The organism is Serratia myotis (assembly GCF_027474885.1).
In the GTDB taxonomy this organism is placed as follows: domain Bacteria; phylum Pseudomonadota; class Gammaproteobacteria; order Enterobacterales; family Enterobacteriaceae; genus Serratia; species Serratia proteamaculans.
In genome coordinates this window covers 2583314-2813999 of the sequence record NZ_CP099707.1, presented here as the reverse complement: position 1 = coordinate 2813999, position 230686 = coordinate 2583314, and the positions used below count along the sequence as shown (strand labels likewise).

Below are 230686 nucleotides of genomic sequence, written 5' to 3'. Positions count from 1 at the left end.
TCATGTAAAAAAAGCCCAAACAGGCCGCCGCCATACCCCACGGCCGGTTCGGTGATTACCACCGGCACCGGCAGAAAACCGTAGCGGCTATCGCTCATGTACTCGCCCATATCCAGCATGCCATCTTCCGCATCAATCAGTCCTGCCGCCTGAAGGGCTGCGGGGAAGGCTAAGCCGGGAAGCAGAGCCAGCAGGACACTCAATTTTGTCATGGCTGCTGATCCGGTCGCACCGCAGGGGCGGTATACCAATTTTCTCGGGTGACCATCACGGCATTTTCGGGTTGCAGCACGAAATTCGGTGACATGATCTGGACGTTAAATTCATTGAACACGTCCTGAATGTGGCTATGTAATTCACTTTTGACGGTTGCCAGTGATTCGCCTGCACCGAGCTTGACCTGCAGTTCATAGGCGATGTACCAGTCCATTAAATTGAGCTGACGAACCAGAGGAGGGACCTGACTGTCGATGCCCCGGGTTCTTTTTGCCGCCAGTTCCAGCATTGCGTGAACCTGCCGCCATGGGGTGTCGTAACCAATCGTCACGCTGGTGGTGAGATTCACACCCTCGCCGGGGTTCAGTGCGCTGAGATTGGTGATTTTACCGCTGACCACCACCGCATTGGGGACGGTAACAACATAATTTTCGCGGGTGAGGATTTTGGTGGCCAGCATCCCGACTTCGCTGACCAGCCCTTCGTTGTCGCCTATCCTGATCACGTCGCCTTTGCGCAGCGCGCGCGAATAAGTCAGTACCAATCCACTCATGGCGTGATTCATTAATCCCGCCGAGCCAAGCGTTAACATCAAGCCAAAGAACACGCTGACGCCTTTAAAGGCCAAAGAGTCGGCACCGGGTAGAAAAGGATAGGCGGCCGACAAGGCAAACAGCCAGACCATCACCGAAATCAGTTTACGTGTGGCGCCAACCGTTTCGGGATGTAAACCTGGCACAACCAGTCTTCCGCTCTCGACGCGTTTTAACAGCACCTTGAGCAGTTTGAGAATAAAACCCGTCAGCAAAAAGATAATGGCGACAATCGCCAGCCCAGGGAAAGCGGAAATAATGGATAGGGTGACTTTCTGGATAACGCTGATAGACCAGTCCCCCAGAGACTCGCCCCAAACACGCGTCCAGGGGAATAACCGGAAGAGCCAACTCAGCCAGATATAAAAGGCGCTAATACTCAGCAATATCATTAGCAGGGCGTACAGGCGAGATTCAAAAGCCCCGAGCAGCACGCGCCAGCTCTGCGGGATCCACCCCCGCTTGAGCGCTATTCGGGTGGCATAAAACCTTTTAACTCGCTGCCAGGATTTGAACGCGGCGTAAAATACCAGCACCAGCGCCAGGGTTCCGGCTGCGCTCTTCGCTACCGCAATCGCCAGGTAAGCAGTAGAGTATTGTTCTATCAGTGCCGTGCGCTGGGCATTGATTCGTTCCAGCACTTTGAGTGAAGCCTGGTCCAGCGTCAGATCATCGCCATCATCCAGGTCTCCCTGGGTTAATAGCATGAATGGCTTGCCATTAATGGTGAACAGCCGTCCCTGCTGGTTATAGCGTTTTATCACATGCACCTGCACCGGCTGGTGTATGTCTTCTTCGGTGAGAGAGCGCAAAGTATTACGGATCCGTAAAACACGTTCTTCCGGGGTGGTAAAGCCGAACTTTGCCTGCAGCATGACAATAGGTTGGTGAAATATATAAACCGTTCGGGCCTTTTCCTGATCGGTGGCGAGCTGGCGCGGCTCAGCGCCAAAACACAGGGATGAAATCAGAAATAACAGACAGCAAACAACGCCATTCACTCTTTTGTTCATGGTTACCTGCCCAGTCAGTAATCTATTTTTATTATTTTGTTATTCGCTTTCTTCCGTTTCAGCTTAGTCCAGTCGCATGCGCTTTCAAGTTGTTCAATCGAACCCAATTTCCGGGTTAATAAATCAAAATTGCTGCCGGGAATAAGGCACAACCGGGGCCTCAGACAGGAATGAGGGGAACCGGCATTTTTTCCCTGTTGAATAAGCGTCGAAATAGTTTCACCAATGTTAAATGGCTCACAGAATGCCTACCTTGCCGATGGGCAAAAAAATAAACTATCAAACTGATAATAAACCCTTTCTTGTAAAGCGGGTCTTTTCGCGTTCGGTTATCGCACGCTAATTAATTTAACAATATTGAAACTTATTGTGGGTGATGCTTTGATGAATAGGCGATTAACGAACCAAGTTTCGATAATCGCACAACTAGCGACTTTGCCAGGGAAACGCCTGGCTGTTCTCGCCGGGTTTATTTCACCAGGCCAACCCAGGAAGCGCTCTATGTCTCAGCCAAACACCCTAGAAATTCAGTCGTTTATTAATGAGAACCCCTTTTCCCGTTACCAGTGGATGATTCTGATACTGTGTTTCCTCACCGTGGCACTGGACGGCTTCGACACCGCGATTATCGGTTTTATCGCCACCTCGCTGGTGCAAGATTGGGGGATAGAGAAGACCTCGCTGGGGCCGGTGATGAGTGCGGCCCTGGTCGGGTTGGCCGTGGGAGCACTCACGGCCGGACCGCTGGCGGACCGCATTGGTCGCAAAAAAGTGCTGGTACTGTCGCTGTTCCTGTTTGGGGGTTTCAGCCTGTTGACGGCGTTTGCCACCACGCTGCCGATGCTGACGCTACTGCGTTTTTTAACCGGTCTGGGGCTGGGGGCGGCGATGCCGAATGCCGCCACCCTGATGTCGGAATATGCGCCGGAACGTAAGCGGGCACTGCTGGTGAATCTGATGTTCTGCGGCTTTCCGCTCGGATCGTCGATGGGCGGTTTCGTTTCCGCCTGGCTGATACCGCACTTCGGTTGGCAGAGTGTCATGGTGCTGGGTGGCGTGATGCCGCTGCTGCTGGCGGTAGTGCTGATTGTCGCACTGCCGGAATCGGCCCGTTTTATGGTGGTACGCGGTTACCCGGCGCAGCGGATTGCTGCCGTACTCAAACGTATTGCGCCGCTCAAGTTAATCGAACCGCTGCGCTTTAGCCTGTCTGAAGCCGATCAGGTTAAAGCCAAATCGGCGCTGGGGGTGATTTTCTCCCCGCGTTATCTGCTGGGTACCCTGATGCTGTGCCTGACCTATTTCATGGGGCTGATGATCTTTTATCTGCTGACCAGTTGGTTGCCGCTGTTGATCCGTGAAACCGGTGCTTCCATTCGCCAGGCGTCGTTGATTACCGCGCTATTTCCTCTGGGTGGCGGTATTGGCGTGCTGATCATCGGTTGGCTGATGGACCGGATGAATCCGCACAAGGTAGTGGCGGTGGGCTATCTGTTAACCGGGCTGTTCGTCTGCGCCATTGGCTACGTTTACACCGACCCGATACTGATGGCGGTGACGGTGTTTATCGCCGGTACCTGCATGAACGGTGCGCAGTCTTCCATGCCGGCGCTGGCCGCCGGGTTCTATCCAACCCAGGGGCGGGCGACGGGGGTCGCCTGGATGCTGGGGCTGGGGCGTTTCGGCGGCATCCTGGGCGCGATGAGCGGCGGGGTACTGATGCAAATGCAGCTGTCGTTCAGCACCATTTTCACCCTGCTGGCGATCCCGGCGCTGGTGGCCGCGCTGGCGCTGATAGTCAAACACTTTTCTGCCAAGGCGACGGCACTGTCCGGTTCGCTCAACAAAGCCCTATAAGGAGATAACCATGCGTACACAGATCGCGATTATTGGTGCCGGCCCGGCCGGATTGATGCTGTCGCACCTGCTGCATCTGCAGGGTATTGAGTCGGTGGTATTGGAAACGCGCAGCCAGCAGGCGGTGGAGTCCACCATTCGCGCCGGGGTGCTCGAGCAGGGAACGGTCGATTTACTCAATCAAACCGGATTGGGTGAACGTATGCGCAAAGAAGGGGCGCAGCACCATGGCATCCGGCTGGCGTTCGGCGGCCAACAGCACCGGATCGATCTGACTGAACTGACCGACCGGGCGATCACCGTTTATGCCCAGCACGAGGTGCTGAAAGATATGATTGCCGCGCGGCAGGCGGCGAAGGGCCAACTCTATTTCGAGGTGGAACAGGTGGAACTGAAGGAGCTGGACAGCGAACGACCACAGGTGCATTACCGTCTTGACGGCGAACCGCAGCGCCTGGAATGTGATTTTGTCATTGGCTGTGACGGTTTCCACGGTATCAGTCGGGCGGCGATGCCCGGCGGGCTGCGCCAGGACTACACTCGGGTCTACCCCTTTGGCTGGTTCGGCATTCTGGTGGAGGCACCGCCGTCCAGCGATGAGCTGATCTACGCCCGCCACCCGCGCGGTTTTGCGCTGATTAGCACCCGTTCGCCGGGCGTCCAGCGCATGTATTTCCAGTGCGACCCGACGGAAAACGTCGACCAATGGTCGGACGATCGTATCTGGAATGAACTGGAGAGCCGGGTAGAAAATCACGACGGCTGGTCGCTGAAAAAGGGCCGTATATTCCAGAAAAACGTGGTCGGGATGCGCAGTTTTGTTACCGAACCCATGCGCTGTAAACGCCTGCTGCTGGCGGGTGACTCGGCACATATTGTGCCGCCAACCGGGGCCAAGGGGCTGAATCTGGCGATGGCGGATGTCTGTCTGTTGTCTCAGGCGCTGGAGGCGTTTTACCGTCACAAAAGCTGGCGGCGGCTGGACAGCTACAGTGACGACGCGCTGCAACGCGTCTGGCGTGCGGAGCATTTCTCCTGGTGGATGACCAACATGCTGCATACCCATTATGACGACAGCGCATTCCAGCAACGCTTACAGTTATCAGAGCTGCAATACACCGTGAAGTCGCGCAGCGCGATGACGGTGCTGGCGGAAAACTATGTCGGCTCTCCCTTTCAGATGATGTAGCCCGGCCGGTATCACAAAAATCAATAAATTCGTTCAATGTTTCGATAATCGCCCAGAGCAGCGGTTATCGTTCTTGACGCTGCCAACCGCGTCGCGCCATCATCGGGAAATGAGCCCTTTGCCCGGAGGATATATGGAGTTACTGACACCGCTGCTGCGGTCTTCAGCGGTGAGCCCGTGTTTTAGCGATGCCGCTACCCTGCAGGGGATGCTGGATTTCGAAGCGGCGCTGGCCACGGCGCAGGCCGGGCTGGGGATCATTCCTGCCGAAGCCGGCCAACAGATTGCCGCCGTTTGCCACAGCCATTTGTTCGATGCGCTGAGCCTGGCTCAGGCGGCGGCGCAGGCCGGTAATCTGGCGATCCCGCTGGTGAAGCAGCTAACCAGCCGAGTGGCTCAGCAAGATGCCGAGGCCGCGCGCTACGTTCACTGGGGCGCTACCAGTCAGGATGCCATCGACACCGGTTTGGTGCTGCAACTGCGGCAGGCGCTCATCTTGACGCAGAACGACCTGGACCGGCTGATCGTGGCGCTGGTACAACAAATTACCCGTCATCAGGACTCTGTGCTGGTCGGCCGCACCTGGATGCAGCACGCACTGCCCACCACGCTGGGGCTAAAGCTGGCCGGTACGCTGGATGCCTTGCTGCGCTACCGGCAGCGGTTGAATGAAATGCGGCCGCGCGTACTGGCACTGCAGTTGGGCGGGGCCGCCGGTACCCTGGCATCGCTGGGCGAACAGGGAGAGACACTGGTGACCGCGCTGGCAGCCAGGCTGCAACTGACCGCGGCAGATACTCCCTGGCACAGTCAGCGCGATCGCCTGCTGGAGATTGCCGGTTGGTATGCCGGATTAAGCGGCACGCTGGGCAAACTGGCCCGCGATATCTCTTTGCTGACGCAGACCGAAGTGGCAGAGGTGGCCGAACCGGTCGCGGCTGGGCGCGGTGGCTCTTCGACCATGCCGCACAAGCGTAATCCGGTGGCCTGTGCGGTGATCCTCGCGGCGGCCAATCGGGTGCCAGCGTTGGTCGGCGGGCTGTATGCCGCTATGGTGCAGGAACACGAGCGCGGTCTTGGCGGTTGGCACGCCGAGTGGGAAAGCCTGCCAGAATTGGTGATGTTGACGGCGGGGGCCTTGCACACGGCCGGTGAGTTGATTGCCGAGCTGCAGGTGTTCCCACAACAGATGGGATATAACCTGAAGTTAACACACGGCTTGATCATGGCGGAGGCGGTGACCATGGCGTTGGGCGAAGCTATTGGCCGCCAGCAGGCCCATCAGCATATCGAAAAACAGTGCCATTTAGCGCTGGCGCAGCGGCTCACACTGTCTGAGGTGTTGCTGGACGATCCGCTGGTTATGGCACATTTATCTGCCCAGCAGCTTTCCAACCTGTTGGATCCCCAGCAGTACCTCGGTAGTGCCCAAACCTTTATCCGGCGGGTACTGGAACAGGCCGCAGCAGCCATTTCAGGAGCAAAATAAAATGAATGACGAACAACGGTATCAACAGGGGATTGAGGTACGCAGGGCGGTGCTGGGAGACAGCCATGTGGACCGTAGCCTCAGCCAACTTACTCCGCTAAACGAAGAGTTCCAGGACTTTATCAGCCGCTATGCCTGGGGGGAGATCTGGACCCGACCGGGGTTGGCGCGCCATACCCGCAGCCTGATCACCATTGCGATGTTGATCGCCCTTAACCGCGAAGCCGAGCTGCGTATGCACCTGAAGGCGGCGGTGAACAACGGCGTGACTCGTGAGGAAATTAAAGAAGTGCTGATGCAAAGTGCGCTGTACTGTGGCCTGCCGGCGGCCAACTCGGCGTTTCACCTGGCGGCAGAAGTCTTTGCCGAGCAGGACAGGGAGGCTGACTAAGCGGAGCGTGCCGCGCCCGCGATACCTCGCACCGTGGCGATAAATGCCAGCACCGCCTCAGTCAACTCACCGTCGTTGCGGGTCAGAATGCCTACCGCTTCCTCCATACCCTGGGTCGGCAGGGGGAGCGGGATCAGTTGTCCGGCAGCGATATCGGTTTTTACCGCGCTGGATGGCACAAACCACACATAATCAAACTGCAGCGTCATTTGGCGTGCCAGCGAGGCCGACAGCGTTTCAATATACTGGCCGGGCAGGCTGAAACCCTGGGTCGACAGCAGATTCTCGGTATTGTGGCGCGGCACCGTGCCCTTTGGCGAAATAATGGCCGGATAATGCAGTGCGCGCTCCAGAGTGATGGTTTCGCTTAACAGCGGATGCCCCGGACGCGTCACCATCAGCAGAGACTCCAGCAGCAACAGTTCGAAAGCCAACCCGCTCATCATTTCCGGATCGGCCATGCGGCCTATCGCGACGTCAATCTCACCTGCCTTGAGCTGTGCCAACAATTCGGTATTTTTACCGGTAACCACCTGAATACGTGAATGAGGGTGGGCCTGCTGATACTGGCCGATGGACTGCGGCAGCATGCCCAGCGCGGTGGTTGGCAGTGCCCCGATGCGCAATACCCGCGCCGGGGCATCGTCGAGCCTGTCGAGTGCGTGTCCGGCAGCGGTCAGTGCCTCCAGCACTCGCGTGGCATAACCGAGAAACTGCTCACCTTGTTCGGTCAGCCGGGTTCCCTGGCGGTTACGCACCAGCAGGCGGTTGCCAGTTAAGGCTTCCAGCTCGCTCAGCGTCTTGGACAGTGCCGGTTGGCTCAGGCTCAGCTTATCGGCCGCGCGGCTTAGCGACCGTTCCTGCGCCACGGCAACAAAGCCGTTGATGTGGCGTAAGCGCATGCGTTGAATAAATAAATTGGCTTTTTTCATACCTCAGTGTAGGGAGTTTTCCCCGGAGGTAACAAGTGATGGCGGCCGCATATTTGCATTGGCATACAGATTTTTTGCGGCCGCATACAGGCGGAGTTTACAGGTCGAAGAACACCGTTTCGTTTTCGCCCTGGACCACAATGTCAAAGCGATACACTAATTCATCACCCCGGCGTTCTGGCTGGGCAATCAGCGTTTTACGCCGCACCTCCAGTTCGATCAGGTTTAACACCGGATCCTGTTGGTTAGCGGCATCCTCGTCGGCAAAATACAGACGGGTATGCAAACCAATATTGATGCCGCGTGCGACGATCCACAAGTTAATGTGCGGTGCCATCATCCGGCCGTCACGGCCGCAGACAGCGCCGGGCTTGATGGTTTCAAAGCGATAGAGGCCGGTTTCAAAATCCGAACAGCTGCGGCCCCAGCCCCGGAAGGCATCATCCAGCGGTTTGTGCTGTTGCTGGTCGCCCGGGTGGTTATAGCGGCCGTGGCTGTTGGCCTGCCAGATTTCCAGCAGCACGTCGCGGATCAGGGAGCCGCTGCCGTCGAACACCTGACCTTCCAGGGTAATACGCTGGCCCTGAGTTTCCGGCTGGGTCAGCACCTGGCCGAAGTTATTCTCAAAGATCTCGAAGCCGGCGGCCAGGGGCGCGAGGCCAATGTGTACATAAGGGCCGGCGGTTTGCGACGGCGTTTCCAGAAGATAGTTTTGCGGCATCATGCTTTCCCCTGCAGGCGGTTTTCAAACAAGGTGGCGCGGTGACCGCGTAACACCAAATCGAAACGATAGGCCAGGCTGTCCAGCTGCACCGAGGCGGTTTTGTCCAGACCGGCGATCAGCGTGCGTACCGCATCGTCATTTTTGAGCGCGCGTACAATGGGGCAACTGGCAATCAGCGGATCGCCTTCGAAATACATCTGGGTGATCAACCGCTGGGCGAAGGCGTCGCCGGATAGCGAAAAGTGAATATGGGCGGGGCGCCAGTCATTGACCCGGTTGCGCCAGGGATAAGGGCCGGGCTTGATGGTGCGGAAGAAGTAATAGCCGTTGTCGTCGGTTAATACCCGGCCGCAGCCGCCGAAGTTGGGGTCTATCGGGGCCAGATACTGGTCTTTTTTATGGCGATAGCGCCCACCGGCGTTGGCTTGCCACACCTCGACCAGCGCATTGCGCATCGGCAGGCCGTTTTCATCGCGAACGTAGCCGTGCACGATAATCCGCTCGCCGATCGGCAAGCCTTGTTTGGCGTAGTTAAGGATCAGGTCGTTATCCAGCGTGCCGAGTTCATGTTGGCCAAACACCGGGCCGGTGATTTCGGACAGTGAATTTTGCAGCGAGATCAGCGCATTTTTCGGTGAGCGCAGCACGCTGGTTTTGTATTCCGGCACCAGGACCGGCGGATGCCGCTCATAGTTACGTTGGTAGAGTTCATCTATCTGGCTCATGCGGAAATCCTCATGGCGTAGGCAGGGTGCAGAGGGCTGATCTGTTTTGATTTAATGTCAGCACGAAGGGGAAAATCGCTTTCCCTCACCTGAGTCTCGCAAGACAGAGTGTTACGATAAAGTGAAATTTAGCGGTGTTTTGCATAACCTGAGGTTATGTAATAAGAATGAGAAAGGGCGGATTATCCGCCCTTTGGGAACATCATGGGGATTAAAGCTGTTCGCCGTTGCTGGCGATCACGCGGCGGTACCAGTCGAAGCTCTTTTTGCGCGAGCGCTCAAGGGTGCCGGTGCCATCGTCGTGTTTGTCGACGTAGATAAAGCCGTAGCGCTTGCCGTATTCACCGGTAGTGAAGGAAACGCAGTCGATGCAGCCCCATGGGGTGTAACCGATCAGATCCACGCCGTCTTCGATCACCGCTTTTTTCATCTGTTCGATATGCGCACTCAGGTAGTCGATACGGTAGTCATCGTTGATTTGACCGTCGGCCTCGACCTTATCGAACGCGCCAAAGCCGTTCTCAACGATAAACAGCGGCTTCTGGTAACGCTCGTACAGCACGTTCAGCGAATAACGCAGACCAACCGGGTCAATCTGCCAGCCCCAGTCGGAGGCTTTAACGTGTGGGTTTGGCACGTTGCCGGGGAAGCCGAACATCGGGTCACTGCTGCTCACCGCATCGGCCTGCAGGGCGTTACTCATGTAGTAGCTGAAACCGATGTAATCCGCGCAGCCTTCACGCAGGGTTTGCTCGTCCTGTGGCTGCATTTCGATCTGCAAGCCCTTGCGTTGCCAGTCGCGCAGCAGGTACGACGGATAGTAACCGCGCACCTGGACGTCGGTGTAGAGATAACGCTGGTGCATGGCTTCAACGCTGTACATCACGTCATCCGGCTTACAGGAGAACGGGTAGAAGGGCACGCAGGCCAGCATGCAGCCGATTTTGAACTCCGGGTTAATCTGGTGACCCAGTTTCACCACCTGGGCGCTGGCAACGAACTGATGATGCAGCACCTGATACAGCGTCTGTTCCGGGTTCTGTTCTTCGCTGTACACCACGCCGGAGCAGCAGTAGCCGAACAGTGGATACTGGTAGTTGCTCTGGTTGTTGATCTCGTTAAAGGTCATCCAGTATTTAACTTTATGCTGATAGCGGCGCAGCACCACTTCGCTGAAACGCACGAAGAAATCGACCACCTGACGGTTTTTCCAGCCGCCATACTCTTTCACCAGGTGATAGGGCATTTCGAAGTGCGACAGGGTGATCACCGGCTGGATATTGTATTTCAGCAGTTCATCGAACAGATCGTCATAGAATTGCAGACCGGCTTCGTTTGGTTCCAGCTCATCACCTTTAGGGAAGATGCGCGTCCAGGCGATCGAGGTGCGGAAGCATTTGAAGCCCATCTCGGCGAACAGCGCGATATCCTGTTTGTAGCGGCCGTAGAAATCCACGGCTTCATGGTTAGGGTAGCGATAGCCTTCCAGTACGCCGTCGGTCATTACGCGATCCACGCCGTGTGCGCCGCCTGACAGCACGTCAGCAATGCTTGGGCCTTTGCCGCCCTGATCCCAACCGCCTTCAACCTGGTGCGCGGCGACCGCGCCACCCCACAGAAAATCTTTCGGTAACTGTTGCTGTTTCATCGTTGGTTTCTCATTCGCTTATTAATGAAAGGTAATGAGAGGATATTAGCAAGCTGGAAGTGAATGTCACGATATAACAAAATACCGATTTGGTAATTTGTCACATTAAAAAAACAGGCTGTTTTATTTACTGGCGTTAATATGGCCCAGCCGCTTGCCGATAGTTTCAATAATGTAAATAACCGGGATCTGGGTGGTGATGTTATGTTGCCCGGCAATCAACTGCGGGGGAACGTGGTAGGAGAGGTTGAAGTCCGCCATACGCGCCAATGAGGAGGTTTCGTTGTTGGTGATGCTGACGATTTTGCAGTGGTGCAGGCTGAACTGGCTGGCGAGGCGCAGGATCTCTTCGGTCTCACCGGAGACGGAAAGCATAATTGCTACCGCGCTTTTATACATGTCGCTATTGATCGGATAATAAGGGTCATCAATATGGGTGCTGAATTTCCCCACGTTGGAAAAGAAACGCGCACCATATTTCCCCAATGCCCCTGAGGTACTTACCCCGACAAAAATAATGCGTTCGGCGGCGGCAATATGCTGCACCGCCTGGTCAATCAGCTGATTAAATTCGTCGTTATTGATGCTTTTAAAGAAGTTGATGATTTCGCTGGTGCCAAAATCTACCGGTGGCGCTTCAGTTTGCTCAAGATGCAGTTTAAAGCGGATACGGAATTCGGAATAACCTTCGCAACCCATTTTCTTGCAAAAACGCAGCACGGTAGTGGTGGACACCCCGGCGGCCTCGGCCAGTTCGCGGATGGTCATATACATCACCGGGTTGTTGTTTTTGATGACGTAGTTATAAACCATCAACTCCAGAGAATTGAGTTCGGCAATTGCTTTATGGGTAAACATAGACCTATCCGGCGAGTAACAACAGACCTTAATCAGCGGGCTAACATAGCAAATTTTGCCGTAGCCCGCTCGTGGTTTTCGTTGTTATTCAGGCGCGTTTGGCCTTCTCCAGCAGCACGTCATGCGCTGGTTCGCTGCCGGTCAGATCGCATTCCTTCGGCAAGCGCCAGGCGATGATACCGGCGATGATCAGCGAGACCGCCAATGCGCAAACCGCGACGTTCTGACCGTACAGGTAGATCATTACGCCGACCAGATAGGGGCCACAGAAACCGCCCAGATTGCCGAGGCCGTTAATCACGCCGCGTGCGCCACCTGCCACTTCCGCCGAGGCGATACGCCCTGGCATCGACCAGAATGGGCTGGTCGCCGCCTTCAGGAAGAAGCCACAAACCACCAATGCGATATAGGCCGCCACCACGTTATGGCGCAACACCACCGAGGCCAACAGTGCGGCGGCAAAGCAGAACAGGGAAACCATCACCCACAGCCGACGCTTGCCGGTTTTGTCGGTCAGCACCGATATCAGGTAAATCCCCAGCAGGGTCGCCACGAACGGCAAGATCGCCAGGAAGCCGACCGAGGCCATATTGCCGCCGGTGAGGTTTTTCAGAATGGTCGGCAGCCACAGGGTGTAGCCATAGTCACCGGTCTGGTAGAAGAAGTTCAGCAGTACCAGTTTCATCAGCCCCTTATTGCGGAACACGTCCTTCAACGGTGCGTTGCTGACCGGCTGGGTTCTGCTGCGAGCCTGACGCTCGCGTGTCAGTTCTGTTATCAGATATTCGCGCTCGCGGGCCGGCAGCCAGCGCGCCTCCTGCGGACGATCGCTGATCAACAGCCACCAAACGGCCAACACCACCAGTGACAGCAAACCTTCGAGGATAAACAGCCAGCGCCAGTCGAGCTGGTTAATGATGGCACCCGAAATGGGGGCGGTAAGCATGCCACCCAGCGGGGCGAACATCATGACGAAGGCATTGGCGCGGCCCAGTTCTTTTTCCGGGAACCAATTGCTGATCATGGTCAGCACCACCGGCAACATGCCACCTTCGGAAATGCCTAATACAAAACGTAACACCAGCAGTTGGTAGTGGTTGGTGACAAAGCCGGTGGCCACCGAAACCACCGCCCAGGCACAGAGTGACCAGGCGATAAAGCGTTTGCCGCTGCCGTTAACCGCGATGCGGCCGCCGGGAACCTGCAAAAACAGATAACCGATAAAGAAGATGCCGCTGGCCAAACCCGCCATCTGGCTGGTAATGCCCAAATCACTTTCCATACCACCGGGCAAGGCAAAACTGATATTAACCCGGTCCATAAAGGAAATAATGCAGGCGATCAGGATCGGGGCAATGACCCGCAGCCAGCGGGTGTTGGGTATTTTATTATCCATGGCGATCTCTCTTTACAGGACGCAGGGAGAACCTCCAGAACGGGAGGTTCTGTTATTCGGCAAGAATAAAATCGAACTAAAGCGGATTAATTATTCAATGGCGTGGGGCAGCGGCGCCTGGTTGAAAAAGGCTTCAACGTTGGTGAAGACGATATCGCTCATTTTTTGCCGGGTTTCCTGAGTGGCGCTGGCGATATGCGGTTGCAGCACCACGTTATCCATCGCGATCAGCTCGGCAGGCACCTGCGGCTCCTGGGCGTAAACGTCCAGCCCGGCCCCGGCGATGTCACCGTTTTGCAGCGCGGCAATCAGATCCGCTTGGTTGACGATGCTGCCACGAGCAATGTTGATCACCAGTGCGTGCGACGGCAGCGCGTCAAACACGGCCTTGTCTACCAGACCGGCACTGTCCTTTCCGCCCGAAATGGCAATCACAAAAAAGTCACTTTCCCGCGCCAACGCCAGCAGATCCGGGTAATAGGCATAGGGCAGCGTACTGTCCTGCCGGTGGCTGGCGTATTGGATGCGCATGTTGAAGCCGGCGGCGCGCTGGGCGATGGCACGGCCGATATTACCCATGCCAAAAATCCCCAGACGCTTCCCGCTGACCTGCACCGACAGGCCGGGTGCCTCCTGCAGCCAGCGGCCTTCACGGACAAAACGGTCGTTATGGCAGAGCTGACGAGCGGTGGCCAACAGCAGCCCCAACGCCATATCCGCCACGTCGTCGGTCAACGCGCCGGAGGTGATGGTGACGGCAATGCCACGTTGGCGGGTGTACTCCAGGTCTATCGCGTCGGTGCCCACACCAAATACCGCAATCAGCCCCAACTGCGGTAATTGCTCGAGAACCGGCGTAGTGACGCCGATATCGCCACGGGTAACGATCGCCTGAAAGGCCTCTCCCTTGGCAGCGAGAAACGCCACCGGGTCCGCTTGTTCATACAGCCGGTGCACCACAAAGGCCGCCTCAAGGCGGGCCTGCAGGTTTTCCATCACGGGGGCAATTAGCAGTACTTCATTGGGCGTTGGGGTTGTCATGGTTTCACCTGTTTAAAAAAAGTCGCTTCGATAGAGCTATCAAAGCGGTTTTCCGCAGGCGGTTTTGCGACAGATATCACGCTGAAGGATGTTAAAAAAAGGTGTTACCGGTAATGTGACCGACGGAGTAAAACCGGTAACAGGCAGTCGTAACATGCGGGTCCGGGGGAAATAAACAGGCGCTTTATTTAGCCGTATTTGGCGGAGATCAAACGGTGATTTTTTAGCCTGGGAGGGGGGCTGCCAAGAATATTATGAGTATCTATCGGAAATTTATAATAAATACCCATTTTTCGGTAAAGCAATTCACGCTACATCACCTTAACATTGCTAAGTCTTTTAATGATTATAATTAGCATGCTGTGAATCATTCATCACAGTGATATTACGGAGAAATCCGTTTGGTTAAGGATATATTTCACCATGGAAATTAAAATAAACGGCCGGATGGTCGCACTCGACGACGTTTCGCCCGAGACGCCTTTACTGTACGTATTACGCAATGATCTGGGCCTCAACGGCCCCAAATATGGTTGTGGCCTGGGGGAGTGTGGTGCCTGTACGGTATTGATCGACGGCGTTGCCGCTCGTTCCTGTTCTATCCCACTGAGCGGTGCCATCAATAAATCTGTTACCACGCTGGAAGGCCTCAGCGAAGCGGGGCAACTGCACCCGGTTCAACAGGGCTTTATCGATGAGCAAGCCGCGCAGTGCGGTTATTGCACCAACGGTATGATCATGACGCTGGTTGCGCTGTTTGAGCGCAATCCGCAGGCCGATGAACAACAAATCAAAAATGAACTGGCCTATAACCTGTGTCGCTGCGGCACCCATATTGAGATCTTGCGCGCGGCAGCCAAAGCCCGACAGCTGTTGGCCGAAAGGGGGCAGTCATGAGCCACCTGGAACTCACCCGACGCCGCCTGTTACAGGCAGGGGGATTGGTGATGGTCAGCAGTCTGCTGCCGGTTTCACTCAATGCCCTTGCCGATACGCCTGCCGCCGTGGGTGACCTGCCGCTGGATCGTGTGGACAGCTTTATTGGCCTGACCGCAGACGGTCGGGTTACTGCCTTTAATGGCCATGTGGATCTCGGTACCGGTATTCGTACGGCATTGGCACAGATTGTTGCCGATGAAATCAGCGTGCCCTTTGACCATGTCACGGTCATTCTGGGGGACACCCAGCGCACGCCGGATCAGGGGCCGACCATCGCCAGTGCCACTATTCAGGTAACCTCAATTCCGCTGCGTCAGGCGGCGGCGCAGGTGCGGCAGTTGTTGCTGGGGCTGGCCGCACGCGCCTTCGCGCTACCGGTGGACAGGTTACGGGCCGAGAATGGCCGGGTATTTGCAGCGGACAAACCCCATGTCAGCCTGAGCTATGGCGACCTGGCCAACGGGCAAAACTTGCAGGTTGCGCTGGATAAAACGGTCAAGCTGAAAAGCGTGGCGGACAGCCGCTACGTCGGTAAGGCCGTGCCGCGGGTAGATATCCCGGCCAAGGTCACCGGTCAACTGACCTATGTGCACGATCTGCGGCTGCCGGGCATGTTACACGGCAGAGTGGTACGCCCACCTTATACCGGCGCGGACAGCAGTGCGCCCCTGGGCAGTGGGCTGCTGTCGGTGGACCGAGCTTCTATCTCTCATCTGCCGGGCATCGTGAAACTGGTGGTGATTAACGATTTTATCGGCATCGTTGCCGAGCGTGAAGAGCAGGCGATCGCAGCCATGCGGCAATTGAAGACCGTATGGCGTCCCTGGACCGGGCTGCCGGATCTTTCGGTGCAGGGATTGCAGGCGGCGCTGGCGGCTAACCCGAAAAGCGATCGCGTGCTGCGTGATGATGCGAGCGTCGATGCCGCGCTGGCTTCGCTGCACACCGAGGTCAATGCCGATTACGTCTGGCCTTATCATCAGCATGCCTCCATTGGCCCTTCCTGTGCGGTGGCCGATGTCAGCAGTGAGCACGCAGAAATCTGGTCGGGCACGCAAAACCCTCATGACCTGCGCAAAGACATCGCCCATTTGCTCGATCGACAGCCTGAGCAGGTGCATATCAATCGCATGGAGGCCTCCGGTTGTTATGGCCGCAACTGTGCCGATGACGTGTCGGCAGACGCCGCGCTGCTATCTCAGGCCACTGGCAAACCGGTCAGAGTGCAGTTGATGCGTGAGCAAGAGTCGGGTTGGGAACCCAAGGGCACCGGGCAGTTGATGCGGGTGCGCGGTGGGTTGGATCAACACCGGCAGGTGGCGGCCTACGAGCTGAAAACCAGCTATCCCTCCAATAACGCCGTGACATTGTCACTGGTTTTGACCGGTAAGATGGCCAATCGGGCTGATGTACAGCAGATGGGCGACAGAACTGCCATCCCCCAGTACGAATATCCAAATATGCGGGTGATTTGTCAGGATGCTGCGCCGATCGTGCGGGCTTCGTGGATGCGCGGGGTTTCGGCGTTGCCCAATGTGTTTGCTCACGAATCGTGGATTGATGAACTGGCGTGGCACGCCGGGCAGGATCCGATCGCTTTCCGCCTGCAATATCTGAAAGACCCGCGCGCCGTGGCGTTGATCAACGCATTGAAAAAACAGGCCGGTTGGCAGGATGGCCCGGCGCATCGCAACCCGGCAACGAGCGGACAGGCGTGGGTAAGTGGCCGTGGCTTTGCCTATGCCCGTTACTTCCACAGCAAATTCCCGGGGTTCGGCGCGGCCTGGGCAGCCTGGGTGTGTGACCTCAGCGTTAACCGCCACAGCGGCCAGATCAAACTCGACAAAATCTTCGTGGCCCATGACTGCGGACGCATCATCAACCCGGCCGGGGTTCGTCATCAGGTGCACGGCAATATCCTTCAGTCCGCCAGTCGGGTGCTGAAGGAGTTTGTCACCTTTGATGCGTCAGCGGTGACGTCACTGGACTGGGGGGGCTATCCGATCCTGCGTTTTGATGAATTGCCACAGGTGGATGTGCAACTGCTGGACTACCCGGATGAGCCGTCGATGGGCGCGGGGGAATCGGCCTCGGTGCCGAGTGCAGCAGCAATCGCCAATGCATTATTCGACGCGCTGGGTGTGCGACTGCGAGAAGTGCCATTCACCCCGGAGCAGGTGCTGAAGGCGTTAAAACAGCAGGCTTCCACCAACGCAGAAAGGGATAACTCATAATGGGCAAGTTAAAGAAAGTTGCCGGATGGGGCAGTCTGGCGGTCATCGCCGTGGTGGTCGCCGGTGTGATTGTCAGTTGGCAGCCGGAAATTGCGCCACGCGATGCGAACGAGACCCACGCTTTTAGTCAGCAACAGATCGCCCGTGGCAAAATGCTGGCCGACCTCGGCGATTGTTCGGTCTGCCATACCCGGCCGGGCGGTAAACGCGATACTGGCGGGTTGGCGATGGAGATCCCGTTTGGCACTATCTACACCACCAACATTACGCCGGATAACGAAACCGGCATTGGCAAATGGTCCTATGCTGCCTTTGAACGGGCGATGCGTCATGGGGTGGATCGCGAAGGGCATTATCTCTACCCGGCCTTCCCCTATACCGCCTTTACCCGTACCAGTGACGAAGATTTGCAGGCGTTGTACGCCTATCTGATGTCGCAGCCGGCGGTGAGCTACCAGCCGCCGGTCACCGCGCTGAGTTTTCCGTTTAACATTCGCCAGGGCATAGTGACCTGGAACTGGCTGTTCCTGACGCCGGGCGCGATGAAAAAGGATCCTGAGCAAAGTGCCGAGTGGAACCGGGGGGCCTATCTGACCGAAGGTCTTGGGCATTGCAGCGCCTGTCACTCCCCGCGCAATCTGATGTTTGGCGAAAAAGGCGGCACTGCGCATCTGACCGGCGGCGTGGCGGAAGCCTGGACGGCACCGTCACTCACCGGCAGTTCTTTGGCACCGCTGGACTGGACCCGGCAGGATCTGCTCAGCTTTATGCGCAGCGGGTATTCGGCCAATCACGGTGTCGCGGCGGGGCCGATGGCACCGGTGATCGAAGAGGGGCTTTCACGCCTGCCGGAACAAGACTTGCAGGCCATCGCCACCTATCTTCGCAGCTACCACCCGGCGCAAGCCAAGGTGGCGCAGGCACAGCGGTTGAATGACTGGGCCGAATTAAAGACCGAGCCGTTAACCACCGAAGGGGCACGTATTTTCTCCGGGGCCTGTATGGCTTGCCATGCTCAGGAAAAGGGCGCGCAAATGGCCGGGATCAGGCCTTCGCTGGCGCTGAACACCAACCTGTTTGCCGATACGCCGGACAACGCCATTCGGGTGGTATTGGACGGTATTCAGCAACCGGCCAATATCAATCTGGGTTACATGCCAGCATTCCGTCATAACCTGAATGATGGGCAGATAGCGGCGTTGCTTAACTACCTGCGGCAAAACTATGCGGGGAAAGCACCGTGGCCCGACCTGCAAGAGCAGATCAGTCATATACGCAGTGAGACTGAGGACAGGTAGGGTTTTAAAATTGGTGGGGGCCATTACAGGCCCCCGATTTAGTTAATCACGCACAGCTCATTCCAGTAACTGAAACGGACGCGCTGTTTCAGCCGGTTATTCCACACATAAAGCGTCATCGTTGATTCCTCCGCCGTGTCTGACTCAATAAATAACAGCTATTGTCGGCCAGGGCGAATACGTTAATTTGCTGAGCTTTTGATATTTTCGGGATAACCCTGCCGCAGATGTATCAGTGATCAGGACGATCTTTAAGGCGTTTAGATCCCGTCCGCCGGATGGGGAGTTTTCTTCGCGCGCATCAAGCGCCAGCCAAAGTTCATGCCCGCCGCAGCCAGCAGGATCGCTGCAGCGCCCAGCAGTTGCAGCAGGCTAAGGCGGTGACCGAACACCCTCCAGTCGACAATAATTGCTACCAATGGATAGATGAAGGACAAGGCACCCACCAGGCTGGTAGGGATTTTCTGGATCGCGCTGTACAGCAGTGAGGACATCAACCCGGTATGTACCAGGCCCAGGGTCGCCAGCAACAACCAGGTATTGGCCGTTGACGGCAGAGAGCCAAGACCGGCGAAGGGAGCCAACAGCAGCGCACCAACGGAGAGCTGGATCAACACAATCAGATGCGGCGGCACTCCTTTCAATTGTTTGACGATCGCCGCCGCAACCGCATACATAAAGGCGGCGCCCAGCGCCAGTAATACGCCGGTGAAGTAATGAGAACTGGCGTCGCCGGCATTTTGCTTGCCGGTGATGATCAACAACATGCCGACAAAGGCCAATAACAACCAGCCGAGCTTGGTCGCCGTCAGTTTTTCACCAAAAAACAGCACCCCCAGCCCGACCAACATAAAGGGCTGAACGTGGTAGGTGACCGTAGCCACGGCGATAGAGGCGTAGGAATAGGCAGCGAACAGCAGCGTCCAGTTCAACACCAACGCGATACCACCCAGCACCGCTATTGCGGCCTGTCGTCGGGTCAGCAGGCCTTTTTTCAGCAGACCGAGCAGGGCACAGACCACCAACATTGCCAGCGCACCAAGCGCACAGCGCCAGAAAACTACCGTGGTGGCCGGTTGCCCCAGCATCACTACCGGCCACCCCACGGTGCCGGAAATGACCATGGCGAGAGTCATCTGCATGACGCCACTGGTTTTTACCTTCATATCCCTTCTCCCTGATGGTGCTCAGCACTTGCCGACTGAAGCGGTTACCATTAAAATGAACAACTGAACATTATGATGAACAGCTCGCGAGCGTTCATCAAGTCGAACAAATGGATGGTATGGTGAACAATGAGCGATGACATCTGCAATAACGCCACGCCGATCGGCCTGCTTTCTACCGCCATTCGCCGGGAACGTGAGCGGTTGGGGCTATCGGTCACCGAACTGGCACGACGGGCCGGGATAGCCAAATCGACGCTTTCACAGCTTGAAACCGGTAACGGTAACCCTAGCCTGGAAACGCTGTGGGCATTGGCGATGGCGCTGGATGTACCGGTCAGCCGGTTAATTTCCCAGCCGCGCCAGCACGTTCAGGTGATCCGCGCTAATGAAGGGGTCACTACCGTTTCCGAGCAGGCCAATTACGCCGCCACCTTGTTGGCGACGTGTCCGCCGGGAGCCCAGCGCGATATTTACCGTCTGAGCGTTCAACCGGGCGAAACGCGCATCTCGCGGCCGCATATGCCGGGGACCATTGAGCACGTGATTATCAGCAGTGGCAGGGCGCTAGTGGGACCGAAAGACCAGGCGGTAGAGTTGAGTCCGGGGGATTACATCAGTTACTCCGCCGATCGGGAGCACATTTTCGAAGCCCTGGCAGCGGATACCACGGCGGTGATGCTGATAGAGCAAGGCTAGCTCAATCGTCACGCAGCGAGATTGTTCCCTCTCCTTTGGGAGAGGGACAGTTTCAGGAACATGATGGTTCTGTGTAGAAGGTCATCTTTTCGTAATGGTCGTTAAGCAGACTCACTTCGGCCGTGACGTTAAATCCCAGCGTTTGATACATGCTACCCAGATAGGCTTTGCTCTTGTCGGCCAGCAAGCCTACCTTTTGAAAACCCTGTTTCCTGGCTTCAAGAGTAACCTGTTTAACCAGCCGTTTAGCGATCCCCTTTCCCCGGCACTCCGGCAGCACCGCCAGTGAATCAATGTAGATTTCATCGGGATCAGATTCGTTTTCCATTTCCATTTCAAGCGGACGTTCCGAGATGGGTTGGAAACTGGACTCATCTTCGCCCCGGAAGTAGAGGATGCAGCCAAGAATGCGGCTGTTGCTGCGTGCCACAAAGATATTCTTGTAGCTGAAGTAGATATCCTCACGACCGAAGTTTATTTCATACTGACGCAGAGCATCATCAATATCATTTTTACCGGAAAGGGCCAGTACGGCATCTTTATCTGCCAGGGATATCAGCCTTACAATTTCTGCGGCATCCGTTTTTTTCGCTTTTTCGATAATGATATTTTCCATGAATAGCCTTCCTTTTGAAACGTGGTCTTTGGCGTGTTGAAACTTGCTGTCCCGAATGATACATCGGATCCTGTCAGTGGAACCGGTATTTTATTGAAAACGCTTCTCATTTATACTAGTGTGCCTGCCTGTTGCGACGGTGGTCTGCGCCTGATTAAGGCCACCATTATGGTTAAATAAACCTTCAAGGATTGAAGATGCAAATCGCTATCCCCTCAATACTGGTGCTCGCCGGCCTGACGGCAGCACAACCGGCCATGTTGCTGGCCGCTGACACCCCTACGACGGCTAGCGCGCAGGAAGTGGCCGTGCGCAATGATTTTAGCTTTGTACGCTACCGCGCCGATTATCAAGTGCGGGCCAATGCCAGTAATGTGAAAACCGAAAGCTATGAAGTTCTGCTTAAAACCAAAGCTGCCGTCGAGAAATTTAGCCAAATCCGCCTGAGTTACAGCGAGAAAATGGAAACGCTGGAGGTGGTCTCGGCTTATACGCTGACGGCCGATGGACAGCGCCATGACGTGGCGCCCGATCGTATCTATACCCAGGAAAGTTATTCCAGCGCCTCGGCACCGCTGTATGCCGATCGCAAGGTGCGGGTTATCGTGTTCTCCAACCTGGCTCCGGGATCGCGCGTGGTGTATGAGCTGCGCCGCACGCAAAATACGCCGTATTTCCCGGACTACTTCGGCCTGTGGGAAACCTTTAGCGTATTCGACCAATTTGATGACGCGGAAGTTAACTTGCATGCGCCGGCTGACTTGCCGATGCATGTCTTTACCCGGGGAGTTGAGGGCGGAAATACGCCGCAGGTCCGTGACGGTCAGGCGCATTGGCGCTGGCGTTATCAACGCAGCGACCCGCTGAAGGCACAGAACTGGTCGGCCAACAGTTGGACATTCAGCCCTACCATCATGGCCAGTACCTACCGTGAATGGCCGCAGCTGGCCAAAGCCTACCAATTGAAAGCCGGCGAAGCGGCGAAAGTCACCCCGGCGATCCAAACGCTGGCGGATCAAATCACCAGTGGTATCAGCGATCGCCGTGAGCAGACGGCGGCTCTCTACCGTTGGGTGGCACAGAATATTCGTTACGTTGCCGTGTATTTGGGTAATGGCGGGCTGGAGCCGAATCCGGCGCAGAGCATCCTTGATAACCATTACGGTGACTGCAAGGATCACGTGGTGCTGCTGGAGGCGCTGTTAGCCGCCAAGGGCATTGTCAGTTCACCGGTGCTGATTGGTATGGATGAAGGGCCGGTTCTGCCGACGGTACCGCTGTTGGGCCGTTTTAACCATGCCATTACCTATGTGCCGGAGTTCAAGCTGTATCTGGATTCCACCAATCCCTGGGCCCGTTTTGGTCAACTGCCGGGAGCCGATCTTGGGGCACCGGTGTTGCTCACTCGCGAAGCGAAACTGGCACGTACCCCAGACAATGATGAACTGCGCAATAACACCTCACTCAGCGTGGATTTCGAATTCGATAAATCGGGCAATATGCGCGGACAAACCGAACGTAACTTGGGTGAGGTGGATGAGATCGACCTGAGAGGGTATTTTTCCCAAATCAATCAGCAGAATCAGGCGCGGGTTGAAGAAACCATCATGGCCTCTTCCGGCATTGATGGGCGTGGGAAAATTGTGATGCAAGGCGATCCCCTCAATCTCAAAAAGCAGTTTGGTTACAGCTATCGTTTCAAGGCCGAGGACTATGTCGATTTTAGCGTGGTAGGGGGCATGCCTGTGCCAACACCGCCCGGCGGCAAGTCTTTCAGAACGCTTTATTCAACCACGTCAGCGCCGACCAACGAGACGCCGTTTTACTGCACCGCACAGCACTATGATGAAACCTATCGCCTGCAATTGCCTGCCGGAGTGCCGATTATCGCCATTCCCAAGAACCAGAAATTCAGCAATGCGGCCGGTCAATACCAGGTGGAATGGCAACTCAAGGGGCAGCAGGTGGTCGTCAACCATCGGTTGCAGATGAATGCCATTCGCGGCAAGGATGCGCTCTGCCAGCCACAGGATTATCCGGCATTCCGAGCCCTGTTCCAGCAAGTACGTCGTGGTTTCCGTGGCCAGGTGGTTTACGGCGAATTGTCAAATGCTACGCTGAATAAAGCCGGCGGATAACCCCGAGCATGCCCCGTAATGACGGGGCATGCTTCACCACCTCAGCGTCTGGCTGTGGCGTTTTAATTCATCAATAAATACCCTGACTTTTTTGGGCACGTATTTGCGGTTGGCATAATAGACCCACATCGGTGGCAGTGGGCGGCAATACCCCGGCATTATTTCGATCAAGGTTCCCGCCTCAAGTTCTTGCTTGATCCTGTGACGTAAAAACACATGAGCAATGCCAATTCCCGCCCGAGCTGCCTCAATAATAGCCTCGGTGTTGTCGGTAATAAAAACGCCCGGCAGGTCAATGTCATGATCTTGCTCGCCATCGGTCAGCGACCACTTATGCAATATGCCACGGTCGGGGAAACGAAAACGTATGCAACGATGTTGTTGCAAGTCAGCAATATTCATTGGGGCCGAATATTTTTCAATATAATCTCGTGAGGCGATAAGGGCGCAAGGCAATGCCGGAGTTATTTGCACGCCAACCATGCCGGGCTGTAATTTATCCGCCAGCCGAATACCCACATCGATCCGTTCCTGAATAATGTCTATCAAATGGTCTTCGTAATTTATTTCCAGGGTGATCTGCGCATAAAGACGGTTAAATTCTGCCAGGAACGGCGCCTTGAGCAGTTCTTTCGCCATTTGTACGGCGGTGATGCGCAGATGGCCAGAAGGCAGGTCCTGGCTCTGATGCAGACCTTCGCGGGCATTAAGTATATGTTGATAAAAAGGCGCCACACTTTGATAGAACCACTCACCGGCCTCACTGAGGCTAACGCTACGCGTCGAGCGATGAAACAGCTTCACCGCCAACTCGGTTTCCAACTGCCCGATCCTCAGGCTGACTGCGGCTGGCGTGACGCTGAGCATGGCGGCCGCGCGGGAGAAATTGCCGGCTTCGACCACGGTCAAAAACAGGTGAATGCCGTTAAGCGGATCTTGTCTATTCATAAGATAAACTAACAACTGTTGTCAGGTGAGTGGGTATTGTTCACATCCTAGCGCAACTTTATAGTTTTCCCCAGTTGCATATTAACGGGGTTACTTGCCATGTCAGGATCGTTCTCGCTGGATTATGCCCGGCAGATTATTGCCAAAGGGATCAGCACCGCGCAGCAGCAGGGGCTGGCGGTCTGTATTTGTGTCTATGATGACGGCGCCAATATGATCGCCTTTGCCCGCATGGATAATACCCCGCTGGGGGCCATTGATTTAGCCCAAAGGAAAGCGAAAACATCTGCACTATTTCGTATTCCCAGTGCCGACCTGGGCCGGCTATCAGGCTCAGGACAAGAGTTGTGGTCGATTGAACACAGCAATCAGGGGCTGGCCTCTTTTGCCGGCGGACTGCCAGTCTATTCATCTGCGAATGAATTTATTGGCGCAATTGGCATTTCCGGTGCCAAATCCCATGAGGATGCTTATATTGCAGAGAGCTGTTTGAAATAAACGCAGCGCCCGTATTTAATTGCACTCATTAAATAAAACGCCATTTAATAAAATAGACCATTCTGCCTCTGGCAGAAGGAGGCTTTATGCCTGAAATAACTCGCAGGAAATTTATCATCAGCAGCGGTGTGGTGGCGGCAACGTCGGTATTACCCGCGATGGCCGTGAGTGCCAACCCCATTAATGTGAACAAAGGAAATCATCAGATGGTTAATAAAACAATATTAGTGACAGGCGCAGGGTCCGGTTTTGGCCGGGAAGTTTCACTGGCACTGGCAGCGCGCGGGCATAAGGTGATCGCCGGTGTCCAGCTCACGCCGCAGGTCACCCAGTTGCTTGAGGCTGCCAAACAGCGCGGCGTTACGCTGCAGGTTGAAAAGCTGGATATTTTGGACCCACGCGATCGGGAGTATGCGTGGAAATGGAATATTGACGTGTTGTTCAACAATGCCGGTATTGCCGAAGCGGGTGCGGTGGCAGAAATGCCTATCGACGTGCTGCGATCCCAGTTTGAGACCAACGTGTTTTCCAGTATGGCGCTGACTCAGGGGTTTATTAAACAAATGGTGGGGCGTAAGAGCGGCAAGATAGTGTTCGTTTCTTCCGTTGCCGGTTTGTTGACCGGTGCATTTACCGGCGCTTATTGTGCGTCCAAACATGCACTGGAGGCAATTGCCGAATCCTTGCGCATGGAACTGGCCGATTTTGGCGTGAAGGTGGCCACGGTCAACCCCGGCCCTTATCTGACCGGCTTCAATGACCGCATGATGGAAAGTTTCAAAGTGTGGTACGACCCTAAGGTGAACTTTATTGACCACAGCAAGCTCAAGTTCCCTTTCGATCAGTTCGATCCGCAGGAGATGGTGGACAAAATGGTCAGCGTTATCGAAGAAGAGAATGGTTTGTTCCGCAACCTGCTGCCTGAGTCCTTCATTGAAGTGGTGAAGAATGACCAAAGGGACGGTTGGACGCGTAAGCAATAGCGTCATGTTGGCCGGCCGGTTGCTTTAACCGGGCCGGCCATTTTCAATTACTTCTTCACCACCAGGCCCACACCACGACCACGAGGATCAGATGCCGTCTCTGGCGTGTCGCCATTGACGCGGATCACCTGAATATCCCCCATGTACCAGCCCTGATCTTCCAGCTTATAGCCCATCGCTTTCAACTGTTCGGCCACTTTGCCGGTCAGCGGGGCAAAGCCATCGTAGAAGATGGTGTCTTTCGGCAGCAGTTGGTGATGAACGCGCTGGGCGGCCACCGCTTTATCCAATGGCAACTTATAATCATAGATATTGTTTATCACCTGGAAAATCGAGGTGAAAATGCGCGAGCCGCCGGGAGTGCCGATCACCAGACTGACGTTACCGTCGCGGGTGATAATGGTCGGGCTCATGGAAGAGAGCATGCGTTTGCCCGGTTCAATGGCATTGGCGTCGCTACCGACCACGCCGAAGGCGTTAGCCACGCCCGGTTTGGCGCTGAAGTCGTCCATTTCATCATTCAGCAGGAAGCCGGCGCCTTTCACCACCACGCCGCTGCCGAAGTCCCAGTTCAGCGTGTAGGTGTTGCTGACGGCGTTGCCCTGTGCATCAACAATCGAGAAATGGGTAGTTTGGTGCGGCTCCAGGCCCGGCCGTACTTTTTCGGTCGGTGAAATGGCCGTCGGGTTGATTTCCGCCGCGCGTTTTTGCAGGTAGTCCGGGGCGATTAACTGGGCAACCGGGACCTTGGCGAAGTCCGGGTCGCCGAGATAATCGGCACGATCGGCAAATACGCGTTTTTCAATTTCCGACAGCAGGTGAATATAACGCGCCGAGTTCAGTTCCACTCCTTTGAAATCGGCAGCGCGATCCTCTTTGATGCCCAGTAACTGAGCCAGCGCGATGCCGCCAGAGCTGGGCAGCGGGGCGGTGTAAAGGGTGTTGCCACGCCAGGAAATCTGCATCGGATCACGCCATTTCACCCGATAATCCGTCAGGTCCGCCTGGGTGATCAGGCCGCCATCATGCTGCATTTGGGCCACCAGCAGTTTGGCCGTTTCCCCCTGATAGAAATCGTCCGCGCCTTTATTGGCGATACGCTCCAGCGTTTTGGCCAGTTCTGGCTGTTTAAACACCGCGCCGGGTTTCATGCTGCCAAAATAATCGCCGAAGTTGGTTTGACCGGCGAACAGCTTGTTGGCGTCTTCACGGTACTGATATTGCTGATCGGCCACCTTAAAGCCCTGCTGCGCGTAACCGATCGCCGGGGTCAGCAACTCGGCCCAAGGCAATTTGCCGAAGCGTTTGTGCGCTTCCCACAGCCCCAGCACCGTGCCCGGCACGCCGGCCGCTTTGGTGCCCACCAGGCTGAGGTTTTCAATCACCTCGCCTTTATCGTTCAGGTACATGGTTTTGGTGGCGGCTTTGGGGGCGATTTCACGGTAATCGAGGAAGTAGGGCTTGCCGTCGACGTACAGCGTCATAAAACCGCCGCCGCCAATGTTACCGGCTTCGGGATAGGTCACCGCCAGAGTAAAAGCGGTAGCGACTGCCGCATCGACCGCGTTGCCGCCGGCCTGTAAAATTTGTGCGGCCACTTTGGCGCCGTATTGGTCCGGTGCTGCCACAGCACCGGCGTTGAGATTTGCGGCCCAGGCTGAAGGGCTGAGGGTGGCAATCGCCACGCTGAGTGCTAAGGTTTTCAATAAGCCAGAATGCATAGCGGTTCCTTTTCGAATTGAACGATGACAGGTGAATTCAATTTCAACAATCACTTAGCGCCATTCTATGAGGTTTTAAGGGCGCCTGATTGAAGGTAGCACCGCTCAATCCGACCTGCTTTATCTGCCGCCTGGATCCGTGAGCTGGAACGTTAAATTGGCGGCGGCAATTGAGTTAGCAACCACTCACAAAACTGCCGAGTATGCGGGCTGCTTTCACTGTCACGATGAACAAGCCAGGCCCAGTGGGGACCGCGCACGCTTTGTTCCGTCAGCGGTTGTAATACCCCTTTTGCCAGTGCCTGCTGTGCCAGCAATTGGCTGATCAGCGCGATGCCCAGACCATCGCAGGCGGCGTCCAATAGCAGGCCCGGGTCTGAGAAATTTAACCCATGGCTGCTTTGCCCCAGATTGACGCCGCCCTGAACGGCCCAATGGCTCCAGTCCATCTCACGCTCGCCATGCAGGGTGGTGCGGTGCTCAGCGTCAAGTTTTAGCTGGTCAGGATGGCAAGCTGGATAGAGCCGATCCTGATGCAGTATCTGGAAGCTGCATTCAGCCTGCGCACTGAGATCGTCGCGGATCGCCAGATCGACGGTTTCCGTCACCATATCCGGGGGATCAAAGCTGGTGAACAGCCAAAGGTCGATATCCGGGTGCAGCCGATTAAAGCTCTTCAGGTGCGGTACCAGCCAGTGGCGGGCAAATGCCGGAGTGGTATTGACGATCAGTTGGTTGGGTTTGCGGTATTGATCCAGGCGGCGGATGCCGACCGCCAGTTGTTGCAGCATCACCTGGGCAGTGCTGTAGAGATCGTGCCCGGCGTCGGTCAGGCTGACGCTGCGACCGCTGCGGAAAAATAACGGTTGTTCCAGAAAGGCTTCCAGGCTGCGTATCTGTTGACTGATGGCCGACTGAGTGAGGTGCAGTTCATCGGCGGCCTGGTGGAAACTGCCCAGGCGGGCTGCGGCTTCAAACCCACGTAACGCGTTCATCGGGGGCCAGTGTTTTAGCATTATTGATAAGCCTATCTAATCAGGTGTCCGCTAAATGTATCGTTTGTTATGGCCGTATTGGAAGCATTAACATGTATCACATCGAAATCACGCCGTCTTTCACTGAACAGAATACCTTATCTCAATGACGGCAATACAGGAGCAAAACATGTCAACGCGTCGTGAATTTATTAAGCAGGCATCCCTGATTGCCGGCATGAGTCTAACGGCATCCATGGGGCTGACGTTACCCGCCCATGCAGCGCAGGCCGGGCGCGGAGAGGGTTGGCGCATGCCGGATGAAGGCGAGGAGCAACAACGCGCGTTTATCGCCTTCGGGGCCCAGCGGGCTATTTGGGCTGATTATACTTCGGGTGTGCAGAGTGCCCTGGGACGGATAGCTCGCGCCATCGCTCAATATCAGCCGTTAACAGTATTCTGCCGCGAGAGCGAGCGTCGGTTGGCAGAGGAGAAATGCGGCAGCCACAATGTGACCTATATTGTTACCGAACTCGATGATATTTGGATGCGTGATATTGGCGCCAATTTTGTCATCAACGATACGGGCAAACTGGGGGCAGTGGACTTTAACTTTAACGGCTGGGGCAACAAACAGCAGCACACCTATGATGCGCGGCTGGCAGCGTTTGAAGCTAATCATTACGGCGTCGCTAATATACGGCGCAGTGGACTGGTAGGCGAAGGCGGCGGCATAGAAGTGGATGGTCATGGCACCGGAATCATGACCGAGAGCAGTTGGGTCAACAATAACCGCAACCCAGGCTGGAGCCGTGACCGGGTAGAACAAGAGTTGAAAGAGATGCTCGGCCTGCGCAAAATCATCTGGCTACCGGGGATTAAAGGTAAGGATATTACCGATGCCCACGTCGATTTCTATGCCCGCTTTGCCAGTCCGGGAGTGGTGGTGGCCAATCTGGACACCGATCCCGACTCTTACGACCATAAAGTCACCCAGGCGCATTTGGCGATCCTCAAACAAGCGACCGATGCCGATGGCCGCAAGCTACAGGTGCACACCATGTCGCCCCCGCTGGAACCGCGTCGCAGCCGTTTCAGCAAAGGGAACCCGGATTTTGCTGCGGGATACATCAATTACTTTGTGATCAACGGTGCGGTCATCGCCCCCGAGTTTGGCGACCCGGAGGCAGATGCTGAAGCGTTGCGGTTATTGAACGAGCTATATCCGGATCGTGAAGTGGTGCAATTGGATATTGATGCCATCGCCGCTGGCGGCGGCGGTATTCACTGTGTGACCAACCAACTGCCGGCCGTTTAAACCCGCCAACAGCGCAGGGCCAGCTTTGGCCCTGCCTATTATTACTCAGTGGGCAGGCCGTCGGCCAAGCTGGTTCGCTATTTCACAGGCTATAAATTCAGGCGCTTCCATCGAAAAAATCTTTAGATTTCCTATCTCAGAATACTCATGAAATCGTAGACTAAATTTTTCTTGCTCTTTCTCCCTGACCAGAGATAAGCCTCGGTTCAGCTGTCGGTCCATAATGCATTCAAGAGCCTCTTCATAGTGACGGGATGGCATTAGTAACACGGAAAAACCATTGGTTTTTATTAATTTTCTATTATATTCCACGATGTCTGAACGAATGTCCGTAGATAAAAAACCTGAAGAGAGAATGAACAGGATATTATCGCCAGAACGCTGATTAAGAAGACCTTCCAGTAATGCGGAGTTCTTCTCAAGATAGGAACCATAACCATAAGAACGGATATAGTCTCTAATGTTCATGATTCTTTCGCAGAATTCATCATCGAGGTCTATTAGATTATATCCCAGCGTAGCAGACAGGATTTTGCCAACGGTACTTTTACCAGCACCGCCGGGACCTATCAGAAAAATATAATCTGCCATACCTTCTCCACCAACATTAGTCTCATCGTTAGAATCAACTTAGTACAGGGGTTTAAATATTTTTTATTTATAAAAATTTAGCCTTCATCTTTTAGTTTCAAAACATACTTTTTCCAGAAGTGGCTGGAAAGGAAGGCATAAAGCAGGGTGACGATGATTGAAGCAAGGCAGGCATTAAACAACGAACCGGGGAAGTGAAACTCCCTGATATGGGTTATCAAATAGACGGTAAAAGAGACGCCCGCGACCAGCTTTAATCTTTTGAGCCTTTCCTGCTTCATAGCTAAACCTTTTATCCTAAAGAGGTGAGGTCATAATCTCTCATTTCTCCGACCGAACGTAAAATCATTAATGTCTGTTTTCAATACCTCAGCGCTTTGGTCCCAGGCCGTGGGTCAGCAGCGTAATGGCATGACGGGCGATGACATCGGCGCTCAATGGGTTGCTGTCATCACGCTGCCATTTGGGCGCGGTGGCCAGCGGCAGCAACGTCATGCCAAACAGGGTGATAAACAATAACGAGGGCTCCAGCCCGGCATGCAGTTTGCCTTCCGCTTGCCAACGGATGATCGATTGCAGTGCAGATTTACGTTGGGTATCACCAAAACGCTCGTTCATGCGCTGCTTCAATACGCCGTTATCACTCATCACCTCACGCAGCCACAGCGGGGGGAACCACGGATGTTCGTTGGATATATCGATAAACCGCTGCGCCAGTTGGGTAATGGCAGCCACGGGGTCGTCCGCATTGGCGTCAAAAACGCTGCTGGCAGCGAGCCTCACCGGCAGAAAACGTTCGTCGATCAATACATCCAGCAACTGTTCACGGTTGTGAAAGTAGTAGTGCAGCATGGCTGGAGTGACACCAGCCTCACGGGCGATGGCGTTCAACGAAGTATCGGCAATGCCTTGACGGGCAAACATATTAAGCGCCGTGTTGAGCAGGTGCTCGCGTTTTTCTGCGCCATTAGCGCTGCCGCTAGGGCGACCGGGGCGGCGCGGTTTTTGAACGTTTTGTGCTGTCATCGCGGTGAGATCCATTGACCGGAGAAATGAATAACTCATATATTAATTACTCGATTAATTAATTACAAGCAGGCTCAGTTAAATGGGTATTGATAATCTGGCGGGCAACGAAGATAACGGCAGGGCATCTGAACAGGCACCCTCGATCCGTTTGCTGTTCTCCGCACTGCTGCTGGTGATGCTGCTGGCGGCGCTCGATCAGACCATTGTCTCCACCGCGCTGCCAACCATCGTTGGCGAATTCGGCGGACTGGAGAATCTTTCGTGGGTAGTGACGGCCTATCTGTTGGCATCAACCATTGTGGTGCCACTGTATGGCAAGTTCGGCGATCTGTTCGGTCGCAAGATCGTGCTGCAGATCGCCATTGTGGTGTTTTTACTCGGCTCGGTGTTATGCGGGCTGGCGCAGAACATGACACAGTTAATCCTGATGCGTGCGCTGCAGGGACTCGGCGGCGGTGGGTTACTGGTGGTGACCATGGCGGTGGTCGGTGATGTTATTCCACCGGCCGATCGCGGGCGCTATCAGGGGCTGTTTGGCGGGGTGTTTGGTTTGGCGACGGTAGTCGGCCCGCTGATCGGTGGGGTTCTGGTACAGCATTTCTCCTGGCGTTGGATCTTCTATATCAACTTGCCGCTGGGGATCTTCGCGCTGTTGGTGATCGGTGCGGTGTTCCAGTCCAAGGTTAACCGGGTGAAGCACGAAATTGACTTTCTGGGTGCCAGTTATCTGGCTGCCGCGTTGACCTGCATCATCCTGTTTACCAGCCAGGGCGGTACGGTCATGGCCTGGTCTGATGGCCAACTGTGGTGCATTTTGGCCTTTGCGTTGGTGTCGTTGGGCGGTTTTATCTACGAAGAACGGTTGGCGAGCGAGCCGATCATTCCGCTAGGGTTGTTCCGCAACCGCACCTTTGTGCTCTGTGCGCTGATCGGTTTTATCGTTGGCATGTCGCTGTTTGGTTCGGTGACCTTCCTGCCACTGTATTTGCAGGTGGTGAAGGACTCAACGCCGACCCAGGCCGGGATGCAACTGCTGCCGCTGATGGGAGGGATCATGCTCAGTTCGATCGTCAGCGGTCGGTTAATCAGCAAGCGCGGTAAATACCGTATTTTCCCGATTATTGGCACCCTGTGTGCGCTGGCGGGGATGGTGTTGTTGGGGACGCTGAAAAACTCGACCCCGGTGCATTTGCTGTATCTCTACATCAGCCTGCTGGGGTTGGGACTGGGTATGGTAATGCAGGTGATGATCCTGGCGGCGCAAAATAGCGTTGAGCCAAAACATATGGGGGTCGCGACCTCCAGCGCCACGCTGTTCCGTTCGATAGGCGGTTCCATCGGCGTGGCGGTGTTCGGCGCGATCTTTACCAATGTACTGCACAGCCGCCTGACCACCTTGCTGCCGGAAGGTGCGGAGCTGCCTCGTTCACTGGGCGCCGATGCCGTGCACCATCTGCCGGCGGAACTGCAACACGACTATTTGCAGGCCTTCGGCGGGGCGATCCACTCGGTGTATCAGATTGCGGCGGGGGTGATGGCACTGGCCTTCGCCCTGACCTGGCTGTTGAAAGATGTGCCTCTGCGCAAGAAATAACCCCTGAGCCGGTACGTGAAAGGCAGGCGTACCGGTTTCCTCATGCTCTGCGATGCACTTTTACTCAATCCTTACGTAACCCTGTCAGACTAAAAACATCGCTTTCTATATATTGAGAATAAACGTTCTCAATAGGATAGAAAGTTGATGCAAAGGAAAAAGGTTTTACTGGTCAGCCTGTCGCTGATGCTGGCCGCCTGTGATGGCCAAACCGGTAGTGCACCTACCGGGGCAGGCAGCGTACAGGAGGTGGGTGTGGCAACGCTGCAGCCGCAAGCGGTCACGCTGAGCAGTGACCTGACTGGCCGGGTAAACGCCACCATGACCTCAGATGTTCGTCCGCAGGTGGAGGGCATCATCAAAAAACGCCTGTTTACCGAAGGTGCGGAGGTCAAAGCCGGTCAGGTGTTGTATCAAATCGACCCCGCGACTTACCAGGCCAGTTACGATCAAGCAGCAGCCCAGTTGAAAAGCGCCCAGGCCACGGTCAATTCAAGCCGTCTGAAGGCCCAGCGCTATGCCGCGCTGGTGAAAGAGAATGGCGTCTCCAAACAGGATGCGGATGACGCCATGGCGACCTATCTGGAAGCGGTAGCCGCCGTCGCGCAATATCAAGCCGCACTGGAAACCACTAAAATCAATCTCGCCTATACCCAGGTACGCGCGCCGATCTCCGGCCGTATCGGTATTTCTTCGGTCACGCCGGGGGCGCTGGTGACCGCCAGCCAGACTGATGCTCTGGCAACCATTCGTGCACTTGATCCGGTCTATGTCGATCTCACCCAGTCCAGCAGTCAACTGCTGAAGCTGCGTAAACAACAGGCTTCATTGCAACGTGACGATGTCACGCCAGTGGCGATCAAACTCGAAGACGGTACGCCCTATACCCACCCCGGCAAGCTGGAACTGACGGAAGTGTCGGTGGACGAGTCTACCGGTTCTGTCACGCTGCGCGCCGTGTTCCCTAACCCTGAGCATGAATTACTGCCGGGGATGTATGTGCACGCCAGGGTAGACAACGGCGTCGATCCCAAAGGGATTTTGGCGCCGCAGCAGGGTATTACCCGCAATGCCAAGGGCGAAGCGACCGCACTGGTGGTTAACGCGCAAAACAAGGTGGAGCAACGCACGGTCACCACCGAGCAGGTTATCGGCAGCAACTGGTTGGTCAGCAAAGGCTTGAATGCCGGCGATCGGTTAATCGTCGAAGGCACCAATAAAGTGGCTGCCGGCGTTGAGGTCAAGGCGGTTGAGGTGAAAAAAAAGGCGGATAGCGCCGCAGCTAACGGCGGGGAGCAGTAACCATGGCGCAGTTCTTTATTCGCCGCCCGGTGTTTGCCTGGGTGATTGCGATCATCATCATGCTGTGCGGCCTGATGTCGATCAATTCGCTGCCCATTTCTCAATATCCGGACGTCTCGCCACCGCAGATTTCCATTTCCGCCACCTATCCAGGGGCCGATGCGGAGACTCTTGAAAACAGCGTCACCCAGGTGATTGAGCAGCAGCTCACCGGTCTGGACGGGCTACTTTATTTCTCGGCGACCAGCAGCTCTGACGGCTCGGTAAGTATCAACGTCACCTTTGATCAGGGCACTGACCCGGACATCGCTCAGGTACAGGTGCAGAACAAGGTACAGCAGGCGGAAAGCCGTTTGCCGACCGAGGTGACGGCCCAAGGGGTGACGGTCAAAAAATCCCAGAGCAGTTTTTTGTTGATCGTCGGGCTGTATGACGAAACCGACAAGGCCAGCATGGCGGACATATCCGACTATCTGGTCAGTAATATTCAGGATCCGCTGTCGCGCATCGACGGTGTCGGTGACGTACAGGTGTTCGGGTCAGAATACGCGATGCGCATCTGGCTGAACCCGACCAAACTGGCGTCCTATTCACTGATGCCGTCCGATGTCGAAACGGCCATTGAGGCGCAAAATACCCAGGTTTCTGCCGGTAAGGTCGGCGATTTGCCGTCCGGTGCCGATCAGCAATTGACCGCCACGGTGAAGGCGCAGTCGCGGCTGCAAACGCCGGAGCAGTTCCGTAATATCATCCTGAAAAGTGACAGCAGCGGGGCCCTGGTGCGTCTGGGGGATGTGGCGCGAGTTGAGCTGGGCAATGAGGATTACTCCTCCAGTGCCCGTTTGAATGGCCATCCGGCATCGGGTATTGCGGTCAAGCTGGCCGCCGGGGCCAACGCGCTGAATACCGCAAAACTGGTCAAGGCCAAGGTGGCGGAATACCAAACCTCGATGCCAAACGGATACAAGGTGGCCTATCCGAAAGACAGCACCGACTTTATTAATATCTCGATCGAAGAAGTGGTGAAAACGCTGGTCGAGGCGGTGGTGTTGGTGGTGATCGTGATGTTTGTGTTCCTGCAGAATTTGCGCACCACGCTGATCCCGACCATTACCGTGCCGGTGGTGCTGTTGGGGACCTTTGGCGTACTCGCTGCCTTCGGCTATTCGATCAATACTCTGACGCTATTTGGCATGGTGCTGGCGATCGGGTTGTTGGTGGATGATGCCATCGTGGTGGTGGAGAACGTCGAACGTGTGATGCGGGAAGAGAAACTGCCACCGCGTGAAGCGACGGAAAAGTCGATGAAGGAGATCACCGGCGCACTGGTGGGCATTGCCATGGTGCTGTCGGCGGTGTTTCTGCCGATGGCGTTTTTTGGTGGCTCCACCGGGGTGATCTACCGCCAGTTCTCGGTGACTATCGTCGCTTCTATGGTGCTGTCGGTGATCCTGGCGTTGACGCTGGCACCGGCGCTGTGTGCCACTTTGCTGAAACCCGCACATGAGGAACTGACCAACAAAGGCCTGTTGGGCAAATTTAACCGTGGTTATAACCGCCTGCAGGAGAAGTATGCCCACAAGGTCGGCCGGGTGATCCACAGCCCGATGCGCTATCTGTTGCTGTACGGCCTGTTGCTGATTGCCGCCGCCGTGATGTACATGCGGCTGCCGACCGGCTTCTTGCCCAATGAAGATCAGGGCGTGGTGATGGTGCAGTACACGCTGCCGGCCGGGGCGACCAATGCCCGTACCTCTGCGGTCAGCGACGAGGTGAAGGATTACTTCCTCAACGACGAGAAGGCCAACGTCAGCACTATCTTCACCATTAACGGTTTTGGTTTCAGTGGCAGCGGACAAAACGCCGGTATGGCCTTCGTCAGCCTGAAAGACTGGAGTCTGCGCGCCGGCAGTGCCAATACCGCCGATGCAATTGCCAAACGTGCGATGGCGCACTTCGCCAAGATCCGCGACGCCCAGGTGTTCTCGATGAGCCCACCGGCGATTGATGGCTTTGGCCAGTCCGACGGTTTCACCTTTGAACTGCAGGCCAAGGGGGCGACCACCCGCGCGGAGTTACAGGTGATGCGCGATCAGATTATCGCGGCGGCGGGGGAAAATTCGAGCCTGAGTGCGGTGCGCGCCAATACCTTACCGGACACCCCGCAACTGCAGGTGGAGATCGACAATGACAAACTGCAGGCGTTGGGGCTGAGTGCCAGCGACGTCAGCAGTACTCTCACCAGCGCCTTCGGCAGCACCTACGTCAACGACTTTATTGACCGTAACCGGGTGAAAAAAGTCTATATGCAGGGTGATGTGGAATACCGTTCAAAGCCGGAAGATCTCGATAAATGGTTTGTGCGAGGGACCTCCAGTACCGACACTACCAGCATGACACCGTTCTCGGCCTTTGCCTCTTCCCACTGGATCTACGGGCCGGAAAACTTGTCACGCTACAACGGTCTGTCATCGTTTGAGATCACCGGTGAGGGCGCAGCCGGTGCCAGTTCCGGTACGGCGATGGATGAGATGGAAAAACTGGCGGCGAAATACTCCTCCGCCAGCAGCTTCTCCTGGAGCGGGCTGTCTTATCAGGAGCGCTTGACCAGCGGGCAGGCAGCCTCGCTGTATGCCATTTCACTGGTGGTGGTGTTCCTGTGTCTGGCCGCGCTGTATGAGAGCTGGTCAATTCCGTTTGCGGTGATGATGGTGGTGCCGATGGGCGTGGTTGGCTCGCTGTTGGCGATCACCCTGCGCGGACTGGAAAACGATATTTACTTCCAGGTGGCGCTGTTAACCATCATCGGCCTGTCGGCCAAGAACGCCATCCTGATCGTTGAATTCGCCGAAGAGAAATACCAGCGGGGCGAAACGCTGATCGCCGCGGCGGTCGAGGCTTCCCGCATGCGGTTACGGCCGATTCTGATGACCTCGCTGGCGTTTACCGCCGGTGTGTTACCCCTGGCGGTGTCCAGCGGCGCCGGAGCCAACAGCCGTATCGCCATCGGCACCGGGATTATTGGCGGCACCATCACGGCAACGATACTGGCGATCTTCTTTGTTCCTTTGTTCTACGTCTTGGTACGCCGGATGTTTTCACGCAAAACCGCCGCCGCCAAACCGACAGAAAATACGGCGCCACAGGCAGGAGAATAATGTGCTGCAACGTTTAATTACTCTGACATTTCCGTTATTGCTGACGGGATGTCTCTCGCTGGATCCGGACTATCAGCGCCCACAGGCACCGGTACCTTCCACGTTGCCACAGGGCGCCGCTTATGCTGCCCCCTCCGGTAAGTTGTCATTGAGTTACCCTGATATTCCCTGGCACGACTATGTGGTCGATGCCAAACTGCGGCAGGTGGTCGAGATGGGGCTGAGCAGCAGCCGTGACCTGCGGGAGGCCATTGCCAATATTGAATCGGCAAGAGCGCTCTATGGCGAGCAGCGTTCCGATCTGTTCCCCACCATTAACGCCGGTGTGGACGGCAGTCGTGGCCGGGCACTGACCGGAAATGGCAATGCCACGGCGATCAGCCAGAGTTACGAAGCCACGGCCGGCACCAGCGCGTTTGAGCTGGACTTGTTCGGCAAGAACCGCAGCCTGTCGCGCTCGACCTTTGAAACCTATCTTGCCGAGTCGGAGGCGGCAAAAAGCACCCGCCTGACGCTGATCGCCGATATCGTGACCGATTGGGTAAACGTAGCGGCTGAGCGCAGCAACCTGGCCGCCGCCAAAGGCACCATGGACAGCGCCAAATTGTCGCTGGACGTGACGCGCAAAAATCAGCAAAACGGCATTTTGTCGATGGTCGATGTGGCTTCGGCGGACACGGTATATCAGCAGGCGCGTTCGGACGTAGCCAGCTACACCACCAGCGTGGCGCAGGCGAAAAACGCGCTGGATCTGGTTGTGGGGCAAGGCGTACCGGAGAGTCTGTTACCCACGGATATCGCGGCGCTGTCCGGCATCATGAAAGACCTGCCGGCAAATGTATCTTCGCAGGTGCTGCTGAACCGGCCGGACGTGCTGGAAGCCGAACATAACCTGAAGGCAGCCAACGCCAACATCGGTTCCGCCCGTGCAGCGTTCTTCCCGTCGATCAGCCTGACCGCCAGCGGCGGAATAGGCAGCGGGGAACTGTCATCGCTGTTCAGCAAGGGGGCGGGGGTCTGGTCGTTTGCGCCGAGCATTAGCCTGCCGATCTTCACCGGCGGCTATAACACCGCTCAGTTGAACTACACCAAGGCGCAGAAAGACCTTTACGTCGCCACCTACGAGAAAGCGGTGCAGACGGCGTTTCAGGAAACCGCCGACGCATTGGCGCGCAAAGGGACTATTCAGGAACAGCTTGCGGCGCAAACCGGCTATGTGGCGGCCTCGCAGGAGTATTACCGTCTGGCGGAACTGCGTTATCGCCATGGGGTGGATACCTATCTGGTGATGCTGGACGCGCAACGCACGCTGTATACCGCTCGGCAGTCGTTGATTACCACCCAACAAACCGAGTATCAAAACCTGATTACGCTGTATAAGGTGCTGGGTGGCGGTATTACGGCGGAGAAGCAGGGCGATGGCGTCATTGCCAATAATAGCTCCCTGACACAATAAAATTGACCACGAGTAATCATCTTATTACGCAGTGTGGTGACAACACTCTGCGTATTTTTATATTCATTCTGTGGTGAAATTGTAAAGAAAAGGAAAATAGCCGCCGGTGGCAGAACTCGCCACCTGAAGCAGGGTCTGAATGTTATCGCATCATTCCCGCGGCCAAATACATTGAGGTTGAAATGGATAGTGATATTCAGCAACAGGTTATTTCGGTGGTTGATAAGTATAATGTGCCCGGTCTCCTTAAAAAGGGGATAGACGTAACGCTTGAAACAGAAATAAACAAAGAGCTAAATCTGTCTTTACCCAGCTCGGAGACGCTGATGCGCGTCTACTTCGATCTCTTCCGAATTGACAGCAGTAATTACAATCATGAGCTGTATTTCCGTCAGGAGTCAAAGTCGACGTTATTATTTTCATCTTCAAACCGACGTGGAAATTACTGGGATCTTGAGATGGAAAGGATCCGACCGCTGTATGTTTATATGCTGGTGCGATCTGCACGCGCCAGGCGTTGGCTCTATGACATCCATTTTCTGATTGAACAATTAAAGTAAAACTGGGTTGTTGGCGGAATAATTAACCCATGGACAGACAAAGTAAAATATTGGCCCGCAGCTTGATTGCGGGCCTTTTAATGACGTTATTCAGCCAGCAGCTCGGCAAATTTCGCCAGCCATTGCGGGTGTGCCGGCCACGCAGGAGCCGTTACCAGATTGCCATCGACGTGGGCCTGATCGATACCGATGTCGGCAAAGTGCCCACCCGCCAATTGTACTTCGGGGGCGCAGGCCGGGTAGGCGCTGCAGGTTCTGCCTTTCAATATACCGGCGGCGGCCAGCAGCTGAGGACCGTGACAGACGGCGGCGATCGGTTTGCGTGCCGCGTCAAAGGCCTGCACCAGCTTGATGACCTGCGGGTTGAGGCGCAGATACTCGGGCGCTCTGCCGCCGGGGATCAACAGGGCGTCATAGTTTTCTTCTTTTGCTGCCGCAAAGTCTGCGTTGAGGGTAAAGCGGTGGCCGGGTTTCTCGCTGTAGGTCTGCGCGCCATCAAAATCATGGATGGCGGTCATGATGTAGTCACCTTTGACCTTATCAGGGCACACCGCATCCACCTGGTGGCCAATCATTTGCAACGCCTGGAACGGCACCATGGTTTCATAGTCTTCGGCATAATCGCCGACCAACATCAGGATCTTTTTCTTGCTCATCAGGGGCTCTCCGGAGGGGGAATGATCCCTAACATATAGTCGATCGGGCGGTGGAACGCGAACCTGTACGCTGGTATGACCTGGTCTATACTTTTCATTGCCGTGGCTTTTTCGCCTCAGGCTGTTCAGGGAGATCAACCTCAGCGAGGTAGCGCAGTATCTCAGTCGATGACTCACCGGGCTTGCCCGGTCTCTGCTTTCGAGAAAAACCCATGCTAAATCTGGCTACATTGCTTGAAGAGAGTGCGCGTTCATTTCCGGATCGTCTGGCGTTGGTGCAGGAGGAGACTCAGTTTAACTACGCCACGCTGAATCAACGGGCCAATCAGGTCGCCAACCTGCTGATTGCCCGGGGAGTACAACCGGGCGAAAGGGTGGCGCTGGCCTGCCCCAATATTTGGGAGTTTCCGGCTATCTATTATGGCGTGCTAAAAGCCGGCGCAGTGGTGGTGCCGCTGAACACATTGTTAAAGGCGGGGGAGTTTGAATACTACCTGCAGGATTCGCAGGCGGTGCTCTTCTTTTGCTTTGAGGGCGGTAACGGATTAACGCTGGGGGAAGAGGCGCGACGTGCGTTTGACACTGCTGAACAGTGCCGTGATTTTATCATTATCGGCGACAGCCTGCCGCTGGCAGGTGACCGTTTCAGCCAGGTTATCAGCACCCAGCCCACCGATTTTGACAGTGCCACCACGCTGGAGTCGGACACCGCCGTGATCCTCTACACCAGCGGGACCACCGGACGCGCCAAGGGGGCTGAACTGACGCACGCCAACCTGGTGCTGAACGCGCTGGGTTCGGTACAGTTGTTCAATAGCTCGGTAAAACAGCCCGATCGCCATTTGGTGACACTGCCGCTATTCCATACTTTTGGTTCCACCGTACAGATGAATGCCGGCTTTGCCCTGGCGGCGACGCTGGTTCTGGTGCCGCGTTTTGATGCGAAGCAGGCCATCGCGCTGATGCAAACACACGCCATCACCTTTTTTGCCGGGGTGCCCACCATGTACTGGGCGTTACTGAATGCGCTGGATGACACCGCGGACCTTGTCCTGTTACGTAAAAATCTGCGCATGGCGGTATCCGGTGGCGCCAGTTTACCCGTGCAAATTATCGAGGACTTTGCCCAGCGCTTCGGCGTGAATATTCTGGAAGGTTACGGCTTATCGGAAACCAGCCCGGTTGCGACCTTTAACCACCCGGGCCGAGTCAATAAAGTCGGCTCTATTGGCCAGCCCATTTGGGGCATTGAAGTTCGTCTGGTTGATGTCACCGGTAAAACACTGACGGAGATAGATCAGGTAGGCGAGATTGCGGTGCGTGGCCACAACGTGATGAAAGGCTACCTTAACCGCCCGGAAGCGACGGCCGAGGTGCTGGAAAAGGGCTGGTTCCGAACCGGTGACCTGGCCCGCCGTGATGCCGATGGCTTCTATTTTATCGTCGACAGATCGAAGGATGTGATTATCCGCGGCGGATTTAACGTCTACCCGCGTGAAGTTGAAGAACTGATGATCCGTCATCCGGCGGTGTCATTTGTGGCGGTGATTGGTGTAGCGCATCCGTCACTCGGCGAAGAGATCAAAGCGGTGGTGGTGTTAAAGGATGTGGATGAAACGGTGAGTGAAGATCAGTTGATAGCCTGGACCAGAGAGCGGCTGGCGGCGTTTAAATATCCGCGTATCGTTGAATTTGTTGAACGGTTACCGATGACCAGTACCGGCAAGGTGATGAAGCGGCTGCTGCGCTAAAGGGATCACTTTGAAAGACTCCCGGCCTGCAACGCAAGCCGGGAGAGATAACGCATTAACCTGGGTAAATGCCACGCTCTTTACGTGCGGTCAGGATACGCTCACAGGCGACGATATAAGCCGCTGTGCGCAGGCTGCACTCTTTCTCTTCGGCTTTGTTCCAAACGTGAACCATAGCGTCGGTCATGATCTTGTCCATACGCTCGTTGATCTCGCTTTCGCTCCAGAAGTAGCTGGCCATGTCCTGTACCCACTCGAAGTAACTGACGGTCACGCCGCCGGCGTTACAGATTACGTCAGGTACTACGGTGATGTTGCGTGAACGCAGCACGTCGTCCGCATCTGGGTAGGTTGGGCCGTTGGCGCCTTCCAGAACCAGTTTGGCGCTGAGGATTTCTGCGCGTTGACGGGTAATCTGACCTTCCAGCGCGGCTGGGATCAGGATATCCATGTCAACAGACCAGAAAGCTTCGCTTTCGATTTCGCTGGCGCCAGGGAAACCGGCAATCATCTTGTTCTTGGCTTGCCATTCGGTCAGTGCAACCAGATCGATGCCGTTGGCGTTGAACAGGGTAGCGGAGTGGTCCTGAATCACCACCACACGCGCGCCGATGCCCACAAACAGGCGGGCGGCTTCGCTGCCGACGTTACCAAAGCCCTGAACCGCAACTTTGGCACCTTCGATTTGCACGCCCAGACGTTTCGCCACTTCACAGCCCGTCACGAACACACCGCGACCGGTTGCTTTCTCACGACCCAGAGAACCGCCCAGATGAATAGGCTTACCGGTAACCACGCCGGTGATGGTAGTGCCGTGGTTCATGGAGTAGGTATCCATCATCCAGGCCATCACTTTGGAGTTGGTACCGACGTCCGGTGCCGGGATGTCTTTCTGTGGCCCGATGATAAAACCGATTTCGCTGGTGTAGCGACGGGTCAATCTTTCCAGCTCGCCTTCAGACAGTTTGAAAGGATCGACGCGGATCCCCCCCTTGGCACCACCGTAAGGCAGATTGACTGCCGCACATTTGATGGTCATCCAAGCCGACAGCGCCATGACTTCATCGAGATCAACGTCCGGGTGATAACGGATGCCGCCTTTACCTGGGCCGCGCGACAGGTTGTGCTGAACGCGGAAGCCTTCGAAATGGCGGATTGAACCGTCGTCCATCTGCAGTGGGATATCAACGATCAGCGCACGCTTAGGGTGACGCAGGGTATCAACCCAACGCGACAGATCACCCAGGTAAGGTGCAACGCGGTCGATTTGTTGCAGATAGGTGGCCCAGGCCGTTGTGCTGCTTTCTGAAGCGTAGGATAGCTTTTCCATAACCAACCTTTTTTATATAGAGGTATTTATTTTGTTTAACCGTGGATTACTAAGTGCATAACACTTTTGCGACGCTAAATTTACCATTAAAAACGCAGCTTGTTAGCCCCCCCTCATCGGGCTGCGGGCCGGTTTCCAGCAGGTTTTGAGGGGTAAAAATGAATAGTTAATTACTTTTGTTTGGAGGTTGCCCTGAGTAAGCATTCTTTATGCATAAAAAATGCATAAAACTCGTTTTTATCTATTTTTCAGAAGCTTGAATGTGATCAAAAAGTTTCATTTTATTTAAGTGTCGTGTTGACAATGCCGTTTCCTGACGCCAGAGTTAAATTCATGTTAAATCTGCGTTGGTCGCGTTTTTTTCTTAACCGGGAATAATTACAACCCACTGATATAAAGACCTTTAATTTCCACGCTCATGCTTCGCATGCTCAATGTGGGCTACCGCTCAGTTCGAACAGTGGTTTTCTGAGACGTACAGATATTTACTTCCCTTTAACAAAAGGGCAGGCAGCGTTTGGCCTGAATTTCTTTTTTGCCGGTAGAACGCCAGCGGCGTTTCACTCCTGCTGCAGCGACAACAAGCTGCTTAATCGCCTTGATGACGGACAGGTAACACCATGACAAAAAGTAAGCAACATCGGTTGAATACTCCTTCAACCGAGGGGCACGACTGCGCCCAAACATTGCAACGTGGCCTGAGCGAACGCCATATTCAACTTATTTCCATTGGCGGCGCGATTGGTACCGGGTTGTTTATGGGCTCTGGCAAAACCATTGCACTTTCCGGCACCTCTATTGTGTTGACCTATGTGATTGTCGGCTTCTTTATGTTTATGGTGATGCGGGCAATGGGGGAGTTATTGCTGACCAAGCTCGACTACCGCTCGTTTGCCGATTTCGTTTCCGAATACCTGGGGCCCAAAGCCAGCTTTTTTCTCGGCTGGTCCTACTGGTTGAGCTGGGTGGTGACCTGTATCGCCGACGTGGTGGTGTGCGGTGGTTACGTGCAGTATTGGTACCCCGAGGTTTCCCCCTGGCTACCGGCGTTACTGACCCTTGGCCTGCTGTGTCTGTTTAATATGCTGTCGGTGAAGATGTTCGGCGAGGCGGAGTTTTGGTTTGCCATCATCAAAGTGATAGCCATTATCGCGTTGATCCTGACTGGCGCCTGGATGGTGTTTATCGGCTGGACCTCGCCGGACGGTGTTAAAGCCTCGGTGAGCAATATCACCGACCCCAATATCTTTATGCCGCACGGTATTTTCGGTTTCTTTGCCGGCTTCCAGATTGCCATTTTCTCCTGCACCGGTATTGAGCTGCTGGGCACCATGTCGGCCGAAACCAAGGATCCGCAAAAGGTTCTGCCGAAGGCCATCAACGTTATCCCGGTGCGGATTATCATCTTCTACGTGTTCTCAATGCTGGCGATTATCGCAGTGACCTCATGGAGCCACGTCTCACCAGACAGCAGCCCGTTCGTCATGTTGTTCGACCAGGCCGGTTTGCCCGCGGCGGCGGCGGTGATTAACTTTGTGGCGTTGACCTCGGCGATGTCTTCGGCCAATAGCGGCGTTTATTCCAGCACCCGTATGCTGTATGGCCTGTCGATGGAGAAACACGCCCACGGGCAGTTCAAAATACTGTCCCGCACCACGGCGATCCCGATCCGCAGCCTGATGTTCTCCTGCTTTTGCATGGTGGTGGGCACCATGCTGTTGATCCTGATGCCGGATGTTATGACGCTGTTTACCATTGTCTCGACCGTGGCGGCGATACTGGTGGTCTACAGCTGGGGCATGATCCTGGTGGCTTATCTGGTCTACCGTAAGCAGCAGCCCGAACTGCACGCGCGTTCTACCTTTAAGATGCCGGGTGGGGTGATCATGACCTGGCTGACGTTAGCGTTCTTCGTTTTTACGCTGGTACTGATGATTTTCGACCGAGATACGCTGATTGCGTTGTGCAGTATGCCGCTGTGGTTTATCGCTCTGGCGCTGGTGTGGCGTTTCAGAGTTAAAAATAGCCTGACGCAGGAAAACTACGTGTTTTACCAACGTAGCCATGAGGCTGAGTAGTCAGCATTGGTTAAAGCGTAAAAAAAAGCGAGGGCGCCCCCTAAGAAGCCCTCGCCAAAAAGCAGGATAACCCGCCCGGGTCTACCTAAAACGATTTAAACGATAAAGTCGGCATTGGCATGACCGACGATGTGGTACTTGTTGGACAGCACATACCTATATGTAAACTCATCATGTGAATAAATTAATCAAGCTGTATCTATAACCGTTACTAGGTGCATTACTTTACATCTTCTTTGTGTGTGATTTTTTATGCCTTTTATTTTAATTTTAACTCTTTATTTTATAGGGTTAATTTTTTATTTTTTACTTGTGAACGTTAACGGTGGTTACTTGTTGTGGGCTTGGAGTATAGCTTTGTGTTATTAATTGATCGATGAGTTTTATATATCCATTACCCGGATGAATCTAATTAAAAAACATATAATCACGAACTAAAATCCGATTTTAAATATCAATAAAACTGGCGTAATAGTCAACTGTATTTCCCATGAGATAGTTAACTGGAAAATACGAATTTAAGTCTTTTTATTAAAATAATCATCAATTTTAATTATTTAACACGCAGCCATTTAACTTCATAAATTACATGGCCTTACCAGGTAGGCAAGGATGCATTATGGAAGAACCAAAAGTGAATAGTGATAGGGTGAATTCCCCTCCGGAGATGGATACCGGGCTTATTTGTCTGGTGATGTTAGCCCGGTTTCACAATATAGCCCTTTCGCCAGAGCAAATCTCACACCAGTTCGCTACCTCTAATCAAGGGGTGACGCTGAATGAATTGCTCTTGGCTGCCCGTCAATCGGGGATAAAGGCCAGGGTCGTTCACATCAAGGTCGCCAGACTTGAACACACACCCTTGCCCGCCATTGCCATTGATCGGGATGGGACATTTTTCATTTTAGCCAAGCTGGATCAGGGGCAAGCCTTGATCCAGGATCCGCGCTCGGGGCGACCAGAAGTGATCAGCGTCGAGGCATTTGAACAACGCTGGACGGGGAAACTGGTCCTGGTGCGCTCCAGTAACGTTCTGTCCGGTGAACCCTCGCGTTTTGACTTCACCTGGTTTATCCCGGCGATCGTCAAATACCGCAAATTGTTGGGGGAGGTATTACTGGTTTCTTTTGCCCTGCAGCTGTTTGCACTGGTTACACCTTTGTTTTTTCAGGTCGTCATGGACAAAGTGCTGGTACATCATGGCCTTACCACGCTTGATGTTATTGCTACCGGGTTGTTGAGCATCATGCTTTTCGAATCGGCCCTGAGCGGTTTGCGCAGCTACGTGTTTGTTCATACTACCAGCCGTATCGATGTGGAGCTGGGGTCAGGGCTATTTCGACATTTGGTTAATTTGCCGCTGGCTTACTTCCAGGCCCGCCGGGTTGGTGATTCGGTTGCCCGGGTACGTGAACTGGAAAACATCCGCAGTTTTCTCACCGGCAACGCCATTACGCTGATGCTTGATGTCCTTTTTTCTCTGGTTTTCATTCTGGTAATGCTCTTTTACAGCGGCTGGCTGACCCTCGTTGTGCTGGTGTCCTTGCCGCTTTATGCCCTGGTCTCGATGTTAGTGACGCCTTTGTTGCGTAAAAGGTTGCAGGACAGTTTCACGCGTAGTGCCGAGAATCAGGCGTTCCTGGTTGAAACGATAAACGGCATCGACACCCTTAAGTCCATGGCAGTAGAACCCCAGGTGGTTCGCAAATGGGAAAGCCAGATGGCGGCGTATGTAGCCGCAGGATTCAAAACACAGACCTTATCTACTCTCGCTAATGAAAGCGTCTCACTTATTGGCAAATTGGTGACGGTAGCCACTCTCTGGCTTGGGGCCCGCCTGGTGATAGAGGGGCAACTGTCTGTGGGCGAGCTGATTGCGTTCAATATGCTGGCGGGGCGTGTCAGTGGTCCGATCATGCGGCTGGCACAACTGTGGACCAGCTTTCAACAAACCGGGGTCTCGGTACAGCGACTGGGGGACATTCTCAATGCCCGGACTGAGTTGTCTCAGGCGACTCGCAGCGCCGTCCCCCCACTTAAGGGGCGGGTAGAGTTTGAACAGGTGCATTTTCGGTATCGGCCCGACGGATCTGAGGTACTACGTGGCATCAATTTGGTGATTGGTGCCGGAGAGATCATTGGTGTGGTCGGTCGTTCCGGTTCGGGCAAAAGCACCTTGACCCGTTTGTTACAGCGACTTTATGTGCCGGAACGTGGGCGGGTGATGGTTGATGGCATGGACTTGGCCTTGGCCGATGTGTCTTCGTTGCGCCGGCAGATTGGTGTCGTGCTGCAGGACAACATGCTGTTCAACCGCAGTATTCGGGAAAATATTGCGCTGAGCGATCCGGGTGCGCCACTCGAGGTGGTAATGCACGCCGCCAATATGGCCGGTGCCCATGAGTTCATTCTGGAACTGCCTGAAGGTTACGACACCATGGTGGGTGAACACGGGGCATCACTTTCGGGTGGTCAGCGCCAGCGCGTGGCCATCGCCCGGGCCTTAATCGGTAATCCGCGCATTTTGATTTTCGACGAAGCCACCAGTGCACTGGATTATGAGTCTGAGCGGGTGGTTCAACAGAACATGAAAAGTATCTGCCAGGAACGCACGGTCATTATCATCGCCCACCGGTTGTCAGCGGTCCGCGATGCTCATCGAATTCTCGTTATGGAGTGCGGGGAGATCGCAGAACAGGGTACTCACGCCGAGTTATTGGCTCGCCAGGATGGGCACTATTCTCGGCTGTATCGTATGCAGCAGGGTTGACAAGTCAGCCGTTCGACCGGCGGCCCCCGCAGCAGGCGGGGCCAGGCTCAACCGACGCAGATTCAAGGAGGAAACTTTCTCATGAGTGACACGTTTTCTTTATACCAGCGCTATCGCCACGTATGCCTTCAGTCTTGGCGACGACGTAAAAGCATGGATGTACCACCGCGCCTCGCCCATGAATTACAGTTTTTGCCTTCGGCATTGGAACTGCAGGAAACGCCGGTTCATCCGGCCCCGAGAGTTTTCATCTGGAGCATCATGGGTTTTGCCGTATTGGCATTGCTCTGGGCCTGTCTGGGCCACATCGAGATCGTGGCGGTTGCTCCGGGAAAGATCGTCCCTAATGGTAAAACCAAACTGATCCAACCGAGTGAAACGGCGGTGATCAGAGCAATTCACGTTAATGACGGCCAAGCGGTGAAAGCAGGGCAGCTGTTGGTTGAGCTTGATCCTACGGCGGCTGGAGCCGACGTCAGCCGGATCCAAAGTGAACTGCTGGCAGCCCGTATCGACAGTGCGCGAGCGGCGGCTATGCTCGATGCGATTAATCAGCAACAGGTTCCCGCGTCACTGGCAGGGGTGATTGCCAAAGCAAACCCTGAGCAGGTGCTTAGCGCCGAGCGCTGGCTTCAGGGGCAATATCAGGAATATCACAGCAGCCTGGCGTTGGCGGCGACGGAAATCCACCAACGCAGCGCGGAAATCCAGTCGGCACAGTCCCAGGTCGCCAACCTGCAACAAGCATTGCCCATTGCGATGCGATTAGCCAGGGACTACCAGCGATTATTGAAGAAGCACTATGTGTCGCAGCATGAGTACCTTGAAAAAGAACAGGTGCGACTGGATCTGCAACGTCAGTTACGCGTGCAATAGGCCAGCGTGTTGCAGTATACCGCCGCCCTGGACGAGGCGCGTCGTCGTCAAGAAAGTGTAGTTGCGCAAAACCGCCGCGCGATGCTCGACCTGCAGCAAGAAGCCAACCAAAAAGTGGAGGTTCGGCTTCAGGAACTGTCGAAAGCGGACTATCAAAAAAAACTCACCCGGCTTAAGGCCCCGGTATCCGGCACGGTGCAACAACTGGCTATACATACCCTTGGCGGCGTAGTGACACCGGCCCAGTCGCTAATGGTCATTGTACCCGCAGACCAACCGGTAGAAGTGGAAGCGATGCTGGAAAACAAGGATGTGGGGTTCGTCCACGTCGGGCAAGCGGTCACCGTTAAAGTGGAAACCTTTACCTTTACCCGCTACGGCACCATCGAAGGCGAAATTATCAACGTGTCGAACGACGCCATCGAAGATCAAAAGTTGGGACTCATTTATAGCAGTCGTATCCGGTTGAAGTCCGATCACGTACAGGTCAATGGTCGGCGAGTGGGACTGTCGCCAGGCATGCGGGTCACGGCAGAAATAAAGACCGATCAGCGTCGGGTGATTGATTATTTCCTGAGCCCGCTAACAAGGTCTTTGAATGAAAGCCTACGCGAGCGTTAGGTAACCGCTAATGGTCAGAAGGGCCATTTATTACTGTGGGGTAGCAAGATGAAGGGAATAAGGATAAGAGAAAAATTAATGGATTATCGTCGATTGCTTATTCTACTTTGCTGCATAGGATTAGTGGCATGCAATGAACCTGTCGTTCAATACAAACGTATCTATGTCTCGCAGATAGGTCAGTCCGTCGAGTTCCAGTTTGACGTCAAAAAAACGGGAGATTATCAGTTTGCCTTGCTGTTTTCCGCTTCTGAAGAGAAAGAAAATAGTGAAGAAAGAAAGTTGCAGATTAATCTGTTCGGTGATGAACAGAACGAGGGGGAGAAAATCCCGATTTCATTACGTCTGGTCAAAGACGGTAAGCTATTTTCAGAGGAAGTGATTGATAGTTCAGGCACTATTGGCAGAGATAAATTCTATCGTGGATATGAGACAAATACTGTCTTAGTCAGGAATATTAAAATAATAGATTTACCTCCTGGTCATTACTCGGCGACGATTGGAGTTATTAGCGACACGCCAGATTTTGATTATGTTAGTACTTTTGCCATGATGCTTGATGTCTCCCCGAAAAACCTTGCTCAGGTTAGTAAACAAAATAAGGCAACAGCCGAAAGATTGAACAGCGAGTGGCATACTGACTGGCGGTTTGCGAAGTGGTTGGCGCAAGGGGTCTACTGTATTGCTTTCTGCGGTGACTCACTCAATATTTTTCAGCCGATAGATATCTCTCAGTCGAGGCAGTCCGTCAAAATTGATTTTAAGGTCAATAAGGAAGGACGTTATCAGTTTGCTTTGATGTTTGACAAGAACACAGAAAACCATGAAGAAATGTTCAGGCGACTTAAATTGTTTGGGGGTTTTAACAATAAAGGGGTTGTTATTTCAGTTTCATTTAAACTGCTAAGAAATGGCAGGATTTTTTATAACAGAAAAATAAATTCTGCGAGGTCAAATGGAAGTCGTTCCGTTCATGTGGAAGAGAGGTCAATATATTCTTCAGAGAGAGTTGTGAGAATACTTGAGTTGTCGCCAGGCCATTACTCAGTGACGATCACTACGCTAGGTAATACGCCGGAATTTATCGGGATAGAGAGTTTTTTTAGCGTTACTGCTGTCTATTAACAAGGAGTGTAAAAGATGAAAAATAAATATACCGTAACTTATAAAGTGGCAGAGAGAGGCTCCACGTATACGTACCAAAAAGATACTGAAAAAAACAAGGCGGGAAGCTCCCATCCTTCCCCCGGTGGTCATATGTGGTATGTCTTCAGTGATGGCAATGGCAAAGAGGAAAGTTACGGCTTCGAGTCAGTGAACGGTAAAGTATTTGACGTGGGGAAGGTAACTCAAGACGATAATGCCGCATACCAACAAACTTCATATGAGGTGACTATCGCGCTGACGGCAAACCAATATAATAAGCTAAAAGCCTTTTCAGAAGAACCTTGGCTGGCCGGGTTTAATGATAAAAAATATCGAGCCACTTATAATAGTTGTGTGGATTTTGTATATTATTCATTAAGGGAGATTGGGTATAATGGCCGCCGATTTGAGGGGAACCTGTTTCCTAATGATAATGCTGTCATATTGAAGTCAATACTAACAGCGCAGGGCGCCACTATCATTCGTGATGACCTAATTCGTAATGGTGACCATTATGAAAAAAGAAAATTCAATGATTCATTACTTACTCCAGAGTGGCTCAAACCTATAGATAATGTAGGGACAACTCCTGATGTACCGAAAAACCTGATTAACATAGAAATCAATCCATCCCCGCAGGCGAAGCAACATATTCAGGGCGAAAACAAAGCCCAGCAGGATGCCGCCAACGGCTATATCCAGAATGCGGCGACCCACAGCATTTTTGCCATTGGAGGAATGCTCGATCAAACGGACTTTGCTTCTACTCAAATGGCCAGCCTGGCCAGTGGAGGCATTCGACCCGGTGAAGTGCAGCTGGATCCCAACGCCCGGCCCAACAGCTATTTGTCGCAGTTCTACCAAACGCCCGACGACAATTATACCGACTCCAGCCTGCGCAACGCCGCAACTTTGAACGGATTGTCGGCCATGATGACGTTCAACACCTATGTTGATCCGTTGCTACTGGATTTAACCGGCGATGGCGTGCGCATGACCGACATCGCTGACGGTGTGCTGTTTGACACCGACCACAGCGGTACGCTTAAGCGCAGCGGCTGGGCAGACAGTAAAACCGGCATGCTGGTGATCGACGATGGCAGCGGCCAGATAACCGATGTCAGTCAAATGTTCTCCGAGTATTACGCTGGCAAGGCCGGTGTCGGTGGCGCAGCAGGCGAGCGAAAATTCAAGGATGCCTTCGGTGCCCTAGCCAGCGAAGATGCCAACCGGGACGGGGTGATTGATCATAACGATCCGATCTGGAGCAAACTGCGGGTCTGGGTCGACGGCACTCAGGATGCGAAAGTCGATGCGGGCGAACTTAAAACGCTGGCAGAACTGGGGATTAGTCAAATTAGCGTCCGGGCTTCCGACAAAAGCGAAATTCGTGACGGTAACCGGGTTATTGCCAGTGGCACCTTTACCATTAACGGCAAAACTCAGGAAGCATTGGCCGTCGACTTCCTGGGCGATCCGGTCAGCAACACCCTTACTCAGCAAGGTACCGGCACGCGGGTAACTTCCACTACTGAGGGTGTCACCACCACGGCTTATGCCAGCCAGAGCAAAACCGCAGAAACCCTGGATGCGGCTGAATTGGGGGTAAACAATCTGTATGGCGGTAGCGGCAATGACAGATTGATAGCGGCCAAAACCGGCAGTTGGCTGGTCGGCGGTGCCGGGAGCAATACTTATATCGGCGGTACCGGCGATGACGTATTTGTCATCAGCGCTTCAGACAAAACGGAAAATATTAACGGCAACGGTGGCCGGGACACGGCAATCATTGTCGGTAAACAAGGCGTCGAGCTGAACATGGCTCAGGCCGGTTTAACTATCGCCCAAGGCGGAGGCGGCAATGACATAATCAGAAGCGGCGGGGCCAATGGCGTTTTTATCAAAGGGGGCGCTGGCCATTCGACGCTGGTAGGCGGTATGGGTAACGACGTGCTGGTCGGGGGCAGTGGCCGCAACACCCTGATTGGGGGGAGCGGTAAGTCGGTTATTTACGCCGGGCCACAGGGGGACACCATTTATGCGTCCGAAGGCGGCAGCATCATTCACGCCGGCGGCGGGGCCGATATGATTTTCGGCGGTTTTGGGAATGATGTTATCGAAGTCGGGCAGGGTAATGCCACCATTGACGGCGACGGCGGAGTTAATTTGGTCAGCCTGCATGGCAAACATGGCGACTACCGTATCACCCGTACCGCTGAAGGGTATCAAGTGGTTGATAAAGTGGCCGATCGTGACGGCACAATAACGCTGAAAAATATCCAGAAACTCAATTTCTCGGACATTTCTGCCGTTGATTTACAAACCCCGAACCCAATGCCTGTCGAGGATGTTCTCACTCACGACCAGGCCGGCAAGGTGTTCGGCCGCACACAGCCCCATCTGATTGCCGCAAAGAGCCTGCTGGCCAACGACCAACATCTCAATAGTCAGGGTGCCTTGCGCATTGCCAATGTCGGGGATGCTATCGGCGGCAAAGTCAGCCTCACTGCCCAGGGCGATGTATTGTTTACCCCTGATGCCGCTTATACCGGTCTGCTGAGTTTCAAGTACGGTATCGTCGATGCTGCCGGTCATATTTCCGCCTCTGTCGTGGATCTGGACAGCGGACAAACTGCACCGATGCGGGCCGCCGTCACCTTATTGACTCCGGAAGTGCCCAGTGATCCTCTGGCTGCGCAGCAGTGGTATCTGAGCGACACCCACATTCTGCCTGTCTGGCAAGACTACAGTGGCAAAGGGGTGCGTATCGGACAGTTCGAGCCGGGCGGGCAGTTCGCCACCGCGCCAGAAATATTTGATATTAATCACCCCGATCTTGTCGCCAATGTCGACAAAGCCTGGCTACAGTCTCAGCAGGACAACGGCACTTTGCCGAGTCTGGTCTCCAACCACGCCACCATGGTGGCCGGGGTGATGGTCGCAGCGAAGAATGATAAAGGCGGCGTCGGGGTAGCCTATGGCGCTACGCTGGGGGCCTATTATCTGGCCAATAGCGGTGCCGACCTCGCGGGCTTGGGGCATATGGTCAGTTTTGACGTTGCCAACAACAGTTGGGGGTTCACCAACGATTTTGCCCTCAGCAGTTTTCAGGACGGTGCAATAAACACGGCTTCTTCATTGAGCATGAATGCGCAATACGCAGCGGCCAATGGTCGTGGTGGGTTAGGCACCGTTATCGTGGCGGCCGGGGGTAATCATCGTGCAGCCGGTGGCAATGCTCAGGGGTCATTGACCAATAACAATCGCTTTTCCGTGGAGGTCGGTGCGATCAACGCACAGGGCGATTTATCGACGTTACAAATTGGCTCTTCACCTTTCTCGAATCCGGGGGCCAGCCTGTTGATTTCTGCGCCGGGCAGCAATGTCGTGTCCACCAGCCATATGCTGAAAACCGAGCGAGGCTCCACCTTCGGTAATGACTACACCAGCATGCAAGGCACCAGTTTTGCTGCGCCGATAGTCTCCGGTATTGTGGCGCTGATGCTGGAGGCCAACCCAAACCTGGGCTATCGGGATGTGCAGCAGATCCTGGCATTGTCGGCGCGCAAGGTTAACGATCCCGCTACGCAATGGAACGACAATCACGGCCGGAGCTGGAATGGCGGCGGGATGCACACCAGCCATGACTACGGGTTTGGTGAGGTTGATGCACGGGCTGCGGTTCGCTTGGCAGAAGCCTGGATGACACAAAGTACGGCGGCAAACGAGCATGTCTATAGCGCTTCCAGCGGCCCCGTGGCGAAAACCCTGGCGGCGGGGGCAACGTTAACCTCGTCCATCGCCATGAATGCCGGTTTGAATGTCGAACATGTTGAAATCGATTTTGATGCCCAGGTGGGCCGCCTTGGCGATCTGACGCTGAAACTGATCTCTCCTGAGGGTACCGAAAGCCTGTTACTCCATCGTCAGGGCAAGGTTCCAGACGGCATGCCGGGGGCCAGTGCGACCGACATGGGAAGCAGTCAATCGGGAAAATTCAGATACAGCTTTATGTCGACCCATGATTTTGGTGAACGTTCGGTAGGAAACTGGACCCTGCAGATGACCGATGCAAGCTCAGGACTACCGGTCACATTAAATGCCTGGTCGCTACGTTTGTACGGCAGCAAGAGCACCGTGGATGACACCTATTTTTACACCGACGAATATATCCAGTCGGTAGTTGGGCAGGCCAATCGCGCAGTGCTGGACGACGCAGTCAATGGTGTGGCAGGGGGGCGTAATACTCTCAATGCGGCAGCGGTTTCCAAAGATACCTCGGTTAACTTGTTGACCGGTGTTGCCAGTATTGGCGGCGGCGCGCTGACGATAAAAAATCCAACCAGCATTCAGAACATCGTTACCGGTGATGGCAACGATACGCTGGTTGCCGGTCATGCTGATGCTTTGCTTGATGGTGGACGTGGGAACAACTCGCTTGCAGGCGGCGCAGGCAAGGATTTGTTTGTGGTTCACCGTCGTCAGGCCGGTAGCGATGTTATCCGTCATTTTGAGGCCGCTCGTGGAGAAATCGTCAATCTGGTTGGCTTTGCCGGGAAAACTTTTGCCGATTTGGTGCTAAAGCAACAGGGGGCAGATGTGAAGGTCGAGCTGGGTAAAGGCCAGAGCATCATCCTGAAAGGCCAGACACTTGATGGGATCCATGCGGGGAACTTTAGCTTCCAGGACAGCTTTATTGCGCCGTTGGCTTACACCAGCAGTGATACCTCAACGCACCAACCACAAGAAGGCCTGGGTACCGTGATCCTCAACGGCGGTGGCAAGGGCGTCCTGCTCAGTAGCGATGCTCAGGGGCGGATGGTATTTAAGCTTAATGGGAAGATTTACAGTCACGATAGCGCTGCAAAGAACGTTTTTGTGGTGGCAGAGCAGCCTGGGGTCAAAAATTACCAAAACGCTTTGCGTGGTTTCCGCCACGGCGTTGATAAAATTGATTTGCGACAGACCGGTATCACGGATTTCAGCCAGTTGAACATCACTCAAACCAACCGTGGCACGATCAACGGGCTGTCACAAATTCATGGCGTTGACGTTAGTTTCAAGGGTGGTGGCGAGTCAGATGCCATGGTGAAACTGCTGTATCTCGATGCCCTGGAAACATCACAAATCAATGCGGCTGATTTTCTTTTTGCGGTAGCTGCACCGGATATCGTGCCAGCGGTAAGCCCTTTGGTAACGCAAGTCCCCGAACCACCAACGCTGACGGCGACCGAACCCGTGGCACCAGTCAATCCCGTGATACCAAGGTTACCTCCCATGGTCGTCGATAAGCCTTTGGTGCTGCCTATTGAGTTTACACCGGTTAAGCCTATCGAGTTGGCGCCGGCTGAGTCGATGCAAATTGAGAGGACGCCAATCCCCAAAATTGACTCCAGTAAGTGGGAGCGGATAGAACCAATCAGCATCAAACGAGCAGAGTGGGTGGAGCCAATCAGCGTCAAACCCGTTGAGTTAGAGCCAATTGCATGGAATACCCCACCGGGCATCCAGGTAGCTGAGCCAGAAGTAAAACCGACGTTAGTGTCTCTGGATGCCAATAGTATCAGGATCAAAAAATCCTTTGCCGATCTCACCTTGGGGGACGAGAGTAAAACCATCAGCGTTGAGGCGTTCGGCAGCACGGTGGTGGCAGGTAACGGTGATAACAAAGTCAAAGTGTCGGGTTCTTGGGCCAAGATCACGCTAGGTCAGGGTAATAATCTTGTTGTCGGTGATATCGATAAACTCACTGTCGGCGATGGCAATAATACCATCGCAAACAGCGGAACCTTTACCAAAGCAACGTTGGGCAATGGCAACAATACGTTTACCAGCAGCGGATCCTTTACGGAGGTGACGTTGGGCAATGGCAATAACACCCTCACTAGCAACGAAAGCTTTGCGAAGATGACGCTGGGCAATGGCAACAATAACGTCACCTGCAGTGGATCTTTTGCGGAGGTGAAGTTGGGAGATGGCAATAACCATGTGCAGGTCAGCGGTAGCATGTCGAAGATAGAAGTCGGGCATGGCGTCAATAATTTAGAATTTAAAGTCAGGATGGGGAGTCTGCTGTTTGGAAAGGACATCAGCCCCGACCGTCTGTGGTTCCAGCATAAGGAACTGGAACTGCAGATTTCAGTGATAGGCAGTAAGCAGGAGGTTAAATTACAGAATTGGTACGCCAGTTCCCCCGACCGACCAGGATACATTACGGCCGGTGATAATCAGCGCTTAATGAGCAGCTATGTTGAAAACCTTGTCCAGGCGATGGCTGCCTTTGCGCCACCGACGTCTGCGACGCTAATGCTCGGCGATATTGAGCTACAAAGGTTGCAACCGGTGTTGGCTGCCAACTGGCATTGATCGGCTAATCCCACCGATCGCTTGTATTCCAGAATGCCTCTGATATGGTTGTTGTATACAACTATATCAGAGCGCTCATCATGCCAATAACCAATGTGGATCCGTATTTACAACCGATCAGGGACGCGTCACGCCATCTGGTGCGGGAGCTGGGTTTTATGGGCAGTACCCTGGCAGGAACCGATCTGCCGCCGTCGGCGGTGCATGCGCTAATTGAAATTGGCGACAGGCAGGTTGAAACCGCAGCCGAGCTTTGCACGGTGCTCAACCTGGAAAAATCCAGCGTCAGCCGCATGTTGAACAAGTTGATCAAAGCCGGGGAACTGGTGACTTTACCCAGTGAACGTGATGCCCGGGAAAAAATCCTGCAGTTAACGGATAAAGGGCGACAGACTCTGGCAGGAATTAACCGGTATGCCGAGCATCAGGTGCTTAACGCGCTAGAGCAACTGCCGGCCAACGCAAGCAGTGGCATTGCCCAAGGGTTACAGAGCTATGCCACGGCACTACGCGCTTGCCGTTTGGCTGACACACCGCTTTCTAAGTCGATCATCGAAATTGTCAGCGGCTATCTGCCCGGATTTGTCGGTAGAACGCTGGAAATGCACATGCAATATTATTCGCGCACGGTGGGCTTTGGCGCCTTTTTTGAAGCCACCGTTGGCGCAGCGCTGGCCGATCTCGCCGGAAAATTGTCACATCCGTTAAACCAGACCTGGTCGGCATTAAGTCGCGGTCGTATCGTCGGTTCGGTTTCTATCGATGGGGAAACCTTGGGGGATAACCGTGCCCATCTGCGCGCTTTCATTATTGATGACAGCCTGCGCGGCAGCGGTGTAGGCCGACAACTGTTGAACCGCGCGGTCAGTTTCTGCGATGAACGCGCGTTTGATGAAACCCATTTGTGGACCTTCAAAGGGCTGGATGCGGCCCGGCATCTGTATGAAAGCGTCGGTTTTACGCTGGCAGAAGAGCAGCCGGGCACACAATGGGGGCAGCCCATGACCGAACAGCTGTTTATTCGCCGTCAGGCTGCCCGAGATTGACGTATTGGCTACGGCGGTTGGCATGTTGGCAGGGTGTGAGCACGGCTGGGGATACCACTGGTAGGGGTGTGTTACCCTGTTGTTAATGAATAATGCCCGTAACCTATCCTGGCGGGCCTACCAGGGGAAAAACGTGTCTTCAATCGTTGAATTATTAAAACTGCATCCGGTGATTGCCGCGGTAAAAGATAATGAAAGCCTGCAGGCGGCGGTGAAGTCGGATTGCCGGATTATTTCGGTGCTGTATGGCAACATCTGCAACATTGGGCGCATCGTGCAGCAGATTAAAGACGCCGGGAAATATGCCTTCGTTCATGTTGATCTGCTGGAAGGCAGCTCCAACAAAGAAATTGTGATCAATTTTCTAAAGATCGTGACCGCCGCCGACGGCATTATCAGCACCAAAACCTCGATGGTAAAAGCCGCGCGTCAGCAGGGGTTCTATGCCATTCATCGGTTATTTATCCTCGACTCCATCTCCTTTCATAACGTCGACAAACAGGTGGCGCAGTCGACGCCGGACTGCATTGAGATCCTGCCGGGTTGTATGCCGAAAGTGTTGGGTTGGGTGGCCGAAAAGATTGATCTGCCGATCATTGCGGGTGGTTTGGTGTGTGATGAAGACGATGCCCAGACGGCATTAAAAGCCGGGGCGATTGCCGTCTCCACCACTAACCATGACGTTTGGAAATTAAAGCTTTAGTTAATCCACCAAAGGGCTGAGCGCACGTAACAAGGGATCGAGATGTGCGTTTACCCGCTGATAAACCTGTTGATTGAGTTGCTGATAAAAGGCGTGATTGGCGCTATCCGGCATAAAGCTGTCGCCTACCTTCACCAGCCTGTCGGTTGCCTGCTGATAACTGTCGAATGCGCCTACCGCCATGCCGGCATTGATGGCACAACCCACCGCGGCCGAGCCACTCATCAGGTTACGCCGTGTAGGGATGCCAAAAACGTCGGCAAAAATCTGCATAAACAGATCGCTGTTGGCACCGCCGCCGGAAATGATCAGGCTGCGGAACGGCGTATGCAGTTCCTGGGCCATCGGGTCCATATGGTTCTTCATGGTGAAGGCAATCCCTTCCAGAATGGAACGATACAGATGCGCCCGGGTATGACGGCCGTCGAAGCCGATCATCGCGCCTTTGCGGAACTCTGCTTCAGGTGGTGGCGCCCAGTCATGCACGGTGATTAATCCTTCACAGCCGGCAGGCACCCGTTCTGCCTCCTGGTTCAGCAATTCCTCAATGCTGACTCCGGCGTCGTCAGCGGCAGACAGCGCGGCTGCACCAAACTGATCGCGAAACCAGCTTACGGTCCACATACCGCGCCGCACGCCCATACATTCATACAAATAGCGGCCAGGGATCGAGGCCTGGAACGGCCAGAAATGCTGTGCGTCTTTCACATTGGCATGGCCATGCACCATAGCGCCAATATAGGTCCCCAGAGAGATCAGTGCGACGCCGGGTTCCAGCGATCCGGCCCCCAGGGCTTCTACCGCCTTATCGTGTGCAGTGGCCACCACCGGGATACCGGCAGGTAAACCGATTTGTTGGGCTGCGCGTTCGCTGAGCCGACCGAGAATTTCACCCGGTTTGACAACCTCAAACACCTGGTCGCGTGTCAGGTTACAACTTTGCCAGACGGCCGAGTCGGTGCTCCAGTCGAGTCGGTCATTGTCCATCGGCCACCAACCAATGTAGTTGGCACAGGTATCTTTGAACTCGCCGGTTAGCCTGTGGGTGATATAGCCGGAGGTGGTAGTGATATAGCGCACGCCCCGATAGGCATCAATATACTCATAGGGTTTATTCAAGCGCTTATCCATCCAGTTGATCACTGGGTAGGCCAACTCTCCATTTTCTTTTAACAGCGCACGGCAACAACGGATGATGCAGATCCCCATCGAAATAATATCCTCCGGCTGGCCGCCATGATCGGCAAAGCGCTGCATGACCCGACGGAAGGCCACTTTTAAGACATCCCACAGATCGTCATCCGGGTGCTCCGCCAGCAGCGGTGCCGGTATATCCAGCTTGCGCAGTGGCTGCTTGCCTTCGCAAATCACCTTGCCGTCCAAATCAAAAATAACCACTTTGGCGCTCTGGGTGCCCACGTCCACACCCATCAGATACTTCTTCTTCATGTTATGACTCCTTAAGGAAAAGGCATTATCCGATCGCCGGTTTTGTGGTTATGGTTTTCGCGTCGGCAGTTTTGATTTTGTTGAACAACAGATAAGTAAACACTACCACCAAACCGGTAGCAGCCAGGCCCATCAGCCACATATTGCGGTAAGCCTCGGCGGCGGGCAGGGTATCTTGCCAATGCCCGACTAACGGATAGACAAAGACATCTGGCAGGAAGCCGATCACCGAACAGATACCGACGGTGGTACCCATAATGAATTTGGGCGTACGGGCCTCGCCAATGCAGGCGAAATACAACCCACGCGAGGCATAACAGGCAAAGGCCAGCAGTAGAATCAACCCGATGCCTACAGCGACCGAAACCGGCTGTTGATTGGTGAGCAGCAATGCACCCAGGGTGATCAGGCTGACCAATGCCAGCAACTGGATCACCCGGGTAGGTGATTTCAGCCGGCTGTGGCTGGTGATCAACCCCCCAAGCGGACCGCATACCGCACGAAATATCTTGTTAATGACAATGCCCATATAGCTGGCGGCGACCAAGGTCATACCGTACATTTCGGTCAGATAGTTGGTTGAATAACTCAGGATGGCGTAGATGGTGTAAACGCCGAAAATGATCATGCTGCAATACCAGGTGGTACTGACTTTCAGCACCTTAAGGATATCGCCGAGGCTAAACTGGCGTACAGGTTCAGCGCTGTTTGCCGCCTGCGGGACGCCTTCGCTGACAAAACACCAACACAGAATGCCGAGCAGAATATACACGCCGCTGTAAATCAGGATCACTGCTTTCAGGCTGTCAGGATCTTCGGGGCTGAACATGGAGAATACCCACATGGTGAAGACCGCCAATGTCATGACGCCGACACCGCGTAAACCTTCCATCCAACCCATGATTTTCCCCTGTTCCTGGTGGTCGCCAAGCAGCGATGCTGCCTTGATGGAAACGGACCACAGCAACAGAATGGTGGTAATGGCGAATGCCACCTGGATCAGGATCATCATCCAGAAGGGAGGGTATAACGCCATCAACCCACCCAGTAACCCGGTAGCGATCATGGCGAAAGTCATGGTTTTACGATGGTCGAACTTGTCGGCGATAATACCGCTAGGGGCATAAAGAATAATGGCGGCAATACCGAAGGTACTCATGATTAACCCTATTTCGGTATTGGAAAAGCCCATAAATTTCGCCATGGGAATTTGATAAATATAACGCAGATAGGCCAGATCAAAGCTCACGCCGCCACTGATACTTATTATCGCCAGCGTTAACCAGCGGTGGGTATTGGTTTTTTTCATGCGGCACCCTGTTAAAAATTAAATAAAAAAAGAGAAAAGCAGGCTCCCCGCATTGCGGGAAGTTACTTTTCTCTTCGGCTCATTCAGTAACTGCACTAACAAATAGCACGGTGATACTAATAATAAAAGCGACCGCCATCACAAAAGATTAAAGTTGGGTTACCCGGTTTTTTAATAAATTAATTGTTTGGAATGATGTTAGACACTGTATTTTAGGGATGAAATGATTTTGTGATGTAAGTCACTGAATAGTCCTGGTGGGCCATGTTAGCTTGCTCCTCAGTTACTAGAGCCGATGAGAAAAGTAACTTCTTTGCTACACGCAGAGGAGCTTACTTTTCTCATTTTTTTTTGCATTTTTTTCAGGCTAAGGAGTTAGTACATGTCACTGGATAAATTAAATGCGTTCTCACTGGATTTCTTTTCACTGAAGGGAAAAACGGCAATTGTCACCGGCGGCAACAGCGGCCTGGGGCAGGCATTTGCCGTAGCACTGGCCAAGGCAGGCGCCAATCTGTTTATTCCCAGCTTTGTGATGGATCAGGGACAAACCCGCGAAATCATTGAGCAACAGGGCGTTCAGGTTGAGTTCATGCAGGTCGATATTACCGAGAAAGGCGCTCCCGCAAGGGTTATTGCCCAATGTCTGGCAAAGTTCGGTGGTGTAGATATTCTGGTCAACAATGCAGGCATCTGTAAATTGAACAAGGTGCTGGATTTTGGTCGTGGTGACTGGGATCCGATGATCGACATCAATCTGACTGCCGCCTTTGAAATGAGCTATGAAGTCGCAAAAGTAATGATCCCCAACCAGCAGGGCAAGATCATCAATATTTGTTCGCTGTTCTCTTATCTTGGCGGGCAGTGGTCACCGGCTTATGCCGCCACCAAACACGCCCTGGCCGGATTTACCAAAGCCTATTGTGACGAGCTGGGCCAATATAATATACAGGTCAACGGTATTGCTCCTGGTTATTATGCTACAGATATCACCGCTGAGACCCGTAGTAATCCGGAAACCAATCGCCGGGTACTGGAGCATATTCCCGCCAATCGATGGGGTGATACTCAGGATTTAATGGGGGCCATGGTATTTTTAGCCAGCAGGGCGTCTAATTATGTTAACGGCCATTTGCTGGTGGTAGACGGTGGTTATCTGGTTCGTTAAATAAGCGGGACTTCCCATTTCATCTCAAGCAACAAAATTTATATTCTTATTATCAGGAAGGAATAATCATGTCTCTGACTCGTGAAGCTATTGTCGCTCATTTAAAAGAAATCGTTGGCCCGGCACGGGTGATTACCGATGAAGAAGTGCTGAAAAAAAATAGCGTAGACCGCTTCCGCAAATATGCTGATATCCACGGTGTCTTCACCCAGCCGTTACCCGCCGCGGTAGTCAAACTGGAGAATACCCAGCAGGTGTCAGACGTATTGAAGTTTATGAATGAAAATCACATCAACTGCGTACCACGGACTGGCGCGTCAGCCACTGAGGGTGGGCTGGAGACGGTGGTGAAAAACTCGGTGGTGCTGGATGGTTCAGGGCTGAACCAGGTGGTCAAGATTGATATTCGCAACATGCAAGCCACGGCCCAGTGCGGCGTCCCGCTGGAAGTGCTGGAGAATCAGTTGCGGGCTCAGGGTTACACCACCGGGCATTCACCGCAGTCCAAACCGCTGGCGCAAATGGGCGGGCTGGTCGCGACACGCAGCATTGGCCAGCTGTCTACGTTATACGGGGCAATAGAGGACATGGTGGTTGGACTGGAGGCGGTCTTCCCTAACGGTACCATTACCCGGATCAAAAACGTGCCGCGCCGGGCGGCCGGGCCGGATATTCGTCACGTGATTATCGGCAACGAAGGGGCGCTGTGCTTCATAACCGAAGTGACGGTGAAAATCTTCAAATACACGCCGGAGAACAACCTGTTTTACGGCTATACCCTCGATAACATGCAAACCGGTTTCGACATCCTGCGAGAAGTGATGGTTGAGGGTTATCGCCCGTCGATCGCCCGGCTCTACGATGCCGAGGACGGCACCCAGCATTTTACCCATTTTGCCAAAGGGAAATGTGTGCTGATTTTTATGGCTGAAGGGGCAAAAGGGATAGCACAGGCGACCGGCGCGGGCATTGAGGCGATCGTACAACGCCATGCCGAATGCCATAAGGTGGACAGTAAACTGATTGAAGCCTGGTTCAATAACCTGAACTGGGGGCCGGAGAAGGTAGAGGCCGAACGCGTGCAGATCATGAAAACCAACAATATGGGCTTCACCACCGAGGTTTCCAGCGACTGGGCGAGTATCCATACCATCTATGAAAACGTGATCCGTCGGATACGGGCCGAATTCCCCCCTATTGCTGACATCACCATGCTGGGTGGGCACTCGTCCCACAGCTATATCAATGGCACCAATATGTACTTCGTTTACGATTACAACGTAGTGGGTTGTAAGCCGGAAGAGGAGATCGACAAGTACCACAATCCTTTGAACAAGATTATCGTCGAGGAAACCCTTAAACAGGGCGGTTCAATGGTGCATCACCACGGTATCGGCAAGCACCGTACCCACTGGACCAAAGACGAGCACGGCAGTGCCTATTACATCCTGAAGGCGTTGAAAGAGGTTTACGATCCTAACGGCATCATGAACACCGGCACCATTTATCCGCTGGAAAAATGATTTGGCTGATGGCCCGGTTTACCGGGCCTGAACATTATTCGATATGTGCACTAAAACCAGACTGCCCAGGGGCAATAGCCGGTTTCAGGGTTAATGCCGGGATCTCATATTCTCCCGCATTCTGTCGACGGAAGGGGATCGGTGCGGTGTCCGTCAGGTCATCGAGTCGTTGGCCCAGAGCGCTGCCGATCTCGGCAAACCGGGTTTCATCAATCCGACCGGTGCGATAAATGACAAAGGGTGGCAACACCTCGAAACCGGGGTAATGCAGGATGCCATGCTGGATAGGGAACAGAATGTCATCGATCGGGCCATTGATGCCGCGTTCGGCATAATGCGATTCCCAACCGCCGGTGGTGACAATCAGCATCGCGCGTTTGCCGGCCAGGGTACCTTCGCCATAGCGGTCACCCCAGCGTGAGTCAGAGTGCTCCCCCACGCCATAGGCGAATCCGTAGGCATAGACGCGTTCTACCCAGCCTTTAAGGATTGCCGGCATAGAAAACCACCACAGGGGAAACTGCAGGATAACCGTATCGGCCCACAGTAATTTCTCCTGCTCCAGCTCAATGTCTTTGCTCTGTAAGCCATGGGCAAATGCATGTTGGGAATCACGCGAGGGATCAAAACGATCCCCGGGTTGCGCTGTACTGTCGGCGGCATCAAGCGTGGCTTTCCACTGCATGGCATACAGATCGGATACCTGTACCTCGTGGCCGGCAGCTTCAAGCCGTTGGACAGAAAAATCCTTCAGTGAGCCATTCAATGACTGCGGTTCAGGGTGAGCATAGACCAGTAAAACATTCATAGTGTGACCTCCATGGGTTGATGAAGGTCAGGGTAGGCGGATGTCAGGTATACTGGAAATGAATTTCTAATATTACAGGTATTACCATGAATAATATCAGACGCCTGGATCTCAACCTGCTGGTGACGCTGGACACCTTGCTGGCCGAGCATAATGTGACCCGGACGGCGCAGCGATTACACCTTTCGCAGCCTTCGGTCAGTGTGCATCTTGCCAAACTCAGAGATATTTTTAACGACCCCTTGTTGATGCCGGGGCCACGCGGCATGCGGCCGACCACCCGGGGTGACGAGCTGCGTGAGCCATTACGCCTGGCGCTTGAGGCTCTGGAACGTGCGGTATCACCGTCGGAACCCTTTGACCCAAGGGTGGCGGACAATACCTGGCGCGTGGCGGCTTTCGACTACGGTGAGTCGACCATTGTTCAACCGGCGTTGCTCGGGTTACGGGCAGCCGCGCCGCACAGTCGACTGGCGGTGATCGAAACCGTGCCTTCACGCATTGCCAGGCAGGCGGAACAGGGAGAAATCGATCTGGCCTTTCATACTCGAGAAGGTTCACCGCCCAATTTGCGACAACGCATTCTATTTAGCGAACGCTATGTACTGGTCGGGCGTGCAGGGCACCCAGAATTGCAAACACCGCCGTCGCTGGCCCAGTTTTGCGAGCTGGAACATGTAATGGTTTCACCGGACGGCGGGGGATTTTTCGGTATTACCGACAAAGTGCTGGCGGAAGCCGGCTTAACCCGGCGTGTGGTGCTTTCCGTTCCGCATTTTCTGTTTGTGATGTCGGTGCTGGCAAATTCAGATCTGGTGGCGATGCTGCCTTCACGGCTGGTACGCAACAATAGCTCGCTGCAGGTAGTCGAACCGCCGGTCGAGGTGCCGGGGTTCGAAATGACCATGCTGTGGCATGAGCGTTCTCACCGCGATCCGGCACATCAATGGTTGCGCGAGCATATCGTCGCCGCGGTAAGCTGAGGGAGTCAGGGCTGCTGGGTGTATTTCAACAAACCGCCCTGGAACAACAGAATCAGCGTACGAACCAACAACAAGCCAATCAGGATATTACTGAAGACAAAAAGCGGTAATGCGAGCGCAGACAGTATCCCTTCATGGCTCGCATGCCCCAGATGCAGAGCGGTGGTAGCCAGAGCAGAAAGGCCGAACGAAAAGCTCCAGAATGAGGCATTAAAAGGCCCCTTCAGATACCAGGGAAGCAGGCGGATCATAAATAACAACTGCAGCAGACCATAGCCGAAAAGCATTTTGGCCAGCACATCGGCCTCACCGCCATTCACGGCCAGCCAGGCACTGCAAGCCACCAGTGCGGGGGCCAGTTGGATACCGAGAGAGATCCGTACCGGTTCCGGCATTTCGCCCTGACTGCGCAGGCGATGTAAAATGGCCGGTTCCAGGCTCAGCCAGGAAAGAACACCGGCGCCCAAAAACAGCAGGCCCAGATCCTGATACCCCAATGCGCCGCAGGCCATGCAACTGATAAAGTTGTTGGCGACCGTTGGCAAGTAGAGCCCGGGCGTGGTGGCCTCACCAGGGTGCGTTCCACGCCACAGGCCGGCACTTTGCCAGGCGGCATAGCTCAGTTGTGCCAGAGCGCCCACCACGAACAGTGCCACGGCCAGTGAACGCCACCAGGGCACCACGCCAATGGCGACCAGTAGGGTGGTTGCCGGGAACAAACTGACATAGCTACTCATCAGCGGGTGGGTGATTTCGGCTTTTACACTCTGGGGGAAGCGCAGCAGGCGGTATAAAAAAGCGCAGGCTAGCAGAAACCACAGGGTGATCGCGATGACCACTAACGCCTCACCGATGACAGCGGGGACAGGCAGGATGGTGGCCGCATAACGCCAGCCAAAACCTGCGCCAATGATGCCCAATACCATGCCAAAATAGCCTGCGGGCAAATTCAGGTAACGGGAACCCGGATTCAAATCAGATTTAATCATTTTGTTTATATTTTCAAATTTATTTTAAGCGATCTTAACGAGTTTGACGGGCGGAAGCAATAATACTTAGGGAGTGAGGACAGGCTCAGAAAGGACTTTGCCGGGCGATATATTCCACCACCCGGCCCCTTTAGTTAGAAGGTGACGTTAACCTTGGCCCAGAGAGTGCGCCCCGGTTCGTTCACCGAAGTATTCGAGGAATAGCCAAAGGTGCTGTTACCCGCCAGGTTTAGGTGCTCGCTGTAGGTTTTATTGAAAATGTTGTCCAGACCGGTACTGAGTTTGACCTGCGGACTCACCTTGTACGCCACATTGGCGGAAAGCACGCCAAAGCCCGGGCTGTCGGCAAAGTCTTTACCCACCACGTTGCCCTGATTGATCGCCACGCGGTGCTGGCTGCTGACCAAACGCCAAAGGCCGGTACTGCTCCAGTCCCCACGTTCGTAAGTTAAACCCAAACGCGCTTCCAGCGGTGGAATTTGCGGCAGTGGTTGATGGTCCGTGGTGTTTTTACCCCAGGCATAGGCCAGGCTGGCATCAGTTTTCCAGTGCTCGGTCAGCTGATAACCCATGCCCATCTCACCGCCCATAATTGTCGCGTTGACGTTATCGGCCTGGCTGATGCGGGCGTGGTTGGGATCGTACTTGAACAGGATAAAGTCATTCACATGACCCAGATACGCTGAAACCCAACTGTTAAAACGTTTATCCGTGTACTGAGCACCGATATCGATCTGCGTGGTCTTTTCACTCTTCACACTATCAAACGGGCTCTTACTGCCGTCCGGCCCAAGTGTCGGGGAGAACAACTCCCAGTAGTCAGGGAAACGTTCGGTATAGCCTATACCGGCGTAAACCATTAACGGCATGCCGGCAAGCGTATGCTCTATACGGGTAAACCCGCTCGGCAAGGTGTCGGAACGTTCGCTGTCATTAGCGGATTTATAGTTATCTACCAGGCTACGATCAAGGCGTGCACCACTGATGACTTTGCTTTGTTCGGTTGCGGTCCAGGTCAACTCGCCAAAAGCGCCGTAGTTATGGAATTGTGCATCTTTTTGCCAGGCATCCCCCTGTTTATTACGGTGGGTGTTGGTCTGGGTATCCATACCGCTTTCCAACTTCAAATCGTCCCATAGGAAGGTGCCCATCACGCGCCCGCCGACGGTGCGGCGATCCAACTGCATCGTCATCCCCATATTCATGTGTCCCATGCCCATATGTCCCATCGCCATGCCGCCCTGACCGGGGGAACGAAGGGTAACGTTATCCATAATATGGTTGGCGTAGTTGTAATAAACCTGAGCTTCTAGCTTATCCAATACCTCGCCGATGTTGGATTTCTCTACTCGCATACCCAGGCTTTCACGTTTGAATTGTGAGCCATCCATGCTGCGTCCGGCATAGCGCGCTTCGCCATTACCCCGGCCCATGGTCACCTCCAACAGGGTGTCACTGTCTGGCGTCCAGCCGAGCGCCAAATCGCCATTCCATTTATCCCAGCGCGAAGGGACGCGTTGGCTATCGCCGTCCTGATAATCATTGGAACGCGATTTATTGCCCATCAGACGCAGATAGCCTTGTTCGCCACCCAGGCTGGCATCGATGTTTTCATCCCAGCGCCCGTTAGAACCGGCCAGCAGACTGGCATTTCCCTTGATACCGGGCTGTTCAAAGCGAGGGCGTTCACGTTCAAAGCGCACCGTGCCTGCCGAAGAACCGGCCCCCCAGAGCACCGTTTGCGGGCCTTTGGTGATGGTCAACAGATCGTAGCTTTCTGGTGAAATGTACGAGGTAGGGGCGTCCATTCTTGCAGGACAGGCACCTAGCATTTCGCCGCCGTCGGTCAGGATCTTCAGTCGTGAGCCAAACATGCCGCGAAACACCGGATCGCCATTGGTGCCACCGTTACGGATCTGCGAGAAGCCTGGAATGGTTTTCAGGTAATCCGAACCGTCACTGGCCGGCACCGGCTGACGCGGCGTTTTCGGTGATGTTACAATGGTCATTGGTGAATAGAGTGGCGCCGTTACGGTGATCACGTCGCCATCATTGGCTTTGACTGCAACCTCATGCTGGTGCGGTTCAGTGGCATGAGCGCTGAAGGTGGCCAGGACAAACAGTGGCATCGCCGCAGTAATATGCAGTGGCAGAGGGCGTTTTTTATAATTCTTGGTTGTACCAAACATCATCGTTCCTTAATGTAAATTTTGACGCTAAAAATATGTTCACATCGCAACCGGCTATTATTTAGGCGCAGTAACACCCGGAGCATCATGCCGCCGTAAATAGGGGTTGGGTTCCGTCATGACGAATCAATAACGCCAATCGGGTTGCGATGAATAATGTTCTGCAGCCGTAAATATGACAGGCGTGCGTCAACCTCCTGGTTGAATCATCTCAACAGGAATAATTTGGCTGCAGTCTATTAATTTTTAAATCAGAGGAAGTGATGCTGGTGGAGCGCGGGGCTGTGACTCAGAGTGGATCACATGGGCGAATAACGGGAAGATATAATGTGCTGGTGGGGCGCGGGACAGCAATGAACCTGACCAGAATAATGGCGAGTAGGCCAGATCCAGCAGCGGGACATGGATCAGCAAGACGCAGTACCCGCAGGCGCTGTCATCCATCATCATCGCCATATTGTGGCTGCCGGTCTGCATGGCCATTGACATGTCCGGCATGCTGGCCTTGCCGGTTGGCTCTGGCGGCGGCTGGTGATGGCTATGCATCGACATATCCATACCGCAGTCTGCCATGCCGGCAGGTTCAGACTGCCCGACGCGTGCATGCTCCAGCGACCGTGAGATCACCGGGGCAATGAACAACATCAGGATCGCAAAAATCCCCAGACAGGCAGGGAGACGGCTTCGCGATGTAGCAGTCCGAATTAACGACACATATATCCTAAAATAGTGCGAAATTAACGGGCGGAATTGTACTGTTTTATACGGCAAATGTTAAAACATTTTATTCAGGGTTAGCCTATTGCTAAAGTGAATTGCCGTTTGTCTCACATTCTCAACCCATTTAACCTTTAGGATATATCTTGGCCTCGCTGTGAAATAATACTGGCAGTAAAGGTAGTGTTATATCCCGACTGCTGAATATTCCAGCGTAAATATCATGGACAGGCTAAAAACATTGGGTAAATCCGTTCGCCGAAGTGCCCAGAAAAACCTCAACCTGCCAGCTTTTGCATCTCACCACGCACAATCCCTGTAATAGTGCGGATGAATAACGCAGCTATCACCGTGGTTGCCAGAGCCAGTAACGCAACGGCGATGGCATCGGCCCAAATTGCCTGAGCAAAGGCGGCATAACGTAGACCGGCACCTGCGGCGGCGGATAGCGGAAAACTGACGGCCCACCAGGAGACCCTAAACGGGCAGCAGTGTCTGAGGTCACGCAGGCGTGAAAGCAGGACTGTCAGCAGCAGCAGTGTCAGAGCAAACAATCCTTCTGCGAACAAATCTACGTGTCCTACTGTTATCACGTAGGCAGAAAACCCTACGGCAAAAGGGGCCAGCATAATCAACAGTGACGGGCTCATGGCCGCAGGCATCGGCTCTTCAAACATCAATCGCGAAAGAATGATCGTAAACAGGGGGATTGCAAAAAATAACCCAACCGACACCCCTAACACCATCAAGGCATGTGGCGGTTCGGTAAAATGCAATGCGGGGACTGCCAGGGGGATATCCAGCATTCCCACCAATGGCACGATCCAGGCCGGTACGGCATGAACCCTTTGTTGGCGAATGCCAATCCAGCGACCGGCCATTAACCACGCAAATACCGTCATGCCTATTGCCCCCAATATCCATAGCGTGCGAGCCAGGGGCATACTGATTTCGGCCAGTATAGCGGGCAACAGCAATGCGCTAATGAGCGGCGTCCCAAATAGCGCACCCGCGATAGGGTGAGTAAACTCGGCTTTGACGTGTTCAAATCCCGTCGCCGCTTTAATGGCATATGCCACAACCAGCAGCACAAATACGATCACCGCAACACCACTAATTATTTGCGCAATCCACAAGGGTGTCCCCCACTGTGTATGAGCCATTCGCCAGGCCTGCCCTAAACCGGCCAATCCCATGACGGAACCAAACAAAGCTACGGGTAACCAGGACAGCCGGGCAGAAGAAACGGAGATCATATTCAAGCCTCACTTTAGTTTGGCTGCGTTGCAGCCAAAGCATCCATCACACGAGCTGAGTACACCATCGCGGCCCCCGCATTCAAAGCCACCGCTACGCCCAGTGCTTCCGCTATCTCTTCTCTGGTCGCGCCGTGTTTCACAGCTTCTGCGGTATGTACCGCGATACAGCCATCGCAATGTGTCGTAACAGCGACAGCCAGTGCGATCAACTCACGAGTTTTGGCATCCAGATGAGAGGTTTTTTTCCCCGCTAGCGACAACGCCTGATAGCCAGAAACGGTATCAGGGGCCAGCTTGCCCAATTCGCCGACGCGGCTCATCAACTGCTTGCGGTATTCATTCCAATCCAACATGGTCTCTCCTTTCTTTGATAGGGCGATCATTGCGCAAAGCCAGATCGCATAAAAACTTGTCTAGATAATAGTCTTTGCTCGTGATTTGATGCATGATGTGGAGTCTCTATTTTTAGCTCATTCGTCTCATGGATACTTTAAGTCAACTACTTTCACTTAGCCAAACGCAGGTCAGTTTAGATGTACGCTGCTTGCTGGACGGGGCATTTTCTATCCCTCATGAGATCATGTGTCCGGGGGAAGCGGCTTTCCATTTCCTGCTTTCCGGTGAGTGCCAATTGCGCCTGAGCAAAGACCTGACACTGAAGATGAATGCAGGGGATTTTGTTTTATTGCCCCATGGCTCCGCCCACGAATTACTAAACGTGACCAAGGATACCCATTCAGTTCGGAAGATAACCCGCGATATACGCATACAAGCAGGCAAGTCTCTGCCGATCAAATGCAACCAGGATGCAGCCAACCTGGCTGATGTGGATTTGCTTTGTGGACGATTTGTTTTTACTCGTGGTGCAGGGACACTGCTGATGCAGTCATTACCCCAAGTACTGCATGTCTGTTTGCGAGATTCTTCCGGGGTGGATCAGTTGGAAGCCCTGATCTCTCTATTACGCACAGAAACCGATGATGCTCAGCCTGGTGCTCACTCCATTGTGAATACACTTGGGCAGGTTCTTCTCATTTTTGCGTTGCGCACTTATAGCCAAGGCACAAATATATCGCCTAACTTACTGGCGTTAGCCGCGGACAGAAGGTTAGGCCCTTCGATTCAGGCCATCCTGGAATCTCCAGCGCAGCCATGGACGATTTCATCGCTCGGTAAAATGGTTGCTATGTCGCGTGCCACCTATGCCCGGCAGTTTCAGGATAGATCTGGCATGACGGTGGGGGGATTTCTTACCCAAATCAGGATAATGCGCGCGTGTGAACTACTGTCTAACACCGCTCTGGGTCAGGCAGATATTGGCGAGGCCGTCGGGTATCAATCCGAAGCGGCCTTCGGTAAAGCATTTCACAAAATCATGGGACAGACACCGGGACGGTGGCGGCGGGGGCAACGTATGGGATCCTAATCCATGTAGAATCGGTGCTTACGCTGGTTGTTCTCCCAGGGCTTTTAACCAAACGATGAAGGCGTCAATCTTCGGCCACTGGCGATCGGAAAGCGTCGACACATAATAGTGCTGGTCGCATTTCAGCTCCATCTGCGGGAAGGGAGCTACCAGTTCGCCGGAATCAAGCTGCTTGCGGATCAGCCGTTTGCGGCCCATGGCCACGCCGACATGATTGATGGCTGCCGTGACGGCCAGATCGGAACGATCAAAGCCAATTCCCGGCGAGGTATCCAGATTCACGCCGAAATGCTGTGCCCAACTGTGCCATTCGTCTGTCCCTGAGTCATAACTCCAGGCTTGTCGATCGTGGAGCAGAGTGCAGTGGGAGAGGTTGCCGGGAAAGTTGACCAGCTCAAATTGCCTGGCGTATTCCGGACTACAGACCGGAATAATCGATTCGTCCATCAGGTATTGATAATGAAGTTGCGACGACGGCGTGGCGTCAAAGTAGACCGCCAGATCGATACCCGCCCGCTGGAAGTTCACATTTTCATTGCCAGTCAGAATGGTCAGATTAATGGCAGGATAACGGCGGGAGAAATCCGCCAGCGCCGGGACAATCCAACACTGAGCAATGGAAGGGCGTGAGTAAATGGTTAACGAGCCGGATAGCGCCTGATTCTTGATATCCAGAATTTCCTGGTTCAGGGTGCCGAGTGAAGATTTTAACGCCCAGAAAACCCGTTTGCCTTCGGTCGTGAGCTCCACCTTGCGATGAGAGCGGACAAACAGTTGGATCCCCAGATTGGCCTCAAGCTGATTAATGTTATGGCTGACGGCGCTGGGGCTGACAGACAGCTCATCGGCGGCCATGGCGAAAGACTCATGCCGTGCAGCAACTTCAAAGGTAAACAACCGCGATAACTGCCAGCCATTCAGCGACCGGTGTGGACCCGCCAATAGATGATTCACTGCCATAAACTCCCCCTGCGATTTAAAAAAACCGGCGTTCTTCGCACCAATTTGGTGAGCAAAGTTGACCCATGTCGCTAAATTGCACCATTTCTTGGCGTAAGTCACTCGTTTGATTCTGTTTCACTCATGTGAGGGCGGATTTTTATCGTTTGTCACCGATCGTCGTTTTCCTGTCCAATGAAGGTAAGTTAATTGCGGGGAGTATGGCTATGGATTCGCAGATTTGGGTTGCCGGCACGCTGATCGCCAGTATCGCGATCATCATTTTGACCATCGTGAAGTTTAAGTTTCATCCATTTTTGTCGTTACTGTTGGCGAGTTTCTTTGTCGGCGGCATGATGGGCATGGGCCCGATTGATATGGTTAATGCCATAGAAAACGGCATTGGCAGTACGCTAGGATTTTTAGCCGCCGTCATCGGGCTGGGTACCATTCTGGGTAAGATGATGGAGGTCTCCGGCGCGGCAGAGCGTATTGGTATTGCGCTCCAGCGTTGCCGCTGGCTGTCCGTTGACGTGATTATGGTGCTGGTCGGTTTGGTTTGCGGCATCACGCTGTTTGTTGAAGTGGGCGTGGTGCTATTGATCCCATTGGCTTTTTCCATTGCCAGAAAAACCGGGACCTCCTTGCTCAAGCTGGCCATTCCTCTGTGTACTGCATTGATGGCAGTGCACTGCGTGGTTCCTCCTCATCCTGCAGCGTTGTTTGTTACCAACAAGCTGGGTGCAGACGTGGGCACGGTGATTGTTTATGGTCTCCTTGTCGGGCTGACGGCATCACTGGTCGGGGGGCCACTGTTCCTGAAATTCGTCGGCAAGCGTTTGCCGTTTAAGGCGGTCCCGCCCGAGTTTTCTAATCTGGCCGTGCGGGAAGAACGTTCACTGCCATCACTGGGGGCAACGTTGTTTACCGTTTTGCTACCCATCGTGCTGATGCTGGCCAAAACGCTGGCAGAGCTGAACCTGGATAAAGAAGGGCGCTTGTTTACCGTTATGGAGTTTATCGGTAACCCGATCATCGCCATGTTTATCGCCGTGTTTGTGGCTTATTACGTGCTGGGGCTGCGCCGACATATGGGGATGAGCGCTCTGCTAAGCCACACAGAGTCCGGTTTTTCCTCCATCGCCAATATCTTGCTGATTATCGGTGCCGGCGGGGCATTCAACAGTATTCTGAAAACCAGCGGTCTGGCCGATACCCTGGCACTGATGCTGTCCAACCTGCATATGCACCCGATCCTGTTGGCCTGGCTGGTTGCCCTGATCCTGCATGCTGCCGTGGGTTCCGCCACCGTAGCCATGATGGGGGCCACGGCAATAGTCGCGCCGATGCTGTCGCTTTATCCTAATGTGAGCCCGGAGATCGTGACCATTGCCATCGGTTCTGGCGCCATCGGCTGCACCATTGTGACGGATTCACTGTTCTGGTTGGTGAAGCAGTATTGCGGGGCGACGCTGAATGAAACCTTCAAGTATTACACTACGGCCACCTTTATCGCCTCGGTACTGGCGCTGGGCATGACCTTTCTGCTTTCATATGTTATTTGAGTACAATAAGTTTCTTGGATAGAGCGATATCGGGATAATTAGAGGTGACATTGTCACAATTAAGGCGTGTTTTGGTGTGTTCTGCAAGGCCCATGACAGCCAAACCTCTCTATAGATTTCGCGTAGCGCGATCAAAAAAGGGGGGATGAATTGATTTCAAACTCCCTAAACCAATGAATAATGACAAACAGTGAGGAGAAAATGACGCATTCATCAGCTGAGAAGATTATCAGTTTATATGAACAGCACGCTGAAGCCTGGGAAAGGTTGCGACCCACGGATCTTTTTGAACAGGTTTGGTTGGACCGATTCCTGGGTTTGGTGCCGGATAATGGGAGGCTGTTGGATATCGGATGTGGTAATGGAATACCCATCGCTGCGTATTTCATTCAACGTGGATTTGATGTTATGGGGATTGATAGCTCAAAACAGATGATTAATGCATGCCAGAAAAAATTCATACATCAACAGTGGCGCGTAATGGATATGCGCAAATTAGCGCTGCATGAAACGTACAATGGTTTACTTGCATGGGACAGTTTTTTTCACCTGACACGTGATGACCAACGTCGCATGTTCAAAACTTTTCGAGAGCATGCCAGGAGCAAAGCCGCATTGATGTTTACCAGCGGGACAAGTGATGGTGAAGCCATTGGGGAGTTCCAAGGTGAGGCGTTGTATCATTCAAGTCTGGCGCAGGAAGAATATAAACAGCTGTTGTATGAAAATGGTTTTACCGTTGTGAAGATGGTCGTTGAAGATCCTGAATGCCGGGGACGTACGGTGTGGCTGGCAAAAAGCTTGATATAACGCATATGTATAACGTCCCATGACAAAGGCCAGAACCTCAGATTCTACGTAAACCTACCTAGGTGCGCATAATGTATATTATGTTAAATTGCATTGATGGTTACGCACCGGGCTGGCCATCCTGGCTATAACTCACCTCACCTTCAATCATTACCGGTCTCGTCACCAAGACCTATCAGCGTTTGCTCAACATCGCTGGCTTCAATCATCAGTCGGCGTGCCCTGATGAAAACGCATCTGCCATCGACCGCCATTCTCTTCTGAGGTTAACAACCAGATCGACGATCGCAATGTACAACGAGCAACACCGCCATCGGCACTACGCTGATAACTTCGGTATGTCAGCAACACTATACCTTCGGCAATTGCAGCTAACTTAAACCCGTCAGCAAAAATTTCTGTCGGGTCACTTTCCATCTGCAAAGCTGCCAGAGTTTGCGGTTTGTCATAGCGTTGGCCAGAACGCCCAATTTCTTCAAACTCTTCATGCAGCAATTCACTGACTGCTGCTAAGTCACCGCGCGTTGCCGGCTGATGCAGTTTAACTTCCCGCGATTGGATCACCGCCAACAACTCTGTCGAATGGGTCAAAACGCCCTCCTTTTTTTGATCGCGCTACGTGAAATCTGAAAACAATTGGCAGTACTCACCCTGCAGATTTCGTCAAAACGCACCATTAAATACCCCCGTAATGAACAGCCAACCACACAGTCGGCCCGTTGGGATCGGTCCATTCAACTCTATGGCGGCATTGTGCGGGAATATTCACAAAGTCACCGCTGTTTAACACCCGGATATCAGACTCATTATCAAACCTTAACCCCGCAGAACCCTGCAATACCATGATCCACTCACTTTGCGGCTGGCAATACCAGAAATCCGGCGGGCTCGATTGTCCGGTAGAAATGATACGTTCAATTTTCACATTAGGCTGTGATAGCAATGTTTCGAAGGTTTCAGCTTCTGCCTGAAGTGCGGCTTCAGGAAAGTGTTTGAATATATTCGTCATCATCTGAACTGACTCCATCGATGAGTTAACCTGGGGATTGTTCTTTCACGTTGAAGTCCTAATACTCAAAAAATTAGTGACAATGTCACTAAATCAGGGCTCCACAATTTGTACCACAACTTTCCCTTTCGCGTGTCCGTCTGCCAGATAAGCCAGTGCGCTTAGGCTGTCATCAAACGGAAATGTCCTGTCGATCACCGGTTTCAGTTTCCCGGCATCAATTAGTGTCGCTATTTGCGTCAGCTGGCTCCCATCAGGACGAACGAAAAAAAACGAATAATTAACCTGCCGATCGGCCGCACGAGAGATTATTTTTCTGCTGAGCAGCCAAAAAACAGCCTTCATCATAATATTCATCCCTCTTTTACGGGCGAATGCAAGGTCCGGAGGTCCGATGAGCGACACGATCTCGCCATGAAGTTTAAGGATCTCAAGGGACTTTTCAAGGCTGTCGCCACGAACTGTGCCCAGAACCAGATCGTAGTCAGCCGGGGTCTGTTCAACGTTCTGACGTCGATAATCGATGACGTGATCGGCTCCCAGAGATGTCACAAGCCCGGTATTCGCCGCGCTCGTGGTGGTGGTGACGCTGGCCCCCAAATATTTTGCCAGTTGGATGGCGAAGGTACCAATCCCGCCAGAACCTGCAGGGATAAAGACTTTCTGACCCGGCTTCAGCTTGGCATGCTCAAAAGCTTGCCATGAGGTAAGCGCTACCATCGGGAGCGAGGCTGCTTCCGTAAAGCTGAGGCTCATTGGCTTCAGGGCTGCCGCACTCTCTGGGACCGCCACATATTCAGACAGTGCTCCTCTGTCCATATCAAACACGCTGGCAAACACTGCATCGCCGGGCCGAAAACGCGTGACGTTTTTTCCGACATTTTCCACCACGCCGGCCAGGTCGCTGCCGATGACCGCTGGCAGAGTAAATCGAAGTATCGGTTTGAATGTTCCTTTTGGGATCATGTTGTCGATCGGGTTTAGCCCCACGGCATACACTTTGACAAGGACTTCATCGTCTCTGATCCCCGGTCGTGGGATATTTTCAAAGCTCAGTCGACCTGTTTTACCATAGTCTTGCAGTAGTAAAGCTTTCATCGTGCTATTCGCTGTTTTTAAAGGTAAAGATCCCGTCCGCAGGTGGGACGGGAGGAGCAAGTTACTAACTAATGTAGCGCGCTGCTGGATGTTCCTGCCGAAACTCCGGCAGCATCGCTTGGCGAGCTTGATTATAGTTTAGCCACTGCTGTTCGTTATGCAGAGGCGGGATGGTCACCACCTCGCGGCGGTCAAAGCCGACAAGCGCTGCATCTACCAGCTCATCGACTTCCATCACGCCGCTCACGGTATTAATGTCCGTCCCCGAACGCTGCCAGATTTCGGTGCGCGTTGCGGCAGGCAATACGGCTTGTACATACACGCCCTGCGGCGCGAGCTCGATACTCATCCCCTGAGACAGATAAAGTACAAACGCTTTGGTGGCACCATAAATGGTCAGGCCGAATTCCGGCGCCAACCCGACCACTGAACTGATGTTGATAATGGCACCCTTCCCGGCCGCGGCCAGGCGTGGAGCCACCGCGTGGGCCAGACTGGCAACCGCTGACAGATTCAGGGCTATCAGTCGGTCAATATCCGCCGCCTCCTGAGACGCAAACGAACCGGACAGGCTCATCCCGGCGTTATTCACCAGCACCGTTATGTTCTCATCGTCACGAAGCCGCTGCGCCACGGCTTGCACATCCGCTCGCTGCGTGAGGTCTGCCGGCAGGATGTCCACGGCCACGCCATAATCTGCGCGCAGGCGACCGGCCAGCACTTCCATACGGGCAACATCCCGCGCAACCAGGATAAGGTTATGCCCGCAGCGGGCGAAACGATCTGCATAAACTGCGCCAATACCGGTGGAGGCACCGGTGATCAATACCGAACTGATGTCTGTCATGCTTGCCTCTCTGTGATGGGAAATGATTCATACTTCACTCATTGAATGATGCGCGTCATCTATAATAGATGTCAATCATCATTTATTTTGTTAGCACTATTTTGTCTCTGGCCCCCTCCAGGCGAACTGACAGGTTGGATGCCGCCTTTTGCGGCTTCCAACCTGCGCAGTCAGATTAATTACCCTTTGTCAGGACGGATTTTAAACCAGATGGCATACATCGCCGGCAGGAACACCAATGTCATCAGGGTTCCTCCGAAGGTGCCGCCAATCAAGGTGTAGGCCAGAGTGCCCCAGAATACCGAATGGGTCAGCGGGATAAAAGCCAAAATGGCCGCCAACGCGGTAAGCAACACTGGCCGGGCACGTTGCACCGTAGCTTCGACTACCGCATGGAACGGATCCATCCCCGCCTGCTGATTGTGATCGATTTGCCCGATCAGGATCAGGGTATTCCGCATTAAAATACCCGATAGCGCGATCAGCCCGACCAGAGCGTTGATGCCAAACGGCTGTTGGAACAGCAGCAAAGTGGGCACTACACCGATCAGTCCCAATGGGGCCGTGAGGAATACCATGACCATCGCGGACATCGAGCGGACCTGCAAAATGATAATCAACAGCGTCAATGCGATCATGATCGGGAATAACGGTAACATCGCCTTGGTCGCCTTGGCTGACTCTTCAACCGAACCGGCCTGTTCTATGCGGTAACCGGCGGGCAGTTGATCGATGACCGGCTGTAACGCTTTCAGCATCACGGCGGAAACGTCCGGGGGTTGCAGCCCTTCGGCTATGTCGCCCCGAACCGTCATCGTCGGAATGCGGTCGCGACGTCGCAGGATAGGATCTTCCATTCGCACGTCCACTTCGCCCACTTGCGATAGCGGAATGCGTTGGCCGGCAGAGCCCACCAGGGTAAAACCGGCTATTCTGGCCGGATCGAGTCGAATATTCCCCGCCGCCCGGCCGACAACCTGCACAGCACGAATATCCTCGCGCACCGACGTGATAGGTATGCCAGAGATCAGGAATTGCAGTTGTTGCGCTACGCTGTTGGACGTTAATCCCACTGCTTGCAAACGGTTTTGATCCAAAGAGAAGTGCAGCGTGGGCACTCGTTGCCCCCAGTCGGTGTTAACGGTCCGCATCATCGGGCTGCTCTGCATCAGGGTCTCGACCTGACTGGCAATTTCGCGCAGTTTATCGGGGGACGGCCCCATGACTCGATAAGCCACAGGGAATGGCGAGTACGGACCAAATACCAGTTGAGTGACCCGGATACGAGCCTCTGGGGCCAGCCCTTCAGCTGCGGCTTCGCGAAGACGGAACTTAAGGGCTTCACGGGCTTGCTGGCTGTCCGTGAGTATCACTATCTTTGCGAACGAAGGATCGGGTAGCTCTGGCGCCATGGCCAGATAAAAACGCGGCGAACCCTGACCAATATACGATGTGACGATCCTGGCCTCAGGCTGTTTCTTCAGCCAGGCTTCAACCTTGGCGGTGGCGGCGCTGGTCTGCTCAATCGCGGTTCCATAGGGCATTTGTACCTCGACCAGTACTTCAGGACGATCGGAGGTAGGGAAAAACTGCTTCTTGACCAGCCCCATGCCGACAACTGCCAGGATAAAGGCGGCAATCACCGTAGCGGCCACTGCCCACTTGCGGGTGATGACTCGGGTCAACAACCGACGAAAGCGGTTATAGTGGCGGGTGTTATAGATAGCCGCGTGCCCCCCCTTGACCTGTTTGATGTTCGGCAACATCTTCACCCCCAGATAAGGCGTAAAGATCACCGCAACCACCCAGGATGCGATCAGGGCGATACCGACAATCCAGAACATGTTACTGGTGTACTCGCCAGCGGTAGACTGTGCGAAACCATTAGGCATAAAACCAATGGCCGTCACCAGCGTCCCCGCCAGCATTGGTGCAGCCGTATGGCTCCAGGCGTAGGCGGAGGCTTTGAGCCGGTCGTACCCTTCCTCCATCTTTACCACCATCATTTCGATGGCGATAATGGCGTCATCAACCAGCAGTCCCAGCGCCAGTATCAGTGAGCCCAGGGTAATGCGATCAAAGTTCTTTCCAGAGGCCTCCATCACCACAAACACCACTGCCAGCGTCAAAGGCACCGCCGCGGCAACCACTACCCCTACGCGCCAGCCCATGCTAACAAAACAAACCACCATCACCACCAGTAGTGCAACGAAGAACTTCACCATAAATTCGTCAACTGCAGACCGGATATTAGCCGACTGGTCAGTGATCTTGGTGAGTGTCATCCCCAGTGGCATGGCCTGATTGATACTGGCCGTTTCTGCATTAAGCGCTTTGCCCAGGTCCAGTCCGTTCCATCCCTCCCGCATCACAATGCCCAACAGCAGAGCCTGCTCGCCGTTGTTGCGAATAATAAAGGTGGCAGGATCTTCATAACCGCGTTCCACCGTCGCGACGTCCGAAAGCTTCAGGGTCCGCCCCTGTGCCACAACCGGTGTGTCACGGATCTTCGTCAAGGTATCGAGGGCACCGTCCAGGCGCAAAAAAACCTGCGGCCCCTGGGTGTCAATAGAGCCGGCGGGCGTCAGCACGTTCTGGTTATTCAGTGCGGCAAAAATCTGTTGGGGAGTCACGCCAAGGGTGGCCAGTCGATCGTGAGAGAAAGAGACAAAGATACGTTCCGCCTGCTCGCCAATGATATTGACCTTTTTCACGCCCGGTACATGCAACAGGCGCTGGCGAAGGGACTCGGCATCACGCACTAACAGGCGTTGCGGTTCTCCCCTGGCCTTCAACGCAAACAGCGCAAAGGTGACGTCTGAAAATTCATCATTGACCATCGGTCCTATGACGCCCGCAGGCAAGTTCCTGGTCTCGTCACCCAGTTTTTTGCGGGCCTGATAGAACGCTTCCTGTACCTCAGATGGCGGTGTTTTATCCGCCAGTGACAGCATGGTGAAGGCTAACCCTGGGCGCGTGTAGGTTTCGCTGCGGTCATACCATTTCAGTTCCTGCATCCGTTTTTCAAGCGGCTCGGCGACCTGATCCTGCATTTCCTGCGCCGTAGCCCCCGGCCAGGCGGTGATGACCGTCATCTGTTTAACCGTAAAGGGCGGATCTTCAGCACGTCCCAATTCGAAAAACGAAAGAATACCGGCTACCGTGATAAGAAAGATCAAGAAAAGCGTGATGGAACGTTCGCGCACCGCGAGTGCCGAGAGGTTAAAACGCCCTGTGCTCATGGCTGGCTCCCGGCAACGCCGTCGTCAGCCTGCTGAGCCGATCTGACCTGCTCACCGTCGCGCAGCAAGTGCGCCCCCAAAGCCACGACCTGTTCGCCAGCCCTGAGATTGCCAGCAACTTGTGCCATATCGTCGCTGATGCCCAGGACCTGCACCGCGCGCCAGGACACTGTTGCCGGTTTACCGGCGATAATCCATACGCCAGCCCCCTTGCCGGGGTCATACAATGCCGCGACCGGCACCTGTAGCCTTGACGCCGAACGATTACCGTTAGCGATATCGAGGGTGACGGTGGATCCTAAAGGGGCTCCAGCCAGCGAGCCTTCAAGCACATATCTGGCCTCGAATGTTCGCGTCGAAGGATCGGCCGCATCAGAAAGCAGTCGCAATGTGGAAGGCATTGCGTCACCACTGCGGCCATACAGACTGGCCATCGCCACACTGCCAATGGCCGGACGCAATGTTTCCGGCAGATGCACTATGGCCTCTCTTTGCCCTGCCCGCGCCAGCCGAACTATCGGCTGACCTGCACTGACAACCTGTCCGGGTTCAGCCAGGGTCGCCATCACCACGCCATCGGCGTCGGCGGGTAGAACGGCATACCCGGAAGCATTACGGGCCACATCAGCCTGAGCCTCTGCGGCGCTGAGCTGCGCCTTGGCAGTATCCGCTGCCGCTTTGATCTGATCGTAAGCCGAGGCTGAAACAGCACCGGTGGCGACCAGTCCACGGTAACGTGCTTCGTCGGCGGTCGCCTGTCGGGCCTGCGCGCGAGCTGCCGTCACGGCTTGTTGCTGGGCTCGCGCCTGCAGAGCCAAATCGACCGGATCAAGACGCATCAGTGGCTGACCACGTTTGACGGTCTGACCGGTGTCGACCAGGCGCTCAAGTATTTTTCCGGAGACCCGGAAACCGAGGTCACTCTGGATGCGCGCGACCACGACGCCGGTGAAAGCGCGAGAAGTATCGATTGAATCTTCAACCGCTACCGCCCGCACTAAAGGCGGCTTAATTCGTGGGTCGTCGCCGGTCGATGTGTCACCACAGGCCACCAGGGCGAGAGGCAACAGACAAATGGCAATGGTGGCAGGTTTAAACCGAGGCATGGGTTCCCTTACGTCATTAACAGGACAAGAACCGCATTCTCTAACTAGTGACCAATTATGTCAATGGTCACTAATGGCGTTATGGCGACAGACTGCGCAATATCAATGCTGATAAAAGCACCGCAGCCTCACCGGCCGTTTCCAGGTTGTATTGCAGTTGTACCGGGTTGATATAGGGCCGCATCACCAGATAAATCGCACTGGCGGCTTCGTCCAGCGGGGTCTTGCGCTCAAACTCCCCGGACTCGCGGCCCTCACGGATAATTTGCTGAATGACCTGCTGCAAATGAACTTCATGCGCCTTCACTGAAGGCCACCGATCGCGTGCGGCAACAGCGGCGATGTCATACAGCTTGCGGTCATGGAAGAACAAGTCGCTGCCGGTTTCTGACAGCGCCTTGAACAGGCGTCTCAGCTTCTCTGAGGCGGTGGGTGCCTCTGCGATCGCCGAATCCACCAGCGCCATAATCATGGCCAGGCGATTGGCGCAGATCACCTCGCCAATCGCCTGCTTGGACTCAAAGAATTTGTAGATATAAGCCTTGGAAAAACCGATGGCCTTGGCCAGATCGGACACCGTGGTTTTTTCAAACCCATAATGTCCAAAATATTCTGTAGCCGCCTCTACCACCTGATCGCGAACGCTGTGATCAGAGGGGCCGCGTGTTTGGGGTGTCTTCATTTTTTTATTCATCGGTATAGCTTATCTCTGTGAGTTTTGATTCACAATGAGTGACCAATATATTAATGGGTCACAATCTATATTAAACGGCAAACGCCTCCCCCAGAGAAACAAGGAGAGCGGCAGATGAATAGCAAGAGGTTATCTATCAGGCGGGTTGTTATACCTTGCAGCGCTAAAATCAGAACTCCCCGCTGAGTGACGGGGAATTCCACCAGATAAACCCATGCGGGGCCAAGCTGGCTACTCTGTCAGGAGCCCTCTCTAGCGAGCCAGTTCTACTCCGTCCAGTTCAGAAATCGCCAGGCAGTAAACCTCGGTGATGGCCTCCACCGTGTAGGCGGTTTTCGCCGGGATCATCAACATCTCATGCGCTTGCAGAATCTGATCCCCAATTTTGAGTTCACCAGACAAAACCATCAGTTTGACCCAACCCGGATGAAAACGGGCTGACTGTTGGCTGCCAGCATCAAGTTTCAACAGCGCCGTGTGCCCTTGCGCCTCACGTTTTAAGATATGGTAATAGACTCCATCGTAAGGCATTTTTTCGTAGTGCAGTGTCGCCAGTGTTCTTTTATGCATGATAGCTTCCTAGTAATCGGTGATTAGTTGGATCAAGTATCACAATTCCCTAACGGCCTTTGGGCCTGTTAATAAATATATAGGACGTATGCCCCAGACGCAAAATCAGTGGCAAAGGTTCTTTGCCCGGGTTATGAGACGTCTGCGGCTGCAAAGGGGGATCACTGGCGAGGTTGCATAGGATGACTGCGGGGACGACGAAGGCTTTGGTCTGACACCGGGGGGCACATCTGGGGGAGAGTTCGCCCGCAGAGTGCGGGCGATTAAAACAGGGTTATCGGCGACGTAACAGCAGGCCCGCCAATAAACTCACGCCGGCAAAGATCGCCACAGTGGTGAGTGGCTTCTTCTTGACCAGGTCGCTGACGCAGCCCAGGGCATCGCCATACTTTTCTTGTATCGCCCCCGCCACGTAGCGGGCGCTCCCTTCGGCTTGCAGGCGTTCATCGCCCGTCACATCACCCGCAACTTCCTGCGTTTTGCCGACAACTTTATCCATAACACCTTCGATTTTATCGCTGTTCATCCTGTTCTCCTGAGTTTGATATCGGTAGATGACAGCCTCAATACTAAGCTGCCCCCTAGCCACTCATAAGGTCAATTTGCATGAAATTGACTAGTGCATTTGAGCCTTACTTTTCCTTTTTAGACTGCCGTTCACCGGCAAATAACCCCCGTTCACGGGCCCAGACAATGGCCTCACTACGGCTGTGCACGTCGAGTTTGGAATACACCGTAGCCACATGATTACGCACGGTATTGGCGGCAAGATTAAGGCGGGTGGCAATTTTCTTGTCAGGCAGGCCTTCGCAGATTAGCCCCAACACATCGCGCTCACGGGCAGTCAGATCGGTGAAGGAAACCCCAGACAGATGGGGTTTATTGATGCTTTTCACATTGGCCAGTTTCTCGAGCAGCGTTTGACTGAACCAGGAAGCATCTTGCATCACCTCCTCGATGGCGGACACCAACTCCAGTTCCGACCGTTTGCGTTCGGTAATATCCATCATGACCAACAGATAACAGGGCGCGTCCTGAATACTCACGGCATCGGCGGAGACCACGCAGTCGATCACGTCGTTGCCCTTTTTCCGGACTTTAACATCCTGACTCTCGACGTTGCCGGTTTTTGCCAGCAGGGTAAACAAACGGCGACATTCCCCCTGCCCATCAATAACATTGAGATCCTCGACCGTCTTGCCGATCAGCTCCTCAGCGGCGTATCCGGTGGTCTTGATAAAAGCTTCGTTGATATCCAGCACTTGCTGCTTGTCCGCAGTGCACACCAGCGTCGGGACCGGGCTCAGACGAAAGGACTTGGCGAACCGCTCTTCACTCTCGCGTAACGCCGACTCGGCCTTACGGCGAGGCTCAAGGTCGGTAAAGGTAAACAGCATGCAATCTTCTTCATTGATGTCCAGCGGCTGCCCGGCAACGATCACCAGTTTGGTTCCCCCTGCGGGCAGTTTTAACTCGGCCTGCATCTGCGGAATGGTTGCCCCTTCACTCAGGCGCTGCACGGCCAGCTCCTTATTTTCCGCCTGCTCCAGTACATCCAGTGCGTAGACCGAATTGCCCATTACCTGATCGCGGTGGTAACCGGTCATATCGAGGAACCCCTGATTGACCTTGATGTAACGCAGGTCGTTCAGGCTACAGATCACTGCGGGTGCCGGATTGGCGTTGAAGGTTTTTTCAAAGCGATCTTCGGCACTGGCCCACTCGGTGGCATCACTCAGGATCAATACCAATAACTCGGGCTGCCCTTTAGCGTCGGTGATAATCAGGCTGCGCAGACGGTGAACCCAGATAAACTCCGGCTCGCTGATGGGTTTTACCTCGACCAGCACATCACTGAATTCTTCACCCTTGGCCACCCGGTTAATCGGGTATTGCTCTGCGGTCAAAGGATGATTGTTGCGATAACGCAAGGCAAAACGCTCCGCGTACTCCTGGGCATTGGCTCCCAGCTCACGCAGTTTGGTCAGCCCATGCATGCTCAGCGCGGCTTCATTCGCCCACAGAATGGTCTGATCGATTTCGGTCAGGATCACCCCTTCGGTCAATCCTGAAATGATCTGTTGTAGTTGGCTGCGGTTAGTTTCGCTGGCAAGAACGGACTGGCTCATTATTTCTCCATAAGACAAAAGGCCTCGGGCCACCAAATGGCGATCTTCGCGCCTGGCAATGATGCGACTTCCCAACCAGCATAGTGCTTAAGTAGTTCATTCGCGGGGTGTGAATGCACTAGCACCAAGGGTGCAAATGAACCGGGACGATCGGTGGTGCAGATCGGCAGACTGATTCTGTCGGCGCAGCGTACTGCTGTGCGTACAACCCCTTGTCCAGTAAATATAAGGAATAACAATGACCACTGTCTATGAATCCAATCGCTTTGCGTTTCACGTTTCATGGGGCTCAATATTGGCCGGGAGCGCCATGGCACTGGCGACCTATCTGATCTTGAGTGTACTGGGTACCGCTGTCGGCGCATCGGCCGTGGATCCGCTGCAGGCAGGCAATCCCCTGAGTGGCTTCGGTGTCGGAACCGGCATCTGGCTGTTTGTCACCACCTTGCTCTCCCTGGCCGCAGGGGCCTTTGTCGCCGGCCGAACCGCACCCAACCGGGGCGGTTTACACGGCCTGTTGAGCTGGGCGGTCACTACCTTACTGACCACCTGGCTGGTTATTTCTTTGGCAAGCGGCGTGGTCGGTCTGGCCGGAAATGCCGTTGGTAAAGGATTATCTCTGGCGGGTAACGGCCTGGCGGCGGCGGCACCGGGCATTGGCGACAGCGTTAAGCAGCAACTCGACAAACAGGGCATCAGCCTGGATTGGGATGATTTGCAAAATCAGTTGGCTACCACGCTCAAGCAAACTGGCAAGCCGGAATTAGACCCGTCCAAATTGGAACAAAAAACCGAACAGGCTGGTGCGGACGGTAAACAGTCGGCGACCGATGCTGCCACCGATCCGGCCCAGGCCGCAGCGGAGCTTAAGCAATGGTTCGAGCGCGTGAAGCAATCTGGTGAGCCAACCCTGAATGCCGCTGATAAGGACGCACTGGTGAACATCGTTGCGGCTCGTACCGGCAAGAGCCACGCTGAAGCGACCCAAATTGTCGACAACTACGCTCAGGCTTATCAGCAGGCAGTACAAAAAGTCGAAGAACTGAAGGCTCAGGCTGAACAGAAAGCCCGCGAAGCGGCGGATGTGGCAGCCAAACAAGTCTCCCGTGCCGCCTGGGGCTCCTTGCTGATGCTGCTGTTGGGTGCCGCGCTGAGTTTTGGTATCGGGCGGATTGCGGTATCAACACGTCGCAACGTTGTTGTGAGTTGATCAAGGATGGATGTGTCATGAAACGAGACCTGTCATCGATCTCATTGAATTATCGCAAAGTGGTTGGGGCTTCGATACCGGTACTGGTTATCGATTTCTTCAATGAAAAAAACGAGCGTTATACCCTGCGCTATAATTTGCCGCCGGATACCCCGGAACGGACGGAGCGACGGGTGTCTTTACTGCTGCATCTGCTGCGCAAGCAAAGACCGCATGTGATTGATGACCCTACGCCATAAACACGCTTAAAGAGTGAGCCTCACAGGTGAACTGCCCACAGAAAATGGGGCAGTTCACATTAAGCGGCTTATTTCAGGGTAAAGCAGTAAATGAACAACGTCCCAAATTAAAGATTAATAGTGCCGTCAATAACCGTTACCGTCTTGCCACCAATCCAAATGCCGTCCTCCCGATACTGGATCGTTATACGGCCGTTGCGTTGAATGGCCGTTCCCTGGCGAGTTCGGTAATCTTTATTTACCCCGCACGCGGAAAAATAGCGCGCCAGACAGGCATTGGCACTACCGGTGACCGGGTCTTCCGTCAATGCCCCATTTTCAACCATCAAAGCACGAACCTCAAATTGCTCCTCACCCTGGCTACATGGCCCAAACGGCATCAAACCATTCACCTGTGCGCGTTTCAGCAGAAGCTCCAACGTACTGACGTCAAGGCTGACTTCTAACACCGCGTCAGCCGAGATCATTGGTACCAATAGCCAGCGGATCCCCATATCAACGATGGTTACCCTCTGTTGTGTATCCAATGTTTCGTGGTTGAACACAGAGCTAAGAAAATCATCGTCAAACGGCGTAAACACTGCCTCCGGTGCCGCAAATGCCAGCGAACCCAGAGGGGCAATATTGACATTCACCAGACCGACACCGCACTCCTGAACCAGTCTGCCTGCAGTTTTTGGCACCAGCCCAGCTTCCAGTAATGCATGAGCGGTACCCAGCGTAGGATGACCGGCAAACGGCAACTCACCTTCGACGGTAAAAATACGCACCCGATAGTCGGCCTGATTATCTGTCGGGGTTAACACAAAAGTCGTTTCAGATAAATGCGTCCAGCGGGCGATCGCGGCCATCTCGTCATCGCTTAACACATCAGCATCCAGAATAACTGCCAACGGATTACCGCCAAAAGGCAATTCAGAAAAAACATCAACCTGCTTGAAAGCAACTGTTCTGGTCATAGCACACTCGTTGATCCTATTCGGTAGGAGAATGATTATTCACCCTGGGAATCAGATTACCTCATCGGGTCACTTGACCAAAATCCCCCACTTCTTCATGCGTGAAAGTAGCGTAGTGCGTTTGAGCCCCAGACGCTGCGCGGCACCACGGGGGCCGGCCACCACGCCGTTGGTTTCCTTCAGCACGCGGATAATCCGCTGGCGTTCGTCTTCTCCCGCCTGGATCGGCTCCGCTGCCGGCAAGGGTAAGGCCATCGAAGGCACCGGATAGCGCAGTTCGGGCAACTCCAGATTAAGTACCGTACCCTGCGTCAGCAATACCGCCCGTTCGATGACATTCTCCAGCTCGCGCACATTGCCCGGCCAGGGCATCTGGCTTAGAAGACGCAGGGTCTCTGCCGGAATACTGTCGATGGTGCGCTTCATCCGACGGGCGATTTTATAGGTGAGAAACTTCACTAATTGCGGAATGTCTTCCGGCCGCTCACGCAAGGGGGGGATGACAATGGGGAACACATTCAGTCGGTAAAACAGGTCGCTGCGAAACTCGCGATCGGCCACCATTTGCTGCAGGTCACGGTTGGTGGCAGCAATCAGACGCACATCTACCGAGATCACCTTGTTACCGCCTACCCGTTCAAACTCCCTCTCCTGCAATACCCGCAGCAGTTTAGGCTGAAGTTCGACGGGAATTTCCCCCACTTCATCCAGAAACAGCGTTCCTTTATCCGCCAGTTCAAAACGCCCCATCCGCTGGTTGGTGGCCCCGGTGAAGGATCCCTTTTCGTGACCAAACAAATCGCTTTCCAGCAAACCAGCCGGCATCACCGCGCAGTTCATTTTCACCATGCGCTGGTCACGCCGCTCACTCAGGTTGTGAATAGCGCGAGCAATCAATTCTTTACCGGTGCCGGTTTCGCCGAGGATCAGCACCGAACAATCACTCTTGGCCACCATTTCGACCTGTTTCAGCACCGCAGACATCACCACGCTGCGCCCGACAATCTCACCGAAGTCCGGGTTATTGCCATTGATTTGCTCGGTCAGATACAGGTTTTCATGCACCAGGCTCTCTTTGAGCCGATTGATTTCCTGGTAGGCCAACGCATTGTCCACCGCAATGGCGATACGTTCGGCAATCTGCTGCAACACCCGCAGATTGGCAGCGTTGAAATTGTCCGGCTGACACTGTGCCAGCTTCAATACGCCCAGGGTCTTTTTGCCAAACACCAGTGGCAAGAGGCACAGCGTTTGGATTTGATCATGCCAGAGATCGAACAGTTGGCGTTCATAGGCCGCCAGGCGATCGGAATGCTTGAGGTTCAGCAGCAGCATTTCGCCGCTCTGCATCACCTGTTCCGATAAGGTTCCTGCCAGCGCCACGCTGTACTGTTGGCGCTCGACCACGTCGTCTTGCAAATAATGCGTGGAGTAGATGGTCACCTGATCGGTTTTATCGACACACAACACCATGCTGATGGCGTCGATCTTGAAAAAACGGTGGATCTCCGTTGATATTTCGCCAATCAAATCATCCAGATCTAGCTTTGACAGCACCGCGTTGGTCACGTCGACCAAAACACGGTAATCGTCTCGCTCATGGCGCAACTGGCGCTGGCGTGTTTCTGCCTGCTCACGCAATGTGATCTGCTCTGCCGCCAACGCGACCAACTCCATCAGCGTCTGTAACTGCACCAGACCCGCATCACTGAAAGGTTGCGCGCTATTGCGTAACAGTTCGCAACCGCCAATCAGGCTGCCACCGGCATGCAGTGGCATCAGGCAATAGTGGCTAAAGGATGGGTACAACGCCAGGGCGCTGATTTGTGGGTAACGCGCATGCAGATCTTCACTCTGCCAACGTTGTGCCAGTGGGCTCTGCCGTAACCGGCTGACCGGTCCGTTAGCCAGCAGGGTTTCATCCTGATAGATAACCGGCTGCCGCTGCGCGTCCAGCCCATGAAAACACACGCGCTCACTGTGTGGGTCAAACAGCACCAGCGTTACATTGTCGGCCAGTTGCTGACGTTGCAGCAGCTGGCGTAGTTGCCGTAACAGATCGGCGAAGCTGTGCTGACTGAGCAGCGTGCGAGTTATTTCGAGTAATTCTTGTTTTTCTAATTGTGCATTCGACATTGTTTATCACTTGCCTGAGTCGCGATGATGATGTTAGTGAGTCACGTCACAAAGTGTAACGCTGGGCGGCAAGGTTCTCCCCCGACCGGATCAACAAATGCGCGGCAAAGGTTCAGCATGCGGCAAATCCAGCAGGCGGCTGATGCCATAAGCGCCTTGCAGCCTCACCTGACGTCCTGACGTCACCCGGCCAATCACCGTAGCGGCCTTGCCCAACGGGTGAGCCTGCAAGGCAGCCAGCACTGCAAGTTCAGCCTCAGGTGCGGCCACCACTACCAGTTTTCCCTCGTTGGCAAAGTTGATGGCATCCAGCCCCAGCAATTCGCAAATGCCCCGAACCGCCGGCGTTATCGGCAGCAGATTCTCTTCCACCTCGATACCCACACCGGCCGCACGTGCAAACTCATGCAGAATGGCGTTCACCCCACCACGGGTGGCATCGCGCAATGCCCGCACGCCATTAATGGCCCGCAATGGCGCGATTAACGGAGCCAACACCGCACAGTCACTGATCACGTCCAGCGACATGCCCAGCTTTTCCCGCAGGTTGAGGATAGTCGCCCCGTGGTCGCCCAGGGTGCCGCTGACAATAACGGTGTCGCCGACACGGATATGGGTCGCCGCCCAATCCAGGCCCGGGGGGATCACTCCAATACCGGCGGTGTTGATAAACAGCTTGTCGGCGGCCCCCCGCTGCACCACCTTGGTATCCCCGGTGACAATGCGAATACCGGCCTGCTGTGCGGTGGCGGCCATCGAAGTCACCACCCGCTGTAAATCGGCCAACGGCAAACCTTCTTCCAGGATGAACCCGCAGGAGAGATAACGCGGTAATGCACCACTGACCGCCAGATCGTTAGCCGTACCGCAAACTGCCAGTTTGCCAATATCGCCGCCCGGAAAGAAAATCGGGTCAATCACGTAGCTGTCGGTGGTAAATGCCAGCCGATCGCCCTGTTGGGTTAACTCGGCCAAATCCAGTCGGGCCTGATCTTCGCGCTGATCCAACTGTGGGTTGGCGAAGGCCGGCAAGAAAAGCTCATCCAGCAGTTGTTGCATCGCCGTGCCGCCGCTGCCGTGAGCCATGGTAATCACGTTATTCATGCCGGGGTTTCCTCTGTTTCACGGCGGTATTGGTACCAGGCGGCGCAGGCCCCTTCTGAAGACACCATCAGCGCACCAAAGGCGTTTTGTGGCGTACAGCCTCGGCCAAACAACGGGCAATCTCGCGGTTTGCAGCGCCCGGTCAGCACTTCCCCACAGCGGGCATGAGGATCGTCAGCCACCTGCCGATGCTGCGGGCGAAAACGCCGTTCTGCATCGAAGGCACGATAGGCAGCGGTCAGGGCAATGCCGGAGTCGGCAATGGTGCCAAGACCGCGCCATTCGCTGCCGCCGCCCAGCACAAAAACGTCGCTCATCGCCTGCTGTGCCAGCAGATTGCCCTGTTCCGGCACCACCCGCCGATATTGGTTTTCGGTTTGGCTCTGCTGCCCGACGAACTGTTCAATCAACATCATCACCCCTTGCAAGATATCCAGCGGTTCAAAGCCGGTTACCACCAGGGGCTTGTGGTATTGCCGGCTGATAAAGTCATAGGGCTCGGTGCCGATAACCATGCTGACATGGCCGGGCGCCAGAAAACCGTCGATGCGCACATCCGGCTGTTGCAACAGGCTGCGTAAGGTGGGGATCAGGCTGATGTGCTGGCAAAACACGCTGAAGTTGTCGAGCGCTTCCAGCCGGGCCTGTTGCAAAGTGATCGCGGTGACCGGCATGGTGGTTTCGAAACCCAGGGCAAAGAACACCACCTGCCGCTGGGGATTTTGCCGCGCCAGCATCAGTGCATCCAACGGCGAATAAACCACCCGCACGTCGGCCCCGCGCTCGCGAGCCTGCAGTAACGAGCCTTGTTTGCCCGGTACCCGCAGCGCATCGCCGAAGGTGCAAAAAATCACCTCCGGGTGAGCGGCGATTTCGCAGCAGGCATCGATACGGCCCATGGGTAACACGCAAACCGGGCAGCCGGGGCCATGAATAAATTCAATCTGTGGAGGCAGCAGTTTATCCAGCCCAAAGCGGAAAATGGCATGGGTATGGCCACCGCAAACCTCCATGATTTGCAAGGGGCGCTCGGCGGTAAACGGCAACTGCACCGCTCGCTGCCGGATATGCTGTAGCAGGGTTTTTACCCGTTGCGGATCGCGGAATTCATCAACGTAATGCATGGTTGCCTTCCCCCGCCAGAAACAGCGCTACGTCCTGCTCCACTTCCCCCATCGCCTGCAGTGCCGCCAGCATCTCCTCGGCCTCTTGTTGGTCAAGGCGACTCATCGCGAAGCCCACGTGGATCAGCACCCAGCAACCGATCATCGCCTCTCTCGGCTCACCGTCCTGACGCACCAACGCAATGTTCACTTCCCGTTGCACGCCACAGACTTCAGCCCAGGCGTGCTGAGGCTGCTTTTCATCCAGCGCCACGATCTGCCCGGGAACGCCTATGCACATAGCTGTTCCTCCAGCCAGGCCAGCCACTGATCCATGCCTTCGCCGCTGGTCGCCGACAGGGTAATCACCTCAATGGTCGGGTTCACCTGTCGCGCATTGTCGATGCAGGTGGCCAGGTCGAAGTTCAAATACGGCAGCAGATCGATTTTGTTGAGCAGCATCACCCGGGCAGCAGCAAACATATGCGGGTACTTGAGTGGCTTGTCTTCCCCTTCGGTGACCGAAAGCACCGCCACCTTATGGCGTTCCCCGAGATCAAAACTGGCTGGGCAAACCAGATTGCCGACGTTTTCGATAAACAGCAGGCTATGGGGTTTGAGTTCCAGACGCCGGGCGGCCTCGTGAACCATTTGCGCATCCAGGTGACAACCTTTCCCGGTATTAACCTGAATCGCTGGGACGCCGGTGGCGCGGATGCGTTCTGCATCGTTAGTGGTTTGCTGGTCACCTTCCACCACCGCGCACGAATGCCGACCACGCAGCCGCAGCAAGGTTTCTGTCAGCAGCGTGGTTTTGCCGGAGCCAGGGCTGGAAACCAGATTCAGCGCCAGAATATGTTGCCCGGCAAAATAATGCCGGTTACCTTCCGCCAGGCGATCGTTTTTATCCAGCACCCGGGTTTCAATTTCCAGCATCCGGCGCTGGCTGATGCCCGGCGCATGGGTGCCCGCCAACCCCAGGCCGTAATGCAGATCGCCCTGCACATTGCGTTGCGGGCGGAATGGCACCTTCACTTCCCCTTCAATCGTCAGTTCGCCCTGGGCACATCCGCAGGTACTGCACATAGTCGTTCCCCTCTGTTATTCAATTTCCAGACGTTTTATCTGCAAACCATCATCGGCCTGCACCCGCAGGTTGCGCCCGGAGCAGTGTGGACAAACCAGCACCTGCGGCATCAGTAACTCGACGTCGGCCTGGCAGTCATAACACCAAGACAGCGCTTTCTGTTCGACCAGATGCAGTTCGCAGCCTTCGGCCAGGGTGTCGCGGCATACCATGTCAAAGCAGAACCTCAATGACTCCGCTTCGACACAGGAAAATGCGCCAATCTCGAACCACACCGCGGTAATACGCTGCGCATGATGTTGGTTAGCCTGTTGCTGCATTATTTCCATCGCATGTTGGCACAAGGTTATTTCGTGCATCCGGCCTCCGGTAATGGCGATAAAACGCGTTATTTACCTCACATTGCAAATAGGGTGCCAAGTCGCCAATGACATATTTGTCGAGCGTCATGTCATCGTCAGTGATTAACCCGTTCATTGCCTAACCGGCTGGCGGGTTAATTTAATCCTGATAATTGAATTAAAAGGAAATAATGAAATTTACCGGAGCTTGGCACGCTTTATGCTTTAACTCGCTGACCCGGAGCTATTTCGACAACGACCATCAATATTGAGTGACGACAATGAGTACAATCAGTGAAGTAACCAGTCAGGCCGATTATATCGCCAACAAAAGCAACCGCCTGATGGCGCAGTGGCAGACTTACCACAGCACGCTGGTCAAGGCGGTAACCACCACCAAAAAGAAGATTAATCATCAGTTTACCTACGGGCAGGAAAACGATCTGCGCTTTGTACTGTTCAACCACTTTACGGTCAGTATCCAACTGAGCGAGGGCTTTTACAGCCGTGATATTTGCTACCGTATTAATCTGGCTACGGCCCATGAGCCGGAAAACTTTGCCCCATTCGCCCATGCCACGCTGGATGAAAATGGCAATATCGACGGTGTAATAAACAACCGCGACATGCAGGCGGTATTTGATCATTATCTGGATAAGATCGCCGTTATTTATCAATGCCTGTTTGATTCCCTGCATGACGGCCACGCCATTCATGATGCACTGAAGAAAATAACCTTACCCGTCTGACCGTCGGCGTTAATCACCGACAGAAAACTGTCGAAGCGTCATTTTTTACTGACGATTTCGTCATAAATGACGAAGCAAGGAGTGTGCATGAACCGCTTTATTATTGCGGACCCCAAATTGTGTATTGGCTGCAATACCTGTATGGCCAGTTGTTCTGCGGAACACCGGCAACAAGGTTTGCAGGCATTACCCCGCTTGCAGGTGATACGTAACGCCCGCGACTCGGCCCCGGTGATGTGCCACCAGTGTGAGGATGCTCCCTGTGCACAGGTATGCCCGGTCAACGCTATTCGTCATCAGGATAACGCCATCGTACTGAACGAAAGCCTGTGCATCAGTTGCAAGCTCTGCGGCATTGCCTGCCCGTTCGGGGCGATTGGCTTCGGCGGCAGTAGCCCATTGGCGATCCCCAGCGACTGCAACACCCCGCTGGCACTGCCGGCGGCCAAGGCACCACGTCCGATCAGCGCCTTCCTGGATTGTGTGCCCGGTGTGCGTGCCGTGGCAGTGAAGTGCGATCTCTGCGACTTCAGCCCCGAAGGCCCGGCCTGTATCCGCACTTGTCCAACCCAGGCCATCCGACTGGTCACTGACCTGGACGTTCGCAACGCCAGCGAACAGAAAAGGCGCAACGCCATGCAGGCGCTCAGCGCCGAGTTGCCGTTCACCGCCGCCCCTGGATCCCACAAGGAGCCGAATTGATGATGTATGCCCTTCTGCCCGACCCGTTGTTGCTGCTGACGCCGGCATTGGTGGGGTATTTACTCTGCGCCCTGTTGGGCTGGTTATTGGCCCCCTGGTCACGCATCAGCGTCCTGCTGAGTGGCGGCACCTTGCTCTGTGCTGTCGCTTCGCTGCTGGCGGCGCTGCAAATGCTGTTTGCGCCACTGCACAGCGATCGTTTGCCTTGGTTGCATTACGCAGTGGAAATCAGTGGCCTTAACGCCCTGTTGCTGCTGGTGATGGCGCTCAGCGGGATCTTTGCCGCGCTGTATCACGCAGGCAGCTTATCCAGGCTGAACCCGCGCGCCCGTGGCCGACAGGTTGGATTAATCAATCTGATGCTGGCGGCATTAAGCGCCGCAGTGATGGCCGATAACGCCCTGGCTTTGCTTTTGTTACTCGAGCTGGCGGCACTGTGCGGCTATTTCCTGATTGTCCATGCCCTGAGCGCTAAAAGCCTGCGCGCCGGGCATAGCCAGTTCTTGTTGATGCGCTCAGGTACCCTGCTGTTGGTGCTCGCCTTCGCGCTGATCTATTCCCACAGCCACAGCCTGCAGTTCAGCGAGATCCGTGCCACGCCATTGCCGGATGCGCTGCGCAACGGCGTTTTCCTGCTGGCGCTGGCCGGCTTTGGCATTTTTGCCGGGGTGATGCCGTTACATGCCTGGGTGCCGCAGTCCCACAGCAGTGCGCCCGCCTCCGCCGCCATGCTGTTTTCCAGCGCGCTGATGAAGGTCGGCCTGCTGGGTATTTTGAAAGTCGGACTGGATCTGCTGGGCACGCCGCCGTTGTGGTGGGGATTACTGGTGCTGCTGTTGGCTGCCGGCACCGCCTTTTTCGGTGGGTTGTATGCGCTGATGGAACACGATCTGCGCCGCTTGCTGGCTTACCACACGCTGGAAAATATCGGCATCATCCTGCTGGGGATCGGGGGAGCCATGGTCGGTATGGCGCTGCAACTGCCGTTACTGACCGCCTTCGCCCTGATTGGTGGCCTGTTCCACCTGCTGAATCACAGCCTGTTCAAAAGCGCATTGCTATTGGCGGCAGGAGCGATTGAACAGCAGACCGGGCTGAAGGACATGGAAAAAATGGGCGGTTTGGCACGGCTGATGCCCTGGACCGCCGTTTCCTTGCTGATTGGCCTGGTGGCGATGGCGGCATTACCGCCGTTGAACGGTTTCGCCAGTGAATGGTTGATCTACCAGGGGCTGTTCCACTTTAGCGCTGCGCCCGGCTTTATTGGTCATCTGTTCGGCCCGCTGTTGGCCGTGGCTCTGGCCCTGACCGGTGCGCTGGCGGTGATGTGCGTCAGCAAGGTCTTTGGTGTTGCCTGTCTGGGAGCACCACGCTGTGCTGCCGCCGCGAATGCCGTTCAGGCCAACCATTGCCTGACGCTGAGCCATGCGCTGCCTGCATTGTTGTGTCTGGTTTGCGGCCTGGGTGCGCCCTGGATCATTCCGCTGTTTGCCCGCCTGACCGGTATGACGGCCGAGCAGTCGCTTTCCGTTACCGATACGCTGGTTTCCACCCCGCTGATCGCCATTTTATTGCTGGCGATGCCGCTACTGCCGTTGTTGATCGCGGCGCGTTATCAGGCTCGTCGCCAACCTCGCCGGGTGCAAGGCAGCGCCTGGGCCTGCGGCTATGGGCATGAAGACGCGATGGTGATCACCGCGACCGGCTTTGCTCAACCGCTGCGGGTGATGTTTGCCCCGCTGTATCAACTGCGTCGCTGGCTGCCGGAAAACTTCGGTAATGGGTTACACCGTAACGCATTCGTGGCCTTCTGCCGTGGCCTGGCCGCCATAGAGCTGGCGGTGCTGTTGGTCGTGGCTTTTGCCTGAGGAGATGACAATGACCTATCCCAATGTATTACTCGGACTGGCGCAGGCTCTGCTGCTACTGGCTATTGCCCCGCTATTTGCCGGTATCAGCCGGGTGCTACGCGCGCGCATCCATAGCCGTCGCGGCCCCGGCGTATTACAGGAATACCGTGATATCGCCAAACTGCTTAAACGCCAAAGCGTGGCACCGGGGGCTTCCGGCCTGACATTTCGCGCCATGCCTTACTTGCTGACCGGCACCTTGCTGGCCATCGCCTGTGCGCTGCCGATGTTGACCACCGCCTCACCGCTGCCCGCCATCGGCGATGTGATCACGCTGATCTATCTGTTTGCCGTGGTGCGCTTTGTGTTTGCCATTGCCGGGTTGGATACCGGCAGCCCCTTTACCGCCATCGGCGCCAGCCGCGAGGCGGTGTTAGGCATTCTGGTCGAACCGATCCTGCTGCTCGGTCTGTGGGTGACGGCGCTGGTCGCCGGTTCCACCCAACTGAGTGCCATGGTGCAGAGCCTGCTGGGCTTGCCGCATCACGCGGGATTAGCGCTGCTGTTGGCCGGTTTGGCCTGCGCGTTCGCCACTTATATTGAGATGGGCAAGCTGCCGTTCGACATGGCCGAGGCCGAACAAGAGCTGCAGGAAGGCCCGTTGACGGAATACTCCGGCGTTGAGCTCGGCATCATCAAATGGGGCATCAGCCTCAAACAACTGGTGGTACTGCAACTGTTCCTCGGCGTGTTCCTGCCCTGGGGCCAAGCGGCACAGCTCACCGCTCCGCAACTGTTGATCGGGCTGGTACTGGCGCTGCTCAAGCTGCTGTGCGCAGTGACGCTGATCGCACTCATAGAAAACAGCGTGGCACGTTTGCGCTTCCTGAAAACCGCCCGTACCACCTGGGCCGGGTTTGGGCTGGCTTTTCTGGCGCTGGTTTCCTGGCTGGTCGTCGGCTGAATAATGATTAAGGCAATCAATAATGACTAACGAACATCAAGGCCAGCACTATCTGGCGGCACTGCAGCAACAGTTTCCTGCAGCCATGCTGGCAGCAGAATGGCAAACGGCCGATCAGTTGACGGTCACCGTGAAACTCAATGCGCTGCCGGAAGTGGTGGAATGGCTGTATTACCAACAGGGTGGCTGGCTGTCGGTGCTGTTTGGTAACGATGAACGCACGCTGTGTGGCAGTTATGCGCTGTATTACGTGCTGTCGATGGAGAAAGGCACCAAGTGCTGGATCACGGTGCGTGCCGAAGTCGACGCCCAAACGCTGGAGTTCCCTTCCGTGACGCCACGGGTACCGGCGGCCGTCTGGGGTGAACGTGAAGTGCGCGACATGTATGGCCTGCGCCCGATTGGCCTGCCGGACGAACGCCGCTTGGTACTGCCGGATGACTGGCCGGACGATCTCTACCCGCTGCGCAAAGACGCCATGGATTATCGCCAACGGCCTGCCCCCACCACCGACGTGGAAACCTATCCATTCCAGAGCCTGGCCGGTAGCAAAGCCAACGTGGTGCCGATCGGCCCGCTGCATATCACCTCGGATGAACCTGGCCATTTCCGGCTGTTTGTCGACGGTGAAGACATCATTGATGCCGACTACCGGTTGTTCTACGTGCACCGGGGAATGGAGAAGCTGGCCGAAACCCGCATGGGTTACAACGAAGTGACCTTCCTGTCGGACCGGGTGTGTGGCATTTGCGGGTTTACCCACAGCGTGGCGTACACCAGTTCAGTCGAGAACGCGATGGGCATTCAGGTGCCGGAGCGCGCCCAGATGATCCGCTCAGTCCTGCTGGAAGTGGAGCGCCTGCACAGCCACCTGTTGAATCTGGGGCTGGCCTGCCACTTCGTCGGTTTCGACTCCGGCTTTATGCAGTTCTTCCGGGTGCGTGAACAGTCGATGAAGATGGCTGAAATCCTGACCGGGGCGCGTAAAACCTATGGTTTGAACCTGATTGGCGGCATCCGCCGCGACATTCTGAAAGACGACATGCTGCAAACCCTGCGGCTGGCGGCGCAAATGCGCAGTGAACTGGTGGATCTGGTCGATATCTTGCTCAGCACGCCAAATACCGAACAGCGCAGCGTCGGGGTTGGCCGTCTCGATCCACAGGTTGCCCGTGACTACAGCAACGTCGGCCCAATGATCCGCGGCAGCGGCCACCGCCGCGATACCCGCATCGACCATCCGTTTGCCGGTTACGCCAAGCTGCCGGTGGAACTGTGCGTGGAAGACGGCTGCGACGTCTATTCGCGGCTTAAAGTACGTATTCACGAAGTGTTCAACTCGCTCGGCATCATCGAGTTCGGGCTGCAAAGCCTGCCCAGCGGGCCGCTGGCGGTGGACGGTTTCACCTATATCCCGCACCGCTTTGCCCTGGGCTTTGCCGAAGCCCCGCGCGGTGATGACATCCACTGGAGCATGACCGGCGACAACCAGAAGCTGTTCCGCTGGCGCTGCCGGGCCGCGACCTACGCCAATTGGCCGACCCTGCGTTACATGCTGCGCGGCAACACGGTTTCTGACGCCCCGCTGATCATCGGCAGTCTGGATCCCTGCTATTCCTGTACCGATCGCATGACCATCGTCGACGTACGCAAGCGCCAGTCCATCATCGTGCCGTACAAAGAGATTGAGCGTTATGGCATCGAACGGAAAAACAAACCGTTCTAACCGGAGCCCATCATGCTGAAACTGATTAAAAAAGTGCTGAAAACCGGGCCAGCCACCGTGGCCTATCCGGCCCAGCCGTTGGTGATTGACCCGAACTTTCGTGGCAAACCCGAATACAACCCACAGCAATGTATTGCCTGTGGTGCCTGCGCCAACGCCTGCCCGTCCAATGCGTTGACCATGGCGACAGACCTGAGCAACGGCACGATCCGCTGGCAGCTGTTTCTCGGACGTTGCATCTTTTGCGCCCGCTGCGAAGAGGTTTGCCCCACCGCCGCCATCCGGCTTTCGCAACAGTTCGAACTGGCGGTGTGGCGCAAAGAAGATCTGTACGAGCAAGCCGATTTCGCCCTCTGCCATTGTCGCCAGTGTGGCAAGCCCTACGCGTCGCAGAAGGAAATTGATTATGCCATTGCGCTGCTTGGACTGAACAGTACCGAAACCGCCGCGCGCCGCACGCAGTTTGAAACCTGCCCGGCCTGCAAACAGCAGCAAAACCTGACCCAGGCCGATCGCATTGACATTGGCCGCCATCTGACCCGGGAGGTCATCTCATGAATCCGCCACTGATTGGCCCTCGCGACGAAAATGGCCTGCCGGTGCCGATCACCCTCGACGAAAGTATCGCCAAGCTGAAAACCACCCTGCTGAAAGATATCCGCCGCTCGGCCTATGTTTACCGGGTGGACTGCGGGGGGTGCAATGGCTGCGAAATCGAGATTTTCGCCGCTATTTCCCCGCTGTTCGATGCTGAACGCTTCGGTATCAAAGTGGTTCCCTCACCCCGCCATGCCGATATTTTGCTGTTTACCGGCGCGGTCACCCGCGCCATGCGGATCCCGGCGATCCGCGCCTGGCAGGCGTCGCCCGATCCCAAAATCAGCATCTCTTACGGTGCCTGCGGCAACAGCGGTGGCATCTTCCACGATCTGTACTGCGTATGGGGCGGGACCGATCGCATCGTCCCGGTCGATGTCTATATTCCCGGTTGCCCGCCGACCCCGGCGGCCACCATTTACGGTTTTGCCATGGCGCTCGGCCTGTTGGATCAAAAAATCAAAGGTCGCCAGCATGATGAAACCGATGGCGAAGCCACCCGACTGTTGCACCCGGCATTGCCCCAGCCACTGCGGGTATTGCTGGATCGGGAAGCCCGGCGGATGGCCGGATATCGCTATGGCCGTCAGATCGCCGATCAGTTTATGCAACTGCTGGCCGCAGACAGCCCCCTGCCGGTCGAACAGCGCATTAGCACTTACCTGCAACAGCAGGACGATCTGCGCCTGAGTGAGATTGTCGGCAACCTGCAGGGCATCTATCAGCGGGTACTGCGTGGGGAGCTGCGACTATGAGCCATTCCCATGCGCAGGTGGTGTTTTACTCCCTGAGCCGCAAGTTCGTGCAGGAGAAAAAAGCCCCGCCCAAAGCCCAGGAGGTGATCTATTACAGCCTGGCGATCGGCCACCATCTGGGGGTTATCGACTGTCTGGAGGCCAAACTCAGCTGCCCGCTGGCCGGGTTCCACGGCTGGGTGGCCCAACTGCCCGCCGACAGCACCGCCCGGCGCAAGCTGGAAGGGGTCGACCGCTTCGGTGAGATCTGTATCGACAGCAGCCACACCCACCTGTTGGCCACCGCGTTGAGCGGGGCCGCCCCGCAGATGAGCGCCCAACAGCAAGACTGGAGTCAGCAACTGATCGCCCTGCTGCAGTCGATTGAAAACGAACCCGCCATTTACCTGATGGTCCGGAGGCATGATGACTGACGTTTTATTGTGTGTAGGCAACTGCATGATGGGAGATGACGGCGCCGGGCCGCTGCTGGCGGAACTCTGTGCCGGTAATCCCCCCGCCGGCTGGACGGTGATTGACGGCGGAGCCGCGCCGGAGAACGACATTGGCCATATCCGCGAACTGCGCCCCGATCGGTTGGTGATTGTCGATGCCACCGACATGGGGCTGGCGGCGGGTGAAACCCGGGTGATCGATGAAAAAGACATCGCCGACATGTTCATCATGACCACCCATAACCTGCCGCTCAATTTCCTGATCGACCAACTGCGCGAAACGGTGCCGGAGATTACTTTTATCGGCATTCAGCCCGAGGTGGTGGCGTTTTACTACCCGATCGGCGCGGCGGTACAGCAGGCGGTGACCCTGCTGCATCAACGCCTGCATGACTGGCCGATTAACGGCGGCTACTCGCCACTGGTGGTGACGAATGTCTGACACGGCATCGTCATTTGTGTCGACATGCCGTCGGACACTTCGTCATCACCAGGCTAACTCACTGCTTTTACTTGATTTTCAGGATTGGCATGCTTTATGCCTAATCCGAGGCACAACCTATCCATTGTCATACCCGGATGAAGGGTAACCCAGGAGTTATTGATGAACCGGTTTATCATCGCCGATCCCAAGAAATGCATCGGCTGCCGTACCTGTGAAATTGCCTGCGTGATGGCACACAGCGAAAGCCAGGATATTTCAGCGCTCAACGCCGCCAGCTTCGCCCCACGCCTGCACGTGATCAAAGGCGTTAACGTCAGCACCGCCGTGCTGTGCCGCCAGTGTGAGGACGCTCCCTGTTCCAACGTCTGCCCCAATGGCGCTATCAGCCGCACCAACGGCATGGTGCTGGTGATGCAGGAACGCTGCATCGGCTGCAAAACCTGCGTAGTGGCCTGCCCCTACGGCGCGATGGAAGTGATCACCCGCCCGGTTATCCGCCAGAACGGCGCCATGATGAGCGCCACCACCGAGAAAGCCGAAGCCCATAAATGCGACCTGTGTATCGGCCGTGATAGCGGCCCGGCCTGTATGGAAACCTGCCCAACCAATGCGCTGCACTGTGTGGATCGCAACATGCTGCAGGAAATGAACGCCGAGAAACGTCGTCGCGCCGCACTCGACACCATGTCGTCACTGTTTTAGGAACTGAACCGATGAAAAAAATCACAACCGTCTGCCCTTACTGCGGTGCAGGCTGCAAAATGAAACTGGTGGTCGACAACGGTAAAATCATCCGTGCCGAAGCGGCTGAGGGCGTGACCAATCAGGGCGAGCTGTGCCTGAAAGGCTATTACGGCTGGGACTTTCTCAACGATACCAAGCTACTGACCCCGCGCCTGAGCCAACCGCTGATCCGCCGTGAAAAAGGCGGCAAGTTTGAGGCCGTCAGTTGGGATGAGGCGATCCGCTACACCGCCCAGCGGTTGCAACAGATCAAAGATAAGCACGGTGCCAGCGCCATCATGCACACCGGCTCATCACGCGGTACCGGCAATGAAACCAACTACGTGATGCAGAAGTTCGCCCGGGCGGTGATCGGCACCAACAACGTCGACTGCTGCGCCCGCGTCTGCCACGGCCCATCGGTGGCGGGTTTGCAGGCCACGCTGGGTAACGGCGCGATGAGCAACTCGATTGGTGATATCGAAAACTCCAAATGCCTGCTGGTCATCGGTTACAACTGCGCCGACTCACACCCTATCGTGGCTCGCCGGGTGCTGAAGGCCAAAGAGAAAGGCGCGCAGATTATCGTGTGCGACCCGCGCCGTATCGAAACCGCGCGCATTGCTGACCAGCATTTGCAGATCAAGAACGGCTGTAATATGGCGCTGGTGAATGCCTTTGCTTATACGCTGATTGAAGAAAACCTGTATGACCGCGATTACGTGGCGAAATACACCGAAGGATTCGAGGCTTACCGTCAGCAGTTGGCGGACTATGCGCCGGAAGCGGTAGAACAACTGACCGGCGTCAGCGCCCAGCAAATTCGCCAGGCGATGCGCACCTACGCTAGCGCCCCTTCTGCCACCATTATGTGGGGCATGGGGGTCACCCAGTTCGGCCAGGCGGTCGACGTGGTCAAAGGGCTCGCCAGCCTGGCGTTGCTGACCGGTAATCTGGGCCGGGCCAACGTGGGCGTCGGCCCGGTACGTGGGCAAAACAACGTTCAGGGCGCCTGCGACATGGGCGTGCTGCCGAATGAGTTCCCCGGCTATCAGGCCGTCACCGACGCTGCGGTACGCGCCAAGTTCGCCACCGCCTGGGGAATTGATGCCGCCAAAATGGATCCGAACGTGGGTTATCGCATCACCGAAATTCCGCATTTGGTTCATGAGGGCAAAGTGAAAGCCTACTACATCATGGGCGAAGATCCGTTGCAGACCGAGGCCGACCTGAGCCTGGTGCGCGGCGCGTTCGAGGCGCTGGAGTTTGTGGTGGTGCAAGACATCTTCATGACCAAAACCGCCGAACAGGCCGACGTGATCCTGCCCGCCACCTCCTGGGGTGAACATGGCGGCGTGTTCTCCTGTGCCGACCGTGGGTTCCAGCGTTTCGAGAAAGCCATTGAACCGCAGTACAACGTCAAACGCGACTGGGACATCATCAGTTTGCTGGCCACCGAGATGGGTTATCCGATGCATTACGACGATAACCAGCAAATCTGGGACGAAATGCGCGAGCTCTGCCCGCTGTTTTATGGCGCGACCTACGAAAAAATGGGCGAGCTGGGCCACGTGCAATGGCCTTGTACCACGCTGGAAAGCCAGGGCACCCCTTACCTGTATCAGGGTAATCAGTTCACCACGCCGACCGGCAAAGGCCAGTTGTTCGCCACCACCTGGCGTGCCCCGGCGGAAGTGCCGGATGCCGGTTATCCGCTGGTACTGTGTACCGTGCGTGAAGTCGGTCACTACTCCTGCCGTTCGATGACCGGTAACTGCGCCGCCCTGCAAACTCTGGCGGACGAGCCCGGCTTCGTGCAGATCAATCCGCAGGATGCCGAAGCGCTGGGTATTGCCGACCAGCAACTGGTGTGGGTCAGCTCGCGCCGCGGCAAGGTGATCAGCCGCGCCAACTATAACGAGCGCATTAACCTGGGCGCAGTGTATATGACCTACCAGTGGTGGATCGGCGCCTGTAATGAGCTGACTCAGGAGAATTTGGATCCGATCTCCAAAACGCCGGAAACCAAATACTGCGCGGTAAAACTGGAGGCGATTGCCGATCAGAACTGGGCGGAAAACTATGCGCAACAGAGCTATAGCGATATGAAAGCCCGCCTGCGGCGCGCGGTTGAAGATGTGATGTAAAGTTACACAGTCACTTTGTAGGGGGCGAATACATTCGCCCCGATTAACGCGGGCGCAGTATGCAGCGCCCCTACACAGAGAGTAATAAAAAGTGTCCCATTCAGGATTACTGCTGCGCATCAGCGGCAAAGTACAGGGCGTCGGCTTCCGGCCTTTTGTCTGGCAACTGGCCGAACAACTCAACCTGCATGGCGAAGTCTGGAACGACAGCGCCGGGGTGGAAATTCGCCTGGTACAACCCGTTGATCTGGAAGTATTCCTGCATGTGTTGTACCAGCAGGCCCCGCCTCTGGCGCAGATCGAACGTATCCAGCAACGCGCGTTTACCTGGCTGCAAGCCCCCAACGATTTCAGTATTCGCCCCAGTCAGCATGGCGTCAAGGCGACCCAGATCGTACCGGATGCGGCGACCTGCCCCCAATGCCTGCAGGAAATGAACGATCCGCAGGATCGGCGTTACCGTTATCCTTTTATCAACTGCACCCATTGCGGCCCTCGTTTTACCCTTATTCGCGCCATGCCTTACGATCGCCCGGCGACCAGCATGGCGCCCTTCACCCTTTGCCCACACTGTGCCTGGGAATACCATTCTGCGCAGGACCGACGTTTTCATGCCCAGCCGGTGGCCTGCAGCGACTGCGGCCCCCAGTTGTTTAGCTGTCTGGCTCAGGGTCAGGCACAGCATCAGGGCGAAGCCGCGCTACAACAGGCGGTGGCTGCGCTGGCCGCCGGACAAATTGTGGCGATCAAAGGTCTGGGTGGCTTTCACCTGGCTTGCGACGCCACCGACACCCAGGCCGTCGAACGGCTGCGTCGGCGTAAACGGCGGCCAGGCAAACCACTGGCGGTGATGGTGCCGGATGCCAGTTGGCTGGTGCGCTGCGCCAGTGGCATTGACCAGGTGCAGTTGCAGGCGTTGTTGACTTCGCCCGCCGCGCCGGTGGTGCTGGTCCCTCAATCCGCTTACTCACCGCTGTCTGCCGCCGTTGCGCCACAGCTCGATGAAGTGGGCCTGATGTTACCCGCCAACCCGATTCAGCATTTGCTGATGCAGGCCATACAACGTCCCCTGGTGATGACCTCAGGCAATGCCAGTGGCCGTGCTCCGGCGTTAACCAATGACCAGGCCTTGGCCGACCTGGACGGCATTGCCGATCTGTGGTTGATGCACGATCGCGAGATCCTGCAACGCGTTGACGACTCGCTGGTGCGTTTGCTAACCGAGGGCCATGAAATGATCCGCCGGGCGCGCGGATTTGTTCCCGATGCCCTGCCGCTGCCGCCCGGCTTCCCCACTCAGCAGGCCCTGTTGGCGGTGGGCGGCGATCGCAAAAATACCTTTTGCCTGGTGCTGGGCGATCAGGCCCTGCTCAGCACGCATTTTGGCGATTTGGAGCAAGAGGATATTCAGCAACAGTGGCAACAGGCCATTCAGCACTTCACCGGCCTGTACCATTGCCAGCCACAGCGGCTGGCCAGCGATGCTCATCCCCATTACATCAGCCATCAATGGGCCGCCCGGCAGTCACTGCCGGTGACCCCGGTGCTGCATCATCATGCGCATCTGGCCGCTTGTCTCGCCGAGCACCGCTGGCCACTGGAAGGCGGGCCGGTGATTGGTCTGGCACTCGATGGCCTCGGGTACGGCCAGGGCGGTGCTTTGTGGGGCGGCGAATGCCTGCTGGTTGATTATCGCCGTTGCCGTCATCTGGGGGGATTACCCGCAGTGGCACTGCCCGGCGGCGATCTGGCCGCACAGCAACCCTGGCGTAACCAGTTGGCGCATTTCGCGCGCTTCGTACCGGACTGGCAAAGCTACCCTCAGGCCGAGCGGCTGCAGACTCTGCCCTGGCAACCGCTGCTGAAAGCGATTAACGCCGGTATTAATGCCCCGCTGGCCTCCTCCTGCGGCCGTTTGTTTGACGCCGCCGCTGCCACCCTGGGCTGTGCCCCGGCACAACAGAGTTGGGAAGGCGAAGCGGCCAGCCGGTTTGAAGCCCTGGCTCACCAGAGCGGACCTTGCTCTCACCCGGTGACATCGTCACTGAAAGGCGAGCAATTTGATCTTGCTGCGTTCTGGCAACAGTGGCTGGGCTGGCAAGCCCCCGCCCCTCAACAGGCCTGGGCGTTCCATGATGCGCTGGCGCAAGGCTTTGCCAACCTGGCCAAATTTTTTGCCGCTCGGCATGGCATCCAACATGTGGCGTTAAGCGGCGGCGTGCTGCACAACCGCTTATTACGTGAACGGCTACAGCACCATCTGGCACCGTTGCAGGTGCTGCTGCCACAACAACTGCCGGCGGGCGACGGTGGGCTGGCATTGGGTCAGGCACTGGTCGCCTGTGCCCAGCATTCCCCGACTTCCTCTGTAAACCCTGACAGGATGTAACATGTTAAACCGCGAGTTTTTCCACACCCATACCCGCGCCTTTTGGCTATTACTGGCGTTGGTAGCGCTGAACCTGTTGGCCTGGGGAACGGCATTTGCCGCGTTCCATCAGTATCCGGCACTGATCGCCGCCGCTTTGCTGGCTTATGGTTATGGGTTGCGCCATGCGGTGGATGCTGACCATATTGCCGCTATCGACAACGTCACCCGCAAGCTGATGCAGCAAGGCCAGCGCCCGGTGTCCGTCGGCGCATTCTTCTCTTTGGGCCACTCCAGCATCGTGATCCTGGCCTGCATTGCGATTGCCGCCACCTCTCTGGCGTTTGGCGATCGCATTGGCTGGCTGCATCAGTACGGCGCGACTCTGGGTACGCTGATCTCCTCGCTGTTCCTGCTGGCCATGGCACTGTTGAACTGGCTGATTTTCCGCGATGTTTATCGCATTTTCCGTCAGGTGAAACGCGGGGAGAAACTGGTGGAGCAAGATGTTGCCCTGCTGGTGAACGGCACCGGCGGCGTGATGACACGGCTGTATCGCTTTGCTTTTAATCTGGTGAATAAAAGCTGGCATATGTATCTGGTCGGCTTTTTGTTTGGCCTGGGTTTTGATACCGCTACCGAAGTCGGCCTGTTGGGCATCTCCGCGGCGGGTGCCACCTCGGGTCTGTCGGTCTGGTCGATTATGGTGTTCCCATTGCTGTTCGCCAGCGGCATGGCGCTGATTGACTCGCTGGATAACTTTGTGATGGTCGGTGCTTATGGTTGGGCCTTCAATAAGCCGATCCGCAAGCTGTATTACAACATGACCATTACCGCCACCAGCGTGGCGATTGCTTTGGTGATCGGCGGCCTGGAAGGTCTGGGGTTGTTAGCCGACAAGCTGGGGTTACAGGGTGGCCTGTGGCGTGGTGTTGAAGTTCTCAATGACAACATGGGCAGTGTAGGTTACGCCGCCATCGCGCTATTTGTGGTGCTGTGGGCATTGTCCGCGCTGAATTACCGGCGCAAAAATTATGACTCGCTGACCCTCTAGCCCCCTGACGGCAGCCCAGCAGGCTGCCGTCCCCCTTAAGAGAATATGGGTTCGGCGTGCGCCACGGAAGCGGCGCGAAGTGTGCGTAAACCAATAAGTACCACCACCACCATGACAAGCCCCGCAATAATAGGGATACCGAAGCCTGCGCGTGCGCCGTAGGCATCAATAACCAGGCCCGCCAGCGCAGCACCCAGCGCCACGCCGATACTGATGCCGGTCGTCATCCACGTCAGTCCTTCGGTGATCCTGGACGGTGGCACCAGGATAGTACCGAGATTCATGACGATCACTATGGTCGGCGCAAAGGACATACCGGCCACAAAAATCGTTCCCATCATGATATAGACATCCGCAGAAAGAATCGGCAGTACGGCCGTGGCTGCAGTTAGCAGTATGCCGATAAGGAATTGACGTTCGATGGGTAACGTTAACCGGACGGCGCCGAAGGCCAGTCCCGCGACCATCGAGCCGAGCGCGTAAGCGGCCAGAATCAAACTGGCGGCCGTTGGCCAGCCCTGTACATTAGCGAAGGCCACCACAGCCACATCAATTGAACCGCCTGTCACCCCCATCGCCAAAAGTGCCAGGACAATGGTACTCATACCGGGGATACGCAAGGTTGAACCGGTATGCTCACCCGTATTTTTGACCACCTTAGGTTCCGTCTGTCGTTGCAGAAGAAAAATGGTTACGCCAATCACCAGTAGCAGAACAGCCACCAGCGGACCTGCTGCGGCGAAAAGACTGGTGCTGAGGCCAATCGATAAAGGCGGACCGATAACGAAGGTCAGCTCTGCCAGCACGGTATCCAGGGAGAACGCGGTGTGGAGTTGGGGTTTACCACGGAAAAGCAGTGTCCATCGCGCTCTTATCATCGCAGGCATGCTCGGCATCGTGCCTGCCAGTGCGGCAAAAATAAAAAGCACCGGAATTGGGGCTTGCCGATGTGCTGTTGTCATCAACGCCAGAAGCATGGCAATACTGAAAGCGGTAACCCAGGGAAGCACCCGCCGCTGTCCTTGCCGATCCACCAGTTTGGAAATCTGCGGGCCAATCAGTGCGTTTGTCAGCGTAAATATGCCGGCCACCGCGCCGGCCAGCCAATAAAGGCCGCTCTGTTGTACCAGCATGGTAATAATGCCGATGCCGATCATCGCCTGTGGCAGACGGGCGATAGAACTCGCGAACACTAACCCCTTTACGCCCGGGGTTGTCAGCAGTTCACGATACGGGTTGGCCATACTTTTTCTCCAGACTGTCGTTTCAGTCGGACCATATTGGTTGAAAAAAAAGGGAAGTAAAGGCCGTAATGCTGGTCAGAGAAGCGCGAATGTCCCCTCTGTCGGGGGACACTCACCTGAGAAATGTCATTCATGCTGATTAACGGACGGTATAAGTCCCCTTACCTGCGGATTTCGCCTGGTACATGGCATCATCCGCTCTGGTCAGCAGGGCTTCTGCCGTCATGTTGCCGCCTGAGGATATGGCTGCACCGATACTGGCGGAGAGCGTCACTTTTTGATTACCAACCTGTTGCGTCGCCGCCAGCCTGGCCAACACGCACTCGCAAAATGCGCATACCTGCAGCTGCGGTTGCGTCAAAGGCCAGAGGATCACCGTAAATTCATCCCCGGCAAGGCGAGAAACATTATGATGAGGGCCGGCACAGTCGCTGAGCAACTCGGCAAAGGTTTTCAGAATAAGGTCACCGAAATCATGGCCAAAGCTGTCATTCAGCGTTTTGAATCCATCAAGGTCGATAAACAACAGCGCCATTTGCTGCTGCGGGCAACAGGCCTGCAGGGTGGCCCCCAACCGCAGTAAGAAAGCGCGTCTATTGGTTAGCCCCGTCAGCATGTCATGAGAGACGTCATACTCTAACCGCTGCTGCAAACGCTTAAGCTCGGTGATATCCATGGAAAGAATATAGGAACCCTGAGTTTCACTGGGTACCAGAGTGTTATGAATGATCAATGGCCCCTGGCGCGTTTGGAGTTCATTCTCAAAACTGACGGTTTCCCCCTGTAACGCCCTTTCGATCATGGGTTTGGCCGCGGTATAAGCCTCCTCCCCCATAAACGCCTGCACCGTCATCGCCTTGAGACGCCCTTCATCCAGGTCAAACCAGGCTTTATAGGCGCTGTTGGCAAAAAGATAGCGTTCATCAGCATCGATCTGACTGATCAATGCCGGCATATTGTCGGTAATCGCCCGCAGGCGTTCTTTTTCGCTACTGAGTTGCTGCTCGGTAAGGACGCGGCTGGCAATTTCCTGGTTGAGCTTATTGACGGCAAAATTCAGTTCCTGCGTGCGGGCCACCACCCGATCTTCGAGCTCATGTTGCAGTGAATAGAGATCGGACTCTGCCAGTTTGCGTTCGCTGATATCGACAATAACGGAAATAAAATGATGAGGCTCACCATTGGGCAGACGATTAAGCGACACGGTAAGCTGAACCCAAATCCTTGAGCCATCAGCGCGGATATAGCGCTTCTCCATGGAATAAGTGTCTATCTCATGGGCTAACAGCTGTTTCAATAGCCCGAGATCGGTGAGCAGGTCTTCGCGATAGGTGATGTCCTGGAAGGTACGATCCAGCAGTTCGCGCTCAGAATACCCCAGCATTTCACAGATCCGCGGGTTCACCCGTAACCAATATCCTTCCAGCGAGACCAGGGCCATGCCCACTGCCGCCTGAGAAAAGGTCTGTTCAAACAGGGCTTCGGTACGTTGCAGATTGGATTTGAGACTTTCCGTGTAAATATCACGCTCAACACTGTGCAGATACTCTTCAATGACGGCGGCAAAGTCGCGTAAATCATGCACCATCTCGGGTGAAAAGCTCTGGGGATGACTGTCGATAATGCACAGGGTGCCCAGCGGCAGACCGTCCAGTGACAGCAAGGGTTGACCGGCATAGAAACCGATCTTGGGTCCGCCGGTCACCAATGGGTTGTCAAAGAAACGCGGATCAACCGCGGTATCCGGCACCACTAACGCGTCACGTTGCAAAATGGCGTGGCCGCAAAATGAAATGTTGCGTGGCGTTTCCCGAGCCTCCAAACCCGAGCGCGAGAGGAACCATTGCCGCTCACGATCGATTAACGAGATCAAGGCAATACTGACCCCAAAATATTTGGCGGCTAACCGCGTAACCCGGTCTAATTTTTCTACCGAATTCGTATCCAGTACGTTCAGCGAATGTAGAACCGACAGCCGCTCGGTTTCATTTTCCGGAAAGCATGGCTCGAACATGTCTGCTCCAAATGAAGGTCTCTGGGCGATGTGGGCAGGATTAGCCGCTGCCTTAATGACTCAACACCGCGCCGTAAATGACTTATTTCATTCAGCTTAGACGGTTTTCCCGGTTTTACGGGCCCCTGGAGGAATTAATCATGCAGCCCAAACGCCCATAAAAGTGCCAGTATCTGTAAGGAAAAAGGCAAGATCCCCTGATGTCATCACGGAGAAAACCCACCAGATCTGGTTATTTTGTAAGCAATGGATAATTTATAATAAGTGGTTGCTCACAAATCCCCCCGTCACAAACCTGCCCCATCCCGGTGAAAATTACCTGCAAAATAAACGTATTGGGCCGGTACCCCTGTTTTCTTTGCGGGAGTTTTTCGTGCCTTGTCAAGCGCTCCATTATCCCCAAATCACGCCATTATTGGCTAATAAAGCAGCAATTTGTTGATTTTTATCGAAAAAACAATAAATTCTGCCCGGCCAAATAACTATTGAGCCGGGGGGTAAAAAGCCATATATTGGGCGCGTTTTTTCACGGTAGTTACTTATTCAATTTAATAATTCAACTAGGGTGGTATCGATACCCCCAGTTGTAGGAGAGATATGATGACGGATAAAGTCCGTATTGATAATTTCGGTGTGAGTTTAGAAAATGTAAACAACGAAACATATTTGGCGAGACAAGCCGAATTTGAATCGAATGTCAGGAGTTACCCCCGTAAATTGCCGTTGGCAATTGCGAAAGCCCAAGGCGTGTGGATCACCGATGTTGAGAATAATCAATATCTTGATTGCCTGGCTGGTGCGGGTACGCTGGCTCTGGGTCATAACCACCCTGACGTCCTTCAAAGCATCCAAAATGTCATTACCAGCGGCTTGCCGTTACATACTCTCGATCTTACAACCCCGTTGAAAGATCAGTTCTCAGCTTATTTGCTCTCTTTATTGCCGCAACAGGGCCAGGAATATTGCCTGCAGTTCTGTGGCCCATCGGGCGCGGATGCGGTCGAAGCCGCACTGAAGCTGGCGAAAAAATACACCGGCCGTTCTGGGGTGATCAGCTTCTCCGGCGGCTACCATGGCATGACCCATGGCGCGCTGGCGGTCACAGGCAACCTGTCACCGAAAGAAGCGATTAACGGCATGATGCCGGAAGTCCAGTTTATGCCTTACCCGCATGAATACCGCTGCCCACTGGGCATCGGCGGCGAAGCTGGCGTTAAGGCACTGACCTACTATTTTGAAAACCTGATTAACGACGTCGAAAGCGGCGTACGTAAACCTGCGGCTGTCATTCTGGAAGCGGTTCAGGGTGAAGGCGGCGTCAACCCGGCCCCGGTCGAATGGTTGCAACGCATCCGCAAAGTGACTCAGGAACACGGCATTCTGCTGATTATCGACGAGGTTCAGGCCGGCTTTGCCCGTACGGGCAAACTGTTCGCCTTTGAACACGCCGGTATTGAGCCGGACATCATCGTGATGTCCAAAGCGGTAGGTGGCGGTTTACCGTTGGCGGTGTTGGGCATCAAGCGAGAATTTGACGCCTGGGAGCCTGGCCACCATACCGGCACCTTCCGTGGTAACCAACTGGCAATGGCCACCGGCCTAACCACCCTGCAGCACCTTAAAGATAACAACGTGGCCGATAAGGTCGCCGCACAAGGCGAATGGCTGAAAGCCAAGCTGGCCGAGCTGCAAAAACGTTATCCGGCAATAGGTCACGTGCGCGGTCTGGGCTTAATGATTGGCATGGAAATCGTTAAACCTGACGAAGCGCAGGATCATATGGGTTGCTACCCGGCGGATCCGCAGTTGTCTGCCCTGCTGCAGAAAAAATGCTTCGAAGCCGGGTTGATCCTGGAGCGTGGCGGCCGTAACGGTAACGTACTGCGTCTGCTGCCTTCCCTGCTGATCACCAACGATGAGCTGGGCATTTTCCTGGATAAATTTGAACAGGCCCTGTTAGCCGCCGGCGTCAAGCCTGTAGGCATGGAGTGAATTTAATGTCCCGGTCAAACCCGATTCTGGCTGCCTCGGCGCAAAGCACCGAAGCTTACCAGCAAGCGATCGAGCAAAGTAGTCAGGCGGTAGTGCAGTGGCTGCAACAACCCGAGATGTATCAGGGAAAAACCGTTGCCGAACTGCGTGAACGCATTACGCTGGATTTTAATCCGCAGGGCCTGGGCAACCAGGCGGCCATCGAACGCGCGATTGAATACTTTTTAAAAGACAGCCTGTCGGTGCATCACCCGCAGTGTGTCGCGCATTTGCATTGTCCAAGTCTGGTGATCAGTCAGGCGGCGGAAGTGTTGATCAACGCCACCAACCAAAGCATGGACTCCTGGGACCAAAGCCCGTCAGCCACCATCATCGAGATGAAGCTGATCGAGTGGTTGCGTACCCAGGTTGGCTATCAGCCTGGCGATGCGGGCGTGTTCACCAGCGGTGGTACCCAGAGCAATCTGATGGGCCTGATGCTGGCACGCGATGCCTTCTTCGCCAATCAGGGGCACTCGGTGCAACAGGATGGTCTGGTCGGTAACCTGCGCAAGATTAAAGTGTTATGTTCTGAAAATGCCCATTTCTCGGTGCAGAAAAACATGGCGTTGCTCGGTCTGGGTTACCAATCCGTTACGCTGGTGAAAACCGATCAATTCGCGCGGATGGATGTGAACGACCTGGCCGAAAAACTGGCGCAAGCCAAGGCCAATGACGAGCAGATCCTGGCGATTGTTGCCACCGCGGGCACCACCGATGCCGGGGCTATCGACCCGCTGCGTGCAATTGCGAAGTTGGCGGCGGAACACCAGGTCTGGGTGCACGTTGATGCGGCCTGGGGCGGCGCGTTGCTGCTTTCCGAGAAGTACCGTGACTACCTGGACGGCATTGAACTGGTGGACTCCATTACCCTGGACTTCCACAAGCAATTCTTCCAGACCATCAGTTGCGGCGCTTTCTTGTTGAAAGAGGCCCGTCACTATGAGCTGATGCGTTATCAGGCGGCTTACCTGAACTCCGAGTTCGACGAAGCTCAGGGTGTGCCTAACCTGGTGTCTAAATCCTTGCAGACCACCCGCCGTTTTGATGCGTTAAAACTGTGGATGGGGCTGGAGGCGTTAGGCCAGCAGCAATATGCCGCGATCATCGATCACGGCGTGACGCTGGCGCAACAGGTTGCCCACTATATTGGCGACCAACCGGCGCTGGAGCTGGTGATGCAGCCACAGTTGGCCAGCGTGCTGTTCCGCTACCGTCCGCAGTCATTAGCCAACAGCGGCGATGCCGCAGTGGCACTGCTGAACCAGCGGATTGGTGATGCGCTTCTGGAGTCAGGGCGTGCCAACGTTGGGGTGACCGAGTTTAATGGCGTGACCTGCCTGAAAATGACGTTGTTAAACCCAACGGTCAGCCTGGACGATATCAAAGTCCTGCTGGCACTGGTGGATCAAACCGCGCAGCAGTTGCCTGCCGCTTAATCCGCCCTGACCGGCAGCGAAAAGCCGATAACCTTTGCGGGTTATCGGCTTTTTCTTTTAGCGAACGCCTTATTGGTAATCAATAAGGCCTAACTGCTTAGCCATAAATAATTCATTACGCTCTACAATTTCTTCAACAATCTTCCCTTCTTTGCCAAACCGAAAATAAGTCAACGATGTCCAGGTCACATCCTTGCCGGTGACATCAAACCCGTGCCAGGTATTCGAGCCTTTGGCTACGTGGGTTAAAGCCACCACTACCGTATCGGAGGTAACCACTTCTTTTTGGAAAGTGGTCTGTATAGATGCATAACGGTCGGTCACATGAAGGCGTAATGCCGTTTTGAAGGGGTCTATCCCGACAATCGGCTCAGCAACGTCGGGGCGATGAATAATGACATCATCGGCAAAGAATTCGCTGACTCGTTCCACATCTTTCCCATCGACGCAAATTGAAAAATAGTTTTTTACAACCCTTAGAATATCCGTCATATATGACTCCATAATTGTGACTTTCCACGTAGAACAACTTTGTTCTCGAAACTGTCGATATAGTGACAATTCCAAACGTGATGAAAAAGCCTTATTCTGGAAAACAGATTTCCGCCAACTGGAAAATACCCATGGATCGCTGGACCGAGTATGAGCTTTTTGTAAAAACATCAGAGTTAGGCAGTTTAAACAAGGCGGCGGAAGCGCTAAGTTTGTCGAACGCCGCCGCCAGCCGTCACCTGGCAGCGCTGGAGGATCGCCTTGGCGTGAGACTAATAGAACGCAGCACCCGTAGGTTATTTGTGACTGAAGTGGGTAAAGCGTTTTACGCCAGTGCCAAAGCGGCCCTCACTACCATGCAAAGTGCAACCGATGCGGTCACCGCCAGCAAAGACCATCCGGTGGGTGTCTTACGTATTACCGGATCCTTGTCACTTTGCCTTCGGCTCATATTCCCTTTAATACCTCAATTCAAGTTACTAAACCCGGATGTCCGTTTAGAGATCGTTGCGGAGAATCGCTATTACGACATCATTGACGATAATATCGATATCGCCATTCGCACCCGAGAAAGCGAGCCAGATACCGGGCTTATTGTGCGTAAATTGACGGAAACGAAACGGGTTTTAGCGGCAACGCCAGAGTATTTGCAACGGCATGGCACACCCAATCACCCGCGGGAGCTTGCTGACCATCAGCTATTGCTCTACTCCTATGCCAACGACCCCTATAAAATGATTTTTCAGCGAGGCGAGGAGTTTGTCACCACCTTCCCCCAACCCGCTCTTGAGGCCAATGACGGCTATCTGATAAGGGCTGCTGCACTGCAAAATCTGGGCATTTTGGCGCAACCCACCTATGTGATTCAGGAAGACCTGCAGTCGGGCCGATTAGTCCAGATTCTGAGCGACTGGGCGCTCCCCGGCCTGGCCGTCAATCTGGTTTATACCTCTCGCCAGCACTTGCCGGCGAAAACACGGGCCTTTATCGATTTTCTGGTTAAAGCCTTTCAGTAGCACCGGCAGACGGGGGGATTTCTTCAGCATTTCAGTTGTCTTGTGGGGTAGAAAATATAACTATGCTGGATAGATTGCAGAAGACGCAGCATTTGCACTTATAACATGCAGCGGACGCCTCCCCTTATTGACTGCTCAGGATGCCAGCAATGACAGACCCCGATTTCAACTTACTGATTGCTCTCGATGCGCTTCTTTCTCTGGGCAGCGTCGCTGGTGCAGCGCGTCGGCTTGAATTAAGCTCCTCGGCGATGAGCCGCACGCTTAGTCGGCTGCGGGCAGTCACCGGCGATCCTTTATTGGTACGTGCCGGCCGCAATATGGTGTTAACACCCTACGCCGAAGAGATACGTGAGCGCACGCAAAACGCCGTATTCGAAGCCCGTGCGGTACTTCGACCGGCGGTGTCAGAACTGAGTTTAGCCACCCTGGAACGGACCTTTACCCTGCGCGCCAACGAGGGTTTTGTCGAGGCGTTTGGCGCAGTGCTGATCGCGGCGGCCGCGCAGGCAGCCCCCTTTGTACGCCTGTGTTTTGCCCCCAAACCCGAAAAAAGTTCAAAGCATTTGCGTGAAGGGTTGGTGGATCTTGAGATTGGCGTACTGGGCGAAATGGGGCCAGAGATCCGCTTACAGACGTTATTTCGCGATCGTTTCGTCGCGGTGGTCCGTAAAGGTCATCCGTTTGAACAGCAAAGTGAAATTACTGCCCAGCAGTATGCCGCTTGCGGCCACGTAGTTGCCTCACGCCGCGGGCTATTAATCGGGCCGGTAGACCAGGCGCTGACCGAATTGGGGCTGGAGCGCAGGGTTGCTGCGGTAGTGCCAAGCTTTCCCGCCGCGCTGGCGGTGGCTCAGGCCTCTGATTTGGTGGCGTTGGTCCCCGCCTCTTTCCTGATCAATCAACCCGTAGGCAATGGTGATAGTGCCACTCTCTATGCTTTTGAACTGCCGGTAAAAACCCAGGCTATTACCGTTTCACAGATGTGGCATCCTCGCTTAGAAGCCGATGTGGCACATCGTTGGTTACGGCAGCTAGTATTGAGCGTGGTTAGACAGCGTTTAGCGGTGCCCCCTGCCTGATACGAGCACGGTACGGAAAACTCGCATTACGGCTTGCAGCGGGAACTCCGCAAGGCAGTGGGTAATCGGGGATGGCGACTAACATTGTTAACTCTCATCTTTGCCAATCAATGCTTGTCTCCCTCGAACTTTGACATGAACTGTCTGCCGTAATGCCCTTGGTGTAATTTGATAGCGTTTCTGAAAACGTGATGTGAAGCGTGAGGGGCATTGATACCCATTATCTCTGGCTATCTCCCCTATCGGTTTATTGGTGGTCTGAATGGCATTAAGTGCATTACTTAACCTGACATCATCAAGGATTTGCTGGAAGCTTCCCCCCTCAGCGGTCAGGTGTCGATGGAGTGTAGAGGTAGACATGTTAAGCTGTTCAGCAATGTCACGAACCGTCCATTTGGCAGATGGAGATAGAATAATCAAATCCTGACAACGGGTGGTCACTGTATTACCCGGGGTATCCATGAAAATATTAGCAACGTTTGTCTTTCTAAGCATCAGTAGCACGCCTAATAACATATGCTCAAGTAACCGCTGCGAATAATTATGATCTAACGCGAATTTTAACTGGTCCCAGCAATACTCCAGTTCATCGGTCAGTTTCAGACAAAACGTCCGCACGTCTTTTTTCGCGGGTGAACATTGATAATGCTTCAGGTAAAACTTAATTATGGCTGGCGGGATATAAATAATTTCAGACAGATAACCGCCCCCAGTTGGGATGTTTGCAATGTGCAGTTCGTGACCAGCAGGGAAAGCGATTATTTGAGATACATCTGCGGTTTCGGTATGTTCCCGCCATTCGATAATTTTTCGTCCCTGTCTTATCCTGCACAATGCAGGCATGAGTAATTTTACTTTGTGCAGCTCATGCATCTGTCGTGAGCTGATTTCCTGCATACTCAATTTTGCCTGCATTGTGCGTTTCCATTCCTACTTGTAACTGTAAACGGGAACAATTTCTGCGGTAGCCAGTTTATTCGCATTCAGCATAAACCCAACCAGTGCTCCGCTGGCGTTGCTGTCAATAGGCAGATGATCTACTTTCAGCGCCCAAACCCTAAAATGATAATTGTGTGGCTTACTGCCTTTTGGCGGACATGCGCCACCGAAACCAGCATACCCGTAATCATTGCGACCATGAACTGCGCCTGGCGGAAGTTTTGAACCATTCTGATTTCCTGCATCAGCGATAAGGGCATGCACACCGACAGGAATGTTAACCACTGTCCAGTGCCACCATCCAGAGCCGCTCGGTGCGTCCGGGTCAAAGGCCGTAATAGCAAAACTCTTGGTCCCTTTAGGTGCCCCTGACCATTTCAGCGACGGGGAACGGTTTTCACCCTCACAGCCAAAACTATTGAATACATAACTCTGAGCCAGCGGTACCCCGGTTTTGATTTCACTGCTGTCTAGACGAAATTCGTCAGCATGGGCTGATAATGAGCAAAGTGCTAATACTGCAAGTCCGATACGAATTTTCATTAGAATGCCTATAATAATAATGGAAAGCCATTCTATTTGTTTCCCTTAGGTAATATCGTGCATATAGTTCCAGAAAACATGCAAAAACAATCAAAATCAAGGCTCGTGACACATCTATCCTGCTCTAGGTTTCCAGGGGGACGCTAGCGAGATGTACAGTAATAAGGTTGCATTTTATCGATGCTGAAAACCAAGTATTGAGTGATGCACTTAGGATTTTAAAAGTTATTTTAGCAGAGGTTCCTGCCTGTCAAAGGAGGCTGTTTTTGCACTGGAAGAGCACCAGAAGCTGAAAGTTGGGGTTAATACGACAAAGGTATTGCACTTAAGGATAAATCTGGATTTAAGGATGCCCACTATGCAGTACATTAAAAACGATGACGCCCAATCAACCGAAGCACTGCATAGCGGAATAATAATATTAACGTAACAAATTAAAACATTTAACCTTATGTAACTAAAGAAACCAAAAAGGCCCGATTAACGGGCCGGAAAATCAGCAATATGAAATACAAAGCCAGGTTTGTCTATTCCCTGTTCATAATAACTAACAGCCTTTATCACCCCTACATTGCAAATGGGTTTATAAAACTCACCTGAAGCTACCTGAGTAGGTGACTGCAGTTTTCCTTTAAATTAGCTGATATTAGACGTCGTCATCCTCCAGATTTTATCTGCTCTTTTTCAAGATGCTCTCAAGAGCTACATTTTATCGGCTACCAGCGAGCCATAAATCATTGCCCCTCGCACTTCAGGTTAACAATTTTTGCCAGAAACCAACATATCCTTAACCTGCTAACGAATCAAATGGTACAATACGCGAATTCCACTGTTTGACTCGCGCTCGGTTCCCTCATTGTCCAGGGAACAGCGATACCGCGTTCATTCGGGGTAAACATAAAGAAAAACATTATCTTGGAGTCTGTCAGCCATGCCTGAATCAAATGCCCGTCCGGGTATAAAACTTAAACTATGGTGTTGTTTATTGGGGATAATCCTTACCGCAGTCGGCCTATTCTTTGCCATTGCCGGCGGTAAATTAGTCTCGCTGGGGGGCAGCAGCTACTTCCTGATTGCCGGTATCGTCACCCTGGTTTCTGCAGTGCAATTCTTCCGTCGCAAATCTTCAGCGGTGGTGCTGTTCCTGCTGGTCTTTATCGGCACACTGATTTGGTCGGTGTTCGATGCCGGTTTTGACTTCTGGCCATTGGTTTCACGCCTGATGGTGCCAACCGGACTGATGCTGTTGGCCTTCCTGAGCTGGCCGGCGCTGCGTAAGCCGGAAGGCAAGGCGCCGCTGGCAAAACTGTCCTACCTACTCAGCGCGGTGCTGGCGGTGGGCATGGTCGGCACCTTCGTACAGATGTTCCAGCCACACCCTACCGTCGCTTTTAGCGGCGAACCCTTGCCGCTGATCCCGGTGGATAAAACCAAGCAGCAAAAAGACTGGGATAACTACGGTAACACTCCGGGCGGCAGCCGCTTCGTGGCGCTGGATCAAATCACCCGCGACAACGTGAAAGAGCTGAAAGTCGCCTGGACCTTCCACACCGGCGATACTCCGTTAAGTCCGGACGGTAACGGTGCCGAAGACCAGCAAACGCCGCTGCAAATCGGTAACCGTATTTTCCTGTGTACGCCGCATAACAACGTGATTGCCGTCGATGCCGACAGCGGGAAAGAGATCTGGAAGCGTGAAGTCAATGCGAAATCCCAGGTGTGGAACCGTTGCCGTGGGCTGGCCTACTTCGACGTCACCAAACCGTTGCCGCAACCGACGGTGCCAGGCTCTACCCCTGCCACGCCGGTCACCCTGGCGGCAGGCGACAGTTGCCAGCGTCGTATTCTGATGAACACCATCGATGCACGCCTGGTAGCAATCAACGCCGATAACGGCGAGTTCTGCCAGAACTTTGGCAACCAGGGTGTGGTCGATCTGAAGGCCGGTCTGGGTGATGCCTCCGATCCCAAATACCAACTGACCTCTGCACCTACGCTGGCAGGCACCACCATCGTGGTCGGCGGTCGCGTGGCCGATAACGTACAAACCGACATGCCAGGCGGCGTGCTGCGTGGTTTCGACGTGGTCACTGGCAAAATGCGCTGGGCGTTCGATCCGGGTAATCAAGATCCGAACTCGGCATTGAAACCGGGCCAGACCTTTGTGCGCAGTACGCCGAATTCCTGGGCACCGATGTCCTACGATCCGGCCATGAACACCGTGTTCCTGCCGATGGGCAGCTCTTCGGTTGACCTGTGGGGCGCAAATCGCAACGCACTGGATCACAAATACGGCGCGTCTATCCTGGCGCTCGATGCCACCACCGGTAAAGAAAAATGGGTCTATCAGACCGTTCATAACGACCTGTGGGACTTCGACCTGCCAATGCAGCCAAGTCTGATCGACTTCCCGATGAAGGATGGCACCACCAAGCCGGCGCTGGTCATTGGTGCCAAAACCGGGCAGATCTTCGTGCTGGATCGCCATACCGGTAAACCTTTAACCGAAGTGAAAGAGCTGCCGGTAAAAACTCGTACCATCCCTGGCGAGCAATACTCGGCCACTCAGCCGTTTTCTGTCGGCATGCCGCAGATTGGCAATCAAAAGTTAACCGAGTCCGACATGTGGGGCGCAACACCGTTCGACCAACTGATGTGTCGCATCAGCTTTAAATCGATGCGTTATGACGGCTTGTTTACCGCCCCCGACACCGATATCTCGCTCAGCTTCCCGGGCTCGTTGGGTGGCATGAACTGGGGCGGCCTGTCGACCGATCCGAACAACCACTATATCTTCGCCAACGATATGCGTTTGGGCCTGTGGGTACAGATGATCCCGCAGAAAAACGATGCCAATACACCGGCCAGCAACGGCGGTGAATCGGTCAACACCGGGATGGGTGCCGTGCCGTTGAAAGGGACACCTTATGGCGTCAACAAAAACCGCTTTATGTCACCGCTGGGCATTCCATGCCAGAAACCACCGTTCGGCACCCTGTCCGCCATCGATCTGAAAACTCAGAAAGTGGTGTGGCAAGTTCCGGCCGGTACGGTGCAGGATACCGGGCCATTCGGCATCAAAATGCGCGCACCTATGCCGGTAGGTATGCCGACGTTGGGCGGCACGCTGGCCACTCAGGGCGGCCTGGTGTTTATTGCCGGTACTCAGGATTACTACCTGCGCGCGTTTGACTCCTCTACCGGCGCAGAAGTGTGGAAAGCACGTCTGCCTGTCGGCAGCGGCGGTACGCCAATGAGCTATGTGTCGCCAACCACCGGCAAACAGTACATTGTGATTTCCGCCGGCGGTGCACGCCAATCGCCAGACCGTGGTGACTACGTCATTGCCTATGCTCTCGATAAATAAATCTGGCCATAGGCTATAATCATCAAGCCCCCATCTGATAAAGATGGGGGCTTTTTAATATCTGCTGCCACCACGGAAGGAAGATATTTAACGGTGGGAAGCCCCTGGGAGAGCCGGATCATTTAAAAAGCCCAAATACAAGAGTATTCCTAATGTGTTGCCCTGAATTATATCTCATTCTCTTTGACGGCTTGTTATTGAGCAGACCAGGCTATAGAACGATTTCCGCTGGCAAGAATATTCTTTTGGCGTGAATATCCGGCGGTTTTCAGAGGAAATGACAGATGAATGTTTTATCCGAGCACAGTGATGGCAATCATCCTGTTGATCCAGCTAATGAAATCTTTAACGGTTTACCGAATCTCATTGGCGTTGGGAATAGCCTCGGGGGACATTTTAATGAGTTGTGGTGTGAATATACCGGACTCTCTTCATCTGATAACAATGACCTTTGCTGGTTGAATACTCTGCATCCGGATGACTATGCCCGCGTGAATACGCTGTGGCAACAAGCGATGACTGCCGCTACCTCGTTCGTTAATCAAGCCCGCCTGCGCCATTACAGTGGTGAGTATCGTTGGTTTTTACTGTCATTCGCGGCAAAGCAAGTTCCGAACTCCGCGCAGAACCATTGGTACCTGAGCTGTGCCGATATCCATCAGCAAATGCTGGAAAAACAAATCATCATCGACACGCTGGCGGCGCAGAAAAATATGCTGGATGCCAGCGTCGACTGTATCAAAGTGATTAACAATGACGGTTCATTGCTGCATATGAACCGAGCCGGTAGCCTCGCCCTCGGCATAGATGAAAACCAACAACAATTTGGCATGCCCTGGCTGGATCTACTGCACCCAGAGGCTCGCAAGCGTGGCAGAAAAGCGCTGCGTAAGGTGTTAAACGGCAAAAATGCCAGATTTGCTGGCCTTAGTGCTACCCCGGAAGGCACACTGCAGCATTGGGATAATATCCTCAGCCCGGTGACCGATAAGGATGATCGGATACAGAATATATTGTGCGTTTCGCGCGATGTGACCTCGCAGCGAATAGCTGAAAGACGTTTGCTGATCGCCAGTGAATATGACGAACTGACCGCCTTGCCCAACCGGCGGTTATTCAAGAAAAGATTAAAGCAGGAAATGAAACGGGCTCTGAATAACCAAACATCGCTGGGGCTGATTTTACTGGATCTTGACCACTTTAAGTTGGTTAACGACACCCTGGGGCATGATGCCGGCGATCATCTGCTACGCGTCTTATCCCGGCGACTAAAAACCTATCTGACCCCGAACTCTTTTGTCTCCCGACTGGGCGGCGATGAATTTGCAGTAGTGATCAGCGACGTCGAAAACCAGCAGGATATTTTCAAAATCGCCAATAGCTTTCTGATGCAGCTTGAATCGCCGATCACCCACGGTGGTAAAGCGCTTCACTGCGGCATGAGCATTGGCTGCGCCCTGTATCCGCAGGATGCCCGTGATGCGTCCGAACTGATGAAATGCGCCGACACCGCCCTGTACGAGCTCAAGGACGGCGGCCGCGGCGGCGTTTATATGTTTAATTCGAAGATGATGGATAAGGCCAAGGAGCGCGCTGCGCAGTTAAATCGTGCCCGCCAGATTGTGCGTCATAATCAAATCCGCCCCAGCTATCAGCCGAAAGTCAGCCTGCCCACCGGTGCCATTGTCGGCTTTGAAGCCCTGCTGCGCTGGTATTGTCCGCGCACTGGCATCCAGATGCCGGATAGCGTCAGCGAAGCGTTTAACGATTACGAATTGGCGACCAAAATCGGTGAAACCATGCAGTTGAAGGTGTTTGCCGATATGGCGGGCTGGCTTGAGTCCGGTGTTGAGGTGTTGCCGGTGTCATTGAACGCGTCCCCTATCGAGTTTTTACGCGACAACTACGCCGAAACTTTCCTGCAGCGCTTGCAGATGTTTAACATTCCTCACCATCTGATTGAGCTGGAAGTGACCGAACACGCCTTCAATAAGCACGGTTCGAAATATGTGCTGCGGGCTTTGCAAATGCTCAAGGAAATGGGGATCCGCATTGCGCTCGATGACTTTGGCACCGGGCACTCTTCCTTTACCCATCTGATGGATTACCCGCTGGACTGCATAAAACTGGATCGTGACTTTATTCGCCGCATGAACAACGAACCGGCCATTTTGGGCATTGTCGAAAGCATGGGTATTCTGGGGCAGAAACTCGCCATCGATATCATTGCAGAAGGCATAGAAACCGAGCAGCAGCGCCAAACGCTGCGTGACTCAGGCTACCATTTGGGCCAGGGTTTTCTGTTTAGCCAGGCCGTTGAGGCACCTAAAGCGCTCAGCATGTTGTTAATGAGGCCCGCCCCGCAAATATCTGCTTGACCTTCCAGTGGTGGGAAGCTTTAAGCTTTCAGCAACAGACACCATAAAGGGGCAGTTCAATGACTTCCGTTACCCTCAAACCCGATGCCAATCCAACCTTGTCCTCAGTCACTCGACTGAGCTTACCGGTCGACGGCATGACCTGCGCCTCGTGCGTCGGTCGTGTCGAACGCGCGCTGAAAGCCGTGCCGGGCGTGCAGACCGCCTCGGTCAATCTTGCTACCGAACGCGCCGACCTCACCTTCACTGGCGCGGCCGATCCTCAGGCGGCGGTCCGTGCCATCGAGAACGCCGGTTACGCCGTGCGCGAAGAGACCACCGAGTTGGCGATTGAGGAGATGACCTGTGCATCTTGTGTCGGCCGGGTTGAAAAAGCCCTGACACAGCTCCCCGGCGTGCTCGAGGCCAGCGTCAATCTGGCTACCGAACGCGCGCGGGTACGTCACCTTGCCGGGGTCGTCGCCATCACCGACCTTGAGGCCGCCGTTGAAAAGGCCGGTTATAAAACACGGCGTTTATCCGCCGCCACGGCCAGTGCAGACGATCAGGATACCGAGCGTCGTGAACATGAGGCGCGGGGGCTACGGCGCTCATTACTGATTGCCGTCACCCTCACCTTGCCGGTGTTCATTCTCGAGATGGGCTCGCACCTGGTGCCCGCGATGCACCATTGGGTAATGCAGGTGCTGGGGCAGCAGACCAGCTGGTATCTGCAATTTGTACTCGCCACCTTGGTGTTGTTCGGGCCGGGTTTGCGCTTCTTCCGCAAGGGGATCCCGGCGTTGCTGCGCGGCGCTCCCGACATGAACTCGCTGGTATCGGTCGGTACGGCGGCGGCTTACGGCTACTCGGTTGTAGCGACCTTCGTCCCCGAAGTGCTGCCGCAGGGCACCGCCAACGTCTATTTCGAAGCTGCCGCCGTGATCGTCAGCTTGATCTTGCTGGGACGGACGCTGGAAGCCCGCGCCAAAGGACGAACTTCGCAGGCGATCAAGCGGCTGGTCGGTCTGCAGGCCAAGACTGCGCGCGTCGAGCGCAATGGTGAAACCCTGGAAATCCCACTCGATCAGGTCGCCACCGGTGACATCGTGCTGGTTCGTCCGGGTGAAAAAGTGCCGGTTGATGGCGAAGTCGTCGAAGGAACCTCTTACGTTGATGAGAGCATGATCACCGGCGAGCCGGTACCAGTGCAGAAAAACGTCGGTGCCGATGTGGTCGGTGGCACCATCAACAAAACCGGGGCTTTCAGTTTCCGCGTCACCAAAATTGGTGCGAATACGGTGCTCGCTCAGATCATTCGTCTGGTCGAGGAAGCTCAGGGTTCCAAACTGCCGATCCAGGCGCTGGTCGACAAGGTCACCCTGTGGTTCGTGCCGGCGGTGATGGCGGCTGCGGCGCTGACCTTCCTAGTCTGGTTGATCTTCGGGCCGGATCCGGCGCTGACCTTTGCACTGGTTAACGCAGTCGCGGTGCTGATTATCGCCTGCCCTTGTGCCATGGGACTGGCCACGCCGACCTCGATCATGGTCGGTACCGGCCGCGCCGCCGAACTCGGGGTGCTGTTCCGTAAAGGTGAAGCCTTGCAGGCACTGCGTGATGTGAGTGTTATTGCACTCGACAAGACGGGCACGCTGACCAAAGGACGTCCAGAACTGACCGATCTGGTGCCCGCCGAAGGCTTTGAACACGATGAGGTTCTGGCTCTGGTGGCGGCGGTTGAAACCCGCTCCGAGCACCCGATTGCTGAAGCGATTGTCGCGGCTGCCAAGCAACGAAACATAATGCTTGCGGCCATTGAAAGCTTTGACGCCACACCGGGCTTCGGCGTTACGGCCAGCGTAGCTGGGCGAACTGTCGCCGTCGGTGCAGACCGCTTTATGACACAGCTCGGCCTTGATGTGAGCCACTTCCAGCAGACGGCCCAACGCCTCGGTGAACAGGGAAAGAGCCCACTTTATGCCGCCATCGACGGTCGGCTGGCGGCGGTGATTGCGGTCGCTGACCCGATCAAGGACAGCACCCCGGAGGCGATCAAGGCGCTGCATGCATTGGGCCTCAAGGTCGCGATGATCACCGGTGACAATGCGGCAACGGCGGCAGCCATCGCCAAACAGCTCGGTATTGATGAAGTCGCCGCCGAAGTCCTGCCTGACGGCAAGGTCGCGGCACTGAAGAAATTCCGCCTCAATGGAGCACGGGTGGCCTTCGTGGGCGACGGCATTAACGACGCACCGGCACTGGCCGAAGCGGACGTTGGGCTCGCTATCGGCACCGGAACCGACGTGGCGATTGAGGCGGCTGACGTGGTGCTGATGTCGGGCGACCTGCGCGGCGTGCCGAATGCCATCGCACTCAGCCAGGCGACGATCCGCAACATCAAGCAGAACCTGTTCTGGGCCTTTGCCTATAACGCAGTGCTGATCCCGGTGGCGGCCGGTGCGCTCTACCCGCTGAACGGCACATTGCTTTCACCGATCTTCGCCGCGGCGGCGATGGCGCTCTCCAGCGTCTTCGTTCTCGGTAATGCGCTGCGGCTCAAACGCTTCCAGGCACCGATGACGGTCGAAACCAAACAAAATTAAAAATGGCCCCTGGCCGACCGCCCGACATACTCCGGCGGTCGGCATTTTTTTATCCCGCAATTAGTTAGCCATTTTTGTTCGTTCACAGAATCAGCGGCTTGAAGGATAGTGAGTTGACCGCCTCAACCACATAATAATGCAGGTAATAATAATGATGTATAGCGCAAAACTCACCGCAGCGGCGGCACTCCTTAGCCTTTCAGCCCTGGCGCATGCCGCACCGGGCATTGATCTGATCGCCAACGAAACCCCGATTAATACGCTGAAAAGTGCTGAAGCGGCGGCCAAGATCCCGGCCGGGTTTAAATTCGTCGAGCCGGGTACGCTGACGGTGGCCGTGTCTATTCTGGGCAGTGGCCCGCCATTCGGGCTGTACGCCCGTGACAATAAAACGGTGATTGGCAGCGAATCGGATATTGCCCGGCTGGTAGCCGATGGCCTGGGGCTGAAACTCAAGCTGGTACCGACCTCGTGGGAAGACTGGCCGCTGGGCGTCACCTCCGGTAAATATGACGCGGCAATTTATAACATCACCGTCACTCAGGAGCGTAAAACCAAATTCGATTTCGCCACCTACCGCCAGGATACCTTGGGTTTCTACGTGAAGAGCGGCAGTAAAATTACCTCGATAAAATCGGCACCGGATATTGCCGGCAAGAAGATCATCGTCGATTCCGGCACCAATCAGGAGGCAGTGTTACTGGCCTGGGATAAAGAGAATCAGGCCAAAGGGCTGCCCGCCCTGCTGCCGATCTACGTAACCGACAAAGCGGCCGCCACGCTGGCCATCCAGTCGGGCCGGGCAGATGCGACCTTTGGGCCGAACGTGGCCGGGGCTTATCAGGCAAAACTGAACGGTAAAACCACGCTGGTGGGCATCGTACCGGGCGGCTGGCCGCGCAGCGCCAACATTGCCGTTACGGTGAAAAAGGGCAATGGCCTGGTGAACGCGGTGCAGGCTTCGCTCAATAGCGCTATCGCCAATGGCAGCTACCTGAAGGTGTTGGATCGTTGGGCGGAAAGTGACGAGAAAATCGAACATTCTGAAATCAACCCACTGGGCTTGGGCGACCAGTAACATCCAGAACAGGGCCCAGGGAGGGGCCCTGAAATGCAGCTATCCTCTACATATCACGCCGACGCCCCTTCTCCATCTTGCGATAAAGCGTACTGCGTGAAACGCCGAGCCGTTTCGCTGCCTGGCTGATATTGCCGTTAGCGCTTCGGATAGCCTCAAGCATCTCCTGCGGTGCGGCTTGAGCATCGGCACAGCGCACCGGCAAGGTGTTGAACTGTTCCGGCAAATCATCCGGCCGGATCAGATTGCCGTCGTCCGCCAGCGCCAGCAGCACTTTCAGCGTGCTCATCAACTGCCGAACATTACCGGGCCACGGATAACCTGCCAACGCAGCGACGGTGTCCGGTGCCAGCCGGATACCCCGTGACTCGGCCCCCAGCTCACGCCACAAATTAAGGATAAAACGATCGACGTGCGCCCGTTGGCGCAGCGGTAAAATACGCAGGTTAAATTCCTGAATGCGGTACATCAGGTCTTCACGGAATGCCCCCGCCGCCACCTGCTGCGCCAAATCCTGGTGGGTGGCGCAGATCAGCGAAAAGTCGACGGCATAGCTGATACGGCTGCCAAGCGGCGTGACCGTTTTTTCCTGCAGTACCCGCAGCAGCCGGGTCTGTAAGCTCAATGGCATATCGCCAATTTCATCCAGGAACAACACGCCCCCGTCGGCCTCTCTGATCTTGCCGAGATAGCCTTTCGGGTTAGCCCCGGTAAAGGCACCTGGCGCATAGCCAAAAAGTTCGGATTCGATCAGGTTTTCTGGCAGAGCGGCACAGTTGATCGCCACGAAATTGCCCTGCCGCCGGTGACTTTCCTCAAACAACCGTTGGCTGAAATACTCTTTGCCGCAGCCGGTTTCGCCACTGATGCACAGCGCCAGCCCGGCATTCAAAATACGTAATGCTTTTTGTCTGTCGGCACCGTCCTGGTCAAACGGCAGAACCCGCGATCTGATGGCCGGTGAATGCGTTTCCGGCATCTGCAACAGCGAATAATAGTGGCGATTATTGACCGCCAAAGTTTGGCGCGGTGCGTTTAGCGTCTGTCGCTGCATTTCCGGGAACAGCGTGGCGAAATCCAGGCTGCCAAAGCAGGCGGCGGTGAGGTTAAATTCTTGCATTGCCAGTCGATTGGCGGCGGTGAGCACCTCGTCGCGAAACACCAGTATCAGCTCATGGGCGCTGCCAAGCACCCGCGCATCGCTGTGCAGCCGCAGCGTCCAGTGCTGAGAGGTGACACACCCCATCGTCCACTGGTGCTCTATATGCCTGACCGCCTGCAGAATCAAGGATCGTGCGTCATCGTAAGGGCGCTGCGCCGGTGTAGAAATATCCAGCACCCCGGCAATCAGGCCGTCAGGCCGGTAAATCGGCGCGGCTGCGCAGTAAAGTCCGGCATTTTGATTGAGAAAATGCTGGTCGCCATTCACTTCACACAAGCCGCCCAACGCCAGCGCCGTGCCAATGGCATTGGTCCCCCGCTCCTGCTCGCCCCATAAATTGCCCGGTGCCAGCGAGATACGCGACGCCTTGCGCAAAAAATGGCTATTGCCGCAGGTTTCCAGCACCATGCCGCTGGCATCGGATACCACCACAATAGAAGGCTGTCGGTTAATTTCGCTGCCCAGACGTTCGATCAGTGGCCGTGCCAGCTGTGCCACCCAGCCGTTTTGCCCACGCACTTCATTGAGCAAGCCCGGCCTGACAACAGGCAGCCGATCGTCGGCCCGGTTAAGACCGTAAGCCTGACTACGTAGCCAGGATTCAGACATTGGACCAGGGAGAGACAGGTTATCGCTATCAGAGGCAAACCCGGTCTGGGTGGTCTGGTCTTTATGCAACATGGCCAACTCCCGCCAATAAAAGTGTTGCATTTTTGTATCATGAATGTGTCCCATGCGTTGCGACGTGGGACACAAAAAATAATAGAAACCAATAATAAGCCCTCGGACTTATTGCCGGCCAAAGCATTTTTAATTATTTAATTTATTGATATAAAGCATCTTTTAGTTTTATGGGAACGACACTGACGCAATGTGGCATAAGCAATGCTTAGGGTTAAGCTGATGGCGTCACGCACTCCGGCGTCAACCCTACACAGTCTGTTCCCATGAGAGGTGTTTACATGAAATACGTTCATCCCGGTTTACCTGGCTCGCTGATTTCTTTCAAACCACGTTATGGCAACTATATTGGTGGCAAATTTGTCGAACCCGTTTCAGGCAACTACTTCACTGATACCTCCCCGATGACCGGTCAGACTGTCGCCGAGTTCCCGCGCTCCGACGCGAAAGATATCGAACTGGCGCTGGATGCCGCCCATGCCGCCGCCGAAACCTGGGGTAAAGCCAGCGTGCAGGAGCGCTCCAACGTATTACTGGCCATCGCCGATCGTATGGAATCAAAGCTGGAGTTGCTGGCGCTGACCGAAAGCTGGGACAACGGTAAGCCGATCCGCGAAACGCTGAACGCGGATATCCCACTGGCGATTGACCACTTCCGTTACTTTGCCGGTTGCCTGCGTGCACAGGAAGGCACCGCCGCGGAGATCGACCAGAATACCGTGGCCTACCATATTTACGAGCCGCTGGGCGTGGTTGGACAGATTATCCCCTGGAACTTCCCGCTGCTGATGGCAGCCTGGAAACTGGCTCCGGCGCTGGCTGCCGGTAACTGCGTGGTGCTTAAACCGGCAGAACAAACTCCGCTCAGCATCTGTGTGTTGCTGGAAATGATTGGCGACCTGCTGCCGGCCGGGGTACTCAATGTGGTTCAGGGCTTTGGGAAAGAAGCCGGTGAGGCACTGGCGACCAGCAAGCGCATCGATAAAATCGCCTTTACCGGCTCAACCCCGGTAGGCCGACATATCCTTGCCTGTGCAGCGGAAAATATCATTCCCAGCACCGTCGAGCTGGGCGGCAAATCACCGAATATCTTCTTTGAAGACATCATGCAGGCCGAACCGGAGTTTATCGACAAGGCAGTTGAAGGGCTGATCCTCGGCTTCTTCAACCAGGGTGAAGTCTGTACCTGCCCTTCACGCGCCCTGATCCAGGAATCCATCTACCCGCAGTTTATGGAAAAAGTGCTGGCGCGGATCACCACCATTCGCCAGGGCGACCCCTTTGATACCGACACCATGATCGGCGCGCAGGCGTCCCAGCAGCAGTTCGACAAGATTTTGTCCTACATCGAGATCGCTAAAAACGAAGGCGGGAAAATTATCGCCGGTGGCGAGCGTGCCAGCCATGAGCAGACGTTGCAGAGCGGTTTCTATCTCCAGCCTACGTTGATCACCGGTAATAACAGCATGCGTTTCTTCCGCGAAGAGATCTTCGGGCCGGTAATTGGCGTGACCACCTTCAAAGACGAAGCGGAAGCGCTGGCACTGGCTAATGACAGTGAGTTCGGACTGGGTGCCGGTTTGTGGACCCGCGACGTCAACCGCGCTTACCGCATGGGCCGCGCCATCAAGGCCGGACGCGTGTGGACCAACTGTTATCACCTCTACCCGGCGCATGCCGCCTTCGGCGGTTATAAGAACTCTGGCGTTGGCCGTGAAACCCACAAGGTGGCGCTGTCGCATTACCAGCAGGTGAAAAACCTGTTGGTCAGCTACGATGCCAAACCGCTTGGACTGTTCTGATTTGGTGGTCTTCAGATTGCTAACAAACCCGCGAAAGGGCTAAATCGGTAGGGGTCGAACATGTTCGACCCGATGTAACCCATTGATTATGCAAATGGGCGCAGCATGCAGCGCCCCTACCATTGAACAACAGAGCTCTTGACCAACGGCCTCAAGGCCACCTATAGGTGGCCTTATTTTTTGGCGGGATTAAGAGTTGGTCAGATCGATAACCATACGGCCACGGATGGTGCCTGACTTCATCTCTTCAAAGATGGCGTTGATGTCACCCAACGGCCTTTTGGTGACTTTCGGCGTCACTTTACCTTCGGCAGCAAACTGGAAGGCTTCTTTCAGATCTTCTCGCGTGCCGACCAGTGACCCCACCACCTGAATGCCGTCCAGCACCAGACGTGGAATGCTCAGATCCATACTTTCTGGCGGCAGACCCACGGCCACCACCTTGCCCCCGGCGCGTACCGCATTCACCGCAGAGTTAAAGGCCGAGCGTGCTACCGCGGTAACCACCGCAGCATGAGCGCCGCCGACGTTCTGCTGAATAATTTCTTCGGCATTTTCCGTTTTGGAATTGATCACCAGATCCGCACCAATCTCTTTGGCAAAGTCCAACTGGCCCTGATTGACGTCAATGGCAATCACTTTGGCATTGAATACGTTCTTGGCATACTGCAGCGCCAGGTTGCCCAAGCCACCCAGACCATAAATCGCGATCCACTGCCCCGGCTTGATATCAGAGATTTTCACCGCTTTATAGGTGGTCACCCCGGCGCAGGTGATGCTGCTGGCAGCAAAAGGATCCAGGCCATCAGGCACCTTCACCGCATAGTCCGCCACCACGATGCATTCTTCCGCCATGCCGCCATCAACGCTGAAACCGGCATTTTTGACCGAGCGACACAGGGTTTCATTACCGTTGACGCAATACTCACAATGGCCACAACCCTGATAGAACCAGGCGACGCTGGTGCGGTCGCCCACTTTTAATGAGGTCACGCCCTCGCCGATAGCGGTGACCACGCCTACGCCTTCATGACCCAGGGTGATGCCGGGAACCTCGCCAAAATCGCCATTCTTGACGTGAAGATCGGTATGACAAACCCCGCAACACTCCATCTTGAGCGCCGCTTCGCCATATTTCAGTGGGCGAAGCGGCTTTTCCTGGATATCTACACTGTGGTTTTTGGTGACTACGGCAGCTTTCATCGGATATTTCCCTCAGGTGAATTGAAGTACAGTTGTTAATGTAGTTACTGTCTTCCCTGAGGGCAAGGCGAGTGATGCCTTGTTTAAAAACAGAGGGTTAAATATCACTCCGGCGAGAGGGATAAATAAGGTTCTTAAGCAAGAATAATGATTAACGCTTGGTTTTGATGATCTTTGTCGCTTTGGCGGGGTTGCCGGCAACAAATTCCAGGGTGGGCGAGTAGTAAAAAGGCAGCCAGGCGTGAAAGTTGCTCTCCCATTCCCACTTGACCGGGCAAGGCCACAGAATATCTTCATGCAGGATGTAATAGACCCATCGCCCGTGCGGACGGCGGGGTTTGGCTGTGCTCATAGACCCTGACTTCTTTGGCACAGGCAGCCGTTCTTCCATTTGAAATTCTCTTTATCATCAGGGGCTACGGAGTGGCAAAGGTCAAATTTAACATGGACGGCGGTCGGCAAGCCATCTTTCGCGTAAGGACATGGGACCGCTACGACATACAACTGTCATTAATTATTCATACCAGATAAATACGCGCCAGCTAGGGTGGGCAGAACACGCCACTTCAAGAAGCGCCATGAGCTATTTATCACTCAGTAACATCAAGAAAACCTGGGGCGACAAAACCGCACTGGATGACATCAGTTTTGAGGTACAGGAAGGTGACTTTGTGGCCCTGCTGGGCCCCTCCGGCTGCGGCAAGTCCACCCTGCTACGGACCCTGGCCGGACTGGAGTCCGCCGACAGCGGCACGATTGAGATCCAGCAACGCGACGTCACCGCCCTGCCACCATCGCAACGTAAATTGTCGATGGTTTTCCAGTCTTATGCGTTGTTCCCCCACCTCAGCGTGCGCGAAAACCTGCTGTTTGGCCTGCGGGCCCGCGGTGAAGACAAACAGCACTTTGCCGCCCGTCTGGCCGACATCAGTAAGCTGATGGAGCTGGAGCCGTTGCTGGATCGTCTGCCGGCACAGCTTTCCGGTGGGCAGCAACAGCGAGTCGCGCTGGGTCGTGCGGTGATAGCCCAGAACAAACTGTGTCTGATGGATGAACCCTTATCCAATCTGGACGCCAAACTGCGCCAGAGCATGCGCCGGGAAATCCGTGCGCTCCAGCGTAAGCTGGGGTTGACCATGCTGTATGTCACCCACGATCAAACCGAAGCCATGAGCATGGCGGACAAAATCATTCTGCTGAACGATGGCCGTATTGAGCAGCACGATACCCCTGACAACTTATATAACAACCCGGCCAGTATTTTTGCCGCGCAGTTCATTGGTGCACCACCGATGAACATCATTCCACTAACGAGCAAAAGCAGTGGCCACCACATGGGTAACGCCCCGCTGCCGGTTGTTTTTGGTGGCCAAGACATGACGCTAAGTCTGGGGATCCGTGCCGAAGAGATTAGCCTGTGCGCACCGGGCAGCGGCAAGCTCACCTGTCAGGTACTCAGTTATGAATATATGGGGGCCGATACCCTCGCCGTTTGCCATTTGCCTGCGGTCCAGGGGCAAATCACGGTAAAAACCCCCGGCATGCAGCACTTTACCGAAGGCAGCCTGGTTGGCCTGCAATGGGCCGAGCAAGCGCAATACCTGTTCTCCGCCAGTGGTGAGCGTTGCCACACCATGGAGCAGGCCTTTCAGCCAGTGACTCATCAATACGCAGTTCAATAATCAAAAACATCATTTTATTCCAGGGGAAAACCATGTCCGTCTCGATCCGTTTATCCAGATTAAGCGCTGTCGCCCTGTTGCTGGCCGGCGTTACTGTTTCTGCCCAGGCGGCGGATGCCGTGAAGCTGCAAATGTACTATCCGATCGCCGTCGGCGGCAAAATCAGCCACACCGTTGAAGGCCTGGTGGCGAACTTTGAAAAACTGCACCCGGATATCAGTATTCAGCCGGTCTATACCGGTGACTACGCCACCACGGTGACCAAGGCATTAACCGCCTTCCGTGGCGGCAATGCACCGCAAATTGCCGTAATTGGCGATATCGAAGCCTATTCGCTGATCGACGCCGGGGCCATCTTACCGGTCAGTGACCTGGCTAACGACCAGGCCGGCAAAGCCTGGATCGACGGCTTCTACCCGGCGTTTATTCGCAAAATCCAGGGCAAGGTGTGGGGCATTCCGTTCCAGCGCTCTACCGTGGTGCTGTACTGGAACAAACAGGCGTTCCAGCAAGCCGGGTTGAATGGCGATACCCCACCGGCCAACTGGCAGCAGGTGGTCGATTTCGGTCAGAAACTGGTGATCCGCGACGGTAACGCCGTTAAACAATGGGGGATCGAGATCCCTTCCACCCCGATTGGTTATTGGACTTTCCAGGGGATTGCCGCCACCAATGGCAGCCACCTGGATAACGGCAAGGGCACCGCGGTAACTTTCAATACCCCGGCCAACGTTGAAGCATTAACCTGGCTGACCGATTTGGCGCAGAAATATCAGGTTTCGCCAAAAGGCGCCATTACCTGGAGCACCACGCCGCAGGACTTTATCGACGGCAAAACCGCGATGATGGTCACCACCACCGGTAACCTGACCACGGTGCGTGAAAACGCCAAATTCCCGTTTGGCGTCGCCATGCTGCCGGAGAAAACCCAGCGAGGCAGCCCAACCGGCGGCGGTAACCTGTACCTGTTTAACGGCACCAGCCCGGCTCAGCAACAAGCCGCCGTCACCTTTATGCGTTGGCTCTCGGCGCCGGAACAGGCCGCCCGCTGGAGCATTGCCACTGGCTATGTGGCGACTTCACCGGCCGCCTGGGAAACCGCAACCATGAAGGAATATGCCGCAAAAGTGCCGCAGGCGACCGTGGCGCGTGAACAGCTGAAATATTCGCAGCCGGAGCTTTCCACCTATAACAGCGTGCAAATTCAGGAGTTGCTCAACCGTGCGGTGGAAGCCGCCGTGACGCAAGGCAAAACCCCTGCACAGGCGCTGGAAAGCGCGCAAAAACAGGCCGACCGCCTGTTGCAACGTTACCAATAACCGGAGCCGGCATGACCTCATCGTACTCAGCCTTGCCCGCCGCCCGCCATAAGCGCTTTTCTTTGCAGCTTTATGGCTATTTATTGGTCCTGCCGGCGTTGGTTTTTCTGATCACCTTTACCCACTATCCGGCTTTGGCCACGGTGTGGGAAAGCCTGTTCAGCGCGGCGCACAATAACCGACCGGCCCAGTTCGTCGGGCTGGAAAATTACCGCGCCTTGCTGGATGACGAGACTTTCATTCTGGCGCTGCGCAATAACCTGCTGTATGCGGCGATCACCATTCCTCTGGCGGTAGGGTTGGCCCTGCTGATGGCGCTGGCGGTTAACCGACGTCTGCGCGGCACGGCGTTTGCTCGTGCCGCGTTCTTTATTCCTTCACTGCTGCCGATGGTGGCGATCGCCAATCTGTGGCTGTTCTTCTATACCCCACAGGTGGGGTTGCTGAATCAGCTGTTGGCGCTGTTTTCACTGCCGGCGGTCAACTGGTTGGGAGATCCGCAGTCTGCGCTGTACTGCCTGATGGCGGTATCGGTATGGCGGGAAGCCGGTTTCTTTATGATTTTTTATCTGGCGGCGTTACAGCAGATTGACCCCAAGCTGGCCGAGGCCGCCGAGATCGAAGGGGCCTCACGCGGCTATTTCTTCCGCCGCATCCAGTGGCCACTGCTGATGCCGACCACGTTGTTTATTCTGATCAACGCCTCGATGAATGCTTTCCGCATTGTCGATCAGGTGATCGCCATGACCAATGGCGGGCCGGACAACAGTACCAGCCTGCTGCTGTTCTACATCTACCGCACGGCCTTCAGCTATTGGGATCTGCCCTATGCCTCGGCGATGACCGTGGTGCTGCTGATCATTTTGGCCAGCATCGCGTTAATTAAATTCAATCTGCTGGATAAGCGAGCCCACTACCAATGAGTCTTTCCATCACCGCCGTACCGTCGCGCAGCCTTTCGCTGCGTCGATTATGTTGGTGCCTGCTTACCTGGGGTGCCGCGTTGTTGTGGGTTTTCCCTATACTGGTCGCCGCCTGGGTGGCGATCCACCCTGCGGCCGATCAGGGCGGTTTTTCACTTTTTGCTCCCCTGACCGCCCAGAACTTTATCAACGCCTGGCATGCCGCGCCTTTTGGCCGTTATTTCCTCAATACTATCCTGTTGGTACTGCTGATTGTGTTCTGTCAGTTAATCCTGGCCACCATGGCGGCCTATGCCCTGGTGCGGTTCCGGCTTAAGGGCGCGGGCATCCTGTTTGCACTGGTGTTGTTGCAGTTGATGATCAGCCCTGATGTGCTGATTTTGAACAACTACCAGACCATTGGTGCGCTGGGCCTGCGCGATACGCTGCTGGGCATCGCCCTGCCTTACTTTGCTTCGGCGTTCGCCATTTTCCTGCTGCGGCAAACCTTCAAAAGCATCCCGTTAGTGCTGGAAGAGGCGGCGATCGTCGAAGGGGCCAGCCGGTTTTACATCCTGCGGCGCATCTATATCCCGCTGGCGAAGCCGGTGTATGTCGCTTTTGCCCTGGTCTCGATCAGTTTCCACTGGAATGATTTTCTTTGGCCACTGGTGATTACCGACTCGGTTAACGTGCGGCCACTGACCGTCGGGCTACAGCTATTTTCAGCCCCGGAACAAGGCGTGCAATGGGCGCTGATTGGCGCAGCGACGCTGATGACCTCCCTGCCTTTACTTGTGCTGTTCCTGGTGTTTCAGCGCCAGTTCGTTCAATCCTTTATGCGCGCCGGCATTCGCTAGCGCTAAGCAGGTAATCTATGAGCTCACACCTCACCGCCGCACAGTCTCTGGCCCTGGGCCAGGTCAGTTCGTTTTATCAGCCGCCCCAGTTTTCCGGCCAGCCGACGCCCTCGGGCTCCGTTCGTTTCGGGTTAATCGCCGATCCACAATATGCCGACGCCGATCCCAATCTGGAATACAACCGCTACTACCGTAACAGCCTGCGTAAACTAAGCCAGGCCATTACCGAGCTGAATGACCTGCCGCTGGCCTTTGTCGCCACGCTCGGGGATTTGGTTGACGATCACTGGAGCAGTTACGCCGAGTTATTGCCGGTGTACGGACAGTTACGTCATACCCATGCGGTGGTGTTGGGCAACCATGATGCCGACGTGATTTCCCGCCATTTGGCGGCGCAGTCTCCGGCGCTGGCGTTGCCGAAACACTATTACCAGTTCAGCCTGAACGGCTATCGTTTTATCGTGATCGACGGTAACGACATCAGCCTGTACTGCAACCCGGCCAACGGCGAAGAGCACGCACAGGCACAGCATCTGCTGGCCCGCATCCGTGCCGAGCATCAACCGCAGGCGCAAAGCTGGAACGGTGCCGTCGGCGATGAACAGCTGCGCTGGCTGGCGTGCAGTCTGGCGGATGCACAAAGCAAAGGCGAAACCATTGTGGTGTTCGGCCACTACCCGCTGGCACCGGAGAATGAACATAACCTGTGGAATTGCGATGCCCTGGTGGCCCTGTTATGCCGTTATCAGGTACGCGCCTACTTTGCCGGTCATTACCATTTGGGCGACTATCTGCGGGTGGAGCATACCGACTTTATCACCCTGAAGGGCATGGTCGATGGCGACGACCTGCTGCCGTTCGCCGTGGTTGAGCTGGCTGGGGATACACTTTCTGTTACCGGCTATGGCCCCGAAATTAGCCGAACGCTGGTGCGATAGCTACGACGCCAGCCCACCACCGCCCGCGTAAGGGGTTTTACCGGCAATCTTCATCACCTCGGCCCCCAGGGTGACAAAAGGTGCCTGGCGGCAGGCATAAATCAGTCCATCGGCACGGGCCCGCACCGCTTTTACCGTATCGGTGATCGGGTCGATGATTTCAGCGACCGCTTCATCGGCCTCTACCCATTCCCCCGGCTGGCGCAGCAGCAACAGAATGCCGCTGGCGGAGGCAGTGACGATCTCCCCGGCGGCGAACGGCAACATGGCCACTTCTAGCGGCGGTACCCCAAGTGGCTCACCGGCAACGGCACCACGGTGCTGTAAGTATCGATAGAGGCGTTCAGCGTCAGCGCTGGCCAGCTCATGGCTGATGTCCCGCTGCCCACGTAACTCCAGCGTGACCGCCATACAGCCTGGTAACATCCCATCAAGCGCCGGATGCTGTGCCACCAGCCGGTGCCAAGGCAGGCAGCAGGCCTCATCAAAGGAGCCACCGCCGCTGTCTTGCGAAAGCAGCACCGCGCCAATACCCATAAAGCAAGCCAGGACCTCGGCCTGTTCACACCAGGCAGGATCGGCGTACATATGCAAAATTGCGCGATCGTCGCAGTGCAGATCCAGAACCACATCCGCATCACAGGCCAATAGCAGCAATTGTCGGCGCAGCGCCGTGACCTCAGTAGTGTCTGGCGCGGCCTGTAAAGCACTGCGCATCGCGGCACGCACCTGCTGATGTGCAGGTTCCGTGCTACTGAAATCCTGTTGCTGTAACAACTGTGCCAGGTCAGGAAAGTCACGATTGAAGTTGCGACCGCTGACCAGATCAAAGCGCCCTACGCCGCCATTGAGAACCACCTGCGCCAGCCCTGGCGGATTGGCTACCGGGACAAGAATTATTTCACTTTGCAGTTCACCTCGCCGTTCCGCCTGGCTAAGTAATCTTTTAAGATAATGCAGCACCAGCATACCGGGCAGTTCGTCGGCATGCAGACCGGCCTGCAGGTAAATTTTTTCGCCTTTACCCGGCTGGCCGAAATGAAAACTGGTGAATTGGCGCTGCCCACCCAGGGCATGTTCAGGTAACTTATGATGTTTACTTTTCATTGGACGCCCTATCTGTGGAAAAGAAAGCCCGGCTTGATCGCATCGACAAAAAAATCCTTGAAATACTGTGCCGGGATGGCCGCATTTCCTATCAGAAGCTGTCCGAGCAGGTCAATCTGACCGCTCGTCCTTGCCTGGAACGAGTTCGCGGACTGGAACGCGACGGTATTATTCGTGGCTACAGCGCCATTATCGAACTGCCGGAGCCCGAACATGCGTTTGTGATCCAGGCGCAGATCGCGCTGGCCGACCATGGCCATTCTCAACCGGCGTTCGAGCAGGAAATGCGTAACACCCCGGAAGTGCTGGACTGCTGGCTGGTCAGCGGCAACTTCGATTTTCTGGTGCGTATTGGCTGCCGCAGCATGGAAAACTACCGGCTGCTGGCCGATACCTGGCTGACCAGCAAAAAGTTCCGGGTGGATAAAATCGTCACCCTGACCGAGCTACAGTCGATCAAACGCTCCTGAAGGCGCTCAGTCACGGCGGATAAACGCCAACCAGCGCCGCTCCGCGCGTGAAAACAGGAAAATCAGCAGGAAGGTGCACAGCAGGTACAGTGCCGCCGCCATCAGGAACGGAATAAAGGGTGAATAGGTGGCGGCATAAAAGGCGCGGGCCACGCCGGTTATATCCAGCAGCGTGACGGTACTGGCCAACGAAGTGGCATGCAGCAGGAATACCATCTCGTTATTCAGCGCAGGAATGCCACGCCGCAGCGTTGCCGGCAGCACCAGCCGACGGATGATCTGCCACTGGCTCATGCCATAGGCCTCACCGGCAATCCACTCCTGACGCGGGAAGGTTTCCATCATGCCGGCCAACAGTTGGGCGACGTAGGCGCTGGTATTGAGCACCAATGCCAGCGTGGCGCAGAATGTGGCGTCACGAAACAGCAGCCAGAAAGGCTGATCGTTCTGCCAGCCCAGTTGCACCACGTCAAACTGTGACAGGCCGTAGTAAATCAGCATCAACTGCAAATAGAGCGGCGTACTGCGGAAAAAATAGGTCACACTGCGGATCACCCACGACACCGGGCGCGGGCCATAAACCTGGCCAATTGCCATCAGCGCCGCCAACAGTAACCCCGGGACCACCGACAGCAAGAACAGTTTGGCGGTCATCGCCAGTCCGGTCACGTCAGAACCGTCGCTCCACAGAAAACTCGGTGCGGCTTCCAGGATGTTTTGCAGGTTCATCAGCGTGCTCCGGCAGAGTGTGAGGAAGCCAGCGCATAACGCCGTGCCAGCCGACTAAAGCCCCAACTGGAAACGGCGGTAATCACCATGTAAATCAGCGCCACCAGGAAGTAGAACAAGAAGGGTTTTTGCGTTGCCCGCCCCGCCTGTTCCGCCAGCCACACCATGTCCTCGAGCCCGAGGATCGACACCAGCGCCGAGGCTTTCATCAGCCCCAGCCAATTGTTGTTGATGCCGGGGATAGCAAAACTCAGCATTTGCGGCAGCAATACGCGGCGAAACACCTGGCCCGGACGCATGCCATAGGCCATCGCCGCCTCGAGTTGACCGCGCTCTACGGTGAGAAACGCACCGCGGAAGGTTTCGGTATAGTAAGCGCCAAACACAAAGCCAATCGCCAGCACGCCGGAGATAAAGGTATTGAAGCGCAACGGCCCCAACCCCAGCAGGCCAAGGAAGCCGTTAACCAGCATCTCGCCGCCAAAGAACAGCAGTAGCATGATCACCAGTTCCGGGATCCCGCGTACCAGCGTGGTGTAGCCGGTCGACACCCAGCGCAACCAGCGCGGACCAAACAGTTTGATCAGCGCATTGGTCATGCCGAGCACCAGCGCCACCGCCAGTGAAACCAGCATCACGCACAGCGACAGTAACGCACCATGCGCCAGCAACGGCAAATACTCTATGACCATTCCCGGCCTCCCCTACATGACTGAATCCGGGCCGGTTTAGCCGCCGTAAATATCGAAGCTGAAATATTTTTTCTGGATTGCCTCATAGGTGCCGTCGGCGCGGATCGCCTTGATCGCCCCGTTAAGCGCATCGCGCAGCGCCGGGTTGTCTTTCCCCACGGCGATACCCACGTCGGAGGAAATACTGTTGTCTTCAATCACCGGGCCGGCGAAGGCAAATTTCTGCCCGCGTGGCGTATCGATAAAGCTGCTGGCGGCCTGGGTATTGTCCTGCAAGGAGGCATTAATACGTCCGGACATCAGATCCAGATAGACGTTATCCTGGTTGGCGTAAGAGACAATTTTCACCCCTTTCCCGCCCCAGTGTTGCTTGGCGTAGGCTTCGTGGATCGAGCCGGTCTGCACGCCAACGGTTTTGCCTTTCAGGCTGGCGACGTCAGGCAGTAACGTGCTGCCCTTGCGCGCCACCAACTGGGCCGAACTGCGGTAATAGCGGTCGGTGAAATCCACTTCTTTTTTGCGTTCATCGGTAATGGTCAGCGAGGCGATAATGGCATCGAATTTATGGGCGTTGAGCGCCGCGATCATGCTTTCGAAAGGTTGTTTAACGAACACGCATTTGGCATGCAGTTGGGTACACAACGCATTGGCGATATCGATATCAAAACCGGTGATCTCACCGCTGGGGGCCAGCACGTCAAACGGCGGATAACCACCGTCCACGCCAAAGCTGATGGTGTCGAAGGCCTGAGCCGCCACAGGGCCGCTTAATGCCAGGCTGGTCAGTAAAACCGCTAATGTTTTTTTCATGGCTGAGATCCCCGGTAAAAGTAAGTGTCAGAAACGCAGTGACAGGCAGGTCAGGCCGCCGTCCATTTTTTTAAATTCGCTGGTGTCGAGCTGAACGATCGGCATACCTAATTTTTCGATTTGGGCCAGCGTTTGCGGATAACCCTGCGGCGTGATCAGCGTATCGTTGATCCACAGCGTATTACCGGCGTAGGACTCCGCTTCCGGGATCACGATGCTGTTAAAATCGCTAAAGGCAGCATGGTGCTGGTAGTCTTCCGTCAGCAACAGGGTATTGCGACCCACGTAGTTGACGATAGATTTCAGGTGCAGCCCGGCGCTTACCTCAATGGCAGTGACCCGGTAGCCATAGGGTTCTACCGCCGCGCTAAATTCGCCGATACCGGCCTCATCGGTGCGTGACGTCAGGCCGACAAAAAACTGGCGATCGACCAGCAGCACGTCCCCCCCGTCAAGATGGCCGCGTTGGCTCATGCGCACGACCGGGCGTTCCCCTTCAAACAGCGGTGCAATGGTGGCCACTTCGCCCTGACGGCTGGGCGCACCCGGATGGGTGATCACCGCCAGTTCCGGCATCACAACGGCGGTGTCTTCAACAAAATGTGCATCAGGAAATGCCGGTGCAGCCGGTAACACTGTCACTTTTAGCCCCAGGCGGAGCAAGGTGTCCACATAGGCCAAAAACTGGCGGCCGGTGGTCGCGATATCCGGGGCACCCAGTTGGGCGGTGGTCTGTCCGCTGGCGCAGCTATCAGCAGGGAGTCTGGCAATGGCTTGAGTAAAGTGCATGGGCGATTCTCTCGGTTGAAAAGGACGGTCACTGTTCTTCGATTATCAAACAGATAGCATCACCAATCAGGCTGAATCCGCCCTCTGGCACTCGGTATTTACGCTGTTTATCACCCTCGCCACGACCTATTCCGCTGTGCTCAATGCAAAACCGGCCCGCTCACGACAGAGGGGCATGTGCGCCGGTGATGCGTGGCATCACTTCTTTCATCAGCTCAAGGAATTTACGCAAGCGCGCCGGATAATAACTGGCGTAGGGGTAAAGCAGATAGATGGGCAAAGAGGCGGCTCGCCAATCCGGCATCAACGGCGTCAGCCGCCCCTGTTCCAGATCCTGTTTGACCACCCAGGATGACAGCATCGCCACCCCCACGCCGTTCAACGCCGCTTTGCGTATTGCATAGAGACTGTCGGTGCTCAACCGGGGTGCGATATCAAAACGGCAGGTTTCGCCGCTGACATTATGGGTCAAGCTGACCTCATTGCGATAAAAACTGTTTAGCGCCAGCCAGGGCAACTGTGCCAAATCCCCGATCTGCCCCAGTGGCGCATGCGCCGCCAACAGCTCCGGGGCGGCCACCACTATCCGCGGTACCTCCGCCAGCAGCACAGCGACCACGGAAGGATCGGTCACCGCACCGACGTGGATCGCACAGTCCACGCCTTCAGGTATAAAATCGGGCGAGTGATCGTTGAGCGTCCACTCCACGCTGGTTTGGCTATAGCGTTGCAGATAATCGCCCAGTGGCCCAATCAACTGGTCCTGACCAAAGGCATGCGGCGCCCTTACCCGCAAGACACCGACCGGCTCATCGCGCGCGCCTCGCAGTTCATCCTCCATGATTTGCCATTGCTCAATCAGCTTACGGGCATGTTGATAACAACGTTCGCCATCGTCGGTCAGCTTCATGCTGTGAGTGGTGCGCTGGATTAATTTAACGCCCAGCAGTTGTTCCAGCACCTGCAAACGCCGGCTGACGGTGGGCTGTGAAGTCTGCATTTGTGCCGCCGCCGCCGAGAGGCTGCCGCTGTCGACGATACGCACCAGGGTTTGCAGCATGGCTATGCGGTCGCCATTAGGGAATAGGTTCTTATTCATACCTATTACGTATAACAGTTTTACCCGCGCGGGGGCTACAGTTTGTGGCGAATACTGGCAAAAATAGCCGCACTTAACCTTGACTGGAATAACCACCATGAGCCAGATTTCCCCCGTCACTAACACCACCGCGCCTGTCAGTGCGCTTTCCGCCAAAGTTGTCTTTCTGCTGGCTACCGGCGCCGGTGTGAGCGTCGCATCCATTTACTACAGTCAGCCGATGCTCGGCATTATGGGTAATGCATTCCACGCCGGAGTGAGTGACACCGGCATGGTGCCTACGCTGACTCAGGTCGGTTACGCACTGGGGATCCTGCTGCTGGCCCCGCTGGGCGATCGCCACGATCGTCGCCAGATCATCCGCATTAAAGGCGTGCTGCTGACGCTCACCCTGCTGCTTTGCGGTTTTTCTTCGTCATTTCCGTTGCTGTTGCTCAGTAGCCTGGCGATCGGTCTGGCCGCTACCGTGGCGCAGGACATTATCCCGGCGGCTGCCACACTGGCGTCTGACGCCAACCGGGGCAAAACGGTGGGTACGGTGATGACCGGGCTGCTGGCCGGCATTTTGCTGTCGCGGGTTTTCAGCGGCGTAGTGGCGGAGTATTTCGGCTGGCGCAGCGTTTACCTGTTGGCGGCACTGGGTGTGCTGGCGATCACCCTGGCGATCGGGGCGGTATTGCCACGCTTTAAGCCCAATACCACGCTGAGCTACCCGGCATTGCTGCGGTCTTTAGGCAAATTGTGGACGGACTACCCGGAGCTGCGGCGCGCGGCGATGGCGCAAGGCTTGCTGTCGGTGGCGTTCAGTGCTTTCTGGTCGACACTGGCGGTGATGCTGGCAGAACACTATCAACTGGGCAGCGCCGTCGCCGGGGCTTTTGGTCTGGCAGGCGCAGCCGGTGCCCTGGCTGCGCCATTAGCGGGGATGTTGGCCGATCGTCACGGGCCGGACTACGTCACAAAAATCGGTGCTGCCATGGTGGTGGTTTCATTCGCCCTGATGTTTCTGCTGCCGTTGCTGTCGGTACCGGCGCAACTGGCGTTGATTGCCCTGAGCGCAGTAGGTTTTGATCTCGGTATTCAGGCTACGCTGGTGGCGCACCAGACCATTATTTACGCCATCAACCCGGCGGCCCGCAGCCGCCTCAACGCCATCATGTTTACGCTGGTGTTTGTCGGTATGGCCAGCGGCGCGGCACTGGGCAGCAAGATCCTCGAAAGTGCCGGTTGGCCGGGCGTGGTGGCACTGGCTACCCTGGCGGCTGCGGGCGGACTGGCACTGAGAATGTTGGCCAAACCCGGTACCCGCGCCGCAGCCTGAGCCACTGGGTCTTATTTCGGATTAGCCGCCATAAACTGGGCCAGATTATCCTGAGTGATGATTTTATAAGGCACCCAGTGATACGGCTCGGTTTTTTGTTTTTCCAGCAGCGCCTGGGTCACCTGCACCGCGCCGGTGGCCTGACCTTTGGCGTCCTGGAAGATGGTCAGGGTCATACTGCCGTTTTTGATAAACTGCTGACCGTCCGGTGTACCGTCAATACCCGCCACCAGAATGGTTTTATTTTTGGCCTGGTTCAGCGCCATGATGGCACCGATTGCCATTTCATCATTGTTGGCAGCAATAGCGTCAATCGGGCGGCCATTCAGCAGCCAGCCGGACACCACGTCCACCGCTTCATTACGCTGCCATTTGGCGGTCTGCTTCTCAAGTACTTTCATGTCTTTGTACTTGGCGATCACCGCCTCCACTGCACGGGTGCGCTCACGCGCTTCTTCATTGGACAGCGCCCCCATCAGGATTGCCACGTTGCCGCGATAGTTCATTTTTTTCGCCAGCGCTTCCATTTGCATCTCACCGCCCGCCGCCGAGTCGGAGCCAACATAGGCCATGGCCTTGCCCAGTTTCACCTCGGGTTTACGGTTGACGAAAATCAGTGGAATGTTGGCGCGTTCGGCGGCATCCATCATCGGTTTCACCCCCTGGGTATCGACCGGGTTGAGGATAATGGCGTCCACCCCCAGGTTGATAAAGTCATCTACCTGCTGCACCTGAAGCGCCACGTCCCCCTTGGCATCGACAAACTGACCGTCCATGTTCAGCAGTTTCAACTCACTGACCATCTGCGAGCGCAGAATAGAAACAAAGTTAAGATCGAAATTGGCCAGTGCCACGCCGACCTTATAGGTTTTCGCCTGGACGCTGAAGGCCATAACCAGGCTCAGCAGAAGCAACAGCAACGTTTTTGTTTTCATGATGACATCCTGTAGGTTGAGGTTTATTTATTATTAAAATCAATGCATCACTGCTTATTCCGGGTAACAGGCCAGTACCCGGCTGGCTTAGGATTAGAGGGTGAAATGGTCGCGGAACTGTTGCAGCGCCTCGGTGCTGTCACCGGCTGCCCAACCCTCCATCGCCACCACGCCCTGATAGCCTATTTCGTCCAACGCGCGGGCGATGGCGCGGTAGTTTATTTCGCCGGTACCGGGTTGTTTTCGCCCCGGCACATCAGCCACCTGGATTTCACCGATCGCCGGACCGCAGCGGCGGATCAGCTCGATCAGGTTACCCTCGCCAATTTGCGCATGATAAAGATCGAGATTCATCTTCAACCCCGGGCGGTTAACTGCCTCCACCAGAGCCAGCGTGTCGCCGGCTTTGGCAAAGGGCGTACCCGGATGATCCAGCGGCAGGTTGAGGTTTTCCAGCGTGAAGACTTTGTCCGCCTCCTCGCCCATCTGCGCCAACCGGGTCAGCGTCTCAGCCGCCTTCAACCACATGGCACCCGTCACCACCTGCACCGGCTTCACCGGCAGCCCTTGCGGGTCCAGGCCGGTGCCGTGCAGGTTCAGACTCGGGCAGTTTAAGCGCTGCGCCACGACCAGCGATTGCCTGGCGCTGTGCAACAGTTGGGCGATGTCCTCTTCGTCGGTCAGATTGCCGCTGAGATAGCCGGTCATCGAGGTAAAGCGCGCTCCGGTCGCCACCAAAGCATCAAGGTCTTTATTGGCCCAGTTCCAGATTTCAACGCCAAAACCGAGTGCATCAATACGCGCCACGCGTTCGACAAACGGCAGATCGATAAACACCATTTCGGCGCAAACGGACAGCTGATAATTGGCCATTATTGATCTCCCAGTTTGATCGGTTTGCCCTGCTGCACCGACGCAATACAGGCCAGCGCGATTTCCAGCGCATTGCGTGCATCCTGGCCGGTGGCCCGAGGTTTTTGCCCTTGCTGAATGCACTGGGCGAACTCGGTCAGTTCCGCCACGTAGGCGTCGTGCAGCAAGTCGGTATCCTGTCGCGAGGTCTCAATGGCGATGCCGCCGGCGTGATAGCGCACGCAGTTATTCAAATTGATATTGCCCGCCTGCAGCATGCCCTGGCTGCCAAATACCTCACCACGCACGTCATAACCGTAGACCGCCTGGAAATTGGCTTCGGCGGTGGCGATAGCCCCGTTATCAAAGCGAATAGTGACTACAGCCGTGTCCAGTAGCCCGCGATCCTTGAAATCCGGACGTACCAGTGCATCCGCCAGTGCATACACTTCCACCGGCCGGGCCCCAGGGTTGAAATGCAGCAGCGTGTCAAAATCGTGGATCAGGGTTTCCAGAAAGATGGTCCACGCCGGGATCGGCGCGGGATCGCGTAACTGCGGGTCGCGCGTGACCGAGCGCGACAACTGGGTGGTGCCATTCTCCCCTGACTTGACGGCGGCGATAGCGGCGGCAAACCCGGTGACAAAACGGCGGTTAAAGCCCACCTGCAGGACCACGCCTGCCCGGTTTGCGGCGGTAATGGCGTTATCCGCTTCTTCCAGCGTGACGGCCATCGGCTTTTCACAGAACACGTGCTTACCGGCCTTGGCCGCCGCTATCACCCACTGCGCATGCGTACGCGCCGGAGAAGCGATGACGACGGCATCAATGGCTGGATCATCCAGCATCGCCTGCAAATCGTTATAGGCCTCAACGCCCAGACGTTCCGCCAGCCGCTGCGCCGCCCCCGGTAACGGATCGGCCACCGCGGCCAACACTGCGCCCGGCACTCGCCGCGCCAGCGATTCTGCATGAAAGCTGCCCATGCGGCCGGCACCAATCAGACCAACGCGCAGGATTTTGGGTGAATGACTCATAGTGATTCCTTATGTGGGGTTACGCCCTCGCGGGCAACAGAGTTCATTAGCGGTATTGCAAAGGGGATGCCAGCTTGAAACGCGGGGAAATTGTGAGGCGTTGCACAGATAGGCGTAACAAAGTGACAACTAAATTGACATGTCAATTTCACATGTCAATAAAATGGACATTACATTCCAAAACGGAGTTGCCGATGCACACCGCCGCTGGCCTGATGCCAATCAAAGATGAAAGCGACCCGATCTTCAGCCTGCCGGAAGGGCCGGAGGCCGGTGAATGGGACAGCCTGTTTTGGCAAGGCTGGCAGGCATTCAACGAGGGAGGTCAGCCGGGTTGGATACGCAAATCGATCCTGCAATCCTGGCGGCGCTCGCGGGAGTACGGTATTGACCCCGATGAGTTTGTCTATCACGCACCTCCGGCAGACCAGCTACAGGCCATCCTGTTGCACAATGCCGAGCTGATTACCGTGGCGCGAAGCATCATGGAAAACCTGCTGGCCTACAATCCCGACGGGCATATCAATCTGACCGATGCCAACGGCGTCACCCTTCACTACTGCGGCGCCGACCTGACGCCGGTCGGCAGCATTCTGCGTGAAGAGGTTCAGGGCACCAACTGCACCGCCCGCTGCCTGCTGGAACAGCGCCTGGTATATGTATTAAGCGGCGAGAACTGGAAGTTGGGTTTGCGCCAACGGCATCGCCAGTGTGCCGCCGCACCGGTACGTAACGCCGAGGGCGCGATGATTGGCGTGCTGACGCTCACCGCCACGCCGGATAATTTCAATGCCCATACGCTGGGCACCGTGCAGGCGGCGGCAGAGGCTGTTGGTCAGCAACTAAAGCTGCACCGGCTGCTGGCCGAACAACAGTCGATTCTGGAAACCCTGAATGAAGGCGTCATGGTTTGCGATCGCCAGGGGCGGCTGAAAACCGTTAATCGCTATGCCCGCCAGATTTTTGACGGTCTGGAACCCGGCAACCTCTCTATCGATGAGTTGCTGCGCCCACAATCCGGTTCACTGCTGACCATGCCGTTTTGCAACGACCGTGAAATGGTGTTTATGCCGGCAGGCAAGCCCGCCCTTTCCTGCGTGATTTCCCTGATGCCCGCGCCGGATAACGGCCGGGTGCTATCCCTGCGAGAGAACCAGCGTATCCGCGCCATTACCCGCCGGGTAATGGGGGTCAGCGCCAGCTATACCTTTGAAATGATTTACGGTCACTCCAGCCGCATGCGCGAGGCGATTATGCAAGCGCGCACTTGCAGCCGCAGTGACAGCACGGTGCTGTTGACCGGCGAAAGCGGCACCGGCAAGGAGCTGTTTGCCCAGGCGATCCACAACGGCGGTAGGCGTTGCAATGAACCCTTTGTCGCCGTTAACTGCGGAGCCTTACCGCGCGATTTGGTGCAGAGCGAGCTGTTTGGTTACGTAGACGGTGCCTTTACCGGATCGCGCCGTGGCGGTTCCGCCGGCAAGTTCGAACTGGCGGACGGGGGAACCCTGCTGCTGGATGAGATTGGTGAAATGCCGCTGGAAGCCCAAACCAGCCTGCTGCGCGTGCTGCAGGAAAGCGAAGTGTTGCGGATTGGTGCGGCACAGCCGGTAAAAGTAAATGTGCGCATCATTGCTGCCACCCATTGTGACCTGGTACAGGCAGTGGAGACCGGCGCGTTTCGTCGCGATCTCTATTACCGTCTGAACGTGCTCTCGATCCCGGTTCCGCCGCTGCGTGAACGCCGGGAAGATATCGCCGGACTGGTCAACGGCTTCATTCATAAGCTCAGTACGCGGATGAAAAAAGTCCCGCCGCAGGTTTCACCGCAGGCGATGGCCTGTCTGAACGCCTGGCCCTGGCCGGGAAACGTGCGCGAACTGGAAAACCTGGTGGAACGGATGGTGAACCTGTGTGAAGGATTACTGATCGACGTGGGCGACCTGCCCGAGGATATGCGGCGCAGGCCCCCGGAAGCGGACGCGGCCCCCTCCAGCCGACTGGAAGATAATGAACGCGCTCATATCATTCAGGTGATTGGATCCAATGGTGGCAATTTGAGGCAGGCAGCCCAGATGCTCGGGCTGTCGCGGACCACGCTGTACAACAAAATCAATAAATGGCAGATCGATTTAACGCTTTTTCGCCCCTGAGTGACGCATTGACAGCATCTCGGTGGCATCCGATGATGCTGGCAATGTTACCGCTCAGGTCCAATCCATGAAAACATCCCCTGCCGTCACGATCCATTACTGCTCGCAATGCAACTGGTTGCTGCGAGCCGCGTGGATGGCGCAAGAGTTACTCCATACTTTCAGCACCGATTTGGCCTCCGTCACGCTGGTTCCCGGCACCGGAGGCATTTACCAGGTCACCGTTGATGACGTGGTCATCTGGGATCGAAAAATCGACGGTGGGTTCCCAGAGGCAGCAGCGTTAAAGCAGCGTCTGCGCGATCGCTGCTTCCCCGAGCGTTCCTTAGGACATGTGGATAATAAAGGGGCTAAAAGTTAAGGCATAACCGCCTGCGCCGCCTGTCGCAATTGGCCGATGGCAGTCGGCATCGCCAACCCGAAGCTCAGCAAGGCGTTGTCATCAATCACTAACAGCCGCCGTTGTTGACCCGCCGGGGTAAACGCCAATCCCGGTAATGCCCAAAGATTGGTTTCTCCGCCCAGCCGTTGCAGACTGGCTTTCCCTATTACCAATAACTGCGGCGCAGCAGCCACCAACCCCTCCTGAGTCAACGACTGATAACGTGCCACCCCAGCCATGGCATTTTCCAACCCGGCGCTGCGAATGGCACCATCGGCTGCGGTGCCATTGCCTGCCCCCATGGCCGTTATCCCAGTGTGCGCTATGATGAACAGTACCCTGACGGGCAACGGGCGAGTAGGTACGGCGGCGATCTGACGCTCCAGTTCGGCCTGCAGAATTTGCCCCTCGGCAACTCGTCCCAAAGTGGCTGCAATAACGGCAATCTTTTGGTTAATCACGCCTAATTCGGGTTTGCCGGTCACCGTTACCACGTTAACTCCGGCCTGCTCAACCTGCTGCAAGGCCAATGACGGCTGTGCCAGTTCACTGGCGATCACCAGCGTGGGTTTCATCGCCAGGATCCCCTCCGCGTTGAGCTGGCGCATATAACCGACATTCGGCAATTCGCTGGCCTGCGGTGGTTGCTGGCTGGTACTGTCGCGTGCGACCAACGTTTGCTGCGCACCCAGCGCATAAATAATTTCCGTGATGTCACCGCCAATAGCTATCACGCGCTCGCCGGCGAACAGCGAAAACGGCAATGCCAACAACACGATAATCCATGATTTCATCCGCTAGCTCCTTATGGAGAAGATGACTGACACAACAGCCGTCGTTCAAAGGTGAGCGACGGCTGTTGCATTCAAAGCAGGGCTTAGAAATCTACGTTGACGCCAAGCTGGAAGGTTCTTCCCGGCATGACCGCCAAGGCATTATCGTATGCATCCTGATTGGTGGAGTCCGTGAGTTCGCGGCTGCTCAGGTAATCGCGGTATTTTCTGTCGGTGATGTTATATACACCGCCGCTCAGCTTCACATTGCGGGCCACCTGCCAGTAGGCCGACATATCGACCAGACCGTAACCCGGCACGCGCAGATACTCAGCCGTAGAGTCGGTGAGCGTTCCACCGCTGGCGTTGTTGTAGCTTTCACGGTTGGTAGCCGTTGCCTGCTTGCCTTTGACAAAGGTCGCGGTCACCGCCGCACCGTAGCGTTTTGCCGGATCATCCCACGCCACGCCCACTATCGCCTTCATTGGCGCGACGCTGTCGATATCGACATATTTGTCACCGGAGTAGCTGGACTTGGATTTACCCTGGTTATACCCCAGAGCAAAATTGGCGCTCAGGCCGTTAACCTGCTCAAACCAGGTGCCAAAATTCAGCCGGGTGCTGACTTCCCCGCCGTAGATGTAGGCCTTGTCACGGTTTTCCGCCTGATAAATGGTGTAGATATTGGAAGGCACGTTAGTGAACCGGTCTGGGCTGCTGGCACGCTGATAACGGGTATAGGCGATGAAGTTTTTATAGGTGTTGTAGAACAACGAGGTTCGCAACGTAACCCCTTCCACCACTTCCCCCTTCACGCCCCATTCCAGATTGTTGCTGGTCTCGGTTTTCAGATCGGCGTTGCCGATCAACGCGTACTGCGCCGTACCCGCGTAGCTGGAACCAAGGTTCCAGGAGCCATAAAGCTGGCTGGCATTCGGGAACTGTGCGCCGCGTTTGTATTGCAGGTAGGTCATCAACCCCGGCGTAATGTCGTACTGGAAGCTGAGTGATGGCAATACCTGGGTATCGGTGTTGCTTTTGCCGTACAGCGTTTCCAGTTCGGATTCCGTCAGCACCGTGCTGCCGGTGGTCAGGCTGCTCAGGTTCTGCGGCTTGGTGCTCTGGTGAGTCACGCGCACGCCAGGTACCACGGCAAAACCGTGCCCGTCCAGATCAAACTGGACCCGGTCCTGAACAAACCCGCCCAACACGTAGCTGCGGCTGTCTGACTCCGGCTGCATGATGGCGGTAAATGCACTGGGGGCAGGCTCTTCACGGAAGGGACGCTCGGTATCGGTGATCCGCCCATTGAGCCCACCGCTCAACGTATGCCGACCCAGAGTTTTGGCGATTTGCGTTTCAAAACCGTAGGTGTTGACGTTGTAGTCGGAGTAAACCCGTTCCATGCTGCCGGTACTGGTCGGCATGTAGGTGTTGTCGTGCGCCTGAGTTTGCTGGTAATAAGCTTTCGATGTCAGGGTGTCGACGTAATCATTGAACGGCGTCCATTCATCTTTCAGGCTGATACCCCAGCGGCGCGTATTGCTCTGCTGCTGGGCGGTACCAAGAATGGCGCTGCCGGCCGAGTTCCAACTGTCGTAATGGGTGTGGTTGGTTTTGTCGTAATAATCCACCGTACCGGTGAGTTTATGTTCGTCACTCGGCTGCCAGATGCCGGAAGCCATCAACGCGTTGGAATGCCAGTTGGCCGGATAAGCCTGGTGGGTGCCACTGTTGTTACGCGTTTCCTGACCATCGCGGCGGCTATAAACAAACACCCCGCGCAGTTGTTCATCACCCGCCGCCGCGGTAATGCCGTTATGCCAGCTGCGGTTAGCGGAGTCGTAATCGCTTTGGTAACCAAAATAGGTCGGCTTGGTCGGTGACAGGTACTGGTCCGCCGACTTCGGTGAAAACGACACCGCACCGCCGATGGAGGTGTTGCTACGTTCGGTTGAAGTGGCCCCTGACTCGATGTCCACCTGACCATACATATAGGGGTCAAGATAGTCACGGCCAATGCCAAAGGTGTTGAGACCGGCACGGCTGACATAGCTGCGCCCGGTGGCATCCGGTTGTGGAATGCCATCGACATCCAGCCCGACACGGTTACTCTCAAGACCACGGATGTTATAGCCGGTGTAGCCACTGCGATCGAACCCGCTTTTGCCTGAGGATGAGCCGCCACTAACGCCGGTGGCGCTAATCAGCGGTTCATAGCGCATAATCGAACCGAAATCATTACCGCCCTTTTTCTGCATATCCTGCGCAGAAATTGTGGTGAGGGTACCGGCTTTCTTCTCAATCACCGGTGCAACAACCGTTATTTCCTCTTCATTTTGCGTGGTCTTTTCTGTTAAGTTTTTCTTTACCTCGGCATTCACGTTAAAGGCGGTGGTGAACAAGGTTCCCCACAGGAAAGACTGTCCGATAACTCCCCGGTAATTAAAGGTTTTGCGCATGTGTTAGCCCTGCAGTAATTATTAGTATGCGCTCGCAGTTGCTTCGTCTCCCGGTGGTTTTCCGGAATAAATGATATTAATAAAAAGTAATAATGCTTAAAGAAAGGTCTTTCTGCGTAGACTTGATGGATCAGATGATAATGATAATGCTTATCATAATCAATGTCGATATGACCCTATTAAATCTATTGCTGGGATATTCCTCAATTTTTACGAAATCCTTACGAAGTGACGCAGGTACCGGGTCAGAGAGACGACTGTCAGGAGGGATGAAGAACAAAGACCTTAAAAAACGGTGGGCGTAACCCACCGTTGCAGATTTAAACAATAAAGTCAGTCGCCGTATTGGCTTGCCCTACAATATTAACCAGAAAGTCCGGGGCGGCCTGGCCAGTTATATTTAGCGCTAACTCACTTAAGTTACTTTGTGAATTATAGGTTAGCAGTGCTTCTCCTGCCTGGCCGCTGAAACTGTCGACGAAGTGAATAAAGTCTGTGCCTTTATCGCCATGATTAAAGAAGGACAGATCAATTTTGTCAATGCCGGTTTCAAAGTCCATGATCTTATCCGGTGATTTGTTTGGCGAGTCACTCACCGCCGCGAAAACAAAGATATCTTTGCCGCTGCCACCGAATAGCTGATCCTGTCCGCCGCCACCGTAAATAACGTCATTGCCCGCACCGCCATGGAGAATATTGGCCGTATCATTGCCGACAATCACATCATTCCCTGCCCCCCCAATGGCATTTTCAATGATGGCGCCCAGAGCGATGGAAACGTTGCCGGTCAACCCGCCGACGTCAGAGAAGGAGCCTTCCGTCAGGTTGATGCGTTGGTTCTGCGTATAGCCCGAGAAATCAAGCGTATCGTTGCCGCCCGCATCCCAAACGGAGAACACCAGCTTCTGGTTGCTGTCCGTCAGCGTGTAGAAATCCCGCCCAGTATTGGAATTGAACCCGTACACCGTATCCCCGGTGCGCGTAGTGGTATTGGCGCCATAGAGATACTGAATAGCGGCAATATCGTCAACCAACGGTGCGGCAGCATAATGGCCACCGTTATCACCGCCGGTAACAGCTTCATCCCAATAGCTCATCACGCTGAACTGACGGGTATCCTCGGCATAACTCGCCATACTATAGTTGGGTGGATTATTTTCATCGGCATTATATTTACCAGGATGATCCAGTCCCAACGTATGCCCCAGTTCATGGGTGATACTCAAACGCCCGTAGTTACCCAATTCAGGGTGCAGGTTGGCGTAAACCCCATCCCGGGCATCCTCATACTTGTAATTGGTATTGAACCAGCTTTGACCATCGGTATTATGCCCGCGGTAGTCGTTGCCGGCACCGCTAAAAGGCTTAATCGCGTAGGCCTGGCCGTCGCCCTGATAATTGCCAAAGGTAATGTTGGACTTTTGCCCTGGGGCTACCTCAACAAAGTTAAGGTTTGCCACATCCGCCCAGGACTGCAGCGAGAGCTTGGCCTGCGCCTGTTGATCGGCAGTGAAGGCGCTAAGGCCGGTGTCCTGGTCAGCGAAACGGGTATTTAAATTATTCTGATTATAATCCCAATCCGGGAAGGAATAAGTCACAGTAGCGCCTTGACCGGTAACATGAATACCATTCCAGGTCTGCTCACTGCGCGCTATTTGTTTACCAGCCTCCTCCACACCAAAAGAAGGCTTATTATTAAGGGTTAATCCATTACCTCTGTTATGGTAATTCAGCAAATCATTAACGCTGTCCCAACCGCTTGCTTTTCCATTCAGGGAATTTTCCATCTCCATCTCCATTCGATTAATTCATTTCCGTTATATATAATTCGCTCGCGATATAAATGATTATCGCCATGTTATTCGACGACATTTAAATCCTAGTATGATTTCCAGATAGCTCAATATATATTGGCAAAATAAATCACGCCGGAGTAAACCGCTATAAAAGCACCTTATAACAAGAGGGAATTAACCTCTCGGCCAAAACAGCTACAGTCCCGGTGAAATCCCCCTTAATCGCGCCACGGTCACTTGCCATTTGCCGGGCCTGTTGCGTTATACTGTGCCCCACTTTTTGTAACGAACTCAGATGACTATGGAACGCTTTCTAGAAAATGCCATGTACGCCTCTCGTTGGCTGCTGGCGCCGGTTTACTTTGGCCTGTCGCTGGCCCTGTTGGCGCTGTCGATAAAATTCTTCCAGGAGATCATCCACGTTCTGCCAAACATATTCGCCATCGCAGAAGCGGATTTGGTTCTGACGCTGCTGTCGTTGATCGATATGGCACTGGTGGGTGGATTACTGGTGATGGTGATGTTCTCGGGCTACGAGAACTTTGTTTCGCAACTGGATATCAGCGACGACAAAGAAAAACTGAGCTGGTTGGGGAAAATGGACTCCACCTCACTGAAGAGCAAGGTGGCCGCGTCGATTGTCGCCATTTCTTCCATCCATCTGCTGCGAGTATTTATGGATGCCAAGAACGTGCCGGACAACAAGCTGATGTGGTATGTGATCATCCACCTCACCTTCGTGCTTTCCGCCTTTGTGATGGGCTATCTCGATAAACTGACCCGCGATAAAAAATGATCCCCGTTAGCCGCCACCCTCTGTTGGCGGCTAATCGCTCCCTTTCCTGCTAAAAAATCCGATTAATCAATAAATTGAATTATATTCTCAATATTTTTTATTAGTGACATTGTCACTAATAGGCCCCTATTTACCAGCCTGATCATTTTCATTTAGTGCATCTGATGATAATAACATTATAATGTTATTACACTTCGACAGGCACAAAAGCCGGCGTAAGCTGAGCTTCGTCCCGCTGACAGGACCCAAATCAATCATGCCGCTGAATGGTAAACCTATACAGTTTCAGGACGTTCAATCTATCCTGCCACACCGCTTTCCCTGTCTGCTGGTTGACCGCATCCTGCCTGACGGCACCTCTATTGCCGAAGGTCGCCTAAGCGCCATCAAAAATATCACCGCCAATGAACCGACCTTTTGGACTGGCCACCATCAGACTACGGTGTTTCCCGGCATATTAATGGTAGAAGCGCTGGCACAGACCACAGGCCTGTTGGCCCACTACTTTCTTAGCCCGTTGTTGCCCGGCGAGCATTACTACTTTGCCGCTATTCATCGTGCCCGTTTCTATCGTTCGGCCCGGCCTGGCGATCAACTGCGCATGGAAGTCGCCTTTGTCCGACAACGCTCCGGCCTTGCCCGCTTTACCGGCCGTGCCACGGTTGATGGCCGCCGTATCTGTACCGCCGAGTTTATGTGCGCCCGTAAGTAACACCGCCGTTTTGATGGAGGCTTAACGAAATTACTATGTCTTTGGTTGATAAATTGCTCAATAGTCTGGATTTCTCGCCTCGCGGTCAGGTGATCGCCCGTGAGCAGGATCACTGCGGCGAAATTATTGTCTCTGACCACAAGGGTTACCGGACCCTGCGTTTTGACGGCATCTGCGAGCAGAGCAAAATGTGCATCGACGCGCCACAGGTACCGGTTCACAACTACATCAAAACCATGTTGATGGCGGTCGCCTGGCAACCGCCTTCATCTGCATTGATCCTGGGTCTGGGCGGCGGAGGTCTGGTGCGGGCGCTGCATGCCTATGACTCCAATATGCTGCTGGAAGTGGTGGAACTGCGTGCGGCGGTGATCTCTGTTGCCCAAAGTTACTTTACCTTGCCCGCTGACGAAACGGTGATATTGCACGTGGCCGATGCGGCCGATTTTTTACGGGCTGCGGTAACGCGACACTATGATTTGATTTTCTCGGATCTCTACAGCGCCTTCAGTATGGATCCGCAACAGGGTACGCAAACCTTTCTTCAGCGCTGTGCCGGACGGCTTTCACCACAGGGGTGGTTAGTGCTGAACTATCATGAAGTGCCCGATCAAAACTCACTGCTGTACCACAGCCTGCACCGGGTGTTTAACACCGTGTTGTACTGCGTGGCACCCAGCGGCAACGTGATTATCTATGCGACACCGGCCGAAATCGAGACGCCGTTAAGCTTGTTGCGCCGCCTGTCCGCCGAGATTGGCCCGAGCTTTAACTGCGATCTCCGCTTCCTGTCACGCAAGATTGAACGGTTGCACTTTAGCTGAGGCGGTATGGCCGCCTGACGATTATCATTTGATTATTATTCTCTGGAGTCACCATCATGGAAAAGAAAACGGCACGTCTGACCGTACTCATTGATCCTGACAAGAAAAAAGCGTTGGAAGACTTGTGTCTGCAACAGGACGTCACCCCTTCTCAGGTGATCCGCCAGCTCATACGCGACTATCTGCAGAAACACCAGGTGGAGTATCCGAGCCAGCCGACCCACTCTAATCCACGTGTGGATAACGCCTGACGTCAGATGGCGCTCGGTTGGCGCCATCTGAAAGTGCAGCAGTGATTACCCCCGCCGTCACGGCATTGATGACGGCTTGGGATATTCTGTGAATGGTTTAGCAACTTTAATCACTGTGCCAGACGTTGAGCCAGCTGGCGCAGTTGTTCGGCAATCTGCTTCAAATCCTTGTCATTCTGCTCACGTGGCCCAGTTGAATTACGGATCACCAACCTGGCCGACAGAATGGACGAGGAACGTGAGACCTCACTCTCGCTGGTGTTAAGCACCTTCCTGACGGCTTCCTTGCCCTGCAAGTCAAGATCCAGCGAGACGGTGGTCAGCGCCGGGAAGAAGAACGCGCTTTCATAAGCGTCATCATAACCAATTACCGATTTTTGCCCCGGCACCGGCAGTTGGTTCTGATGGAAGGCGCTGAGCAGACCGAGTGCCATCTGATCGTTCCCCACCAGCACCGCAGTAAAATGCGGAGTTTCACGCAGCATCTGCAATGCACCGGCATAGCCACTTTGAGCATCCCAATTTCCGTGCAGCACGGTAACCGGCGTCAGGCCGTAATCCTGCAGCGCTTCCTGCCAGTTTTTCAGCCGTAAATTGGCCGATATCGAGTACTGCGGACCAGCCAACAAGGCAATGTCACGATGCCCCAGTTCATAAAGATACTTAACGCTGGCACGGGTACCGTCCGCTGGATTGAAGGAAACGTTAAACACCGAACTGTAAGGATCGACGTCGAGGAACAGACAGGTGATGTCGTCGTTGTCCGCAGCAATTTTTTCCGCCACCGCCGTTTCCAGCGGTACGTTGATGATCACCTTCTCTACCCGTTGCGATTTTAGATCGTTGATCGAATCTTGTATGCCATGATTGACGTTCTCATCAATCATGGAAATCAGTACCTGATAACCTTCCGCATTAGCGTACCGTTTTACCGCCGCCGCCACCTGTGAAGGGGCGTGCAGTGCCAGTGATATGGTCACTAACCCCACAGTGCGGCTCTGCTTGCCAACCAGTTGCTGTGCCAGGCGATTTGGCACGTAGCGGAGCAGTTCTATCGATTGTTCCACCTTACGGCGCGTGCCCTCAGATACATTGGCGGACTTGTTCAATACCCGTGAAACTGTCTGATAAGACACGCCGGCATGGCGGGCAACATCCTCTAAAGTGGTACTTTTCGACTTCATAACCCATTCCCTGTGATTGCTCTGTATGAATTGTAGCAGGCGTCCCCTTCACAACATAGTTACCCGGGTCACATCCAAAGAATTTCCATAAAAGTTATTCGTTCACATCCATAGCGTTCGTGATCCCCCTCACTTTTCGTTACAAATATCGCTGTTTTATTTGCACTAAATCACAATAAATCAACAAGAAGATTGTGTGTTGTCATGAATAGCCATTTTATTGCTGACAAATTGTGAACGTATTACAAAAACATTAAGAGGGATACATGAAAACAACATTACGCACACTGCCTGTCGCTCTGGCGATAACGCTTATTACACCGGCCGCATTTGCTGTCGATTTTCCAGGGATCGATTTTCATGGTTATCTACGTTCTGGAGTTGGCGTCTCCCAGGACGGTGGATTAGAAGAGTGGCAAAAGAACAAGATTGGCCGTCTGGGCAACGAATCCGATACCTATGGAGAAATCGAGCTGGGCAGCGAGGTCTACAAAAAGAACGACGTCAGTTTCTACCTCGACAGTATGGTCAGCATGGTATCTGACGGTTCCAACGACAATGAAACCACACTGGGGGACGATGCCCAGTTCGGACTACGCCAGCTTAATCTGCAAATCAAGGGGCTGATACCCGGCGATCCGAATGCGGTGATCTGGGGGGGGAAACGTTATTACCAGCGCCACGACCTGCACATCATTGATACCAAGTATTGGAACATCTCCGGTGCCGGCGCCGGTGTAGAAAACTACACGCTCGGCCCCGGAGCCCTCTCCGTAGCCTGGATCCGCGGTGATGGTAACGACGTGGATTACCGTGTCGACAACGATAACGACCTCAACATCAACTATCTCGATCTGCGCTATGCCGGCTGGAAGCCCTGGACCGGAGCCTGGACCGAGTTTGGTATCGACTATGCGATGCCAAATCCGACCAACAAGCAGAAAGAATATGGCGGCTTGTATGATGCCAAAAACGGCGTAATGCTGACCGGAGAAATCAGCCAGGATATACTGGGTGGCTACAACAAAACCGTACTGCAATACGCGACCAAAGGCCTGGCACAAAATATGGTGTCCCAGGGCGGCGGTTGGTATGACGTATGGAATAACACCCAGGATGCGACCGGTTACCGGGTGATCAACACCGGCCTGATCCCGATTACCGATAAGTTCTCACTCAACCATGTGTTGACCTGGGGTTCAGCCAGCGACATCAGCGACTCGATTGATAAAAGTAACCTGATTTCCCTGGTAGGTCGCGCCCAATACCAATTTACCCAGTACGTTCGGGGTATTGGCGAAGTCGGTGGTTTCTACCAGAAAGATGACAACAAAGACGGTAGCCACTACAAGCAAGGCGGCGAGAAGTACACGCTGGCGCTGGGGTTAGCGGATGGGCCGGAGTTCATGTCACGCCCTGAATTACGCGTGTTCGCTTCCTATCTCAATGACTCTGAGCAAGGCAATTCATTCCAGGACGGTACGGCCAGCAATACCTGGAACTTTGGCGTTCAGGTCGAGGCATGGTGGTAACAGGTAAATATCCGAAAAATGGTCGTACGCGTAGGTTAATATATTAATACCCCATCATTGTTACCGGTCTCTTTGACGATGTTCTCCGGTTGCTGTCGTCGATAGATAACCCCTGTAGGGGTTATCTATTTTTTTATTATTCTGGATCGGTCAGAAATAATTCTGACAATAATTTTCGCAAATTATCCGACTTCTTGCCAAATATGGCATGCACCTCCTGACCTATAATAATCACTCCCAACGCACCCGATTGCTGTAACCCCTGCGTATCGACTTTGGACAAATCCGCTACCGTCACGCGCAACCGGGTAATACAGGCATCGACATGAATGATATTCTCTCGCCCGCCGAGGCACTGCATCAGGTTGTCTAAAAATAACGTGTCAACGCTATTATCTTCAGGCGGAAGTTTAGGATGGGAAAAATAGTGCGTAAAGGCTTTTAAACTGACCATGGTATTTTCCTCACAACATTCAGACGTAAAAAAACGCCCGTTCAGTTGAACGGGCGTAAGGGGAAAAACTATGCCACGTGACGGGTTAATACACGACAGCCCCAGGGCGCCAAAACCATTTCGCCCTGCTGGGTTTGGTTGTCTGCCATATCGACATAAATCGCCGGAAGCGACAGTTTTTTTACTTTGTCGCTGTAGTTTTGCACGATCACAAATTCAGACTCACCATCGGTGCGGCGCTGCGCGGTAACCCCCTGCGGTAGTGAAGTGGCCAGTGCACGCGGCAACGCCAGCTCTTCGGCTATCGCCATAAAGAAATCACGCTGGAACGAGGCATCGTTGCGCGAAGCGACATACCACGCCTTGCCCTCACCAAAGCGGTTCACCGTCAGCGCCGGACGCCCGGCATAGAAGTCCCCGCCGTAGACTGCCTGCGCACTAGCCCCCTCCAGATGGATCAACTCGCACAGGTGACGCGCCTGATAATTTCCCTGCAGACCCAGTTCGTTACCCGGAACGCCCCGGATGCTATTGGTCTCATCCTCTGTCAGGCTGTCGATCTCTTCCGCCCATATTCCCAGCAGCGGTCGTAATGGCCCCGGGAAGCCACCGAGATAGCACAGGTCGCTCTCATTGACGATGCCACTCCAGTAGCTGGCAACCCACTGACCGCCCTGCCGAACGAAGGCTTCAGCTCGCTCGGCGAAACCTTCACGCACCATATAGAGCATCGGGGCAATCACCAGTTGGTAACCCGAAAGATCGCTGTCGGCGTTAATAATGTCCACCGCGATGCCCTGTTCCCAAAACGGTCGATAGTGCTCCACGACCGTTTGTTCATAATGCAGCCCGATATTGCGTGGTCCCTGGGCATCATCCATTGCCCAGCGGCTTTCCCAGTCGAAGATAATCGCGACCCGAGCCTCAACCCGACTGCCTGCCACTGGGGCCATAGCGGCCAATAGGCGGCCCAACTCACACACCTCTTTACCGACACGGGTATCCAGTCGCCCGGAGTGATCAATCACCGCCCCATGGAATTTTTCCACCGAACCACGGCTTTTGCGCCACTGGAAGTACTGCACCGAATCCGCACCGTGGGCCACCGCCTGCAGTGAGGACAGGATATGCATCCCCGGTTTCTTCAGCTTGCTGGTCGGCTGCCAGTTGGTCACGCTTGGCGTCGACTCCATCAGCACAAAAGGCTGGCCCTGCTTCAGGCTGCGCATCAGATCGTGGAACATGGCGGTATAGCAGGCCAGCCCGGTTTCATCCTGCTGGTTATGCCACATCGGGTAGCTGTCCCAGGAAATAAAATCTATGACTTTCGACATCTGCCAATAATCGTAATCATAGAAATATTCCATAAAGTTGGTGGTGGCCGGTAACGATGGGTTGGCTGCCTTCAGTGGCACAATTTCCTGTGCACAGAAGTCGGTGGCCTGGCTGCTGCAAAAACGCCGCCAGTCCAGATTCAGACCATGAATGGAGACCTCACCCTGCGGTGCCGGTGACTCAATCTGCGACCAGTCGCTGTAGGTGTGGCTCCAGAAATCGCTCCACCAGGCCTCGTTCAGTCGCTCCAGCGTTTGGTAACGCTGCTGCACCCACTGACGGAAAGCACTCTGGCAACGGCTGCAGTGGCATTCACCACTGTATTCATTGGAAATATGCCAGCCAATCACTGCCGGATGCTGCGCGTAACGTTGCGCCAACTGCTGGTTAATTTCATTCACCTTACGGCGATACACCGGGGATGATAGGCAGTGGTTATGTCGACCGCCGTGCAAAGCCTGCACCCGGTCACGCCCCACGCGCAGCACTTCCGGGTATTTCTGCGACATCCACGCAGGCCGTGCACCGCTTGGCGTGGCCAGAAACACATGAATACCCTGCTGAAATAACTTATTCAGTACCTCATCCAGCCAATCAAATTGATATATTCCTTCTTCGGGCTCTAGCTTCGACCAACTGAATATGCCCACTGACATAATATTGCAGTGGGCTTCTGTCATCATCTGCATATCCATTTCTATCACGCCAGGATAATTATCCCATTGCTCCGGGTTGTAGTCTGCGCCATGTAATAGACCCGGCACCTTGGCACTCAAAGGCGGAAATTTATTCATTATAATTCCTTAGGAAATAACCATTGGAAGGCTTTATTAGTAATCCACGTAATTAATTAAATGACTTTAATGAGGGCAGTTCTTTTCCTCGGCAATCAAACAACGCCTGATTTTCTCGCGCATTACCATCCTTGCCGGACTCACCAATATATTTCATGCCCGCAGGGGTGGCCCAGCCAGCACCTGGTACGGCAATCCAGGTGGGTTCCCAATAAAACAGGCCTTTGCCACGGCTGGCCGGCACGTTAATAATGCTTTGCATCAGGTCGCGAATAAAATCAGCCTGTCCCTGAACGGTGGCCGGATAACCTCCATCCTGGGCTTCTTTGGCGGAGAAACTGTTGTCGGTATCGTCGCAGTTCTCCAGGCCATAACCATAGGCGGCCTCCACCACAATCACGTCTTTGCTATAGCGCTGGCTGATATCATCCATATTGGCCTGCAATCTGGCGATAGGCCCATCCCAATAGGTGTACATCGACAAGCCAATGATATCGAATGGCACGTTGCGCTTGGTGATCTCGTCGAACCACCAGCGGAAAGTGTCATTCTTGGTCCCTTCCGCCAGATGCAGCATGATCTTCACCTGTGCCGGGGAATCCAGATTTTCCCGCAGGCCGCTAATTGCGGCGTTCAGCAACCCGGCCAGCCGATCAAACTCATCGCCGCCCTGTCCCCAGCTTTTACCTTGCGGCCACAGGATACCGCCGTTGATCTCATTGCCGATCTGCACCATATCCGGCAGCACGCCCTGCTGCTTGAAACTGGCGATAGTGTCGCGGGTGTAATCATGGATCGCCACTTTCAACTGGTCATAACTCATCTGCTCCCAGGCTTTAGGTTTGAACTGCTTACCCGGGTCGGTCCAGAAATCACTGTAATGGAAATCCAGCAACAGCTTCATGCCCTGCGCCTTCACCCGCTTTGCCAATGCCAGCGTAGTGGCGAGGTCATTATTGCCGGCACCATAAGGATGACCGGCGCTGTCCTGCGGATTGACCCACAGCCGCAGACGGACGTAATTAACTCCGTTATGTTTGAGGATCACCAACGGATCCTGTTGAACGTTATTCGCGTCATAGAACTTACCGCCGTGTTGCTCCACGTCGGCCAACGTCGAAATATCAACACCTTTGATAAAGCCGGCCGGAACATTATTCAGTGGCTTAATGATGACACTTTCCGCCGCCGCCAACGCCGTGGTGGACAGCAGCCCGGCCAGACAGAAACTTAATAAACCCGGTTTCAACATTTTCATTGGATTATCCTTTGGTGCTGCCAGAGGTCAGGCCAGAAACAAAGTACTTCTGCAGGGCCAGATATAGGATAGCGACCGGCAGCGCTATCAGTACTGCCCCCGCCGCATAAGTGGTGTAACTGGCGCCCATCTTTTGCGACACCAGGTTATACAGGCCAATTGGCAGGGTATATTGGTCTGGAGTCCGTAAAATGGTGCTGGAGAGGATGAAATCCCCCAGCGGGCCAGTGAACGAGAACAATGCCACCACCGCGATAATCGGCTTGGAAAGTGGCATGATAATCTCTATAAAAATCCTGAAGTTACCTGCTCCATCCATGCGTGCAGACTCATCCAGGTCTTTAGGGATCGCATCCAGATAGCCTTTCATCAGATAGGTGTTCATAGGGATCATCCCCGCCACATAGATCAATACCAACGCCATATGGCTGTTGATCAGCCCCAGTAGTTGCGACAGAACAAATATCGCAATCAACGCGGAAAACTGCGGGATCATTTGCAACAGCAGAAACAGCATCAGGCCGTTCTGCCGTCCCTTGAAGCGAAAACGTGAAAACGCATATGCGGTAAAGCTGACGCTGATTAACGTCAACACCATGGTCAGGAAACTGATTTTCATCGAATTCCAGTACCAGGTCATGTAATTGACTTTGCCATTGAACAGGTCGGCATAATGCTGAAACGACAGGTTCTCCGGAATGATAGAACTGCTCAACAGGCTGTTGCCGGCATTAAGCGAAGCGCCAACGGTCCATACCAGTGGGTAAATGATGATGGCGGACACCAAAATAATCACCAGCCACGACAGGGATAAACGCACCCACTTCTCTTTCCTGATGCTCTTTGACATGACGTTCCCCTTAGGCCCCATTATCATTCTTGAACGAATGGGTGGCGCGGAACTGCCACAGCGCGATACCCACGACAAAAATCGACAGCAGGATGGTGATGGTGGCTGCGATGGCGTACTGCGAAGACGACATCGTCAACTTGTAGATCCACGACACCAGAATATCGGTTCCTCCGGCATTGGAACCGGCTACCGCCGGACCGCCGTTGTTGAACAGATAAATGATATTGAAATTGTTAAAATTGAAGGTGTATTGCGTGATGATGATTGGCGCAATTGAATAGAGCACCAGCGGCAGCGTAATGGTTCGCAGCTTGGTCAAGGTACTTGCCCCATCCATGGTGGCGGCTTCATACAAATCATCCGGGATCGCCTGCAGCACGCCGGTGGTCATGGCGAACACAAACGGGAAGCCAAGCCAGGTCTGCATGAGGATCAACGCCGTTTTGGTCCAAAACGGATCGGTCATCCAGGCTTTCGGGGCAATACCGAAAAACGCCAGTATGGCATTATTGATCACCCCGAAAGAGTCATTGAACATGCCGGCAAACACCAGAATGGTGACAAAACCCGGCACCGCCCAGGGCAGAATGAAAATGGTGCGGATCAGCGGCTTGAAACGTAAATCCTTCTGATTGACCAAAATCGCCAGCAGAACCCCCACGGTGCATTGCAGCGTGGTGGCCAGCAGCGTCCAGACCACTGTCCATTGCAGCACATCAAAGAAGGTCGAACGCCAGATCGACAAAGTGAAAATATTGATAAAGTTTTTAAACCCGACCCAGTCCACCAGTTTTGCCGGCGGCGTGTGGTACAGGTTGTAATTGGTGAAGGCGATTGAGAAACCAAACAGAATCGGAAAGATCACCACAAACACCAGCAGGATAAACCCTGGGGTAATCATCAGATAAGGAAAACCATCGCTCAGCAGCATCTGGTATTGCTTACGCACGCTGTTGAGCGCCATACCGGCATCGCGCTTCCTGCCGTTTACCCAGGCATCGCGTAGCGACAGAGCATAAATCGTCAGCCCGAAGCCAATCACCAAAACGCTGAGGATCCCTTCCGCCAGCAGGAAAATCGAGTTATCGCGCGGAACTTCGCTGCCGAGCGTATAAAGCCCCCACAGCCCTTCGGTGAGGAACTGCCAGCTCACGCCGACAAAGCTGCTGAGTAGCAGCAGGAAAATCAACCCTTTCGCCCATTGTCGGTGATAGAACTGACCAAACCCGGGGATCAGCGCCACAATCAGCGCTGCCATGGCATGGCTGTATCGACCTCTGCCGACGGACAATTTTTCACTTGGAGTGACAATCACACACTGCTCCTTCTTGATAACGGGAGGAAACCTCCCGCTGCGCGATTACTGGTTGCTGGCCTGCATCGCTTCGATTTGCATTTTGATTTGCTTTACCGCATCGTCCAGCGCCGCTTTGGGCGACTGTTTGCCGGTCATGCTCAGTTCCAACGCCGCGTTGGCCGGCCCCCAAACTTCCTGCATTTCCGGGATCCCGGGCATGGCAGTCGCATGACTGGCCTGTATCGCAACCGCACTGGCTCTTTCGTCATTCTTGATGATCGGATCGTCAATCATCGCTACCAACGGAGGGATCTCTTGGGTCACCTGATAGCGGGTTTTCACATACTTCGGTTGGTTGATAAATTCGATAAATTTCTGTGCCAGTACCTTATCTTTACTCCAGGTTGACACCACGTAGCCTTTCACTCCCAGGAAGGAGTTCATCGGTTTACCGTTTGGCAGAGTTGGCAACGGTGCTACGCCGTAATTGATACCGGCGTCGGCATAAGGCTGGAAGGCCCAGGGGCCGTTAATCACCGCCGCCGCTTTCTTCTCGGTAAACAGAGAGTCAATCGCATTTAACCCACCGTCTCCGATGATGCCCGCAGGGAACAGACCATCAGCGTAGAATTTCTTCAGATAACTCACGGCGGCTACGCTACCAGCGGTATTTAGACCAACATCCAGCGGGTTAAGCCCCCCTTTACCGTCGTCACCGAAGATATACCCCCCCATACCGGCGATCGCGCCGCGGCTGTAATAAATTTGGTCAAACTTGGCCAACAAACCGTATTTACCCGCTGCACGCTGCTGTTTGGAGAAATTGTAATAGGCATTCAGATCCGCCAGCGGCTTCGCTAACAGGTCTTTGTTGTAAATCAGTACCAGCGTTTCTACCGCTTTTGGTACGCCGTACAGCTGATGATCCAGGGTGAAAGCGCCAATGGAAGGCTTGGTGTAGGCGTCCATCGCGGCCTGATCCAGCTTTATGGGGGCCAGTAAGCCTTGCACTACCGCCGCCCCCAGTTGGTCGTTGGGGATCACCAACACATCGGGCCCAATACCGGCCGGACCATCCAGGCGCAGCTTTTCAATTTGCTGGGCGAAAGGCATTTCCAACAGGTTAACTTTCACGTTGTTCTGTTTTTCAAAATCGGTGATTGCCCCCTTGATGCCGTCTGACTTTTTGATATCTTCCCAGACGGTCAGCTGTTGGCCCTCCGCGGCGACAGCTAAACCGGAATAGTGACTGGCCGCCAGAGCGGTCAATATCAAAGCAGTGATTGTTTTGGTTTTCATTACCCACCTCATGTGAAGGTATTACATTTTAGTTTTATCACTTTGCAAGTGCAGTATTCGGGTCAGACATAATACTCGATATTACAATATGTAATGTGCAACCCCTCTCATCACCTCATCTTGTTATACGCTACGCTGTGAAGCGCACCAACTCTATACAATTATCATCATTGTGTGATCGTTATTGCAGAAATGAAAACCAGTGATATGGCTTGAAATGCAGCGCAGTTATAGTCTTTTCAAGCCTTTCCGGCGGTTCTGAAGGAGATAAAATAATTGTTATACGTACAACAATTTCTCGCAGGGCTCGCCAAAAGACACCCTGACAGGGTTTGTCTACTGATAACTTTCCGAGGATCAACAGATGTCCAGCATAAGACTGAGGAATGTCACCAAGCGTTTTGACAAAACGGTGACGCTGCACAATATCAATCTTGAAATCGAAAGTGGCGAATTCGCCGTTTTTGTGGGGCCATCAGGCTGTGGAAAATCAACGCTACTGCGCATGATTGCCGGGTTGGAGGAGATCAGCGACGGAGATATCCTGATTGGTAATGAACGGGTCAACGACGTTGCGCCAGCCCACCGGGGTGTGGCCATGGTGTTTCAGTCTTATGCGCTCTACCCGCATATGACAGTGGCCGAAAACATGGGTTATGGGCTCAAGGTGAACGGGATGCCCAAAGAGCAAATCCGCCACCAAATCGAAATGGTGGCCAAAACCCTGCAACTTTCCCACCTGCTGGACAGAAAACCCAAGCAGCTTTCCGGTGGCCAACGGCAGCGCACCGCCATCGGCCGTGCCATAGTGCGTAACCCCAAAGTATTCATGTTCGATGAGCCACTTTCCAATCTGGACGCCGAGCTGCGGGTCGATATGCGCCTGCATATTGCCAAGCTACACCAGGAGCTGAAAACCACCATGGTGTATGTCACCCACGATCAGGTGGAAGCCATGACGCTGGCCGATAAAATTGTGGTAATGAACTACGGCAAAGTCGAGCAGATGGGCGCGCCAATGGCGCTGTATTACAACCCCATCAACAAATTTGTCGCCGGGTTTATCGGTTCACCGAAAATGAATTTCTTGCCGGCCACGGTGGTAAGTTGGACGCCGGAAGCGTTGACCGTCGCTATCGGCGCAGATAAAACGCTGGCCCTGACTATCGCCACCCTCCAGGTTTCCCCCGGTGAAACAGTCACGCTGGGGATCCGTCCCGAGCACCTGACCACCCACTCCGACTCAGCGTTACGGCTCGATTTCCATTGCGAAGTGGTCGAGCGACTCGGTAACAACACCTATCTTTTTGGCCAATGCCACGGCTACGACGGCTTTAAAATGTTGCTCCCCGGGGATGCGCATTTTCGTCCTTACCAAAAACTTCAGCCGGGTTTCCTTGCGGGACAATGCCTGGTATTTGATGCCGACGGCTCCCGTATTAGCGCCGATATTCAATTCCCACAATCCTGATACCCCTTGCTGCTGATTAAGGCCTCAGCCCAGACATCCGTCTTGGGCTGGCGGTTTCCTGCACCGATATATCATTAGCAAGGTATAAATATCATTACCGATCTATTGTGATGACTATTTCAACTGTTTAATCATTTATTCACAACCTTTATGATTAAAGAAATTCCCACGCCAAAATTAATTTCTTGGCTAAGCGTTTTTGTTTATTTTAACAACCGTAAAAAGGCTTGCAAAACCGCCCTGCTCAATGCCTTGATTTAATGAAGTTAAAAATCCGAATTAACAAAATAAAAACAATTCCCTCCTGTTTATTTGATTCTTTAAATAATTTTTCCTTGGTTTTGTTAACGCGGTGATTTGCTTGATTATCTCGATCACAACAAAAAAATACTTCATTTATTTTTAAGTGTCAGTTGATTTTTTAGTCGCCATTGCTATTGTTGAAGATGAGTAATTCATCGCTCCCGACCCGATAAATAAATCCTATTTTTATACTCAAAAATGTATAAGGACCTGACTATGCCCATTAAAAAATACGTCATTCTTGACAGCAATCCGGCTGCTGTTGGGAATGATGACTTTATTCTATTAGGTTTGAAAAATGAAGGTTTTGCCCGAGGTTGTCCGATGTTATTTGGCGGCACTGCGGATGCAAAAGATGGCCCGGTTGATGGCAAGAACTTTGCCTTAAACGTGATAAAAAGAGAAACCCTGGAAGAAACCCTGAAAAATATTGAAGTAGAACAGGTTGTTCGCTATAAGGTTTTCCCCAATGATATTACATTCTATACCAGCAAGGTATTTCTCTTCACCGGAAAGGTAGCGCTTGGCGGTGAGTTCGCCTGGATACGCAAGGTCAGCAAAGGTAAATTGAAAGCTTATTTCAAAAGTAAACCCTCCGCCACCAAAGATATGTTTGCTCAAGAGCTGTATAACATGACTGCGGATCCTGATGTCGACCCTACCGATGCTCAATTTGCAGAATATCTAGGTTCCGATACCCTGAGCGCCATTTATGCCTATTGCAAAGAAACCTGCAAATAAATTCATAGGTTATTAACACCAAAGCCTGATTTATCTCTGTCATGCTTTTCGCATGTTTATGTCTGAAACTTATTGGGTGCTGATATTATGATCACACAAGGTTATACTTCAGATGAAAAGACTATTGTCAAAAGTGTCATCAGCAAATATAGCAATGCCGGCCTGTTTATTATTCAGCCCGGCGACCCTTTGCTGGTCAGCTTTTACGATATTCAATTAAAACTGGCCGGCCTTGCCTCAGGCAATACTCCGCAGTTTACCCAATGCTGGCAACAGGCAAAACGGCTTAAACGCAGCACCGGCCGGTTGAGCGAAGCCAGTGACGGCGCCGCCCAACCGGTGTACAGCATTGTCCGGCTCGACTCCACCGACGGCAGAAACTACCGCGCCGATGCCATTGGCTCCCTGCCGGTGTCGGCGGCCAATGTGACGCAAACCCTGGGTTTGTTTGACGCTGAAGCGGCCAATGTTGGCGCGGTAAATTACAACCAGGCTTATGTCTACGCCGCAGACTGCACCCTTAGCGCCAACGGGGTCTATCCGGGTAGCCAGATTGCTGCGGATTATCCGGTCACGGTGATTTATACCTTTGCCCAAACCATCAACAACAATACGCTTTACGGCGCGGAAATTATTACCAGCCAGAGTTACCCTAAAGATATTTATAATGAATCACCGCGGAGCATTAACAATCCAAACGAAATAAAAATATGTTTAACCCGCGATGAAGGTGACTGTGATTACCGCAATACTTATGATGGATCGGTCAGAGTGCCCATTAAAGGAAATATCACCTACCTGGGTCAAATTGAACTCAGTGGCGGTCGGCCGGTCAACGCCAGTAATAGTATTTATTTGATTCGCACCCGCGCTGGCGGCGATCCTGTCACGCCATTCGGTGATTATAATATTTTCAACTCACCCAACACCCGAATTAATGGTAACAATATCGCCTGGGATCTGGACTGGCTAAGGTTCAATCAGGTTGATTTTGAGTCTGGCGAATGGGTTTATTATGTCTTCAAGGTGATTCTTAACGTCGACGGAAAAAGCATTGTCAGCTTTATTACCAATGCGCCTAAAAACCTTGAGCCCGACCAGCGATTTTTAAATACCGTACAGTTAAAGCCGATGCGTATTGTTTACGGTTGCCTGGCCGAAGATACAAAAATCCTGATGCAGGATGGCAGTGAGAAACCCATTTCAGCCATCAGTATCGGTGAAATCGTGTTGTCGAGAAATAATCAACCGCTAAGGGTTGAAGCCGTCACCAGCGGCCAGGAACACCATTATATTGAATTCACCCTGCGCAATGACAAAGGCAAAATAACGAATATCACGGCCAGCCGGGGCCATCCTTTTATTACTTCTTCAGGCGTAGTGATAGCCCGTGAATTAAATCATTCTACTAAATTAATCACCCTGGACGGTGAAAGCGAAATCATAAGCATGGTGCAACAACAAGGTAATCTGAAGGTATATAACCTGCAATTGTCCGCCGAACCATCCGCTGACAATGCTCTTTACGACGATAACACCCTGTACGCCAACGGTATCCTGGTCGGCGATATCCAGATGCAGCGCATCTATGAGGATGAATATTACCAACGTCCGGCGAATATCCTGAACAAACTGCCAAAAGAATGGCATCAGGATTACCAAAACCATCTCAACTCGACGGGTAAATAACTTATGTATCAGGGATACCCGGACTTTCAGCAGATTATCATTACCGATCGGCACAGGTTCATTGCGGCCTATCAGCAAAATGATGCCTATTTTTTATACCCGGCATCCCTCGCCATTTTGGCAGCGGATCCCTTGGCGTTCTCGCTGGATATTGTTCGCAGTCCCAGCACCGACAGCATTTACGGTTGGCTGAATTTCACCACCGAACTGCAGTATGCCGGTGACCAAAGTCTGGCGGACTTCAAACAACAGCACCCGGATAAAGCGGTGAAAGTACTGCCCGTGTTGCCTGCCAGCCTGGGCTTTGACGTACCGATTGAGTATCACAGCGCCCTCAGTGGGCAAAGCTATGACCCGACCTGGTATTCGGCGCAGTGCATCCAGTTTATTATTTTGCTGAACTCGGCCAGCACTCAACTGATCGAGAAAACCCTGCTCAATGAGACTATCGGCTTTAATGCCCGGCTGGACGGTTTTGTTGAAGGGGTCTCACCACGGCTGGCGTACTCCGTCGAGTTTGATCCCCGGGAGCTGATACTGGCATTGGCCGCCGGAGTCAAAGGCGCACAGCCTGTTGGCGATGATCGGGTGGCCTTCGACTATGGTCTGCTGACGCAATATCTCTACCAGAATATTGCGCTGCTGCCGCTGCAAATCAGCCCGCCACTGCCAGTGAGCGATCCCGAGGGAAACCTGCTGTTCAGTCAGACGTTGCTTGACCGTCTCTACAATTTTCGGGGCACGCCCTACGCCGGTCCGGCGTCCAGTAATACGGCGATGATCGCACTGAGTATTCCAGCGCAAGGTGGCCGGGTGATCTTCATGCTCGACACAGTGGTACTGAGCCGACGTCCGCTGTGCTTCATACTGGATCCTTTTGCCGCCGCGCAGCAAATTGCCAAGGTCTCACCTGATACCATTATTCACCGCACTACAGCCCCGCCATTACCGCCGGGTGAACAGGAAATCGATGTCTTTTACGTCTTGCCGCTGGGACTGAAAAGCAATGTTTCCATCGATATTCAGCTGACTGTTCCGGCCGGGAATGTTTACCCACTGGAGCAGAGCCAAACCCAACGACTGGGCCCCGACCAGAGCAGGTTGATCTTCCATTTTCATACCAGCGCACTTGAGCCAGCCCCTTTTTTCTACCAAATCCGGGTTAATTATCCGCAGGAAGGAAGCTGGCACACCCTGATCGGTGAACGACGCCCCTGCGCCGAACGAGCGCTGGTACTGGATTACGCCGCATTGCCCTGCCCATTCCTGACCATCAGCCTTGATCCGGGTTTCGCCAAGGAGAGTCGGATTGGCGGTATCTATCATTCTGCCGGTTGGCAGCAGGACTTGGCCTTAACCGCGGCAGAGCCTTATTTCAGTTGCCCGGTTCTCGGTGACGAAACCTTTATTGAAGCAACGGCTTACCAGTTGGCCGGTGGTGGAGTCGTGCCGCTACCGATGCCGATTACCCAGGCCACCACTATCGGGGCTTACAGCTTCCCGCAGTTTGGCTCACAGCGAGCGCGGATCACCGTCACTCTGCCCGCTGAAATGCTCAAAGTCGCATTGACCTTTCAGCCGGAAAGCCAAAGCCGCACCACGGAGCACACCTTTACCCACCAGCAGAACAGCTACGACTACCCCTGGACGGTCACTTCGATTTTTGCCAGTGGGTTTCGCTACCAAATCAGCACCGGCCCATGGTCGGCCTATGTGACCGGCGATCAAACGATTGATGTCAAAGGTGAAAAATGAACACTGAAGAACTGAATCCCCAGCAGACGTTACAAAATTTTTTCCTGCTTGGCAGAGCCCTGGCCTTCCACGACCAAACGCAGCCACCGGGGTGCTATACCTACGGCAGTTATACTCCGCAAGTGGTGCTGGACGGCCCGGGCGGTAAAATCAGTGCGCTGCATTTGCTGACCAGTCCGGGCGGCGGTCTGGCGACCTTTATCGCGCCCAACCTGCCGGTCGACACGGCGGCAATTGAGGCCTATATCCGCCAGCATTTCATTTCGGCACCCGGAAAAATCAGCCTGGAGCAAGGCGATATCCGCCAATCGCTGTTCCTGCGTTTTATCCGCCAGCCAGAGTCAGACAGCTATAACATCGAGTTTGAACTGTCCAAAATGCCGCTGACCCACACTGAGTCAGGCCTGCTGGACAGCGCCATTCGCGGAGCCAAGAGCCAAGTTTATCTGGTGACCCACAGCCGCTTCAGCGTCAGCAGCCGCGCCACCGCCAGGCTGGAGGCCGACTGGGTGGCATTTTTAACCCTGGCCTTCAACGAGCAGGCGCGCCAACCGGAAGTTATCGCCATCCTGCTCAACCAGCAGATCGACGCCGGAGTGATCGCCCTGCTGGAGCAGTTCGACAACGCCCCCTCGGAACAGACCCGCGAGTTGGTCAGGAATTCGTTGGTGAAAACCGCGTCACAACTGGTCAGCAACACGCTACGTAACATCCACTCGATAGATGAGATCCCCAGCAAGCTCAGTTATGACGTCAGCTACAGCAATAGCGTGCCGCAGCGCTATTTGCTGGCGCAGCAGCAGGATATTGCCAGCCTGCTTGGTCAACTGCCTGCCGACAGCATAATCACGTTCACGCCGACGCCATTGCCTGAACCCACTCGGCCGGAAAAACCCGTCAAGCACCGCGAATGCGTAGTGAGCCTGGGCTTCAATCCTAACGGTTTTAATATCACGTCGATTGAGCTGCGTTACGACCAGACACAAACGCCGATGCAGTGGCCCAACTTCCCGCCGGTGACATTGAAAACCACCTCGGAAGTCAGCGATATCACCCTCAAAGTGACGTTTTCTGATTACTCCGGCTATGAGAATCAACTCCAGTGGCAAGACAACATCGCGCTCACTCCGCAAGACCTGGGGTTTTACAGCGTGCTGTTTGAAGCCGAACACCTGAAGGCAGAGTTTAAAACGGTCAGCGGCACCGCGAGCTATTCGCCGGCCAGCCAGGGGAAAAAACAAAACTTTAGCTTTTCGTTCAGCACCCAACAGTGGCAAGCCAACTGGTGGATCAATGCCCATGCCAACGGATTAAACGGTCGCATTGACTACCGTTGGCAAGGAAAAACCGCCTCGATATTCCCCAAAACCTACGACTCTGGCCCGCAGCAGGCCAGCGCCAGCCCCGTCAAACTGCAATACAACAAGTGATATAAACAAGAGGAACACCCTATGTTAACCACCGCTTTGCAGCAATCGGTCAAAATCCCTACGGATAAATATCTGGGTATTAAGGAATATGCCTTTACCTGTTACGGCGACAGTATTGATAAGAATATTTATTATGTGGTGCCAGAGATCCCGGTGTTTGTCGCCAGGGATGCCAAAAGCCCCTATTTCATGTTCTACAAGTATCGCAGTGAAGACACCCAGGGCGGCTATGCGCAATTTACCGTGATGCTGCCGCAGCCTGATTCGGAGATGAAAAGCAAGATCAGCATCGAGTTACTCGGCAAGCTTAAAGATCCGCTGATCGCAAAATCCACCCTGATCGTCAAGTATGTTCAAGCCGAGCAGGCCTCGGTGGCCGATCCCGAAAATGCGACCAAAAAAGCCGCCATGGATACCGCGTTGCGCAATACCAGCCTGAATGACGACCAGGCCGCCAGATTTGTCGCGTTGTATGACGCCAACAAAGGCAATGACCAATTCGTGCTGGAATTGACGCCGACAGAAATCAGGCTGGAAGTCCCGAGACTCACCTCGGCACAGGCCTCATTGATTCTGGACAGCAACGAGAAGTTCTATCGCCAAATCCCCACCACGCTGTCGCCATCAGGCCTGGGGGATAACAACACCGTGTTCAGCCTGTCGTTGACCGGTGAAGGTGCCACCCTGTTCGAACAGGTGTTGAAAGGCACCGATAAAAACTCCAGCGTAGGCATTCGCTTCGACTTCAGCCTGGATGCCTCCCTGCCGGCCGCCAAAGTCACCGTCAGCTACGACAGTGAGATCACCAAGTCGGTAACACAAAGCATCAGCTACCATACCTGGTCGGCCGATGAGAAAAAAATTGAGCGCGAATATATCGAAAAAGGCGCGATCAAGATCGACGTTCAGGTCGGGCTGACCGCCGCAGAAATGGGCATGTCACCTGATCAGTACATCAAATGGAAGGACGGTCTGACCGCCTGGGGTCAGAAACAGGTCGAACAGATTTTAAGTAGCCAAACCGGGTTGGACATGAGCCTCGAGTTGCTTAATGACGCCGACGGTTTTGATAAATTCAAATCCAGCCTCAGCGAAACCAAAAGCTTTACTCGCGTCTATGAAGAAAACTCGGTGGTCTCCTTCTCCATTGCGCCGCAGACCCAGTTGCCGTCGATCCAGTCCATCGTCGGCGAAGCCAATCTGAAAGAGTACTTCAAAGAGTACGATCTTAACGACCCGTTCTATCAGTACATCCAGCCCGAGTTTTTTGTCACTCAGGATCTGGCGAAATACAACGTGGCCAATATCGTGGTGACCGCCTACTACGACAAAGACAACCAGAGCACCCTGCAGTTTTCCCCTGGCGACAGTGGAGCGAAAAAAACCGGCAAATGGTTTATCAAACCTGAATTGGGCCGTGCGTTTAAATATTCCTATACCGTCAACTTCACCGGTATGCAGGCCAAGCCCTACCACTCTGGTGACCTTCAGAGCGATCAGGATCTGATTATCTCCATCAACGTGGCCGAATGCGGCATCGTTTATACCGACATTGCTACGCTGCTTGATCCTATGGGTTGGAAAGTCTTCAGCCAGGTGGTGATCAAAACCCAATATTCCGATCCGGATAAGGGGGTCAAACTCAAGACCAACAGCCAGGTGGTCAATGAGTCGACACTCCCTCAACCCTTTATTTATCCGATTGGCGTCGATGTGGATAAACCGATTTATTTCTCCACCGATTACCAGACCCTGGATGGGGACAGTCTGACCTACATCCCCAACGGCGTTGAGACCAGCCCGCAGCTACCGGGTTATGGGCTGATCCGTGGCCACCAGATTTTGGTCGCCAATGCCCTGCCGAAAACGCAGAAGTACACCATTATCTTCAAACCGACCCAGAAAGACGTCACGTTGATCACCTATGAAATGGTGGTGTATTACCCGAAGTGGGACTTTACGCAGTCCCAATCCCTGGCCCTGACCGAGTTTGATCCTAAGTCCCTCACCCAATATCTGACCTTCGATCTGATGCAGGTGGAAAAAGGCAACGAGGTGAAGATCCATTACGTTTCTACGGTGTATTACGGGGCTGACAATCTTGAAAAAACCGTCGAGAAGGATGTGACAGGAACCAGCACCATCGTGGTGGTGACTTTCTGACGCGCTGAGCCCCCCAGGGCAAAGCTTCTTTGCCCTGATTCACCTTCATAAAATGGAATGGTCGCTATGAACACTCAGGTCGTAGTGCAAAACATCTGTTTTATCCGAGCCGACCCGGACAGGCCGATTTATTATTATTGCGCGGCGGCGCCGGGCATTAGCGTTATTGACGATAACCAGCCCGCCGTCCAGCTACAGATATTTAGAAACAGCAGTCAACCGGCCACGGTTTACTATGCCATGCTGTCGTTGCAAACCCAGTTGAGCAGCAGTCCCGAGGCCGCCCGTGCCGCGGCAGCCGCCAGCCCGGACATGCCGCACGACGCGGTATTATTGCCGTTGCAGGCGATCGGCTGTACTGCCACGCTGAACATTCCCGGCTTTATCGCAGGCCAAACCAGCAAGACCTCCTTGAGCGAGCAGCTCAACTGTTATCTGCTGGCCAAACTGGCCACGGACAGCGATATCGCCCTGCTGGCCAGCCTGATGGCCACACCGGCCACTGCGCCGATTGCCATCAGCTACAAAATTGACTACCTGCAACAACTTCCTCCGGCCACCTTTGAACTGGAGGCCCGCTGGGACCAGGTTTATCAATTCCTGCAACAGTCGGTCGGTTTTAACCTGCTGTTCTTTTCCGTCGACATCGAAAAAACCTCGGCGCAGCTGATCAGCGAAAAAGTGGTGACCATCAAAGTCAGAGACACCGATCCTGATGGCCACTTCAGGCAGGCCACAGCCGAATTGACGCAGATCCTGACCGGTGAGTTTTTTACCCCGGTGTTTGCCGAAGTGCCACAACAAGACAAACCCCAGGCCGGTTTTTACCTGCAACGACTGTCGGTTGAAGATATTGACCAGCGACGTTTAAGCGGAAAACTGACGGAAACCACGGTGGTCAAACGCTCGCTTTATCCGCAGGCGCTGTTTGCTGAACTGGTCGCCGGTACCGACTATCAGGCCGATCGGGTGATCAGCCAAAGCGATCTGCAGGATGATTTCTTCGCCCATCGCGAGGTCCGGATCAATCTGTTGTCCGACGAACTGGACGATAACGTTCAACTGGTGATGGTGCGTCTGCGCTATGGCCCGGACAACAAGCAATACACCTTCCGCCAGGGCGATACCAAACCGAAAATCTTCAGGTCACCCAGTATTATCGACCCACAAACCGGCAAAATGCTGTGGCCCGTCGAGTATGACTTCACCGTCTATCTCAACCAGGCGGTGGGCGGCGTGAGGTCGGTCAGCTCCGGCGCGCTGCAAACCGAATTGAACGATGTCTATCTGGATATTGAGTCGCTCTATGGCCGCTACGATTTTGTCATCAAGGCCGCCAACCTGTTTGACTGGCGCTGGTACCAGTCGGTGTTGGTCACCCTGCGCTGCCGTCCAATCGGGCAGACAGCATCCAGCCTGTCGAAAAGCTTTCAGATTAGCCAGACTGCGCAGCAGGACAGCTACCCGGTGATGCTGCCCAACCCCGACCAGTATTTATTTGACGTAACCAAGGAGTACAGCAGCGCCGCCAACTCACCCCATATCTCTGCGGTGCTGACCGAGCCGACCAGTCAGGATGTGTATCTGCCCTCCAGTTTGTATCACCAACGGGTATTAATGCTGTCCGCCAGTATGGACTGGCAACAGGTGGAGTCGGTGATGGTTTCCGCCAGCTATGCCTATTTGCCCGGCGATGACACTCCGCCTCTGCAGCAAATTTTTCAGTTTACCGAAACCGAAGCCGCCCCCCAGCGCTTTAGCGCCGACCAAATCGCCCCAGAGCGGCTTGCCGTCGACCTGGAGATCTGGTTCAGCTACCTGCCGGGCCAGGGCGGGGATAAACCCGAGTACGTCCAAACCGCCACCGGTCTAGACGCTATTGATATTGCCAACCTCAATTAATTAAGGAAACGCCATGTTATTACTCAGAGCAAGAACCGCCACTATCAACAACATCACCTTCTTTGCCGACGATTCCGATGACAAGCAGTTCTGGTATTTGCCCGGTGATATCCATATCGCAGCGAAAGACGGAAAGCCGATCTTTTCATTGATCAAGTACACCGGCGACGGCAGCGGTCAGCAAGGGGGTTACATCAACTTCGAGGTCAATACCTCGATCGACCCCGCCGAGCTGGACACCGCCTTCAACGAATACCTGCGCAAGCTGAAAGTGGATCCCAAAACCGCCCGCAAGGCCCAGGTTCCCTATGACAAAGGCACGGTGAACTTTTTTGTGCTTGATGTCGGCAGCAATGCCAACGGCGAGTTAATCAGCGCGCAGTGCCCCAGCCTGTTTGGCAACAACAGCGCCATCTTCAGCGCCAAACTGACGCCGCAGCAGGCGGTGATCCTCGAGGCGGCGTTTAATAAGGCACAGGCCCCGGCCGCCGTGGCCTACAACCTTAGCTTTACCGGCATTACCCCGGCACTGAAAGTCGAGGTCGAGGCCAAGTTTGAAAGCCTCTACAAGGAGTTCGACCTGAAATTTGGCGCCAATATCCCGATCCCGGTGGAAACCCCCGCCAGTTTTTGGTTGGGCTTTGACAGCGTGATCAAAAAACTGCAGCAGGATCAGAAGTTAATCATCAAGGTGACCGAGAGCATGCCAAGCGAGGAGGAAGCCAAAGAGAAAGAGTGGGCGCTGCAGTTTGTCAAAGAAGAGATCCTGAAAAGCTTCTTTACCGCGTCGCTTAAACCTAATGATGACAGTAATACCCAGGCCAAATCGGCCAGCGACTCCATTCTGGAATCTCTGCTCGCCAGCGGCAAGGAAGACGGCGAGGAAGGCGGTAAAGGCGGGCTGTTCCCCAGCGCCTCACTGGAGATCAAGCTGGTGCGGATCGAAGAAACCAAAAGCCTGAACTTCAATTACATTTCGTCGAAAGCCCTCAGCCAATCGGCAGTGCCGCAAAACTTTATCGGCAGCGATATCCTGCGCGCCAAAAAAGAACCGCCTTACTTTATTGAAGTGAACGTTAACGATCCCTTCTTCCAGAAAATCGACTTTACCGTATTGGGGCCGGACGGCTTTGCCGAGTACGGCATTAAAGCCGCCACCTTCAAAATCGACTACAACAAACAGGTTTATACCGCCGAGCCGTTTATCACCGATGACGGTAAATGGAGCAAAAACATTTCTCGCAGCAGCGACCGCAATGAACTCTTTGTGATCCACAGCGAGTATGCCTTCAAGTCTGCCGCCACCACCGGCTGGGAAGGCAGCAGCAGCTATCAACCGCAGTCGGTCTCGGCGTCGACCCTGCTGAATTTGGATCCCGGGGCGGTGCTGACCTTCAACGAGATTGCCATCTTCCTCGACCGGAAATTTTCCTGGGAGAATTACAATCAGGTGATCGTCGAACTGACCTATCTGGACGACAAAAAGAGTCGAAAAACCAAGAAATACCAGTTTAATCCGGATAAAACCGAAGAGCAGACCTTTAAGTATCGCTGCCTGACCGAGCAGCCCTGGACGGTTGACTACAAAATCACTTACCTGAAGGTTGGAGGTGACAGCGTCACGATTGACGGCAGCGAAAACCCACCGGCCATTGTTATCCCGGCCGTGGCATAGGTGACTGACGATGGTCGAACGCCATGCAGTATTACCAGCGGCATGGAACGCCCTGGTAAGCGCCCTGTGTCAGGAAGCGCCGTACTTGCACACCACGCTGGTGCCCGAGATCGCCCGGTTCAGCCAGGCACGTCTGGCCTCCGGCTGCCTGTCTGCCGCCTTTAACACCAGCCTGCTGGGGTATAACGGCTGCCCGCTCGAGTTCACCGTTTCGTCGTCTAACCCGCAGGCACTTTCCTGCACGTTGGATCCATTTTTGCCGCGTTACGCCGAAGATCGGGGAGTTGGAAGTTTTTACCGGCACTACCAGCAACTGACCCTTTCACCACCGCAGCAGAAGGTCGAAAGCTGTTTGGCGGCAGTCGGCCACATGCAGCGCCAGAGCGCACAGCCATTGCGGTTTGGATCCTGGCTGGGACGAAAATACAGTCCGGAGACGGTTAAAACCAAAGTGTATTCCGAAGTGCCGCCCGGCGCTCCAGACCCGGACGATTGGCCCGGCGGCGTGAAGGATTACCCTGCCGTTGCCTGCCAACAGGCAGGATTGTCATTGCTGATGGTGGGCTATTATCCGCAGCAGCCCGTCTCACCACGTGAATATTACTTTCAGTGGCACAGCGCTCGCATCACTGATGCCGAGATTTTGGCGGTGATGACCTTTTTCGGCTGCGAACGGCTGTTCCCAGCGCTGGTACCGCTGCTGGGCCACGCTCTGCAACAGACCTTGGGTAGTGAAGGTTTTCCTGCCACCACCTACGGCTTTAGCCTGGTTTACGGCCCCGGCGGCGAACTGGAAAGCTTCACGCTGTTCACCATGGCGGCCAGTTTCTTTGGTGATAACTCGCGGGTGTTCCCTGCGGTGCAAACCTTGCTGACCCAAAACCGCCAAGCCATGCCCTTGTTGCAATGCGCAATCAGCGCGCAGGTTCCGCTGCAATTCAACGTGGTGGGGTTTTCGGTGGATATGCAGGGTCGTCAGGCCATCAGCTGTACTTTCAGCCCGCAAAATACCCACTTCGAGGAGATACCGCTGAGTCCGGCTCCCTCCACCATAAGGACTGTCCGCTCCAGTCTGACGGCGTTACTTGAGCAACAGTGTGCCAGCGGTGCCTTTACCGCCCATGTCCGAACGCCGGACGGACGCTGGCATCAGGATGAAAATGCCTTTGTTACCGCGCAGGTGTTACGCACCCTGGATTACACCCCACAAACCGCTCCCTTTATTGAGAGGGCGCTGGATTTTTTAATCGCCTGCGAAACCCGCCCGTTCCACTTCAGCTTTTGGCCGACGGCGGCCCATCCCCAGTGGATGGCCAATCAGCGTATCTGCGCCGACATTGACGATACCGCCATCATTACCGAGCTGCTGTACAAGTTTGGCCGTATTTCGCTGGCACAGGTCAGGCAGACGATCGCACAGATGAACGGCTACCAGATCCGCCGGGTTGACCCCCGTCAGGCCGCCGTACAACACCAATGGGCAGAGTGCCAAAGCTTTCATACCTGGATGAAGGACGACAATGATATTCGCCAACTGGATTGCTGCGTAAATACCAACGCGCTGGTTTTGCTCCATACGTTGGTGGCCGGGAGCGATGCCGTACTGCCGGCCTATCGGCGCATTATTCAGATGCTGAATCAGGCAGTGCAATGGAGCGACCAGCGTTACGACCGGCTCAGTATTCTGACCCCCTATTACGCCCATCCCAACGAATGGCGCGCCGCTCTGGAGTACGCCAGCCTGGCGGGGATCCCGCAGCTCACGCCGGTGATTGACGCATTGGCCCACTGGCACTGGCCCGCCGACCGCTTGGAAAGCCCGCTGTATCGTCGGCATGACGGACGCTTCCTCTGGACCTCGTCCTGCCTGAACCAATTCAGAACTCTGGCCCAAACTGAACGCAATGAGGATAACCATGAATACCTTTCTCAATGACCTGGTGACACTGAACCAAATTATTCTGCAGAATGCGCGCGAACAGTTTCCTGACGTCGAGGCCAGGCAACTACGCTATCGGGCTGCCCCGCCGGTGCTGGCGGATGAGATGACCGCCGAGGTCTGCACCGAGATCGTTTCAGGAGAAACCCGTTACCAGATTGCCACCAGCACCGACGGCACCAGTTGGCGCATGCAGCTGGATTTCGCCCTGAGTCGCCAGGTGCCACAGGTTCCCTATGTGGTTCTGAGTTTCACCCGCTTTGGCAGCGTCGAAGAGATGATCTTCGACCAGGTGATGCTGACATCGCAGGAAAATCGCTATCAGGCACAGCTTGACCTGTACAAGCTGGAGCAGCGCGATGCCTTGCTGCAGGCCCTTTCGGATTACGATGCGCAAACCACGCTGGTGGTCGCCATCAAAACCGATCATGGCATCACCAATACCGTCACCGACCCTAAAGTTTTCTACTTTGCCGAAAACTACTATCCGTACATCTATCAGGGTATTTTGCCGCCACCGGCTCGTCTGCAACTGATCCTCACCCCACTGGAGTATCAGCAGCTTTGGTACAACTACTATCAGGACTATGTGCGCAAAAATTCCCTTTACTACCTGCCGGACACTTTCCTGTTGGCGACCGATACCGACGGCAAACCCATGCTGTCGATTTCATTCTCTGCCGATGAGCACGCCACCTCGCTCGATGAGATCAAGGTGACCTTTGACTACTTCCTGTCACCCAAGGTAAACCAGGGGCGCATTGCTGACGCCACGGCACAGTTTTCACACATGCAGCCGGATGCCAGATTGGCCCCTTTCGCCAACGCCGATTCGCTGGTGTTGCAGTTGGCATTGCCGGAGGGGAAAACCGAGGAAAAAAATGCGCTGATCAACCTGCAAAGCGGGATTGTCGATTCATTCACCTTGCCCGCCCGGCAGTTCGCGCTGATCTGGGACGCATTATTTAACCGTTCACCGCAAAACCTGTTGTTGAAAGGCTATCTGTCGGTGCAATTTACCGGTTTTAACCCGGATCATCTGCCGGTGGTGCTGGCGCTGGACGCCAAATACCAGAGCAAGGTGCTCGACTTTATCCAACAGTCCGCCCCGGTGGACATCTACAAAACCGTTGAATTCAGGAGCGACAGCGGCGCTTACGATCCCTCAGGGCCACGCCCGATCAAACGCATTTTGGTGAACATCGACAACCAGACGGTTGAATTGACCAAAGAGCATCCCAGCCATGACGTGACGGTCAAAGTCTCGGCATTGGATCTGATCCTCAATCCGGATAAAAAGCTGGTTTATCATTACGACCTGCAGGTTTTCTACGTCGATGGCGGCATGACGCCCTACTACGACAAAACCTCCAGCTTTGAGATCATTTACGTGCCTTGAATGACCGTTAGCCTGCTGTTGGCATCCACAGCAGGCTACGCAGAAACAGCATAATCAATCGGCCAGAGGGATCGGCGCCCGCACCAGTCCGTTGCAAGGCTAACCCGTGCGCCATCGCCATAAAGGCCGCCGCCAGCTCATTGGGTTCCGCAGGCGGCGTCTTGCCCACCTGCTGAAACAGCGAACCGATCACCGCGCCAATTTTTGCCTGATGGACATCCCAAACCTTTTGATATTCAACGGCAAAGGCCGGGCTGCGTTGCGCATGCAGTTGCAGTTCTATCGATAACATGCACCAGTCGGCCTCCAGGTTCAGCGTCGCCGACCATGCCTCAAGTGCCGCTAACACCTGTTCCGCGCTATCGGTATGACTCTGGGTCAGGCTGGTGAGTTGTGCCGCCTCGGTTTCCATATGCCGCTGTAAAAGTTGCAGCAGCAGATCCTCTTTGGAGGCAAAATTGGAATAGAAAGCCCCCTGCGAATAGCCGGCCTGGCTGGCAATATCACGGATTGAGGTACCACCATAACCACCGACAATAAACAGTTGGCGAGCGGTTTCAATCAACCGTTCGCGGGTCTGGTGCTGGCTCTCCTCGCGAGTTAACCGTTTTTTTATCGTTTTCATCTGTATCAACTTTACGCTGGTTGTCACTGCACTGTAAGCATTCAAGATATCACTTGATATTTTAAACCTCTAGCCATAGATTTATATATCACTTGAACTTTGAAATTCACTTAAGATTTTAATCATGATGAAAATACAAACGGCGTTTGTCACCGGCGCGACCGGATTGCTCGGCAATAACCTGGTGCGTGAGTTGGTCTCTCAGGGGGTCAGGGTCAAAGCCCTGGTGCGTTCGATGGAAAAAGGCCGTCAGCAGTTCGGGGCAACCGACAGCATCGAATTGATCGAAGGCGATATGACTGACGTGGCCGCCTTTGCTGAACACCTGCACGGCTGTGACGTGCTGTTCCATACCGCCGCCTACTTCCGTGATAATTACAAAGGCGGCAGCCATTGGGCGAAGCTTAAAGCTATCAACGTCGAAGGAACCGAGCGTCTGCTGGAGCAGGCTTGCCGCGTAGGTGTACGCCGTTTTGTGCATACTTCATCCATCGCGGTGCTCAACGGTGAACCGGGCATGCCGATCGACGAAACCTGTTTGCGACGCCCCGAAGAGGCCGATGATTACTACCGCAGTAAAATACTGGCAGATGAAAGGGTTTTTGCCTTCCTGGATCAGCATGCGGAAATGCACGCTAGCCTGGTTTTGCCGGGCTGGATGTGGGGGCCGGGCGATCTTGGCCCCACCTCTTCCGGCCAGTTGGCCAATGACGTCATGCGCGGTAAATTACCGGGATTGGTGACGGGCAGTTTCTCAGTGGTTGATGCACGAGATGTGGCACGGGCCATGATACTGGCGGCAGAACGAGGCAAACGCGGTGAGCGTTACCTGGCCGCCGGACAACACATGACCATGCACCAGTTGGTACCGCTGTTGGGGGCTATTGCCGGAGTCAAAACGCCAACCCGCACACTACCACTGCCGTTACTCTACCTGTTGGCAACACTGCAGGAGGCCTACGCCCGCCTCAGCGGCAAACCGGTATTGCTCAGCCTGGCAACCGTGCGTCTGATGGTGAAAGAGGCCAACCGTTCTCATTTCAATCACGCCAAAAGTGAACGAGACCTGGGGCTGACATTCCGACCGTTGGAACAAACGCTGCAGGATACGGTGGCCTGGCTACGCAATCACCGCCCGTCCACCTGACACTGATTACGCCGTCTGTGACTCCACATAGCTCAGCGCGCTGCGCAATAGGGTTTCGTTAAGCGCCAGCGGCAGCAAATGAATGGATTCCCCCGCTTGCAGGGTGCGCTCAATCAACCGTTTTATTTGCGCCTCATCATGAATATCCACCTGCAACGCCGCCAGACTGACGGGCAGATCCAGGCGGTGATACAGCGCAATCAACTGAGCCACGGTGTCCTGCTGCCCCAGCAATGCACTTTGCACCAGAATGCCATAGGCGACTTTGGTGCCATGCAGGAAGGCATCGGTCTGCGGCAGCGCGGTCAGGCCGTTGTGCACCGAATGCGCTGCGGCAATACGGGTATAACGATCGCCCAGTCCGCCCACCAGGCCACCGCCGGCAATAATGGCTTCCAACACATTGAGGAAGGCCTGGCTCAATTGCCCTTCCGCCAGTGCCTTTAGCGCCGCCTCACTTTCGGTCAGCAGCACGTCACGCAGGGTCAGCGCGGTATTGATCCCCAGTTGCACGGTCAACGGCAAGCGTTCCGGTTGCGGGCTGAGCACCACTGCTTCGTACCATTTCGCCAGGGTATCGCCGATACCGGCCAGCAAATACTCTTTTGGCGCGCGCAGAATAATTTCCGGCTCGACCAATACCAGATGATTGGCATCGTTGAAAATCTCGTAGCGCAGCGCCTGCCCCTGGTCGTTGTACCACACTGAAAGCGGCGTCCAGGCGGCGCAGGTGGCGGCAATGGTCGGGATAGCCACCACGGGTAAGCCCAACCGACGGGCCACCACTTTGGCGGTATCCAGCACCGCACCGCCGCCAACGCCAATCACCACCTGACGATCTGCCCCGGCCTGTTGCACGATATCCTGCACCGTGGTTTCGCTGCAGTGGGTGTCGAACAACACCCGGCGGGCATCGGCAGCATCAAACACCGCCGGTAGCCAGGGTTTGGCCGCGACCAGCGCACGTTCGCCATACACCCACAGCGCATTGTTCAACTGTTGCGGGGAATAAAATTGCGTCAGTTGGTCAATGGCCCCAGGGTAAGCAAAATAGTTGGCGGGGCCGGCGACCACGCGAATCTGGCTATCACTCATGTTCAAGTCCTTATTTTGTCTGATCTTGCCATCATAAAGGCGAGTTTAACGTTGCCTAATACTCTTTAGCATTAGCTTATGATTTTTCGTTCATTGTCATCCGTTCCGCCCGCGTGGAAACTGACGGCTTCAATTCATTCTTTGAATAAACAACCATCCCAATGGTGACGATGAATTGTCCTCCCGTTTTTAATGATGCTTAACCATGCAGGGTAAAATTTAATGAAACTGTTCAACACCTCACTACTGGCGTTAAGCCTGTTCGCCGTATTTCCCGCGTTCTCCGCCCCTGCCACCGCGCCGATCCCGGCGGCGATTGCCAATCACCAGGGACCAATCCGTATCGCGGTGATCCGCAATCTGGGGTCTGACGACAATACCACGCAGTTTGTCAGCGGCGCGGTGCAGGAAGGCCGCAAACTGGGTTTCCAGGTCAATACCTTCCTGACCAACGGTGACGATGCCAAGTTCCAGGACTTCGTCAACCAGGCCATCAGCCAGAAGTACGACGGCATTATCCTGTCTCAGGGACGTGACCCTTATTCCACCGCCCTGTTGAAACGCATTGCCGACAGCGGTATTGCAGTGGCTGCCTTCGATACCGCCGTACAGGGTGAGATCCCGGGGGTAACCATCAGCCAGCAGGATGATGCTTCGTTGACCGATCTTTCATTCGGCCAACTGGTGAAAGACTTCGACGGCAAAGCCAATATCGTCAAGCTGTGGGTGGCGGGTTTCCCACCGATGGAGCGGCGTCAGGCGCAGTATCAAAAGTTGCTGAAGGATCAGCCGGGCATCAAAGAGCTTGAGTCCATCGGCGCGGTATCCTCCGACGTTCAGGGTGACACCGCCAACAAAATCGGCGCGATCCTGGCCAAGTATCCAAAGGGCAAAATCGACGCCATTTGGGGAACCTGGGATGCGTTTAGCCAGGGCGCCTACAAGGCTCTGGAAGAGAATGGCCGCACCGAAATCAAACTCTACAGCATTGATATTTCGAACCAGGATCTGGCGCTGATGCGTGCCAAGGGCAGCGCCTGGAAGCTTAGCGTGGCGGTCGATCCCAAGCTGATTGGTGCCGTTAACCTGCGTCTGGTGGCCAATAAGATTGCCGGAGAGAAAACCCCGGCGACCTATGAATTTAAAGCCGCTGCCATCCCGCAGGATCTGTTGCTCAGCCACCCGGATGCCACCAACGTCGCGTCACTGGCCAAAGTCATTCCTGGCTGGGGCAAATCAGACGATTTTATCGCGCCGTGGTTTGCCACGCTTGAAGCGCAACAGGCTAAGAAGTAAGGAGCGGATATGGCATCGCGAGCGCTTCCCCAACCCGAGTACAGCCGCAATATGCGGCTGATCGGCCACAGCGATCAGGGCGGTAAGCCTGACGGCGTGCAGGTTATGGTTCACCGGGGTTATGCCTATATCGGGCATATGGTTTCGCAGGGGTTTTCTATCGTCGATGTGCGTGACGTGAAAAATCCGCGTGCGGCCGGTTTTGTCCCCGCGCCTCCGGGTACCTGGAACGTACATTTACAGGCGCACGATGATTTGCTGCTGGTGATCAACGCTCGCGATTTGTTTGCCGATGCCCGTTTCGCCGATGAGAAGGTCTATTACACCCGCGCCATCAGCCAGACGGTGTCAGGCAATGACGCCCGCGGCTGGAGTGCCGGGGTACGAATTTTCGATATTTCTACCCCGGACCAGCCAAAGGAGATCGGTTTTTTGGCGCTGGAGGGGATCGGCGTCCACCGCATCTGGTATGTCGGTGGACGCTGGGCCTACGTTTCCGCCCTGATTGACGGCTACAGCGACTATATTTTTCTGACCGTCGATTTGGCCGATCCTCGCAATCCGCAGATCGCCGGCCGCTGGTGGTTGCCGGGCATGCACAGCGCCGGCGGAGAAACACCAAACTGGCCGGAAGGCAAACGCTACGCCCTGCACCATGCCATTATCAGCGGCGACACCGCCTATGCCAGTTGGCGCGATGGCGGCCTGACCCTGCTGGATATCAAAGATCGCAGCCAACCGCAGTTAATCGCCCACCGCAACTGGAGCCCCCCTTTTGGTGGCGGTACTCACACCGCGCTGCCACTGCCGGACCGGGATCTGCTGGTGGTGCTGGATGAGGCAGTGCTCGATAACCAGCAGGACGGCGAAAAACTGATTTGGCTGTTTGATATCCGCCAACCGTCCAACCCGGTGAGCATTGCCACCTTCCCGCAACCGGAGGAACGCGATTACATCAGCAAGGGGGCGCATTTCGGGCCACATAACCTGCATGAGAACCGCCCCGGCAGTTTTATCAGCTCAACGCTGATTTTTGCCACCTACCAAAATGCCGGTGTGCGCGCCTATGACATCAGCAACCCTTATCAGCCGAAAGAAACCGGGGCTTTGGTGCCCGCCGCCCCAGAGACGATGATGGATAAACGCCCGGACCGCCCGCAGGTGATCCAATCCTGCGACGTGTTTGTCGACGCCCAGGGCATTATCTACAGCACGGATTACAACGGCGGTTTGTCGATCATCGAGTATTTGGGCTGAGAGTTTAGGATTGCCACGACCATTTTAGGTTCATTGGCATAAGATGAATGAACCGGTAAACCAGACATATTAAGGGAAAGCATGTTTAGTCATATCACCGTAGGCGTCAGCGATCTGGAGCAAGCCGCCACTTTTTACGATGCCATTTTGCTGCCGTTGGGGTTAATACAACGCCCGGTCACCCCGGATGGAGGCCCCGCCGCACGTTGCTGGGTGATGCCCGATCAGGCATTGCCGCGTTTTTACGCTTACCAGCCCTATAATCGACAACCGGCCAGCGCCGGTAACGGCAGGCAGCATGGTGGCCTTCACCGCCCACAGTGAACAACAGGTGCGTGAAGCCTATGTCGCCGGTATCGCGGCAGGCGGCATTTCGGAAGGTGAAGCCGGTGAGCGCCCTCATTATGGCCAAGGCTATTTTGGTGCTTACCTGCGCGATCCGGACGGCAACAAAATTCATATCGCCTACCGCGGCGACCTGCTGTAATCCCCGTCCGGTTTAATGGCGGCATGGCTTCTGAGGGTCATCACCAGTGCTATTGCCGCCAACACGCCTGCCGCCAGGTAAGTCACACGCATGCCGTTTGATACCGCCTCCGCCGTTGCTAACGTGATATCACCGGTGTTCGCCGCCAGCATAAACAAGGCGCCCATGGCGGAAGCCCCGGTGATTAGGCCAAGATTACGTGAAAGGTTAACCATGCCGGAGATCACTCCGCGTTGCTCAGGGGCCGCATGCTTCATCAACGCAGTATTATTGGCGACCTGAAATAGCACGTAGCCCAGAGTAATCAGGCAAAGGGCGGCCACGTAGCCAAAGATACCCTGATTGAGGGTCATCATCGACATTACGCCTGCCCCCAGGGTCATGATCGCCAGGCCCACGGCGGTGATTTTTTGTGCCCCCAGACGATCCACCAACCGGCCGGCCGGCATGCCGAGCAAAGCAGACACCAGCGGCCCGGCGGACATCACCAGTCCAGCTTGTCCCACCGCCAACCCCAGGCCATGCGTCAGATAAAACGGCCCTACTACCAGCGATGTCATCATCACCGTCATGACCAATGCGCTCATCACTAACCCGACACTCAACCCAGCCTGACGGAACAGTGCCAACTGTATTAAAGGAGAGGCCGTGGTGTTTTCCAGTCGTATAAACAGTCCGATCCCCAGCGCCGCACCAAGCAACAACAGCAAATTGATGACACCGAAGTCACCATGGCCCAGCGTCATCGACAGCGCGTAGCAGGCCAGCGTCAGACCAAGCAGCAAAGTCCCGGGCAGATCAAAACTGCCGTTATCTTTTTGCGACTGCGGCTGGCCCACCGGCAGATAACGATATACCAGCATAAATGCCAGCCCGCCCATAGGAAGGCTCACCAGAAACATCGCCCGCCAGCCGAAGCCCAAAATCAACGCGCCGCCGAGCGTAGGCCCAAGCGCGGTACCGATAGCCGACATGCTGCCAAGCAACCCCATAGCACGGCCGGTGTTTTCTTTTCCCAGCGTCTCACCCACCAGCGCCATGGTCATTGCCATCATCACTGCGGCCCCCATCCCCTGGGCAATGCGTGCCGCCAACAGCAGCCAGATATCCGGTGCGGCGGCGCACAGTCCTGAGGCAAGGGTGAACAAGGCAATGCCCATCAGCAGCAAGCGGCGGCGGCCGATCCGATCCCCCAGACGCCCTATGGCGATAATGGAAGTGGTAATGGCCAGCAGGTAGACGATTACCACCCACTGCACCGCCTGAAACGACGTGTTGAACGCCTGTGCCAGCGTGGGCAAACCGATGTTGGCAATGCTGGCGCCCAGCGATGAAACCAGCATGGTCAGAGAAAGGCCGGTGAGAATGCCGCCGGAATGGGGGCTGCCCACCGCAGATTGAGTAATTAGCTTCATAGTACTGACTCCTGAAAGAACCTGTCAGTAGCCTATGTCAGCCCATGATATGGCGGAAGGCGCAGCCTATGCAGTTTATTAATGCATATGACGCCATGTCATCGGTCAGCATTAAGGATCAAACTTCAAATCCGCTTCAGGCAGATGATGAGGAACCACACAAGGAGACAAGATGAAAATCGATCTGCTGTTTGATGACCTGTCCGTGCGTGCCGAGCAATACAACGCCCGCGCTTCGGTAGAAGATTTTGACGCTTGCATGGCGCAATATGCGACGCTGGCCTCCCAGGCCAAAGCACAAACGCCGGGGATCTATGACATTCACTACGGCATGGGCGTTGCCGAACGCCTTGATCTGTTCCCGGCCGCCACCCAGCCTTCGCCCCTGTTGGTCTTTATTCATGGCGGTTATTGGCATTCCCAGCGCAAAGAAGAAGCCTGTTCGATGGCCGCCAGTTTCACCCGTCACGGCGTAGCGGTGGCGACGCTGGAATATACCCTGCAACCGGAAGCTACGTTGGCGGAAATCGTCCGCGAGGTGCGCAGCGCGATAGCCTGGCTTTACCACCATGCCGGCCAATATGGCATCGATCCCGAGCGTATTTTTGTCAGTGGCAGCTCGGCCGGGGGCCACCTGAGTGGCATGCTGATCGCCGATGACTGGCAGCACCTTTATCAGTTGCCGGTGAATGTGATTAAAGGCGCACTGGCGTTGAGCGGCCTGTTCGACATTCGCCCGCTGTGTGATATCTACGTGAATGACTGGATGCGCCTGACCGCGGAGCAGGCGCTAACGCTCAGTCCGCTGTTTATGCTGCCGGAAAAGGCCAATGCACCGCAGATCCTGCTCGACGTAGGGGCCAAAGAAACCCAGGGCTTTAAGAACCAGACGCTGGCTTATTACACCGCCTGCCGCGAGAAAGGGCTTGATGTCACCCTGCTGGAAGACCGGCACAGCAACCATTTCACCCTGGTGAATGAGTTGGCCAATGCTGACAGTGCCATGTTCAAACGTGTGATGGCGATGATTAAATAACGTCATCGCTCACTACGGCGTTCATCCGGTGATAAAGCCTGATGCTGAGCGCCGTAGTCGCTGCTTATTCTCAATTCCAGCTTTGCTTTGCACAAAAATGTCTAAGACAGGCGCAACAGCCTATTCCTTCGGTATTCTGCGCTATCCAGCCCCTTCTATATTCCATTTTGAAATATCAAAGTCCCGTTCGTTCTTTCGGGTGCGTTCAAATCACCACACAATGAAATCTGAATCGCAGTCCAGTGCATAACCGCATAAAAAATCAGGTTTTATATCTTGTCATCGCTAATTACCGCTCAATTTGCCCGTCTGGTGTTGAATAGCCAGCCCGAGGGTTCCGCCCTGTCGGCCGCCCGTATCGGGCTGATGGATTATTTCGCCTGCGCATTGCCTGTCGCCCAGGGCGCACTCACCGACAGCGGCCTGGCGGCGGTGACATCGGTATTCCCGCCCATCGGGGCAGAGAACCGCGCGCTGTACTTTGGCTATGTCAGCCACTCACTGGATTTTGATGATTATCACCCTGCGCTACGCGGCCACCCAACTACGGTGGTGCTGTCTGCGCTGCTGGCGCTGACCGGCGATACCCCTGATGTACATGCGCTGCTGAGCGCCTATGTGGTCGGAGTGGAAGCCGCCGGGCGACTGGGGTTGGCGGCCGGGACTCAGCATTATCAATTAGGTTTTCACAGCACCGCTACCCTCGGGGCGGTGGCCGCCAGTGCGGCAGCGGCACGCTATTTACAACTGACACCCGAACAAACGCAGATCGCCCTCGGGCTGGCCGCCACCCAGGCCGCCGGGTTACGCAGCCAGTTTGGTTCGGCAGCCAAACCGCTGCATGCAGGATTGGCGGCGCGTGGCGCGGTCAATGCGGTGCTGCTGGCACAGGCGGGCTTTGCCGGCCAGCCAGAAGGCGTGATAGACAGCCTGTTGCACTCGCACGGTGATGGAAGGCAACGGCCAGAGTTGTTGACCGCCGATTGGGGCGCGCCGTGGCGCATTCTGCAACCGGGTCTGGAGTTTAAACGCTACCCGACCTGCGGCGGCACCCACAGCGCCGCCGAAGCGGCATTCAACCTGCGTGAACGTCTGATCGAACAAGGTATTTCCCCTGCCGATATTCCTGCGGCAATCAGCCAAATTCAGGTCAGTTTTCCGCCTGGTGCCGATACCGCGCCCTATATTCGTCGTCCGTCAAACGGGGTTGAAGCACGTTTCAGCCTGGAATACGTCATCGCCGATGCCCTGTACAGCGGAGCCGTGCCACTGATGCACTACGGCGAAAATCCGGTGGACCCGGTGATTGCCGCTCTGGCGGCAAGGGTTGAACGCCATGCCGACCTGACGGCCCCGCCAGATGAACTGGATGCAGAGTTACGCTTCCACCGCGTGACCTTAACTTTGCATGATGGCCGTCAACTTAGTGACGTTGTCACCAGAAAGCAAACGGCCGCCCGCCAAACCGACGTCAACGCCAAGCTGCGCAGCATCCTGCAACTGATGCCGCATCTGGACAGCGATAGCGTGATGGGTGATTGCACGTTAGCGCAGCCCGAGGCGCTACTCCGCTTAATAAAATTACTAAACCAATAATAAATATAGGAATAATTATGAGTACTTCACCTTCAACACCATCGCGTCAATTACGTCTCGGCCTGTTTGTTCAGGCGCTGGGTCACCACGTCGGCGGCTGGCGTGCCGCCGGTGCCAGCGGTTCACCAACCGACATTGACTGGTTTACCTGGATCGCCCAAAAGGCCGAAGAAGGCACCTTTGACATGTTCTTCGTCGGCGATGCGCTGGCGACCAGCGTGCACCGTTTGCCGTCTACGATGTCACGCCTGGAGCCGCTGACGCTGCTGGCCGCGCTGGCGGTCAATACCCGCCATATCGGGCTGGCGGCCACCGCCTCCACTACTTTCGACCAGCCTTTCCATTTGGCACGCGCCATGGCTTCCATTGACCATATCAGCCACGGCCGTGCAGCCTGGAACGTGGTGACCTCATTCTCCAGCGATGCGGCACGCAACTTCAGCCGTGACGACCTGCCTTCGCACGCCGAGCGCTATGAAGTGGCGCGCGAATTCCTGCAGGCCAGCTACAAACTGTGGGACGGCTGGGAAGAAGACGCCATCGTGCGTGACAAAGAAAACGGCGTTTACGCCATTGACGAGAAAATCCATGCCGCCAACCACAAGGGCAAGCATTTCTCGGTACAGGGACCGCTGAACATTTCGCGCTCGCCACAAGGGCGTCCGGTGATTATCGAAGCCGGATCCTCACCGGCCGGGCAGCAGTTGGCGGCTGAAACCGCCGAGGTGGTGTTTACCGCTGCCGCCACGCTGGAAGAAGGCCAGGCGTTTTATCGCAGCCAGAAGAAATTTGTCGCCGATGCCGGCCGCAACCCGGATCACTTGCTGATCCTGCCGGGCGTGATGCCGATCATCGGCCGTACCAAGGCCGAAGCGCAGGAAACCTGGTACCAACTCAATCAGTTGGTGGATATCGACAATGGTATTGAGCAGTTGTCTGCCCGTTTTGGCTTTGACCTGAGCGGTTTCCCGCTCGACGGTCCGGTACCGGACGTGGGTGCGACCGAAGGCGGCCAAAGCCGGGTGAAACTGCTGACCGACCTGGCCGCGCGTGAAAATCTGACGCTGCGTGAATTGGCCGCCGTTGCCGCCGGTTCACGAGGACATCGTGTGGTGGTTGGCACCGCCGAAGAGATCGCCGATGACTTCCAACTGTGGCTGGAACAGCAAGGAGCTGACGGCTTTAACATCATGCCTGCCGTACTGCCGAACCAACTGGAGCTGTTCGTCGAACTGGTGATCCCGGAGTTGCGCCGTCGTGGCCTGTTCCGTGAGGAGTATCAGTACTCAACCCTGCGTGAAAACCTGGGCCTGCCGCAACCGGCAATCAACTTCGCCAACGTTAAATCGGCTTAATTCGCAGGGGAATATCATGAAAACCACCATAAAACGCACCGCACTGTCCCTGCTGTTGGCCGCTGGCACACTGGCTCCGCTGGCCAGCGGATTTGCGGCAGAAGGCGATGTGCCCTTCCGTGCCGCAGTTAAGGCCAACGCCGATCCAGCGCTGCACGACAGCCTGCCTGAAGCCATCAAAAAGGCCGGTTACATCGTGGCGGGAACCAACCCGAATACCCCGCCAACCACTTTCTATGAAACGGATAACAAAACGCTGGCCGGGCGTGAAATCGATGTGATGAGCGCAATTGCCGATCGTCTTGGCGTAGCGATCCACTGGAAAGACACCGGCGGCTTCGACAATATCATTCCCGGCCTGAAATCCGGCCGCTATGACGTGGCGCTGGCCAACATCGACGCCAACAAAAAACGCTTCCAGCAGGTCGATTTCGTCGGCTATTACAATGCCTCCAAACTGGCGCTGATTGCCCGTAAAGATGCGGCGCTTGGTCCTTATACCGATTTGGCACAGCTTTGTGGTCAGACCGTCGGTGCCGGTGCCGGCACTTCGCAGATCACCCGTTTGCAGCAAGCCAGCGATCAATGCGTCAGCGGCGGCAAACCGGCCATCACCATTCCGATCTTCCCCGACCGCCCGGCCGGCGTTCAGGCGGTGATCAGCGGTCGCGTACCGATGTTCTTCGGCCCCTATGAAGGCTTGCGTTACCAGGCTACTCATGTGAAGCCGCTGGCACTGGCCGGCGACATCAACATTGAAGGCACCACCGTCGCCATTGCCTTGCCAAAGGGCTCCGAGTTGGTGAAACCGGTGCAGGCGGCGCTGAACTCGCTGATTGCCGATGGTAGCTACCAGAAAATCCTCGACGGCTGGGATATTGGTTTTGGTGCGGTGAAAACTGCCGGTATCAACGAAGAGATCGCAAAATGAGTGGGCAACACCCCATCGACGATGCCGAGCTGCGCATCGTCGGTCATCGGCATTATGGGCGTTGGATCAGCGCACTGCTGGTGCTGTTGATCCTCGGCATCATCGCCAATTCGATGGTGCACAACCCGCGCTTTGAATGGGCGGTGGTGGCAGAAAACTTCACCGAAGACTCGATTATCAACGGCGTGATCATGACGCTGAAACTGACGGTAATTTCGGTGTTCTTCGGCTTTGCTGGCGGCGTAGTGCTGGCATTGATGCGCCTGTCGGCCAACCCGGTGTTGGTGGCAGTGAGCTGGTTCTATACCTGGTTCTTCCGCGCGGTACCGATGCTGGTGCAGCTTTTCCTGTGGTACAACATCGCCGCGCTCTATCCGCGTATCAGCCTGTGGATCCCCTTTCTGGGCGAAGTCGCCAGCGCGCCGACCAACACCATTATCAGCACCTTCAGTGCGGCGGTGATCGCCCTGGTAATGCATCAGTCGGCTTATGCGGCAGAGATTGTGCGTGCCGGTATCCAAAGCGTCGGCAGCGGTCAGTTGGAGGCCGCCAAGGCTCTTGGCTATCGCCGTGGGCAGATCCTGTGGCGAGTAGTATTGCCACAGGCCATGCGCACAATTCTGCCACCGGCCGGGAATGAGGTGATCGGACAGCTTAAAACCACCGCGGTGGTGTCGGTTATTGCCTTGCAGGACGTACTGTATTCGGCGCAGATCATCTACCAGCGCACCTACGAGGTGATCCCGCTGCTGCTGGTCGCTACGCTGTGGTATCTGGTGATGACCTCTATCTTGTCGGTCGGCCAGCACTACGTTGAGCGTTACTTTGGTCGGGGCAGCCAGGCCACGGGCAGCAACTGGCTGTTCCGCAGCCGTAAGGCCCCGGTTAGCCAGGCACAGGGAGCAGAATCATGAGCGCCGCCATTGTGATTAATCAGGTGCGGAAGTCCTTTTCCGGCACCGAAGTGCTGAAGAATATCAGCCTGCAGATCCCGGCGGGGTCGGTCACGGTGATCCTCGGCCCTTCCGGCTCGGGGAAATCGACCCTGCTGCGTTGCATCAACCACCTGGAGAAACTCGACGGTGGCACTATTCGCGTGGGCGAACAGCTCATCGGCTATCGCCAAAAAGGTCATCAACTGTATGAACTGAAAGAACGTGAGGTCGCCGAACAACGCAAAACTATTGGCATGGTATTCCAACAGTTCAATCTGTTCCCCCACCGCACGGTGCTGGAAAACGTCACCGAAGCGCCATTGCTGGTTAAAAAGGAAAAGAAATCTGTGGTGCTGGAACGGGCAAAGGCCCTGCTGACCCGCGTCGGGCTGGAACACCGTATCCACGCCTGGCCGCGCGAGCTTTCTGGCGGTCAACAACAGCGGGTCGCGATTGCCCGCGCGTTGGCGATGAACCCCGAGGTGTTATTGTTCGATGAGCCGACTTCTGCGCTCGATCCTGAGCTGGTGGGTGAAGTGCTGCAGGTAATGAAGGGCCTGACGCATTCGGGCATGACCATGGTGGTAGTAACGCACGAAATCGGTTTTGCCCGCGAGGTGGCAGATCAAATCATCTTTATGGATCAAGGGAAAGTGGTAGAGACGGGAACTGCGCAGCAGGTACTGGATACGCCGCAGCATCAGAGAACGCGTGACTTTCTGGCCACCGTGCTCTAAACCTGCGTCGGGGGGCATTGCGCCCCCTGATCATTAAATTCAGTCTTTCTTTTTGCCTATGGCGGAGAAAAGATTACACAGCTCACCCAGGCCATAAATCGAGCCAAGTAACACGGCTATCATTACCGGCACCAGGACCACCACGGTTGCCAAACTCTCAATCATCTCTAACATCGTCGTCACCTGGTTTTTAAGCAGAGAAAAGCCTTCTCAGAAAAGAAATATTTCCCTGAGTTTTCTTAAGGTTATTGTTGCTTGATTTCAATCTGTGATGCAGATCACACCCTAACGTCGCTAATGTAACTTACACAGTTGCATTACCGCAATACAAAAAAATGCTCTTTCCTGCCAGCCGATTGTCCCTTAAGCCAGGTACTGAAAATCACTGCGCCATCCTGACAGAACCCCCAGCAGCTCTCGCCTGCAAGAACCAACGCCCCGGTTTTGTTCATATTGAAAATACATAAAATAATACCCCAACAAAGCAACTATTGTAGGAAGACAGCAAGAATGAAATATTCACCAAAGATATGTTTATGCGAAAATAATAATAATTGCGTGGGGTATCCCCCACAATTTCATAGCCAAGAATCATAAATACATATGACCTTTCACAGGATTATTTCAGGGAGATATCTATGATGACAAACAAAGAGAAAGGCAGGTAATGCCGGTGGCATTTTAATTAAATACCTAAAAAGTTAACTTTTATTTTTTTGCCAATGCCCTTGGCCGCGGACTCAGTCCATATGCACATATTGCCAAAAAAGAGGCGTGCCCCTACCAGGGAAACATCACTATGATACTACCGAAACCTGCCATTACCGATATTCACGGCACACAACCCATACCTCTGCCGCTATTGCCGCCCCAACTTGCTAATCTGTTGACCGCTAATGAACGCATTATTATGCAGGCCCTACTCAGCGGTCAGGCTCTGACCACTATTGCCTGGAGATTAAAGCGCGATATCCGCACCGTCAGCAACCAAAAGCAGGCGGCCATGGCTCGACTCTCTTTGACCAGCAATGCCATGTTGTATGCCCTGGGGGCTCTACTCGGCCCCCCCTTGAGCGCGGATATTACTGTCCGTCGTCAGTTACTGGCTCCCCGTGAACAGTTGGTGTTGAATGCCCTGCTCACGGGGTTAAGCGTGACAGATATCGCCTATCAACAAGGACGTAGCGTGAAAACGGTCAGCTATCAGAAACGTCGATTAATGCAAAAGCTGGGGCTGAATAATGATGTGGCGTTATTCGCACTGGCCCCCCAACAGGCGCGGGTGTTGCTGAGATCTTGGTCTGGCTGGCCAAAACCCGGCAGTGAAGCATCCCCCTCAGGTTGAGATGGCCTAAAGAGAGATTTTTGATGTCCTTTGAATTATTGTGCAGAGGTCTCTGTTCATAAGCTATCTCGCCCCGGATATACTCACATTATGTTCAAAGTTTAATTTTGTTTCACATGGAACATGTGCCACATCTGTTTGATTTAAATGGAAATATATAATTTAATATATTTTAAAAAGCAATTATAAAAAACAAACAGCAGGAATGAAGTGGTGAGAAAACTCCCGTTTGTGCAAAAATAATGGACGCAGCTTATCGTTATCGCGAAAGCATTATTAAAAATAGATACATATGGTTAAATTGTTACATATTTGTTTCAGGGGAAACGGGTGAAAATTAAAACGAAGAAACATCTCAGCACCTCACTCATAAAAAACACGCCAGTGATTTTTAAAAAAATGCAGTCAGCTAACAGAAATTTCACCCTCCAGAAACATCAACGGGGGATATTCAGCAATTTGATATCTTTGACTATCAATAGCAAGATGACGACATCAACGGTGAAAATAAAAAGGACACCTATTCAGTGGTTTGAACGCTATGCCTGGCATGGCGTATTTATTGTCAGCGGCTTATTTTGGCTGGTGGTCTGTGGGTTTATTTGGTTTCTGAGTTCACTTTAAGTCAATCATTATAAAATAACTTCAGTGCCCTCTCTTGAGGGCAGAAGGCCCTGTCTCTTCCCTCTAATGCAAACCAAGGCATGCCGTTGTCAATGTCGCTCGTAACTCGTGTAGATCTGCTGGCCAGTCCTGTTAACCGGCCCAGTGCCGGTGACATGCCGTTGTTTCGGTCCTGCAGTCAGGCTGTTCATTTTATCGTCATAACGAATGCAGGAAGCCGATCGGCAAAATCCGAATGCTAAAAATTAAGAATATTTACCTATTCTAATTTCTTTCGCAGGAATACATTCATCTCAACTTTTACCGGCCGATTAACCAGTGCTTTCTTTGTCTGTTAATTAGGCAACTTTACCAGGAAACTCTTATGAACATTAAACGTGCTGCAGGCGTAATGGTTGTTATCATGGCAACGCTTTCCGTGACTGCATGCGGAAATATGTCTCACCGCGATCGCAACACTGCTATTGGCGCCGGCGTAGGTGCATTGGGTGGTGCAGTATTGACCGACGGCAGCACGCTGGGGACCTTGGGCGGCGCAGCGCTGGGCGGCATCATCGGTCACCAGACCAGCCGCTGATCCTTACAGCAAGAAATATCAGTTTCAGGTCGGTTATTGTCTGTTTAAAGTAATCGACCTGAAACCTATGCCATTCCATTATTTATTAATATTAAAGAAACTCAGTAGTGGTTTTTATTACCCCTAATAAAACCCAATCAGAATAACATTCCAGGTCCTACCCACGCACTCCCTCACCTTTCCATGACCTGACAACTGACCTTTCGTGAGCAATGTTCGCTTTATTCGCACTGCTATTTTTATTTCTTGACTTACACCATGTCAGGATTATAGTTCCAATATTAAATGTGGAACAAAGTTTCACATTTGAAACTTACTCAAAGTTAAAATAATAAATACTTAACCAAAACTTGTCTCATATATAAAACCCAAGCAACGCTTCCATTATTTTATGGCGGAACGCGCTCGTTTTTAAAAAGTCAGTCTTGATCAGGGGAAAGCCATGCGTAAGGCCATCATCATAACTTTACTTTTATCACCAATGAGTTACGCCAACACCACCACACCAGACAAGGATAAACTCGTCACCGGGTCGCCGGTAAAAAAGAGCAGCCCGGTATTTCCTCACCTTCATTGGCAAAGCGAAGATAATAAGAAAAACATTGATATCGGTGGAGCATTGCGTGCCAATTACCGCTATGAGGATTGGGGTAGTAGCAATTATCGCAACCCGCCGCACTTGCGTTTTGACGCCTTCCGCATCGACACCAGCGCCAATTATAATGACGCATTCTTTGATTCTGGTTTTTGGTTTCAGGATCACCGGAAATACGCTATCGACCGTGCTTATGTCGGTTATCACCTGACTGGCAACTCGGACCTACAGCTTGGCGCGCCGTTCAAACCCTTTGGTTTGCAGCCCTATCCCCAGTTTGGTTGGTCCTACGGCATCCCGTTTTACCTCGGTTTCGGTGTTAATAACGGGCTGGGTGCCAAATATCAATACCATGACAATGCTTGGGCGTTCGATGCAGCCTATTTTCCCCGCATGATGCCGGCGGGCGTGCGCTATGCGCCGGAGGTGGGTAATTATGACGATCTGAAAAACACCAACTACGGCTCGCAGCATTTGCAATCCAACGAGAAACGCGACCAGGTTAACCTGCGTCTGACGCGTGAATTCCATCAGGGTGACTGGAACAACGAGCTCGGCGGCTCGCTGGCGGGCTCCCGGCTCTATAATCATGCCACCGGCGATAATGGCTCTTTCTGGGCGGCAGGCCTGCACGCGTTGGTGAACCACGATCCATGGCATCTGTCGACCCAGGTTATCCGTTATTCTTATGATGCCAAGGGGCCTGAGGGGGCAAACAACTCGGTGATTCTAATGGGCGGCAACGGCCTGACCCCAGCCTATTTGATTCCGGCGCAGGCCACTACCGCGTCTATCAACCTGGCACGCGATGTCGAAGTGCCCTGGGGACCGGTAAAAAAACTGCGCTTTTATAACGACTACAGCGTGCTGTGGAAGGATAAGGACGGCGGGTCAGACTCTAAAATGAATACCCTGGGGGTACAGATCTTCGCCATGCCGGTGATGGTTTGGGTTGATTTGACCTGGGCGCAAAATGCCAACCCCTGGGGTGGAGCCGAAAACGCCACCGGCTGGACCAGCACCCAGTCCTCCGGCAGCAATAAATGGTATTTTCGTTCCAACGTGAACATCGGCTACTATTTCTGATCCGGTCCCCCTCCATCGAGGGGGCTTTGCGTCACCCCTTAACCTGAGATACCACCTTCAACGGCTGGGCATCCGGCAGGATGTTCATATGCTCCAGTACCTGAGCCATAATTTTGCCGAACACCGGGCCGGCCACCGAACCACCGAAGTGCTTACCGGCTTTCGGGTTGTTGACCATCACCACCAGCGCCACCTGCGGATCGCTGGCCGGGGCCACACCGGCGGTGTAGTTGATATACCCGCCGTCGTATTTCCCGTTGGTCCCCATTTTCTCGGCGGTACCGGTTTTAATCGCCAACCGGTAACCCGGCACCGCGGCGCTGAGGCCACTGCCGCCCGGCAAGGCGTCGCTTTCCATCATATGCACCACGGTTTTTACCGTATCTTCCGGCAGAATGCGTTGTCCCATCACCGGTGGCGTGACCTTGGTGATCGATAAGGGTCGATAAACCCCATAGGAACCGATAGTGGCATATTCACGCGCCATTTGTAGCGGCGTCACACGTAGCCCATAGCCAAAGGAGAAGGTTGCACGTTCGATATCCGCCCAGCGCTCACGGTGCTGCGGCAAGTAGCCGCTGCTCTCGTTACCGATGCCCAGATCGGTTGGCAGCCCCAGACCAAAGCTTTTGTAAACCGCCGGCAGTACGGTGGCAGGCAGCGCCAGTGCGATGTGTGAAACGGCAATATCACTGGATTTTTGCAGTACGCCGGTAATGGTCAGCTTCGACCAGTGGCCCACGTCCTTGATCAGGTGGCCGTTGACCCGGTAAGGCGTGGTATCCAGCACGGTATCCGGCTTAATCAAGTGGTGCTCCAGCCCGACCATCACCACAATCGGTTTCACCGTAGAGCCCGGCTCGAAGCTGTCACTGCTGCATACGTTACGAATGTCTTTCGTTGGCGTATTGGCATAGTTGTTTGGGTTAAATGACGGGTAGCTAGCCATGCCCAGCACTTCACCGGTATTCACCTTCACCAACACCGCACAGCCGGAGTCGGCCTGATTCGCCACCACGCCGTCGCGGATCTGCGCATACAACACGTATTGGATGAATTTATCGATGCTCAGCGTGACGTTCGGCGGTGGCACAGGGTCGACGTTTTTGATCACGCCAATCACCGCCCCGCTGCCATCCTTCTGGTAGACGCGGACGCCGTTCTTGCCTTGCAGCAGGTGGTTAAAGCCCAGCTCAATGCCTTCCAGTCCCTGATTGTCCTGCCCGACAATACCGATCAACCCGGCGGCATCCTGACTCATCGGATAAAAGCGGCTGAAGTCCTGCTCCGTGCTGACACCGGTTAAATGCAGCTTACTGATATAGCTGGCATTATCATCTTCAACCTTACGCGCCAGATAGACAAATCGCTTATGGGCGTTAGTCTGGATTAGCTTCTGCACCTCGGTCAGTGGCATTTTCAGCACGGTGGCCAGACTCTGCCAACGTTCATTAGTCAGATCGGTATGGGTGTCGAGAATATGCTTGGGATCCAGCACGATGTCTCTTGAAGACACGCTGACGGCCAAAGCTTCACCATTGCGATCGGTGATCATCCCCCGGTTGGTCGGCAGCACCTGGGTGCGGATCGAACGCTGATCCGCCTGGTCAGCCAATTGCTGATGCTCCAGCAATTGTAAGTAGCCGACCCGGAACGCCAGCAGGAAAAAGCACACCAGAATCCCGGCGCAAATCCAGCCAAAGCGAAGGGTGGAATAATTTTTACCGCTTTTTTTTGTTGATGGCGCCACTGTTAACCCTGCGTTTTTATTAAAGTTATGTAATGATTTCAGTCTACCCTGACAAAAATCTTTAGAAGATTGCAGTTTGTAAGAAAGTAAAAACAAACGCGTTTAGGGTTGCACGTCCGCACTGTCGTTTAACTCCGGTTTAACTTGCCGATCGTCCGCAGCCTGTGGCGCATTAGCCGGGTCAAAAATATGGTCGAGGATCGCCCGGGCGGTCGGCCCTGCAACCACGCCGTCACCGCCGCCGTTTTCCAAAATCAGTGCCATGGCCACCCGCGGATTTTTATAGGGGGCGAACAGCGTATAGAAGATATGGTCGCGCAACCGCACTGGGATCATCTTGGCGTTATAGGTCTGATTTTCTTTCAGACCGAACACCTGTGAAGTACCGGACTTGGCGGCGATTTGGTATGACGCGGTGTGGAACAGTTTGTAACCGGTGCCGTTCGGCAGGTTGGCCATGCCGTACATGCCGTTGCGTACGATGCCCCAATACGGTGATTTGGCATCACCAATCTGCGCGGTTTGTACCGGCGGCTGATAGCGGCTGACCCGGTTGCCCTGCTTCATCGAATACAGCAGATGCGGTGTTTTCACCTTGCCGTTATTGATCAGCGTGGTTAATGCCTTCACCATCTGGATCGGCGTGGCGACCCAATATCCCTGGCCAATCCCTACCGAGATGGTGTCACCCTGGTACCAGGGTTTTTTATGCACCCGCTGCTTCCATTCGCGGCTTGGCAGCACGCCACGATACTCTTCATTAAGATCGATGCCGGTCGCCTGACCGTAACCAAACTGACTCAGCCAACTGTGAATACGGTCAATGCCCATTTCATACGCCACCTGATAGAAGAAGGTATCGGCAGACTCTTCAATCGCCTTGGTCACATTCAGCATGCCGTGGCCGCTTTTTAGCCAGTCACGGTAACGGCGTTGGGTGCCCGGCAAGGTCCAGGTCGGGGCACCAAAGAAAGTGGTGTTGGGGGTGATCACCCCGGCAAACAGCGCAGAAGTGGCCATGTAGGGTTTCACGGTGGAGGCCGGTGGATACAGCCCCTGCGTAACGCGGTTAATCAGCGGTAAATCGGGATTAGCCAGCAGAGACTTGTAAGCTGGATAACTGATGCCCTTCACGAAAGGGTTGGGATCGTAACTGGGGCTGGACACCATCGCCAGAATGCCGCCGTCACGCGGATCCTCAACCACCACCGCCGCACGCTGCCCCTTCAACACGGATTCAATGTACTGCTGCAACCGCAAGTCGAGCGTCAGGTAGATATTCTTGCCGGCCTGCGGTGGTTGCTCCTTCAGCAGGCGTATCACCCGGCCGTGGTTGTCCACCTCCACTTCCTGATAGCCGGTGGTACCGTGCAGCTCAGACTCATAGTAAGCCTCAATGCCCTGCTTGCCGATATTGTGATCGGCGGCATAGTTCTCGCTAAGGCCTTCTTTATCCAACCGTTTCAAATCACCGTCATTGATTTTCGATACATAACCCACCACATGCGCCAGCTCGGCACCGTACGGATATTCACGTTGCTGATAGGTATCGATGGTTACCCCGTCAAAGCGGTATTGATTGACGGCAAAGCGCGCCACTTCCGTTTCGGTCAGCCCGTTTTTTAGCGTCACCGGCTTATAGCGGCCATTGTGGTGCATGTCATCGCGAAAGGCGGTGATGTCTTCGGGGGTCAGATCGACAATCGGCGTCAGTTGTTGCAGCAGCGCGGTCATATTGTCGATTTTGCTGGGAATGATCTGGATTTGGTACAGCGTAATATTGCGCACCAGCGGGGTACCATTGCGATCGAAGATCAGCCCGCGGCTGGGGGCAATCGGCACCATTTTGATGTCGTTTTGATTAGATCGCGTTTGGTAAAACCCATGCTGTTTAATCTGCAAACGGTACAGGTTGGCGACCAGTACACCAAAACAGGCGACAACCAGCACCATAGCCACACTGGCACGGCGGATAAACAGCATTTCCTCTGCGGAATGGTCACGAATTTTATCTTGTAATAGGGCCATGCGTGGCGAGCTACCTGTCTGACGTCACACTTTCCCAAGATAAATCAGGGCAGTGAAAAGTCGGCAAGCATAGCGTTATTGCCGAAGGCGCCCCATTAAAAGGTTGCTAATGAAATGGCATAAATGTTTCAGCATGTTGGAATGTTACCAAATGCCGATTTTTCTCCCGCTCAGGGATTGAGCCGCCGTTTGCGCCAGTGCTACAATGTGACACAGATCACACTATTCCATTTTTGCCCGCACAAACCTCCCGGCGCCCTGCCGGTTGCGGCTTTTTCCAAGGACCATGTTCGATGAGTGCCATTGCCACAGGTTTTATTATGATGCGCTGGGAGTTACTGAGCGCCGTTATGATGTTTATGGCCAGCCAGCTAAACGTCGTTTGCCGTAAGACCAGCCGCAACGGTATGGCATTTATGTTCAGCAGCCTGGGGTTGTTCACCACCTGCTGGTTCGTCATGGGCTTGATGGGCATCAGCTTCAGTCAGGAAGGTTTTGTGCTTTTCTGGTCCCACGCCTGGGACATGTATGTCGAAGTGGTCAGCAACACTCCCACCGACTGGCCCATGCCCTGAGCCTGTTGCCGATCTTCTGTTTACCGCCGGTGGTAACATTCCGTTATTACCTAAAGGTTCATAAAATAAATAAAATATAAAGTAGCAGTCTAAGGCGTCTACCGGCTTATGCTGGCCCCAGACAACCTTGTCACACCGACGGGAAGGCAAACTTCCTGCCCACACTTTCCTGTTCCCCCCTTAATTAATCCAGAATCCGGCTTAATAATTAACCGATGACTGGCATGGCTGATGGATAGCCACGCGCCGCCATCAGGATGCGTCATGATTTCTCCCTCTGCCCGTATTGCCGACAACAGTGTGATTGAGCCCGGCGTGATTATCGGTGCCCGCGTGCGTATCGGCCCCTTTTGCTACATTTCTGCCGGCGTTGAGATTGGTGAAGGCACCTCGATCGCTTCACACACGGTGATTAATGGCCTGACACGCATTGGCCGTGACAATGTCATCGGGCCGTTTTCCTCGATCGGCGAAGCCAGCCAGGATTTGAAATATGCCGGTGAGCCGACCACGCTAACCCTCGGCGATCGCAATCGCATCGGCAAATATGCCACCCTGCATCGCGGGACGCTGCAAGGCTGCCAGCGAACCATTATCGGTAATGACAATGATCTGCGCGACAATGTGCATGTGGCCCACGACTGTATCATCGGTGACGGCACTTACCTCGGCGATCACAGCGGTTTGGCCGGGCATGTTGAACTGGGCGATGCCGCCTGGATCGGCGCCCGGTGCGCGATACATCAATTTTGCATTATCGGTGCCCATGCGCGGTTAGACGACCACTCCCTGGCGGTGCAAGATCTGCCGCCTTTCGTACTGGCTGCGGGGCAGCGCGCCAAACCCGGTGGTGTACACCTGTCCGCCCCGGCTTTTTTGGCCGCCGACCCGCAACAGCAGCGGGTGATTCACTCGCTGTATGACATGATCTACCACCGGGCCATGGCGCTGGAGGATGTCCGGCAAGAAGTCATTCACCTCAGCGTGGAATACCCGCTGTTGAGCCTGTTCCACGATTTCTTTACACGTTCGACGCGCGGTATTATCCGCTGATCAAAGAGGCCGTTATGCCACCTTATGGCAACGCACCGCCGTACCTGCCAGATTGACGCGCAGGTTTTGTGGCAGTTGGCAGCCTTCTCCAGCGTAGGGACAGCGTTCACGGAAAAAACAGCCCAGGGGTAACTGGCGGTTACCCGGCAGTTCGCCCTTGCGATCTTCAATGGCACTGTCGCTCAGCGAACGGCCGGCACGGGGCACCGAATCCAGCAACAGCCGGGTATAAGGATGCTGCGGCTGGCGCAGTACCTGCGCGGTCGGCCCCAGCTCAACGATTTGCCCCAGATACATCACCGCCACCCGGTCGCTCATGTGCTGGATCACCGAGACGTTATGCGAGATCAGCACATAGGTCAGGTTGCGCTGGCGCTGCAGTTCCACCAGCAGATTGAGGATCTGCGCCTGCACCGAGATATCCAATGCCGAGGTCGGTTCATCCAGCACGATGATATCCGGCTGTGAGGACAGCGCACGAGCAATGGAAATGCGCTGGCGCTGCCCGCCAGAAAACTCGTGCGGCAGCCGGTCAATCGCCTCCGGCCGCAGACCGACCTGTTGCGCCAGTTCTGCCGCCTGTGCTCGCCGCTGAGCCACGCTGTTATGCTGCTGTACATACACAGGTTCGGTGATAATGCGCCACACCGGCAGGCGTGGATCGAGCGACGACTGCGGATCCTGAAACACCATCTGCATGCCGCTACCAAACCAGGAACCTTGGTTACGTGCACGCAACAGTTCGCCGCTGCTGGGCTTCAACAACCCCATCAGCAACTGCGCCAGCGTACTCTTGCCGCAGCCGGATTCGCCGACGATACCCAGGGTTTCCCCACGCATGATATTGAGATCCAGCCCATTGAGCGCATGCACATACTCTCGCGGCTTACCGCGCCAGTTGTAACTGGCGGGAAAGCGCAGCCGCACGTCGCGCAGTTCCAACAGCGCTTCAAGGTTCATTTCTTACCTCCAGTTCGATTGACTGCGGATGCCAGCAGGCCACCCGCTGGGTCGGTTCAGCGGCCAATGGCAGCAGCGACGGGGTTTGTTGGCACTGGGCGTCGGCGTAGCGGCAGCGGTTGCTGAAGGCGCAGCCCGGTGGCAACGCACTGAGATTGGGCACCGTGCCGGGAATAGCCCGCAGCAGGCTGCGCGGTTCGGCGCGCTCCGGTGCCGCCAGCAACAGCCCAATGGAATACGGATGGCTCGGGTGTTCAATCACTCTGGCGGTAACCCCGCTTTCAATCACGTGCCCGGCGTACATCACATACACCCGGTCACAAAGCTGCGACACCACCGCCATATCATGGGTGATAAACAGCACCGCCGTACCGCTGGCGCGAGCTTTCTGCTGTAACAAACGCAGCACCTGACGCTGCACCGTGACGTCCAGTGCGGTGGTGGGTTCGTCGGCGATAATCAGCTCCGGCTCACAGGAGAATGCCATGGCGATCAGCACCCGCTGGCGCATACCGCCGGACAGCTCAAACGGATAACGCTCCATCACCCGCTCCGCATCGGCAATTTGCATCTCCCGCAGCAGTTGGATCGCCTTGTCACGGGCCGCTGCCGCCGATAACCGCTGATGCAGACGGATCACTTCACACATCTGGCGACCAATCTTGCGCGTCGGGTTCAGCGCGCTCATCGGCTCCTGAAAAATCATCGACACTCTGGCCCCCCGCAGTTGGCGCATTTGTCGTTCGCTGGCCTTCAGTACGTCGGTACCCAACATCTCCAGCGAACCGCCGGTCACGCTGTAGCCATCCTCTGCCAGCAGGCGCAGGGTCATCATCGCGGTCACCGACTTGCCGGAGCCGGATTCACCCACCACGCCGACAATCTCACCGGCCTTAACCTGCAGTGAGACACGGTTCAGCGCTTTGACGCTGCCGCCGTAGACCGGAAATTCCAGTTGCAACTCATCGATAGATAAAACGGTAGTTTCACTCATCAGCGCCCCCGAGCTTTAGGATCCAGCAGATCGCGCAGACCGTCGCCGAACAGGTTGAAGCCGGTGGCGGTGATCAGGATCGCCGTACCGGGAAAGGCTGAATACCACCACTGGTCGAGCACATAGTTACGGCCGTTGGCCACCATCGCACCCCATTCAGCGGTCGGTTGTTGGGCACCCAGGCCGATAAAGCCCAGCGTAGCCGCCATCAGGATCGCGGTGCCAATGTCCAGCGATGCCTGCACCACCAACGGCGGCATTACGTTACGCAGCACATGCCAACCGATCAGGTGCCAGCGGGAAGCGCCAAAGGTACGCGCCGCCTGCATGTAGGCCTGGTGGCGTAGCGTCAACGTCTGGCCACGCGCCAGTCGGACATAAAACGGAATGCGCACCACCGCAATCGCCAGCATGGCATTGAACAGGCTGGGCCCGAGCGCGGCCGCCAACGCCATGGTCAGCACCAGCGAAGGCACCGACAGCATGATGTCCATGCAACGCATGATCAGTGCATCGACCGTACCGCCGATCACGCCGGAGAAACAGCCAAGCAGCGAGCCAATGCCCCCCGCCAGCACCACCACTGCCAGCCCGGCGGCCACCGACTGTCGGCTGCCGACCAGCACCCGACTGAACAGATCTCGGCCCACTTCATCGGTGCCGAACCAGTGGTTGGCAGAAGGCGGCAGCAAGCGCGCGGTCAGGTCAATCGCATCCGGGTTGTGCGGTACCAGCCACGGTGAGAACAGCATCAGGAACAGCACGACAATCATGATGGCGGCGCCCAGCAGCGTCAGCGGGCTACGCCGCACCCGGTACCAGGCACGTCGCAGGCTGATAAAGCGTAAGGTCGGTTGTGTTGCCGACGGTTGTTCGATTTGAGTCATCGTCATTATCCCTCGCGCCCCATTCGCGGGTCGATCCACAGGTAAAGCAGATCGACGATCAAATTAACCATCACGTAGGCGAAGGACACCACCACCGCAAAGCCCATTACCGCCGGGAAATCCAGCGCCTGTATAGAATCCACCACGTAAGCGCCCATGCCCGGCCAGGCGAATACCGTTTCGGTCAGCACCGCACCGTAGAGCAGATCTCCCAATGCCAGCCCCAACACCGTTACCGAGGGGATCAACGCATTCGGCAATGCATGACCCAGTACCACTCGCCAGTGTGAAAGGCCGTTGGCGCGCGCAGTACGGATGTAATCTTCCCCCAGTTGTTCGAGCATCGCCGAGCGGATTTGCCGCGCGACCACCCCGAGGTGAACAAACGCCAGCGTCAGCGCGGGCAAGATCAGATGCTGCAGGCTGTTCCAGAACGCCTCGCCGTTGCCGGTCAACAGGGAGTCCAGCAGGTAGAAGCCGGTGATATGGGTGGGCGGATCCAGCCAGTCGTCCAGCCTGCCGCCGCCGGGTAACAGATTCAGTTGGCCGTAAAAAAGGATAATGACGCCCAGCCCCAGCCAGAACGCCGGGGTGGAGATGCCAGTTACCGACAGCAGTCGTACCAGATGATCGGGCCATTTATTGCGATAAACCGCCGACACCACGCCGAGCGGCACCCCCAGCACTATTGCCAGCAGCAAGGCGCAAAAAGCCAGCTCCAGCGTGGCGGGAAAGAAGGCACGCAGATCCTCCAGCACCGGGCGGCCGGTGCGGATGGAGGTACCCAGATCGCCATGCAGCAGATCCAGCACATAGCGGCCAAATTGCACATATAACGGCTGATCCAGGCCCAGTTGCTGGCGAATGTGCTGGACGATTTCCTCGCTGGCACGGTCGCCGGCCAGTAACCGCGCCGGATCGCCGGGGATCAGGTGCGAGATGGTAAAGGTGATCACGCACACCCCGAACATCACCAGCACCAACCCCCAGCAACGCTGACGGATAAGGCTCCAAACGTTCATAGCGATTTCCCATGGTGCAGGGGCAGCCAAACGGCTGCCCGAGTTAGATAGCAATGTTGTATTTGAACCTGAGATACTCGGGCCTAGCGCACCGTGGGGCCATTATGGGACACGTCCATGTGTCCCACCCTACGGGCCGACGGAAGTCGTTCCAATTTGCTCCCGGCAAATTGGTCGGCGGTTTCACCGCTACGACCCCATCGGCACGCTCTCCCTAATAACTGGCTTTGTTAGCTGTCTGAAGCAACCAAACAAATTACTTACTCATCTGCCCAACGTTGAACACCTGCTCCAGCATCGGGTTATACACAAAGCCCTTCACGTCTTTGTTCATCGCCACCTGGTAGTTTTTCTGGAACAGATAAACATAGGCCGCCTGGTCGATGACGATTTTCTGCGCCGCCTGGTAATCGGCGGTACGCACCTGTTGATCGGACACCGAGACCGCTTTCTTCAACAGCGCGTCTACCTGCGGATCGCTGTAGAACGAACGGTTGCCCGGCAGCCCTTTCTTGTCGGATTCGAACCAGTAGTTCATGAACATGTAGGGGTCGGCAAAATCCGGGCTCCAGTTGCCGATGGCGATGTCGTAATTCCCCTGGCCGATGCGGTCACGCATGGTGGCATTGGCCAGTTTCTCCAGTTTGACGTTGATGCCCACCGTCGCCAGGCTGGCCTGCACCGAGAGCGCAATCGCCTCCCAGTTTGGGTCGCTGATCGAGTACAGGAAGTTCAGTGAAGCGGGTTTATCCTTCACTGCAGCCAGAGCCGCCTTGGCCTTGTCCGCATCCTGGCTGTATTGCTGCGCGTTGGCATCGTAACCCCACATGCCTTCCGGGATCGGGCCACGCATCTGTTTACCGTTGCCGCCGAGGATGCCCTTCACCATGCCCTGGTAATCCACCGCGTAGGAAATGGCGCGGCGCAGATCGACCTGGTTCAGTGGCGCTTTGCCGTTGTTAAGGTACAGATAGGTCACCCGCAGTGACGGATACTCATTGACCGCCACCTTGTTTTCACTCTTCAGTGCCGTCAGTTGGTCAATCGGCAGCGATTCGGCAATATCCAGGTCACCGCGTGTCAATTGCAAACGGCGGGTAGCGCTTTCACCGATGATTTTCACCGTCACCCGTTTAAACGCCGGTTTGGCCCCGCTGTAATGTGGATTCGGCACCAGCACCAGTTGCTGGCCTTTTTGCCAACGATCCAGCTTGTAAGCACCAGAACCGGCGCTGTGGTTGGCCAGCCAGGCTTTGCCCTCATCCGCCGGATTGGCCTTGGCAATCGCCGGGTTAACAATACCGGCCCCGTCGTTGGCCAGGGTGTACAGGAATGGCGCAAACGGCGTTTTCAAGGTAAAGCGTACCGTCAGCGGATCCACCACCGTGACCTGTAAATCTTTCGGGAAGGCTTCGGACGGGCCCTGACCAATCTTCATCAGGCGTTCGAACGACCACTTCACCGCTTCGGCATTGACGTCCGAACCATCATCAAACTTGTTGCCGGGTTTGAGTTTAAAGGTCCAGACCAGCTGATCGTCAGAAGCCGTCCAGCTCTCGGCCAGCTCACCTTCCACCTGGGTCGAGCCTTTGCCACCTTCGGTTTTGTACTGCACCAATCTTTGGTAAGCTGGGTAAGTCACCGTCCAGTCGTTATTATCAATAGTGACCGCCGGATCCAGCGTTTGCGGGTCGGCCGCCTTGCCAATTACCAGCATGTCCTTGGGGACCGCCGCCTGCGCCTGACCTATTACCGCCAGGCCCAACGTCACTGCAGCCGCCAAAGCGGCGTATTTGATCTTATTCATAAACAAAGCTCCTGATGCGTTGAATGTGTGTTGTTTTAATCGTAAGAAAAACAGCCGAAGCGATCGGCCAGCAGCGGGTAATCCCCGGCGTTGGGCAGCTCAAAGTGCCACCATTCGCTGGCGATACCGCGAAAACCTCCGGCGGCCATCACCGCATTCAGCAGCAGCCGGTTGCGCTGCACCTCCGGAGGGAAATCTGGGTAAAACGGGTGGGAGCCTTCGCTCATCTCATCAAAGGCGGTGCCCATATCCAGTACCGCGCCGTCCGCATCCAGTAGCGTCACGTCGATCGCCACACCGCGGCTATGGTGCGAACCGGTTTGCGTGCTGGTGACATATTGTGGGTCCGGACAGGCCAGCCACAACAGCGCCTGCGCCCGCTGCGGCCGATAGGCGTCGAACACCAGCAAGGAAAAACCGGCCAGCTTCGCCGCCAACAGGCAGCGCTGTAGCCCCGGTAGTGCATCGGGATGCAACAGGCAGCGGTTTTCCAGGTAAATCGCCCGGCCGGTCAGATTGTCGGCGCTGGCGTATTTCAAATCGATCGGCAGCCTGGGAAAGGCCTCAGCCAGATCGATTAAAGTTACATTGTCATTCATTGCGTTTTCCCATAGCGGTTAAGATTCAAATTGCCCCAGCTCTTTTTGCAGGCTGCGGTTATTGGCCAGCCGTTGTTCCACCGCTGTGCCGCCCTGTTCCAACACCGAAGACAACAACAGGTTGAACAGGCAACTGAACGGCGCCAGCGAATCCCAAAACTGGCCGGTATCGGTTTTCACCTGCAGCAGGTCAATCGGGTAATCCCGTGCCCACGGGCAGTAAATATCAGTGATCAGCGCCAGCCTTAGCCCACGCGCACAGGCCGCCTGACAGTATTTCTGGGCGATGGTGGAATAAGCGCGAGTGTCGGTAAGCACCAGATAAGGCGTGCTGAACTCAGAGTTGAGTGATTCCACATAGGTGCCGGACAACCCGTCGGCGTAGTAGACCTTGGGGCGCAGGTATTCCAGGTGGCTGTAGAAGGCGTTGGCGATGCCGCGCGTCGATTGAATGCCGATCACAAATACCGCTTCCGCCTGCGCCAACTGTCGGCTGACCTGAGCAAAGGCTTCGCCACCGGCCAATTGATAAACCTGTTCGATCGCCTCCAGTTCCAGGGTTAACGACTGACGAAGCTTTTGCGGTTGCGGCTGTTCACGCCGTTGGCGATAAGCTCCCAGGCGATCGGTCACGCCCCAGGGCTGGTACAGTGCCGTCCCCTGTTCACGCAGCGTGCGTTTCAAATCATCAAGATTGCGGTAACCCAGGCTGCGCAGGTAGCGCCCCACCGATATGCCACTGGTGGCGGTACTGCGGGCGATGCTGTCGGCCGTTTCAAACGGCACCTGCGCCAGATTGGCCAGCAGGTAACCGGCGATGCGTTTGCCGGTCGGGGTCTGTACCGCAAATGACGCTTCTATTTGCGCGATCACATCAGGATGCTCTGCCATAGTTCGCCCGCTGTTGTTGAGTTGTCACCAAACCACCTTCTGTTACTCAGGTAACAGAGATTGATGATGACAATGCATGGCCTGTGCCAATTGCGGACTACTGGGGAAAAATTCTCGCGCGGCGGCGGACGGCGGTGCAGGAACGGCAGAACCTGCGGTTACAACATAGTCATCAGTTGATAACTATTGCACAACATTTGGGCAATGCATCTGGCAATGCACCGCCGTGAACCCTTAATTTCAATTTTATGACCAGGCTTGCGAAACCAATGCAAAAGTCTGTGTAAGAGAACAATCCGGACTATGAGGTGTGTCACGAACCATAATAGTAGGCGTATCAACACAGGGTAACCCCCGCTCAATCAACCATTCGCCAAGACCGGTGTCCAGCGGTGTATCCACCCGTACAAACTGACCGCTGCAAGGCTGGCACAAGGCATCAATCAGGGCAATGGCCCCCGCAAGCTCAGGGGCAACCACCGGGCCAATCATGCTGCCATAACCAAAACGACGCCGCAGGGCAAAACCGACGGCAATCCCCTGCCGCTCCAGCACCAGCGCCTGCCCGGCATTTGCCAGTAACTCTACCAACAGCAGTTGACGCTGCATGCCACTGGCAAGCAAATCCAGCTCACTCAATAAGGCAATATCCGCAGGTAAAGCCGGACGAAGACTTAGCCCGTTTGGCAAAGGTGCGGCATCGCGGGCTGGCAACTCCCGGCATTGATGCTGCGCCAGGGGGCCTTGTTCGACAAAACCCAATTGCTGATACAGCGGCTTGCCCTGATCGCTGGCCACCAATTGCAGCTGATAAGTGCTCAATGGTGCCATCAACTGCTGCATCATCGCCCTGGCGATGCCTTGCCCCCGGTGCTGCTCGGCGACAATCACCAGCCCCAGCGTGGCACGGTGTTCGCCCCACAGCCAGCGTAGCGCACAACCTGCTACCTCACCGCTGGCCTCGGCAATGACGCCGCCCCCCAACGACCACGCCTGCTGCCAATCCTCCAGCCGATGGGGCCACTGCACCTGCTGTGATAGCCCGAATACGGCCGGCAGATCTGTTTCGACCATGGGGCGCAACTTAATGGTCTGATTTTCCTGGGGCACGTTTGCCTCCTGATTCAATAAACATAGGGTCAGTGGGTGGCGAGAATCGCCCTATCACAAAGTATCAGATTTGGTTCTGTCTGGCGCATTGCTTGTGGTCTTAATATGGACTAAATTTGACACATTCGTTCTGCAAGGAGATCAGTATGAAAGTTGAAACCATTAGCTATGTAAAGAAACACGCCGCCGCGCTCGATTTGTCTGAACCCATTTTGGTTACGCAAAATGGCACACCGGCTTATGTGATCGAGTCTTATGAAGAGCGCAAGCAACGTGATGACGCTATTGCCCTGCTTAAATTGCTAACGCTGTCTGAAAAAGACAAAAAAGAAGGGAAAGTTTATACCCGCGACCAGTTACTGGCTGATATAGATAACTAATGCGGTAAAAAGGAGATGTCGCATGAAGGAACAGCTTGATATTGAGTATACCGCAACGGCAAAAAGCACCCTGGTCGAGATTATCCGTCATCTTAAAGCCAATAATGTCCCTCCGATGCCTTTAGTGGGCGAAATCATCAACGCGTTTGAAGCAAGGGTAAGTCAGTTCTCAACCGGTTGTCAGATATGCCCTGAACTTTTAAAGATTGGCTGCGATAAATACCGTGAATGTAATACGGTAAATGGCTATCGCGTCATCTATTCGCTCGAAGATCCACTCATTACCGTGCACGCTTTTCTTGCACAAAAGCAGGATATTCAGCAAATATTATTCAATCGACTGATTGCGCCCTAAGCCCACCGGGCTCCCTGATACGCCCTCATTTTGCCACGCAAAAGCAAAAGTTCCCTGCCACCCGCGGTGGCCAAAACTTGCGCCCTCGCCGATAACCCGTTAGGGTTAATTGTGATTTGCATCACAGTTTTAAGATGCGTGCGGCGATAAATCCCCCTCTTGCTATCCCGCGTTAAAACAAAGTAATCCGCCTATTTATCAGCGAATTGTGCACGATAGAATGGAGATGAAATGCTGAAACTGAGTCCCGACCTGTTAATTTTTACCGATCTGGACGGTTCACTGCTGGATCACCACAGCTACCGCTGGCAAGCGGCGCAGCCCTGGCTGGATCGTCTGGCACAAGCCCAAACGCCGCTGATCATCACCACCAGTAAAACCGCCGCTGAGGTCTGCACGTTGCAACAGCAACTGGGGCTGAGCCACTGGCCCTTTATCGCCGAAAACGGCGCGCAGATTGTGTTTCCCGAGGGATGGCACGACCAACCCGACTACCCGGCGAAAACCCTGGGTGCCGATTACCACAGCCTGACGGCAACCTTGCGAGCATTGCGCCACCAGACCGGTTTCGCCTTTCAGGGATTTGCCGATGTGGATGCCGCGACGGTGGCAGACTGGACCGGCTTAACCCTGACGCAAGCCCGCCAAGCACGGCAACGTGCCGGTTCTGAACCGCTTCGTTGGGCAGGCACCGATCGCCAACTTGAACACTTTCGCACCCTGCTGGCGCAACACGACCTGCATCTGACCCAGGGGGGGCGCTTTTATCACCTGATGAGCCGAGAGGTCAGCAAGGGCAATGCTGCCCGCTGGCTGACCGCGCGTTATCAATTAATTCGGCGTCAACCTTTAACCACCCTCAGTCTGGGCGATGGCCCCAATGATCTCTCCTTGCTGCACGCCAGCGATCTGGCGGTATTGATCCGCGGCCAGCAGGCCCAACAGCTTAACTTACCGAACGACTTCTCCGGCCGGCTGTACCGCACGCAACAGCAAGGCCCACAGGGCTGGTGCGAAGGATTGGATCATTTTCTGCTTAACGGGAGATCTCAACATGAGTGAATTTTACCAGGACGGCATCATCACCAACTTCCACAATCTGGCCCAACGTGACTTGGCCGAGCTGGAATATGAGCTGCAGGTGTTCTCCGGCCGCAACACCATGGGGTTGATTTTGCCTTCGCTCTATTCCGAACTGGAAGGCCCGGCGCTGGACAAGATCGTCGATACGCTGGCACAGGTGCCCTATCTGGAGGAAATCGTGATTGGCCTGGATCGCGCCAACCATCAGCAGTTTCTGCACGCCAAAGCCTTCTTCTCGCGCCTGCCACAGCGCCACCGGATTTTGTGGAATGATGGGCCGCGCCTGACGGCGATTGCCGAACAGCTCAGCGCCGAAGGACTGGCACCCAACGAGCCGGGCAAAGGCCGCAACGTGTGGTTCTGCGTCGGCTATACCCTGGCATCGCGCCGCAGCAGCTGTGTGGCGTTGCACGACTGTGACATTGTCACCTATGATCGTCGCATGCTGGCGCGCTTATTGTACCCGGTGGCCAACCCGCAGTTTCATTACGACTTCTGCAAGGGCTATTACGCACGGGTGGCCGGCGGCAAGCTGAATGGCCGCGTGGGTCGGCTGCTGGTGTTTCCGCTATTGAAATCACTGCAAAAGGTCTATGGCAACTCGGATTTTCTCGACTATCTGCGCAGCTACCGCTACCCGCTCTCCGGCGAGTTCGCCATGCGTACCCATATCCTCAATGACCTGCGTATTCCCAGCGACTGGGGCCTGGAGATTGGCGTGCTGTCGGAAATCCACCGTAATACCGCCACCAACCGCATCTGTCAGGTCGATATCGCCGACCATTACGACCACAAGCATCAGCCAATGTCAGAAGATGACCCGAACACCGGCCTGCAACGTATGGCGAGCGACATTACCAAGGCGTTGTATCGCAAGCTGGCGATCCAGGGGGTGCCGATCACCAGTGATTCTTTCCGTGTACTGCGCGCCACTTATTACCGCACCGCGTTGGATATGATCGACGCCTTCGAGCACGACGCCAAAATGAACGGTCTGGGCTTCGATCGTCACAGTGAAGAATCGGCGGTCGAGCTGTTCTCCCGGGTCATTTCTCAGGCGGGTCACGCCTTTAGCGAAAATCCCGGTGACAAACCCTTTGTGCCGAGCTGGAACCGCGTACAGTCCGCCTTCCCGGACATTCTGCAGCGGCTGTATGACGCCGTAGAGCAAGATAATCAGCAGTAAACGCGCCCGCCGTTTGGCGCAATGCCGTTCACTTAAGTGGTGAGGCATAACGATTCACCGGATAACGGGTTTTTGATATCTTAACCGCCCTCGGCCTTGATGGTCGGGGGCGTTTTGTTATGAACATCGCCTCCAAACTCCCCCTCAGGTGCATCAGCCGTTTCGGTATCGTTCCGGGGGATACCGTATTACCCAGCACTATCAGTTCCGTCGCTATTACCCCAAAAGCAAATTTAAAACTCATCTCCGACGGCGCTCTTTTATACTGTTTTGCCGTCAGCGCCGCTTCCCGCCTGATAAGGTTGTAAGCCAGCAGCAACCCCCACACTTCCTGATGCAGCAACTCCACTTTGCGGCTTCTCAGCACCATCGCATTACTCTGCAGGCTGCTTTTGATATTGCGAAAACCCACTTCGATTCCCCATCGGGAATGATAAAGCTCCGCCACCGCTTTGGCCGGATAACGATCCGCAGGCAATGAAGTCAGCACGGTTTTCTCCACACCGCCGATATCGTAACTGACCGCCCGGGCATGCCAGGACTCAGGAAGGGCCGGGTTTTGCTTTCGAGCCTGCGCAGAGACTTTCATTTTTAGCAGACGGTCGCCCGCTCCGTAGCTTTCCTGCACGTCTGCGACCATCCCTTTGCGGGCAGGCAGTAGCCAGTGGCGATTTTCGCCGCCATGGTTCACCCCTGTTAGTAAATCCGCACTAAAAAATAGCTTATCAAACAGGGTGATGGAGTTATCCGGTAACGCCTTAATCAGGTCATGCGCCAACCGGGTCTCGCTACACCGGTAAGGCCCGGTGACCGCATCCAGCAGAACATGACTGCTCAGGTTCATCAACGCCACCAGACGCATCACCGGAAAAGGACTCTGTCGGTCTGTAGAGGTGTTACTGGAACCAAAATGCGCACGAAGTTCCGGTTCATCGGGCGTACGCAGTTGTGCACCGTCGACGGCAAAGAGCTGCAATCCTCTCCAGTCATCTTTGGGATAGCGTTCAGTCCCCCAGGTTCGTGCTGTCTGGCGAAACAGCCATTCAACAGGGGCAGCACCGACACGCTGGCGTGCCTGTGTAATGGCGCTGCGTGCCAGAAGCTGCATGCCGGCTTCGCCATCGGCACTGAGGTTAAGGCGGCGGACAATATCGGTAATGGGCTCATTACGAAAGAAGGCCATACAAACGACCATCCAGACCACCATGTCCCCGGGCAGGCGGCGGCGTCTGACGGTGGCATGGGTAGACAGAGAAAGGCAATGCTGGAGCCATTCAACAGGAAGATGTTCAGCAAAAATCTGCGCAGAAGGTGGCGGTAACAAAGGATGGTCGCTAAAACTGAGCAGGTCATCGAGAAGTGGCATAAGAAAACGGCTCCCTGTAATGGAAGCCGTTATATTGCCGCAGATTAAGGATCGGTCAACCGATCCTTAACTGATCGGCATTGCGCCGTTTGGCGGGTTTTACTTTTGTTCACTGATTTCGCCCAGCAGCGCCTGATAACCGGTGTTATTATTACTCTGCTCAATAAACCCCTCCAAATTCAAAGTGGTACGACAAGCTGATGGAAGCGTGGAAACTCAATCTGATCTCGGTCTGGCTCGGCTGTTTCTTCACCGGGCTGGCAATGAGCCAAATCCTCCCTTTTCTGCCGCTGTATATCGAACAGCTCGGCGTCAGCGGCCACCAGTCTCTGAGCATCTGGTCCGGTCTGGTGTTCAGCGGCACTTTTTTGGTCTCGGCGCTGGTATCACCGCTGTGGGGCAGCCTGGCTGACCGCAAAGGGCGTAAATTGATGCTGTTGCGTGCTTCGCTGGGGATGGCGGTCGTGATTGCGCTGCAAGGCATGGTGACCAACGTATACCAGCTGTTTGCACTGCGTGCTTTGATGGGCCTGACCTCCGGCTATATCCCCAATGCCATGGCGCTGGTTGCGTCGCAGGTACCGCGTGATAAAAGCGGCTGGGCTTTGGGCACCTTGTCTACAGGCCCGGTGTCCGGAGTGATCGTTGGTCCACTGCTGGGCGGCCTGATGGCTGACCATTTGGGGTTACGCGTGGTGTTTTTCGTCACCGCCGGGCTGATGTTTGTCAGTTTCCTGATCACCCTGTTCCTGATAAAAGAACGCCGTATCGACGTGAAAAAAGCCGATCGGCTAAGCGGCAAAGCGGTATTCCAGTCGCTGCCCTATCCGACGCTGATTGTGACGCTGTTTATCAGCACACTGATGATCCAGTTGGCCAACTCTTCCATCAGTCCCATTCTGACGCTGTTTATCAAGGATTTGTCCGGTGATAGCGGCAATATAGCCTTTATTAGCGGTATGATCGCCGCCGTTCCCGGCGTTGCCGCATTGATTTCCGCACCGAGCCTCGGCCGACTTGGCGATCGTATCGGTACCGCACGTATTCTGTTGGCGGCGTTGGGGTTAACCACGGTGCTGTTCGCCATCATGGCGTGGGTGGAAACACCGCTACAGCTGGGGATCCTGCGTTTTCTGCTGGGTTTTGCCGACGGCGCCTTGATGCCTGCCGTGCAGACGCTGCTGCTGAAGTACTCTTCCGATCAGGTCACTGGCCGTATCTTCGGCTATAACCAGTCATTTATGTATCTTGGTAACGTGGTGGGTCCGCTAATTGGCTCTGGCGTTTCGGCACTGATGGGCTTCCGCTGGGTGTTTGCGGTAACGGCGGTGCTGGTGCTGATTAACTGTCTGCAGGTACGTAGCCAGTTTAACAAGGTCGAGGGCGTACGGAAGTGATCAAGAGGGCCACTACCGCGGCCCTGTCGTTCTTAAAAAACGTTGGCAACGGTTAATCTCGCAGCCAGGGGGTAAAGGTCACACCGATCAACAGCCCTTCCGGGCTGAGCAACCGGGTAACGCTCTGACCCCAGGGCTCTTCACGGTTGGCGATCAGCAAACGATAACCGCGATCAATCAACCCTTGCGTCGCCAAGGCCATATCGGCGACGTCAAACTCCATCCACGCCTGGGGTACCGGTAAATCGGCCGGCCATTGCTCACTACCAAAGCACGACTGTGCGGCCTGCGCCAGCGGCCACAGGGCGAAATGTTTCACCCCCTCCAGCGCGCCATGCTCGGTCAACAAATAATCGGCATTGCCGTCCATCGGCTTAAGCGGTAGCCCCAGCGCGTCAGCATAAAACGCCTTGCTGTGCTCAGTTTGTTGGGTAATCGGCCCAAATCCGGCGACAAACAACACGCCTAGTCCTGCGAACTGCTGTTCCATGTTCTCTCCTGTTGGCTATCAACGCCCCAAACGCATTTGCATCGGGGCAATTCCGTAGGCCGCTTTGAAACGGTTGCTGAAATGGCTGGAGGAGCTGAAACCGCACTCCAGCGCAATCTGCGTCAACGGCAGCAGGCTGTGGCACAACAGTCTTTCCGCCTGCTGCAACCGCGCACGCATAACAAACTGGTGTGGTGCCAGACCGGTGTCATGTTTGAACATGCGAGCAAAATGGAACTCACTCAGTCCGGCCTGCGCAGCCAAGTCTGCCAGCAATAACGGCTGGTCGAGATGCTGCTCAATATACTCTTTCACCCGTCTGGCAACCGTCGGAGCCAGACCGCCGCGCACCTGCGGCATCGCCCATTGCAGTTGGCTATAGCGCTGCACCAGGTGCGACATCAGCAAAGTGGTGGCACTGCTGAGCGCCAGTTGGTTGGCACGTTCTTGCCAATTGCAGTTAAGTAAAAACTGGCGATACAGCAGCGTGATTTGGGGATCTTCGCCAAAGGCGCATTGCTCGAGGTTAATTGACGCCGGGCTGCGATCCCAGGTTTGTTCCACCACCTGGCGCAGGTGCTGGTCGGTGCAGTATAGATGCACGAAAGATAAATCGCTGCGCACATCCCAGGTAGATTCATATTGACGCGGCATAATACAAAAACGGTCTGGCCCACCGCCGTTCTTCCAGCCACCCGGCACCTTTTGATAGCACTCATAGCCGTCGGCGACATACAGGCTCAGCGTATGGTGATTAGCGCTTTCCTGAGTAATGCGATCGTTGCAGTTTGACCAGGCGGCCAATTCCACGCCAGAAGCCAGTTGCACACTGTTGTGCAACCGCGCTTTATGCTCCCGCAGGGTTTCAAACGCCTTATAGCTGGACATTGCCGCCTCCGTTTCTCAATCCCTCCAGTGTAGAGAGAGGCACTGCGCCACACCAGCCGTCAGCCCGCGCTTTTGCCAAAAAAAGCGCAAGAATATGCAATTGTACGCAAAGCGCTGAAAGCACGGCGGCCTGCAACAACGGATACTGAGCCGGTCTATTGTTTACTGGAGTCTATGATGAACACGCTGTTGTACCTTGCCGTAGTGCTGATCTGGGGCACGACCTGGATTGCGATTACCTTGCAGCAGGAAGGGCCTGTAGCCATTCCCGTTTCCATCAGTTACCGCTTTGTGGTTGCTGCGGGAGTGATGTTGGTGATTCTGCTACTGGCACGCCGCCTGCGCCGTATTGCCCCGCGCGATCATGTGTTTTGCATCCTGCAAGGCTGCTGCGTGTTCGGCTTTAACTTTTACTGCTTCTACCATGCCGCTGCCTATATCAGCAGCGGACTGGAGTCGGTAATTTTCTCAATGGCGGTGCTGTTCAACGCCGTTAACGGAGTGCTGTTCTTCCGCCAGCGCCCCAGCCCAAACCTGCTGCCGGCGGCGGTGCTGGGCCTGAGCGGGATCGTCGCCCTGTTCTGGCAGGATCTGTCCGCCACACAGCTGGCACCGGAGCTGTTGAAAGGCATCGGGCTGAGCGTTCTGGGCACCTACGGATTCTCTTTGGGCAATATGATCAGTACCCGTCACCAGCGGCGCAGTCTGGATATTCTGTCCACCAATACCTATGCCATGAGCTACGGCGCGATCCTGATGGCGCTGATTGCCCTGGCTCAGGGCGCATCGTTCCAGATTGAGTTCAGCAACCGCTATATCGGCTCACTGCTGTATCTGGCGATATTCGGCTCAGTGATTGCCTTCGCCGCCTATTTCAGCCTGCTGGGTCGTATCGGTGCCGGTGCAGCGGCGTACAGCACCCTGCTGTTCCCTCTGGTGGCGCTGAGTATTTCGACAATTTATGAAGGCTACCAGTGGCACCTCAATGCGGTGATTGGCCTGTGCCTGATCCTGCTGGGCAATCTGGTGATGTTTGCCAAACCGGGCAGCCTCACGGCTTTGTGGCGTCGCCGGGCGGCAACGTTACCCGAATAAAGTGCTCAATGGCCACCACCAGTTCGCTGGCGGCCTCCAATGGAGGATGATGCCCTACGCCATCCATCATTAATAGACTGGCATGAGCAATACCACCCACCATCTCCTCACTGAGTTCCGGTGGCGTGGCAAGGTCTTGCGTCCCACAAATGACCAGCGTAGGTGCCGTTATCAGCGACAACAGATCACGGGAATCTGTCCGTGCAATCACCGCAGCATCAATCGCCAGCGTTAAACCTCTGCGGTCGTGTCGCAGCATCACCGCCCGTTCTCTCGCCATGGCCTGCGGATGATTAAGCCGCCAATCAGGTGCATTTACCTGTTGCTGCACCTTCAGAAAAGCGGCCTCACAATCTTCAACGCTACCCTGCGAGATAATCGTCTTTAAACGCGCCCAGTCAGCCTGGCGTTGCGAGAATTCCTCACGCGCACTGGTTCCAATCAATATCAATCCGGACAACAGTTGCTGATGCCGTGCAGCCAAGCGGATCCCAACCATCCCACCCTGGCTTTGCCCAATGAATATCACCGGGCCAAGGGAAAGCTCGTTAATCATTAACGCTAAATCTTCTGCAATATCATCCAGCGACCACCCCAGGTGATTAAAACTGCTTTCTCCGTGGCCCGGCATATCAAGGACAATGCAGCGATAATGCCTTTCAAGCACGGCGACCTGCTCGGCAAAAATATTGCGTTCGACAAACAGACCATGGGCAAAAATAAGCACGGGCCCCTCCCCACGATCCGAATAGGCGTACTCGGTGTTATTCAGGCGGATCCTCTGTCGTTCCCAATCGTGGGTAGAATCAAAAGCGCGCGCCAGCAACGCTGAGTCTTCGAAAATCTGATAACGTGCTATCAAACCATCACGGATCCGGAAATAAAGCATAAAATCGCTGCCTACACTGCGGCCGGTAGAAATCACATGGTGGCGGAAATATCCGCTCACCATGACGCTATCATTCGACGCCAACCAGTTATCCAACCGGAACACCCGCGGTTGAAAACGCTCAGGGAATGACTGGAGCCACTCGCGCACACGTTCACGCCCCTTGAGTAATCCAACGGTTGAAACCTGGGTGACACCGTCAACATGCCACACAACATCGTCGGTCATCAGTCGCAACGCCCCATCAACATCCCCTTTTCCAAATGCACGGATATAGCGCTGCACAACCCCGATATTGGCTGAGGTAAGGTCTGTCATGTGATACTCCTTTTGCAAAATAAAAAGACTCGCCATTAAAGGCTCGATCAATCAACGTCTGGGTTTTATTATTAGCTTTCGTTTTTTGCGTAACTATAGAAATAATTGCCAATTGGTTTTCTAAAAATGAAAAATATGGATTGGAACGATCTGCGTTATTTTCTTTGTGTCGCAAGGCACGCCAGCCTGACCGGTGCAGCACAAGAGCTGGGAGTCAGCCAATCCACAGTCGCGAGGCGGGTTGCAGCACTGGAAGAAAGCCTTGGTACTGCGTTATTTGTACGCCATGCCACGGGCTATTATCTGACGGACAATGGGCACGACGTTCTGGCACGAGCCGAACAGGTTGAAGTACGGATCTTTGAACTGGAAAAGGGCTCATCCAGCCTGGACGCTACCGTTGCCGGCGTTGTCCGGCTGGCAACTGCCGAAACTATGGCCACCCGGATTATCATTCCTGCTCTACCGTTATTGGCCGCACGCTATCCCAGGTTACGGCTGGAGTTGATCACCGGTATCGGAATGGTTGATCTACCGCGCTATCAGGCCGATTTGGCTTTGCGTCTGGTGCGCCCCGAACATGGCAATTTAGTGATCCAAAAACTGGGGAATATGGCCTCTGCGGTGTATGCCAATCAGGATTACCTTACCCGGTACTCGCCCGAGGAAAGGCGCTTCATCTGCTGGGATAAAACCTATGCACATCTACCCGCCGCACAGTGGATGGAAAAGCATGGACATAGCCATGATCCGGTATTAACCACCAACAGTGTCGCGACACAATATGCAGCAGCCAAAATGGGTATCGGTTTAGCCGTCTTACCCTGCTTTATGGTGAGGAATGATGATCGACTGGTTCAAACGCAAATGCCGAAGGATGTATTTACAGAGGAATTGTGGCTGGTTGCGCATGCCGACGTCCGTGCCTCGGCGCGCGTTCGAGCGATAAGCGAATTTTTGCAGGATATTTTTAGAAAGGAAGACGCTGAATGGCATAAGTAAAAGCGTGTCACGGTGCAATTATTGACTTACGCTGGTGCACTATAGTGCACCAGATAATTTTAACTATTAAAAATCAACATATTAAAAGTTGGCATGTTTTCTGCCTGTTCTCCCTGTAACTTTATAAAAAGGAGAAAGGACACATGCAAGAAAGCAACACCTTAAACGTTAAGCGTAGGCAGTTATTAAAACTCTCTGGGGCCCTGGCCGGCGGTATCGCACTGGCAGGGTTGAATCGCAGCGCACTGGCGAATGTCGCATCAGGTAACGCACCGTTCACCACCCCCACCGCAGATAATCCGATCCGCATCAACTTCAACGAAAACCCCCTCGGCATGTCACCCAAGGCACAAGCGGCCGCGCGCGATGCGGTGGTAAAAGCCAATCGCTATGCCAAGGACGAGATCGTCGCCCTGCGCAGTAAGCTGGCCAGCCTGCATCAGGTGCCGGAAAGCGCGATCTTGCTCACTGCCGGGTCGTCTGAAGGGATACGCGCAGCCGTAGAGGCTTACGCCACGCTGGATACTCAGTTGGTGATCCCGGAGCTGACCTACGGCGACGGCGAGCATTTTGCCAAAATTGCCGGCATGAAAATCACCAAAGTGCCGATGCTCGCAGGCTGGCAGTTTGACATCGATGGCCTGAAACAGGCGGTTGCGAGCTACAGCGGGCCGTCGCTGGTCTATCTGGTCAACCCCAATAACCCCACTGCGACCATCACACCGGCCGATTTAATCGAACCCTGGATCGCCGCCAAACCGGCCAATACCATGTTCATTGTCGACGAAGCTTACGCCGAGTTTGTTAACGACCCGCGTTTTCGTTCGGTCAATCCGTTAGTCAGCCAAGGGGCAGATAACGTTATCCTGCTGAAAACATTTTCAAAAATCTTTGCCATGGCCGGCATGCGCGTGGGTTATGCCGTTGCTCAACCGGCGATTGTCGCACATCTGAGCAACCACGTTGCCGGTGAAAAAATCAACTTTTGCGGCGTCGATGCCGCACTGGCCTCACTGGATGACCAGGCCTTCATTACTTACAGCAAAAAAAGTAACGATACTTCACGCCAGATCCTGCTGGATGCATTAATAGCGTTGAAAATTCCCTATCTGCCGTCCGAAGGCAATTTTGTCTTTCTCCAACTCAGCGGGCCGCTGAAAGAGTTCCAGCAGCACATGAAGCAAGCCGGTGTATTGATTGGCCGCGCCTTCCCACCGGCGGATGCCTGGTGTCGCATCTCGCTCGGTACGCCGCAGGAAATGACCTTTGTCGCCAAAACCCTGTACGAGTTCCGTACCAAGGGCTGGGTATAGTGGCCCTGATACGCTAAACCACCGCCGCCAGTTCGCTGGCGGTTATCATTCGACAACACCCTTTTTCATCCTGAAAACCACTCTATTATGGCTATACTCAGACTCTTGCCGATTTTTCATAAGGAGATCAGGATGCTGAGATTTTCCCGCCTCTGGTTGCTATCCGCCGCCCTCACCGCCTTTACGGCTGGCGCGGCAACCGAAACGCCGAAGTACGGGCAGGAACTGCAGGGCTTTCACTACCCTTATCCCCTGGAGCAGTACAACTTTAGCTCTCAAGGGCAGCCGTTAAGCATGGGTTATATGGACGTGCCGCCAGAAGGTGAAGCCAATGGTCACACTGCGGTGCTGATGCACGGCAAAAACTTTTGTGCCGCCACTTGGCAAGACACTATCAAGGCGCTGAGCAAAGCCGGTTACCGGGTGATCGCGCCGGACCAAATCGGTTTTTGCAGTTCGACCAAACCACAGCATTACCAATACAGCTTCCAGCAGTTGGCGCAGAACACCCACGCGTTGCTCAATAACCTGAAAATCAGTAAAGCGGTGATCGTCGGCCACTCCACCGGTGGCATGCTGGCAACGCGCTACAGCCTGATGTATCCGCAAGCGGTTGAGCGACTGGTGATGGTGAACCCAATTGGGTTGGAAGACTGGAAGGCCAAGGGCGTGCCATGGCGCAGCGTCGATCAATGGTTCGAGCGCGAGTTGAAAACTTCCGCTGCCGGTATCC

The 230686-nt window shown here is 54.8% G+C and carries 194 protein-coding genes and 1 pseudogene (2 of these 195 cut by a window edge); 105 read left to right on the top strand and 90 right to left on the bottom strand.

The features are described 5' to 3' along the window. Together NHG65_RS13335 and NHG65_RS13330 are read right to left on the bottom strand one after the other, a co-directional pair. Window positions 1-212: the 5' portion of a BamA/TamA family outer membrane protein gene (locus tag NHG65_RS13335; protein WP_232519035.1), read on the bottom strand. The gene continues 931 nt to the left of window position 1, outside the view; only the first 212 of its 1143 coding nucleotides appear in the window; the start codon lies at window positions 210-212; its stop codon lies off the left edge, out of view. Continuing rightward, complete coding sequence (locus NHG65_RS13330; protein WP_499182292.1) at window positions 209-1822, bottom strand: mechanosensitive ion channel family protein; 1614 nt, start codon at window positions 1820-1822, stop codon at window positions 209-211. The genes NHG65_RS13335 and NHG65_RS13330 overlap by 4 nt, the downstream gene beginning before the upstream one ends. Window positions 1823-2323: 501 nt before the next feature. Between NHG65_RS13330 and NHG65_RS13325 the strand changes: the two genes are divergently transcribed. The 4 genes from NHG65_RS13325 (at window position 2324) to pcaC (ending at window position 6748) form a co-directional block, all read left to right on the top strand. Continuing rightward, window positions 2324-3679, top strand: a complete 1356-nt coding sequence (locus tag NHG65_RS13325; protein WP_099063005.1) for an MFS transporter — start codon at window positions 2324-2326, stop codon at window positions 3677-3679. 10 nt (window positions 3680-3689) lie between these two features. Continuing rightward, a complete protein-coding gene (locus NHG65_RS13320; RefSeq protein WP_499182291.1) occupies window positions 3690-4868 on the top strand; it encodes a 4-hydroxybenzoate 3-monooxygenase in 1179 nt (392 codons plus the stop codon). Between the two features lie 133 nt (window positions 4869-5001). Beyond that, window positions 5002-6357 (top strand): 3-carboxy-cis,cis-muconate cycloisomerase, encoded by a 1356-nt coding sequence (locus NHG65_RS13315; protein WP_499182290.1) that lies wholly within the window; start codon window positions 5002-5004, stop codon window positions 6355-6357. A gap of 1 nt (window position 6358) precedes the next feature. Continuing rightward, a complete protein-coding gene (pcaC, locus tag NHG65_RS13310) occupies window positions 6359-6748 on the top strand; it encodes a 4-carboxymuconolactone decarboxylase (protein ID WP_174352203.1) in 390 nt (129 codons plus the stop codon). On the opposite strand, the gene NHG65_RS13305 is transcribed toward pcaC, so the two are convergent. The 7 genes from NHG65_RS13305 to NHG65_RS13275 form a co-directional block, all read right to left on the bottom strand. Next, window positions 6745-7680 carry a LysR substrate-binding domain-containing protein gene (locus NHG65_RS13305; protein WP_099063009.1) on the bottom strand — a complete coding sequence of 312 codons (936 nt, stop codon included), beginning with the start codon at window positions 7678-7680 and terminating at the stop codon, window positions 6745-6747. The genes pcaC and NHG65_RS13305 overlap by 4 nt on opposite strands. Window positions 7681-7777: 97 nt before the next feature. Then, on the bottom strand, window positions 7778-8401 hold the full coding sequence (pcaG, locus tag NHG65_RS13300; RefSeq protein ID WP_099063050.1) for a protocatechuate 3,4-dioxygenase subunit alpha: 624 nt from the start codon (window positions 8399-8401) through the stop codon (window positions 7778-7780). Continuing rightward, entirely contained in the window at window positions 8401-9129 is a 729-nt protein-coding gene (gene pcaH / locus NHG65_RS13295) for a protocatechuate 3,4-dioxygenase subunit beta (RefSeq protein ID WP_499182289.1), read from the bottom strand. Before pcaH ends, pcaG begins: the two co-directional genes overlap by 1 nt. A gap of 211 nt (window positions 9130-9340) precedes the next feature. After that, the gene (locus NHG65_RS13290) at window positions 9341-10777 is read right to left on the bottom strand and encodes a 6-phospho-beta-glucosidase (protein WP_099063011.1); all 1437 of its coding nucleotides are present in this window, start codon (window positions 10775-10777) and stop codon (window positions 9341-9343) included. Between the two features lie 123 nt (window positions 10778-10900). Then, window positions 10901-11635: a MurR/RpiR family transcriptional regulator gene (locus NHG65_RS13285; protein WP_499182288.1), complete on the bottom strand. Its 735-nt coding sequence runs from the start codon at window positions 11633-11635 to the stop codon at window positions 10901-10903. 88 nt (window positions 11636-11723) lie between these two features. After that, complete coding sequence (locus tag NHG65_RS13280) at window positions 11724-13031, bottom strand: MFS transporter (protein ID WP_112349876.1); 1308 nt, start codon at window positions 13029-13031, stop codon at window positions 11724-11726. A 90-nt stretch (window positions 13032-13121) separates the two neighbouring features. Continuing rightward, a complete protein-coding gene (locus NHG65_RS13275; protein ID WP_413501882.1) occupies window positions 13122-14072 on the bottom strand; it encodes a 2-hydroxyacid dehydrogenase in 951 nt (316 codons plus the stop codon). A 423-nt stretch (window positions 14073-14495) separates the two neighbouring features. Between NHG65_RS13275 and NHG65_RS13270 the strand changes: the two genes are divergently transcribed. The 3 genes from NHG65_RS13270 to NHG65_RS13260 are packed head-to-tail and all read left to right on the top strand — an operon-like array spanning window position 14496 to window position 18543. After that, entirely contained in the window at window positions 14496-14969 is a 474-nt protein-coding gene (locus NHG65_RS13270; RefSeq protein WP_099063015.1) for a (2Fe-2S)-binding protein, read from the top strand. After that, window positions 14966-17245 (top strand): xanthine dehydrogenase family protein molybdopterin-binding subunit, encoded by a 2280-nt coding sequence (locus tag NHG65_RS13265; RefSeq protein WP_499182287.1) that lies wholly within the window; start codon window positions 14966-14968, stop codon window positions 17243-17245. The genes NHG65_RS13270 and NHG65_RS13265 overlap by 4 nt, the downstream gene beginning before the upstream one ends. Continuing rightward, on the top strand, window positions 17245-18543 hold the full coding sequence (locus tag NHG65_RS13260; protein ID WP_499182286.1) for a c-type cytochrome: 1299 nt from the start codon (window positions 17245-17247) through the stop codon (window positions 18541-18543). Before NHG65_RS13265 ends, NHG65_RS13260 begins: the two co-directional genes overlap by 1 nt. 260 nt (window positions 18544-18803) lie before the next feature. Here the strand turns inward: NHG65_RS13260 and NHG65_RS13255 are convergent, their stop codons facing one another. Continuing rightward, entirely contained in the window at window positions 18804-19709 is a 906-nt protein-coding gene (locus NHG65_RS13255; RefSeq protein WP_499182285.1) for a DMT family transporter, read from the bottom strand. Between the two features lie 129 nt (window positions 19710-19838). Here NHG65_RS13255 and NHG65_RS13250 point away from each other — a divergent pair, with 129 nt between their 5' ends. Further along, window positions 19839-20408, top strand: coding sequence for a helix-turn-helix domain-containing protein (locus NHG65_RS13250; RefSeq protein WP_099063019.1), 570 nt, complete (start codon window positions 19839-19841; stop codon window positions 20406-20408). 52 nt (window positions 20409-20460) lie between these two features. On the opposite strand, the gene NHG65_RS13245 is transcribed toward NHG65_RS13250, so the two are convergent. Further along, on the bottom strand, window positions 20461-21024 hold the full coding sequence (locus NHG65_RS13245) for a GNAT family N-acetyltransferase (protein ID WP_099063020.1): 564 nt from the start codon (window positions 21022-21024) through the stop codon (window positions 20461-20463). Between the two features lie 197 nt (window positions 21025-21221). On the opposite strand from NHG65_RS13245, the gene NHG65_RS13240 reads away from it, so the two are divergent. After that, window positions 21222-23162, top strand: a complete 1941-nt coding sequence (locus tag NHG65_RS13240; protein WP_499182284.1) for a DUF3857 domain-containing protein — start codon at window positions 21222-21224, stop codon at window positions 23160-23162. Between the two features lie 33 nt (window positions 23163-23195). Here the strand turns inward: NHG65_RS13240 and NHG65_RS13235 are convergent, their stop codons facing one another. After that, window positions 23196-24110, bottom strand: a complete 915-nt coding sequence (locus tag NHG65_RS13235) for a LysR family transcriptional regulator (RefSeq protein WP_207976733.1) — start codon at window positions 24108-24110, stop codon at window positions 23196-23198. A 99-nt stretch (window positions 24111-24209) separates the two neighbouring features. On the opposite strand from NHG65_RS13235, the gene NHG65_RS13230 reads away from it, so the two are divergent. After that, a complete protein-coding gene (locus tag NHG65_RS13230) occupies window positions 24210-24608 on the top strand; it encodes a GlcG/HbpS family heme-binding protein (protein ID WP_099063023.1) in 399 nt (132 codons plus the stop codon). An 86-nt stretch (window positions 24609-24694) separates the two neighbouring features. Then, on the top strand, window positions 24695-25591 hold the full coding sequence (locus NHG65_RS13225) for an SDR family oxidoreductase (protein ID WP_283603299.1): 897 nt from the start codon (window positions 24695-24697) through the stop codon (window positions 25589-25591). Window positions 25592-25638: 47 nt separating this feature from the next. On the opposite strand, the gene ggt is transcribed toward NHG65_RS13225, so the two are convergent. Continuing rightward, window positions 25639-27312, bottom strand: a complete 1674-nt coding sequence (gene ggt / locus NHG65_RS13220; RefSeq protein ID WP_413477014.1) for a gamma-glutamyltransferase — start codon at window positions 27310-27312, stop codon at window positions 25639-25641. 152 nt (window positions 27313-27464) lie between these two features. Then, window positions 27465-28328 carry a LysR substrate-binding domain-containing protein gene (locus NHG65_RS13215; protein WP_499182283.1) on the bottom strand — a complete coding sequence of 288 codons (864 nt, stop codon included), beginning with the start codon at window positions 28326-28328 and terminating at the stop codon, window positions 27465-27467. Window positions 28329-28476: 148 nt separating this feature from the next. Between NHG65_RS13215 and NHG65_RS13210 the strand changes: the two genes are divergently transcribed. Next, entirely contained in the window at window positions 28477-29604 is a 1128-nt protein-coding gene (locus NHG65_RS13210; protein WP_099063026.1) for an agmatine deiminase family protein, read from the top strand. Between the two features lie 45 nt (window positions 29605-29649). Here NHG65_RS13210 and NHG65_RS13205 read toward each other — a convergent pair whose 3' ends face one another. From NHG65_RS13205 to NHG65_RS13195, 3 genes are all read right to left on the bottom strand, one after another. Continuing rightward, a complete protein-coding gene (locus NHG65_RS13205) occupies window positions 29650-30195 on the bottom strand; it encodes a shikimate kinase (protein WP_413477012.1) in 546 nt (181 codons plus the stop codon). A 77-nt stretch (window positions 30196-30272) separates the two neighbouring features. Further along, window positions 30273-30476 carry a hypothetical protein gene (locus tag NHG65_RS13200; RefSeq protein ID WP_017892883.1) on the bottom strand — a complete coding sequence of 68 codons (204 nt, stop codon included), beginning with the start codon at window positions 30474-30476 and terminating at the stop codon, window positions 30273-30275. Between the two features lie 88 nt (window positions 30477-30564). Further along, a complete protein-coding gene (locus NHG65_RS13195) occupies window positions 30565-31260 on the bottom strand; it encodes a TetR/AcrR family transcriptional regulator (protein WP_499182282.1) in 696 nt (231 codons plus the stop codon). A 43-nt stretch (window positions 31261-31303) separates the two neighbouring features. On the opposite strand from NHG65_RS13195, the gene NHG65_RS13190 reads away from it, so the two are divergent. The 5 genes from NHG65_RS13190 (at window position 31304) to NHG65_RS13170 (ending at window position 39294) form a co-directional block, all read left to right on the top strand. Further along, entirely contained in the window at window positions 31304-32818 is a 1515-nt protein-coding gene (locus tag NHG65_RS13190; RefSeq protein ID WP_261426569.1) for an MDR family MFS transporter, read from the top strand. A 147-nt stretch (window positions 32819-32965) separates the two neighbouring features. Next, entirely contained in the window at window positions 32966-34120 is a 1155-nt protein-coding gene (locus tag NHG65_RS13185; RefSeq protein WP_499182281.1) for an efflux RND transporter periplasmic adaptor subunit, read from the top strand. Between the two features lie 2 nt (window positions 34121-34122). Continuing rightward, on the top strand, window positions 34123-37278 hold the full coding sequence (locus NHG65_RS13180) for an efflux RND transporter permease subunit (RefSeq protein ID WP_499182280.1): 3156 nt from the start codon (window positions 34123-34125) through the stop codon (window positions 37276-37278). Between the two features lies 1 nt (window position 37279). Beyond that, window positions 37280-38734 (top strand): efflux transporter outer membrane subunit, encoded by a 1455-nt coding sequence (locus NHG65_RS13175; protein ID WP_499182279.1) that lies wholly within the window; start codon window positions 37280-37282, stop codon window positions 38732-38734. A 182-nt stretch (window positions 38735-38916) separates the two neighbouring features. Next, the gene (locus NHG65_RS13170; RefSeq protein WP_099063033.1) at window positions 38917-39294 is read left to right on the top strand and encodes a DUF1493 family protein; all 378 of its coding nucleotides are present in this window, start codon (window positions 38917-38919) and stop codon (window positions 39292-39294) included. 86 nt (window positions 39295-39380) lie between these two features. On the opposite strand, the gene NHG65_RS13165 is transcribed toward NHG65_RS13170, so the two are convergent. Next, window positions 39381-39950: a DJ-1/PfpI family protein gene (locus NHG65_RS13165; RefSeq protein WP_085116859.1), complete on the bottom strand. Its 570-nt coding sequence runs from the start codon at window positions 39948-39950 to the stop codon at window positions 39381-39383. A gap of 212 nt (window positions 39951-40162) precedes the next feature. Between NHG65_RS13165 and NHG65_RS13160 the strand changes: the two genes are divergently transcribed. Beyond that, a complete protein-coding gene (locus tag NHG65_RS13160; RefSeq protein WP_207976752.1) occupies window positions 40163-41701 on the top strand; it encodes a long-chain-fatty-acid--CoA ligase in 1539 nt (512 codons plus the stop codon). Between the two features lie 55 nt (window positions 41702-41756). Here NHG65_RS13160 and NHG65_RS13155 read toward each other — a convergent pair whose 3' ends face one another. Further along, window positions 41757-43031 (bottom strand): Glu/Leu/Phe/Val family dehydrogenase, encoded by a 1275-nt coding sequence (locus tag NHG65_RS13155; protein ID WP_099062074.1) that lies wholly within the window; start codon window positions 43029-43031, stop codon window positions 41757-41759. Window positions 43032-43651: 620 nt separating this feature from the next. Here NHG65_RS13155 and NHG65_RS13150 point away from each other — a divergent pair. The 7 genes and pseudogenes from NHG65_RS13150 to NHG65_RS13120 all read left to right on the top strand — a co-directional run bounded on the left by NHG65_RS13150 (window position 43652) and on the right by NHG65_RS13120 (window position 58637). Beyond that, complete coding sequence (locus tag NHG65_RS13150; protein WP_499182278.1) at window positions 43652-45109, top strand: amino acid permease; 1458 nt, start codon at window positions 43652-43654, stop codon at window positions 45107-45109. 619 nt (window positions 45110-45728) lie between these two features. Beyond that, window positions 45729-47879, top strand: a complete 2151-nt coding sequence (locus tag NHG65_RS13145; RefSeq protein WP_099062072.1) for a type I secretion system permease/ATPase — start codon at window positions 45729-45731, stop codon at window positions 47877-47879. An 81-nt stretch (window positions 47880-47960) separates the two neighbouring features. Continuing rightward, window positions 47961-49376: pseudogene (locus NHG65_RS13140) on the top strand (HlyD family type I secretion periplasmic adaptor subunit). Between the two features lie 78 nt (window positions 49377-49454). Next, window positions 49455-50501 (top strand): DUF5625 family protein, encoded by a 1047-nt coding sequence (locus NHG65_RS13135; protein ID WP_157765414.1) that lies wholly within the window; start codon window positions 49455-49457, stop codon window positions 50499-50501. Between the two features lie 15 nt (window positions 50502-50516). Beyond that, window positions 50517-56888, top strand: a complete 6372-nt coding sequence (locus NHG65_RS13130; protein ID WP_499182277.1) for an SPM autocatalytic domain-containing protein — start codon at window positions 50517-50519, stop codon at window positions 56886-56888. Between the two features lie 80 nt (window positions 56889-56968). Continuing rightward, complete coding sequence (locus NHG65_RS13125; protein ID WP_237520810.1) at window positions 56969-57934, top strand: bifunctional helix-turn-helix transcriptional regulator/GNAT family N-acetyltransferase; 966 nt, start codon at window positions 56969-56971, stop codon at window positions 57932-57934. Window positions 57935-58067: 133 nt separating this feature from the next. Next, complete coding sequence (locus tag NHG65_RS13120) at window positions 58068-58637, top strand: glycerol-3-phosphate responsive antiterminator (protein ID WP_232518967.1); 570 nt, start codon at window positions 58068-58070, stop codon at window positions 58635-58637. Here NHG65_RS13120 and NHG65_RS13115 read toward each other — a convergent pair whose 3' ends face one another. Both NHG65_RS13115 and NHG65_RS13110 read right to left on the bottom strand, forming a co-directional pair. Beyond that, window positions 58638-60086, bottom strand: coding sequence for an FGGY-family carbohydrate kinase (locus tag NHG65_RS13115; protein WP_099062066.1), 1449 nt, complete (start codon window positions 60084-60086; stop codon window positions 58638-58640). A 25-nt stretch (window positions 60087-60111) separates the two neighbouring features. Beyond that, window positions 60112-61395, bottom strand: coding sequence for an MFS transporter (locus NHG65_RS13110; protein WP_099062065.1), 1284 nt, complete (start codon window positions 61393-61395; stop codon window positions 60112-60114). Window positions 61396-61777: 382 nt separating this feature from the next. Here NHG65_RS13110 and NHG65_RS13105 point away from each other — a divergent pair, with 382 nt between their 5' ends. After that, window positions 61778-62563 (top strand): SDR family oxidoreductase, encoded by a 786-nt coding sequence (locus NHG65_RS13105; RefSeq protein WP_099062064.1) that lies wholly within the window; start codon window positions 61778-61780, stop codon window positions 62561-62563. A gap of 68 nt (window positions 62564-62631) precedes the next feature. Next, window positions 62632-64086 carry an FAD-binding oxidoreductase gene (locus tag NHG65_RS13100; RefSeq protein ID WP_099062063.1) on the top strand — a complete coding sequence of 485 codons (1455 nt, stop codon included), beginning with the start codon at window positions 62632-62634 and terminating at the stop codon, window positions 64084-64086. 34 nt (window positions 64087-64120) lie between these two features. Here the strand turns inward: NHG65_RS13100 and NHG65_RS13095 are convergent, their stop codons facing one another. Continuing rightward, the gene (locus NHG65_RS13095; RefSeq protein WP_283603282.1) at window positions 64121-64894 is read right to left on the bottom strand and encodes an NAD(P)H-dependent oxidoreductase; all 774 of its coding nucleotides are present in this window, start codon (window positions 64892-64894) and stop codon (window positions 64121-64123) included. An 86-nt stretch (window positions 64895-64980) separates the two neighbouring features. Here NHG65_RS13095 and NHG65_RS13090 point away from each other — a divergent pair, with 86 nt between their 5' ends. Further along, window positions 64981-65877, top strand: a complete 897-nt coding sequence (locus NHG65_RS13090; RefSeq protein WP_499183452.1) for a LysR family transcriptional regulator — start codon at window positions 64981-64983, stop codon at window positions 65875-65877. 5 nt (window positions 65878-65882) lie between these two features. Here the strand turns inward: NHG65_RS13090 and tehA are convergent, their stop codons facing one another. From tehA to NHG65_RS13065, 5 genes are all read right to left on the bottom strand, one after another. Next, window positions 65883-66866, bottom strand: coding sequence for a dicarboxylate transporter/tellurite-resistance protein TehA (tehA, locus tag NHG65_RS13085; protein ID WP_207976767.1), 984 nt, complete (start codon window positions 66864-66866; stop codon window positions 65883-65885). A 134-nt stretch (window positions 66867-67000) separates the two neighbouring features. Next, the gene (locus NHG65_RS13080; protein ID WP_499183478.1) at window positions 67001-69055 is read right to left on the bottom strand and encodes a TonB-dependent copper receptor; all 2055 of its coding nucleotides are present in this window, start codon (window positions 69053-69055) and stop codon (window positions 67001-67003) included. A gap of 246 nt (window positions 69056-69301) precedes the next feature. After that, window positions 69302-69700 (bottom strand): DUF2946 domain-containing protein, encoded by a 399-nt coding sequence (locus NHG65_RS13075; RefSeq protein WP_499183451.1) that lies wholly within the window; start codon window positions 69698-69700, stop codon window positions 69302-69304. Window positions 69701-70050: 350 nt separating this feature from the next. Further along, window positions 70051-71028: an SLAC1 anion channel family protein gene (locus tag NHG65_RS13070; protein WP_499183450.1), complete on the bottom strand. Its 978-nt coding sequence runs from the start codon at window positions 71026-71028 to the stop codon at window positions 70051-70053. A 14-nt stretch (window positions 71029-71042) separates the two neighbouring features. Next, a complete protein-coding gene (locus tag NHG65_RS13065) occupies window positions 71043-71384 on the bottom strand; it encodes a carboxymuconolactone decarboxylase family protein (RefSeq protein ID WP_283603277.1) in 342 nt (113 codons plus the stop codon). A gap of 128 nt (window positions 71385-71512) precedes the next feature. Between NHG65_RS13065 and NHG65_RS13060 the strand changes: the two genes are divergently transcribed. Further along, complete coding sequence (locus NHG65_RS13060) at window positions 71513-72457, top strand: cupin domain-containing protein (RefSeq protein ID WP_099062055.1); 945 nt, start codon at window positions 71513-71515, stop codon at window positions 72455-72457. Between the two features lie 18 nt (window positions 72458-72475). On the opposite strand, the gene dsdC is transcribed toward NHG65_RS13060, so the two are convergent. After that, the gene (dsdC, locus tag NHG65_RS13055) at window positions 72476-73417 is read right to left on the bottom strand and encodes a DNA-binding transcriptional regulator DsdC (protein ID WP_499183449.1); all 942 of its coding nucleotides are present in this window, start codon (window positions 73415-73417) and stop codon (window positions 72476-72478) included. Between the two features lie 206 nt (window positions 73418-73623). On the opposite strand from dsdC, the gene dsdX reads away from it, so the two are divergent. Together dsdX and NHG65_RS13045 are read left to right on the top strand one after the other, a co-directional pair. Then, window positions 73624-74961, top strand: coding sequence for a D-serine transporter DsdX (gene dsdX / locus NHG65_RS13050; protein WP_261426587.1), 1338 nt, complete (start codon window positions 73624-73626; stop codon window positions 74959-74961). Window positions 74962-75162: 201 nt separating this feature from the next. Then, window positions 75163-75771, top strand: coding sequence for a class I SAM-dependent DNA methyltransferase (locus tag NHG65_RS13045; protein ID WP_207976782.1), 609 nt, complete (start codon window positions 75163-75165; stop codon window positions 75769-75771). 201 nt (window positions 75772-75972) lie between these two features. Here the strand turns inward: NHG65_RS13045 and NHG65_RS13040 are convergent, their stop codons facing one another. The 10 genes from NHG65_RS13040 to NHG65_RS12995 form a co-directional block, all read right to left on the bottom strand. Then, window positions 75973-76362, bottom strand: a complete 390-nt coding sequence (locus NHG65_RS13040) for a nuclear transport factor 2 family protein (protein WP_499183448.1) — start codon at window positions 76360-76362, stop codon at window positions 75973-75975. 85 nt (window positions 76363-76447) lie between these two features. Then, a complete protein-coding gene (locus tag NHG65_RS13035; protein ID WP_099062042.1) occupies window positions 76448-76783 on the bottom strand; it encodes a cupin domain-containing protein in 336 nt (111 codons plus the stop codon). 90 nt (window positions 76784-76873) lie between these two features. Beyond that, a complete protein-coding gene (locus NHG65_RS13030) occupies window positions 76874-77878 on the bottom strand; it encodes an NADP-dependent oxidoreductase (protein ID WP_499183447.1) in 1005 nt (334 codons plus the stop codon). Between the two features lie 64 nt (window positions 77879-77942). Then, a complete protein-coding gene (locus NHG65_RS13025) occupies window positions 77943-78725 on the bottom strand; it encodes an SDR family NAD(P)-dependent oxidoreductase (RefSeq protein WP_499183446.1) in 783 nt (260 codons plus the stop codon). 179 nt (window positions 78726-78904) lie between these two features. Next, window positions 78905-81967 carry an efflux RND transporter permease subunit gene (locus NHG65_RS13020; RefSeq protein ID WP_499183445.1) on the bottom strand — a complete coding sequence of 1021 codons (3063 nt, stop codon included), beginning with the start codon at window positions 81965-81967 and terminating at the stop codon, window positions 78905-78907. Next, window positions 81964-83073, bottom strand: coding sequence for an efflux RND transporter periplasmic adaptor subunit (locus NHG65_RS13015; RefSeq protein WP_499183444.1), 1110 nt, complete (start codon window positions 83071-83073; stop codon window positions 81964-81966). The genes NHG65_RS13020 and NHG65_RS13015 overlap by 4 nt, the downstream gene beginning before the upstream one ends. A gap of 79 nt (window positions 83074-83152) precedes the next feature. Beyond that, window positions 83153-83755: a TetR/AcrR family transcriptional regulator gene (locus tag NHG65_RS13010; RefSeq protein WP_232518964.1), complete on the bottom strand. Its 603-nt coding sequence runs from the start codon at window positions 83753-83755 to the stop codon at window positions 83153-83155. 264 nt (window positions 83756-84019) lie between these two features. Then, complete coding sequence (locus NHG65_RS13005) at window positions 84020-84337, bottom strand: cupin domain-containing protein (protein WP_099062039.1); 318 nt, start codon at window positions 84335-84337, stop codon at window positions 84020-84022. Window positions 84338-84611: 274 nt separating this feature from the next. Then, window positions 84612-84863, bottom strand: coding sequence for a CsbD family protein (locus NHG65_RS13000; RefSeq protein WP_085116822.1), 252 nt, complete (start codon window positions 84861-84863; stop codon window positions 84612-84614). 106 nt (window positions 84864-84969) lie between these two features. Further along, the gene (locus tag NHG65_RS12995; RefSeq protein ID WP_499183443.1) at window positions 84970-86466 is read right to left on the bottom strand and encodes a PAS domain S-box protein; all 1497 of its coding nucleotides are present in this window, start codon (window positions 86464-86466) and stop codon (window positions 84970-84972) included. 238 nt (window positions 86467-86704) lie between these two features. On the opposite strand from NHG65_RS12995, the gene NHG65_RS12990 reads away from it, so the two are divergent. Both NHG65_RS12990 and NHG65_RS12985 read left to right on the top strand, forming a co-directional pair. After that, window positions 86705-87676 (top strand): cell envelope integrity TolA family protein, encoded by a 972-nt coding sequence (locus NHG65_RS12990; protein WP_499183442.1) that lies wholly within the window; start codon window positions 86705-86707, stop codon window positions 87674-87676. Window positions 87677-87693: 17 nt separating this feature from the next. After that, on the top strand, window positions 87694-87915 hold the full coding sequence (locus NHG65_RS12985; protein ID WP_499183441.1) for a hypothetical protein: 222 nt from the start codon (window positions 87694-87696) through the stop codon (window positions 87913-87915). Between the two features lie 107 nt (window positions 87916-88022). Here NHG65_RS12985 and NHG65_RS12980 read toward each other — a convergent pair whose 3' ends face one another. From NHG65_RS12980 to hypA, 7 genes are all read right to left on the bottom strand, one after another. Beyond that, window positions 88023-88874 (bottom strand): PhzF family phenazine biosynthesis protein, encoded by an 852-nt coding sequence (locus NHG65_RS12980; protein WP_499183440.1) that lies wholly within the window; start codon window positions 88872-88874, stop codon window positions 88023-88025. Window positions 88875-88943: 69 nt separating this feature from the next. Then, entirely contained in the window at window positions 88944-91010 is a 2067-nt protein-coding gene (flhA, locus tag NHG65_RS12975; protein ID WP_261417285.1) for a formate hydrogenlyase transcriptional activator FlhA, read from the bottom strand. Between the two features lie 90 nt (window positions 91011-91100). Next, entirely contained in the window at window positions 91101-92114 is a 1014-nt protein-coding gene (gene hypE / locus NHG65_RS12970) for a hydrogenase expression/formation protein HypE (protein ID WP_499183439.1), read from the bottom strand. Continuing rightward, window positions 92111-93238 carry a hydrogenase formation protein HypD gene (gene hypD / locus NHG65_RS12965; RefSeq protein ID WP_099062033.1) on the bottom strand — a complete coding sequence of 376 codons (1128 nt, stop codon included), beginning with the start codon at window positions 93236-93238 and terminating at the stop codon, window positions 92111-92113. The genes hypE and hypD overlap by 4 nt, the downstream gene beginning before the upstream one ends. Next, on the bottom strand, window positions 93225-93518 hold the full coding sequence (locus NHG65_RS12960) for a HypC/HybG/HupF family hydrogenase formation chaperone (RefSeq protein WP_085116814.1): 294 nt from the start codon (window positions 93516-93518) through the stop codon (window positions 93225-93227). Before NHG65_RS12960 ends, hypD begins: the two co-directional genes overlap by 14 nt. Next, window positions 93509-94303, bottom strand: coding sequence for a hydrogenase nickel incorporation protein HypB (gene hypB / locus NHG65_RS12955; protein WP_499183438.1), 795 nt, complete (start codon window positions 94301-94303; stop codon window positions 93509-93511). The genes NHG65_RS12960 and hypB overlap by 10 nt, the downstream gene beginning before the upstream one ends. Before the next feature lie 15 nt (window positions 94304-94318). After that, the gene (gene hypA / locus NHG65_RS12950) at window positions 94319-94663 is read right to left on the bottom strand and encodes a hydrogenase maturation nickel metallochaperone HypA (RefSeq protein WP_207976801.1); all 345 of its coding nucleotides are present in this window, start codon (window positions 94661-94663) and stop codon (window positions 94319-94321) included. A gap of 263 nt (window positions 94664-94926) precedes the next feature. Here hypA and hycA point away from each other — a divergent pair, with 263 nt between their 5' ends. From hycA to NHG65_RS12885, 13 genes are all read left to right on the top strand, one after another. Beyond that, on the top strand, window positions 94927-95394 hold the full coding sequence (hycA, locus tag NHG65_RS12945) for a formate hydrogenlyase regulator HycA (RefSeq protein WP_099062029.1): 468 nt from the start codon (window positions 94927-94929) through the stop codon (window positions 95392-95394). 87 nt (window positions 95395-95481) lie between these two features. Beyond that, the gene (locus NHG65_RS12940) at window positions 95482-96096 is read left to right on the top strand and encodes a 4Fe-4S dicluster domain-containing protein (protein ID WP_207976803.1); all 615 of its coding nucleotides are present in this window, start codon (window positions 95482-95484) and stop codon (window positions 96094-96096) included. Beyond that, window positions 96096-97964: a proton-conducting transporter transmembrane domain-containing protein gene (locus NHG65_RS12935; protein ID WP_499183437.1), complete on the top strand. Its 1869-nt coding sequence runs from the start codon at window positions 96096-96098 to the stop codon at window positions 97962-97964. The genes NHG65_RS12940 and NHG65_RS12935 overlap by 1 nt, the downstream gene beginning before the upstream one ends. Window positions 97965-97974: 10 nt before the next feature. Beyond that, a complete protein-coding gene (locus tag NHG65_RS12930) occupies window positions 97975-98910 on the top strand; it encodes a respiratory chain complex I subunit 1 family protein (RefSeq protein WP_099062026.1) in 936 nt (311 codons plus the stop codon). Window positions 98911-98932: 22 nt separating this feature from the next. After that, window positions 98933-100636: a hydrogenase large subunit gene (locus NHG65_RS12925; protein ID WP_207976809.1), complete on the top strand. Its 1704-nt coding sequence runs from the start codon at window positions 98933-98935 to the stop codon at window positions 100634-100636. A gap of 12 nt (window positions 100637-100648) precedes the next feature. Continuing rightward, a complete protein-coding gene (locus NHG65_RS12920) occupies window positions 100649-101194 on the top strand; it encodes a formate hydrogenlyase complex iron-sulfur subunit (RefSeq protein ID WP_099062024.1) in 546 nt (181 codons plus the stop codon). Further along, window positions 101191-101988, top strand: coding sequence for an NADH-quinone oxidoreductase subunit B family protein (locus tag NHG65_RS12915; RefSeq protein ID WP_099062023.1), 798 nt, complete (start codon window positions 101191-101193; stop codon window positions 101986-101988). The genes NHG65_RS12920 and NHG65_RS12915 overlap by 4 nt, the downstream gene beginning before the upstream one ends. Then, complete coding sequence (locus NHG65_RS12910) at window positions 101985-102401, top strand: formate hydrogenlyase maturation HycH family protein (protein ID WP_219016201.1); 417 nt, start codon at window positions 101985-101987, stop codon at window positions 102399-102401. The genes NHG65_RS12915 and NHG65_RS12910 overlap by 4 nt, the downstream gene beginning before the upstream one ends. Further along, window positions 102394-102864 carry a hydrogenase maturation peptidase HycI gene (gene hycI, locus NHG65_RS12905; RefSeq protein WP_219016200.1) on the top strand — a complete coding sequence of 157 codons (471 nt, stop codon included), beginning with the start codon at window positions 102394-102396 and terminating at the stop codon, window positions 102862-102864. The genes NHG65_RS12910 and hycI overlap by 8 nt, the downstream gene beginning before the upstream one ends. 162 nt (window positions 102865-103026) lie before the next feature. Further along, window positions 103027-103569 carry an electron transport protein HydN gene (hydN, locus tag NHG65_RS12900; RefSeq protein WP_099062020.1) on the top strand — a complete coding sequence of 181 codons (543 nt, stop codon included), beginning with the start codon at window positions 103027-103029 and terminating at the stop codon, window positions 103567-103569. An 11-nt stretch (window positions 103570-103580) separates the two neighbouring features. Further along, the gene (fdhF, locus tag NHG65_RS12895) at window positions 103581-105737 is read left to right on the top strand and encodes a formate dehydrogenase subunit alpha (RefSeq protein WP_099062019.1); all 2157 of its coding nucleotides are present in this window, start codon (window positions 103581-103583) and stop codon (window positions 105735-105737) included. A 91-nt stretch (window positions 105738-105828) separates the two neighbouring features. Continuing rightward, window positions 105829-108126, top strand: a complete 2298-nt coding sequence (gene hypF / locus NHG65_RS12890) for a carbamoyltransferase HypF (protein ID WP_499183436.1) — start codon at window positions 105829-105831, stop codon at window positions 108124-108126. A gap of 1 nt (window position 108127) precedes the next feature. Continuing rightward, on the top strand, window positions 108128-109159 hold the full coding sequence (locus NHG65_RS12885) for a HoxN/HupN/NixA family nickel/cobalt transporter (protein WP_219016197.1): 1032 nt from the start codon (window positions 108128-108130) through the stop codon (window positions 109157-109159). 35 nt (window positions 109160-109194) lie between these two features. Here the strand turns inward: NHG65_RS12885 and NHG65_RS12880 are convergent, their stop codons facing one another. Then, entirely contained in the window at window positions 109195-110403 is a 1209-nt protein-coding gene (locus NHG65_RS12880; RefSeq protein WP_219016196.1) for an MFS transporter, read from the bottom strand. 139 nt (window positions 110404-110542) lie between these two features. Further along, window positions 110543-112417, bottom strand: coding sequence for a diguanylate cyclase domain-containing protein (locus tag NHG65_RS12875; RefSeq protein WP_413476980.1), 1875 nt, complete (start codon window positions 112415-112417; stop codon window positions 110543-110545). A 600-nt stretch (window positions 112418-113017) separates the two neighbouring features. Here NHG65_RS12875 and NHG65_RS12870 point away from each other — a divergent pair. Both NHG65_RS12870 and NHG65_RS12865 read left to right on the top strand, forming a co-directional pair. Continuing rightward, window positions 113018-114409, top strand: coding sequence for a diaminobutyrate--2-oxoglutarate transaminase (locus NHG65_RS12870; protein WP_198404395.1), 1392 nt, complete (start codon window positions 113018-113020; stop codon window positions 114407-114409). Window positions 114410-114414: 5 nt separating this feature from the next. Then, window positions 114415-115887: a pyridoxal phosphate-dependent decarboxylase family protein gene (locus NHG65_RS12865; RefSeq protein WP_499183435.1), complete on the top strand. Its 1473-nt coding sequence runs from the start codon at window positions 114415-114417 to the stop codon at window positions 115885-115887. 69 nt (window positions 115888-115956) lie between these two features. Here the strand turns inward: NHG65_RS12865 and NHG65_RS12860 are convergent, their stop codons facing one another. Next, window positions 115957-116379 (bottom strand): ester cyclase, encoded by a 423-nt coding sequence (locus tag NHG65_RS12860; protein WP_219016180.1) that lies wholly within the window; start codon window positions 116377-116379, stop codon window positions 115957-115959. Window positions 116380-116510: 131 nt separating this feature from the next. Here NHG65_RS12860 and NHG65_RS12855 point away from each other — a divergent pair, with 131 nt between their 5' ends. Beyond that, window positions 116511-117395 (top strand): LysR family transcriptional regulator, encoded by an 885-nt coding sequence (locus NHG65_RS12855; RefSeq protein WP_499183434.1) that lies wholly within the window; start codon window positions 116511-116513, stop codon window positions 117393-117395. Between the two features lie 149 nt (window positions 117396-117544). Then, entirely contained in the window at window positions 117545-118477 is a 933-nt protein-coding gene (locus tag NHG65_RS12850; protein WP_499183433.1) for a LysR family transcriptional regulator, read from the top strand. A gap of 87 nt (window positions 118478-118564) precedes the next feature. Here the strand turns inward: NHG65_RS12850 and NHG65_RS12845 are convergent, their stop codons facing one another. Continuing rightward, entirely contained in the window at window positions 118565-119392 is an 828-nt protein-coding gene (locus tag NHG65_RS12845) for a helix-turn-helix transcriptional regulator (RefSeq protein WP_499183432.1), read from the bottom strand. 15 nt (window positions 119393-119407) lie between these two features. Further along, window positions 119408-119959 (bottom strand): kinase inhibitor, encoded by a 552-nt coding sequence (locus NHG65_RS12840; protein ID WP_499183431.1) that lies wholly within the window; start codon window positions 119957-119959, stop codon window positions 119408-119410. 931 nt (window positions 119960-120890) lie between these two features. Here NHG65_RS12840 and NHG65_RS12835 point away from each other — a divergent pair. From NHG65_RS12835 to NHG65_RS12820, 4 genes are all read left to right on the top strand, one after another. Next, complete coding sequence (locus NHG65_RS12835; RefSeq protein ID WP_499183430.1) at window positions 120891-123326, top strand: glucose/quinate/shikimate family membrane-bound PQQ-dependent dehydrogenase; 2436 nt, start codon at window positions 120891-120893, stop codon at window positions 123324-123326. A 284-nt stretch (window positions 123327-123610) separates the two neighbouring features. Next, window positions 123611-125704: a putative bifunctional diguanylate cyclase/phosphodiesterase gene (locus NHG65_RS12830; RefSeq protein WP_489843906.1), complete on the top strand. Its 2094-nt coding sequence runs from the start codon at window positions 123611-123613 to the stop codon at window positions 125702-125704. Window positions 125705-125763: 59 nt separating this feature from the next. Further along, window positions 125764-128286, top strand: coding sequence for a heavy metal translocating P-type ATPase (locus NHG65_RS12825; protein WP_499183429.1), 2523 nt, complete (start codon window positions 125764-125766; stop codon window positions 128284-128286). 151 nt (window positions 128287-128437) lie between these two features. Then, a complete protein-coding gene (locus NHG65_RS12820) occupies window positions 128438-129364 on the top strand; it encodes an ABC transporter substrate-binding protein (protein ID WP_207976839.1) in 927 nt (308 codons plus the stop codon). 46 nt (window positions 129365-129410) lie between these two features. Here the strand turns inward: NHG65_RS12820 and NHG65_RS12815 are convergent, their stop codons facing one another. Beyond that, window positions 129411-131207: a sigma-54-dependent Fis family transcriptional regulator gene (locus NHG65_RS12815; protein WP_413476976.1), complete on the bottom strand. Its 1797-nt coding sequence runs from the start codon at window positions 131205-131207 to the stop codon at window positions 129411-129413. Between the two features lie 281 nt (window positions 131208-131488). On the opposite strand from NHG65_RS12815, the gene exaC reads away from it, so the two are divergent. Beyond that, window positions 131489-133009, top strand: a complete 1521-nt coding sequence (gene exaC / locus NHG65_RS12810) for an acetaldehyde dehydrogenase ExaC (RefSeq protein ID WP_099062004.1) — start codon at window positions 131489-131491, stop codon at window positions 133007-133009. Between the two features lie 189 nt (window positions 133010-133198). Here exaC and adhP read toward each other — a convergent pair whose 3' ends face one another. Both adhP and NHG65_RS12800 read right to left on the bottom strand, forming a co-directional pair. Continuing rightward, a complete protein-coding gene (gene adhP, locus NHG65_RS12805; protein ID WP_499183428.1) occupies window positions 133199-134212 on the bottom strand; it encodes an alcohol dehydrogenase AdhP in 1014 nt (337 codons plus the stop codon). Between the two features lie 151 nt (window positions 134213-134363). Continuing rightward, window positions 134364-134564, bottom strand: a complete 201-nt coding sequence (locus tag NHG65_RS12800) for a hypothetical protein (RefSeq protein ID WP_099062002.1) — start codon at window positions 134562-134564, stop codon at window positions 134364-134366. Between the two features lie 226 nt (window positions 134565-134790). Here NHG65_RS12800 and NHG65_RS12795 point away from each other — a divergent pair, with 226 nt between their 5' ends. Genes NHG65_RS12795 through NHG65_RS12775 form a run of 5 tightly spaced genes read left to right on the top strand, consistent with a single transcriptional unit; the run spans window position 134791 to window position 139913 of the window. Next, a complete protein-coding gene (locus NHG65_RS12795; RefSeq protein WP_499183427.1) occupies window positions 134791-135894 on the top strand; it encodes an ABC transporter ATP-binding protein in 1104 nt (367 codons plus the stop codon). A gap of 32 nt (window positions 135895-135926) precedes the next feature. After that, the gene (locus NHG65_RS12790; protein ID WP_499183426.1) at window positions 135927-137213 is read left to right on the top strand and encodes an ABC transporter substrate-binding protein; all 1287 of its coding nucleotides are present in this window, start codon (window positions 135927-135929) and stop codon (window positions 137211-137213) included. A gap of 11 nt (window positions 137214-137224) precedes the next feature. Next, a complete protein-coding gene (locus NHG65_RS12785) occupies window positions 137225-138136 on the top strand; it encodes a carbohydrate ABC transporter permease (RefSeq protein ID WP_099061999.1) in 912 nt (303 codons plus the stop codon). Then, entirely contained in the window at window positions 138133-138975 is an 843-nt protein-coding gene (locus NHG65_RS12780; RefSeq protein WP_499183425.1) for a carbohydrate ABC transporter permease, read from the top strand. Before NHG65_RS12785 ends, NHG65_RS12780 begins: the two co-directional genes overlap by 4 nt. 17 nt (window positions 138976-138992) lie before the next feature. Beyond that, on the top strand, window positions 138993-139913 hold the full coding sequence (locus tag NHG65_RS12775) for a metallophosphoesterase (RefSeq protein WP_219016165.1): 921 nt from the start codon (window positions 138993-138995) through the stop codon (window positions 139911-139913). Here NHG65_RS12775 and NHG65_RS12770 read toward each other — a convergent pair whose 3' ends face one another. Further along, on the bottom strand, window positions 139914-141020 hold the full coding sequence (locus NHG65_RS12770; RefSeq protein ID WP_499183424.1) for a succinylglutamate desuccinylase/aspartoacylase family protein: 1107 nt from the start codon (window positions 141018-141020) through the stop codon (window positions 139914-139916). Between the two features lie 14 nt (window positions 141021-141034). Between NHG65_RS12770 and NHG65_RS12765 the strand changes: the two genes are divergently transcribed. Next, on the top strand, window positions 141035-141490 hold the full coding sequence (locus NHG65_RS12765; protein WP_085116755.1) for an Lrp/AsnC family transcriptional regulator: 456 nt from the start codon (window positions 141035-141037) through the stop codon (window positions 141488-141490). Between the two features lie 6 nt (window positions 141491-141496). Here NHG65_RS12765 and NHG65_RS12760 read toward each other — a convergent pair whose 3' ends face one another. From NHG65_RS12760 to NHG65_RS12740, 5 genes are all read right to left on the bottom strand, one after another. Beyond that, window positions 141497-142219 carry an ABC transporter permease gene (locus NHG65_RS12760; protein WP_085116754.1) on the bottom strand — a complete coding sequence of 241 codons (723 nt, stop codon included), beginning with the start codon at window positions 142217-142219 and terminating at the stop codon, window positions 141497-141499. Next, on the bottom strand, window positions 142219-142911 hold the full coding sequence (locus NHG65_RS12755) for an ABC transporter permease (RefSeq protein ID WP_099061995.1): 693 nt from the start codon (window positions 142909-142911) through the stop codon (window positions 142219-142221). The genes NHG65_RS12760 and NHG65_RS12755 overlap by 1 nt, the downstream gene beginning before the upstream one ends. 36 nt (window positions 142912-142947) lie before the next feature. Further along, window positions 142948-143721: an ABC transporter substrate-binding protein gene (locus NHG65_RS12750; protein ID WP_499183423.1), complete on the bottom strand. Its 774-nt coding sequence runs from the start codon at window positions 143719-143721 to the stop codon at window positions 142948-142950. A gap of 27 nt (window positions 143722-143748) precedes the next feature. Further along, window positions 143749-144510 (bottom strand): dimethylarginine dimethylaminohydrolase family protein, encoded by a 762-nt coding sequence (locus NHG65_RS12745; RefSeq protein WP_413476969.1) that lies wholly within the window; start codon window positions 144508-144510, stop codon window positions 143749-143751. 160 nt (window positions 144511-144670) lie between these two features. Next, a complete protein-coding gene (locus NHG65_RS12740) occupies window positions 144671-145609 on the bottom strand; it encodes a LysR family transcriptional regulator (protein WP_176979284.1) in 939 nt (312 codons plus the stop codon). Window positions 145610-145706: 97 nt separating this feature from the next. On the opposite strand from NHG65_RS12740, the gene NHG65_RS12735 reads away from it, so the two are divergent. Beyond that, complete coding sequence (locus NHG65_RS12735; protein ID WP_413476968.1) at window positions 145707-146930, top strand: MFS transporter; 1224 nt, start codon at window positions 145707-145709, stop codon at window positions 146928-146930. A gap of 11 nt (window positions 146931-146941) precedes the next feature. Here NHG65_RS12735 and NHG65_RS12730 read toward each other — a convergent pair whose 3' ends face one another. The 3 genes from NHG65_RS12730 to NHG65_RS12720 form a co-directional block, all read right to left on the bottom strand. Further along, on the bottom strand, window positions 146942-147865 hold the full coding sequence (locus NHG65_RS12730; protein ID WP_283603232.1) for a substrate-binding domain-containing protein: 924 nt from the start codon (window positions 147863-147865) through the stop codon (window positions 146942-146944). A 93-nt stretch (window positions 147866-147958) separates the two neighbouring features. Further along, window positions 147959-148738 (bottom strand): TIM barrel protein, encoded by a 780-nt coding sequence (locus tag NHG65_RS12725; protein ID WP_499183422.1) that lies wholly within the window; start codon window positions 148736-148738, stop codon window positions 147959-147961. Continuing rightward, on the bottom strand, window positions 148738-149754 hold the full coding sequence (locus NHG65_RS12720) for a Gfo/Idh/MocA family oxidoreductase (RefSeq protein WP_499183421.1): 1017 nt from the start codon (window positions 149752-149754) through the stop codon (window positions 148738-148740). The genes NHG65_RS12725 and NHG65_RS12720 overlap by 1 nt, the downstream gene beginning before the upstream one ends. A 194-nt stretch (window positions 149755-149948) precedes the next feature. Between NHG65_RS12720 and NHG65_RS12715 the strand changes: the two genes are divergently transcribed. Both NHG65_RS12715 and NHG65_RS12710 read left to right on the top strand, forming a co-directional pair. Beyond that, window positions 149949-151907: a sigma-54-dependent Fis family transcriptional regulator gene (locus NHG65_RS12715; RefSeq protein WP_499183420.1), complete on the top strand. Its 1959-nt coding sequence runs from the start codon at window positions 149949-149951 to the stop codon at window positions 151905-151907. A gap of 67 nt (window positions 151908-151974) precedes the next feature. After that, on the top strand, window positions 151975-152268 hold the full coding sequence (locus tag NHG65_RS12710) for an Rdx family protein (RefSeq protein ID WP_099062084.1): 294 nt from the start codon (window positions 151975-151977) through the stop codon (window positions 152266-152268). On the opposite strand, the gene NHG65_RS12705 is transcribed toward NHG65_RS12710, so the two are convergent. From NHG65_RS12705 to NHG65_RS12695, 3 genes are all read right to left on the bottom strand, one after another. Continuing rightward, window positions 152265-153083, bottom strand: a complete 819-nt coding sequence (locus NHG65_RS12705; protein ID WP_207976876.1) for a heme/hemin ABC transporter substrate-binding protein — start codon at window positions 153081-153083, stop codon at window positions 152265-152267. The genes NHG65_RS12710 and NHG65_RS12705 overlap by 4 nt on opposite strands. Window positions 153084-153166: 83 nt before the next feature. Next, complete coding sequence (locus tag NHG65_RS12700; RefSeq protein WP_219016156.1) at window positions 153167-155524, bottom strand: TonB-dependent receptor domain-containing protein; 2358 nt, start codon at window positions 155522-155524, stop codon at window positions 153167-153169. 320 nt (window positions 155525-155844) lie between these two features. Next, a complete protein-coding gene (locus tag NHG65_RS12695; RefSeq protein ID WP_499183477.1) occupies window positions 155845-157311 on the bottom strand; it encodes a serralysin family metalloprotease in 1467 nt (488 codons plus the stop codon). Window positions 157312-157621: 310 nt separating this feature from the next. Here NHG65_RS12695 and NHG65_RS12690 point away from each other — a divergent pair, with 310 nt between their 5' ends. From NHG65_RS12690 to NHG65_RS12675, 4 genes are all read left to right on the top strand, one after another. Then, entirely contained in the window at window positions 157622-158116 is a 495-nt protein-coding gene (locus NHG65_RS12690; RefSeq protein ID WP_012145114.1) for a TIGR00645 family protein, read from the top strand. Between the two features lie 256 nt (window positions 158117-158372). After that, on the top strand, window positions 158373-158828 hold the full coding sequence (gene fabZ / locus NHG65_RS12685; RefSeq protein ID WP_099061984.1) for a 3-hydroxyacyl-ACP dehydratase FabZ: 456 nt from the start codon (window positions 158373-158375) through the stop codon (window positions 158826-158828). A 35-nt stretch (window positions 158829-158863) separates the two neighbouring features. Further along, window positions 158864-159652 carry a spermidine synthase gene (locus NHG65_RS12680; RefSeq protein WP_112349782.1) on the top strand — a complete coding sequence of 263 codons (789 nt, stop codon included), beginning with the start codon at window positions 158864-158866 and terminating at the stop codon, window positions 159650-159652. Between the two features lie 56 nt (window positions 159653-159708). Continuing rightward, a complete protein-coding gene (locus tag NHG65_RS12675) occupies window positions 159709-159903 on the top strand; it encodes a ribbon-helix-helix protein (protein WP_085116739.1) in 195 nt (64 codons plus the stop codon). A gap of 110 nt (window positions 159904-160013) precedes the next feature. Here NHG65_RS12675 and NHG65_RS12670 read toward each other — a convergent pair whose 3' ends face one another. Further along, entirely contained in the window at window positions 160014-161087 is a 1074-nt protein-coding gene (locus NHG65_RS12670) for a LacI family DNA-binding transcriptional regulator (protein ID WP_129938126.1), read from the bottom strand. Between the two features lie 266 nt (window positions 161088-161353). Between NHG65_RS12670 and NHG65_RS12665 the strand changes: the two genes are divergently transcribed. Further along, a complete protein-coding gene (locus tag NHG65_RS12665) occupies window positions 161354-162619 on the top strand; it encodes a maltoporin (RefSeq protein WP_499183419.1) in 1266 nt (421 codons plus the stop codon). Window positions 162620-162755: 136 nt separating this feature from the next. Here NHG65_RS12665 and NHG65_RS12660 read toward each other — a convergent pair whose 3' ends face one another. The 6 genes from NHG65_RS12660 to NHG65_RS12635 all read right to left on the bottom strand — a co-directional run bounded on the left by NHG65_RS12660 (window position 162756) and on the right by NHG65_RS12635 (window position 169909). After that, complete coding sequence (locus tag NHG65_RS12660) at window positions 162756-163073, bottom strand: PTS sugar transporter subunit IIB (RefSeq protein ID WP_261417209.1); 318 nt, start codon at window positions 163071-163073, stop codon at window positions 162756-162758. Between the two features lie 68 nt (window positions 163074-163141). Then, window positions 163142-165202 carry a beta-galactosidase gene (locus NHG65_RS12655; RefSeq protein ID WP_499183418.1) on the bottom strand — a complete coding sequence of 687 codons (2061 nt, stop codon included), beginning with the start codon at window positions 165200-165202 and terminating at the stop codon, window positions 163142-163144. A 52-nt stretch (window positions 165203-165254) separates the two neighbouring features. Next, a complete protein-coding gene (locus tag NHG65_RS12650) occupies window positions 165255-166460 on the bottom strand; it encodes a glycoside hydrolase family 53 protein (protein WP_261417205.1) in 1206 nt (401 codons plus the stop codon). A gap of 4 nt (window positions 166461-166464) precedes the next feature. Further along, on the bottom strand, window positions 166465-167310 hold the full coding sequence (locus tag NHG65_RS12645; protein WP_129938121.1) for a sugar ABC transporter permease: 846 nt from the start codon (window positions 167308-167310) through the stop codon (window positions 166465-166467). Between the two features lie 10 nt (window positions 167311-167320). Then, window positions 167321-168571, bottom strand: a complete 1251-nt coding sequence (locus tag NHG65_RS12640) for a carbohydrate ABC transporter permease (RefSeq protein ID WP_261417646.1) — start codon at window positions 168569-168571, stop codon at window positions 167321-167323. Between the two features lie 102 nt (window positions 168572-168673). Further along, a complete protein-coding gene (locus tag NHG65_RS12635; RefSeq protein WP_413476964.1) occupies window positions 168674-169909 on the bottom strand; it encodes an extracellular solute-binding protein in 1236 nt (411 codons plus the stop codon). 364 nt (window positions 169910-170273) lie between these two features. On the opposite strand from NHG65_RS12635, the gene NHG65_RS12630 reads away from it, so the two are divergent. The 10 genes from NHG65_RS12630 to NHG65_RS12585 all read left to right on the top strand — a co-directional run bounded on the left by NHG65_RS12630 (window position 170274) and on the right by NHG65_RS12585 (window position 186376). Continuing rightward, complete coding sequence (locus NHG65_RS12630) at window positions 170274-171380, top strand: ABC transporter ATP-binding protein (protein ID WP_261417203.1); 1107 nt, start codon at window positions 170274-170276, stop codon at window positions 171378-171380. A 519-nt stretch (window positions 171381-171899) separates the two neighbouring features. Continuing rightward, complete coding sequence (locus NHG65_RS12625; protein WP_207976886.1) at window positions 171900-172424, top strand: NUDIX hydrolase; 525 nt, start codon at window positions 171900-171902, stop codon at window positions 172422-172424. A gap of 426 nt (window positions 172425-172850) precedes the next feature. Beyond that, window positions 172851-174113 (top strand): Hint domain-containing protein, encoded by a 1263-nt coding sequence (locus NHG65_RS12620; RefSeq protein ID WP_499183417.1) that lies wholly within the window; start codon window positions 172851-172853, stop codon window positions 174111-174113. Window positions 174114-174116: 3 nt separating this feature from the next. Continuing rightward, window positions 174117-175868 (top strand): hypothetical protein, encoded by a 1752-nt coding sequence (locus tag NHG65_RS12615; protein WP_207976890.1) that lies wholly within the window; start codon window positions 174117-174119, stop codon window positions 175866-175868. After that, window positions 175865-177298: a hypothetical protein gene (locus NHG65_RS12610; RefSeq protein ID WP_499183416.1), complete on the top strand. Its 1434-nt coding sequence runs from the start codon at window positions 175865-175867 to the stop codon at window positions 177296-177298. Before NHG65_RS12615 ends, NHG65_RS12610 begins: the two co-directional genes overlap by 4 nt. A gap of 21 nt (window positions 177299-177319) precedes the next feature. Continuing rightward, complete coding sequence (locus NHG65_RS12605; RefSeq protein ID WP_499183415.1) at window positions 177320-179461, top strand: hypothetical protein; 2142 nt, start codon at window positions 177320-177322, stop codon at window positions 179459-179461. Window positions 179462-179527: 66 nt separating this feature from the next. Next, window positions 179528-181363 (top strand): hypothetical protein, encoded by a 1836-nt coding sequence (locus NHG65_RS12600; RefSeq protein ID WP_499183414.1) that lies wholly within the window; start codon window positions 179528-179530, stop codon window positions 181361-181363. A gap of 13 nt (window positions 181364-181376) precedes the next feature. After that, complete coding sequence (locus NHG65_RS12595) at window positions 181377-183038, top strand: hypothetical protein (RefSeq protein ID WP_207976899.1); 1662 nt, start codon at window positions 181377-181379, stop codon at window positions 183036-183038. A gap of 10 nt (window positions 183039-183048) precedes the next feature. Further along, window positions 183049-184974: a hypothetical protein gene (locus tag NHG65_RS12590; protein ID WP_499183413.1), complete on the top strand. Its 1926-nt coding sequence runs from the start codon at window positions 183049-183051 to the stop codon at window positions 184972-184974. Further along, on the top strand, window positions 184955-186376 hold the full coding sequence (locus tag NHG65_RS12585; protein WP_499183412.1) for a hypothetical protein: 1422 nt from the start codon (window positions 184955-184957) through the stop codon (window positions 186374-186376). Before NHG65_RS12590 ends, NHG65_RS12585 begins: the two co-directional genes overlap by 20 nt. 7 nt (window positions 186377-186383) lie before the next feature. On the opposite strand, the gene NHG65_RS12580 is transcribed toward NHG65_RS12585, so the two are convergent. Continuing rightward, window positions 186384-187001 carry a TetR/AcrR family transcriptional regulator gene (locus tag NHG65_RS12580; protein WP_207976904.1) on the bottom strand — a complete coding sequence of 206 codons (618 nt, stop codon included), beginning with the start codon at window positions 186999-187001 and terminating at the stop codon, window positions 186384-186386. A gap of 124 nt (window positions 187002-187125) precedes the next feature. On the opposite strand from NHG65_RS12580, the gene NHG65_RS12575 reads away from it, so the two are divergent. Further along, entirely contained in the window at window positions 187126-188148 is a 1023-nt protein-coding gene (locus NHG65_RS12575) for an SDR family oxidoreductase (RefSeq protein ID WP_499183411.1), read from the top strand. A gap of 6 nt (window positions 188149-188154) precedes the next feature. Here the strand turns inward: NHG65_RS12575 and NHG65_RS12570 are convergent, their stop codons facing one another. Continuing rightward, a complete protein-coding gene (locus tag NHG65_RS12570; protein WP_413502030.1) occupies window positions 188155-189243 on the bottom strand; it encodes an oxidoreductase in 1089 nt (362 codons plus the stop codon). Between the two features lie 222 nt (window positions 189244-189465). Between NHG65_RS12570 and NHG65_RS12565 the strand changes: the two genes are divergently transcribed. The 4 genes from NHG65_RS12565 (at window position 189466) to NHG65_RS12550 (ending at window position 192283) form a co-directional block, all read left to right on the top strand. Further along, window positions 189466-190539: a sugar ABC transporter substrate-binding protein gene (locus tag NHG65_RS12565; protein ID WP_207976910.1), complete on the top strand. Its 1074-nt coding sequence runs from the start codon at window positions 189466-189468 to the stop codon at window positions 190537-190539. Window positions 190540-190548: 9 nt separating this feature from the next. After that, window positions 190549-191796: an LVIVD repeat-containing protein gene (locus tag NHG65_RS12560; RefSeq protein WP_085116723.1), complete on the top strand. Its 1248-nt coding sequence runs from the start codon at window positions 190549-190551 to the stop codon at window positions 191794-191796. Window positions 191797-191877: 81 nt separating this feature from the next. Then, window positions 191878-192120, top strand: a complete 243-nt coding sequence (locus NHG65_RS12555; RefSeq protein ID WP_413502029.1) for a VOC family protein — start codon at window positions 191878-191880, stop codon at window positions 192118-192120. Beyond that, the gene (locus tag NHG65_RS12550; RefSeq protein WP_413502028.1) at window positions 192095-192283 is read left to right on the top strand and encodes a VOC family protein; all 189 of its coding nucleotides are present in this window, start codon (window positions 192095-192097) and stop codon (window positions 192281-192283) included. The genes NHG65_RS12555 and NHG65_RS12550 overlap by 26 nt, the downstream gene beginning before the upstream one ends. Here NHG65_RS12550 and NHG65_RS12545 read toward each other — a convergent pair. Beyond that, window positions 192262-193698, bottom strand: a complete 1437-nt coding sequence (locus tag NHG65_RS12545) for an MFS transporter (protein ID WP_413502027.1) — start codon at window positions 193696-193698, stop codon at window positions 192262-192264. The two genes, NHG65_RS12550 and NHG65_RS12545, sit on opposite strands and share 22 nt — an antisense overlap. 172 nt (window positions 193699-193870) lie before the next feature. Here NHG65_RS12545 and NHG65_RS12540 point away from each other — a divergent pair, with 172 nt between their 5' ends. From NHG65_RS12540 to NHG65_RS12515, 6 genes are all read left to right on the top strand, one after another. Next, window positions 193871-194734 (top strand): alpha/beta hydrolase, encoded by an 864-nt coding sequence (locus tag NHG65_RS12540; RefSeq protein WP_413502026.1) that lies wholly within the window; start codon window positions 193871-193873, stop codon window positions 194732-194734. 276 nt (window positions 194735-195010) lie between these two features. Beyond that, complete coding sequence (locus NHG65_RS12535) at window positions 195011-196330, top strand: MmgE/PrpD family protein (RefSeq protein ID WP_499183410.1); 1320 nt, start codon at window positions 195011-195013, stop codon at window positions 196328-196330. 17 nt (window positions 196331-196347) lie between these two features. Further along, a complete protein-coding gene (locus NHG65_RS12530) occupies window positions 196348-197685 on the top strand; it encodes an LLM class flavin-dependent oxidoreductase (RefSeq protein WP_099061959.1) in 1338 nt (445 codons plus the stop codon). 16 nt (window positions 197686-197701) lie between these two features. After that, window positions 197702-198616, top strand: coding sequence for an ABC transporter substrate-binding protein (locus tag NHG65_RS12525; RefSeq protein ID WP_129934705.1), 915 nt, complete (start codon window positions 197702-197704; stop codon window positions 198614-198616). Then, window positions 198613-199530: an amino acid ABC transporter permease gene (locus tag NHG65_RS12520; protein WP_219016137.1), complete on the top strand. Its 918-nt coding sequence runs from the start codon at window positions 198613-198615 to the stop codon at window positions 199528-199530. Before NHG65_RS12525 ends, NHG65_RS12520 begins: the two co-directional genes overlap by 4 nt. Further along, window positions 199527-200288, top strand: a complete 762-nt coding sequence (locus NHG65_RS12515; protein WP_413476950.1) for an amino acid ABC transporter ATP-binding protein — start codon at window positions 199527-199529, stop codon at window positions 200286-200288. Before NHG65_RS12520 ends, NHG65_RS12515 begins: the two co-directional genes overlap by 4 nt. Before the next feature lie 39 nt (window positions 200289-200327). Here NHG65_RS12515 and NHG65_RS12510 read toward each other — a convergent pair whose 3' ends face one another. Further along, window positions 200328-200462 (bottom strand): AcrZ family multidrug efflux pump-associated protein, encoded by a 135-nt coding sequence (locus tag NHG65_RS12510; protein ID WP_099061955.1) that lies wholly within the window; start codon window positions 200460-200462, stop codon window positions 200328-200330. A gap of 625 nt (window positions 200463-201087) precedes the next feature. On the opposite strand from NHG65_RS12510, the gene NHG65_RS12505 reads away from it, so the two are divergent. From NHG65_RS12505 to NHG65_RS12490, 4 genes are all read left to right on the top strand, one after another. Beyond that, entirely contained in the window at window positions 201088-201633 is a 546-nt protein-coding gene (locus NHG65_RS12505) for a helix-turn-helix transcriptional regulator (RefSeq protein WP_207976926.1), read from the top strand. Between the two features lie 330 nt (window positions 201634-201963). Next, on the top strand, window positions 201964-202257 hold the full coding sequence (locus NHG65_RS12500; protein WP_207976928.1) for a hypothetical protein: 294 nt from the start codon (window positions 201964-201966) through the stop codon (window positions 202255-202257). Window positions 202258-202621: 364 nt separating this feature from the next. After that, window positions 202622-202834, top strand: a complete 213-nt coding sequence (osmB, locus tag NHG65_RS12495; RefSeq protein WP_085116717.1) for an osmotically-inducible lipoprotein OsmB — start codon at window positions 202622-202624, stop codon at window positions 202832-202834. Between the two features lie 442 nt (window positions 202835-203276). After that, window positions 203277-204515 (top strand): putative porin, encoded by a 1239-nt coding sequence (locus NHG65_RS12490; RefSeq protein ID WP_499183409.1) that lies wholly within the window; start codon window positions 203277-203279, stop codon window positions 204513-204515. A gap of 31 nt (window positions 204516-204546) precedes the next feature. On the opposite strand, the gene NHG65_RS12485 is transcribed toward NHG65_RS12490, so the two are convergent. Both NHG65_RS12485 and mrdA read right to left on the bottom strand, forming a co-directional pair. Then, window positions 204547-206265, bottom strand: coding sequence for a penicillin-binding transpeptidase domain-containing protein (locus tag NHG65_RS12485; protein WP_099061951.1), 1719 nt, complete (start codon window positions 206263-206265; stop codon window positions 204547-204549). A 102-nt stretch (window positions 206266-206367) separates the two neighbouring features. Beyond that, window positions 206368-208293, bottom strand: a complete 1926-nt coding sequence (gene mrdA / locus NHG65_RS12480; protein WP_198404388.1) for a penicillin-binding protein 2 — start codon at window positions 208291-208293, stop codon at window positions 206368-206370. Between the two features lie 293 nt (window positions 208294-208586). On the opposite strand from mrdA, the gene NHG65_RS12475 reads away from it, so the two are divergent. Both NHG65_RS12475 and lpxA read left to right on the top strand, forming a co-directional pair. Next, window positions 208587-208868, top strand: coding sequence for a YjcB family protein (locus NHG65_RS12475; protein WP_085116713.1), 282 nt, complete (start codon window positions 208587-208589; stop codon window positions 208866-208868). A 264-nt stretch (window positions 208869-209132) separates the two neighbouring features. Next, window positions 209133-209921: an acyl-ACP--UDP-N-acetylglucosamine O-acyltransferase gene (gene lpxA / locus NHG65_RS12470; RefSeq protein WP_219016135.1), complete on the top strand. Its 789-nt coding sequence runs from the start codon at window positions 209133-209135 to the stop codon at window positions 209919-209921. A gap of 12 nt (window positions 209922-209933) precedes the next feature. On the opposite strand, the gene NHG65_RS12465 is transcribed toward lpxA, so the two are convergent. The 8 genes from NHG65_RS12465 to NHG65_RS12430 form a co-directional block, all read right to left on the bottom strand. Continuing rightward, window positions 209934-210881 (bottom strand): oligopeptide/dipeptide ABC transporter ATP-binding protein, encoded by a 948-nt coding sequence (locus NHG65_RS12465; RefSeq protein WP_261426684.1) that lies wholly within the window; start codon window positions 210879-210881, stop codon window positions 209934-209936. Next, entirely contained in the window at window positions 210871-211875 is a 1005-nt protein-coding gene (locus NHG65_RS12460; RefSeq protein ID WP_099061946.1) for an ABC transporter ATP-binding protein, read from the bottom strand. Before NHG65_RS12460 ends, NHG65_RS12465 begins: the two co-directional genes overlap by 11 nt. Continuing rightward, window positions 211875-212762 (bottom strand): D,D-dipeptide ABC transporter permease, encoded by an 888-nt coding sequence (gene ddpC, locus NHG65_RS12455; protein WP_099062081.1) that lies wholly within the window; start codon window positions 212760-212762, stop codon window positions 211875-211877. Before ddpC ends, NHG65_RS12460 begins: the two co-directional genes overlap by 1 nt. A 5-nt stretch (window positions 212763-212767) precedes the next feature. Continuing rightward, window positions 212768-213784, bottom strand: coding sequence for an ABC transporter permease (locus NHG65_RS12450; RefSeq protein WP_085116706.1), 1017 nt, complete (start codon window positions 213782-213784; stop codon window positions 212768-212770). A gap of 256 nt (window positions 213785-214040) precedes the next feature. After that, window positions 214041-215591, bottom strand: a complete 1551-nt coding sequence (locus NHG65_RS12445) for an ABC transporter substrate-binding protein (protein ID WP_499183408.1) — start codon at window positions 215589-215591, stop codon at window positions 214041-214043. A 35-nt stretch (window positions 215592-215626) separates the two neighbouring features. Further along, a complete protein-coding gene (gene ddpX / locus NHG65_RS12440; protein ID WP_499183407.1) occupies window positions 215627-216190 on the bottom strand; it encodes a D-alanyl-D-alanine dipeptidase in 564 nt (187 codons plus the stop codon). A gap of 18 nt (window positions 216191-216208) precedes the next feature. Then, window positions 216209-217081 carry a MurR/RpiR family transcriptional regulator gene (locus NHG65_RS12435; protein WP_099061943.1) on the bottom strand — a complete coding sequence of 291 codons (873 nt, stop codon included), beginning with the start codon at window positions 217079-217081 and terminating at the stop codon, window positions 216209-216211. A 246-nt stretch (window positions 217082-217327) separates the two neighbouring features. Beyond that, window positions 217328-218191, bottom strand: a complete 864-nt coding sequence (locus NHG65_RS12430) for a GNAT family N-acetyltransferase (RefSeq protein ID WP_499183406.1) — start codon at window positions 218189-218191, stop codon at window positions 217328-217330. A 146-nt stretch (window positions 218192-218337) separates the two neighbouring features. On the opposite strand from NHG65_RS12430, the gene NHG65_RS12425 reads away from it, so the two are divergent. The 4 genes from NHG65_RS12425 (at window position 218338) to NHG65_RS12410 (ending at window position 221195) form a co-directional block, all read left to right on the top strand. Beyond that, complete coding sequence (locus tag NHG65_RS12425; protein ID WP_012145071.1) at window positions 218338-218571, top strand: type II toxin-antitoxin system Phd/YefM family antitoxin; 234 nt, start codon at window positions 218338-218340, stop codon at window positions 218569-218571. Window positions 218572-218593: 22 nt separating this feature from the next. Further along, entirely contained in the window at window positions 218594-218926 is a 333-nt protein-coding gene (locus NHG65_RS12420; protein ID WP_499183405.1) for a type II toxin-antitoxin system RelE/ParE family toxin, read from the top strand. Window positions 218927-219157: 231 nt separating this feature from the next. Then, the gene (locus tag NHG65_RS12415) at window positions 219158-219988 is read left to right on the top strand and encodes a mannosyl-3-phosphoglycerate phosphatase-related protein (protein ID WP_499183404.1); all 831 of its coding nucleotides are present in this window, start codon (window positions 219158-219160) and stop codon (window positions 219986-219988) included. Beyond that, window positions 219981-221195 carry a glycosyltransferase family protein gene (locus tag NHG65_RS12410; RefSeq protein WP_012145068.1) on the top strand — a complete coding sequence of 405 codons (1215 nt, stop codon included), beginning with the start codon at window positions 219981-219983 and terminating at the stop codon, window positions 221193-221195. Before NHG65_RS12415 ends, NHG65_RS12410 begins: the two co-directional genes overlap by 8 nt. Window positions 221196-221223: 28 nt before the next feature. On the opposite strand, the gene NHG65_RS12405 is transcribed toward NHG65_RS12410, so the two are convergent. Beyond that, window positions 221224-222561, bottom strand: a complete 1338-nt coding sequence (locus NHG65_RS12405) for an IS4 family transposase (protein ID WP_499183403.1) — start codon at window positions 222559-222561, stop codon at window positions 221224-221226. Between the two features lie 200 nt (window positions 222562-222761). On the opposite strand from NHG65_RS12405, the gene NHG65_RS12400 reads away from it, so the two are divergent. Beyond that, a complete protein-coding gene (locus NHG65_RS12400) occupies window positions 222762-223958 on the top strand; it encodes a multidrug efflux MFS transporter (protein WP_499183402.1) in 1197 nt (398 codons plus the stop codon). A 52-nt stretch (window positions 223959-224010) separates the two neighbouring features. Here NHG65_RS12400 and NHG65_RS12395 read toward each other — a convergent pair whose 3' ends face one another. Together NHG65_RS12395 and NHG65_RS12390 are read right to left on the bottom strand one after the other, a co-directional pair. Beyond that, window positions 224011-224448, bottom strand: a complete 438-nt coding sequence (locus NHG65_RS12395) for a VOC family protein (protein WP_129934718.1) — start codon at window positions 224446-224448, stop codon at window positions 224011-224013. A gap of 18 nt (window positions 224449-224466) precedes the next feature. After that, on the bottom strand, window positions 224467-225336 hold the full coding sequence (locus NHG65_RS12390) for an AraC family transcriptional regulator (RefSeq protein ID WP_261417162.1): 870 nt from the start codon (window positions 225334-225336) through the stop codon (window positions 224467-224469). Between the two features lie 177 nt (window positions 225337-225513). Between NHG65_RS12390 and NHG65_RS12385 the strand changes: the two genes are divergently transcribed. Next, window positions 225514-226431, top strand: coding sequence for a DMT family transporter (locus tag NHG65_RS12385; protein WP_499183476.1), 918 nt, complete (start codon window positions 225514-225516; stop codon window positions 226429-226431). Here the strand turns inward: NHG65_RS12385 and NHG65_RS12380 are convergent. Beyond that, window positions 226388-227638: an alpha/beta fold hydrolase gene (locus tag NHG65_RS12380; RefSeq protein WP_499183401.1), complete on the bottom strand. Its 1251-nt coding sequence runs from the start codon at window positions 227636-227638 to the stop codon at window positions 226388-226390. The genes NHG65_RS12385 and NHG65_RS12380 overlap by 44 nt on opposite strands. Before the next feature lie 126 nt (window positions 227639-227764). Between NHG65_RS12380 and NHG65_RS12375 the strand changes: the two genes are divergently transcribed. The 3 genes from NHG65_RS12375 to NHG65_RS12365 form a co-directional block, all read left to right on the top strand. After that, on the top strand, window positions 227765-228640 hold the full coding sequence (locus NHG65_RS12375; protein ID WP_207976959.1) for a LysR family transcriptional regulator: 876 nt from the start codon (window positions 227765-227767) through the stop codon (window positions 228638-228640). Window positions 228641-228783: 143 nt separating this feature from the next. Then, entirely contained in the window at window positions 228784-229953 is a 1170-nt protein-coding gene (locus NHG65_RS12370; protein ID WP_099061931.1) for a pyridoxal phosphate-dependent aminotransferase, read from the top strand. A gap of 132 nt (window positions 229954-230085) precedes the next feature. Next, window positions 230086-230686, top strand: the 5' portion of a protein-coding gene (locus NHG65_RS12365; protein ID WP_099061930.1) for an alpha/beta fold hydrolase. 407 nt of this gene lie beyond the right edge of the window; 601 of the gene's 1008 nt are visible here — the first part of the coding sequence; the start codon lies at window positions 230086-230088; its stop codon lies beyond the right edge, outside the window.

Coding starts and splice junctions, on each gene's coding strand:
- NHG65_RS12960 (WP_085116814.1), bottom strand. CDS start 93,518: ATGTGCATAGGCGTTCCCGGGCAGATCGTGGCGCTGGATGAAAAGCAG.
- NHG65_RS13160 (WP_207976752.1), top strand. CDS start 40,163: ATGCTAAATCTGGCTACATTGCTTGAAGAGAGTGCGCGTTCATTTCCG.
- NHG65_RS12745 (WP_413476969.1), bottom strand. CDS start 144,510: ATGCACTTTACTCAAGCCATTGCCAGACTCCCTGCTGATAGCTGCGCC.
- NHG65_RS12695 (WP_499183477.1), bottom strand. CDS start 157,311: ATGGAAAATTCCCTGAATGGAAAAGCAAGCGGTTGGGACAGCGTTAAT.
- NHG65_RS12515 (WP_413476950.1), top strand. CDS start 199,527: ATGAGCGCCGCCATTGTGATTAATCAGGTGCGGAAGTCCTTTTCCGGC.
- NHG65_RS13285 (WP_499182288.1), bottom strand. CDS start 11,635: ATGTTTACCCATAAAGCAATTGCCGAACTCAATTCTCTGGAGTTGATG.
- NHG65_RS12785 (WP_099061999.1), top strand. CDS start 137,225: ATGACCTCATCGTACTCAGCCTTGCCCGCCGCCCGCCATAAGCGCTTT.
- NHG65_RS12715 (WP_499183420.1), top strand. CDS start 149,949: ATGCACACCGCCGCTGGCCTGATGCCAATCAAAGATGAAAGCGACCCG.
- NHG65_RS12635 (WP_413476964.1), bottom strand. CDS start 169,909: ATGAAAACCAAAACAATCACTGCTTTGATATTGACCGCTCTGGCGGCC.
- NHG65_RS13225 (WP_283603299.1), top strand. CDS start 24,695: ATGCCTGAAATAACTCGCAGGAAATTTATCATCAGCAGCGGTGTGGTG.
- NHG65_RS12630 (WP_261417203.1), top strand. CDS start 170,274: ATGTCCAGCATAAGACTGAGGAATGTCACCAAGCGTTTTGACAAAACG.
- NHG65_RS13100 (WP_099062063.1), top strand. CDS start 62,632: ATGTCTCTGACTCGTGAAGCTATTGTCGCTCATTTAAAAGAAATCGTT.
- NHG65_RS12475 (WP_085116713.1), top strand. CDS start 208,587: ATGAGTGCCATTGCCACAGGTTTTATTATGATGCGCTGGGAGTTACTG.
- NHG65_RS13255 (WP_499182285.1), bottom strand. CDS start 19,709: ATGAAGGTAAAAACCAGTGGCGTCATGCAGATGACTCTCGCCATGGTC.
- NHG65_RS13155 (WP_099062074.1), bottom strand. CDS start 43,031: ATGGAAAAGCTATCCTACGCTTCAGAAAGCAGCACAACGGCCTGGGCC.
- NHG65_RS12870 (WP_198404395.1), top strand. CDS start 113,018: ATGACGGATAAAGTCCGTATTGATAATTTCGGTGTGAGTTTAGAAAAT.
- NHG65_RS12395 (WP_129934718.1), bottom strand. CDS start 224,448: ATGGAACAGCAGTTCGCAGGACTAGGCGTGTTGTTTGTCGCCGGATTT.
- pcaH (WP_499182289.1), bottom strand. CDS start 9,129: ATGAGCCAGATAGATGAACTCTACCAACGTAACTATGAGCGGCATCCG.
- NHG65_RS12435 (WP_099061943.1), bottom strand. CDS start 217,081: ATGGCAGAGCATCCTGATGTGATCGCGCAAATAGAAGCGTCATTTGCG.
- NHG65_RS13000 (WP_085116822.1), bottom strand. CDS start 84,863: ATGAACAGCGATAAAATCGAAGGTGTTATGGATAAAGTTGTCGGCAAA.
- NHG65_RS13265 (WP_499182287.1), top strand. CDS start 14,966: ATGAGCCACCTGGAACTCACCCGACGCCGCCTGTTACAGGCAGGGGGA.
- NHG65_RS12760 (WP_085116754.1), bottom strand. CDS start 142,219: ATGAACCTGCAAAACATCCTGGAAGCCGCACCGAGTTTTCTGTGGAGC.
- NHG65_RS13005 (WP_099062039.1), bottom strand. CDS start 84,337: ATGCATAAAAGAACACTGGCGACACTGCACTACGAAAAAATGCCTTAC.
- NHG65_RS12790 (WP_499183426.1), top strand. CDS start 135,927: ATGTCCGTCTCGATCCGTTTATCCAGATTAAGCGCTGTCGCCCTGTTG.
- NHG65_RS13045 (WP_207976782.1), top strand. CDS start 75,163: ATGACGCATTCATCAGCTGAGAAGATTATCAGTTTATATGAACAGCAC.
- hydN (WP_099062020.1), top strand. CDS start 103,027: ATGAACCGGTTTATCATCGCCGATCCCAAGAAATGCATCGGCTGCCGT.
- pcaG (WP_099063050.1), bottom strand. CDS start 8,401: ATGCCGCAAAACTATCTTCTGGAAACGCCGTCGCAAACCGCCGGCCCT.
- NHG65_RS12920 (WP_099062024.1), top strand. CDS start 100,649: ATGCTGAAACTGATTAAAAAAGTGCTGAAAACCGGGCCAGCCACCGTG.
- NHG65_RS12935 (WP_499183437.1), top strand. CDS start 96,096: ATGATGTATGCCCTTCTGCCCGACCCGTTGTTGCTGCTGACGCCGGCA.
- NHG65_RS13235 (WP_207976733.1), bottom strand. CDS start 24,110: ATGAATAGACAAGATCCGCTTAACGGCATTCACCTGTTTTTGACCGTG.
- NHG65_RS12670 (WP_129938126.1), bottom strand. CDS start 161,087: ATGAAGTCGAAAAGTACCACTTTAGAGGATGTTGCCCGCCATGCCGGC.
- NHG65_RS13115 (WP_099062066.1), bottom strand. CDS start 60,086: ATGAAGAAGAAGTATCTGATGGGTGTGGACGTGGGCACCCAGAGCGCC.
- NHG65_RS13330 (WP_499182292.1), bottom strand. CDS start 1,822: ATGAACAAAAGAGTGAATGGCGTTGTTTGCTGTCTGTTATTTCTGATT.
- NHG65_RS12720 (WP_499183421.1), bottom strand. CDS start 149,754: ATGAGTCATTCACCCAAAATCCTGCGCGTTGGTCTGATTGGTGCCGGC.
- NHG65_RS12740 (WP_176979284.1), bottom strand. CDS start 145,609: ATGAATAAGAACCTATTCCCTAATGGCGACCGCATAGCCATGCTGCAA.
- hycA (WP_099062029.1), top strand. CDS start 94,927: ATGAGTACAATCAGTGAAGTAACCAGTCAGGCCGATTATATCGCCAAC.
- NHG65_RS12585 (WP_499183412.1), top strand. CDS start 184,955: ATGAATACCTTTCTCAATGACCTGGTGACACTGAACCAAATTATTCTG.
- NHG65_RS13245 (WP_099063020.1), bottom strand. CDS start 21,024: ATGGAAAATATCATTATCGAAAAAGCGAAAAAAACGGATGCCGCAGAA.
- pcaC (WP_174352203.1), top strand. CDS start 6,359: ATGAATGACGAACAACGGTATCAACAGGGGATTGAGGTACGCAGGGCG.
- NHG65_RS13135 (WP_157765414.1), top strand. CDS start 49,455: ATGGATTATCGTCGATTGCTTATTCTACTTTGCTGCATAGGATTAGTG.
- NHG65_RS13060 (WP_099062055.1), top strand. CDS start 71,513: ATGGATACTTTAAGTCAACTACTTTCACTTAGCCAAACGCAGGTCAGT.
- NHG65_RS12370 (WP_099061931.1), top strand. CDS start 228,784: ATGCAAGAAAGCAACACCTTAAACGTTAAGCGTAGGCAGTTATTAAAA.
- NHG65_RS12650 (WP_261417205.1), bottom strand. CDS start 166,460: ATGAAAATGTTGAAACCGGGTTTATTAAGTTTCTGTCTGGCCGGGCTG.
- NHG65_RS12840 (WP_499183431.1), bottom strand. CDS start 119,959: ATGAAAATTCGTATCGGACTTGCAGTATTAGCACTTTGCTCATTATCA.
- NHG65_RS12410 (WP_012145068.1), top strand. CDS start 219,981: ATGAGTGAATTTTACCAGGACGGCATCATCACCAACTTCCACAATCTG.
- NHG65_RS13305 (WP_099063009.1), bottom strand. CDS start 7,680: ATGAAAAAAGCCAATTTATTTATTCAACGCATGCGCTTACGCCACATC.
- NHG65_RS12860 (WP_219016180.1), bottom strand. CDS start 116,379: ATGACGGATATTCTAAGGGTTGTAAAAAACTATTTTTCAATTTGCGTC.
- mrdA (WP_198404388.1), bottom strand. CDS start 208,293: ATGGCCCTATTACAAGATAAAATTCGTGACCATTCCGCAGAGGAAATG.
- NHG65_RS12460 (WP_099061946.1), bottom strand. CDS start 211,875: ATGAGTGAAACTACCGTTTTATCTATCGATGAGTTGCAACTGGAATTT.
- NHG65_RS13020 (WP_499183445.1), bottom strand. CDS start 81,967: ATGAGCACAGGGCGTTTTAACCTCTCGGCACTCGCGGTGCGCGAACGT.
- hypE (WP_499183439.1), bottom strand. CDS start 92,114: ATGAATAACGTGATTACCATGGCTCACGGCAGCGGCGGCACGGCGATG.
- dsdX (WP_261426587.1), top strand. CDS start 73,624: ATGGATTCGCAGATTTGGGTTGCCGGCACGCTGATCGCCAGTATCGCG.
- NHG65_RS12675 (WP_085116739.1), top strand. CDS start 159,709: ATGGAAAAGAAAACGGCACGTCTGACCGTACTCATTGATCCTGACAAG.
- NHG65_RS12615 (WP_207976890.1), top strand. CDS start 174,117: ATGTATCAGGGATACCCGGACTTTCAGCAGATTATCATTACCGATCGG.
- NHG65_RS12540 (WP_413502026.1), top strand. CDS start 193,871: ATGAAAATCGATCTGCTGTTTGATGACCTGTCCGTGCGTGCCGAGCAA.
- NHG65_RS12705 (WP_207976876.1), bottom strand. CDS start 153,083: ATGAAATCATGGATTATCGTGTTGTTGGCATTGCCGTTTTCGCTGTTC.
- NHG65_RS12605 (WP_499183415.1), top strand. CDS start 177,320: ATGTTAACCACCGCTTTGCAGCAATCGGTCAAAATCCCTACGGATAAA.
- NHG65_RS13090 (WP_499183452.1), top strand. CDS start 64,981: ATGAATAATATCAGACGCCTGGATCTCAACCTGCTGGTGACGCTGGAC.
- NHG65_RS12855 (WP_499183434.1), top strand. CDS start 116,511: ATGGATCGCTGGACCGAGTATGAGCTTTTTGTAAAAACATCAGAGTTA.
- NHG65_RS12590 (WP_499183413.1), top strand. CDS start 183,049: ATGGTCGAACGCCATGCAGTATTACCAGCGGCATGGAACGCCCTGGTA.
- NHG65_RS12990 (WP_499183442.1), top strand. CDS start 86,705: ATGACCACTGTCTATGAATCCAATCGCTTTGCGTTTCACGTTTCATGG.
- NHG65_RS13075 (WP_499183451.1), bottom strand. CDS start 69,700: ATGTTGTTCATTGCCCCGGTGATCTCACGGTCGCTGGAGCATGCACGC.
- NHG65_RS12525 (WP_129934705.1), top strand. CDS start 197,702: ATGAAAACCACCATAAAACGCACCGCACTGTCCCTGCTGTTGGCCGCT.
- NHG65_RS13315 (WP_499182290.1), top strand. CDS start 5,002: ATGGAGTTACTGACACCGCTGCTGCGGTCTTCAGCGGTGAGCCCGTGT.
- NHG65_RS12490 (WP_499183409.1), top strand. CDS start 203,277: ATGCGTAAGGCCATCATCATAACTTTACTTTTATCACCAATGAGTTAC.
- NHG65_RS13240 (WP_499182284.1), top strand. CDS start 21,222: ATGCAAATCGCTATCCCCTCAATACTGGTGCTCGCCGGCCTGACGGCA.
- NHG65_RS13025 (WP_499183446.1), bottom strand. CDS start 78,725: ATGACAGACATCAGTTCGGTATTGATCACCGGTGCCTCCACCGGTATT.
- NHG65_RS12405 (WP_499183403.1), bottom strand. CDS start 222,561: ATGCCACTTCTCGATGACCTGCTCAGTTTTAGCGACCATCCTTTGTTA.
- NHG65_RS13125 (WP_237520810.1), top strand. CDS start 56,969: ATGCCAATAACCAATGTGGATCCGTATTTACAACCGATCAGGGACGCG.
- NHG65_RS13250 (WP_099063019.1), top strand. CDS start 19,839: ATGAGCGATGACATCTGCAATAACGCCACGCCGATCGGCCTGCTTTCT.
- ddpX (WP_499183407.1), bottom strand. CDS start 216,190: ATGAATGACAATGTAACTTTAATCGATCTGGCTGAGGCCTTTCCCAGG.
- NHG65_RS12830 (WP_489843906.1), top strand. CDS start 123,611: ATGAATGTTTTATCCGAGCACAGTGATGGCAATCATCCTGTTGATCCA.
- NHG65_RS12505 (WP_207976926.1), top strand. CDS start 201,088: ATGATACTACCGAAACCTGCCATTACCGATATTCACGGCACACAACCC.
- NHG65_RS12755 (WP_099061995.1), bottom strand. CDS start 142,911: ATGGTCATAGAGTATTTGCCGTTGCTGGCGCATGGTGCGTTACTGTCG.
- NHG65_RS13170 (WP_099063033.1), top strand. CDS start 38,917: ATGGATAGTGATATTCAGCAACAGGTTATTTCGGTGGTTGATAAGTAT.
- NHG65_RS13270 (WP_099063015.1), top strand. CDS start 14,496: ATGGAAATTAAAATAAACGGCCGGATGGTCGCACTCGACGACGTTTCG.
- hypB (WP_499183438.1), bottom strand. CDS start 94,303: ATGTGCAGTACCTGCGGATGTGCCCAGGGCGAACTGACGATTGAAGGG.
- NHG65_RS12680 (WP_112349782.1), top strand. CDS start 158,864: ATGTCTTTGGTTGATAAATTGCTCAATAGTCTGGATTTCTCGCCTCGC.
- NHG65_RS13230 (WP_099063023.1), top strand. CDS start 24,210: ATGTCAGGATCGTTCTCGCTGGATTATGCCCGGCAGATTATTGCCAAA.
- NHG65_RS12660 (WP_261417209.1), bottom strand. CDS start 163,073: ATGGTCAGTTTAAAAGCCTTTACGCACTATTTTTCCCATCCTAAACTT.
- NHG65_RS13095 (WP_283603282.1), bottom strand. CDS start 64,894: ATGAATGTTTTACTGGTCTATGCTCACCCTGAACCGCAGTCATTGAAT.
- NHG65_RS12580 (WP_207976904.1), bottom strand. CDS start 187,001: ATGAAAACGATAAAAAAACGGTTAACTCGCGAGGAGAGCCAGCACCAG.
- NHG65_RS12445 (WP_499183408.1), bottom strand. CDS start 215,591: ATGAATAAGATCAAATACGCCGCTTTGGCGGCTGCAGTGACGTTGGGC.
- NHG65_RS13210 (WP_099063026.1), top strand. CDS start 28,477: ATGTCAACGCGTCGTGAATTTATTAAGCAGGCATCCCTGATTGCCGGC.
- NHG65_RS12800 (WP_099062002.1), bottom strand. CDS start 134,564: ATGAGCACAGCCAAACCCCGCCGTCCGCACGGGCGATGGGTCTATTAC.
- lpxA (WP_219016135.1), top strand. CDS start 209,133: ATGATTTCTCCCTCTGCCCGTATTGCCGACAACAGTGTGATTGAGCCC.
- NHG65_RS12875 (WP_413476980.1), bottom strand. CDS start 112,417: ATGTTCGAGCCATGCTTTCCGGAAAATGAAACCGAGCGGCTGTCGGTT.
- NHG65_RS13290 (WP_099063011.1), bottom strand. CDS start 10,777: ATGAAACAGCAACAGTTACCGAAAGATTTTCTGTGGGGTGGCGCGGTC.
- NHG65_RS12775 (WP_219016165.1), top strand. CDS start 138,993: ATGAGCTCACACCTCACCGCCGCACAGTCTCTGGCCCTGGGCCAGGTC.
- ddpC (WP_099062081.1), bottom strand. CDS start 212,762: ATGACTCAAATCGAACAACCGTCGGCAACACAACCGACCTTACGCTTT.
- NHG65_RS13180 (WP_499182280.1), top strand. CDS start 34,123: ATGGCGCAGTTCTTTATTCGCCGCCCGGTGTTTGCCTGGGTGATTGCG.
- NHG65_RS13065 (WP_283603277.1), bottom strand. CDS start 71,384: ATGTTGGATTGGAATGAATACCGCAAGCAGTTGATGAGCCGCGTCGGC.
- NHG65_RS13165 (WP_085116859.1), bottom strand. CDS start 39,950: ATGAGCAAGAAAAAGATCCTGATGTTGGTCGGCGATTATGCCGAAGAC.
- NHG65_RS12885 (WP_219016197.1), top strand. CDS start 108,128: ATGTTAAACCGCGAGTTTTTCCACACCCATACCCGCGCCTTTTGGCTA.
- osmB (WP_085116717.1), top strand. CDS start 202,622: ATGAACATTAAACGTGCTGCAGGCGTAATGGTTGTTATCATGGCAACG.
- NHG65_RS12375 (WP_207976959.1), top strand. CDS start 227,765: ATGAAAAATATGGATTGGAACGATCTGCGTTATTTTCTTTGTGTCGCA.
- NHG65_RS12545 (WP_413502027.1), bottom strand. CDS start 193,698: ATGAAGCTAATTACTCAATCTGCGGTGGGCAGCCCCCATTCCGGCGGC.
- NHG65_RS12850 (WP_499183433.1), top strand. CDS start 117,545: ATGACAGACCCCGATTTCAACTTACTGATTGCTCTCGATGCGCTTCTT.
- NHG65_RS12560 (WP_085116723.1), top strand. CDS start 190,549: ATGGCATCGCGAGCGCTTCCCCAACCCGAGTACAGCCGCAATATGCGG.
- NHG65_RS13260 (WP_499182286.1), top strand. CDS start 17,245: ATGGGCAAGTTAAAGAAAGTTGCCGGATGGGGCAGTCTGGCGGTCATC.
- NHG65_RS12520 (WP_219016137.1), top strand. CDS start 198,613: ATGAGTGGGCAACACCCCATCGACGATGCCGAGCTGCGCATCGTCGGT.
- NHG65_RS13200 (WP_017892883.1), bottom strand. CDS start 30,476: ATGAAGCAGGAAAGGCTCAAAAGATTAAAGCTGGTCGCGGGCGTCTCT.
- NHG65_RS12770 (WP_499183424.1), bottom strand. CDS start 141,020: ATGAAAAGTAAACATCATAAGTTACCTGAACATGCCCTGGGTGGGCAG.
- NHG65_RS12530 (WP_099061959.1), top strand. CDS start 196,348: ATGAGTACTTCACCTTCAACACCATCGCGTCAATTACGTCTCGGCCTG.
- NHG65_RS12700 (WP_219016156.1), bottom strand. CDS start 155,524: ATGCGCAAAACCTTTAATTACCGGGGAGTTATCGGACAGTCTTTCCTG.
- NHG65_RS13105 (WP_099062064.1), top strand. CDS start 61,778: ATGTCACTGGATAAATTAAATGCGTTCTCACTGGATTTCTTTTCACTG.
- NHG65_RS12550 (WP_413502028.1), top strand. CDS start 192,095: ATGGTGGCCTTCACCGCCCACAGTGAACAACAGGTGCGTGAAGCCTAT.
- dsdC (WP_499183449.1), bottom strand. CDS start 73,417: ATGGCAGTGAATCATCTATTGGCGGGTCCACACCGGTCGCTGAATGGC.
- hycI (WP_219016200.1), top strand. CDS start 102,394: ATGACTGACGTTTTATTGTGTGTAGGCAACTGCATGATGGGAGATGAC.
- NHG65_RS12930 (WP_099062026.1), top strand. CDS start 97,975: ATGACCTATCCCAATGTATTACTCGGACTGGCGCAGGCTCTGCTGCTA.
- NHG65_RS12710 (WP_099062084.1), top strand. CDS start 151,975: ATGAAAACATCCCCTGCCGTCACGATCCATTACTGCTCGCAATGCAAC.
- NHG65_RS12925 (WP_207976809.1), top strand. CDS start 98,933: ATGACTAACGAACATCAAGGCCAGCACTATCTGGCGGCACTGCAGCAA.
- hypD (WP_099062033.1), bottom strand. CDS start 93,238: ATGCATTACGTTGATGAATTCCGCGATCCGCAACGGGTAAAAACCCTG.
- NHG65_RS12735 (WP_413476968.1), top strand. CDS start 145,707: ATGAGCCAGATTTCCCCCGTCACTAACACCACCGCGCCTGTCAGTGCG.
- NHG65_RS13195 (WP_499182282.1), bottom strand. CDS start 31,260: ATGAGTTATTCATTTCTCCGGTCAATGGATCTCACCGCGATGACAGCA.
- NHG65_RS12980 (WP_499183440.1), bottom strand. CDS start 88,874: ATGACCAGAACAGTTGCTTTCAAGCAGGTTGATGTTTTTTCTGAATTG.
- NHG65_RS12780 (WP_499183425.1), top strand. CDS start 138,133: ATGAGTCTTTCCATCACCGCCGTACCGTCGCGCAGCCTTTCGCTGCGT.
- NHG65_RS13130 (WP_499182277.1), top strand. CDS start 50,517: ATGAAAAATAAATATACCGTAACTTATAAAGTGGCAGAGAGAGGCTCC.
- NHG65_RS13035 (WP_099062042.1), bottom strand. CDS start 76,783: ATGATGACGAATATATTCAAACACTTTCCTGAAGCCGCACTTCAGGCA.
- NHG65_RS12625 (WP_207976886.1), top strand. CDS start 171,900: ATGCCCATTAAAAAATACGTCATTCTTGACAGCAATCCGGCTGCTGTT.
- NHG65_RS12465 (WP_261426684.1), bottom strand. CDS start 210,881: ATGAACCTTGAAGCGCTGTTGGAACTGCGCGACGTGCGGCTGCGCTTT.
- NHG65_RS12835 (WP_499183430.1), top strand. CDS start 120,891: ATGCCTGAATCAAATGCCCGTCCGGGTATAAAACTTAAACTATGGTGT.
- NHG65_RS12425 (WP_012145071.1), top strand. CDS start 218,338: ATGAAAGTTGAAACCATTAGCTATGTAAAGAAACACGCCGCCGCGCTC.
- NHG65_RS13320 (WP_499182291.1), top strand. CDS start 3,690: ATGCGTACACAGATCGCGATTATTGGTGCCGGCCCGGCCGGATTGATG.
- NHG65_RS13015 (WP_499183444.1), bottom strand. CDS start 83,073: ATGCCTCGGTTTAAACCTGCCACCATTGCCATTTGTCTGTTGCCTCTC.
- NHG65_RS12600 (WP_499183414.1), top strand. CDS start 179,528: ATGAACACTCAGGTCGTAGTGCAAAACATCTGTTTTATCCGAGCCGAC.
- NHG65_RS13010 (WP_232518964.1), bottom strand. CDS start 83,755: ATGAAGACACCCCAAACACGCGGCCCCTCTGATCACAGCGTTCGCGAT.
- NHG65_RS12400 (WP_499183402.1), top strand. CDS start 222,762: ATGGAAGCGTGGAAACTCAATCTGATCTCGGTCTGGCTCGGCTGTTTC.
- NHG65_RS13150 (WP_499182278.1), top strand. CDS start 43,652: ATGACAAAAAGTAAGCAACATCGGTTGAATACTCCTTCAACCGAGGGG.
- NHG65_RS12995 (WP_499183443.1), bottom strand. CDS start 86,466: ATGAGCCAGTCCGTTCTTGCCAGCGAAACTAACCGCAGCCAACTACAA.
- NHG65_RS13185 (WP_499182281.1), top strand. CDS start 32,966: ATGCAAAGGAAAAAGGTTTTACTGGTCAGCCTGTCGCTGATGCTGGCC.
- NHG65_RS12385 (WP_499183476.1), top strand. CDS start 225,514: ATGAACACGCTGTTGTACCTTGCCGTAGTGCTGATCTGGGGCACGACC.
- NHG65_RS13070 (WP_499183450.1), bottom strand. CDS start 71,028: ATGATCTCCGTTTCTTCTGCCCGGCTGTCCTGGTTACCCGTAGCTTTG.
- NHG65_RS12595 (WP_207976899.1), top strand. CDS start 181,377: ATGTTATTACTCAGAGCAAGAACCGCCACTATCAACAACATCACCTTC.
- adhP (WP_499183428.1), bottom strand. CDS start 134,212: ATGAAAGCTGCCGTAGTCACCAAAAACCACAGTGTAGATATCCAGGAA.
- NHG65_RS12880 (WP_219016196.1), bottom strand. CDS start 110,403: ATGGCCAACCCGTATCGTGAACTGCTGACAACCCCGGGCGTAAAGGGG.
- NHG65_RS12910 (WP_219016201.1), top strand. CDS start 101,985: ATGAGCCATTCCCATGCGCAGGTGGTGTTTTACTCCCTGAGCCGCAAG.
- NHG65_RS12570 (WP_413502030.1), bottom strand. CDS start 189,243: ATGAGTGATAGCCAGATTCGCGTGGTCGCCGGCCCCGCCAACTATTTT.
- exaC (WP_099062004.1), top strand. CDS start 131,489: ATGAAATACGTTCATCCCGGTTTACCTGGCTCGCTGATTTCTTTCAAA.
- NHG65_RS13190 (WP_261426569.1), top strand. CDS start 31,304: ATGGGTATTGATAATCTGGCGGGCAACGAAGATAACGGCAGGGCATCT.
- NHG65_RS12555 (WP_413502029.1), top strand. CDS start 191,878: ATGTTTAGTCATATCACCGTAGGCGTCAGCGATCTGGAGCAAGCCGCC.
- NHG65_RS12865 (WP_499183435.1), top strand. CDS start 114,415: ATGTCCCGGTCAAACCCGATTCTGGCTGCCTCGGCGCAAAGCACCGAA.
- hypA (WP_207976801.1), bottom strand. CDS start 94,663: ATGCACGAAATAACCTTGTGCCAACATGCGATGGAAATAATGCAGCAA.
- NHG65_RS12985 (WP_499183441.1), top strand. CDS start 87,694: ATGAAACGAGACCTGTCATCGATCTCATTGAATTATCGCAAAGTGGTT.
- tehA (WP_207976767.1), bottom strand. CDS start 66,866: ATGATTAAATCTGATTTGAATCCGGGTTCCCGTTACCTGAATTTGCCC.
- NHG65_RS12845 (WP_499183432.1), bottom strand. CDS start 119,392: ATGCAGGCAAAATTGAGTATGCAGGAAATCAGCTCACGACAGATGCAT.
- NHG65_RS12825 (WP_499183429.1), top strand. CDS start 125,764: ATGACTTCCGTTACCCTCAAACCCGATGCCAATCCAACCTTGTCCTCA.
- NHG65_RS13275 (WP_413501882.1), bottom strand. CDS start 14,072: ATGACAACCCCAACGCCCAATGAAGTACTGCTAATTGCCCCCGTGATG.
- fabZ (WP_099061984.1), top strand. CDS start 158,373: ATGCCGCTGAATGGTAAACCTATACAGTTTCAGGACGTTCAATCTATC.
- NHG65_RS12450 (WP_085116706.1), bottom strand. CDS start 213,784: ATGAACGTTTGGAGCCTTATCCGTCAGCGTTGCTGGGGGTTGGTGCTG.
- NHG65_RS12655 (WP_499183418.1), bottom strand. CDS start 165,202: ATGAATAAATTTCCGCCTTTGAGTGCCAAGGTGCCGGGTCTATTACAT.
- NHG65_RS13030 (WP_499183447.1), bottom strand. CDS start 77,878: ATGAAAGCTTTACTACTGCAAGACTATGGTAAAACAGGTCGACTGAGC.
- NHG65_RS12420 (WP_499183405.1), top strand. CDS start 218,594: ATGAAGGAACAGCTTGATATTGAGTATACCGCAACGGCAAAAAGCACC.
- NHG65_RS13215 (WP_499182283.1), bottom strand. CDS start 28,328: ATGCTAAAACACTGGCCCCCGATGAACGCGTTACGTGGGTTTGAAGCC.
- NHG65_RS12575 (WP_499183411.1), top strand. CDS start 187,126: ATGATGAAAATACAAACGGCGTTTGTCACCGGCGCGACCGGATTGCTC.
- NHG65_RS12750 (WP_499183423.1), bottom strand. CDS start 143,721: ATGAAAAAAACATTAGCGGTTTTACTGACCAGCCTGGCATTAAGCGGC.
- NHG65_RS12390 (WP_261417162.1), bottom strand. CDS start 225,336: ATGTCCAGCTATAAGGCGTTTGAAACCCTGCGGGAGCATAAAGCGCGG.
- NHG65_RS13145 (WP_099062072.1), top strand. CDS start 45,729: ATGGAAGAACCAAAAGTGAATAGTGATAGGGTGAATTCCCCTCCGGAG.
- NHG65_RS13325 (WP_099063005.1), top strand. CDS start 2,324: ATGTCTCAGCCAAACACCCTAGAAATTCAGTCGTTTATTAATGAGAAC.
- NHG65_RS12510 (WP_099061955.1), bottom strand. CDS start 200,462: ATGTTAGAGATGATTGAGAGTTTGGCAACCGTGGTGGTCCTGGTGCCG.
- NHG65_RS12795 (WP_499183427.1), top strand. CDS start 134,791: ATGAGCTATTTATCACTCAGTAACATCAAGAAAACCTGGGGCGACAAA.
- NHG65_RS12690 (WP_012145114.1), top strand. CDS start 157,622: ATGGAACGCTTTCTAGAAAATGCCATGTACGCCTCTCGTTGGCTGCTG.
- NHG65_RS13280 (WP_112349876.1), bottom strand. CDS start 13,031: ATGGATAATAAAATACCCAACACCCGCTGGCTGCGGGTCATTGCCCCG.
- NHG65_RS13110 (WP_099062065.1), bottom strand. CDS start 61,395: ATGAAAAAAACCAATACCCACCGCTGGTTAACGCTGGCGATAATAAGT.
- NHG65_RS12915 (WP_099062023.1), top strand. CDS start 101,191: ATGAATCCGCCACTGATTGGCCCTCGCGACGAAAATGGCCTGCCGGTG.
- NHG65_RS12415 (WP_499183404.1), top strand. CDS start 219,158: ATGCTGAAACTGAGTCCCGACCTGTTAATTTTTACCGATCTGGACGGT.
- NHG65_RS12380 (WP_499183401.1), bottom strand. CDS start 227,638: ATGACAGACCTTACCTCAGCCAATATCGGGGTTGTGCAGCGCTATATC.
- NHG65_RS12725 (WP_499183422.1), bottom strand. CDS start 148,738: ATGGCCAATTATCAGCTGTCCGTTTGCGCCGAAATGGTGTTTATCGAT.
- NHG65_RS12610 (WP_499183416.1), top strand. CDS start 175,865: ATGAACACTGAAGAACTGAATCCCCAGCAGACGTTACAAAATTTTTTC.
- NHG65_RS12645 (WP_129938121.1), bottom strand. CDS start 167,310: ATGTCAAAGAGCATCAGGAAAGAGAAGTGGGTGCGTTTATCCCTGTCG.
- fdhF (WP_099062019.1), top strand. CDS start 103,581: ATGAAAAAAATCACAACCGTCTGCCCTTACTGCGGTGCAGGCTGCAAA.
- NHG65_RS13080 (WP_499183478.1), bottom strand. CDS start 69,055: ATGTTTGGTACAACCAAGAATTATAAAAAACGCCCTCTGCCACTGCAT.
- NHG65_RS12940 (WP_207976803.1), top strand. CDS start 95,482: ATGAACCGCTTTATTATTGCGGACCCCAAATTGTGTATTGGCTGCAAT.
- NHG65_RS12665 (WP_499183419.1), top strand. CDS start 161,354: ATGAAAACAACATTACGCACACTGCCTGTCGCTCTGGCGATAACGCTT.
- NHG65_RS12730 (WP_283603232.1), bottom strand. CDS start 147,865: ATGAAAACAAAAACGTTGCTGTTGCTTCTGCTGAGCCTGGTTATGGCC.
- NHG65_RS12640 (WP_261417646.1), bottom strand. CDS start 168,571: ATGGCAGCGCTGATTGTGGCGCTGATCCCCGGGTTTGGTCAGTTCTAT.
- NHG65_RS12815 (WP_413476976.1), bottom strand. CDS start 131,207: ATGTTGCATAAAGACCAGACCACCCAGACCGGGTTTGCCTCTGATAGC.
- ggt (WP_413477014.1), bottom strand. CDS start 27,312: ATGCATTCTGGCTTATTGAAAACCTTAGCACTCAGCGTGGCGATTGCC.
- flhA (WP_261417285.1), bottom strand. CDS start 91,010: ATGTCGAATGCACAATTAGAAAAACAAGAATTACTCGAAATAACTCGC.
- NHG65_RS13205 (WP_413477012.1), bottom strand. CDS start 30,195: ATGGCAGATTATATTTTTCTGATAGGTCCCGGCGGTGCTGGTAAAAGT.
- NHG65_RS12820 (WP_207976839.1), top strand. CDS start 128,438: ATGATGTATAGCGCAAAACTCACCGCAGCGGCGGCACTCCTTAGCCTT.
- NHG65_RS12565 (WP_207976910.1), top strand. CDS start 189,466: ATGAAACTGTTCAACACCTCACTACTGGCGTTAAGCCTGTTCGCCGTA.